At 56.1% G+C, this 230,686-nt stretch carries 216 protein-coding genes, 3 tRNA genes and 1 pseudogene (2 of these 220 only partly in view); 59 read left to right on the forward strand and 161 right to left on the reverse strand.

The window, feature by feature from the left end:
- From H8K03_06550 to H8K03_06590, 9 genes are all read left to right on the forward strand, one after another.
- Positions 1-565: the end of a hypothetical protein gene (locus H8K03_06550; GenBank protein UVT21559.1), read on the forward strand. The gene continues 692 nt to the left of window position 1, outside the view; 565 of the gene's 1,257 nt are visible here — the last part of the coding sequence; the start codon falls outside the window, past its left edge; its stop codon occupies positions 563-565.
- A gap of 322 nt (positions 566-887) precedes the next feature.
- Positions 888-1,520 (forward strand): carbon monoxide dehydrogenase, encoded by a 633-nt coding sequence (locus H8K03_06555; protein ID UVT21560.1) that lies wholly within the window; start codon positions 888-890, stop codon positions 1,518-1,520.
- Positions 1,521-1,560: 40 nt separating this feature from the next.
- Positions 1,561-2,772, forward strand: a complete 1,212-nt coding sequence (locus H8K03_06560) for a ferredoxin oxidoreductase (GenBank protein UVT21561.1) — start codon at positions 1,561-1,563, stop codon at positions 2,770-2,772.
- A 55-nt stretch (positions 2,773-2,827) separates the two neighbouring features.
- Complete coding sequence (locus H8K03_06565) at positions 2,828-3,739, forward strand: ferredoxin oxidoreductase (protein UVT21562.1); 912 nt, start codon at positions 2,828-2,830, stop codon at positions 3,737-3,739.
- Positions 3,740-3,753: 14 nt separating this feature from the next.
- Positions 3,754-4,461 (forward strand): 2-oxoacid:acceptor oxidoreductase family protein, encoded by a 708-nt coding sequence (locus H8K03_06570; protein ID UVT21563.1) that lies wholly within the window; start codon positions 3,754-3,756, stop codon positions 4,459-4,461.
- A gap of 18 nt (positions 4,462-4,479) precedes the next feature.
- Entirely contained in the window at positions 4,480-4,758 is a 279-nt protein-coding gene (locus H8K03_06575) for a pyruvate ferredoxin oxidoreductase (protein UVT21564.1), read from the forward strand.
- 75 nt (positions 4,759-4,833) lie between these two features.
- Positions 4,834-5,103: a hypothetical protein gene (locus H8K03_06580; GenBank protein ID UVT21565.1), complete on the forward strand. Its 270-nt coding sequence runs from the start codon at positions 4,834-4,836 to the stop codon at positions 5,101-5,103.
- Positions 5,104-5,166: 63 nt separating this feature from the next.
- A tRNA-Asn gene (locus H8K03_06585) sits at positions 5,167-5,242 on the forward strand.
- 383 nt (positions 5,243-5,625) lie between these two features.
- Positions 5,626-6,555, forward strand: a complete 930-nt coding sequence (locus tag H8K03_06590) for an alpha/beta fold hydrolase (GenBank protein ID UVT21566.1) — start codon at positions 5,626-5,628, stop codon at positions 6,553-6,555.
- Positions 6,556-6,587: 32 nt separating this feature from the next.
- Here H8K03_06590 and H8K03_06595 read toward each other — a convergent pair whose 3' ends face one another.
- The 10 genes from H8K03_06595 to H8K03_06640 form a co-directional block, all read right to left on the reverse strand.
- Complete coding sequence (locus H8K03_06595) at positions 6,588-7,046, reverse strand: hypothetical protein (GenBank protein UVT21567.1); 459 nt, start codon at positions 7,044-7,046, stop codon at positions 6,588-6,590.
- Between the two features lie 116 nt (positions 7,047-7,162).
- Positions 7,163-8,650 (reverse strand): proteasome accessory factor PafA2 family protein, encoded by a 1,488-nt coding sequence (locus H8K03_06600; protein UVT21568.1) that lies wholly within the window; start codon positions 8,648-8,650, stop codon positions 7,163-7,165.
- A 4-nt stretch (positions 8,651-8,654) separates the two neighbouring features.
- Positions 8,655-9,464: a hypothetical protein gene (locus H8K03_06605; protein ID UVT21569.1), complete on the reverse strand. Its 810-nt coding sequence runs from the start codon at positions 9,462-9,464 to the stop codon at positions 8,655-8,657.
- A 12-nt stretch (positions 9,465-9,476) separates the two neighbouring features.
- Entirely contained in the window at positions 9,477-10,250 is a 774-nt protein-coding gene (locus tag H8K03_06610; protein ID UVT22395.1) for a proteasome subunit alpha, read from the reverse strand.
- A gap of 92 nt (positions 10,251-10,342) precedes the next feature.
- Positions 10,343-10,537 carry a ubiquitin-like protein UBact gene (locus H8K03_06615; protein ID UVT21570.1) on the reverse strand — a complete coding sequence of 65 codons (195 nt, stop codon included), beginning with the start codon at positions 10,535-10,537 and terminating at the stop codon, positions 10,343-10,345.
- Complete coding sequence (locus H8K03_06620) at positions 10,534-12,060, reverse strand: proteasome accessory factor PafA2 family protein (protein ID UVT21571.1); 1,527 nt, start codon at positions 12,058-12,060, stop codon at positions 10,534-10,536. The genes H8K03_06615 and H8K03_06620 overlap by 4 nt, the downstream gene beginning before the upstream one ends.
- An 84-nt stretch (positions 12,061-12,144) precedes the next feature.
- The gene (locus tag H8K03_06625) at positions 12,145-13,881 is read right to left on the reverse strand and encodes an AAA family ATPase (protein ID UVT21572.1); all 1,737 of its coding nucleotides are present in this window, start codon (positions 13,879-13,881) and stop codon (positions 12,145-12,147) included.
- A gap of 65 nt (positions 13,882-13,946) precedes the next feature.
- Positions 13,947-15,020, reverse strand: a complete 1,074-nt coding sequence (locus H8K03_06630; protein ID UVT22396.1) for a trypsin-like peptidase domain-containing protein — start codon at positions 15,018-15,020, stop codon at positions 13,947-13,949.
- A gap of 37 nt (positions 15,021-15,057) precedes the next feature.
- The gene (locus H8K03_06635) at positions 15,058-15,480 is read right to left on the reverse strand and encodes a YjbQ family protein (GenBank protein ID UVT21573.1); all 423 of its coding nucleotides are present in this window, start codon (positions 15,478-15,480) and stop codon (positions 15,058-15,060) included.
- Positions 15,480-16,361 (reverse strand): hypothetical protein, encoded by an 882-nt coding sequence (locus H8K03_06640; protein UVT21574.1) that lies wholly within the window; start codon positions 16,359-16,361, stop codon positions 15,480-15,482. Before H8K03_06640 ends, H8K03_06635 begins: the two co-directional genes overlap by 1 nt.
- Before the next feature lie 157 nt (positions 16,362-16,518).
- Here H8K03_06640 and H8K03_06645 point away from each other — a divergent pair, with 157 nt between their 5' ends.
- The 4 genes from H8K03_06645 to H8K03_06660 all read left to right on the forward strand — a co-directional run bounded on the left by H8K03_06645 (position 16,519) and on the right by H8K03_06660 (position 21,545).
- A complete protein-coding gene (locus tag H8K03_06645) occupies positions 16,519-17,160 on the forward strand; it encodes a hypothetical protein (GenBank protein UVT21575.1) in 642 nt (213 codons plus the stop codon).
- The gene (locus H8K03_06650) at positions 17,157-17,585 is read left to right on the forward strand and encodes an HIT family protein (GenBank protein UVT21576.1); all 429 of its coding nucleotides are present in this window, start codon (positions 17,157-17,159) and stop codon (positions 17,583-17,585) included. Before H8K03_06645 ends, H8K03_06650 begins: the two co-directional genes overlap by 4 nt.
- 79 nt (positions 17,586-17,664) lie before the next feature.
- Complete coding sequence (locus tag H8K03_06655; protein UVT21577.1) at positions 17,665-18,885, forward strand: tetratricopeptide repeat protein; 1,221 nt, start codon at positions 17,665-17,667, stop codon at positions 18,883-18,885.
- A 5-nt stretch (positions 18,886-18,890) separates the two neighbouring features.
- Positions 18,891-21,545, forward strand: a complete 2,655-nt coding sequence (locus H8K03_06660) for a sigma 54-interacting transcriptional regulator (protein ID UVT21578.1) — start codon at positions 18,891-18,893, stop codon at positions 21,543-21,545.
- A gap of 69 nt (positions 21,546-21,614) precedes the next feature.
- Here the strand turns inward: H8K03_06660 and H8K03_06665 are convergent, their stop codons facing one another.
- The 6 genes from H8K03_06665 to H8K03_06690 all read right to left on the reverse strand — a co-directional run bounded on the left by H8K03_06665 (position 21,615) and on the right by H8K03_06690 (position 27,058).
- Entirely contained in the window at positions 21,615-22,538 is a 924-nt protein-coding gene (locus H8K03_06665; GenBank protein UVT21579.1) for an aspartyl protease family protein, read from the reverse strand.
- Between the two features lie 124 nt (positions 22,539-22,662).
- Complete coding sequence (locus H8K03_06670; GenBank protein ID UVT21580.1) at positions 22,663-23,124, reverse strand: DUF3574 domain-containing protein; 462 nt, start codon at positions 23,122-23,124, stop codon at positions 22,663-22,665.
- 141 nt (positions 23,125-23,265) lie between these two features.
- Positions 23,266-24,291: a toll/interleukin-1 receptor domain-containing protein gene (locus tag H8K03_06675; GenBank protein UVT21581.1), complete on the reverse strand. Its 1,026-nt coding sequence runs from the start codon at positions 24,289-24,291 to the stop codon at positions 23,266-23,268.
- A 245-nt stretch (positions 24,292-24,536) separates the two neighbouring features.
- Complete coding sequence (locus tag H8K03_06680; GenBank protein UVT21582.1) at positions 24,537-24,812, reverse strand: hypothetical protein; 276 nt, start codon at positions 24,810-24,812, stop codon at positions 24,537-24,539.
- A gap of 436 nt (positions 24,813-25,248) precedes the next feature.
- A complete protein-coding gene (locus H8K03_06685) occupies positions 25,249-26,112 on the reverse strand; it encodes a hypothetical protein (protein ID UVT21583.1) in 864 nt (287 codons plus the stop codon).
- A gap of 274 nt (positions 26,113-26,386) precedes the next feature.
- Entirely contained in the window at positions 26,387-27,058 is a 672-nt protein-coding gene (locus H8K03_06690; protein UVT21584.1) for an isoprenylcysteine carboxylmethyltransferase family protein, read from the reverse strand.
- A gap of 194 nt (positions 27,059-27,252) precedes the next feature.
- Here H8K03_06690 and H8K03_06695 point away from each other — a divergent pair, with 194 nt between their 5' ends.
- Positions 27,253-27,546: a hypothetical protein gene (locus H8K03_06695; GenBank protein ID UVT21585.1), complete on the forward strand. Its 294-nt coding sequence runs from the start codon at positions 27,253-27,255 to the stop codon at positions 27,544-27,546.
- A 489-nt stretch (positions 27,547-28,035) separates the two neighbouring features.
- On the opposite strand, the gene H8K03_06700 is transcribed toward H8K03_06695, so the two are convergent.
- The 4 genes from H8K03_06700 to H8K03_06715 form a co-directional block, all read right to left on the reverse strand.
- Positions 28,036-28,575: a hypothetical protein gene (locus H8K03_06700; protein UVT21586.1), complete on the reverse strand. Its 540-nt coding sequence runs from the start codon at positions 28,573-28,575 to the stop codon at positions 28,036-28,038.
- A gap of 249 nt (positions 28,576-28,824) precedes the next feature.
- On the reverse strand, positions 28,825-29,259 hold the full coding sequence (locus tag H8K03_06705; protein ID UVT21587.1) for a hypothetical protein: 435 nt from the start codon (positions 29,257-29,259) through the stop codon (positions 28,825-28,827).
- Between the two features lie 134 nt (positions 29,260-29,393).
- Positions 29,394-29,933 (reverse strand): hypothetical protein, encoded by a 540-nt coding sequence (locus H8K03_06710; protein ID UVT21588.1) that lies wholly within the window; start codon positions 29,931-29,933, stop codon positions 29,394-29,396.
- A gap of 752 nt (positions 29,934-30,685) precedes the next feature.
- Positions 30,686-31,219, reverse strand: coding sequence for an AAA family ATPase (locus H8K03_06715; protein UVT21589.1), 534 nt, complete (start codon positions 31,217-31,219; stop codon positions 30,686-30,688).
- A 270-nt stretch (positions 31,220-31,489) separates the two neighbouring features.
- Between H8K03_06715 and H8K03_06720 the strand changes: the two genes are divergently transcribed.
- The 3 genes from H8K03_06720 to H8K03_06730 all read left to right on the forward strand — a co-directional run bounded on the left by H8K03_06720 (position 31,490) and on the right by H8K03_06730 (position 33,485).
- Positions 31,490-31,837, forward strand: coding sequence for a 4Fe-4S dicluster domain-containing protein (locus H8K03_06720; protein UVT21590.1), 348 nt, complete (start codon positions 31,490-31,492; stop codon positions 31,835-31,837).
- Between the two features lie 266 nt (positions 31,838-32,103).
- Positions 32,104-32,406: a hypothetical protein gene (locus H8K03_06725; protein UVT21591.1), complete on the forward strand. Its 303-nt coding sequence runs from the start codon at positions 32,104-32,106 to the stop codon at positions 32,404-32,406.
- 287 nt (positions 32,407-32,693) lie between these two features.
- On the forward strand, positions 32,694-33,485 hold the full coding sequence (locus H8K03_06730) for a hypothetical protein (GenBank protein UVT21592.1): 792 nt from the start codon (positions 32,694-32,696) through the stop codon (positions 33,483-33,485).
- Between the two features lie 245 nt (positions 33,486-33,730).
- Here the strand turns inward: H8K03_06730 and H8K03_06735 are convergent, their stop codons facing one another.
- Together H8K03_06735 and H8K03_06740 are read right to left on the reverse strand one after the other, a co-directional pair.
- Positions 33,731-35,002, reverse strand: a complete 1,272-nt coding sequence (locus tag H8K03_06735) for a phosphorylase kinase (GenBank protein UVT21593.1) — start codon at positions 35,000-35,002, stop codon at positions 33,731-33,733.
- Positions 35,003-35,031: 29 nt separating this feature from the next.
- The gene (locus H8K03_06740; protein UVT21594.1) at positions 35,032-36,255 is read right to left on the reverse strand and encodes a hypothetical protein; all 1,224 of its coding nucleotides are present in this window, start codon (positions 36,253-36,255) and stop codon (positions 35,032-35,034) included.
- Positions 36,256-36,369: 114 nt separating this feature from the next.
- Here H8K03_06740 and H8K03_06745 point away from each other — a divergent pair, with 114 nt between their 5' ends.
- Positions 36,370-36,663: a hypothetical protein gene (locus H8K03_06745; GenBank protein UVT21595.1), complete on the forward strand. Its 294-nt coding sequence runs from the start codon at positions 36,370-36,372 to the stop codon at positions 36,661-36,663.
- Between the two features lie 190 nt (positions 36,664-36,853).
- Here H8K03_06745 and H8K03_06750 read toward each other — a convergent pair whose 3' ends face one another.
- Positions 36,854-37,831, reverse strand: a complete 978-nt coding sequence (locus H8K03_06750; protein ID UVT21596.1) for an HNH endonuclease — start codon at positions 37,829-37,831, stop codon at positions 36,854-36,856.
- 178 nt (positions 37,832-38,009) lie between these two features.
- Positions 38,010-39,074, reverse strand: coding sequence for a DUF3644 domain-containing protein (locus H8K03_06755; protein UVT21597.1), 1,065 nt, complete (start codon positions 39,072-39,074; stop codon positions 38,010-38,012).
- Positions 39,075-39,786: 712 nt separating this feature from the next.
- Here H8K03_06755 and H8K03_06760 point away from each other — a divergent pair.
- The 3 genes from H8K03_06760 (at position 39,787) to H8K03_06770 (ending at position 43,415) form a co-directional block, all read left to right on the forward strand.
- Positions 39,787-40,605 carry an OmpA family protein gene (locus H8K03_06760; GenBank protein ID UVT21598.1) on the forward strand — a complete coding sequence of 273 codons (819 nt, stop codon included), beginning with the start codon at positions 39,787-39,789 and terminating at the stop codon, positions 40,603-40,605.
- Between the two features lie 90 nt (positions 40,606-40,695).
- Positions 40,696-42,816, forward strand: a complete 2,121-nt coding sequence (locus H8K03_06765; protein UVT21599.1) for a marine proteobacterial sortase target protein — start codon at positions 40,696-40,698, stop codon at positions 42,814-42,816.
- Entirely contained in the window at positions 42,813-43,415 is a 603-nt protein-coding gene (locus H8K03_06770; GenBank protein UVT21600.1) for a class GN sortase, read from the forward strand. The genes H8K03_06765 and H8K03_06770 overlap by 4 nt, the downstream gene beginning before the upstream one ends.
- On the opposite strand, the gene H8K03_06775 is transcribed toward H8K03_06770, so the two are convergent.
- Complete coding sequence (locus tag H8K03_06775; GenBank protein UVT21601.1) at positions 43,412-43,903, reverse strand: thermonuclease family protein; 492 nt, start codon at positions 43,901-43,903, stop codon at positions 43,412-43,414. The two genes, H8K03_06770 and H8K03_06775, sit on opposite strands and share 4 nt — an antisense overlap.
- 375 nt (positions 43,904-44,278) lie before the next feature.
- Between H8K03_06775 and H8K03_06780 the strand changes: the two genes are divergently transcribed.
- A complete protein-coding gene (locus H8K03_06780) occupies positions 44,279-44,599 on the forward strand; it encodes an RNA-binding protein (protein ID UVT21602.1) in 321 nt (106 codons plus the stop codon).
- Between the two features lie 117 nt (positions 44,600-44,716).
- On the opposite strand, the gene H8K03_06785 is transcribed toward H8K03_06780, so the two are convergent.
- On the reverse strand, positions 44,717-45,061 hold the full coding sequence (locus tag H8K03_06785) for a hypothetical protein (GenBank protein ID UVT21603.1): 345 nt from the start codon (positions 45,059-45,061) through the stop codon (positions 44,717-44,719).
- Positions 45,062-45,115: 54 nt separating this feature from the next.
- The gene (locus H8K03_06790; GenBank protein ID UVT21604.1) at positions 45,116-45,358 is read right to left on the reverse strand and encodes a hypothetical protein; all 243 of its coding nucleotides are present in this window, start codon (positions 45,356-45,358) and stop codon (positions 45,116-45,118) included.
- Between the two features lie 512 nt (positions 45,359-45,870).
- Here H8K03_06790 and H8K03_06795 point away from each other — a divergent pair.
- Together H8K03_06795 and H8K03_06800 are read left to right on the forward strand one after the other, a co-directional pair.
- A complete protein-coding gene (locus H8K03_06795) occupies positions 45,871-46,824 on the forward strand; it encodes a hypothetical protein (GenBank protein UVT21605.1) in 954 nt (317 codons plus the stop codon).
- 72 nt (positions 46,825-46,896) lie between these two features.
- Positions 46,897-47,613, forward strand: coding sequence for a response regulator transcription factor (locus H8K03_06800; GenBank protein UVT21606.1), 717 nt, complete (start codon positions 46,897-46,899; stop codon positions 47,611-47,613).
- Between the two features lie 462 nt (positions 47,614-48,075).
- On the opposite strand, the gene H8K03_06805 is transcribed toward H8K03_06800, so the two are convergent.
- The 21 genes from H8K03_06805 to H8K03_06905 form a co-directional block, all read right to left on the reverse strand.
- On the reverse strand, positions 48,076-49,794 hold the full coding sequence (locus H8K03_06805; protein UVT21607.1) for an acyl--CoA ligase: 1,719 nt from the start codon (positions 49,792-49,794) through the stop codon (positions 48,076-48,078).
- A complete protein-coding gene (locus H8K03_06810) occupies positions 49,769-50,947 on the reverse strand; it encodes a citrate synthase (protein UVT21608.1) in 1,179 nt (392 codons plus the stop codon). The genes H8K03_06805 and H8K03_06810 overlap by 26 nt, the downstream gene beginning before the upstream one ends.
- Positions 50,948-50,960: 13 nt before the next feature.
- Positions 50,961-51,845, reverse strand: a complete 885-nt coding sequence (gene prpB, locus H8K03_06815; GenBank protein UVT21609.1) for a methylisocitrate lyase — start codon at positions 51,843-51,845, stop codon at positions 50,961-50,963.
- Positions 51,846-51,864: 19 nt separating this feature from the next.
- On the reverse strand, positions 51,865-53,268 hold the full coding sequence (locus H8K03_06820) for an MmgE/PrpD family protein (protein ID UVT21610.1): 1,404 nt from the start codon (positions 53,266-53,268) through the stop codon (positions 51,865-51,867).
- Between the two features lie 107 nt (positions 53,269-53,375).
- Complete coding sequence (locus tag H8K03_06825; protein ID UVT21611.1) at positions 53,376-54,149, reverse strand: enoyl-CoA hydratase/isomerase family protein; 774 nt, start codon at positions 54,147-54,149, stop codon at positions 53,376-53,378.
- A 98-nt stretch (positions 54,150-54,247) separates the two neighbouring features.
- Positions 54,248-55,066, reverse strand: coding sequence for a methylmalonyl Co-A mutase-associated GTPase MeaB (meaB, locus tag H8K03_06830; protein ID UVT21612.1), 819 nt, complete (start codon positions 55,064-55,066; stop codon positions 54,248-54,250).
- A complete protein-coding gene (locus H8K03_06835) occupies positions 55,063-56,007 on the reverse strand; it encodes a hydroxymethylglutaryl-CoA lyase (protein ID UVT21613.1) in 945 nt (314 codons plus the stop codon). Before H8K03_06835 ends, meaB begins: the two co-directional genes overlap by 4 nt.
- Positions 55,985-56,839 (reverse strand): enoyl-CoA hydratase/isomerase family protein, encoded by an 855-nt coding sequence (locus H8K03_06840; GenBank protein UVT21614.1) that lies wholly within the window; start codon positions 56,837-56,839, stop codon positions 55,985-55,987. The genes H8K03_06835 and H8K03_06840 overlap by 23 nt, the downstream gene beginning before the upstream one ends.
- Before the next feature lie 7 nt (positions 56,840-56,846).
- Entirely contained in the window at positions 56,847-58,451 is a 1,605-nt protein-coding gene (locus H8K03_06845) for a methylcrotonoyl-CoA carboxylase (GenBank protein UVT21615.1), read from the reverse strand.
- A gap of 6 nt (positions 58,452-58,457) precedes the next feature.
- Entirely contained in the window at positions 58,458-58,865 is a 408-nt protein-coding gene (locus H8K03_06850; protein ID UVT21616.1) for a cobalamin B12-binding domain-containing protein, read from the reverse strand.
- Complete coding sequence (locus H8K03_06855) at positions 58,862-59,704, reverse strand: MBL fold metallo-hydrolase (GenBank protein UVT21617.1); 843 nt, start codon at positions 59,702-59,704, stop codon at positions 58,862-58,864. The genes H8K03_06850 and H8K03_06855 overlap by 4 nt, the downstream gene beginning before the upstream one ends.
- A 216-nt stretch (positions 59,705-59,920) precedes the next feature.
- Positions 59,921-61,516 (reverse strand): methylmalonyl-CoA mutase family protein, encoded by a 1,596-nt coding sequence (locus H8K03_06860; GenBank protein ID UVT21618.1) that lies wholly within the window; start codon positions 61,514-61,516, stop codon positions 59,921-59,923.
- A gap of 40 nt (positions 61,517-61,556) precedes the next feature.
- Positions 61,557-62,456 (reverse strand): 3-hydroxybutyryl-CoA dehydrogenase, encoded by a 900-nt coding sequence (locus H8K03_06865; protein ID UVT21619.1) that lies wholly within the window; start codon positions 62,454-62,456, stop codon positions 61,557-61,559.
- A gap of 19 nt (positions 62,457-62,475) precedes the next feature.
- Complete coding sequence (locus H8K03_06870; GenBank protein UVT21620.1) at positions 62,476-63,660, reverse strand: thiolase family protein; 1,185 nt, start codon at positions 63,658-63,660, stop codon at positions 62,476-62,478.
- A complete protein-coding gene (locus tag H8K03_06875) occupies positions 63,657-64,781 on the reverse strand; it encodes a 2-oxo acid dehydrogenase subunit E2 (GenBank protein UVT22397.1) in 1,125 nt (374 codons plus the stop codon). The genes H8K03_06870 and H8K03_06875 overlap by 4 nt, the downstream gene beginning before the upstream one ends.
- A gap of 118 nt (positions 64,782-64,899) precedes the next feature.
- Positions 64,900-65,895 (reverse strand): alpha-ketoacid dehydrogenase subunit beta, encoded by a 996-nt coding sequence (locus H8K03_06880; GenBank protein ID UVT22398.1) that lies wholly within the window; start codon positions 65,893-65,895, stop codon positions 64,900-64,902.
- A gap of 27 nt (positions 65,896-65,922) precedes the next feature.
- A complete protein-coding gene (locus tag H8K03_06885; GenBank protein UVT21621.1) occupies positions 65,923-66,921 on the reverse strand; it encodes a thiamine pyrophosphate-dependent dehydrogenase E1 component subunit alpha in 999 nt (332 codons plus the stop codon).
- Between the two features lie 21 nt (positions 66,922-66,942).
- Complete coding sequence (locus tag H8K03_06890) at positions 66,943-67,695, reverse strand: hypothetical protein (GenBank protein UVT21622.1); 753 nt, start codon at positions 67,693-67,695, stop codon at positions 66,943-66,945.
- Positions 67,676-68,689: a fumarylacetoacetate hydrolase family protein gene (locus H8K03_06895; GenBank protein UVT21623.1), complete on the reverse strand. Its 1,014-nt coding sequence runs from the start codon at positions 68,687-68,689 to the stop codon at positions 67,676-67,678. Before H8K03_06895 ends, H8K03_06890 begins: the two co-directional genes overlap by 20 nt.
- Entirely contained in the window at positions 68,686-69,792 is a 1,107-nt protein-coding gene (locus H8K03_06900) for a homogentisate 1,2-dioxygenase (protein UVT21624.1), read from the reverse strand. The genes H8K03_06895 and H8K03_06900 overlap by 4 nt, the downstream gene beginning before the upstream one ends.
- Positions 69,793-69,824: 32 nt before the next feature.
- Complete coding sequence (locus H8K03_06905) at positions 69,825-70,418, reverse strand: VOC family protein (GenBank protein UVT21625.1); 594 nt, start codon at positions 70,416-70,418, stop codon at positions 69,825-69,827.
- A 238-nt stretch (positions 70,419-70,656) separates the two neighbouring features.
- On the opposite strand from H8K03_06905, the gene H8K03_06910 reads away from it, so the two are divergent.
- From H8K03_06910 to H8K03_06930, 5 genes are all read left to right on the forward strand, one after another.
- Positions 70,657-71,400, forward strand: a complete 744-nt coding sequence (locus tag H8K03_06910; GenBank protein UVT21626.1) for an iron-containing redox enzyme family protein — start codon at positions 70,657-70,659, stop codon at positions 71,398-71,400.
- 131 nt (positions 71,401-71,531) lie between these two features.
- On the forward strand, positions 71,532-72,494 hold the full coding sequence (locus tag H8K03_06915; GenBank protein ID UVT21627.1) for a helix-turn-helix transcriptional regulator: 963 nt from the start codon (positions 71,532-71,534) through the stop codon (positions 72,492-72,494).
- Positions 72,491-73,897, forward strand: a complete 1,407-nt coding sequence (locus H8K03_06920; GenBank protein ID UVT21628.1) for a tryptophanase — start codon at positions 72,491-72,493, stop codon at positions 73,895-73,897. Before H8K03_06915 ends, H8K03_06920 begins: the two co-directional genes overlap by 4 nt.
- A 9-nt stretch (positions 73,898-73,906) precedes the next feature.
- Positions 73,907-75,850 carry an acyl-CoA dehydrogenase family protein gene (locus H8K03_06925; GenBank protein UVT21629.1) on the forward strand — a complete coding sequence of 648 codons (1,944 nt, stop codon included), beginning with the start codon at positions 73,907-73,909 and terminating at the stop codon, positions 75,848-75,850.
- A gap of 75 nt (positions 75,851-75,925) precedes the next feature.
- Positions 75,926-76,924 carry a zinc-binding alcohol dehydrogenase family protein gene (locus H8K03_06930; protein ID UVT21630.1) on the forward strand — a complete coding sequence of 333 codons (999 nt, stop codon included), beginning with the start codon at positions 75,926-75,928 and terminating at the stop codon, positions 76,922-76,924.
- A gap of 63 nt (positions 76,925-76,987) precedes the next feature.
- Here the strand turns inward: H8K03_06930 and H8K03_06935 are convergent, their stop codons facing one another.
- The gene (locus H8K03_06935; protein ID UVT22399.1) at positions 76,988-77,479 is read right to left on the reverse strand and encodes a hypothetical protein; all 492 of its coding nucleotides are present in this window, start codon (positions 77,477-77,479) and stop codon (positions 76,988-76,990) included.
- A 505-nt stretch (positions 77,480-77,984) separates the two neighbouring features.
- On the opposite strand from H8K03_06935, the gene H8K03_06940 reads away from it, so the two are divergent.
- Positions 77,985-78,338: a cytochrome c gene (locus H8K03_06940; protein UVT21631.1), complete on the forward strand. Its 354-nt coding sequence runs from the start codon at positions 77,985-77,987 to the stop codon at positions 78,336-78,338.
- A 162-nt stretch (positions 78,339-78,500) separates the two neighbouring features.
- Here the strand turns inward: H8K03_06940 and fdhF are convergent, their stop codons facing one another.
- The 21 genes from fdhF to H8K03_07045 all read right to left on the reverse strand — a co-directional run bounded on the left by fdhF (position 78,501) and on the right by H8K03_07045 (position 98,434).
- Complete coding sequence (gene fdhF / locus H8K03_06945; GenBank protein UVT21632.1) at positions 78,501-81,203, reverse strand: formate dehydrogenase subunit alpha; 2,703 nt, start codon at positions 81,201-81,203, stop codon at positions 78,501-78,503.
- 5 nt (positions 81,204-81,208) lie between these two features.
- Positions 81,209-82,708 (reverse strand): SLBB domain-containing protein, encoded by a 1,500-nt coding sequence (locus H8K03_06950; GenBank protein UVT21633.1) that lies wholly within the window; start codon positions 82,706-82,708, stop codon positions 81,209-81,211.
- 23 nt (positions 82,709-82,731) lie between these two features.
- Positions 82,732-83,202, reverse strand: a complete 471-nt coding sequence (locus H8K03_06955) for an NAD(P)H-dependent oxidoreductase subunit E (GenBank protein UVT21634.1) — start codon at positions 83,200-83,202, stop codon at positions 82,732-82,734.
- A gap of 49 nt (positions 83,203-83,251) precedes the next feature.
- Complete coding sequence (locus H8K03_06960) at positions 83,252-83,764, reverse strand: universal stress protein (protein ID UVT21635.1); 513 nt, start codon at positions 83,762-83,764, stop codon at positions 83,252-83,254.
- A 350-nt stretch (positions 83,765-84,114) separates the two neighbouring features.
- A complete protein-coding gene (locus tag H8K03_06965; protein ID UVT21636.1) occupies positions 84,115-84,522 on the reverse strand; it encodes a hypothetical protein in 408 nt (135 codons plus the stop codon).
- An 869-nt stretch (positions 84,523-85,391) separates the two neighbouring features.
- Positions 85,392-86,039 (reverse strand): hypothetical protein, encoded by a 648-nt coding sequence (locus tag H8K03_06970; GenBank protein ID UVT21637.1) that lies wholly within the window; start codon positions 86,037-86,039, stop codon positions 85,392-85,394.
- Positions 86,040-86,325: 286 nt separating this feature from the next.
- Positions 86,326-86,643 carry a PilZ domain-containing protein gene (locus tag H8K03_06975; GenBank protein ID UVT21638.1) on the reverse strand — a complete coding sequence of 106 codons (318 nt, stop codon included), beginning with the start codon at positions 86,641-86,643 and terminating at the stop codon, positions 86,326-86,328.
- Positions 86,644-86,853: 210 nt separating this feature from the next.
- A complete protein-coding gene (locus H8K03_06980; protein ID UVT21639.1) occupies positions 86,854-87,003 on the reverse strand; it encodes a hypothetical protein in 150 nt (49 codons plus the stop codon).
- 228 nt (positions 87,004-87,231) lie between these two features.
- Positions 87,232-87,876 carry a hypothetical protein gene (locus tag H8K03_06985; protein ID UVT21640.1) on the reverse strand — a complete coding sequence of 215 codons (645 nt, stop codon included), beginning with the start codon at positions 87,874-87,876 and terminating at the stop codon, positions 87,232-87,234.
- 475 nt (positions 87,877-88,351) lie between these two features.
- Positions 88,352-88,642: a PDZ domain-containing protein gene (locus H8K03_06990; protein ID UVT21641.1), complete on the reverse strand. Its 291-nt coding sequence runs from the start codon at positions 88,640-88,642 to the stop codon at positions 88,352-88,354.
- Positions 88,591-89,529: a trypsin-like peptidase domain-containing protein gene (locus tag H8K03_06995; protein UVT21642.1), complete on the reverse strand. Its 939-nt coding sequence runs from the start codon at positions 89,527-89,529 to the stop codon at positions 88,591-88,593. Before H8K03_06995 ends, H8K03_06990 begins: the two co-directional genes overlap by 52 nt.
- A 162-nt stretch (positions 89,530-89,691) precedes the next feature.
- Entirely contained in the window at positions 89,692-90,306 is a 615-nt protein-coding gene (locus tag H8K03_07000) for a Slp family lipoprotein (GenBank protein ID UVT21643.1), read from the reverse strand.
- Positions 90,307-90,444: 138 nt separating this feature from the next.
- Positions 90,445-90,882, reverse strand: a complete 438-nt coding sequence (locus H8K03_07005; protein ID UVT21644.1) for a response regulator — start codon at positions 90,880-90,882, stop codon at positions 90,445-90,447.
- 207 nt (positions 90,883-91,089) lie between these two features.
- On the reverse strand, positions 91,090-91,665 hold the full coding sequence (locus tag H8K03_07010; GenBank protein UVT21645.1) for a hypothetical protein: 576 nt from the start codon (positions 91,663-91,665) through the stop codon (positions 91,090-91,092).
- Between the two features lie 249 nt (positions 91,666-91,914).
- Complete coding sequence (locus H8K03_07015) at positions 91,915-92,262, reverse strand: hypothetical protein (protein ID UVT21646.1); 348 nt, start codon at positions 92,260-92,262, stop codon at positions 91,915-91,917.
- 661 nt (positions 92,263-92,923) lie between these two features.
- Complete coding sequence (locus H8K03_07020) at positions 92,924-93,580, reverse strand: DUF3047 domain-containing protein (GenBank protein ID UVT21647.1); 657 nt, start codon at positions 93,578-93,580, stop codon at positions 92,924-92,926.
- A 569-nt stretch (positions 93,581-94,149) separates the two neighbouring features.
- A complete protein-coding gene (locus tag H8K03_07025; GenBank protein ID UVT21648.1) occupies positions 94,150-94,386 on the reverse strand; it encodes a hypothetical protein in 237 nt (78 codons plus the stop codon).
- Between the two features lie 601 nt (positions 94,387-94,987).
- The gene (locus H8K03_07030; protein ID UVT21649.1) at positions 94,988-95,269 is read right to left on the reverse strand and encodes a hypothetical protein; all 282 of its coding nucleotides are present in this window, start codon (positions 95,267-95,269) and stop codon (positions 94,988-94,990) included.
- Between the two features lie 386 nt (positions 95,270-95,655).
- Positions 95,656-96,873 (reverse strand): Na+/H+ antiporter NhaA, encoded by a 1,218-nt coding sequence (gene nhaA / locus H8K03_07035; protein UVT21650.1) that lies wholly within the window; start codon positions 96,871-96,873, stop codon positions 95,656-95,658.
- Between the two features lie 145 nt (positions 96,874-97,018).
- Complete coding sequence (locus tag H8K03_07040) at positions 97,019-97,207, reverse strand: hypothetical protein (protein UVT21651.1); 189 nt, start codon at positions 97,205-97,207, stop codon at positions 97,019-97,021.
- A gap of 669 nt (positions 97,208-97,876) precedes the next feature.
- Entirely contained in the window at positions 97,877-98,434 is a 558-nt protein-coding gene (locus H8K03_07045; protein UVT21652.1) for a BON domain-containing protein, read from the reverse strand.
- Positions 98,435-99,942: 1,508 nt separating this feature from the next.
- On the opposite strand from H8K03_07045, the gene H8K03_07050 reads away from it, so the two are divergent.
- Complete coding sequence (locus tag H8K03_07050; GenBank protein UVT21653.1) at positions 99,943-100,248, forward strand: hypothetical protein; 306 nt, start codon at positions 99,943-99,945, stop codon at positions 100,246-100,248.
- A 669-nt stretch (positions 100,249-100,917) separates the two neighbouring features.
- Here H8K03_07050 and H8K03_07055 read toward each other — a convergent pair.
- Both H8K03_07055 and H8K03_07060 read right to left on the reverse strand, forming a co-directional pair.
- Complete coding sequence (locus tag H8K03_07055; protein ID UVT21654.1) at positions 100,918-101,100, reverse strand: hypothetical protein; 183 nt, start codon at positions 101,098-101,100, stop codon at positions 100,918-100,920.
- 345 nt (positions 101,101-101,445) lie between these two features.
- Positions 101,446-101,925: a thermonuclease family protein gene (locus H8K03_07060; GenBank protein UVT21655.1), complete on the reverse strand. Its 480-nt coding sequence runs from the start codon at positions 101,923-101,925 to the stop codon at positions 101,446-101,448.
- A 1,094-nt stretch (positions 101,926-103,019) separates the two neighbouring features.
- Between H8K03_07060 and H8K03_07065 the strand changes: the two genes are divergently transcribed.
- A complete protein-coding gene (locus tag H8K03_07065; protein ID UVT21656.1) occupies positions 103,020-103,325 on the forward strand; it encodes a hypothetical protein in 306 nt (101 codons plus the stop codon).
- Between the two features lie 87 nt (positions 103,326-103,412).
- On the opposite strand, the gene H8K03_07070 is transcribed toward H8K03_07065, so the two are convergent.
- The 3 genes from H8K03_07070 to H8K03_07080 all read right to left on the reverse strand — a co-directional run bounded on the left by H8K03_07070 (position 103,413) and on the right by H8K03_07080 (position 105,460).
- Positions 103,413-103,709: a helix-hairpin-helix domain-containing protein gene (locus H8K03_07070; GenBank protein ID UVT22400.1), complete on the reverse strand. Its 297-nt coding sequence runs from the start codon at positions 103,707-103,709 to the stop codon at positions 103,413-103,415.
- 145 nt (positions 103,710-103,854) lie between these two features.
- A complete protein-coding gene (locus tag H8K03_07075) occupies positions 103,855-104,325 on the reverse strand; it encodes a thermonuclease family protein (GenBank protein UVT21657.1) in 471 nt (156 codons plus the stop codon).
- Positions 104,326-104,419: 94 nt separating this feature from the next.
- Positions 104,420-105,460 carry a hypothetical protein gene (locus H8K03_07080; protein UVT21658.1) on the reverse strand — a complete coding sequence of 347 codons (1,041 nt, stop codon included), beginning with the start codon at positions 105,458-105,460 and terminating at the stop codon, positions 104,420-104,422.
- 1,293 nt (positions 105,461-106,753) lie between these two features.
- Between H8K03_07080 and H8K03_07085 the strand changes: the two genes are divergently transcribed.
- Positions 106,754-106,927: a hypothetical protein gene (locus tag H8K03_07085; GenBank protein UVT21659.1), complete on the forward strand. Its 174-nt coding sequence runs from the start codon at positions 106,754-106,756 to the stop codon at positions 106,925-106,927.
- Positions 106,928-108,552: 1,625 nt separating this feature from the next.
- On the forward strand, positions 108,553-109,449 hold the full coding sequence (locus tag H8K03_07090; GenBank protein UVT21660.1) for an SDR family oxidoreductase: 897 nt from the start codon (positions 108,553-108,555) through the stop codon (positions 109,447-109,449).
- Positions 109,450-110,302: 853 nt separating this feature from the next.
- On the opposite strand, the gene H8K03_07095 is transcribed toward H8K03_07090, so the two are convergent.
- Together H8K03_07095 and H8K03_07100 are read right to left on the reverse strand one after the other, a co-directional pair.
- Positions 110,303-110,461, reverse strand: coding sequence for a hypothetical protein (locus H8K03_07095; GenBank protein ID UVT21661.1), 159 nt, complete (start codon positions 110,459-110,461; stop codon positions 110,303-110,305).
- Positions 110,462-110,570: 109 nt separating this feature from the next.
- The gene (locus H8K03_07100; GenBank protein UVT21662.1) at positions 110,571-111,878 is read right to left on the reverse strand and encodes a glycosyl transferase family 1; all 1,308 of its coding nucleotides are present in this window, start codon (positions 111,876-111,878) and stop codon (positions 110,571-110,573) included.
- A gap of 300 nt (positions 111,879-112,178) precedes the next feature.
- Here H8K03_07100 and H8K03_07105 point away from each other — a divergent pair, with 300 nt between their 5' ends.
- The gene (locus tag H8K03_07105; protein UVT21663.1) at positions 112,179-113,882 is read left to right on the forward strand and encodes a M36 family metallopeptidase; all 1,704 of its coding nucleotides are present in this window, start codon (positions 112,179-112,181) and stop codon (positions 113,880-113,882) included.
- A gap of 647 nt (positions 113,883-114,529) precedes the next feature.
- The gene (locus tag H8K03_07110) at positions 114,530-114,703 is read left to right on the forward strand and encodes a hypothetical protein (protein ID UVT21664.1); all 174 of its coding nucleotides are present in this window, start codon (positions 114,530-114,532) and stop codon (positions 114,701-114,703) included.
- Positions 114,704-115,293: 590 nt separating this feature from the next.
- Here the strand turns inward: H8K03_07110 and H8K03_07115 are convergent.
- Both H8K03_07115 and H8K03_07120 read right to left on the reverse strand, forming a co-directional pair.
- Positions 115,294-115,369: transfer RNA gene (locus H8K03_07115), tRNA-Thr, on the reverse strand.
- Between the two features lie 98 nt (positions 115,370-115,467).
- Positions 115,468-117,489, reverse strand: coding sequence for a hypothetical protein (locus H8K03_07120; GenBank protein ID UVT21665.1), 2,022 nt, complete (start codon positions 117,487-117,489; stop codon positions 115,468-115,470).
- A gap of 105 nt (positions 117,490-117,594) precedes the next feature.
- On the opposite strand from H8K03_07120, the gene ubiA reads away from it, so the two are divergent.
- Entirely contained in the window at positions 117,595-118,488 is an 894-nt protein-coding gene (gene ubiA, locus H8K03_07125; GenBank protein UVT21666.1) for a 4-hydroxybenzoate octaprenyltransferase, read from the forward strand.
- Here ubiA and H8K03_07130 read toward each other — a convergent pair.
- From H8K03_07130 to shc, 25 genes and pseudogenes are all read right to left on the reverse strand, one after another.
- Positions 118,485-119,510, reverse strand: a complete 1,026-nt coding sequence (locus H8K03_07130) for a c-type cytochrome (GenBank protein ID UVT21667.1) — start codon at positions 119,508-119,510, stop codon at positions 118,485-118,487. The two genes, ubiA and H8K03_07130, sit on opposite strands and share 4 nt — an antisense overlap.
- Before the next feature lie 2 nt (positions 119,511-119,512).
- On the reverse strand, positions 119,513-120,340 hold the full coding sequence (locus tag H8K03_07135; protein UVT21668.1) for a hypothetical protein: 828 nt from the start codon (positions 120,338-120,340) through the stop codon (positions 119,513-119,515).
- Positions 120,341-120,392: 52 nt separating this feature from the next.
- Positions 120,393-121,109 (reverse strand): cytochrome c, encoded by a 717-nt coding sequence (locus H8K03_07140; GenBank protein UVT21669.1) that lies wholly within the window; start codon positions 121,107-121,109, stop codon positions 120,393-120,395.
- A 256-nt stretch (positions 121,110-121,365) separates the two neighbouring features.
- Complete coding sequence (locus H8K03_07145; protein ID UVT21670.1) at positions 121,366-121,989, reverse strand: cytochrome c; 624 nt, start codon at positions 121,987-121,989, stop codon at positions 121,366-121,368.
- Between the two features lie 56 nt (positions 121,990-122,045).
- Positions 122,046-123,905, reverse strand: a complete 1,860-nt coding sequence (locus H8K03_07150) for a cytochrome ubiquinol oxidase subunit I (GenBank protein UVT21671.1) — start codon at positions 123,903-123,905, stop codon at positions 122,046-122,048.
- Positions 123,906-123,921: 16 nt separating this feature from the next.
- Positions 123,922-124,905 (reverse strand): hypothetical protein, encoded by a 984-nt coding sequence (locus H8K03_07155; GenBank protein UVT21672.1) that lies wholly within the window; start codon positions 124,903-124,905, stop codon positions 123,922-123,924.
- A 35-nt stretch (positions 124,906-124,940) separates the two neighbouring features.
- Positions 124,941-126,068, reverse strand: a complete 1,128-nt coding sequence (locus H8K03_07160) for a cytochrome bc complex cytochrome b subunit (GenBank protein UVT21673.1) — start codon at positions 126,066-126,068, stop codon at positions 124,941-124,943.
- Positions 126,069-126,079: 11 nt separating this feature from the next.
- Positions 126,080-127,015 (reverse strand): ubiquinol-cytochrome c reductase iron-sulfur subunit, encoded by a 936-nt coding sequence (locus tag H8K03_07165; GenBank protein UVT21674.1) that lies wholly within the window; start codon positions 127,013-127,015, stop codon positions 126,080-126,082.
- Entirely contained in the window at positions 127,015-127,827 is an 813-nt protein-coding gene (locus tag H8K03_07170; protein UVT21675.1) for a c-type cytochrome, read from the reverse strand. The genes H8K03_07165 and H8K03_07170 overlap by 1 nt, the downstream gene beginning before the upstream one ends.
- Positions 127,828-127,866: 39 nt before the next feature.
- Positions 127,867-129,579, reverse strand: coding sequence for a cytochrome ubiquinol oxidase subunit I (locus tag H8K03_07175; GenBank protein ID UVT21676.1), 1,713 nt, complete (start codon positions 129,577-129,579; stop codon positions 127,867-127,869).
- 241 nt (positions 129,580-129,820) lie between these two features.
- Positions 129,821-130,312, reverse strand: a complete 492-nt coding sequence (locus H8K03_07180; protein UVT21677.1) for a c-type cytochrome — start codon at positions 130,310-130,312, stop codon at positions 129,821-129,823.
- A 223-nt stretch (positions 130,313-130,535) separates the two neighbouring features.
- Positions 130,536-130,949 (reverse strand): carboxypeptidase regulatory-like domain-containing protein, encoded by a 414-nt coding sequence (locus tag H8K03_07185; GenBank protein ID UVT21678.1) that lies wholly within the window; start codon positions 130,947-130,949, stop codon positions 130,536-130,538.
- A 306-nt stretch (positions 130,950-131,255) separates the two neighbouring features.
- Positions 131,256-131,618, reverse strand: a complete 363-nt coding sequence (locus H8K03_07190; protein UVT22401.1) for a hypothetical protein — start codon at positions 131,616-131,618, stop codon at positions 131,256-131,258.
- Positions 131,619-131,738: 120 nt separating this feature from the next.
- Entirely contained in the window at positions 131,739-132,755 is a 1,017-nt protein-coding gene (gene hpnH, locus H8K03_07195; GenBank protein ID UVT21679.1) for an adenosyl-hopene transferase HpnH, read from the reverse strand.
- A 302-nt stretch (positions 132,756-133,057) separates the two neighbouring features.
- Positions 133,058-133,132: transfer RNA gene (locus tag H8K03_07200), tRNA-Cys, on the reverse strand.
- Positions 133,133-133,240: 108 nt separating this feature from the next.
- Positions 133,241-134,587, reverse strand: coding sequence for a DUF2029 domain-containing protein (locus tag H8K03_07205; protein ID UVT21680.1), 1,347 nt, complete (start codon positions 134,585-134,587; stop codon positions 133,241-133,243).
- Positions 134,588-134,823: 236 nt separating this feature from the next.
- A pseudogene (gene ispG / locus H8K03_07210) lies at positions 134,824-135,885 on the reverse strand (flavodoxin-dependent (E)-4-hydroxy-3-methylbut-2-enyl-diphosphate synthase).
- A 23-nt stretch (positions 135,886-135,908) separates the two neighbouring features.
- Complete coding sequence (locus tag H8K03_07215; protein ID UVT21681.1) at positions 135,909-137,855, reverse strand: 1-deoxy-D-xylulose-5-phosphate synthase; 1,947 nt, start codon at positions 137,853-137,855, stop codon at positions 135,909-135,911.
- 215 nt (positions 137,856-138,070) lie between these two features.
- Positions 138,071-139,267, reverse strand: coding sequence for a BamA/TamA family outer membrane protein (locus tag H8K03_07220; GenBank protein UVT21682.1), 1,197 nt, complete (start codon positions 139,265-139,267; stop codon positions 138,071-138,073).
- Between the two features lie 29 nt (positions 139,268-139,296).
- The gene (locus H8K03_07225; protein UVT22402.1) at positions 139,297-139,935 is read right to left on the reverse strand and encodes an ABC transporter substrate-binding protein; all 639 of its coding nucleotides are present in this window, start codon (positions 139,933-139,935) and stop codon (positions 139,297-139,299) included.
- Positions 139,936-139,998: 63 nt separating this feature from the next.
- A complete protein-coding gene (gene mlaD / locus H8K03_07230) occupies positions 139,999-140,442 on the reverse strand; it encodes an outer membrane lipid asymmetry maintenance protein MlaD (GenBank protein ID UVT22403.1) in 444 nt (147 codons plus the stop codon).
- A gap of 12 nt (positions 140,443-140,454) precedes the next feature.
- On the reverse strand, positions 140,455-141,213 hold the full coding sequence (locus H8K03_07235) for an ABC transporter ATP-binding protein (protein UVT21683.1): 759 nt from the start codon (positions 141,211-141,213) through the stop codon (positions 140,455-140,457).
- Positions 141,214-141,215: 2 nt separating this feature from the next.
- Positions 141,216-141,983: an ABC transporter permease gene (locus H8K03_07240; protein ID UVT21684.1), complete on the reverse strand. Its 768-nt coding sequence runs from the start codon at positions 141,981-141,983 to the stop codon at positions 141,216-141,218.
- A 2-nt stretch (positions 141,984-141,985) separates the two neighbouring features.
- A complete protein-coding gene (locus tag H8K03_07245) occupies positions 141,986-142,771 on the reverse strand; it encodes a hypothetical protein (protein UVT21685.1) in 786 nt (261 codons plus the stop codon).
- Positions 142,772-142,809: 38 nt separating this feature from the next.
- Positions 142,810-144,990, reverse strand: coding sequence for a squalene--hopene cyclase (gene shc / locus H8K03_07250; GenBank protein UVT21686.1), 2,181 nt, complete (start codon positions 144,988-144,990; stop codon positions 142,810-142,812).
- A 591-nt stretch (positions 144,991-145,581) separates the two neighbouring features.
- Here shc and H8K03_07255 point away from each other — a divergent pair.
- Positions 145,582-147,021 carry a GMC family oxidoreductase gene (locus H8K03_07255; GenBank protein UVT21687.1) on the forward strand — a complete coding sequence of 480 codons (1,440 nt, stop codon included), beginning with the start codon at positions 145,582-145,584 and terminating at the stop codon, positions 147,019-147,021.
- A 449-nt stretch (positions 147,022-147,470) separates the two neighbouring features.
- On the opposite strand, the gene H8K03_07260 is transcribed toward H8K03_07255, so the two are convergent.
- From H8K03_07260 to ispH, 3 genes are all read right to left on the reverse strand, one after another.
- Positions 147,471-147,728: a hypothetical protein gene (locus tag H8K03_07260; GenBank protein ID UVT21688.1), complete on the reverse strand. Its 258-nt coding sequence runs from the start codon at positions 147,726-147,728 to the stop codon at positions 147,471-147,473.
- Between the two features lie 330 nt (positions 147,729-148,058).
- Positions 148,059-151,736 (reverse strand): chromosome segregation protein SMC, encoded by a 3,678-nt coding sequence (smc, locus tag H8K03_07265; protein ID UVT21689.1) that lies wholly within the window; start codon positions 151,734-151,736, stop codon positions 148,059-148,061.
- A gap of 269 nt (positions 151,737-152,005) precedes the next feature.
- A complete protein-coding gene (gene ispH / locus H8K03_07270; GenBank protein UVT21690.1) occupies positions 152,006-152,968 on the reverse strand; it encodes a 4-hydroxy-3-methylbut-2-enyl diphosphate reductase in 963 nt (320 codons plus the stop codon).
- A gap of 444 nt (positions 152,969-153,412) precedes the next feature.
- Here ispH and H8K03_07275 point away from each other — a divergent pair, with 444 nt between their 5' ends.
- From H8K03_07275 to H8K03_07290, 4 genes are all read left to right on the forward strand, one after another.
- A complete protein-coding gene (locus H8K03_07275; protein UVT21691.1) occupies positions 153,413-153,796 on the forward strand; it encodes a hypothetical protein in 384 nt (127 codons plus the stop codon).
- A gap of 73 nt (positions 153,797-153,869) precedes the next feature.
- Entirely contained in the window at positions 153,870-154,895 is a 1,026-nt protein-coding gene (locus H8K03_07280; GenBank protein UVT21692.1) for a methyltransferase domain-containing protein, read from the forward strand.
- Positions 154,896-154,946: 51 nt separating this feature from the next.
- Positions 154,947-155,657 (forward strand): response regulator transcription factor, encoded by a 711-nt coding sequence (locus tag H8K03_07285; protein ID UVT21693.1) that lies wholly within the window; start codon positions 154,947-154,949, stop codon positions 155,655-155,657.
- A complete protein-coding gene (locus tag H8K03_07290; protein UVT21694.1) occupies positions 155,654-157,510 on the forward strand; it encodes a PAS domain-containing protein in 1,857 nt (618 codons plus the stop codon). The genes H8K03_07285 and H8K03_07290 overlap by 4 nt, the downstream gene beginning before the upstream one ends.
- A 48-nt stretch (positions 157,511-157,558) precedes the next feature.
- Here the strand turns inward: H8K03_07290 and H8K03_07295 are convergent, their stop codons facing one another.
- Positions 157,559-158,551, reverse strand: coding sequence for a ketoacyl-ACP synthase III (locus H8K03_07295; protein ID UVT21695.1), 993 nt, complete (start codon positions 158,549-158,551; stop codon positions 157,559-157,561).
- A 215-nt stretch (positions 158,552-158,766) separates the two neighbouring features.
- On the opposite strand from H8K03_07295, the gene bamD reads away from it, so the two are divergent.
- Positions 158,767-159,684 carry an outer membrane protein assembly factor BamD gene (bamD, locus tag H8K03_07300; protein UVT21696.1) on the forward strand — a complete coding sequence of 306 codons (918 nt, stop codon included), beginning with the start codon at positions 158,767-158,769 and terminating at the stop codon, positions 159,682-159,684.
- A 209-nt stretch (positions 159,685-159,893) separates the two neighbouring features.
- On the opposite strand, the gene H8K03_07305 is transcribed toward bamD, so the two are convergent.
- Positions 159,894-160,640, reverse strand: coding sequence for a sulfite exporter TauE/SafE family protein (locus H8K03_07305; GenBank protein UVT21697.1), 747 nt, complete (start codon positions 160,638-160,640; stop codon positions 159,894-159,896).
- A gap of 2 nt (positions 160,641-160,642) precedes the next feature.
- A complete protein-coding gene (locus H8K03_07310) occupies positions 160,643-161,149 on the reverse strand; it encodes a TlpA family protein disulfide reductase (protein UVT21698.1) in 507 nt (168 codons plus the stop codon).
- A gap of 355 nt (positions 161,150-161,504) precedes the next feature.
- Here H8K03_07310 and H8K03_07315 point away from each other — a divergent pair, with 355 nt between their 5' ends.
- Both H8K03_07315 and H8K03_07320 read left to right on the forward strand, forming a co-directional pair.
- On the forward strand, positions 161,505-162,653 hold the full coding sequence (locus H8K03_07315) for a methionine adenosyltransferase (GenBank protein ID UVT21699.1): 1,149 nt from the start codon (positions 161,505-161,507) through the stop codon (positions 162,651-162,653).
- 117 nt (positions 162,654-162,770) lie between these two features.
- Positions 162,771-164,030 (forward strand): adenosylhomocysteinase, encoded by a 1,260-nt coding sequence (locus H8K03_07320; GenBank protein ID UVT21700.1) that lies wholly within the window; start codon positions 162,771-162,773, stop codon positions 164,028-164,030.
- A gap of 472 nt (positions 164,031-164,502) precedes the next feature.
- On the opposite strand, the gene H8K03_07325 is transcribed toward H8K03_07320, so the two are convergent.
- From H8K03_07325 to H8K03_07335, 3 genes are all read right to left on the reverse strand, one after another.
- Positions 164,503-165,309 (reverse strand): cyclase family protein, encoded by an 807-nt coding sequence (locus H8K03_07325; GenBank protein ID UVT22404.1) that lies wholly within the window; start codon positions 165,307-165,309, stop codon positions 164,503-164,505.
- A gap of 355 nt (positions 165,310-165,664) precedes the next feature.
- Positions 165,665-165,988: a glutaredoxin gene (locus tag H8K03_07330; GenBank protein ID UVT21701.1), complete on the reverse strand. Its 324-nt coding sequence runs from the start codon at positions 165,986-165,988 to the stop codon at positions 165,665-165,667.
- Positions 165,989-165,997: 9 nt separating this feature from the next.
- Positions 165,998-166,237: a BolA family transcriptional regulator gene (locus H8K03_07335; protein ID UVT21702.1), complete on the reverse strand. Its 240-nt coding sequence runs from the start codon at positions 166,235-166,237 to the stop codon at positions 165,998-166,000.
- Between the two features lie 252 nt (positions 166,238-166,489).
- On the opposite strand from H8K03_07335, the gene H8K03_07340 reads away from it, so the two are divergent.
- Genes H8K03_07340 through H8K03_07355 form a run of 4 tightly spaced genes read left to right on the forward strand, consistent with a single transcriptional unit; the run spans position 166,490 to position 171,100 of the window.
- The gene (locus tag H8K03_07340) at positions 166,490-166,924 is read left to right on the forward strand and encodes a response regulator (GenBank protein UVT21703.1); all 435 of its coding nucleotides are present in this window, start codon (positions 166,490-166,492) and stop codon (positions 166,922-166,924) included.
- Positions 166,921-168,066 (forward strand): hypothetical protein, encoded by a 1,146-nt coding sequence (locus H8K03_07345; protein ID UVT21704.1) that lies wholly within the window; start codon positions 166,921-166,923, stop codon positions 168,064-168,066. Before H8K03_07340 ends, H8K03_07345 begins: the two co-directional genes overlap by 4 nt.
- On the forward strand, positions 168,063-170,558 hold the full coding sequence (locus H8K03_07350; protein UVT21705.1) for a HAMP domain-containing protein: 2,496 nt from the start codon (positions 168,063-168,065) through the stop codon (positions 170,556-170,558). Before H8K03_07345 ends, H8K03_07350 begins: the two co-directional genes overlap by 4 nt.
- Positions 170,507-171,100: a DUF3365 domain-containing protein gene (locus H8K03_07355; protein ID UVT21706.1), complete on the forward strand. Its 594-nt coding sequence runs from the start codon at positions 170,507-170,509 to the stop codon at positions 171,098-171,100. Before H8K03_07350 ends, H8K03_07355 begins: the two co-directional genes overlap by 52 nt.
- A 74-nt stretch (positions 171,101-171,174) precedes the next feature.
- On the opposite strand, the gene H8K03_07360 is transcribed toward H8K03_07355, so the two are convergent.
- The 4 genes from H8K03_07360 to H8K03_07375 all read right to left on the reverse strand — a co-directional run bounded on the left by H8K03_07360 (position 171,175) and on the right by H8K03_07375 (position 175,792).
- A complete protein-coding gene (locus H8K03_07360) occupies positions 171,175-172,272 on the reverse strand; it encodes an AI-2E family transporter (GenBank protein ID UVT21707.1) in 1,098 nt (365 codons plus the stop codon).
- A 140-nt stretch (positions 172,273-172,412) separates the two neighbouring features.
- Positions 172,413-172,856: a polymer-forming cytoskeletal protein gene (locus H8K03_07365; protein UVT21708.1), complete on the reverse strand. Its 444-nt coding sequence runs from the start codon at positions 172,854-172,856 to the stop codon at positions 172,413-172,415.
- 105 nt (positions 172,857-172,961) lie between these two features.
- The gene (locus tag H8K03_07370) at positions 172,962-175,262 is read right to left on the reverse strand and encodes a PBP1A family penicillin-binding protein (GenBank protein ID UVT21709.1); all 2,301 of its coding nucleotides are present in this window, start codon (positions 175,260-175,262) and stop codon (positions 172,962-172,964) included.
- A 233-nt stretch (positions 175,263-175,495) separates the two neighbouring features.
- Complete coding sequence (locus H8K03_07375; GenBank protein UVT21710.1) at positions 175,496-175,792, reverse strand: hypothetical protein; 297 nt, start codon at positions 175,790-175,792, stop codon at positions 175,496-175,498.
- Between the two features lie 8 nt (positions 175,793-175,800).
- Between H8K03_07375 and H8K03_07380 the strand changes: the two genes are divergently transcribed.
- On the forward strand, positions 175,801-176,163 hold the full coding sequence (locus tag H8K03_07380; protein ID UVT21711.1) for a response regulator: 363 nt from the start codon (positions 175,801-175,803) through the stop codon (positions 176,161-176,163).
- 18 nt (positions 176,164-176,181) lie between these two features.
- Here the strand turns inward: H8K03_07380 and H8K03_07385 are convergent, their stop codons facing one another.
- The 4 genes from H8K03_07385 to H8K03_07400 form a co-directional block, all read right to left on the reverse strand.
- Positions 176,182-177,672 (reverse strand): sodium:solute symporter family protein, encoded by a 1,491-nt coding sequence (locus H8K03_07385; GenBank protein UVT21712.1) that lies wholly within the window; start codon positions 177,670-177,672, stop codon positions 176,182-176,184.
- Positions 177,673-177,887: 215 nt separating this feature from the next.
- Positions 177,888-178,328: a hypothetical protein gene (locus H8K03_07390; GenBank protein ID UVT21713.1), complete on the reverse strand. Its 441-nt coding sequence runs from the start codon at positions 178,326-178,328 to the stop codon at positions 177,888-177,890.
- Between the two features lie 361 nt (positions 178,329-178,689).
- Positions 178,690-179,766 (reverse strand): DNA polymerase IV, encoded by a 1,077-nt coding sequence (gene dinB, locus H8K03_07395; protein ID UVT21714.1) that lies wholly within the window; start codon positions 179,764-179,766, stop codon positions 178,690-178,692.
- Between the two features lie 942 nt (positions 179,767-180,708).
- A complete protein-coding gene (locus H8K03_07400; GenBank protein ID UVT21715.1) occupies positions 180,709-181,290 on the reverse strand; it encodes a DNA-3-methyladenine glycosylase I in 582 nt (193 codons plus the stop codon).
- A 272-nt stretch (positions 181,291-181,562) separates the two neighbouring features.
- On the opposite strand from H8K03_07400, the gene H8K03_07405 reads away from it, so the two are divergent.
- The 5 genes from H8K03_07405 to H8K03_07425 all read left to right on the forward strand — a co-directional run bounded on the left by H8K03_07405 (position 181,563) and on the right by H8K03_07425 (position 184,014).
- Positions 181,563-181,745: a DUF1059 domain-containing protein gene (locus tag H8K03_07405; GenBank protein ID UVT22405.1), complete on the forward strand. Its 183-nt coding sequence runs from the start codon at positions 181,563-181,565 to the stop codon at positions 181,743-181,745.
- 96 nt (positions 181,746-181,841) lie between these two features.
- A complete protein-coding gene (locus tag H8K03_07410) occupies positions 181,842-182,276 on the forward strand; it encodes a hypothetical protein (GenBank protein ID UVT21716.1) in 435 nt (144 codons plus the stop codon).
- Between the two features lie 3 nt (positions 182,277-182,279).
- Positions 182,280-183,137 (forward strand): class I SAM-dependent methyltransferase, encoded by an 858-nt coding sequence (locus tag H8K03_07415; GenBank protein UVT21717.1) that lies wholly within the window; start codon positions 182,280-182,282, stop codon positions 183,135-183,137.
- Between the two features lie 3 nt (positions 183,138-183,140).
- Entirely contained in the window at positions 183,141-183,452 is a 312-nt protein-coding gene (locus H8K03_07420; GenBank protein ID UVT21718.1) for a TfoX/Sxy family protein, read from the forward strand.
- Positions 183,453-183,459: 7 nt separating this feature from the next.
- On the forward strand, positions 183,460-184,014 hold the full coding sequence (locus H8K03_07425; GenBank protein ID UVT21719.1) for a DUF488 domain-containing protein: 555 nt from the start codon (positions 183,460-183,462) through the stop codon (positions 184,012-184,014).
- A 23-nt stretch (positions 184,015-184,037) separates the two neighbouring features.
- Here H8K03_07425 and H8K03_07430 read toward each other — a convergent pair whose 3' ends face one another.
- The 12 genes from H8K03_07430 to H8K03_07485 all read right to left on the reverse strand — a co-directional run bounded on the left by H8K03_07430 (position 184,038) and on the right by H8K03_07485 (position 198,085).
- A complete protein-coding gene (locus tag H8K03_07430) occupies positions 184,038-185,672 on the reverse strand; it encodes a hypothetical protein (protein UVT21720.1) in 1,635 nt (544 codons plus the stop codon).
- 110 nt (positions 185,673-185,782) lie between these two features.
- Complete coding sequence (locus H8K03_07435) at positions 185,783-186,664, reverse strand: MBL fold metallo-hydrolase (GenBank protein ID UVT21721.1); 882 nt, start codon at positions 186,662-186,664, stop codon at positions 185,783-185,785.
- Positions 186,664-187,305, reverse strand: coding sequence for a DNA-3-methyladenine glycosylase 2 family protein (locus H8K03_07440; protein UVT22406.1), 642 nt, complete (start codon positions 187,303-187,305; stop codon positions 186,664-186,666). Before H8K03_07440 ends, H8K03_07435 begins: the two co-directional genes overlap by 1 nt.
- A gap of 37 nt (positions 187,306-187,342) precedes the next feature.
- Positions 187,343-188,074 (reverse strand): glucose 1-dehydrogenase, encoded by a 732-nt coding sequence (locus H8K03_07445; GenBank protein UVT21722.1) that lies wholly within the window; start codon positions 188,072-188,074, stop codon positions 187,343-187,345.
- Between the two features lie 32 nt (positions 188,075-188,106).
- Positions 188,107-188,700 carry a nitroreductase family protein gene (locus H8K03_07450; GenBank protein UVT21723.1) on the reverse strand — a complete coding sequence of 198 codons (594 nt, stop codon included), beginning with the start codon at positions 188,698-188,700 and terminating at the stop codon, positions 188,107-188,109.
- A 5-nt stretch (positions 188,701-188,705) separates the two neighbouring features.
- Positions 188,706-190,124: an efflux transporter outer membrane subunit gene (locus H8K03_07455; protein ID UVT21724.1), complete on the reverse strand. Its 1,419-nt coding sequence runs from the start codon at positions 190,122-190,124 to the stop codon at positions 188,706-188,708.
- On the reverse strand, positions 190,121-193,288 hold the full coding sequence (locus H8K03_07460; protein ID UVT22407.1) for a multidrug efflux RND transporter permease subunit: 3,168 nt from the start codon (positions 193,286-193,288) through the stop codon (positions 190,121-190,123). Before H8K03_07460 ends, H8K03_07455 begins: the two co-directional genes overlap by 4 nt.
- Positions 193,289-193,300: 12 nt before the next feature.
- On the reverse strand, positions 193,301-194,485 hold the full coding sequence (locus H8K03_07465; protein UVT21725.1) for an efflux RND transporter periplasmic adaptor subunit: 1,185 nt from the start codon (positions 194,483-194,485) through the stop codon (positions 193,301-193,303).
- Positions 194,486-194,623: 138 nt separating this feature from the next.
- Entirely contained in the window at positions 194,624-194,965 is a 342-nt protein-coding gene (locus H8K03_07470; GenBank protein UVT21726.1) for a hypothetical protein, read from the reverse strand.
- 287 nt (positions 194,966-195,252) lie between these two features.
- Positions 195,253-195,738 (reverse strand): DoxX family protein, encoded by a 486-nt coding sequence (locus tag H8K03_07475; GenBank protein UVT21727.1) that lies wholly within the window; start codon positions 195,736-195,738, stop codon positions 195,253-195,255.
- Positions 195,739-196,226: 488 nt separating this feature from the next.
- Positions 196,227-197,768, reverse strand: coding sequence for a sigma 54-interacting transcriptional regulator (locus tag H8K03_07480; GenBank protein ID UVT21728.1), 1,542 nt, complete (start codon positions 197,766-197,768; stop codon positions 196,227-196,229).
- 80 nt (positions 197,769-197,848) lie between these two features.
- On the reverse strand, positions 197,849-198,085 hold the full coding sequence (locus H8K03_07485) for a CDGSH iron-sulfur domain-containing protein (GenBank protein ID UVT21729.1): 237 nt from the start codon (positions 198,083-198,085) through the stop codon (positions 197,849-197,851).
- 225 nt (positions 198,086-198,310) lie between these two features.
- Here H8K03_07485 and H8K03_07490 point away from each other — a divergent pair, with 225 nt between their 5' ends.
- Both H8K03_07490 and H8K03_07495 read left to right on the forward strand, forming a co-directional pair.
- On the forward strand, positions 198,311-199,273 hold the full coding sequence (locus H8K03_07490; protein ID UVT21730.1) for a universal stress protein: 963 nt from the start codon (positions 198,311-198,313) through the stop codon (positions 199,271-199,273).
- A gap of 288 nt (positions 199,274-199,561) precedes the next feature.
- The gene (locus H8K03_07495) at positions 199,562-200,095 is read left to right on the forward strand and encodes a hypothetical protein (protein UVT21731.1); all 534 of its coding nucleotides are present in this window, start codon (positions 199,562-199,564) and stop codon (positions 200,093-200,095) included.
- 357 nt (positions 200,096-200,452) lie between these two features.
- On the opposite strand, the gene H8K03_07500 is transcribed toward H8K03_07495, so the two are convergent.
- The 4 genes from H8K03_07500 to H8K03_07515 form a co-directional block, all read right to left on the reverse strand.
- Positions 200,453-200,920 carry a response regulator gene (locus H8K03_07500; protein UVT21732.1) on the reverse strand — a complete coding sequence of 156 codons (468 nt, stop codon included), beginning with the start codon at positions 200,918-200,920 and terminating at the stop codon, positions 200,453-200,455.
- 62 nt (positions 200,921-200,982) lie between these two features.
- Complete coding sequence (locus H8K03_07505; protein UVT21733.1) at positions 200,983-202,965, reverse strand: response regulator; 1,983 nt, start codon at positions 202,963-202,965, stop codon at positions 200,983-200,985.
- Between the two features lie 466 nt (positions 202,966-203,431).
- Entirely contained in the window at positions 203,432-204,061 is a 630-nt protein-coding gene (locus tag H8K03_07510; protein ID UVT22408.1) for a response regulator transcription factor, read from the reverse strand.
- A 45-nt stretch (positions 204,062-204,106) separates the two neighbouring features.
- Positions 204,107-205,207, reverse strand: a complete 1,101-nt coding sequence (locus H8K03_07515; GenBank protein ID UVT21734.1) for a PAS domain-containing sensor histidine kinase — start codon at positions 205,205-205,207, stop codon at positions 204,107-204,109.
- A gap of 791 nt (positions 205,208-205,998) precedes the next feature.
- Between H8K03_07515 and H8K03_07520 the strand changes: the two genes are divergently transcribed.
- A complete protein-coding gene (locus H8K03_07520) occupies positions 205,999-207,699 on the forward strand; it encodes a cation:proton antiporter (GenBank protein ID UVT21735.1) in 1,701 nt (566 codons plus the stop codon).
- Positions 207,700-207,767: 68 nt separating this feature from the next.
- On the opposite strand, the gene H8K03_07525 is transcribed toward H8K03_07520, so the two are convergent.
- The 19 genes from H8K03_07525 to H8K03_07615 all read right to left on the reverse strand — a co-directional run bounded on the left by H8K03_07525 (position 207,768) and on the right by H8K03_07615 (position 226,507).
- On the reverse strand, positions 207,768-208,178 hold the full coding sequence (locus tag H8K03_07525; protein ID UVT21736.1) for a hypothetical protein: 411 nt from the start codon (positions 208,176-208,178) through the stop codon (positions 207,768-207,770).
- 30 nt (positions 208,179-208,208) lie between these two features.
- Complete coding sequence (locus H8K03_07530) at positions 208,209-209,315, reverse strand: NAD(P)H-dependent oxidoreductase (protein UVT21737.1); 1,107 nt, start codon at positions 209,313-209,315, stop codon at positions 208,209-208,211.
- 28 nt (positions 209,316-209,343) lie between these two features.
- Positions 209,344-210,021, reverse strand: coding sequence for an SDR family oxidoreductase (locus H8K03_07535; GenBank protein UVT21738.1), 678 nt, complete (start codon positions 210,019-210,021; stop codon positions 209,344-209,346).
- A gap of 53 nt (positions 210,022-210,074) precedes the next feature.
- Positions 210,075-211,508: an efflux transporter outer membrane subunit gene (locus tag H8K03_07540; protein UVT21739.1), complete on the reverse strand. Its 1,434-nt coding sequence runs from the start codon at positions 211,506-211,508 to the stop codon at positions 210,075-210,077.
- Position 211,509: 1 nt separating this feature from the next.
- Complete coding sequence (locus H8K03_07545) at positions 211,510-214,692, reverse strand: multidrug efflux RND transporter permease subunit (GenBank protein ID UVT21740.1); 3,183 nt, start codon at positions 214,690-214,692, stop codon at positions 211,510-211,512.
- Positions 214,689-215,882, reverse strand: coding sequence for an efflux RND transporter periplasmic adaptor subunit (locus H8K03_07550; GenBank protein UVT21741.1), 1,194 nt, complete (start codon positions 215,880-215,882; stop codon positions 214,689-214,691). Before H8K03_07550 ends, H8K03_07545 begins: the two co-directional genes overlap by 4 nt.
- 169 nt (positions 215,883-216,051) lie before the next feature.
- Positions 216,052-217,092, reverse strand: a complete 1,041-nt coding sequence (locus tag H8K03_07555; GenBank protein UVT21742.1) for a hypothetical protein — start codon at positions 217,090-217,092, stop codon at positions 216,052-216,054.
- A gap of 143 nt (positions 217,093-217,235) precedes the next feature.
- The gene (locus tag H8K03_07560; protein ID UVT21743.1) at positions 217,236-217,766 is read right to left on the reverse strand and encodes an ester cyclase; all 531 of its coding nucleotides are present in this window, start codon (positions 217,764-217,766) and stop codon (positions 217,236-217,238) included.
- Between the two features lie 44 nt (positions 217,767-217,810).
- A complete protein-coding gene (locus tag H8K03_07565; GenBank protein UVT22409.1) occupies positions 217,811-218,452 on the reverse strand; it encodes an NAD(P)-dependent oxidoreductase in 642 nt (213 codons plus the stop codon).
- Positions 218,453-218,601: 149 nt separating this feature from the next.
- Complete coding sequence (locus tag H8K03_07570; GenBank protein ID UVT21744.1) at positions 218,602-218,940, reverse strand: hypothetical protein; 339 nt, start codon at positions 218,938-218,940, stop codon at positions 218,602-218,604.
- A gap of 127 nt (positions 218,941-219,067) precedes the next feature.
- Positions 219,068-219,862 (reverse strand): SDR family NAD(P)-dependent oxidoreductase, encoded by a 795-nt coding sequence (locus H8K03_07575; protein UVT21745.1) that lies wholly within the window; start codon positions 219,860-219,862, stop codon positions 219,068-219,070.
- A gap of 32 nt (positions 219,863-219,894) precedes the next feature.
- A complete protein-coding gene (locus tag H8K03_07580) occupies positions 219,895-220,341 on the reverse strand; it encodes a VOC family protein (GenBank protein ID UVT21746.1) in 447 nt (148 codons plus the stop codon).
- A complete protein-coding gene (locus tag H8K03_07585) occupies positions 220,338-220,928 on the reverse strand; it encodes a histidine phosphatase family protein (protein ID UVT21747.1) in 591 nt (196 codons plus the stop codon). Before H8K03_07585 ends, H8K03_07580 begins: the two co-directional genes overlap by 4 nt.
- Before the next feature lie 78 nt (positions 220,929-221,006).
- On the reverse strand, positions 221,007-222,842 hold the full coding sequence (locus H8K03_07590) for a glycoside hydrolase family 15 protein (GenBank protein ID UVT21748.1): 1,836 nt from the start codon (positions 222,840-222,842) through the stop codon (positions 221,007-221,009).
- Between the two features lie 55 nt (positions 222,843-222,897).
- Positions 222,898-223,326: a VOC family protein gene (locus tag H8K03_07595; protein ID UVT21749.1), complete on the reverse strand. Its 429-nt coding sequence runs from the start codon at positions 223,324-223,326 to the stop codon at positions 222,898-222,900.
- Positions 223,327-223,371: 45 nt separating this feature from the next.
- On the reverse strand, positions 223,372-224,049 hold the full coding sequence (locus tag H8K03_07600) for an ankyrin repeat domain-containing protein (GenBank protein UVT21750.1): 678 nt from the start codon (positions 224,047-224,049) through the stop codon (positions 223,372-223,374).
- Between the two features lie 42 nt (positions 224,050-224,091).
- Positions 224,092-224,754 carry a DsbA family oxidoreductase gene (locus H8K03_07605; protein ID UVT21751.1) on the reverse strand — a complete coding sequence of 221 codons (663 nt, stop codon included), beginning with the start codon at positions 224,752-224,754 and terminating at the stop codon, positions 224,092-224,094.
- Positions 224,751-225,635 carry a pirin family protein gene (locus H8K03_07610; protein ID UVT21752.1) on the reverse strand — a complete coding sequence of 295 codons (885 nt, stop codon included), beginning with the start codon at positions 225,633-225,635 and terminating at the stop codon, positions 224,751-224,753. Before H8K03_07610 ends, H8K03_07605 begins: the two co-directional genes overlap by 4 nt.
- 11 nt (positions 225,636-225,646) lie before the next feature.
- Entirely contained in the window at positions 225,647-226,507 is an 861-nt protein-coding gene (locus H8K03_07615; protein ID UVT21753.1) for an NmrA family NAD(P)-binding protein, read from the reverse strand.
- 312 nt (positions 226,508-226,819) lie between these two features.
- Between H8K03_07615 and H8K03_07620 the strand changes: the two genes are divergently transcribed.
- Positions 226,820-227,311 carry a hypothetical protein gene (locus H8K03_07620; protein UVT21754.1) on the forward strand — a complete coding sequence of 164 codons (492 nt, stop codon included), beginning with the start codon at positions 226,820-226,822 and terminating at the stop codon, positions 227,309-227,311.
- A gap of 28 nt (positions 227,312-227,339) precedes the next feature.
- Here the strand turns inward: H8K03_07620 and H8K03_07625 are convergent, their stop codons facing one another.
- From H8K03_07625 to H8K03_07645, 5 genes are all read right to left on the reverse strand, one after another.
- On the reverse strand, positions 227,340-227,774 hold the full coding sequence (locus tag H8K03_07625) for a hypothetical protein (protein UVT21755.1): 435 nt from the start codon (positions 227,772-227,774) through the stop codon (positions 227,340-227,342).
- Between the two features lie 301 nt (positions 227,775-228,075).
- Positions 228,076-228,507 (reverse strand): hypothetical protein, encoded by a 432-nt coding sequence (locus tag H8K03_07630; protein ID UVT21756.1) that lies wholly within the window; start codon positions 228,505-228,507, stop codon positions 228,076-228,078.
- A complete protein-coding gene (locus H8K03_07635) occupies positions 228,504-228,812 on the reverse strand; it encodes a DUF167 domain-containing protein (protein UVT22410.1) in 309 nt (102 codons plus the stop codon). Before H8K03_07635 ends, H8K03_07630 begins: the two co-directional genes overlap by 4 nt.
- Positions 228,813-228,844: 32 nt before the next feature.
- A complete protein-coding gene (locus H8K03_07640) occupies positions 228,845-229,660 on the reverse strand; it encodes a CbbQ/NirQ/NorQ/GpvN family protein (GenBank protein ID UVT21757.1) in 816 nt (271 codons plus the stop codon).
- 117 nt (positions 229,661-229,777) lie between these two features.
- On the reverse strand, positions 229,778-230,686 hold the final stretch of the coding sequence (locus tag H8K03_07645; protein UVT21758.1) for a PAS domain S-box protein. Its footprint extends 2,223 nt past the window's final position; 909 of the gene's 3,132 nt are visible here — the last part of the coding sequence; its start codon lies off the right edge, out of view; it ends in the stop codon at positions 229,778-229,780.

The following is a 230,686-nucleotide window of genomic DNA, read 5'->3' on the forward strand; positions in this document are numbered from 1 at the left end:
TGCATATTCCAATAGATCTAGGCCAAGCGAATATTCGGAATATGTCGATAATGCCCGGATGGATTTCGATCGTGCACTGCTCATGGATCCGAGAAATACCTGGGCTCTTCTTGGTCATGGCGACGTCAACACGTGGCTCAATCGTCCCGAGGAAGCCGCGCACTCGTTCGAGCAGGCCCTCGCGTTGGATCCCTTCTTTGACCTGGCACGTCACCGGCTCATTGATTTGTACACCGCCGAGGCCCGAAAATTGGTCGCTCTCAAACAGTGGTCCGCTGCTCTAACAGTCTTGCACAAGTGCTTACCGCCTCGAATTCCTGACAGTTGGATTCCCCACCAGAAAGAGGCGTATTTTCTCAGGAGCACGGTCTATAGGAAGTTGGAAAAACCGATCCAGGCAATCGACGACCTCAGCGCGATCCTACGAGCCGATCCCACCGATTTTCATATCTTGCTCGCAAGAGCAAAGCTTTATCAGGAAGGACTTGAAGGGCGCTCCGCAAAAGACGATTACGAGCGAGCTTGTATGCTCGGATCAACGGAGGCCTGCGAACAGCTCCCATAGCGACTTTTCTTCGCTTGGGGGTTCCTTGGGGTCACTGCGCAAGCCCTTGTTCCGGACCGGTCGTAGAACCCTCATTTGACAATACAAAAGAGTGCTACCTATAATGCGGCGGGCATTGTGCGCGACGGTCTGTGCTCCTTAACCTGCTTGGGACAAAGGGCCTAATTTGTCTAGCCGATAGTGGCCCGAAAGCTCGTTTCCGTGGGCCTTCTGCGATGTTGCGGAATGATTGAGAAACAGCTTAGAGTGTTTAGAGAATCAAGTGGCTGAAAAAACACCATTTCTTCCATCAACCCAATATTTTCCCGGAGTGTAGGTTGTGATGAGTGATTATCGTGTGCTCCCAGGACCAGAACACTTTCTTCCACCAGCCGCTGCCAGCATGGGGATTCGACTACCGAATCCAGGAGAAGCCCACATCAACGGTGTGATCACCTCGGAAGATCAAGCCTATGAAGAAGCAGCGCGTCAGTTCTTAATGGCGAAAGTCCCGACAATCTTCCCCGGGCCCTTGGTGCTGTGGGCATGGAACGAAAAGGCTGCAAAGAAAGCGACGGCCATTCGACATCTTTTTAACACGCTCAAGGAATGCGTTCAGCCGAGCCAAAAGCCGATGTTGATTCCAATGCCGGACTACCGCCCCAAGTATCCAAAGATCAACCCAGAAGTCGAGATCAACCCGAATCATCCCAATTTGACGATCTGGCACAACAAGATCGACTGCTGCATATTTATCGGCGTCCATTGTCACCAGGCTAATCTGTCGCTAAAAATCATTCGCGGTGGAACATCCTGTTATACTATCGCTATGTGTGCGCAGGCCGGCCATGAGGATGCCATGCTTTCATTCCGCGATGCATCCGTCGACAAGATCATGCGATTGGCCGATACCGTAAAGCGATTGAAAGGGACCGTCCAGCCACGTTTGTCAGCCAAAAACGGGGCTTCGAATTAACGATTTGAGACCCACGAGCGTGTGAAAGGAGGCCGAGTCCATGGCAGAAACAAAATCAGTCATTGGAACGAAGAATAAAAAAGGGCAGACCTATACAGATACCTGGAAAATGATGAATGAGGCTCCGCGCACGCCTTCATTCTTCACGGGCAGCGAAGTCATCAAGGAAGCTCTGCGTCGGGCAAGTTGCGATGTCATGATCGCGTATCCGATCACACCACAGAGTGAAGCCGCCGCATTGATCGGCGAATTATTTGCGGAAGGCTATATCGGAGACTATTTCCGAGGCGAGAGCGAATTTGCCGTCATGTCGCAATGTGCAGGGTCCGCGTTTGGCGGAGCTCGTGTGTTCACGACAACAGCAGGACCGGGCACCATGCGCGCCATGGAAAACTTTCCAATGTGGGCTGGGTCGAGGTTGCCAATCCAAATGATCGTAACCTGCCGGGGTATCAACTCCCCCTTGTCGATACAACCGGACACTCTTGAGATTGCCTATTTGCTGAATACCGGCATGCTGGTGTGGCACGCAGAAACTGCTCAAGATTTCTTCGATTGGATTCTGAAGGGGTACATGGTTTCTGAAGAGCCGGATGTGCACCTCCCGCTCGCACTCTGCTGCGATGGATTCTTTGTTACACACACAAAAGATGTCGTGAATCTCACTCCTGCGGACATGTGCCTCCCGCCATATGATCCCTACCGATCCCCCGTACCGTGTATGGATATGGAATGTCCGCCTGTTCGCATGATGCGCGATCCATTTGTCATGAAGAGTAACTATATCAGCTATGCAACCCATGCCAGTTGGCAGCAAGAGATTTGGGCTGCTGTCGAACGCTCGCGAAAACATTCGATCCATTGGCTGAATGGTCTGATCGACACGGAAAATACAGACGCAGATGTTGTGATCGTAGCTTCAGGCACTGCTGTTTCTCAGGGTCGAGAAGCGATCCGGTTGTTGGAGGACGAAGGCGTGCGATGTGGTCTAGTGAAGGTGAAAACATTACGCCCCTGGCCGGAAGAAGAAATTCGAGAGGCTACCAAGAACGCGAAACACATTTTTGTGCCAGAGTTCAACGTGACCGGTTGGCTCGCCAAGGAAATCCGGGCGACGATCCCAAATCCTCATCGTGTTCATGCCGGTCCGCATGTCTGCGGCGGCATGACTATGCCACCCGAGATTATCGTATCGGAGATCAAGACAGCCCTCGGGATGAAGACCTTCTCCCTGGCTGGTCGTGGAAGCTGAGTTGCACTGACTTCGAACCTGTTCGCTCTAGATGAGCGTACCTGAGGAGGCCATAATGAGCAAAGAACGTATCCAAATTTCCGAAGCCCTGTACGACATCATGCCGTCGGACTACCAAGACCTTGTGAAAAGTGCGACCTACGGCAAGGAAGATCGGGGTTGGAAAGACATCGGGACATCCAAGGAATTGATTGAGCAGCACTCACTGTGTGCCGGCTGCCCTGAATCGATGGCCTTCCGTTACATCTTGGCCTCTCTCCCGAATCCAGAGGATACCGTCATGGTCGGTTCCACCGGCTGTACGAGCTTAGTATTTCCAATGGTCGCCGTTCATAACATCCACTCGTTGTTCGGGAACCAGAACGCAATCGCATCAGGTCTCAAGCGTGCCCTCAGTGTCCGGTTCCCCGATCGCGTGAAGGACGTCGTCGTCCTCGCTGGCGATGGCGCCACTGTCGACATCGGATTGGATATGACGCTGCAAGCGTGGTTCCGCCAAGAGAAATTCACGACAATTTGCTTCGACAATGAGCTCTACGCCAACACCGGCGGCCAGGAGAGCGGGCTCATGCAAAAAGGCTTTGTCGCCAAGATGGCACCGGTCGGGAAGTTGTTCGATAAGGTGCGGTTGCCTGAGATCGCTCGCGAGTCCGGTTGTCACTATGTTGTGAACTGCACGGTCAGCAAGCCGTCGCTGGTTGAAAAGGTCATCCGCAACGCGGTCCATATCGCCCGCGAAATCGGCCCCACTTATCTCCAGCTCTACACGCCATGCATTCTCGAAATCGGCAAGAACAGCATGGAAGGGTTGCAAGAAATGCGTGACTCTGAAAAGCCGACGGAGCGTTTCGCGTATAAGGAATACGTCAGCGAACCGGCAAAGCAACTCTTGGCTGAACTGGCCGCAAAGGACAAAGAGCGGAAAGCAGCGGCTAAACAATTGGCCGCACAAGCACAAGCGAATTAGACCGGAGGCCATTCATGATCAAGAAACGACTCAATATCCGGATGTCTGGCTTGGGCGGGCAGGGCGCCGTCACCGCCGCTCATGTCATGGCTATGGCTGCCAATCGGGATGGGAAATTCTCCATCTCAAACCCCTTCTTCGGCGCCGAGAAACGCATGGCACCGGCAGAAAGCTATTGCCGTATCGGCATCGAACGGATCTATGATCGCGGCGAACTCGTATTCCCGGATGTGATCGAAGTATTCCATCCTCAGGTCATTACGATGGGGAAAAGCTATACCATGCCGTTCTACTCAGGGATTAAGGAAGGCGGCGTCGTTATTATCAATTCCGGCCAACCTCTGTTGTCGGAAGAAGACGTCCAGCGCCTCGAAGACTTGAATGTGGCCGTCTTTTATATCGCGGGAACCGAGCTGGCAATCGAGACTGCGGGTACGGAATTGTCGACCAATATGACCATGATCGGTTCAGTTGCCGGCATTACCAATTGCGTATCGATGGAAGCTTTAGATGGAGCCCTCCAAGAAAGATTCGGCAAGAAGTTTGTCGCTTCCGGTGGAACCGCCTCACTGGACGAAGCGATCAAGAAGAAGTTCGCCAAGAAAGAAATGCTCCTGGCGAAAAATCTGGCGACCGTGAAGCGTGCTTACGAAATCGCCGGAGAATGGGCCGAGAAGAACAAGATCGAGCTGCGAGTCGGTAATCCGGCCGTCGCTGCGTAACAGAAGGAATCACGTTGCATGTATAATGTCGCGCAAGTCATTGATGAAAAATGCACGGCCAAGAAAGGCTGTCGGCTGTGCATCATGTACTGTCCAGAGGCCAACTGTTTAGATTTGAACACCAGCAAGATGGTAGCCGAAGTTATTATCGACCGCTGCAAAGGCTGCGAACTATGTGTCGTCGTCTGCAACGCCGCCAAGCACGAAGCCATCACAATGCAGGCTGTTAGCGCTACCGGACAGTTGATGTCGAAAAAGGGTGAATCCGCAGCCTTGGGGCAAGCCTACCAGGGCTAAACCGATTCGATTCGAATTGAAAGCCCCATAGCGTCAGCGCTATGGGGCTTTTTCTTGCTGATCAGTGAGGCACCTATGGAAAATGAAGACAACGTGATTGATGAGTTGCTCGGGGAAATTGCCGGCTTGGTCAACGAATATCCAAAGGCGATCGAGCGACGGGCAGCGGTCATCCAATCCACGGGCAAGGACCCGGAACTCGTCGAAAAACTCGTTAAAGCAGCCGACACCATGCGCGATAGCGGCAATCTCTATCTCACATGGGCCAAACATTATGCCGCACTGGCCAAAGGCAACACCGACGCTTTATCGGATGAAGACGAGACCGAAGATTTCGACGTCTAAAAAATCTCCCTATTGCACAAAAAGTTTTGCTAGAATATCACTTTCTTTCACTTGAAACTCTGTTCCCCGGTAGCTCAGTTGGTAGAGCAGCCGGCTGTTAACCGGCTGGTCGCAGGTTCGAGTCCTGCCCGGGGAGCCAATTTATCTTGTGTCGGATTGCCCTTCGTTGAGATTCCTCCCTGTAGCGGCTTTCTCTCCCCCTGCAATGTCGACAATCCGGCCGGCGATTCAGTGCTCGCTTCTTCATACCATATGGCCATCTCTTGTCGGAATCCAACCCTGCTCACAGCAAATCCTCATGACTTCACCGATAGCCGAAGCACAATTCCTCTATTAGAATGGTGGTGTGGTTCCGAAAACGATGCTTCTCATGGGGCGCATATGGTATGAGGAAAACCGGCAGCAAGGTCCACTCCCCATCGAAAAGCCTGGCGCACCATACTGCAGCGTATGATCAATCACACGATACTTGATATTGCCTCGTCCTTTCAGCCTCCGGCCCCCCTTCGGAACGCTCATCTCATGACCCTCGTCCCTCGCTACCTGCCGCGGGACACATCCTTGGCCAGATTGCCTCAAGAGTCGCGCTTCTTTTCCGTCGAACCGCATGCGCAACTCCAAGGATTCTGCCATTGGCAAGACAATCGCGAGACGTCTCCCACCGTGATCTTGGTCCATGGGCTTGAAGGCTGCAGCGATTCTCGCTACATGCGCGGCATCGCGGCAAAGGCCTATCGCTCGGGTTTCAACGTCGTTCGCATGAATCAACGAACTTGTGGCGGGACCGAACATCTCTCCTCAACTCTTTATAACAGCGGCTTGAGCGGAGATTACCGCGCGATCATCAGCGAATTGGTTCATCGAGACGGATTGGACGACATCTGGTTGGTCGGCTATTCCATGGGAGGGAATCTGGTGCTCAAGGCAGCCGGTGAGCTCGGCCAAGTCGAGCCGGCGCTCGCGGGAGTTGCAGCAGTATGCCCGAATATCGACCCGACCGTGTGTGCGCGCGCGTTGGAGGAATCGCGCAATTGGATCTACCATCGCCATTTTCTGACGAGGTTGAAATCACGCCTTCGGCGCAAAGCGGCGCTGTTGCCTGGGAAGTGGGATCTGTCGGCACTCGATCGGATCGCCACGATCAGTGAATTTGACGATCGTTACACCGCTGGAGACGGGGGATATCGGGACGGCGCCGATTACTATGATCGGGCGGGAGCACGCCATGTGCTCGAAAACATCACCGTTCCTACCCTCATCATTACGGCACAAGACGACCCCTTCATTCCCTACCCGATGTTCACTGTGCCGAAGATTCAACGGCATCCCAGAATTCGCATGATCGCTCCTCGCTACGGAGGTCATTGCGGATTTTTTCATCGAGGTCGGAACGGAGAGGATCCCTACTGGGCGGAGAATCGAATCGTAGACTTTTTAACGAGACGGATCTAACAAAGCCACGCCAGGGTCGCGGCCGAATCGGACTATGCCGCCTTGTCCAGTTTATGAGGCTTTGTCGATGAAACGAGCGGAACGCATTTTCGAATCCAACTCAGGATCAGCCACACGCTGTCGGCAACGATGGCCACAATGAAGACCCAGTTGTACATCACTCTTCCCGGCTTCCCGAGAAACGGCTCCAGGAGATAGAGCAACACACCATAGGCGATGCCGAGCGCCAGCAGCGTTGCGAACGGCAGAATCACTCCTTGAAATGGCGCGATCCATTTCCATTCCGCCGGCGGATCGACAGACAATTCACGTGCGCCCAGCCACGCAATCACTAATGATCCACCATAACCTGCGAACTGGACGAGGTCCGACGCCCGAAGCTTGCCCACCGAGGTTTCCCGGAACAACGGAATCTCGCTAAGAATGATCGTCAGGAGGGACGCCACACCCGTTGCCACGCCATACTCCATCATCCACCTGCGCGTTCTCATGACCTATCTCCAGTCCGGAGTCCTTCGTGCTGACACGCCGTCCCACATTCGGACAAAAGCTTAGCACGGGGGAATCTCTGCTGGAAAACAAACTGCTATTAATGAAATTGGACGACTTAGACGATCACGTTCTCGAGATGTGCTCGTACGTCTTCGAAATAGGTCTTGAAGGGGTCCGGCATGGGAAACGGCGTACGACCGCGCAGTTGAAAGATCGACCAGTTGATGACATAGGGAGGGAACAACCCGTCGGAATCCGTGAGATGATCCGCCTCGGTGGCAGGCCACATATTCAAGAGGTGTTTTACCAGCGCGCTGCGGCCATACGCACGCGTATTCTTGGGCGCTTCTTCCATCGCCAGATGGATCAACGCGTCGGTCGTCAAGCGAGGCACACGCCCTTCTTCCAATAATCCATAGTACAGCCCTTTTTCTTGATTCAGATTGTGATACTCCAGATCCAAGCTCTTCAGCATGGGATCAGTCCATGCGACATGTTCCGCTTCTCGGAAGCATTCGAGCAACCAAAGCTTGGACGCCCAATCGACTCGCCCGACCAGTTTCTGGTAATCGCCGCGCAGATCGTGGAGAACCGATGCCCATTGGGCAAGGACCCAATCGGTTTCCTCATCCTGCCCCTTGCAATGCTGCACGGCACACTCCAGAAAACGCTCTTGAATGTCCAGAGCCGACATCGTTCTGTGAGGCCGCAGCTGGATCAACCAGTTCCGCTCCTGATCCTGAGAGATCTCCTGCAACGCTTCCACCGGTTCGTCGATCTCCAAATCTTGAGGCGCATGGCCTTCGTCAATCAGCTGCAACACCAACCCTGTCGTTCCCAGCTTCAGCGCAGTAGCATATTCAGCCATGTTGGAATCGCCCAACAGCAGATGAATCCTCCGGTATTGATTGGGGTCGGCCAACGGCTCGTCTCTCGTATTCACGATCGCCCGATTGTGCTGAACCCATTCGAAGAAATCATTCACAATATGGTCGGTGCGTTGGGAGATTTGAAACGGTAGTTCCGAGCCATGACGAGCACCGACGCCCGACCGTGGAACAATCAACCGATCCACCTGAATCCAAGCCTCCTGTGGACCAGCGGAGCCGATCCGCCCGGCACCGGTAAAAATCTGCCTCGTCACGAGAAACGTCACGAGCGGAGCCATCCCACGCCTCGAAAACGGAAACCGCCGCGAAACGAGGTAATTCTCATGGGACCCGAATGTCGCATCCGTCTCATGATCGATGTTGTTCTTGATCAAGGACACTCGATCTGAGAAACCGAGGTCTTCGATGGCCCGCTGCAGCAAAAGATCCCCGGCGCGGTCTGATGCCACCACATCGGCCAGAGAATGGCATTCCGGGGAGGCATATTCCAAATGCCCCATATCGAGGTAGATTCGTCCGGCGTTGGTGAGAAATCCCCCATTACCAGGAGCCTCGTCATGCCCTCGGTGGTGGAGATCGAGCACGCCGCGGCGCAAGACGTGGAACAGATGGTCACGGATCCGATGGGCAAACCAGGTCGGCGTGTGGCTGGGGCGATCTTCGTGAATCAAAAGCCCGTACTCGGTCTCCAAGCCAAAAATTCGGTTCAGCATGAGATCACGTGAGCGGGGTAACCAGGTGCCCTGGGAGCGCTCTTCCCAACTCATCGATACTGATCGTTCGATATTTGGAAGGGCCCGGCATTTGGCGATCCAGCAGGGCGCATTCAATCGTTTTGTCGGCAAGGCATTGGCGCATATGGGCATATAGCGTCTCGGAGTCGACCGGCTGCTGATCGGAACCCGTCCGAGCTTCGCCATGTTCTCCGCCATTTTCGAGCGCGTGACGCTGAGCACGATCCCCAAGTGCCAACGTGCGTATGGCCGAACCGATGGCCTCTTCGAGCGAGGCTATCGGTTGCTGTTTCAGGTACGCAGTCATCTCCTGTTCGATGGCCGATGAAGCCGCCACCACAGCATGCCGAATCTTTTCGTCAAACGTCCCGTCGTAGTCGATCGTCAAGAAACTATCTTTCCCGGGTCTCTGACCTAACTCGACCAGCACAATTTTTACGATGAAGGGGGCTTTGAACACCTCTTCGAACGCCTGTTTGATCATCGGCGCAATGCCGTATTTCACCATCCGACCGCCCGTCACATCGGACGGTGAGCGATTGAATCCTTCGACATGCGCCATCTCCAATAGATTGAAGCGCAGCTTCTCTAAATCGGCCGGATGTCCCATCCCACCCAACGCGAGACGATCGTAAATCTCATACAACTTCGGCGTCCCCTTGCTCATCGTCATGAGCAGAATACCGGTCTCGTACGCGACGCCGACGACCGGGCTTCCTTGCTTAAACTGTTCGTCGAGATATTGCCGGCGATTCCCGACCGCCTCGACCCATCGATACGGCTCTTCATACATAGGGCATGATCCTTACAGGCTTCGAGAAACGTTTGCTTCGAACAACGATCGGAGTTGAGGATCCGACATCGTTCTCACACCGCCGGCAGTGATGAACTTGACGACCGGATAGAGCCCGGCTTCTCGGTTGACTCCACCGGTCGCGCTGTCGAATTCCGCGGCGCTCGTCAGTAACCGCAATGCCTGAATAGTAGCCAGTTCCTCCGGCATTACATTCAGCGGCTGTTCTCCCCATGTGTTCAAGTAATGAAGGATTCCACGAATGGTCGGCGATCCGGACCCCGAAACGGCGTATTCCACTCCCTCGAACTCCGCGCCGAGAATGTCGTAGAAGTAGATTTTCGCCGTTTCTTGCTCGGCATCGTACCCCGCAAAGATCGGGACCACAGCTCCTGTCCCCGCCAAGGCCGCGGCGACGTTATCCTTCAGTAATTTGGAGAGTGCGCGGAGCTTGCCCTCGAAGCTGAGCTCCTGAAGCTGGGTCCGCCGGTAGTACTTGAAAGAATGTTCGAGAATACGCGCCATCTCATACGCTGTGGCAGGCACTCCGGCGATGGCCATGACACTATGCCGGTCGATCTCCAACACTTTGTCGGTGCGGTCGTACATCACCATATTGCCGGCGGTGGCGCGACGGTCCCCTGCCACGAGAACACCATCACGGTACTTGAACGCGAGGATCGTCGTAGCTGTCGTCAATTCCTGACCGGCTCCGGCCTGCCCCGGAACTCCAAAGACATAGCCCTGTTCCTTCAAGAGTTGATAGAAATCGCCCTGCATGCCCATCTCATCACCGATCCTCAATGAATAGTGTCGACTTCCAAGCGACGGCTTCAATTCGCTTCTCCCTCAAATACTCTCCACTCCGTGTTTCTCCATTACTCACCCGTTCGCTGCCGATATCGTTCCGCCTGTTTCGGGTCAACTTTTCGCATCCGCTTCATAAGGCTATCCTTATCCGGCGATCCGGTATCAGGGCGTCGCGGGCCACCTCCTTCGTCTTGAGGACGAGGCGCTTTGGGCATCGGATCGACCGGACCTTCCCGCCGTTCCAGCGTCATGATGTGTTTCATATCCCTGTATCCTTTCTGTGACGCCACGTCGCCAGTGCGTCAGCCGGAGAATGGGCACGTTGGAAGACGTTCATACATCGTCGCACTTCTTGTGGATCGAACAGATCTCCCATGTCCAGATGGTGGGCTCGAATCCCACCGGCAAATTGGATGCGTTCCCATTGCACCGACGTAATTTGATGAGAAAACCGCTGTACACAGACTCCACGCAGCCCGCCGCGCGTATCGCCTGGCCCGTTCCGAATCGCCTCTTCAATCAGTTCATCGGTCGTCATTCGCCAAGCTTTCCCTTCGGCTTCTAACCCGAGGTAGAGCCCTTGTTCAGGGTTCACATTGTGATATTCCAGGTCCAAACTAGCCAACCACGGATCATCCCAACCGAGCCGTTCTTCCTGAATGAAGGTCTCGAGCAACCACTGTTTGGTGACCCAATCCAACTTCCCGATCAACTGTGAGCGGTCTCGCGTCAGCAGATGCAAGGTCTCGCCCCATTCCTTCAACAACCAATCTGATTCTTCATCGGAACCCGTCAACTCTCGTGAAGCCGCCTCATAATACCGTTCTTGAATCGCCAAAGCAGAAAGTGTGCGGCCCTCTTTTGTTCTGACCAGAGCTTTGAGGTCCGGATCACGCGACACCTGTTTCAGAGCGACCACGGGCTGATCCAGCTCTACACAAGGTGCGGCGCCCCGCTCGATGAGTTCGAGAACCAGCCGTGTTGTTCCGACCTTGAGCGCAGTCGCATACTCGCACATGTTGGCATCGCCGATGATGAGATGGAGTCGTCGATATTTCCGGCGATCCGCATGGGGCTCGTCCCTGGTGTTGAGAATCGGGCGGTCATGCATCGTATCAACACCCAACTCCGCTTCCATGAAGTCTGCGCGCTGCGAGAGCTGATAGCCCCCTGGAACATATCTCGATTCCTGCGCTTCAGTTCCGACCTTTCCCGCGCCTGCGATGACTTGTCGGCTCACCAGGAACGGCACCAGGCCTGCCACAAGAGAGGAAAAGGGAACGGCCCGTGGGACGAGATAGTTGTCATGACAACCGTAACTGTGGCCATGGAAATCCGTGTTGTTCTTGTACAGCCGGACCCGCGCGCCGCCGAGCGCCTGGTTACGCCGATGGGCGGCTCGCAGCACGATACGTTCTCCCGCGCGATCCTGAGCCAGGAGATCTCGAAGCGTCCGACACTCAGGAGTGGAATACTCCGGATGTGTGTGGTCGTTGTAGAATCGCGCGCCGTTCGGCAATACAAGGTCGCTTTTCATCTCGTGGAATGAAAAGGGGCGACGAGCATCGACCTTGGCGAACTCATCTTCTTCCTTATCCTGCTGCAAGCCGGACGCGCGAAAGCCCCGAGCATCTTCGTGCGGATCTTCGCCGCCATAATCCCACCGTCGTTCGAAGGAGGCCGTCAGATATGCCCGCACCAATTCCATTGATTCGACGACCGGATCCATCTCCGGCACATCATCCCTGGTAATCCCATACTCTGTTTCGATACCGAAGAGAGACATAATCAATCAGGCATCACACCCCAGGGGGAAGGTACGAGATAATCACAATCGAGGCTCTTACCTCTCCCCAGGCTCTTTCTCTTTTCAAATAATTTGATTCACGAGACGCTCTTCAGTCTGGCGGCCTCGCCGGAATGAGGAAACGCCTACGACCTGTTCCGGATGATGGTCGAGTAATTTCAGCCATTCTTCGGCCGCATCGTCCGGCGGCAACATTTCGCCTTCTCTGAACTCTTCCGAGACCGCGTCCAATAAATCCTGAGCCACTAATCCCGCCGGCTGTCCTGCCCGAATCATGCGGTCGATCGCCTTTTCCTTGGCGCGTTGGACAATCGAGGCCAAGATCGCTCCGCTCACGAGATCACCCCGATAGAGCACCTTGCTTTGACCGTTCCTAAGTCGGATGGACAGAAGCCGGTTTTCTTCCGTCCGCCGAAAGATCGCCTCAATGACATCTTGAACGAGCGATGTAACAACCTGCCCTTGCTCGCCGCCTCGTTCTTTCACCACCGCCGGATCCAGCGGGAGGTCTGCAGTCACGTACACTTTCAAGATCTCTTCCGACGCCTCCCTACTCGGGCGACCAACTTTGATCTTTCGATCGATGCGGCCGGGACGCAGCACCGCCGGATCGATCAAGTCCGGCCGGTTGGAGGCCAGAATAATGACCACATCCCGGAGCGACTCGATCCCGTCCATTTCACTGCAAAACATCGGGACGAGCGTGTTCGAGATATTGAAAGACCGCATCGCGCGCCGTGTTCCTAAAATCGACTCGGCTTCATCGATAAAAATAAACGGTAAGGCGCCGTCTTTGCGCCGCGCACGAGCCTGTTCGAAGAGGTCACGGACCATCCTCTCCGATTCCCCAAGCCACATGTTGAGGATTTCAGGCCCTTTCACGTGGAGAAATGCACCGCTCGTCACCGGGGGGCGTGTGTCCGTATCAGCAGCGCGCTCCGCTGTGGATTCGCCGACCAGTTTGGCAAGGCTGCCCGCCGCCGCCTGTCCAATGAGCGTTTTTCCGCATCCCGGCGGGCCATAAAGAAGAAAGCCTTTCGGTTGGGAGAACTTGAAGCGTTCGAATGTCTCGGCATGCAACAGGGGGTACTCGATCGCCTTTCTGATGGCGTCGATCGCCTCGTGCTGCCCGCCGATTTGCGCCCACGTGACCGCAGGGACTTCGTCGAGGAGATGCTGGCTTGCCTTGCGGTCTACCATTTTCTCGATCGCCACGCGGTGACTGGGATCGATGCGAATTTCATCGCCCGCCTTGAGGTCCACACCGAGAAGATCGGTCGACCGCTGTAGGATCAATGATTGTCGGCCCATCTCCTGCTCGAACCGTAATCGACCGTCCGGCATGGCTTCGGTCAGTTTCAAAATAGGGCCGTTTCGATCATACCCCAGCGTTTTAATGACGGCGTAGGCTTCGTTGACGAGAATTTGGGTTCCGATCTTCAGGTCGGACTGAGGCACACGAGGATCAACGTTGGCATAATACTCGGCCCCGCCGACGACGATACGTGCGAGTCCCTCTCCCGGGACCTCGAGTAAGGTGCCGATACGATTCGCCGGTGCCGTCAGTTTGGCGACGACCTCGCTGACCTTTTTGAATTCCAGCTCACGTTGTTGAGTGGTGGCTTGAGACAGCATCACGGCGTGACGCAACTTATACAGCAGCTTTTGTCGCGGATCACCGTCGGGGAAAGAGGCCAGGCACTCCTCGATCAACTCGATCGGATCGGTCCCGGTCTTCAACGGCGGCTCATCGCTGCGATCTTTTGGCACATCCTGATCGGGAGATCTGCGATCACTCATTGGTGGCCCTCCACAACACTCGACCGAATGATCCTACCATACGCATGTCTTGAAATGCCGTCCCACTAATTGACGGCCTGAAGGATCACCGAAACCTTTTCACGCCGATTCCCGCGTAGAATCTCCACACTCACCTGGTCGCCGACTTTATGCTCTTCCATCACATCCATCAGATCATCGGCGGTGGCGACGGGCTTTCCGCCAACCGACACCACGATGTCGCCGAGTTGGATCTGCCCGGCAACGGTTTCACGTGCCCCCTTGAGACCTGCGCGATCGGCGGCACCGCCACGCGTCACCTTGCCGATAATTAATCCCTTGATCCCCCATCGCTTTGCAATCGCATCCGGCACAAGAGAAACGCCCAACCCGGGACGAATGAGCTTTCCATGCTTGATGAGTTCCGGAACGATGCGGTTCACCGTATCGGCCGGAACAGCGAAACCAATTCCGGCGTAGGCTCCGCTCGGACTGACGATTTGCGTATTCACGCCGATCAACCGGCCGGCGCCGTCCAGCAACGGTCCGCCCGAGTTGCCGGGATTGATCGCCGCATCGGTTTGGATCACCCCTTCGATCGTCCGGTTGGACAGTGACTTGATCGTCCGTCCCAACGCACTCACGATCCCGGTCGTCAAGGTATGATCGAGCCCGAAAGGATTTCCGATCGCCAGCACCTTTTGTCCGACGCGCAAGTCATGAGAGGAACCGATGGCCAGCGGCTCGAGGTGACCATCCGGCACCTGAATTTGCAGCACCACCAGATCATGATCGGGATCGGCGCCGACCAGCTTGGCCTGGTGTTCGCTTCGGTCGGCCAAGGTGACCTTGATCGTGTCGGCCCCATAGATGACGTGAAAGTTGGTGACGATGTGGCCCTGCTTGCTCCACACAAAACCGGATCCTGAACCCTGCGGCACTTCCATGACATTGAGCGACCAGATGTCCTGTTGGATTGCCGTGTTGGCAATGAAGACCACCGACTTGGCCGCTCGCTCAAACACCCCAATGGTCGATCGTTCGTCAGCGCTGAGTTCCGCGGTCGAGGGTGTCACCGGGCGCGGCTTGCCTTCAGGACCGTCATAAGCGGCACCCAGCGGCTTGCCCCATTCCGCGGCGTTGACCGAGGAGCCGAGCATTGCGGCGGCGAGGAGGAGCACGATGGATCGGATCTCGTTACTCACCCAGGACCTGCACAACAAGCTCACGGGTTCTGGCGCGAGTGTCAAAATCGACAAGCACGATTTGCTGCCACGTTCCCAGCAGCAGGGCGCCGGCCGTGAACGGAATGGTGATGGAAGGCCCCTGGAGTTGCCCTCGAAGGTGGCTGTGGCCGTTGTCTTCCCCAGGATTGACGGTGTTGTGCTGCCAGCCAGGATCGGGAGGAATGAGGCGATCCCAAAACATTTTCGTGTCGGCCCGAATCCCCGGTTCATCCTCAATAATCATGACGGAGGCAGTGGTGTGTTTGACAAAGACCGTCACGATCCCGGCCCGGAGAGTCGATCCGGCCACGGCATCGGCGACGAATTTCGTGATATTCTCGAGCTGCGTGCCACCCTCCATGCGAATCGCCAGCGGCACCGTTTGGACAGCCATCAGATTTTCCCACTCATAAGATTGCGAAGGTAGCGGTGGTCGTTTCGCGTCAGCGGTTCGCCCCGTGCCTCTTCCAGTACGGCGTCGAACGCGCCTTCAGCCGTCAGCGTCCGTACAACATTCAGGACCTCGCTGCCGAGGATGCCTTCCCGCTCCAGCTTATCGAGATACGCAAAGGCCTCCGACAAGCTTTCCTTGCTCCTCACATAATAATCACGACCCCGTCGCTGGTTGCTATAGGCCTCAAATTGCTCGCAGGCGACGAGAATCTCGGCCAATTGCTTCACCCAGGCCTTCGCCTTTGCCAACCGTTCGGGGTAATAGTAATACAACATCACCAGTCGCATCCAAGGCTGCCAGCCGACGCCAAGTTTCCTCAAGGTCGGCTTCACCGCCCGCAATCGCCTGGCAAGACGCCGGGCATAGCCCAACCGCATCTCGATCTGTTCGACAGCCCACTTGTCCATAGGCACGCCGGAAGCCACAAGATCGCGGCGATACGAGGAAACGAACGCTTCCGTCTCCCGGCCATACGTCGTCTCCGGATGAATGGCCCGCCATTCACGAGGTCTCGTCGGAATACCCCGTTGCTTGGCCCAAGACCAAATAGATCCAAAGAGTTGCCGATCAAGGCCGGCACGGCCCAGGTCATGCAAAAGACAGGCAACGTGATAGAGCCGGACCCGATCGCGAGGATGTCCCAAACGATTGGCGACCGCAACACACATCGTTGCCGTCCGCACGGCATGCGGCCGATCGTAGCCGTGAATAACTCGCCCGCGTTTGAGAGGATGCGGATAGTCGTAGAGTTTCATCAGGGCATTCACGAGGGCGCGGGAGATCTCCGGGACCTTTAGTCGGTGAGGGGCTGACAGCGTCATAGGTAATAGAGAGCCCTGAATAACCACGCAAACCGGCGCGAAGAATATCGTCGGCGGAATTGGTGTGTCAAGGCGACATGCGCGGGATTGCTCGCCGAATGCTTTCAAGTTTGCTATGCTGCCATTCGGCAAATCACGTTAGGATGATACCTCTATCATGATGGCCTGGCTCAGAGTGTGCTACCTCCTCGTCGGAGCGCTTGCCGTCGCGGAGCTGGAGACCAGTATCGCAGGATCACTGGATCAGCTGACAGATTTCACCGGGAAAGTGCAGACGATTGTGACCTTGAAGAGTCGTGACAACTTCACCAGTGAATACCGCTATGACGTGAGTGTCAGGAACCTCTCACCGGATGCGATCACCGGCGATTCCTTGGTGATCGTGCTGGAGAAGATTACCAATTTGGCCGGCGAAGACCGGGAGGGGCTGACAGGCGAATCCTTCCTGAAACGGTTCGAGGTGCTGGACCAAGATGGTCATACCAACGACGGAAAACCCTACTTTCACATCCCAGCGGGGCCTGCTCTGGACCTCTCGCCGCAAACCGATAGTCTTCCTGCCGTTGTTCGGATCAGGAACCGGGACTATGTGGCCGTCTTCACGCCGTCGTTCAGAGTGTTGGGGCAGAAGCGGCCCCCTCCTGACCCAAAGCGTGCCGAATCTCCGGCATCTCCCGGCTCGCCGGCCGCGGAGCCACTTGCGGCCGCCAATCGCAATACAGTCGATAAGTTGATTCAGCTGTTGATCAAAAAGGGCATCCTGACAGAAGCAGAGTGGCGCAAGGCCAATCAGCCATGAAAGATGCGACATGCAAAGCCTGCATGGGAAGCTGGCCCCGACAGGACCACCTCATCGCAGATCTCGGATTGTCGAAGGCCTATCTCCACGATGACCAATTCTTCCCTGGCTGGACAGTCGTGGTCTTTCAGCGCCACGCCACCGAGTTATTCCAGCTGGCGCCCACTGAACGCTTTCAGCTGATCGAAGAGGTGAATCGCGTGGCCAAGGCCTTAGCCGAAGTGTATCAAGCCAAGAAGATAAACTATGAACTTCTCGGCAACCAGCTCCCTCATATCCATTGGCACGTGATCCCACGACGTGCCGGTGATCCCGCCCCCATGGAACCGGTCTGGCGGGTGCCGCATGAGCCCGTCCTTCTCTCAGGATCGGTTCTCCAAGAAACCATCGACCGGCTGGCCCATTCCCTTCAAAACGCTGGGTAGACCCCGTTCGTGCAGTCTCTTCTCGGATGGTATACTTTAAGGCTGATGTGCCTGGCTCTCGACGTATGAAAGTTATCCAATGCGTCTCGGATTGATCCTGTTGTCCCTCACCGTCGCCGCGCTCGTTTTCTCGCCGTTTCCTGCTTTCTCACATGCACCAGGAGAGCATAATTCATCAGGCGACGGAGAGGCCGCTGAGTCATCAGGGTCAGTTCCCGAACTGGGGTTCAACGAGCGACCTGATGCGGTGACAGCCCTCGAAGCGTTGCGGCGGACCGTTCGCCTTTTGCCGGATGTCCCGGATTACCGGTTGAAACTAGCCGAGGCGCTTCTTCGCATCGGCGATCTGGACGCCGCCATCGAAGAATGTCACTCCGCCATCATGCTGCAGCAGGATGACGGAAACGCACATCTCCAACTTGGGCTCCTCCTCACGGCAAAACAAGACTGGCGTGCAGCTGCCTCCGCGCTGAAAGAGGCGATCAGGCTGGAACCGGCCTCGCCTCATGCCCATTACAGCCTGGGAGGTGTCCACTACTCGCTCGGCAATATAACTGCGGCCGTTCAGTCCTATCGACGGGCGCTCGAACTGCGTCCCCACTTTCTCGATGCCCATTACCGCTTAGCGCTGCTGCTGAAAGTCACTGGACAGACGCGAGAAGCCGCGCAACATCTGGAGACGGCGGCGGTCGGCGGTGTGCCGCAGGCTCGGTTGTTTCTCGGCAACGCCTATAAGAATGGGCAGGGAGTTGAGAAAAACCTGGAGCTGGCGATTTTTTGGTGGATGCAAGCCGCTGATCTCGGCCAACAAGCTGCCGCTGATGCGTTGTCCAAGGCGAGACGCCAAGCGCTGTCTTCGGAGTCGACGAAACAGCGCCGAATGGAATGGCAGAAAGCCTTGCGGGGCTATCGCAATGTACTATGGAACGAATTTCCCGATATCAGTCGTCCGACAGAACAGCAATCGTTGGGAAAGATTCTCCTTGAGCAAAGCCGGGCAGAAGATGCAATTCCGGTACTGCTGAAGGAATGTTTTGCGCTGAGCGAAGAGGCGCAAGCTCAATTGGCTACACTCTATGAAACGGGATGGGACCAATACCTGAAGCCGTTCGACAAGAACATTCTCACCTGCTTCGAATTCACCTCATCGGACGGTTTCATCCCGGCGAAGAAAGCCCTGACTCGCATCTATGCAAAAGGACTCGGGCTCGATGCCGATGTCGCAAAAGCCAAAGCGACTCTCAAAGGCATCCCGAAACAAGAAGCACAATCTCTGCTCGATGAGCTAGGCGTCCGCTAGTTCATATGCGTGATCCTAAAAAACTTTGGCGTCTGTTTCTCGCGTCCGTTCCTCTGCAAGCGCTTGGCATAGGCGTACTGGCCACGCTCCTCTCAACGCTGCTGTGGTCCGCCGCCCCTGCGACCTTTACGGCGCTGGATTATGCCACCTATGACACCTGGCTTCGCCACCGCACAACCATCGGTATGAATCCTTCTTTGGCCGTTGTTGTTCGGGACGCAGCCAGTGAGGAACGCTTCGGCTCGGGCCCGTGGGACCGCGCCATCCTGGCACAGCTGATTGTCGCGCTACATGAAGCCGGTGCTGCCTCGATCGGCATCGACCATCGGCTGGATCATGCGAGTCCTGCCCAGCGCGGAGGAGCCGCAAGCGATACGCTCTTGCTGGAAGCTCTTCGCACGGCTTCACCCGTGGTCCTGATGTTTGATACCGACTCATTTCTTCAGTCTGAGGCTGTAATCGTCGGACACGTGGCAGTCGGGAGCGATCTTGATCACGTCTCCCGTCGCATCCCGCTGTCTATCAGGGTTGGAACTCAAACCGTACCGGCCTTCGGTTCGATACTGCACGAGGTATTTCGCCGGCAAGCCGCAGCGCCCGCACAGTTGGGTTCCGGCAATCCTGATGCGACGGTGCTGCTCAACATCGTCGGGGATGGATCACTCGCTGCTCTTCAGCCCATTCAACTGTCATCGGTCTGGGAGACGATCCAACGCCATGATGAGCAGCAACTGGAGACCTGGTTCAAAGACAAAGTCGTCGTGTTTCGATCGAGCCCATCAAGCCCGGAAACATGGCTCTTGCCGTCCAACGCTTCGGTCGACGGCATGACCGCCCACCTCCATCACTTGAATGCCTTGCTCAACCATGAACAAATCCGCGCTCTCGATTGGTTCGGCAACTTCATCATCACCCTATTGGTGGCGTCGCTTGTCGCGTGGTGCCTCTTGCACCACCGCGGAACGATCGGCCTCCTGCTTGCCGGTGCTGTCGTCGTGCTTTATGGCATACTCAGCGTCATCATCTTGAGCACGATATCGCTCGTGACACCGGTCGCACTCCCGCTGGCGACCTCCCTGTTCGTCTTCATCGGCACGACGGCCTGGGCGAATCTGACGGCAAGCACACGCCTGATCTTGCTCGAGCGAGACATGATCCGCGTCGAGCAAGAATCCGCGGCCGTCAGAGAAGCACTTCTTCTCCGCGAGGACCGAGCCGAAGCACTTCAGGAAGATTTGGAGACGGCCAAGGCGACAATCGCCTCTTCCGCCGGCCAACAGGAAGCGTTGGCCAGAACGACAGAGGCACTACGACTCCAAATCGCGGAGACCCAAAGCCAGGAGCAGGAGGCTCGCCGATACCTGCGGGACCTGGAAGGACGGCTCGCCGATCTCCAAGCGGCAAGCACCGTACCCAATACCATCGGCGATACGGAACTCACGCGGCTTCAAGCCGAATCCGGCCATTTTGGAATCATCACACAGGATCGCGCTTTGCTTCGCTTGTTTCACGACCTCAAGAAGAGCGCCAAGTCTCCGCTGACCGTCCTGCTCCTCGGGGAACCGGGAACCGGCAAGGAGCTCTTTGCCCGTGCCGTCCATCGGCTCAGCCTCCGATCAGGGAACACCTTCGTCGCCGTCAACATGGCGGCGATCTCTCCGGAGTTGTTTGAAAGTGAACTCTTCGGCCATATGAAGGGGAGTTTCACCGGCGCGACGGCTGATCGCCGTGGCTATTTCGGACTCGCCGACCACGGCACGATCTTTTTGGACGAAATCGGCGATCTCCGGATGGATCATCAGAGTAAGCTGCTCCGGGTGCTGCAAGACAAGTCATTCTATCGAGTCGGCGCCACCTCACCGACCACAGTGGATGTTCGCATCGTGGCCGCGACCAACCGCGACCTACGGAAGGGTGTATCGGAGGGATGGTTTCGCGAGGACTTGTACTTCAGGCTGAACGGGATGGTCTTCCACCTCCCGCCGCTGCGCCAACGTATTGGAGACATTCCGCTTCTCGCCGACACCTTCTTGAGCCAGATCGCTGAACAACTCAGGAGGCCGGTCCCGAAGCTGACGAATGAGGCGCTTCGCGCGTTGTCCGAGCATGAATGGCGGGGGAACGTGCGCGAACTCCGCCACTGTTTGGAACAGGCCGTGACTCTGAGCGACGGCCCGGTCTTGACCAGGGAGTCCCTGAGACTAGGCGACGAGCGTGAGCGGTTGACGGAGCGCGTGAAGCAGATTTTCCCCGATCCCGCCGGCGATGCTGCGGTCCTGAACTGTCTGAGGGAGCACGGCTTCGACATGCAGGCCACCGCCACCACCCTTGGTTGGGACCGCAGCACCGTCACACAACGTTTGAAGGGGCTCTGTTTCCAGGCGCTGGTAGAATCCGAGGGCGACCAGGCGAAAGCCGCGCTGACCATTGCCGGTGATTCGAGCCACCTACGAACCGCTGAGGTGAAGCTCAGAGACTACTATGGCCATCTGCAGTCCGTGATTGAACCGTTCCTCACCGCTGAAGACGCTCTTGCCGATTGCCGACGCCGTTTCAAGAATCTTCCCGAACGCCACTTCACAGCCGTGGAGGCGCTGGTGCGACGATATTTTCTTAACGCAAAAGCCTCTTCCCTTTGCACGACTAACGAACGCTCCTGACAATCGCGAATGACCAGCTATTTGAGTGGGAAGCGGAACGGGAGCTCGGATGGTTCTTGGCTACCCCTGCTACCCCCAGCTTTGAGGCACGAAATGTTGGTTGGCATAACGATCGAGCTTATCCAGAAGTTTATCAACTTCCATGACTTGGTTACTGGCGAACTTAGCAGGTCCATATTGTGCTTGCCACTGCTGTTCGTGAGGCACAGCACGCCTCCATGCTGCTCGTAAAGCATTCAGCTCTTTGTAACGCTCCCGCCACCATCGTTCAGGACGTCCGCCCGGCCAGTTCGGATTGGGCTCGATTTCTTCGAAGATCACGACGTGCTTGACCGAATCAATCTTGAATGAGTACTTGGACATGAAATCCATGCCAACGAGCCCTTCAAAGGCAGACGATACTGAGCGAGTGACGGTCGCAGGAATGAAGATATCGCTGGCTTCCCCGATCTGAACCTTATCAATGAATGTCCGGATAGCAGTAACCGAACCGCCGATACCACCGGCTTGCACTTCCACCTTTCCTTCGTCGCCACTAAATAGACCGAGCTGGTTGGCCAGCTTGGGAGAGATCACGAGGCCCGGGGCGCCTGTATCGAGAGCCATGGGCACCGTCACGGAATCGTTAAACTTGACGGACACGATCACCCGTTGAGCTGTGCCCTCATAAGCTTCGAATGGAACTTCATAACTATTGAGCTTCGGCTTGTCTTTGAACGGCTCAGATGCCGGCTCCACAGCGCGGATCTCTTGAGCCTTGGTGAGGTTTCGACCGGAACGAGACTCTTTCGGTACTTCTTCCTCCTTGAGCTTCTCCAACTTGATCTGGCCACGATACCGTGGTGGCACGTTCGCCAAAGAATCAGAAAAATGGAGAACACCATTCTCGTCTGTCCATCGAACCAGATCTCCGGCTGAGACCGGGGGCAACGAGCCGGCAACGAGGACACCGATGAACGGTAGCACACAAAGCGTGATATGCCAGTTATGCATGCCGGACAGTCTAACAAACACTGGACATATAACTAAGCAAAAACACAGAAACCGCGAGCAACTTCACTGACAAGAGTTTCGATTCGCACGTCTTTCCATCAACGCACAATCCGGTGGGTGAGCACTAGAGAGATTTGCAGGCATGGGATCTGACACGGAGCACGGCCTCTTGCTGGAAACGCATCTTGTAGGACGCGACAATCTCCTGAACGGCCTTGTTCAGCATGGCCTCGTCCGAATGGACGAGGCTCAGGACGTAGGACGGCTCCCGAATGACTTCGCCTGAAGCCGCTCGCCATTGGCCGGCGGCTTGCCACGCTGAAAGCCCTTCCGGAAACCGTGGAGTCACTGTATCGCTCAGAAATTTCGCCCAATCTTCCGGAGTGACATGCCCGGAGGGCGTTTCGGTTCCGAAGTACAACAACTCTTGGACTGCAAGCTGCCCATCACCACAGGGAGTGACATTCATGGTGGCGCAGCCCACGGCCGAGACGAGAAGCAGCAGAGAACCCAACACACTCCGAAGCACGCTGCGAGGAGCTATCTGTGCCGCGACGTGTCTGGGAACAATGGAATCTATCCGCATGAAAATTGGACCTCTGTGATGTCCGATGAATGGGCACATGAAGCAACGACAGAGTCCACTGCACCCTCTCACGTTTGAAGGCCCGACCATAAAGAAATGCGGCCAGGCTCACTATTCATTTTCTCCAGACCATGACCCGCTCTATCGCGAAACACGGACTGGGAACCGCCTGGCCGGCCACTCGCTTCCATCGACAAACACCAGTTTGACCTCAACATAGGCGGAGGACATCGGAATTTCGACATAGGTCTCATCATCCTCCCCTATTCCTGGAGCGCCTGGGCCGGACCAGTCCGGTGTAAATCGAACACGTTGAGACAAGGATTGATCGTCGACAGAATAGTGAATGTATTTCAGACCATTCTTATAGGACACCAGGTGGGTAAAGTAGAGGAGCATCCTCTTCTCCGAATACTCCCTGAACGATACCCATGCGCTTTCGGTTGCTTCCAAGTCTGCCTTGGTCTCGGCTGCAATATACTGAACAGCATCGACAACCAGTGTATAGGGGCCATAGCTGCCCCCCGTGGACGTTGTGTACTTCACAAACAGAGTCCGCGTGCCGGTAAAGAGCGGAACTTCTAGGTACCATTTCGGTTGAGGAAGCCCGGTCCTTCGGTCACGCACTTGAGAGAATCCGGTGCTCCTGAATACATTCTCCTCCGCAAACCGATAGAAAATTTCCGTGACCGGCTCATGAGTCAGGATTTCGAGAGTCCACATCCAGCCCGAATTGGTGAGGCTGCTGATGATCTTGATGGGCTCAGCAACGAGGAGACGAAGGCGGCTGACTGCGACGACTACGTCGGCCACGAGATCGCCTTGCGGTCGCAGGACCGTAACCGCATTGAGGGAGGGAGGGAGCAAATCGGGGTCGAGATCTGAGGTCATCACCGGGAGAATTCGACCGGATGGATTAACCCACTTCTGTTGAGCGATCCCTAATTCTGTGAGCGCATAACTGCCCGATGACACCGCGTCATGGCTGACGAGAAAGATAAACAGCTGACACTCGTCGATCGCGCTTCGGATGCGTGCATGATAGCCTTCCCCGGAAGGGAGGGAAGTCCGGTCAAAAAACACCGAATCGCCCTCATTCCGCAGGCCATAAGCGATCCGCTCGGCGAGTTCACGATCGGATGACGAATAGGACAGAAATATGTTCATGGGTGCTCAGTGTAATGCGTCTTGACACGTGAGCGAAAGCCAAGCGTCCCACCCAATTCGAATTCACCCGCGACAGCGCACTCAATAAACGAACATAAAACAGGCGAGAAGTAGTGCCGCTATCCATCGGTGTCGAGAGCACCATAATCGCCCAAAAGAGATACGGCTTTGATCCCTGCGTTGTCGTGGGGTATAGAACCAAGCTCAAGGATGCCTGATCTCTTGGATCTTTACCCTCTGTGAAGTCAGGAACAACCTTGTGAAGCTAGGGCTCGCTCGGCTTGTGCGATCGCCTCCCGTAATGTCTTCAGCGCTTTCTCGGTTTTCCTCGCTTTCGGCAGACTATTCACGAACCGAGAAGCCGCTTCCGTCAAGGTTTGCAACGTCTCTCTCGTATCATCCGGCTTGTTCAATTCCCCCGATGCCGACGCGCGCGCCATGGCCAGCCGTCGGCGTGGGCCCACGTATGGTTCGGGAGCAATCGGATTATCTTTTTCGAGTTCCGGCCGTCTGAATATCATGTGCTTCCTCCATGAAAGCAGGCACCGTACCATAGCTCGCGGACAGTTTACATCGTTCCTCCTATGTCCCAGCCTCTCGAATCAAGACCCCATATTAGGGATTCCACAAGAAAGCCTCACAACAACGTGTGACATCTCTGCTGCGCTTCAGACGGCCCCTGCAAATCCCCCTGCCGTCCCGCTGACTAAGCTGCATTGGAATGAATGGACGTGTCCCCTTGGGATGGTCCTGACCGGAGCCGCTATCGGACACATCCCGGATGGCAAAGGGAAGGACACGCGACCGATCTACATACTGGCGGAATGTCGGCGGTTACTCCATAACCCGTAGACGCTGAATCCGCGACCTCGTTGCCCAAATCAATGCGGAGACCCGCCGGCAGGATGCCGTGCGGGTCTCCGGCTGAACCTCGTTGGTTGCTTCGGGCCTGGCGGTTTACGGCTCGACTTGACGAAGGGTCGGCGCGCGCAAGGACCGCAAGCCGGCCGCGATGGCTTCGAGTTCAGAGCGGGCACCGCTCCGGCGCATCGCCTCATCGAGTGTCGAGCGGAGATCGGTTCGGACGTCAGGCAAGCGCGTGACACGGAACGTGAAACTGTAGTCCGGACCGTATGTCACGTCGCACACACTCTCGCCGCCGCTGCAAGGATTCAGTACGACGGTCTCGATATATTCATCGCCGACGTTGCGCAGGACCGCTTCAAGTTGCTGTACGGACAGATCAACCTGGGCGCTGCCGATGAAGTCATCACCATAGCCATCGTCCGCGCAATGCGGCCCACCATGCATGGAGGGCCCTCCCGTCAGGCATTTCTTAGGGAATCCGAACATACTAAAGTCCTTCTCCCACATCTCGACCCGAAACTCCAGCGGGGCGGGCTCGCCGGTATCGTTGCATACCGAGGTCTTCCCAAGCACCACGATCCCGGCACGAACAGAAATGACGCAACTCCTAGCCGGCTCAAGCTTATGCGTTTCACCCGAATCGACACTGCCGATCTCATCGGAGACGGTCCAGCCTTTGGCATCGTCGGTACGGATCATGACCTCGTCCGAGCCCAGCCAGTCGATACCGCTCTCGTCCCGTGCCTTGAAGCCTAGCGCCTCTACCTTATAGCGCCGCTCGACCCACTCGATCGTGTCCCAGGCAATGTTACTCGACACTTGCTCCGAGGACGGGCCATCCGAACCGGCCGGCTGCGGGCTTGCCTGGGGCTCGTGCGCAGACACGACTGCAGAGCCCCAACACCAGATCGCCAAACTGAAACAACAGGCCATGAAACGCATAGTGAATGTCATCGCCAATCTCCTTTTGTCGGAAACGACTATTGAGAGAGCTGCATGCTCCGGTTCTCCGTGCTCGATAGCCAAATCTCTCCGCCGGTTTGCGAGGGCAATTTCCCATCCCTGCTGGAAGGGGGGCAAGTCTACCGAAAAGCTCCTGACGACTCCAGTATGGAGGGTTGAGGAAAGCTAGGAATGCTTATAGAAAGAGAGGACTCGATACGTCCGCATGAACAATCGATCACCGATTCTCATGCAGTTCACACCGAATGGCGTCCTGACATTCATCTCATCGGCCGCCGGGCCTATCATCCTCTGGTTCTCGGACCCGCTTCCTCCCTAATGGGAAAAAGCCCGGTGTGACCGCCGCATACTTCTCATAGGCTTCGGCGAATACCTCGCGGGCCTCCGCCTCTTCTGTATAAGCAAGATGGACGTACAATCCCGCAAGCACAGGGAACATGAACAATGTCGGTAATGTCGGCCACTGAAGCAGGAAGCCGAGCATGATCATGATGAATGCCGTGTACTGAGGATGTCTCATCCAGGCATAGGGCCCGGTCACAGCCAGGGTCCGGGCTCGTTGCGCCCAATACAAGATGCGCCATGAAACCGCCAGCAGGATCAGTCCCACAAAGACCAGCACTTCGCTGAAAATGTGCAACGGATCGGAATGTGCAGGACCTTCTCTACCGAGCAGCGTGTGCCAGAAATGGCCGGTATCGTGAGCAAACGGATCGACCTCGGGATAGTGGTTCGCAAGCCATCCTGAGAGGAGATACATGCTCAGGGGAAATCCATACATCTCTGCAAACAGGGCCACGATAAATGCGGAGAAGGCGCCGAGCGATCGCCAATCGCGCCCTGTCCGCGGGCGCGTGAAACTGAGCGCGAAAAGAATAAAGAAGACGGAGTTGACGAGAACCAGCCACCACACGCCATAGGCTGCATTGCTGTCCATACAAATGGCCTCTGATAATGCGTTGTAGGCTCAGAACTGCTCCACGTCCTCCACACGATACCAAACCACCAACATACTATCCGAATAGTCAGTCGGTCGTGGTCGATCGTCTCCTCACTATCCGGGCATATCCAGACGAGAAGGGGCTCCCAGCTCGCTTGCCCACCCTTGCCGGAGGGAGTATAGTTATTCGTATGAGTGGAATTGGCTTAAAACGATTCTCCATTTCACTCCGGGGGACCAACTTGGCACTTTGGGTCCTCTTCGCGTGTCTCTGCGTATTGGCGCAAATGATGGGAACGCCGGTCACGCTGATCGGACTGCTCGCGTCGGATATCTCCGTGGAATCTGTCTCTGAAGACTTTTCAATTCCTCCGATCACGCCTGAGTTGGGACCTGCAAGCCATCCCCGTCTACACGAGAAGAGCGAACCCATGCTGCACCTTCCGATCTTCGTGACCTCGGTCTTTCATCCTCCTCAAGCATAATCCTTCTTCTCATCACATCAGCGCGAATATTGGTGCTCCGATAGGCGAGCCGTGAAAGCGTCGGGCTTGGTGTTCCGACCAAGCGACCTAATGAGGCTCACTGCGGACAACCGATGCGCTGAATGAGCTGAAAAGCATCAAATCGACCCAGCCAAGGAGGTGAATGCATATGCCTGGCATGAACGATGCGCTTTCGTACTTCTTTTTGGGCATCTTTGTTTTCGCGGTCATTGTGTTTGCCATGATGACGGCGGGCTAAAATTGGCGACTGACTCCCTCCGAGCATCATGCTCCTCCCAACGAGGAGCATGATGAAGTCGGAGGGAGGCAGCATGACAGAAATGTCGGTACGAAGGGCTGTGCGGCGGCCTTCTTTTAGGTTTGTGCCGGAGAAGGCCGCCGCAATTGAAGAAGCGAGGCGTACGTTGTTCGGTGTGTCGAGTTTCTGAGTAATGCGGGAACGAAACCGAAGGATCGTTCAATGCCCTGCTAGAATTTGCAGGCGTCCTCTGTGATCTCCGGACCTGGGATCGGATGTTGGCGAACCTGCTTCACATAGTTGCGGCAATCCATCTCGGCGCCTTCCTTCGTCGATTTGCCTTCGCTGATCAAGCGACGCCATTGGGCGCTCCGATCGGCAAACGGGTCGTACACACAGGCATCTTTCCCAGAGGGTTTCCCGGACAGTTGTTTACACTTGGTCACCCAAAGTTCCGGTGTCAGCGCTCCGCTTTCCGTGGACCTGGTCAATTCGTAGAGTTTGTCGGCAAATGACCCGAATTCGCAGATGGCAGGATCCACCGGTGGCGGCGCCGCGTGATTCCGATCGACCGTATTCAGCATCTGGCGACAGCTGGTTTCCCCGGCCTCCTTCGAAATCAGCCCCTTCTCGATCTGCTGTTTGGTTTCCGTCCGCCGCTCATCGAACTCGGATTTGGACAGAAGGGCCGGGGCTCCGACAAACAAAGCCGTCGTGGTCGGACATCCGGCCAGCACCAAGGGTAAGAGAGCAAGTAGGAGTCGTCGCATCGTCAACCTCGCTTCAAAGACAGAACAGGTCACGCCGCTGGCTAGTGCGCGCGATCATACGGCCCGCGTTCGTCGAGATCAAGAGTCTGGAGGGATTAGGGCGCAGCCGAGCGCGAGCAGAGGGCGGGTTCAGCCGTCCTAACCGTCTATCACAGCGTGCATCGCCCTCTGCCGACGAAAACTCTGGGACGGTCTCAGCATCACGGTGGGTGCGAGCGCAATACGCGGCCTTCTCATATTGAGGCTTGGCTACTCCCCCTTGTGACAGTCTCTGGTGCGCTTGCCATCGAGTTTCATAGTGACCGCTGTGCCTTTCCCCGATTTCGCCTTTGTCGTGCGCACGATAGAAAACTCGGAACTGGACACAGTCCCCTCGACATGCGTCGTCGTAAAGGAGGTCTCGACGTCATAGCTGATCGCACCCCCTTGCGACGCGTAGTTGATGACCTTATGGTCAGGCAAGGGCTTATATGGTTTCGCGAATGCATAATTAAAGACGCTATCCGGGTCAGCGACGTGTTCGACGGTCACACAGCGCTTACGTGTCTGGGTCCCACCCCCGGGCGCACCGGACACTACCACCTCATAGTATCCCGGTGTGAGCGGCACCGTTTCTGCCGGCGCCGGTCCCGCCCAAGCCGCCAATGCCGCGGTCATCGTGAGCCTCACAAACAATACATTCACGTGCCTGCCTCCTTATCCGTTGAAGATAAAAGACCCTACTCTCCCCGTCTCTCCTCCCACGCCGCGGTGCGGATGGTCGTGCGGTAGAACTCATCCGCCACCGTCTTGTCTCCAGCGCGCCGCCCGCCCCTTCTTCAGGGAACGTGCGCAGCCGCCTTGTCCAAAAGCGCTTTCGCCTGATCAATGGTGAGCGCCTTGGTCGGGCTCATGAACTGTATCGAAAGGCCATGGCCCTTCACCCCGCCCGCACAGGTGGACAGGTACATGCCATCCTTGGCGGAGGCCGGAGGTGACAGGGTCGAACACGAGGCATGGGGAAAATCCTTTGAAACCTCCTTGTAGTTCGCCTTCTTGAGATTGTTGACTCCTACGTTATCTTTAGACATCTTGAGCAATTGGTCGATCTCTTGATCGGTGATGGGTCCGACGTACCAGCCGATAGAGACTTGTCCTGTGTGAGTGGGGACGCTCAGCAGACAGCCCAGCGTTTTGATCACCCTGTTCGGGCCTGCCGGAACATCGTCAAATTTTAATGGCTGGGTGGCGCGCAATTGGCCACCGATGACACTTTCGACGTCGCCGGAGGTCAGCAAAGAGCACGCCGATTGTTCTTCAGCAGCAGCGGGCGAGGTCATTGCCGCCGCCAGAATCAAGGCCAGGCTTAATGGCAGCATGGAAGACTCCTTAACTCAGATTTCGCGAGGCCGCGTCGCCCGTAGATGCTTAGTAACCCGCAAGGACAACGACTCCCTAATCAAACTGAGTCATGCCATCCAATATTTTCCTGGCTTGGTTGGTATGGATCTCTGATGATGTCACCAAGACCGGCGTGGAATAAGAGTTTCTATCGAAATCTACGGCGACCATTATGCCACGCATGTAAGAATGTTTCCCCGGTATCACATTACTTAATACGGCATGCCACTCTTCTTCATGCTTGACACCTGAGAAGTTCAACAGGACATACCCCTTTTCATAGCTCATGTTCTTGTCGGTTCTTAGATACGCTCTCCGTGAGGCTCGAATCATCGACACTGGTCGTGATCTTTGCGCGTGCCGAATCACGTCAATTAAGACGTCTCTACCTACCCAATTGGAGAGGAAGTCTAACGTAAAGTCACCCCGATATCTAGTTATACATTATTAGGTTATTGAAGCTAGCTATTGAACCGCTCATTTGGCTGCAATGATCTCGCCAAGATTTGCGTTCACCTTTGTTCTTAAGGGTGGGCTGAACCGGTCCTCTACCAAATTTTGGAGGGGCCTCGATCAACCAAAGATCGTTCGACCCGAAGATTCTGAGCGAACGGGCAACAGACGGGAAAGAAGGGTCGGCGCGAGCCCCGGAGAGCCCATCGGCATGATCAGCGTTGATCGGGAAGCCTCCGCCCGCAAGTGAAGTAGGCGGGGCTTACAGCCCTGGAAATCAAACCATTCGGTGGGGAAGGCGCTCCAAGACTTGCTGGACCCGTCCTTCTCTCGTGCCTGTGACTTCAAGCACGACCATCTCAAGGTCGAACGTATTGTCGAGGAGAATCTCGCGAAGCTTTTCATCGACCGCGATCCTGAACTCATCGTCTTCGGACAAGGGAACGGGGATCCGGTTCTCTATGGGTAAGAAGACGATCAAGCCGAGGGCGCTCACTGCCTCACGGAGTTGCGGTAACCAGACACGCACATTGAATGAGTCAGAATCTGCCGAGCAAAGAGCATAGGCCACGAAATCCAGGGGGCATCGGTCAAGAATGACATTATGGCGCTGTTCACGAACCAATTGGAGGGAACGGGTGAGTTGCGCTTCGAAATCTTCAAGCGTCGGCACCTCTCCAAAATCATACCCCTCTTCTTCCAGCACATAATACGGTTCCGCTATCGATTCCCAATGTGGCAATCGTTCAATCAAATCATCCACAAGGGTGGATTTGCCTGCGCAGTGCGTACCGGAAATAGCGATTTGCATCAGAGGAGAAGGCATCCTGTGGTTCAGCAAGAATATCAGATCTTGGATCGGGATCTTTGACGACCCGACAATAATCTATGAAAGAACTGGGAGCTGACCCCATAAACCTCTCTCCCCGAGCAGTTCTACGTATCGACCGCCGCATTGACAGAGGCGCTTACGAAAGTGCAACATGCGTATCTCGCCATCAAGAGTGCGTTGCGGGACATAAGGCGATAAAGAGGACGTGCGACGCTGTGTTAAATCTCAGACAATAAGGAGGCCAGGATTATGGCACTGCTGATTACCGAGGAATGTATCAACTGTGGCGCCTGCCTGCCGGAATGTCCTAACGAGGCCATCTTCGAAACTCGCGGTGATGCGGAGGCGAAGGGCAATCATGTGGGCGACGGCCAGGGAGTGGGGGACAGCATTTACGTGATTACGCATGATCGGTGTACCGAGTGTGTCGGCCATTTTGACGAACCTCAATGTGCGGCAGTCTGTCCGGTCGATAATTGCTGTATTTCTGATCCAGCGTATCCGGAGGGGACCGATGTCCTGCTGGAAAAGGCGAGGACACTCAACCCTGACAAGCCTATCGATCCGGCAAAGGTTTGGAGCGGCGTGCGGAACTGACCGTTTCCACATTGAGGTTCCGTGCTACTCCAGCAAGCTGCGAAAAAGCTATTTGGTGCTGTCAGAGATGTACAACCATAGAAAGTCTAGAGCCGACTCACGAAGGGCCGCATCGAGCGAAGAGGCGAGGCGTACTCCGGGCTGTACGTTGAGCCTCTGAGCGACGCGAGAACGAAGCTGGCAGGACTTTTTCAGCATCCTGCCAGGATGCTGAAAACGCGGCCAGTACAATCACGGTTGCCTTGGCTTAACCGAAACGATTAGTCATGGCTGATAAAGTTCCAAGGTTTTTGACCAATGCAACCGTCATCAAGGTGTTGGCGAAAGTATTTGCGTTCCAAGCCATCGAGATTAACCTCTTGCGTTCCCATGCTGGAATATCCGATGCGAATTGGAAAACCCTGAAGCGGGAAGCATTTAAGAAAACCTACGCGAAGCAACGGGCTTTTTATGAGGATCGCTTAACGGGCGCATTCGCGCTGGAGCACATTTCCCAGTCTGAACGCGAGACAAGACTTCTTGAACTCTGGCTAAAACAGAGCGAAGAGTCCCCCAAAGACGAATCATAGGCCATACTTCCGGTTCCAGAGGGTGGCTTCTTATCCGGTGTCATCTATCAGCCTCCACAGAAACAGTCCTGCCGAAAACAAAGCGTCTACATAGGGAAATGAGGGACAGGGTGAACGACGCTCACGCATAGCCCGATGCGGCATGTGTGAAGAAAAAATAGGTCTGACCCCGTACATTCGATTCCGCGTCCTCTTACAGATCTTCATCACGTTGACAGCCATGACGACCAGCCATATAGTCCCCGCAGGAAAAGCGTAGCTCAAATAACCATTGCCCCAAGGTGCGCATGAAGACGACACTGGTACAACGAGCAGTTGTGGCCAGCCTGGTCGCCGCCGCAGTCGGGGCGTTTGCGCAAGAACCACAAATCCCCGTCGGCAACTGGCAATCGCCGGCACACGCAACCTTCACCAACCCCGCCCTGACGGGCGCCGCGTTATACCTCAACATCGATGTGGGAAAAGACGGCAGCTTCCGCGGGAACTGGGGCCAGTACTTCTGCACTGCCTACCCGGGCGTCTACGGGATATCCATTTATTCGTGCAACCGGATAGGAAGTCACCGGGTTACCGGCAGGTTCGGCCAGGATAGCCAGGGCGTGATCGAGTTGGACAGCCTTGGCCGAAGCACATTCGCATGGACAGCGTCTGGCGACGGAGTGACGATAACCCTGCCCAAGAATTGGCAGGGAGAAGATGCCATCCTCTACAACGCGCGTTTGACCCGCGATGGCAAGCCCACACCTGTCGCCCCCGCAGCCCCCCGTGATGAAGGCCCGCTGCCGTCTGCCAACACACTCTATCGCGAATTTAAAAAGGACGCCGATGCCGCACTCGCACGTCACGGCGGCAAGACCTTGGTGCTGGAGGGACGCCGGGGTCCGTTGTTCGAACTCAGCGACAGCGGCGTGGCTGTTCACATCGCTGACGGGTTTACCAGCCGAGCTCTGGTTCTGTACTTCCCGAATCTGAAGGACATCGAGGAAATAAGCGAAGGCGAGCTGTTTCGATTCAAGTGCATCGTCGCAAGCTTCGAATACGAATACGTGCACCTGGACAGCTGTTCCATCGTGCGGTGAGACGGAACACGACTGTGCAGAGATCGCCAATGCTGATGAGACCCTCGGTTCCGTCGGCGGGAGAAAGCAAACAGAGCCTGACCACCCCTGATCCTCCACAGGGGATAGCAATATACAAGACCTGACCCTATCTCTCCGATGCGGTCACTCGTGGTTCGATAGTGCAGTCAGTTTGCAGATCTAATGGTATGCGCGGGGAGCCATGGATCGGTCTGCCACAGGCGCAATCCAGGACTACAACCTGGCTATTGCAGCTCAGCGTTCTTGTGCATGGACCACAGGGCGAGTAAGAGCAATGCCTGAGTCCATAGCAGGGGTGTGGCATCGCTCGTCTCGTAGCGTCCATCCTCCCGATGGTAGAGCTCAGGGCAGCGCAATTCTGGCACTGACCCCGTTGGCTCGGTAAGGTGGCCAAGCGACCGGTTCAGGCGATATATCTGTTCGTCGAGAAAAGCTGGTGCCCTCGTGCTGCGAAACTTTGCGCCCGCAATTAATGAAAGTACCGGATCGAATAGGCACCACTCAGCCTCCTCGCCGCAGCGCACCAGAGCATCCCTTGTTGCCATATCCTCACTCCAGTCACGCGTGCGTTGATCAGAAGTCAACTTGCGACGGTAATCTGTACACCAGAATGAGTCACAGATGTATCGTCGGACCCCCACATCACCGCCTAGATTCGTGCAGACATCATCGACGATCTGGTTGGCCATAGATTGGTCGACCACATCTAACGGATAGATCAAGAATAGCAGTGCCGCGTCGTAACGGCGCTGCTTGAGCGGATTATTGTCCACACATTCCGCAGGGAGGATGCCGGCAAGCGCCCGAGTCCCCTCATTGAGCAGTTCCTCGACAACGTCTACACGGAGGGCAGAGCGATACGCAGTTGGGATGTGCTGGCCATGCGTGCCGCGTAACAAGGCGAGCAGCGCCCGCAGCCCCGCGACCACGACGCCGATGCTAGAAGCCGAGACCTTTGGCATCTCCTCCCAATGACCGCTGTCCTCGTCGCGCCAATATGAGATAGCGCGCAGGTATGGAGGAAACAAAGCAAGTACGTCCCAGGCGATTCCTTCCCGGACCACGATGTCATCTGCTACAAGGCGCGCATAGATCCAAAGGAAGTACCCGATCGCATCGTTCTGCGCGTTTGCCCAGTCTTCGTCGGGCGTGAGCGTCTCTGCACGGAAACGGATCGGTGGTCGAAGCTTGGCGTCGCGAGGATCCGTGTCTCCCCTCGCAATGGCATCGAAACGATGGGCCTGGAGGCGGAAGAAGGCCGCAAGTGTCTCGACGTTGATCCTGGCCTCAGTGACTGCGCCGCAGACGTGTAGAGCATGCGAAACGTGCACGTTGTCGCGGACCCAGATGCGATTGTATCCGCTACCCGCAAGGTCCTTGCCTACCGCTGCTGCTGGGAAGAGGCCATTCTCATAAGGCTCGAAACGGAAGGTACCGCACCCGCGCAGGAAGGAGATCAATGTATTGACATCTTGGACCGAGTACCTCGGCTTCATAAGGCCGAGGAGCCTTCTGTTTCGGACCATCAGCATTGCTTAGCTGGCCTTCCGGATACAGGCCCATCCTGGCTCATGCGGAAACGACAGATCTCCAACTCCCCCGTTCCCGAGCCAGGCCGCGGAGCGCCGACAGTGCCCACCTCGATTACGATGGCTGCAATTACCGAGAAGTCAGGACGATCGGCCGCGTAATAGTAGTTGCCATCCGCCTCGAAGCGGACCCAGCCGTCCCTGAGATCCATGTAAACTGACGTCCAGCTGTCACTAATTTCAATCGTGAAGCATCGTCGTGTATCCCGTGCCTGGTAGCACCATTGCGTCGCCCTCGCATCGATGATTCGCACTGCGATGGCCAGTGCCTTATTGGCTTGCTCGTTCTCGGCGTTGCGAAGGCCTTCTCTCGGCGCGCGGACATCGAACACTAGAAAATGTTGATCCTTCGGAACCGCGATGGCCTTGAGCCCTAACGGACGGAGCGTTACATCGCCAGGCAGACTTCCAGATTGATTCGTGAAGCGAATCCGAATCAAATCCACGTTGTCACTTTTAGCCAGAGTCGCACTGATGCTGTTCTCATACTCCGAGTCCGCCCAGAGACGAAACACATGGTTGCGATTCTCCGGAGCAGCCACGCCCGAAAGCGGAATGGCTTCCGGATCCAGACCGAGAAAGGTATGAAGCAATGTCGGAATCTCGGCGCCCAACTTCGCTTTGGATGTCAGGGTCTTGGAGCGAAGCGAGGCAGGGCCAATCGGCTTATGCGGTTTGAACTCGTCGAACCCAAGCTTGTCGAGCTGCTCGCTGAACTTAACCTTCAGATCGTCGATGTTGTTGTAGCTCGTCCAGAAATGGCCGAGGGCCGACAGTTTCTTCTTAAAAGCCAAGAGGCTTAGTAGATCCTGCTCGTCTACACTTCCAGTCCTGAACTCAGCGTGTTTGAAATAAGTAAAGACGACTGGCCGGTCGGTGGCCTTGAATTGCCCTACCGCGGTCTCGAACTCTTCCTGCGTGTATGTGCCCACCTTAGTCCAGAAGAGCATGACGAAGACATCGCACGCCCGGATAGCGTTGTTGTATTCATCCTGCAACCGAGTCTTCGAGAGTGCGTCCAGAAAATCCTCCCATACGACGAGTTCCAAAAACAGTTCCCGCCGAACCAGGCTTTTGTTCCTGCGCCCGATGAAGATCTCAAATTCCTTTCGGTCACTTTCCAGTTCTTTGGACGAAGCCAGAAAGATTTTCTTTATCATAACCATTGTGAGTGGTTTCTTGCCTCTACCTAAGGATGGCAACAAAGCGTTCGAGACAACCCCGATTCGAAAGGAGGATACAAAACCCAGTGCCACCATCGCAAGGAGGATCGTTTGACGGGCCGGTTCACTCTAGAGCACATTTCCCAATCTGAACGCGAGACAAGACTGCTTGAACTCTGGCTCAAACAGAGCGAGGAGTTCCCCAAAGACGAGTTCGAACTCAGCGACGGCGGCGTGGCTGTTCACATCGCCGACGGGTTTACCAGCCGAGCTCTGGTTCTGTACTTCCCGAATCTGAAGGACATCGAGGGGATCAGCGAAGGCGAGCTGTTTCGATTCAGATGCATCGTCACAAGCTTCGAATACGAATACGTGCACCTGGAGAGCTGTTCCATCGTGCGGTGAGACGAGACACGACTGTGAAGGTATCGTCAATGCCGATGAGACTCTTGGTTCCGTCGAAGTAAGAAAACAAGCGGGGTGTGACCCCTGAAATCACACTTCATTTCCCAATCCGAACGCGAGACAAAACTTCTTGAACTCTGGCTAAAATAGAGCGAGGAGTCCCCCTCTAAAATATGCCTCGGGCACGGGGCTAGGTCTCTTTCGTCCTCTCACCAAAGTAGACGTCGCGGGAAAATCGAATCGCCTTGAACCTCTCTAACCCAGGGTACGGTGCGTCCGTTCGTTCGTCATCGCGATACTCGACGCGAAAGGTCTTATACGTCAAGTCTGGATATGGACCTGCGTGAATAAGAATCGCGCCTTCACGAAGTCGAAAGCTGGGTAGCAGCTCCAGGCGGACCATATCGCAAACATAGTTCGCTGCTCGAGTAAGCTCTAACGTCAGATCCTCGACGAGACCAACGTGCTCGTCAAACTTGTCGGCCAGCCGTTTGTATCGCTCCGGATTCCATTCATCAATCTCATAGAACTTTTCTGTCTCCCAAAAATCGTCTGTTCTCTTCTTTGCGTGTTCCGAGAATGTGTTGCACAAGTCTTGTGCAACGTGACGAAAGTTTGTGAACGCGGCTTCGAGCCACTTGTACCTACCTGGCCAGACACGAGCAAGGATCCATGGACGAATCTCATCAAGCGCCTCTCGCATATCGATGCGAATCGAAGGTCGATCTGCGCTAACAAGCCACGATGTCCAATTGATCCAGTTATCGAGCTGGACTGCCGTGGCCCAATACTCCACATAGTCAGCATAGAGTTCATCGTCTCGTTGTTTCTGAACGTCGAAGTTCAGCGCGGCCTTGACCCAGGACTCATGTTCTACCTTGAGGGCGAGAAGTCGCTCGACGGTATACGTCTGCACCTGATCGTCAACCTGCTTGTGGTGAATGTTACATAGAAGAATCAAGTTGGCGTACTTATCTCGTTGCTCCAGGGTCAACGGAGATTGCCCACGAGGACCATCTTCTTTTTGAGCGACGATGTGGCAAGCCTCACCCACGATGGCCTCATCATCTGTCTCACTCGCGTCCATTACAAGTTCTATGCGGCAGATGGCACACCGGTTCGCGGCGCGTCCCCACAGCATCTTGTGAGTCTTAAGAGTGATGGGCATACAGGATGAGGCCTAATGCCCTTCCTCGCATCGGTGTACATCCCATCCAGCGGGCTGCAGACACCTGCCAGCCCTCGATGATGGACATGCTCCAAGAAACGGAGTCCGACCTCTCAAAATTTCCTCACCTTCTTGAAATTTCCCCCTGTTCGAAAACTCGTCATAACAGTTTCCATGTCTATTGTTTTGGGACAGCTACAAATCCTGTAATGTTTTGATACCTATTGGAATCTGCCAACTCAATTGCAAGCTTTTCCACCCAGGCATCCGTATATAGATAGTCTTTATGAGGGCTATCGTAGATGCAATACTTTCCATCGGTGAGCTCAGGCTTAACAGCAGCACCATTAGGCCGAACCTTAAAGTGCTTCCACGAGGCTGTATGCGATGCAAAGTTGAATTTAAAGGGTAGCTTTCCCGCCAAGATTTTTACAACGTCCCCGGGCTTGTGCAATCCTAAATTGGTGATAGGAATATGCTTTTCTTTGATGAGAATATTCAGTTTCTCAAGCCGCTCAAGTTCATCTTTGTTTGCCTCATCCACTTGAATGAACTCGACCACAGTGTCTGCGAGATCTTTTCTATTCGCCACTTTCGGAACCAGAAAGACATTGAAAGAGTACTTTGTGCTATTGAGTGTCGAAGAAGGCAGGCTACCCCGAAATTTCTCCACATATTCCTTGACAGATTTTGCTTGGGTTACGGCAAGCTGCTTCGCAGCCTTTTTCTTTTCTGGAGGTACAACTCGACTGAATTGAAGGGCGACAGCAAGTTGTTCGGAAAGCGCATATTGCGCTCCGAACTGCAAGGACATCATTTCCTCAAGATTCAATAATGCTGCTTGGCATTCTCCATAAAGTCCTGCATCGAGTTCAGGCAGGTGGCGATGTTCGATCTTGTTCCGCAGCCCAATTAGGAATTCCAGATTGCGGCGATCCGCTGGCGAATTGCCCTCAAAGTACTGTTTCAGACACTCGGATAGGTCCCAGTGCTTTGGATCGCCATCGATCCGAACATACCGATCACCTCGTGAATTCTTCCCCTGCTGCTTGTACCAAGGGCTTGTTCCGCGCTTATAGAAGATCGCATGGAACAAAGCAGTCCAAGCTATGATGATGAGCACTATGTAATACGCAGTACGGAAACGTGGACCCGGTCGGTTATAAACCTCAACTGCGGCGAGAGCAGCAGAACGTGCTTTCTCTAGATTATGCTTAACATTCTGCGAAAGACCCTTTGGCATGTCCTTGACCTCTAATACACACAGGACCTCACCATTTTAAGACCTTACCGGCTTTAATGTCAGTCGCCTCCTAGCCCGTGTAAGTTTACTGAAAAGCCAAGCAGGTATCTATGATTCCCCTTTGTTGAATTTCGAGATGTTCAAACTGGTTGTCCCGAACAGCAGTGTATGAAAACCACTCCTTCCAAGCTTTCTCGTCTCCCCTCCTACGGAGCGGCACCCGTGCTGGTTCCCCTGCGCCCATTGAGCGAGCACCGCCCACAATGATCCATCCAAGCTTGCTTGTTCCCCCTCTCTAAGCGGGAGCCTGGATTGGTCCTCTATTGCGCACGTGGAAGGAGCACCGCCCACAATCTAAGACTTCAATAAGCTCTAGCGTGCGCCTTCCGTGAGCACGAGGATTAACCAGGCTGCCCCCTTTTTCCTTTGCGGGGCTGGCCCCGCATGGGATGCTGGATATCGCTTCCCCGCATCTTTCGACTGACTAGCCCCACTTCATAACTCCTCAACTTTCCTCACACTTCTCGGACTTTTCCGCCATCTCTGCATCGGCATTCCGGTTGCTCAAGCAATCCTCAGTCAGCGCGCAGCAAGGCAAGCGAAAGGAGGTGGTTCGGGGGAAGGCCGGGAGTGGGTATCGGGTGACGGGTTTCGGGTTGTGAATGATTGAATGTTGAGTTGCTCGTTTAATCAATAAAGGAGGATTGCCATCATGCCACAGGGTTCAGCACAGGTTTCGTCAGGAACTATCGCTCCCACGGTGAAGGGACCGGAGAGAGATACGAAGGAATTCACGATTTTAGCCGCACTGATTCTTATCGTCAGTGGACTGCTCGCCGCTGCGTGGTACTACAGCCAGTCGAGTGACCAGGTGACGGTATCTCCCGCCACGGGAGCGATTGGGAATGCCAATGTCCCGGATCTTCTCAAACAAGCTGCGGTTTCGAATCAGGCGGGAATCTTGACCACACACTCTGCCCAGGGCGTGACCCCTGTGGCAGCGGTATCGGACATTATTCATACCGATATCTACTTCGAAGTTGGACGCAAGGGGCTGACCGATGAAGGGAAGGCGCAGTTGTCGTCTCAGGCAGACATGCTGAAGCGGAATGAGGACTACGGCGTGTTGATCCAGGGCTATACCGATCAACAGGGATCGGCTAGCTACAACAAGCAGTTGGGTATGAAGCGTGCCGAAACGGTCAAGGCGGAACTGGTCAATGCCGGAATTGCCGAGCACCGGATCAAGGCTGTGAGCTTGGGCGAAGAGGGCGTGCTCTGCATCGATACCAGCGACACCTGCCGGCACATGAATCGGCGAGTGCACTTGGAAGTCCGCAAGGTCGGCCAGGAGCACATGGCGGTTCCGGCCGTGGCTGAAACTCCCGCTGTCGAGACGACTCAAAGCGCAATCGAATCGAACCAGAACACCGACGATACCGGTTCATCGACCGACGGCTTGGTGCCTTCCACCAACGCCTCGGACGGGAACGGCGTCGCACCGCTGGACGAAACCGCCGGCGGGAGCTGATCACGCGCAGGGATTGCCCCTGGGAAGCTCGTCCTTCCCGGGGGCGCCTCTGCCTTCACTTTCACCACGACCCCAACTCACGAGGCTATCATGCTGCATCGCTCGCTCCTGGCACGGCCGCACCGTGCCCTTCACCTGGTAACGTCCCTCGCACTGTGTGCTGCACTGCTCATTGTTTCTCTCGATACTCCCTCACCGGCCGAACCGATTGAACCCGAATCGCTCAGCACCGGCATCGTGCCGACGATGGGGCTTCATGACGTGAAGGAAGGCACGCTCCTATTCAAGACCAATCAGCAGGGCCGCTACCGGCCGGCTTCGATCCTGAAAACCGATGTACAGATCGCCGTGACCGGCATGATCGCCCGCGCGGCAGTGCGGCAAGAATTCACAAACCCCAGCAAGAAGAAAGGCGACTGGCTCGAAGGCATCTATGTGTTCCCGCTCCCGGAAACCGCCGCGGTCGACCATCTCCGCATGAAGATCGGTGAGCGCATCGTCGAAGGCCAGATCAAGGAGCGGGCCGAGGCGAAGAAAACCTATGAACAGGCGAAGCACGAAGGCAAGCGGACAAGCCTGGTCGAGCAGGAGCGGCCCAACATCTTTACAACGTCGGTCGCCAACATCGGACCAGGCGAGCGCGTTATCGTCGAGATCGAGTATCAGGAAACCGTCCGGTACGACAACGGACAGTTTCAACTCCGCTTTCCCATGGCCGTCGGCCAACGGTACATTCCCGGCACCCCGGTGATCATCGAAGGCCAAGAACCGAAAGGCTCAGGCACGGTCCTCGACACCGATCGCGTCCCGGATAGCTCGCGCATCACGCCTCCGGTGCACTCACCTGGCCAAGGCTCCATCAACCCTTTGAGCCTTGCCCTCGTTCTCAACCCAGGATTCCCGGTCGCCAAGGTGGAATCGCCCTACCACCCGATCATCGTCATCCCGGATCCAGACGGTGGATTTCAGGTCAGCTTGAAGGAGGAAGCGGTGCCGGCAGATAAAGATTTCCAGCTTATTTGGCATCTCGCCCCTCACACAGCTCCCTTGGCGACGATCTTCACTGAAGAGAAGCATGGGGAAACCTATGCCATGCTCACGATTGCCCCGCCGACTCAGCCGGACGAAAAAGCCGTACGCGTGCCGCGTGACCTCATCTTCGTGATCGACACGTCCGGGTCGATGGCAGGCCCGTCCATCCAACAGGCCAAAGCTTCGGTGACAGCGGCACTGACAAGGCTCACCACGCTGGACCGATTCAATGTGATCCAATTCAACAATACGGTCCGTTCCCTGTTCCCTACGCTCGAACCCGTGACGGCAGCAAGTATGAGAAAGGCTGTGCGTTACACCGAGCGGATGTCGGCGGATGGAGGAACCGAGATTCTTCCCGCGTTGAGGCAGGCCCTGAAGAATCCGCAAGATCCGTCCCGGATTCAACAGATCGTATTGCTGACCGACGGACAGGTCGGCAATGAAGAGGAGCTGTTCGAGATGCTGCACTACAAGCTCGGCACCAGGCGACTGTTTACGATCGGCATCGGCTCGACGCCGAACAGCTACCTCATGCGCAAGACAGCGGAGGTCGGCCGGGGGACCTTCACCCATATCGGCAATATCGAAGAGGTCAAGGACCGCCTCGATGCGCTGTTCAAGAAGTTGGAGCGGCCTGTTCTCCATGACATTGCCGTCGATCCCACCGGTTGGTCGGGCACGGAACAGTACCCCTCGCAGATTGCCGATCTGTATGAGGGTGAACCGATCGTGCTCGCGATCAAGGCGCGCTCACTCCCACCACACGCGACGCTGAAGGGACTCGCAGGTCATCACCCCTGGACCCTGCCGGTCTCGTTCAACCAGGCAGCTTCACAGGGAGGTCTTTCCGTCTTTTGGGCCAGACAGAAGATCTCCGCGCTGATGGATGAGACATACAAAGGCGGAGTCGAGGAGGCGATCAAAAACGCCGTGATCGATGTCGCAGTGAGTCATCACCTGGCCAGCAAGTACACGAGCCTGGTTGCCGTAGATGTCACGCCCGCCAGGCCGACGGATCGCTCAAGCACTGAACAGGCTCCGGCCGCTGTTCAAGATCAAGCTTCAATCGCCGCCCTGCCGAAGACCGCCACGATCGGGCAGTTGCAGATCCTGTTCGGGCTGGCGTTGCTGACGATCGCAGGGTTGGTGTGGCGCCATCGGAAATGGATGGCATGAATCGGGGCCGAATCATTCGACCGGCTCACGGCGCGCTGGTCGCATGCGTCCTCGCGATTGGGCTCTGGCAAGTCGGAGAAGGATCGTGGATCTATGTGAAGGCCGAGCTCGCGCAGTATCTCCTGCAGCGAGCTTGGTCTCGCACCCTGGCCGGTGAAACGGCCGTTAAGCCTTGGCCTTGGGCCGACACCTGGCCCATTGCGCGATTGGTGATCCCACGTCTGGGCGTTGATCAGATCGTGTTGGAAGGCGCATACGGACGAACGCTGGCATTCGGGCCAGGCCATGTCGAAGCCAGCGCGTTTCCCGGTTCGTCCGGCACCACGATTCTCACGGGCCACCGCGACACCCACTTCAAATTCTTGAAACGCCTGCGTCCGCACGATGAGATCATGATCGAAACCGTGGAGGGACACCGGCTGCGTTTTCTGGTATCGGAAAGCCGCATTGTGGATTCACGATCCGGCACCATTCCACTCGATCACCCACAGAGCAGACTCGTCCTCGTCACTTGCTATCCATTCGGTTCGATGATGGTTGGTGGGCCGTTGAGATACGTGGTGACTGCGGAACGTGACGCAATAGGAACGGGAGGCTAGTTCCGACCGGTCGTCTTCGCCGACTTCCATTTCCATGGCGGGATCGGATTCGGCTCGGACCACAGGCCCTTCGCAGAAGCTCTGGCGAGCTCTTCCATATCTTTCAGGGTCTGATCGCTGGATTTTCCCGGCTGCGCCCAGGCGAGTCCTTCTTTGACCAACTCATGGGCGACATGCCTGCCGTCTTGCAGCAGAATGTCCGCCGTGATCCGACCCTGCCGGTCACGCTTCAAATCCCGCACCACCACATCACGGTTGGCGACATAGACGTTCGTCGCGTGCTTTGCCTGTTTCCCGTACGGTTGTTTCATCTCCGGACAATCAATATCTCGAAGGTAGACCATTTCCTTCCGTCCCTGATGATGGATCGTCAGACGATCTCCCTCATGGACCATGAGGACTCGTGCAAGGAAATCTGCTTGGGCAAGCGCCGGACAGATCATGCTCAAAGCGAGCACCAGACATGTAGCAAGGCGATGCTTCATCATGATGTCGTATGCTACCGTCAGCAGCACATTCAGCCAATCATTTCTGTATATTTAGACACGACGACGTTCACTGAGAATAGATAGGTGGGTCTTGCGAGGTACGTGAATGCCCGATGAAGCTCATCCAAACAGGATCCATTCCGGGCCCCCCAGTGTAGCTATTCGCACACACACCTGATAGGATGCTGATGTCTCATTGCGGAGGGCCTCGCATGAAACAAGAATCTCAATGGCCTGTCACCGATGTTGTTCCTGCCGAGAATCTGATTGGAAGCCTGACCTGAGCCGTTCATCCACTACGTCTTTGGCCCTCTCCTTCCCCTCCGAAGTCCCTCTCGCGTCATGGACGATGTCATTTTAGAAGGAGGAACCCCCATGGGTTCAAAACTGTATGTCGGCGGGTTGCCATACTCGGCAACGGAATCTCAACTCACCACCCTGTTTGCCGAGCACGGCACGGTCGAATCGGCCCGCGTGATTGCGGACAAATTCACGGGCCAATCTCGAGGTTTCGGCTTTGTCGAAATGTCGAGCGCCGAGGAAGCCAAGGCGGCGATCACGGCCTTAAACGGGTCACAGATGGATGGACGGTCGCTCACCGTCAATGAAGCGAAACCGATGGAACCGCGTTTCGGTGGTGGCAGTGGTGGCGGCGGTAACCGCTCCGGCGGTGGACAGAACCGCAACCGCTATTAACTGCGTCACGCGAAGTACCTGACTTCGGAAGGGGCGCTCCGATTGAAGCGCCCCTTCAAGCTACCGATCACAATATGTGTCCGTGCAACCCCGTTTGCGAAGACATGGCTTCTTCGCTCATGCCCACGTGCGGTGGACTTCACTCACCTGTTCGCCACCCTCGATCTTGGTGACCACCCATCGCACATCGTCGGGAATGGTCACGATCTTGAGCGCGGCAGCATGCCCGTCGGCTGCTTCCCCAAGTTCCGCAACCACGCGAACGAGTTTTTCATCATCCCGTGGAATGAGTTTCCCATATTGGTTCAGGCTCGGTTCTCGCGGCCCCGCAGCCTGAGGCCAATAAGCTCCAGTATCCGTTTCGTTCAACGCCTCTTGTTGCCCCAACTCACGCAACCGGACCAGTGCCTTATGGCTGATGCAGAATTGGTCATAGCTCCTGTTGATCACGATTTGCTTCATGTTCGCTCCCTTCGTAGATAGCAGCCGTTCTTCGACCACCGACTGACTACCGGTCTACACCGCCGGCGCCTCTTCGGTATAACCGAGGTAGTTTCCGGTCCAATGGCAATAGCGTCGGTGGGCCCATGTCGTCACTTCATCCTTGTGGAGTTCGCCGTACCGCTTCTGAAGGACGGTGTCGAACGTATCGAGGTTCCCTTTGATCTCAACGAGGTCCTCTTCGGTGATTTTTCCCCACTTTGCCTTGAGCGGCGCCTTGAGTTGCCCCCAGAACTGTCCGAATTGTTCCTTATTCATGTGAACTCCTTGGTGAGATGTGAGGCCTCCACTCCTCTCGGGACCAAGACACGTCGGCGTCTTGGTAGAGCGGCACTCGTGGAGACTCAGGCGTAGAAGCGGCGAAGACCGGAGAATCAGACGCGCAAGAACGGGATGGGGAGGAACGGCGCGAGCGATGGGAAGTCAGCGTAGCTCAGTACGTCATCTTATCAGCGTACAAGCATGACTCATGCTCTGTCAACGGAGACAAAGACGGAAAACACACGCCCTTGACGGGTCTATCATCAGGGCGTAGGGTGAACAGTGTACTGCAGACCGCCTTCGTCTCGGAGGTGGTGACATGCTCTTCCGTCGACGTGAGATCCAATTGAAGGGAGAGGGCATGTATGCTCTCTTCTCCAGTTCGTCCCTCACCAATCCTCCCGCTAGGCTCTGCTTACGTACTGTCCTCGGGCTTGTGAGCCCGACGACCCTATTCCGATGTGACACGTCGCACACCTGCGATTGTCCGATATGGCAAGGAGGTATGTATGTCCTACCGTTACAACACCATCGACATCATCGTGGGTGTCGGACTCTGTGCCATTCTGTTTGGAGCACTGTTGTTATTCGCCGCGGCCAATGGCACCTATCAAGTAGTCCTCCCACAGGCGCTGGCGTCGGAACAACCAGCAACCAGTGATATGGGCATGAGCGCGCTTCAACCTGCACTCGGTCAAGCCATCCTCGATCAAGCGCTCTTCGAGCGCCGCACCAATCACGCCATGGCTCAATCGGTCTCCGAATGGAATCGCGCGACCATGGCGCATTATGAATTGTACTCCGGCTCACGCGGCTTGCTCGAGACTGTCCTCAATGAAGCGGCAACCGTCCCGGCCGCCCATCTGGCTCGCGTGCAGGGCGTCATGGGACGAGCGATCGTCAACGTCACGACTCGCGGTGTTCGGAGCGGCTTCTTGTCTGCTGATCACTATGGTTCAATGTACAACATGACGATGATCGGCGCGATCGAAGCCAGGGGACAACAGCTTCATCATGCGTTCGCTTCCACTTGGCAAGCCACGCTTGGACGCCGCATCGTCGAGGCCGCTCAGCACGATTGGATACAGGCCGGTGCGATCCAGGAACGGCTCGGGTGGGCTCTGGTCCGGGTAGTTGAGGCGCAACGGAGCATGGAGCAAGGACAAGCCACACAGCAAGAGCAGCTGGCCGGCTTGATATTTGCCGCGGTGCGCAGTGCAACACCGACGGACCGCATCTCCGCGCCGGCTCCTATCGCCTTATCCGCGAAGGGCGAGACGGTCGCCGCGAGCGAACCGATGGCATGGCCTGAAATTCCAATGGGCTATTTGGTTGTTGCCGGCTTCATGCTGTCGGCGGTTTTCCTTGGAGCGCTCTCACTGGCCGCGCAGGGCAGGGAAGCAAGAGCTCTCGCTCAGATCAGACGCGATGCAGATCGTTGGGTGTATCGCATGGCCGCGTGATCAACGCGCCACGAGACGTCACGTCGCTCGGTAGAGCATTGTGCGTGCAAGCCTTCGGGTGAGGTCACTCGCATGAAAGGAGGGATTCATACGTCCACCCAACGCCGGGGAAGCGCCGCATACCGCCGCAAGCATGGAGCGCAGCCCAGATCCATCCGGCTGCTCATTGTCGAGGCTCAACGGCTGTTCAGGCAAAGTCTGCGGCTGCTGTTGGAGCGGGAACGGGATGTCGCTTCCGTCGTAGAGGCGCCGGATGGGCGCGAGGCCTATCGATTGGCGATGGAGCACAAGCCCGATATCGTGCTCCTTGACGTCGACATGCCGGATCTCGATGTGGAATCGATCGCAAAACTCATCCAGCAGCACCTCCCCGATACGCGGGTGCTGCTGTTGGCTCGGTACGATGAAGATACACGGATTATCGCCGCCATGCAGGCAGGCGCGTTCGGCTACATTCTCAAGGACACCGATCAGACGGACTTTCTGCGCATCATCAGGGCCACCGTTCGAGGAGAACATATCCTGTCGCCGGTCATGCCGGACAGCTTCGCTCGTACCGTTCCCGGCGCGGTGGGGCGGACACAAGAGCACCACACCACCGTACTCATGAACTTAACCGACCGGGAACGAGAAATATTGGGTTGCGCAGCATCCGGTCGGAGCAACAAGGAAATCGCCGATCAGTTGTGCGTCTCCGTCGATACCGTGAAGACACACCTGCATCATATCTATCAGAAACTTTCCGTGGACGGGCGCGTCGAGGCAATCCTCACCTACCTCCAGGCTTAGTAGCTACTCCTTTTCATCACCCGATCGGTGTAGGCCGTAATTCAACCTTCTAGGCGATGTCGAAGGAGCAGTCCGCATCTTAATATGCTTGTGAATATGGAGGACGGTCTAGATATCCTTAATCAAGCGGAAGGCTGCAGGTTTCAAGCAAGGAGGTGAACGGCGATGAGTGATGTACACTTAAAGGAAATCAAGGACGACATAACACACGAGCCAGGATGGGTGTATTTGTATGGCTTGATCTTTCTCGGGATCGTTGTCTTCGCGTTGATGATGGGAGGTTTCGTGGGCTGATCCGTAGCTGTGGCCGGAGGGCAGGTAACCATTGCGACCCTTCACGGAGGTGAGGGCTGCCCGAACCGTTGGGGTACGGCGGGGCAGCCCTTTGTTGCTCTAGGGCAACGCGAAGGGGGATGATGTATCCGTCCCTGTACTCCTGATTCCGTACGCCGCTTCTCTCTACTAGCGTATTTCCTTGAATTGATGATAGCGGTAGGCCGTCAATACGGAAGCGAGGGAGGCTTTGAGTTCCAGACGCTTAGGCTTTCCGGTCGAGGTATAGGGCACGTCTTGTCCAAAGAGAATAACTTTTGGACATTTTGAGAACGGCAACCGTCGCCGACAGTGTGCGAGTAACTCGGCTTTGGTGGGCGGACTGGCTTCGTCCCTCGGCACCACATACGCGGCGATCTCCTCACCATAGTAACGATGCTCGAATGGAACAGCCATCGCAAATCGCACGAGCGGATGACTCTTCAACACGTCGTCGATCTCCAACGGCGCAATATTGACACCGCCTCGAATGATGAGTTCCTTCAGGCGACCGGAAATGAAGAAAAACGGTCGCCCTGACGTATCTCGGACATAAAATCCTTCATCCCCGGAACGGAACCAGCCCCATCGAAATGCCTCATCATTCGCATCCTCCCGCTTGAAATAACCGGCACAGACGGTTCCCCCGCGGATGCAAATCTCTCCTCTCGCGGTTTCCGGCCGCGGCTGCCCCTCGGCATCCAGAATCGCCATCATAGTGTGTCGGAGCGGAACACCGATTGAGGGAAACTCGTAATCGTTGAGCCAATGACGATGCTCTTCACGCGAAAGTTCATTGGGCAGAAAGCAGGAGTAGCAGGTCGTCTCGGACAAGCCATAGCCGTGGCGAATCGGAAACCCGAATCGGTCTTCGAACCGCATGGCGGTGTCTTTGAGCAAGGGACCGGCGCCACAAATGAATCCGCCGAATTCGTTCAGCCGGTATGCGGCGATGTCTTCATTTGCATCCAAGAGGAATTCCAACAGGGTCGGGACGACACTGACACAGGTGACCCGCTCTTCGTGTAGTCTCCGCCAGAACGCGGCGCTCTTGAACTTGCGATTCAAGATGATGCCGCCCTTGCAATAGAACGGTGTGATCACCGTCACGACGATCCCATTCACGTGATGAATCGGAAGCACGCACATGAGGCGAGAGTCCGCTCCGAACCGATGCCATGCGGCAATGGCGTCGGCATCGACGAGCAAGTTCCTTATGGTGAGAACCACGCCTTTCGGCGGACCGGTGGTCCCGGATGTATAGACGATGAGCGCTTCATCTTCCAGACCGGGAGTGTGAGATGCGGCACCAATAAATGGGGCTGCTCCAACCTTGGCCGTCTCCCTATGTTTCGGCCCTTGCACGACACCTTCATCATTCAGCACAATCACATGGCGCAAGACGGGAAGTTCCGGTTGAAGATTTTTCACTTCACCAAGGTACGTGTGCCAACAACAGACGGCCGACGCCTCGGAATGTTCCAGGATGTAGCGTTTCTTATCCGTGGATTCCTCGACGTTGATCGGTACGATCGTGACGCCCAAGGTCCAGGCTGCAAAGTACAACACCACGGTGACGTCGTGGTTAAAAAGGAGTGTCGCCAGTCGATCCCCACGCCGTACTCCCACATGATCATGGAGAAACGCGGCGAACAGTTCGACCACCGTTCCGAATTCCGCATAGGTGTAGGTGTAGCGCACCGCTCTATCGTCATCGCAATAGGTCATGAAGGTCCTACTGATCCCGGCGCGATCATGGACACGGGCTTTGAAGAACTCGGCAAACGAGCTCCACGGGAACAGGAGGCATGGCTCTTCGACTGTTCGTGCCCGCGCGATATGGTCAGGCACGGTGATCAAGGGGGACATACTCCCTCCTCGACGGTCCCGTGTAGAGCGCGCGGGGCCTCATTAACCGATTATGGTCCTGCTGTTCGATGACATGGGCGCACCATCCTGTGATACGCGAACAGACGAACAGCGGCGTATACAGCGAGAGCGGGATCTCCATCAGGAGATAGGCCACCGCCGTATAGAAATCGAGATTGGGATAGAGGCCTTTTTCCTGTTCCATCACATGTTCGATCGTCGTCGCGATGTCATACCACCGGCGGTTGCCGCAGACCCGGCTCAACGATTCGGCATGCTGTTGGATGATGGCCGAGCGGCTGTCACCTTTCTTGAGCACACGATGGCCGAAACCCATGATGCGCCGCTTCTTTGCCAGTGCCTCCCGAACCCAGGCTTCCGCGCGGTGACCATTGCCGATATCCACGAACATTTCGGCGACTGCCTCATTGGCTCCTCCGTGGAGCGATCCCTTGAGCGTCCCGATCGCCGACGTGACGGCGGAGTACAAATCCGTCATCGTCGATGCCGTGACACGGGCGGCGAACGTGGAGGCATTGAATTCATGTTCGGCATACAGCGTCAGCGAGACGTCCAGGACACGGGCCATGGCTTTCGTCTGCTCATCTCCTCTTCGGTCGGTCAGGAGATACAAGAGATTCTCTGCAAAGGTCAGATCATAGTGTGGACGTCGCCGCGGTTTGCCGGTGACGAGTCGATAGGATGTCGCCACGATCAGCGGGATTTGCGCCAGCAGCCGGATCGCTCTGCGAACGTTGGCTTCATGCGAGTGGTCGGTCGTGTCCGAATCCACCACACCCAACAGCGAAACACCCGACCGGACGATGTCCATCGCATGTGAGCCGGAAGGAACTGCGCCGAGAAATACTTGAAGGAGGTGAGGGAGCATGGCTTGATCGATGAGTCGTGCTGAGAAGTCATTGAGCTCTTGCCGATTCGGCAGACGCCCGAACAGCAGGAGATAAGCCACCTCCTCAAAAGCACTGTGCTGTGCCAAATCACGGATCGCATAGCCTCGATAGAGAAGACCGGACTCCCCTTCATCGACGAGGCAGAGAGCCGATTCTCCAGCAATCACTCCTTCGAGACCGGGGCTATACGTTGAACCCTCCTTCATCTCAGTCGCGGGAGACTCGTGGATGACCGTGTTCATAGATCCTCCCTTCTCAGCGTTCGTGAGAATCCGTGTACCGGAGCAGACTGTACAGTTCTCGTCGCGTCATCATGTGATGGAGCCAGTCTTTCTGGGATCCGAACAGCTTGAGCTCGCCCAGCAGCCTGTCGATGGCTTGCAAGGCCGTCCGTAAGCCCGTCACGGGAAAGAGCACCCCGTGATACCCGAGACTCTCGAATTCTGCGACGCTCAAAAGAGGTGTTTTCCCGAACTCCGTCATATTCGCGATCAATGGAACCGTGATTCCTCCTTTCGCCATTTCGCGGGCAAAGGTCCGGAATTCTTCGGCCGATTCGAGGGCCTCGGGAAACAGCGCATCCGCACCGGCCTCCACATAGGTCATCGCCCGTTGAACGGCGGCGTCCAGCCCCTCCACTCCACGGGCGTCGGTGCGTGCCACAATCATGAAATTCCGATCCTTTTTTGCCTGAACGGCCGCCTCGATTTTGGCGGCCATTTCACCTCTCGGCACCAGACGCTTGCCTGAAAGATGGCCGCACTTCTTGGCCGTGTCTTGATCTTCAATCTGCATGCCGGCAAGATCGGCTTCTTCGAACACTCTCACCGATTCAGCGACCTGAGCCGGACCGCCATATCCCGTATCCGCATCGACGATCGTCGGAATCGAGACCGCCCGGGCAATCCTCTCCGCCTCCGCCGCCATGTCACTGAGCGCCAGGAGACCGACATCCGGCATCCCCCGACAAGCTGATATGGCCGCCCCCGAAACATAGGCGATCTCGAAGCCGGCTCGCTCAATTTGCATCGCCACCAGCGCGTTGAAGGCCCCTGGGATGGCAAGGGCGCGCGCACTGAGCAATTCACGCAAACGCGACGTCTTTGCTTGCGTCGCTGAATTCTTGTCCCTGTTCGTCATTGACGATCCGGCCCCCAACTCATATCCTCAAGAACGGCATGAGCGCGCCGATGTCTCGAACCCGATCAAGCTGCCACACGAATTCAATCAGCCGATCGATGCGCGGACCACTCAGTCGGCCGGCAGCCAGCCGGCGAACTTTCACTTCCAGGTCTCGATCCGACATCGGATTGCCGGGATGTCCAACCGGCAGCTCGACCTGTCGCATGTACGTTTTCCCAGCGTCGGTTCTGACTGTGATTCTGGTCGGCATACTCTCGGGATAGCACTCCACGAACTCGGGTTGCCGGACGACACGGGTTTTCTTCATCAAATCCTGCAGGGCTGAATCCCGTAATCGCTTTGCGCCGAATGACTGCAGCGTCACGCGGCCGTCGCGTAATGCCGTCGCAACGCAGTAAGGGAAACTGTGATCGGCCGTTTCCCTCGTGGTCGGCTGCCATTTCTCAGGATCGCGCCCGATGATTTCGATGGCCACCTCGTAACTCCCGACTTCGATATCCGCTAGATGTTCGATTGCGTGAACTCCTTCCGCCTCGATCAAATCGGCATGAAGTGCCGAGGCAGCCTCCACCGCAGTCTGAGCGTGATACTCGACCGGGTATCGCTTGATATAGGTGTCCAGAATCTTGAATCGAGAAGGCTGATTATCCCCCAAGGCGAAGGTCGGCCCTGCTTCCGCAGCGAACGCTGCCAGCTCGAACGGTCCCGACACCAATTTCATGAAGCCCTTTTCTCCTTCAAAGATCGGCGACGGCCCGGTCATTCCCTGCTGCGCCAGCCCGGCGGCAAACACGCCGTTGCGAGCGGCGTTCGAGAATGCGCACGCCTTCCACATAGACAGATCCCCAACCCTCGTCTGCCGTAGCGCCACATTCGCGGCACCCGCCAGGTTGACGGCCTGGACGGTCTGCGCGGATGAAAGCTTCATGAGCTTCGCAGCGCCGATCGCGGAGGAAAACGGGCCGTAGGTCACGTGATCCCAGCCACGGGGGCGGAGCGCTGCCGCGTCACAGAAGCGACACTGAATTTCATAGGTAAGCGCGATGGCTTCAATCACCTGCTTGCCGGAGGCATGAACGGCTTCGCCGACCGCGACAATGGCCGGAATATTGTCGGACGGGTGCGCCGGCTCTTTCGAGAGATATGTGTCATTGAAATCGAGATACCGGACGAGCCCGCCATTGGCAAAGGTGGCGAGGTCGGGAAGAGTCTTGTGATGCGTGCCCCACAGCGTGGCACCCTGCGGCACCTTGACGCTTCGTGCTATTCGGCGGGCGATACGGCAGGGCGACGCATTCCAGGCCCCGAGCGCGCAGCCTAGACTGTCGAGCACGCGCCGTTTGGCTTCGTGCACGACGGCATGCGGTAGATCGCCGTAACGCAACGACCGGCCGTACCGAGCGAGACGATCGGCAAGCATTCTGTACCTCGCAACCCGAACGTCAATCGACCAACGTCATCCGCGGTTCGTGGAGACGGCTGCGGTCATGATACGACCCTGTTGTCTGCGTGTTCGATCGACGTGCTTCATGCGCTCGCAACCTTCGACGGTCGTTTGTCGAGAAACGCCCGAATGGCTTCCTGCTTGTCGGAAGTCACACACAATCGGCCGAATAGTTCCGCTTCTCTCGCCAGTCCCTCCGACAAGGGGATATCGATTCCTCCTCTGATCGCATGCAGCGCGGATTCGACCGCAGTTTTCCCGCACGTCGCGATGGAGGCGGCAATCGCTTCTACATGCGTGAATAGCTCCTGTGACGGGACCACTCGATTCAGCAGACCGATTCGTTGCGCTTCCTCAGCGGATAGGCTTTCTCCCGTCAGGATCATCTCGACGGCCTTGGAGGGACCGACAATTCGCGGCAACCGTTGCGTGCCGCCGAAACCAGGAATGAGACTAAGTTTGATCTCGGGCAATCCCAACACCGCTCCTGCCACCGCTACCCGAATATGGCAGGCCAAGGCCAGCTCGAGACCTCCGCCGACACACGTTCCGTTGATCGCGGCGAGCACCGGCTTGTCCGATCGTTCGATACGGTTCAGCAGCGACTGTCCACGAACGGCAAATTCCGACCCGCCATGCACGGTATTGAGGTGAGCCAGTTCGTTGATATCGGCCCCGGCGCAGAAGAACCGTCCCGTGCCTGTCACAATCACCGCGCGGACGTACTCGTCTTCCTCCAATTCGTTCAGGACATGTTCGAGCTCCTTGATCACGGAAAGATTGAGCACGTTGGCCGGCGGATTATGGAGGGTAATTCGTGCGACATGGTGGGAGATCGTCAATAATTGATGCGGCATAAATCCTCCATACCACGCTTCGTTTGTGCCGGCTGCTCATCGGGCGTCGCCATCTTCATTGTTGCCGCCGGATACACCCCATCGACTTTTCCTTTTCCCTATCTCTCTCCGTCCGTGCGATTCGAACGGAACAAGCGGTTCTGAGTTGCACCGACATGCAAAACATCACGGAGCCTGGGATCATCAATGATCGCGGCGGCAAGTTCCGGAATCCCCTCGCCTGTCGTCGCGACGGTTCGCAATACCCTGGGACACCATTCCCGCAAGTCCCGCAATGTGGTGTCCGCGCCCGGGAGATCGCCTTTGTTGACCACGACGATATGTGCGACTTCCAACAACCCGGCCTTCATCGCTTGAACCTCGTCCCCCAACCCCGGTGCGACGACTGCTACCACCGTCTGTGCCAGATCGACAATGTCGACTTCGTTCTGGCCGACTCCAATGGTCTCGATCAAGATGACCGCATATCCCGCCTCTTCCAGCACCCGCGTAGCATCACGGGTTGCTCTGGCTAGTCCTCCGTAGTGCCCTCGGGTCGCCATACTGCGAATATAGACTCCCCGATCCAGCGCATGTCCCTGCATTCTGATACGGTCACCCAATAGTGCGCCTCCCGTGACGGGACTGCTGATATCGACCGCCAGCACGCCGACTTTCAGACCGCTCCGCCGATACACGCTTACCAAACGGTCGACAACGGTGCTTTTCCCGGCTCCGGGGTACCCCGTGACTCCGATTACCGCGGCGCTTCCCGGTGAGCCGTTTAGGAACGGCAACGCCGCTCTGTCGTCCACGTGATCTTCCAGCAAGGTGATCAGGCGTGACACGGCACGAATATTCCCGGCTCTGACCTGCTCAACCAAGGTCGCCACGCCGTGGATACCGGGCACGGACAGGCGTGGACTCGACACACTCATGCCACACCTTCGTAGGCCGTTTGTTCTACCTGCACACGCGACAAGCGAGACGAAAGCGGACGGCGCAGAATTTTACCGAGCTCGCTCGCAGCCGCAATGACTTCCCGCTCATCCACGGAAAGAGAAGCTCCCGATGCTTTCAGTGCGTAGACCACATCTTCGGTGGCGACATTTCCCAACGCACCCGGGGCATAGGGACATCCGCCCAGCCCTCCGGCAGCCGTATCAAACGCCTCGATACTGTAGTCGGCCCACGCCGTCAGGACATTGGCCACGGCCATACCGCAGGTGTCGTGAACATGAAGCGAGAGACGGCTTCGTTCGATGCGCGGCACTATGTGATCCAACAGTCGCCGAATGTCGCGGGGAGCGGCCTTCCCGACAGTCTCCCCCAGGGAGATTTCATCGATTCCGAGGTCGAGCAACTGTCGCGCCACATGAAGAACCTGCGATGGCGGGACAGGCCCCTCGAAGGGGCAGTGTGTCACGGTAGAAATGTACCCACGCACGATGATGCCATCCTGTTTCGCGCCGAATACCACCGGCTTGAACCGTTTGATCGACTCGCTTATCGTGCAGTTGATATTTCTTCGGGTGAAGGTATCGGAGGCTGCGGTAAAGACGGCAATCTTAGTGACCGCCGCCGCCCGCGCTCGCTCCAATCCCCGCTCGTTCGGCACCAGCGCCGAATACACAACGCCGGGTTTCCGGTTGATCTTTCGGAATACCTCATCGGAATCCGCCAACTGCGGGATCATGTGAGCTGACACGAAGGACCCCGCTTCGATCTCCGCCACACCGGTCCGGGACAGAGCATCCACGAACGACACCTTGTCCTCGGTCGAAACGATGTTTCTCTCATTCTGGAGTCCGTCCCGTGGACCGACCTCGATGATACGGATCGGCCGTAAAGCCGTGCTATGCTCTTCTTGCTTCGACATCGTTCGGTTGCCCTTTTGAGGAAGATTTCTTGCTCTGGTTTGCCGACAGCGCCGGCCAGACAGGACGGCGCTTTTCAAGAAAGGCCTGAAATCCTTCTCGTGCCTCGGCCGACAAACGGGCACGGACGTTGGCTTTGACACCCGCGTGCCATCGCTCATCGTCCGAAGCCGTGCGAAATCGGCGGAACAGAGCCTTGGTATCCCGTACCGCTTGCGGCGCAAGGCCTGCGACTGCATGTACCAACTCAGCGGTGCGGGATTCGAGTTTGTCCGTCGCAACGACGTCGTGAACGAGGTTGTACTGTTTGGCGGCCGAGGCGGGAAATATTTCTCCGGTCAGGCAGAATCTTCTCGCAAAGGCCTCTCCCGTCTTCCGAAGAAGGAGCGGCGCAATCACCCCCGACACCATCCCCAAACGAACCTCGCTGAGCGCAAAGGTCGCTTCTTCAGCCGCAACGGCGATGTCGCAGGATGCGACCAGCCCGATACCGCCTCCGAACGCCGCACCTTGAATCCGTCCGATCACCGGGCACGGACATTCGTCAATGGTGCGTAACATTTCCATGAGTTGTTCAGCATCCTTCCGCGCTTGAAAGGCCGACACCGCACCTCCCGCTCCCAACCAATCGATGTCTGCACCGGCGCAAAACGCAGAGCCGTTCCCGGCCAGCACAATTGCCCGGACCAACGAGTCCTGGCCCAACGAGGAAAAGGCTTCGCACAGTTCCCCCACCATGAGGGCATCGAACGCGTTCCGCCGGTCGGGCCGATTCAAAGTCACACGCGCCCAGCCTTCGTGCGATTCGACCATGATCGAGACAAACTTCTTCATCGGCGCCTCACATACGGAATACCGGGAAGTGTGACGGACGGACGGGCGTAGTCATCGCGACATCAAGGCACAGACCCAGAACCCGGCGGGTCTCAAGGGGATCGATAATCCCGTCATCCCAGAGCCGAGCGGTGCTGAAATAGGCACTGCCTTCCCGTTCATACTGCGCCCGTATGGAATCCGTGATTTTTCGCCGCTCGTCTTCCGGCAAGGCGGCCTTGTCACGGGCTCGCTGTTGTTGTTTCACCGTCAAGAGTACCTGGGCCGCCTGTTGCGCGCCCATCACCGACGTCCGAGCGTTGGGCCACAAGAAGAGAAACCGCGGAGCATAGGCGCGTCCGCACATGGCGTAGTTCCCGGCGCCGTGGGAGGCGCCGATAATAATCGTGAACTTTGGGACATCGGCGGCCGCCACTGCCTGCACCATCTTGGCGCCGTCCTTGATGATCCCCCGTGACTCATAGTCCTTCCCGACCATGAAGCCGGTGATGTTTTGTAGAAACACGAGCGGCAGCCGTCTTTGGGCACACAGCTGCACGAAGTGCGCGCCTTTCAAGGCCGCTTCGGAGAGGAGCACGCCGTTGTTCGCGACGATACCGACCTGATGCCCCATCCAGCGTGCAAAGCCACACGTCAGTGTCCGACCATAACGCGCCTTAAACTCGTGAAATCGACTGCCGTCGACCAAGCGCGCAATAACTTCATGGGAGTCGAAGGTCTGCCGCGGATTGTTCGGAATGAACCCATAGAGTTCGCTGGCGGGATAACGCGGCTCCTCGACTGTGGCCGGCCGGCGAACGATCTGCCGGCGAGGGAGGGTATCGACGATCGACCGGCAGATCTCGAGCGCCTCATGGTCATCGTCGGCGAGGTGATCGCTGACGCCCGAGAGTCTTGTATGGAGATCTGCGCCGCCGAGTTCTTCGGCGGTGACCTCCTCGCCGGTCGCCGCTTTGACCAGCGGCGGCCCCGCGAGATAAATGGTACCGGTCCCTTTGACGATCACGTTTTCATCGCACATGGCCGGCACATAAGCGCCCCCGGCGGTGCACATTCCCATGACGACGGCGATTTGAGGAATACCGAGGGCGGACAAGCGCGCCTGGTTGTAAAAGATCCGTCCGAAGTGTTCCTTGTCGGCGAAGACATCGGCTTGCATCGGCAGGAACACTCCACCTGAATCCACCAAATAGATCGTGGGTAATCGATTTTCCAGGGCGATCTCCTGAGCCCTGAGATGTTTCTTGATCGTCATGGGGAAATAGGTTCCGCCTTTGACCGTCGCATCGTTGGCGGCGATGACACATGGCCGTTTCGACACATAGCCGATGCCTGCGATCAAACCGGCAGCCGGAATATGATCGTCGTACATCCCCGATGCCGCCAAGGGACTGAGCTCCAACCAATGACTGTCGGGATCGAGCAACGCGGCAATCCGCTCACGCGCAGTCAATTTGCCTCGTTGTTGATGCAACGCGACCGCCTCAGGCGGCCCTCCGGCTTGTGCGAGGGCGAGATGTTTCTGGAGATCGGCTATCAGGCCCTCATAGTGGGCTCGATTCGCGGCAAATTCACTGCTTGTGGCGACTACTGACGTTGTCAACGTACGCATAGAACCTCAGCGCGGTATTTTGAGCCCTTTGACGAAATTCACGACTTCCTGAATGGGCACCCCCGGCCTAAACAGGGCCTTCACCCCCGCCGCTGTGAGCGACGGAACGTCTTCATCGGGAATGATACCGCCGCCGAACAAGGCGATGTCCTCTGCATCCTGCTCCTTGAGCAGTTCGAGGACGCGTCGGAACAGCGTATTGTGCGCGCCTGAAAGAACGCTTAAACCGATCGCATCCACATCCTCCTGAATCGCCGTACTGACCACCTGCTCCGGCGACTGATGCAGCCCGGTATAGATGACTTCCATCCCGGCGTCTCGTAGCGCGCGTGCGATGAGTTTCACACCCCGGTCATGGCCATCCAAGCCGACTTTGCCGATGAGAACGCGAAGAGGAGTGCTCGCTACAGTCATGCCGCCACCTCCCGCAGAAAATACTTGCCTTCCTGATCCTTTCGAACATACCCGGCTTGAACCAGAGGATCATGCTCGAAGAGCAGCATCCATCGCTCTTCGAATGCCCGATCCAACACCCAGCGCTTGGTCTCCAGGGTCTGGAGTGGAAAGAGATCGTAGCCCATGATGTAGGGAAGCGGCAGATGCGACACGGTCGGAATCAGGTCGCCGAGAAAGAACGCCGTTTCCCCTTCCGATTCGATCTTGACGCTCTGATGACAGCGCGTATGGCCGGAGGTGACGACCGCGGTGACACCCGGAACCACCTCCGTATCGCCGCGGAGGAATTCCCACTGATCGATCCGGTCGATCGGCGCAAAGTTATCCGGACGGTAACTGGCCTTGGTTCGTTCATTGGCCCGAGCCGCGTCTTCAAACTCGCCCCGTTGAATCAGGTAGCGCGCCTTGGGAAAGGCCGGCCGAACGCCTCCGTCTCCTTCTCTTATCGTATTTCCCCCGGCATGGTCGAAATGCAGATGTGTATTGATGACCAGATGAATGTCCTCCGCTCCCAGTCCTAACCGCTTCAACGATTGGAGGATCGTCGGAGTTCGCTCGACGGCGAACATGCGGTGAAATTTCTGATCCTCCTTAGGCCCTAACCCGGTATCGACCAGAATATTCTTGCCGTTCGCCCGGATCAGCAATGCAGTGAGACTGAGGGTGATCCGATTCAATTCGTCGGCATCACAACATTTCTCCCACAAGGGTTTCGGCACGACGCCAAACATCGCCCCACCGTCCAGCCGAAACCGGCCGTCACTCACCGGGTAAATATCAAACGCCCCGAGCTTCATTCTTCCCTCTCCCTCTGGGCCTCGGCTGGAAGGGTACGGGCATGAAGGCTTTCGCCATAGCGCCTGCTGCCATTTCCAAATGCTCTAAGGGTGCCGCTCCGCCGTTCTTCTCGTCCGGTAAGGCGAGCGGCCAACACTCAGATCTCCAATTGCCTGCCTTGCTCATCGCATTATGGCGAAGCCGGAGTGGCCTACCCTTCCCAAGCCGAGGCCCTCCTACAACACCACCGGCTCCCGATACGTTCCGAACACTTCCTTCAAGGCCATGCAGATCTCACCCAACGTCGCCTTGGCTTTCACTGCCTCAAGGAGATACGGCATCACGTTCTCGCCGCATGAAGCTGCTTCCTGCAGTGCCTCGACGGTGCCGGCCATCCTGAAGGAATCGCGACACTTGCGCAGGTCCGACAGACACGCCGCCTGTTCACGCTCGACCTCCGGCCCTATCTTGAGGATCGGGATCGAACGTTCCTCTGATTCCACGTACTCATTGACGCCGACGACGATCCGCTCGTTCCGTTCCAACTCTCGCTGGTACCGTTGCGAGGCATCGAGGATTTCACGCTGCGGGAAACCCTGCTCGATCGCCCTGACCATGCCGCCCATGTCGTCCAAGCGACGGAAGTAATCCAAGGCCTTCTCTTCGAGGCGATTCGTGAGGCTCTCGACATAATAGGAACCGCCGAGAGGATCGATGCTATTGGTGACTTCGCTCTCCTGCGCGATGATCTGCTGCGTACGCAATGCCAGTTTCACCGCGCCCTCGGTCGGCAGCGCGAGCGTTTCGTCCATCGAATTGGTATGGAGGGACTGCGTGCCGCCCAAGACGGCCGCGAGGGCCTGGATCGTCGTGCGAACCACGTTGTTCATGGGCTGTTGGCCGGTAAGGGAACAGCCGGCGGTCTGCGCGTGGCAGCGGAGCTGCGCCGAACGCGGATCGTTCGGCCGGTAGCGTCGCGTCACTTCGCGGGCCCACAGTCGACGGGCCGCCCGGAACTTGGCGATCTCTTCGAAGAAATCGTTGTGTGCGTTGAAGAAGAATGAGAGCTGTGGAGCGAATCGGTCCACCGGGAGACCGGCTTTCACCGCCGCCTCCACGTAGGTCAAGCCGTCGTAAAGAGTGAAGGCCAGTTCCTGTACGGCAGTCGAGCCTGCTTCCCGGATGTGATACCCGCTGATGCTGACGGGATGCCATTTGGGCACGTGCTCGACACAGAATGCGATGGTGTCGGTGATCAGGCGGAGTGAAGGTTCCGGAGGAAAGAGCCACTCTTTCTGAGCGATGTATTCTTTCAGAATATCGTTCTGCAACGTGCCGTCCAGCTGTTCAGGACGGATACCGCGCTTCTCCGCCACCGCGAGATACATCGCGAAGATCACGGCGGCCGGGCCATTGATCGTCATCGAGGTAGTGACCTGGTCAAGCGGAATCCCGTCGAAGAGCCGTTCCATATCGTCGATCGACGAGATCGAGACGCCGCAATGGCCGATCTCGCCGTGCGCGAGGGGGGCATCCGCATCGATCCCCATCAGGGTCGGCATGTCAAAGGCCACACTCAGTCCGGTTTGGCCATGTTGGAGGAGATACTTGAAGCGGCGGTTGGTATCCTCGGCCGATCCGAACCCGGCGAATTGGCGCATCGTCCACAGCCGACCGCGGTACATGGTCGGATACACGCCTCGGGTGTATGGAAATTCACCCGGCGCGCCGAGCTCTTCGTCCGGGGACCAGTCCTTCAGATCGTTGCGTGTATACACACGGCTGGTATCGAAGCCTGAGAGGGAGGGAAATCGCGGTTTGCGCTCTTGCATCGACCTGCTCCGGATCGTGATGAAGAACCGAGGCCCTAGATCAGGACTTCCTGCTTACTGCTTCTTGCCGTTCGTGCCTCCCTTCGTAGACATAAAACCCGCGGCCGCTTTTCCGCCCCAGCCAGCCCGCTTCGACATACCGACTCAACAAGGGGCACGGGTGAAATTTTGGATCACCCAAGTCTTGATACAAGACATGACAGATGGCCAGCACCGTATCCAGGCCGATACGGTCGGCAAGCGCCAATGGCCCCACGGGATGATTGGCGCCCGTCGTCATGGCCCAGTCAATGTCTTCTGCGGAGGCCACACCTTCTTCCAATGCGAACACGGCCTCATTGATCATGGGCATCAGCACACGGTTCACGATAAATCCCGGCGCATCCTTCGCCACAACCGGCGTCTTCCCTAAGCGCTTGGCCAAGTCCAGCGCGAGTTCGGTCGTTCGTTCGGAAGTTTCCAGTCCGCGCACGACTTCCACGAGCCGCATCACGGGTGCAGGATTCATGAAATGCATACCGATGACGCGGTCCGGCCTGCCGGATGCGGCTCCCAACTTCGTGATCGAAATAGACGAGGTATTGCTCGCAAGGACCACCTGCGGCGCGCAGATCCGGTTCAACTCGGCAAAGAGTTCCCGCTTCAGCAGTGGATTCTCCGGGACCGCTTCAATGACCAACTGCGTGTCTCGCAAGCGACCGCGCTGCGTCGATGGATGAATGAGTTCCAACGCCTCTAGCGCTTGATGATTGGTAAGACTGCCTCGCTCGACTGCGCGTTCCAACCCGTCGCGTATTTTTGAGACGGCCTCAGATAACGGCGGCTCGGCGACGTCGACGAGGAGCACGTCATAACCGGCGGTGGCGCATACCTGGCTGATGCCGCAGCCCATTTGGCCGGCTCCGACCACGCCGATGGTCTTGATATCAACGAGCTTCACGATTCACCATTGATGATTGCTATCGTTCTACGATCATCGCCAACGCTTCCCCGCCGCCGATACAGAGAGCAGCCAAACCGCGTCTCGCTCCCCGCGCGGCCATGGCATGAACCAGTGTCGTGAGGATGCGCGCTCCGGTTGCCCCGATGGGGTGGCCGAGCGCGACCGCCCCACCGTTCACATTCACCTTCTTCTCATCGAGTCCCAATTCCCGATTGATCGCGAGAGAGACGGCTGAGAACGCTTCGTTGATTTCGAACAGATCGATGTCTCCGATCGTCATGTCCGTCTGCTTGAGTACCCGTCGAATCGCATGAATGGGCGCAATCGTAAACCATTCCGGCGCCAGCGCTGCTCCGGCATATCCGACAATCCGGGCCATCGGAGCGAGCCCGAGACGCGCAGCCTCCTCCTCCGCCATGACGACCAGCGCGGCTGCGCCGTCGTTACAGGCAGGGGAATTGCCGACAGTCAGGACGCCGTTGTCCTGGAATACCGGCTTCAGCTCACGCATCTTGCTGAGATCCACTCGATTCGGTTCCTCGTCCTCCGCAACCGTCATCGCCGGTCCCTTACGCTGCGGCACTTCGATCGGCACAATTTCCTGTTGAAAGGTTCCGGTGGCGATCGCCTCGCGCGCGCGCCGATAGCTCTCGAGCGCGAAGTCGTCCAGTTCTCTTCTCGTCAATCGATATTTGGCGGCACAGAGCTCGCCTCCGTTGCCCATATGGAAATTGTTGTAGACGTCCCACAGTCCGTCTTTGACGAGACTGTCGACCAATTCCGCATGTCCCAGGCGATATCCTTGCCGAGCCTTCTCCAGCAAATATGGCGCGCGGGTCATGTTTTCCATTCCCCCTGCCACGACAATGTTCGCTTCTCCAAGGGCAATGGCCTGGGATGCCATGATTACCGTCTGAATGCTTGACCCGCAGACTTTGTTGACGGTCGTTGCTCCGATCGAATTCGGAACTCCAGCCCCGATGGATGCCTGCCGTGCCGGCGCTTGTCCCAAACCGGCGCCGAGAACACACCCCATATAGACTTGGTCCACGCGTTCCGGCGGCAGTTGAACACGCTTCAACGCTTCGACAATGGCCGAACTGCCCAGTTTCGTCGCCGGCACCTGGCTGAACAGGCCGTTGAAACTTCCCATCGGCGTCCGCGCGGCGCTGACGATCACTGCTCGTGGTCTCCGGTTCATAAGACCTGCTCCCAACGACTCTGTTCGACATAGTGCCTGACCTTGGCCATGAATCGATCCGCGGTCGCGCCATCGATGACGCGGTGATCGAATGACAGACTGAGGTAGCCCATCCGTCGAATAGCGATGGCATCATCGATGACGACGGCCCGTTTCTGGATTGCGCCGACGCCCAGAATGGCGATCTGCGGCTGATAGATGATCGGCGTACTGAACAAGCTGCCGAATCCGCCATGGTTCGTAATCGTAAACGTCCCGCCTTGAACCTCTTCAGGGCTCAATTTCTTGGACTTAGCCCGCTCAGCGAGATCCCCGATTTCCTTTGCCAGCAGCGTCAGCCCTTTTCGATCCGCGTACCGCACGATCGGGACCAGCAGTCCTTCCTCAATCGCCGTGGCGATCCCCATGTGGATATCTTTCTTGACCACGATCCCTTGCTCTCCCCATGACGAGTTCACAATCGGGACATCTCGGATGGCTTTGGTCACGGCTCGGACGACAAACGGGAGATACGTGAGTTGTCGCCCTTCTCGGAATTTTGCAATCTGCGAAAAATCGGCTTCGAAAAAGGTGGTGACATGCGCGGAGGTGTGCTTGCTCTTGACCATCCGATCCGCGATGGTCTTGCGCATCTGCGTCAACGGGCGAATATCTTCGCCCATGGATGACTCGCCGCCTGCAGGGGCGACCTTAGGCGGCGCTCCGTTCCCGGCGAGAAAGTCGAGTAGATCCTTCTTGGTCACTCGGCCGCCTGCCCCGGTTCCCTTCACCCGCGAAAGATCGATTCCATGCTCCCTTGCCAACTGCCGAACCGCCGGAGAATGGTGTTGGTCTCCCGCCGAGGCCGGCGCCATAGGACGGACAACGACTCCTCCAACTCGATTGACGACTTCCGAAGGCGGAAGACTGTCGATATGCGCCAGCAACGTTCCCACGGGGACAGTCTCGCCCTCATGAACGATAATCTCGTTGAGCCGGCCGGTGGCGGGCGAAGGAATTTCCAATGTGACTTTTTCGGTTTCGACTTCCAAGAGCGATTCGTCTTTCTGAATCGTCCCTCCGACCGGAACAAACCACCTGATCACCGTTCCCTCGGCGATGCTCTCTCCAAGCTGAGGCATGATGATGTCGATGGGCACTCGGCACCTCGCCAGACGTCACTCGTCACTCATGAGTCGAACGCATGACCTCTTCTGCTTGTTCTTCCCCCGGCGCACCACGCCGGACCGACGGCGTGCCTCAATACGCCGCCAATCTCCGTGCAGCGGCAACGACGTCGCTCGCCTTCGGAAGGAAAAATTCCTCCAGCGGCGTGCTGAACGGCACCGGCGTGTCAGGCGGCGCAATACGAACAATCGGCCCATCCAAACAGTCGAAACAGTCCTCCGCCAACAGCGCCGCGATTTCGGCCCCGACGCCGCCGGTCTTGTTGTCCTCATGTAGAACAATGGCTTTACTGGTCTTGCTCACCGACGAATAAATGGCTTCCTTGTCGAGGGGAATCAGCGTGCGCAAGTCGACCACTTCCAGATCGATTCCTTCATGAGCCAAGGTCTGAGCGGCCTCGAGCGCGAGATGGACCATCGCGCCGTAGGTAATGACCGAGATGTCGTTGCCGGTCCGCTTGATATCGGCCTTTCCCAGCGGGACGATATAATCCTCCTCCGGGAGCGAAGACTTGATGCGTCGGTACAGAAACTTGTGCTCGAAGTAGATCACCGGGTTGGGGTCGCGAATCGCCGCCTTGAGGAGCCCCTTCGCGTCGTACGGTGTGGACGGGGCGACCAACTTGAGTCCCGGGGAGTGGAAGAACCAGCCTTCCGGACATTCAGAATGGAACGGCCCGCCGTGAACACCGCCGCCGAACGGCGCCCGAATAACCATGGGCACCGCGGCTCCCCACCGATAGTGATTCTTCGCCGCCACCTCAGTGATCTGATCAAACGCGCATGAAATAAAGTCGGCGAACTGCATCTCCACAACCGGACGCAGCCCCATCATCGCCGCCCCAATGGCGGCGCCGACAAAACCGGATTCGCACAACGGCGTATCTAACACCCGCCATTCTCCGTATTTTTCGAGAAAGCCTTCGGTGATTTTGAACGCGCCTCCGTAAGCCCCGATATCTTCACCCATCAGAAATACCCGCTCATCCCGGGCCATTTCTTCGTCCAAGGCTTGTGAGATCGCTTCCAAGTAACTCACTTCTCCGGCAGCTTGCGTCGTGGTCGTCATCATCGGAGGCTCCTTCCGGGCCGACAACTAATGACTGTCGGCGCTGTCCGCGAACACGCCTATCAATACTTCCGGTCCTTCGGGCAGCGGGCTCTGTTGAGCGAATTCCACACCGGCTTCGACTTCCCGCTTCACACGGTCGACGACTTCCTGAAAATACCTCTCCTCGCCATACCCAAGCGATTGGAGCAGCTGCTCCGCTTTCAGTATCGGATCTTTCATCTTCCACTCCTCCAGCAACTCGCGCGGGACATATTTGGCTGGATCATGCTCGGAATGGCCGTGCATCCGCATCGTTTTGAACTCCAGAAAGGTCGGTCCTTCCCCTGCGCGGGCTCTCGCGATCGCCTGTTTTGCCGCCACATAGACCGCGGCGACATCGTTGCCGTCCACGATCTCGCCCGGCATGCCGTACGCCTTGGCTCGATCGACGACGTCCGCGACCGCCATCTGCAGACGAAGCGGGGTGGAGTATGCGTATTGGTTGTTGTTACAGAAGAACACGACGGGGAGCTTTCGTACCGCTGCGAAGTTCATGGCTTCGTGAAAATCGCCTCTGCTTGATCCACCGTCACCGGTTCCCGCAAAGGCGACGCGAGATTCTCCTCTGATCTTGAATGCCAGCGCCGCACCGGCCGCCACGGGTAGATTGTCCGCGAGATGACTGACGAATCCGAAGACTCCCCGCTTCAGGTCGCCCATGTGCACGTTCCCATCTTTCCCTTTGGTCGGACCGGTCCTTTTTCCAAGGTACTGGGCGAGAACTTCGCCCGGCGTGAAGCCTCGAATGAGGAAGGCGCCCATGTCCCGGTGAAAGGGAGCGATGATATCGTCGCGTTCCAACGCGGAGGCATAGCCGACCGCAATCGCCTCCATTCCGTGACTCGTATAGACTCCGCCGACAATGCGTCCCTGCCGGTAAAGCGCTGTAATCCTATCCTCCAGCGCTCTGGTAAGCCTCAGGTAGTAGTACATCTGGAGCAGATCGTCTCGCTTGATCTCTTTGGCGATGACTGCACAGTCCATGACCACCTCCAAACCACAGGCTTACAGAGCCGGCATGTCCCTCCATGAGAGCAACGGTTTGTTGTCTCTGCATAGAGGACAATGCTGTGGCTCCCATTGGGGCATGTCGAGATCCGTCGTGTAATAAAATGGATGCCGTGCGACGAGTTCATCCATCAGCGGAAACTGACCGCTGTCACGGCGGGCGAAGACCATCATTCCTGCCAACAGACCCCCATTGTCCGTGATGACTGTCCCGAGTTTACTCACGCAATTGCCGCGTGTAGTGACATCGTTGAGCGCCAGGAAACGCTCACCGGCCGTAATGGCGCCGGCGGTAATGTCCGTGCCGATTCGTCCTGTCTCACAGCTGTATGGCGTCAACCCGATACGCATTTGCATCGTGTCTCGAAGCTCAGCCGCGATGGCTCGCGCAAGTTGCTCCGCGGCCGAGCTCGTCGCCACGACTCCGGTTATGGGACGGCCTTGAAACGTCTGCCTGATCCAGCCAGCCATATCTCCGGCCAACGTTCGGATGAGTTCAGGATAACGCGCGATCGAATCGAACCGTAAATACGTGGCGGTGTGATGGCCCGATACGACCTCCACATGGGTATCGAAAAAGACGGATCGAGACATACGCAGTACATGCAGGATGTCTTCCGTAGTCAGATCAGTGTGCGAACCGGGGCGGATAATAGCTCTCAGCTTTGCGTCCATCGTCGGCCCGTGATAGAGCGCACGATGTCGTTCCATCACCTCCGAGAGGACTTGCTCAACCATGCCGATAAGCATCTTCACCCCCTTGTGCTTCAGTCACCACACGGGTTCTAAGAACGCCGATCGGCTGGATCTCCAACTCCACCACGTCGCCCGGCTTCAAATAGCGGTCCATCTCCAGCCCGCATCCGCCGCCCACCGTTCCCGAACCGAAGACATCTCCCGGATAGATCATTTCACCTCGGGACACATGCGCGATCATTTGAGGGAAGGACCAATGGATGGTCCCGAATCGTCCTCGCGACCACTCTTCTCCGTTCACCCTCGCGATCATCGTCAACGCACCGAGGTCCGCGATCTCATCGGGAGTCACGAGACAGGGACCCAGTGCGGTCGCGAAGTCCTTGCCCTTCGCCGGTCCCAGCCGACAGGCCATTTCCTGGAATTGGATGTCGCGGGCGCTGAAGTCATTCATGATCGTGTATCCCGCGATATAGTCTCCGGCGAGCCGTTCAGGTATGTCGCTACCCTGGCGCCCGATCACGCAGGCGAGCTCCAGCTCGTAATCCAACTTCGTCGTGTGCAGCGGCCATGATAGATCCTGGTCCGGCCCGACGATGGTGCGGTGGTTCCCTTTGTAGTAGACGGGCGCCTTGTACCATTCAGGAGGAATCGGCTGTCCCCGCTTCTTCGAGGTCGCAGCGATATGGTCTTCAAACGCGATAAAGTCCCGGAGCGAAGACGGATTGGAGAGAGGAGCGATGACTTGAACCTCTGCCCCCCCATACAGAATCGACTCACCGGATGGGCCCATGACCGATGTGGGTAGTGCGGTGACATAGTCTTTCGCGCGGCGTGCCGCGGCCATTGTGGATTCTCCTCCTTCGAGGAACTCCAACATGGCGGGCGGAACCTGCGCATCGGCTATGCGGCGCGGTTGCGCTTCCTGTTGATCCGCCAACCACCGGGCATAGGCCATGTTCAAGTCTATGACCCACTGGAGATGTACGGCTCCGACTCTTGTGAAGGTACCGACAGGAGTTTTCACTCGGAAACTGACGAGCTTCATGGGCGACTCCAACTCAATGCGTAGTCTTTGATCTCCACAGCCTCCAGCTCCGGTTGAACCGTGAAGGGAGCCTTAGACTCCACCATCACCGCCACCTCGGTTGTGTACGTCTTCGTTCGGCTGCCTTGGACCGCCTGCGGTTGCGGGCCGTGGTGGATTCCCTGGGGATGCAAGGTGAGCATCCCCGGCCGGATGCCTGCGCGACTGAAGAACTCTCCATCATGATAGAAGAGCACTTCATCGTAGTCCGTATTTCGATGATAAAAGGGGACACGCAAAGCCTCCGGATCAGTTTCCAGCGGTCTTGGAGCAAACGTGGAGATCAGACACCCGCCGGCTTGAAACGTCTGATGGACGCTCGGCGGCAAATGATAGCGAGGGCTGACGACCGGCCGGAAATCCCGCACATTCAGTTTCGCGACCCATAAGTCTCCTTTCCACCCAACCACATCCATGGGATAGAAAGAATAGACAACCCGCGTCCAGGCGCCTTGACGCTTGATCCGCACTTCCCATGCTCGACCGACCGTCTCTACCGGCTCCACCGTTTCCAAGTCCGGAGCGACAAGCACGCCTTTATCGAAGAGCGCGTGCTGTCCGAGAGCTCCCCGATCCGGCACCGCCAAAGGAAGCGGTGTTTCGATAGTGAGGAAAACGGAAGGGCCGGCGTCGACATGAATTCGATAGGTCGTACCTTTGGGAATCAAGACGTAATCGCCCGGCTCATAAGCCAGAAACCCATAGTCAGTCTCAAATCTTCCAAGACCCTTATGCACGAAATGAACTTCGTCTCCATCCGCATTGCGGACGAAATAGGGCGTCGTTTCATGTGGACAGGACAGGTAGAGATTGGCATCCGGGCTGTGCAGCACCAGCGCTGACTGCGTGGGCACCGCCAATGCGGTTTCAGGAAACTGCGAACAGTCAAAGGCCCTCGGCTTCAATGTTCCTTCGATCGCGGTCCATGCAGTCGGTGGATGCCGGCGATAGAGATGAGAAACGGCACCTACAAACCCGTTTCGCCCATGTTCTTCTTCGTAAAGCCCCTCGGGAATCCCGACATGAGCTTGGTTGGGAACCTTTCCTCTCCTCTTGAGATACATGACCGACTCCCGACGAAAATCTGATCACGCTGTCACGATGCCTTCTTCATTCGCTTCTTTTGCTCGTTCCGTGGCATGGAAGGTGAGTCATAATCGACGATCGTCCGTGTCACACCGGAGGTTTGATCACGCTCAATATCCTTGTACAGCGATTCCACCGTGCTCCGGACAAATGTCCTCGACGTTCCTTCTCCGTGCTGCCGCTGAGTCAGCTCGATAAACAGCCCGCTGTTCAGAAAAAGGGGATAGGTGAAGCGCTGCTTGAGCGGTCCGAAGCCATCCCTCCCCTCTTTCACCGGCCCACTGAACTGCACGCCATGCGCCTCCCACTCTCGGCACACCGTTTCGATATCGTCGACCTCGAGGGCCACATGCTGGACGCCCTGTCCGTACCGTTCTATGAATTCATTGATTTGAGACTTTCGGATCTTGTCTCTCCCCTGCATCAGAGCAATCTTGGCGGTTCCGCGCTGGACGACAACGGTATCCATCGAAGACGTGTCGCTTCCCACGTCTTTGGCAGACCAGATCACCTCGAACCCGAGAATCTTGGCAAATATGAATTCCGCGGTTGCCAGATCGTCGACACAGAGAGTGACGTGATCAAAACCCGTGTTCTGTTTCATAGCGCCTCCGCATCGCCCTCAAGAACCTCTCTTTTATAGTATTATTATATTGCCTGATTAAATATTACTATTTTTCTTATGCTATGACAAGATGCTTTATGTAGCGATGTTTAATTGCAATGCTTCACGCTACTAATTGTTGTAGAAGTCCATAATTGCACAGTATTGCCGTAATGATATAGAATTGCTATTATCCTGGCGGGCAAGACCGGCTTCGCCAAGAACCTCGGAGGTGCCTATGACTTTCTACCAAGAAATGAGGCAACTCGTCCTGCGACATGGAGCCATCAACAATTCCTACCTTGGCCGCTTTCGTTCCGGAGACCTCACCGACGGCGAACTCAAAGAATTTGCCGTGGAGTTCTACAACTTCGCCAGATTTTTCCCGCAAGTTCTCGTCGCTCAGCTCGTGAATACCGAAGATGAACAGATCGCCGACGAGCTGACGAAAGTGCTGTACTCGGAATTGGGTGACGGAGAGACTCGGCGCCGCCACGAGCTGCTGTACCGTGACTTTTTGCGGTCTCTAGGGATCGATATTCACGACGCGATGACCCGCTCCATGCTGCCTTCAACTCGCGCCTATATCGAAGGGATGGAGAGGCTCTACAGTGATGGCAATCATGCAAAAGCCTTGGGCGCCTCATTCGGCCTTGAAAATATGGCCATCACGATGTGGGATCATCTGATCCCGGGTCTCCTGCACTTGAAAACCCTTCGCCACCCGCAAATGGACCTGACCTATTTCACCTTTCACCGGCAGCTGGAGCAGAGTCATGAAGAAGCCATGAAACAAGCCGTTCAAGTCATGGATGGTGAACCAGGGTCGGCGACTTTCGCGGTTCAGCAGGAACAAGACTTCCAAGAGGGTGTGAAGGCCGTGTTGAACTATCTGGAAGGATTTTGGCTGGGACTCGAAAAGCGGCGATCCGGCAACATCCGACAGTCTGCACAGACTGACGTGCGAATGACGGTCACTTAGCAGTACCGATGATGGACATGTGATGGGAGATTGGAGCCGGGATACAACTCTTTGCGGAGGAACCGCCGGTGGAGTGCTTCACTTCCCCCAGACCGCCCCTAAATATGAGGTCATCCTATGATGAGGCCAGCATGACGGAAATCGCGGAATACTTCGAATTGGTCAAGGGGCGGTACGGATTGAGCAGTGATTACGCCTTGGCGGAGAAACTGGGAATCGCTCAGCCGGAAGCCAACCTGATGCGCCGAGGGCTCAAAGTCCCCAAGCCGGAATTGTGCATCAAGATCGCTAAACTCCTGAACAAGAATCCAGTAGAACTCCTCCTGATCGCTCAAAAAGACAAAGCCCCGAAACAGGCCAAAGAGTACTGGACCCTGGCGCAGACCGCCGTCGGAGTCATGCTCCACGTCCCGAAGAGCCCGAAATACATTCCACGCAAAGTAGCAGCCATCGGACAAGAACTCCGCCAGCTTGAAACACAGACGTTGCTCTACGAAGGCGCCGAAGCAAATGCGGAAGCCGTTCGGCTCGTCCAAACCGCGGAACAATCCATGGACGCCATCATGGAGCGATGGAACATCTGGAAAAAGGGAGAGGCCTTATACCCAAGCTACCTGTTGGCCAACCAAGCGGCGGTCAAGCGAGGGGTCACGATTCGCCGCCTCATAGTCCTGACACGCGAACAGATGCGACAAGAATCGGTCGTCACGGATGCCATCCAGGTCATGGATGACCAATATCGGGCGGGCATCAAGATCTTCTTTGCGTTTCGTGAAGAGCTTGAACGGGCGGCCGCCTTTCAACGTTTCGAGGAAGATTACAGGCAACAAGGGGCCGCGCGGGATCTCAATACCGCCATCTTTGACAGAGAGATTCTGATCTTTTCCCGATCCTACGGGCAAGTCCAGCTCGGCATGGTGTCGCCCACCATACCGATTACGATGATCAACCAACTGGAAATCACGTGGAAGCCGGAGTTGTTGCGGGACCTCGATCCGGCTCCGCTCTTCGACATGACCCGATACGTGTTCGAATTTTGCGAACCCCGGGCTTTCAAGATGGAACTGGAGCGATTCATGAGGTCGGTTGCATGAAATTCCCTTCCGAGCCGTTCAAAATCAAGGTGGTGGAGCCCATTCGTCACACGACTCGCGAAGAGCGCGACAGGCTCCTGCGCACCGCCGGCTACAATCTGTTTCAGGTCCCAGCAGAGAGTGTGTATGTCGATCTCTTGACCGATAGCGGCACAGCGGCCATGAGCGACCGGCAATGGGCCGGCCTGATGTTAGGGGACGAGTCTTATGCCGGCAGCAGAAACTACTACCATCTGGAAGAAACAGTCCGGTCAATCTTCGGTTATAAGCACGTCATTCCGACTCATCAGGGGCGTATGGCGGAAAATCTTCTCTTCTCCGTCATCCTGAAGCCGGGCACGTATGTCCCGAACAATATTCATTTCGATACCACACGTGCCAACGTCGAGCATCAACGGGCGCACGCCCTCGATCTGGTCATCAAGGAAGCATACGACCCGCACAGCGAGTTGCCCTTCAAGGGGAATATGGATCTTAGTCGGCTCGAAGAAACGATTCATCGCGTGGGCCGTGAACACATTCCACTCGTGATGATCACCATCACCAATAACAGCGGCGGCGGCCAACCGGTCTCGATGGAGAATATCCGTCAAACCCGGAGATTGCTCAATCGGTATGACATTCCTCTGTTCTTTGACGCCTGTCGATTCGCCGAAAATTGCTACTTCATCAAGGAACGTGAACAAGGATACGCCGACCGGTCTATTGCCGACATCGCCCGTGAACTCTTTTCTTACGGGGACGGTTGTACGATGTCGGCCAAGAAGGACGGGCTTGTCAATATCGGAGGCTTTCTAAGCTTGAACAACGATCAGTGGTCCCAAGAGATCACCAATATGCTGATCTTGGTGGAAGGCTTTCCGACGTATGGCGGCCTGGCAGGCAGAGATCTCGAGGCAATGGCCCAAGGACTTCAAGAAGTGCTGGATGAGGACTATCTCCGTTTCCGAATCGGGCAGGTTCGATACTTGGGCGAGCTCCTCAACCAATCCGGCGTCCCGATCCTCAAGCCGATCGGCGGCCATGCGGTCTACCTCAACGCGAAAGAATTTCTCCCTCACATTCCCCGAATCGAATTTCCCGGGCAAGCGCTGGCCGTCGCTCTGTACCGGGATTACGGCATTCGAGGTGTTGAGATCGGCACCCTCATGTTTGGGAAAAAGGATCCAATGACTGGCGAGACCATTCATCCCGAATTGGAGATGGTCAGACTCGCCCTGCCTCGGCGTGTCTATACGAACATGCAGATCACCTATGTCGCGGAGTCCATCATCGAATTGTATCAAAGACGCGAGCTGATCCACGGCCTCTCGTTGACCTATGAGGCGCCGATGTTGCGCCATTTTACGGCGCGCTTTGCCGAGCTGGACGCGTCACCGTCTCTGGAACCGATGACTGTCTAAGGAAACATCATGGCCGCTCTGTTCAAGGGGTTCGAACGGATCGAGGAGGCCCGGGAGCGGTTGGCAGGCCGGAGTTTTATGGTGGGGCTATTCGCAGGAAGGCCCGACTTTTCGCTCCTCCTCATGCCGGAAGAGTCGCCGGAAGAGAAGGCTTCCTGGGAAGCATTTTGCCCACGCCTGGAAACCTTTCTCAAGACGCATGTCGATCCCGATGAAATCGAACGGACCGCGAGAATCCCCGACTCTGTCCTGAAGGGACTCTTCGCGATCGGCGCCTTCGGCATGAAGATTCCCCGACAGTATGGCGGGCTTGGATTCTCGTACACGAACTATGGCCGCGCGCTCATGCTCATGGCGAGCTGGAGTAATGCGCTGGCTCTCACCGTCGCCGTGCCGCAATCGATCGGTATCGCGATGCCGATCCTCATGTTCGGCAACGAGGAGCAGCGCCGCACGTACCTTCCGCTTGTGGCGCGGGAGGCAATATCGGCTTTCGCTCTCACGGAACCGATTACCGGATCCGACGCCGCAAACATTGCAACGGAAGCCGTCCTAGATTCCAGCGGAGCAGCGTTTGTCGTGAACGGCGAAAAACTATGGTGCACGAACGGCCCCATCGCCCGCTACGTGACGTTGATCGCGCGGGTACCGGCCAAACGGAAAGAGCAGAATGGGCAGACGAGGTGGGAACCGGTTCCCACCGGCGAAAGAGCAGACGATTACGTACACACCGCCTTCATCCTCGATATGCGCACGCCCGGTGTTCATATCCAACAGCACTGCCAGTTCGAGGGATGCCGGGGCATCGAGAATGCTCACATGACGTTCACGGATGTTCACGTCCCGACCGGGAATGTCATCGGTGAGGTCGGCCGAGGGCTTAAGTACGCGCTGACCATCCTCAACGTGGGCCGCGCGGTCAGCATCCCTGCCATTTGCTTGGGCATGGCCAAACAAGCTTGGCAACCCACACTCGATCGGGCCAACCAGAGGGTCACCTTCCAGAAGCCTCTGGGAACCAGGCAGACGCAACGCATCAGGCTAGGCCGCATGGCTTCGAACCTCTTCGCGATGGAGGCCCTCGCGTTCACGGCATGGCGAATGGCCGATCAGCACACGTTTGACGTCCGGATCGAAGCGGCTCTGGCCAAGCTGTTCTGCTCCGAGAGAACTATCCAGGTCTTAAAAGACGCCCAAGTGATCTTCGGAGGGATGGGATACGAAACAGCCCATTCCAAGTGGGTCCGGGGAGAGCCTGCGTTCGGTATCGAGCAGCTGGTCCGCGATGCGGAGATGTACCGAATCGGAGAAGGGGCCACGGATATCCTGCGACCATTCGTCGCTCGCGAGGGTCTCAACATGCATCTCGAAAAAGCCGGACATCTCTTCGACGAACGAGCGACGGGCGTTCGTCAATTCATCGAGTTGTGGGGACTCCTGAAATTCTATTCTTCTTGGTACATAAGCCAATGGAGAAGTCGCCGACTACCGCCACGCCCGGAATTCCAACACTCGAATGTCCGCTCCAAGCTGCTTTTCGTGGAACGTGCGAGCCGTCGACTGGCGCGGACGATCTTTTATGCCATGCTGCTTCATCGGAAGACGCTTCAAGACGATCAGGGTCGGCAAAACCGGATCGAGATGATCGGAGAAGATCTTCTGGTGATCGCAGCCACGGCGCTGTACGCCGACACGCGGGAATGGATCGCTGCGCATTCGGACGTTTGGGAACTCGTGGAGGAATGCTTTCGAGAAGCAACGGACCGGATCGCTCACAACACTCAAGGATTGATTCGCAATCAGGACGCAGAGGTGGCATCCATCGGGAGCAAGGCCCTTAGCGGTCGATATGCTTCACTTACCGATGGAATCATACGGCGCGCTCTTCAAGACTACGTGAGGCGGGAGAGAGCCTTGAGGCCCGATGAAGAACATATGCGTAAGGTGGTGTGATTCCCAGGGGACGTTCGAGGAAAGCGTTCGGACACGGTCATCCATCACAAGATTCATCACAGCAAAGCTCAACGCATGCGTGCCTGGTTGATGGATTCCTATAACGGAGTTGGCCAGTTGCGGCTCGGCGAGGTGCCCGATCCTCAGCCCGGGCCGGCAGAGGTACGGCTGAAGGTGCGGTATGCCTCGCTCAATCCGGCGGATGCCTTTCTGGCACAAGGACTGTATCCGGCCAAACCCGTCCTGCCTCATATTCTCGGGCGTGACGGCGTGGGCGATGTCGAGATCGTGGGATCGCGTGTGGACAACATTCGTAGGGGTGACACAGTTGGAATTCTGCGCTGTGAAGCGGGAGTGGAAATCCCAGGAACCCTGGCTGAGAAAGTCGTGGTTCCTGCTGACAGTCTCGCCCGTATCCCCGCCGGTTGGTCTCTCGAAGAAATGGCCGGCGCCCCGCTCGTCTTCTTAACCGCCTGGCAGGCCTTGACTCAGTGGAACGATCCACCGGCTCCGCCACCAGAGGGGTCGGTTCTCCTCGTGACCGGCGCGTCGGGTGGAGTCGGCGTGGCATCGGTGATGCTCGGAAAATCGATGGGTCTGGTCGTCGTAGGGCTATCGCGCGATGCAGAGAAGAGAGCCAAGTTGAACACGCTAGGAACGGACTTTGTGTTCGATCCTGCGGCCAACAACCTTGTGCAATCTGTCTCTGCGGCGATCCACCCCAAGAGAGTGGACCTGGCTATCGACTGCGTCGGCGGTAAGCTGCTCCCTCACGTCATCGCGCTTCTCGGCCATCGTGGTCGAATCAGCATCGTCGGCCGGAGCGGAGGCGTAGTCCCAGAGTTCAATCCAGCGACCTTATTGTTCCGGCGCCTTCGCATCGGCGGCGTCGCCGTTGGAGACTACACACGTCAGGCCGCACAGGCAGCGTGGGAACACATCGTCGGTCGGCTGAAGGCGATCGGACGCCGTCCGCAGGTGGACAGCGTGGTCCCATTCGAAGCCGTCATGATGGGATTCTCGCGACTCGCGCAGGGCCCAATGGGAAAAGTAGTGATACGGGTGGCCGACTAGCATGGCTCTAGATGGCTTGAGTGAAACGGGCTCTGCAACGAGAGGGCCGAGCCCGTCACCGTTCTATTCCTTCCACCCTTCTATCCAATTCCCGACATAATACGAGAGCATCACCACGCACAGCATGATGAATACATGTTCCGCAATCACCGTCCAGGGTGCGATTCCTTGGGTTCGCGCCAGGAAGAAACTAAGGACGGCAATCAGGAAAAGGCCCCAGAGGATGCTTGCAAGAATCGCGATCGGAAGGGGGGCGGCGAGCACCGGCACGATGAAGCTCAAAGCGATGATAAATTTTGCGACGAACGTCGCGATTGTCGACTCCCAAACATGTACGGTCGAACCGGTGTTCTTCGATTCTTCCGAGAGATGGATACCCATCGCGTCCGACAGAGAATCAGCGATGGCAATGGTGAGAATCCCGCCGAGAACAACGGCTTTCGAATGGGTACCCGAGTCCAGCCCCACCATCAGTCCAATGGTGGTAATAACGCCGGAGGTCAAACCGAACGTAAACCCGGTCTTGACTGATGACTTAACACGCCAAGTCTTGATCACGGCATCACTGCGATTGTCATTACACCTTCCCGCAGAGAGAATCTCTCAAAGTTGCCATGAAGCTTCCTCGATCTAGGCATTTTCCGTCCGAAAAAGAGAGAGCCTCCATAGCCAGGATCGAGCAAGCCCAGTGCCATGTCTATTTATCGACCAGTCCAGATATTATCCGAATAATCCAATCATCGGAAGCATATCGCTGTAGCCTTTTGCCCCAAGGTTGGGATCTTGTCACCATCCTCCTCCATAGTCATGAGTCTTGCCGAGGCTTGCTTCTGCTCTCAATTCCACCCTCATGCTTGTACAGACAGTCGCAAGGGTATGACTTCTGTCTCATTGGGACTCCACATCGGCCCCGCTCGCTGACAATATGCACTCGACATCTTCCATCACCCCTGATACTGTGCCGCCGCGGTATCCAGATATCAGCGACAAATTCGAAGCCATGATCGGTTTTTAGGAGAGAACACTGCGGTTCGGTCGTACCAGGATTGTGAATGCTGTGATGAGACTGGTCAGCTCCGTGGTCCTTCTCACACTGACGATAGCGGGCGTGCTTTCTATGCCTCCGCACGGAAAAGCGACGTCTCGATCCGCATCAGATCGGATGGCAAAGGGAAAACAGGTCTACCTTAAGCATTGCGCCGGATGTCATGGCTCCGAGGGAAAAGGAGACGGGTATAAACTCCTCGGTGCCGATCCGGCCAACCTTACATCGCCGGCGACACAACACAAGTCGGATGCGGCCCTTCTCACCTCCATACATGAAGGAAAAGCAACCATGCCTTCATGGAACATTCGCCTGTCTCAGCAGGACGCGCGCGATGTGCTCGTGTATGTACGGACTCTCGCCAAGTAGCCATACGCGAAACTGAATCAGAGACTGCTCGGTTCTGGAGACCGTCTTCATCTGAGAATAGTGTTCAAGCGCCGAAGAGATGCTCCGCCGGATCGCAGACGGACAGAAGCATTCACGATAATACGTGCCGGCGGATGATCCAGGCGCATGCCTCTGCCGAACCTACCTGCCTGCGTCAGGCGTCTTTCCGTCCACCGGTTCAACTCGCACTACGGAGACCTTGTATTCAGGACATTTGGAGCTTTCATCTGCGCTGGACGAAAGCAGGCTGTTCACATCCGAGCCGGGGAAATGAAAGCTGGTGAATAATTCGCCCGGCCGCATGCGCGTGCTGGGCCGAATCGGCAGAACGGCCGCGCTTCGAGGACTCACAAGGCGTACCATCTGATCTCGATCCAACCCCAGGCGAGCACAATCGTCGGGATGCATTTCAAGCACGTCACGGTCTACCAAGTTGATGAGAGGGGTTCTCCTCGTCTGTGCGCCGCAATTGTAATGCTCCAAAATACGCCCGGTGATCAGCACGAACGGATAGTCCTCGTCGGGCAGTTCACCCGGCGGGAGATAATCCACGCCGACAAAGCGACCTTTGCCTCTGGGAAAACTGTCCGCATGCATGAGTGTTGTCCCCGGATGAGTGTCGTCGAGCACCGGCCACTGTAAACCGTCCGGCTGGTCCAATCGTTCATACGTCACACCGGCCAATATCGGGCTGAGCGCCGCCATTTCCTTCATGATCTCGGAAGGATGTCCATAATGCATCGGATATCCCATTCGACGGGAGACTTCGCAGACCACTTGCCAGTCCGGAAGGATGCCGTGAGGCGGGTCCACCGCCTTTCTGATGCGCTGAATGCGCCGCTCCAAGTTGGTAAAGGTTCCATCTTTTTCCAGGAATGACGCGCCGGGGAGCACAAGATGGGCAAATTTCGCGGTCTCGCTCATAAAGAGATCCTGCACCACGAGAAACTCGATCCGCGACAGAGCCTCTCTCACTTTTTTGAGATTCGGATCGGTCTGCGCCACGTCATAGCCTACAATCCACAGCGCCTTCAGCCGTCCATCGAGCGCCGCGTCCCACATGTCCGGAATCTTCATGCCTCGTTTGCTCGGCAAAGGCTTTCCCGTGATGGACTCGTGCCGCGCCGCCACCACGGGATCGCTCAAGGATTGATAGGCGACGAAGTGCGTCGGCAGGCAGCCGGAGTCCGAAGCCCCTTGTACATTGTTTTGTCCTCTCAAGGGGTTGATGCCGGTGCCGGGCCTCGCGATGTTGCCCGTTGCCAGGGCAAGATCGCACAGCGCCATGACCCCGTGACTGCCCCAGCGATGCTCCGTCATCCCCAGACCATGAAGGGCAAGCGCCGCCCCGCTCTGGGCATACATCCTGGCCGCACGGCGAATGTCATGGGCAGGCACATCGGTCAGCCGCTCGACAGCCTCCGGCGGATAGGCTTTTACCGTCGCGAGCCAATCCTCAACCCCCTCGGTACGCCCGGCGATGAAGCGCTGATCGAGCAAGCCTTCCCCGGCAATCACGTGCCCGAGACCATTGAGGAGCGCCACGTTGGTGCCGGGCCGCAATTGCAGGTGAATCGTGGCTACTTTCGCGATTTCAGTACGCCGCGGATCGATGACTATGAACGGCACGCCCCGTCGGGCTAGCTGCAGCAGCTTTGCGCCAAGGACCGGATGCGACTCAGTCGGATTTGCACCGACAACGAGAATCAGCTTGGCGTCGTCCAGATCGCGAATCGAGTTGGTGGCCGCGGAGGCGCCGAGCGTCTCCATCATACCCGTCACGGTCGCGCTGTGGCAGACTCGGGCACAGTTATCGATATGGTTCGTGCCCATGACGCAACGAATGAACTTCCCGAACAGATAATTCTCTTCATTGGTCCCGCGGCTTGAGGAAATAGCGGCGACCCCATCCGGGCCGGTTGTCTCCTTGATCCGGCTGAACGAGTGGGCCACGAGATCCAGCGCCTGCTCCCATCTGATGGCTTTCCAACCATCACCTTCACGGAGTAGCGGCGTCTGAATTCGATCGTCGGCATCGTTGTACATCCACCCGAACCGGCCTTTCAGGCAGGCATGGCCATGATTGGTCGGGCCATCGTCGGCCGGTACCATGGTTACGATACGGCTATCTCGAACACCGGCGTGGAAGGTGCATCCGACTCCGCAGTACGCACACGTCGTGCGGACTTGGCGAGTGGCAGGACCGTGCTCGAGCACGGTCTTTTCAGATAGAGCCCCCGTTGGACATTCTTTGACGCAAGCCCCGCAGGAGACGCAATTGGAGTCGGCAATCCGGCTGTGCCCGCCGGCGCCGATAGCCCCGCCCCATCCCGGCCTCACCGCGAATCCGCTCCGAATCATGGAGACGGCGCGCGCGGGCTGTATCTCATCGCAGGCCCGCACGCACCTGGCGCATGAAATGCATTTGGCGTTGTCGAATGTAAAGAAGGGGTTGGACTCATCACGGATCTGATCGCGTTGTACGCCGACCGGATATCGAACATCGGTCACTCCGTAAAGTTCCGCCAAACGGGTCAGTTCGCCAAGAGACTCAGTGGTTGGGCGCTCGGATAAATAGAGTTCGATCACGTTCCGCCGATGCCGGGTCAGCTGAGGGCTTTCCGTCGCAACGACCATCCCATCACGGACCGGCATCGAACATGTCGCATGGAAGCCCTTCACGCCCTCGATTTCCGCGAGGCACAGTCGACAGGATCCGTACGGAGCGAGATGCGCCGACGCACACAGACTAGGAATCGCAATGCCGGCTCGAATGGCGGTTTGATAGATGGTATCGCCCTGTTCAGCAATAACCCGTCTTTCATTGATGGTGATCTCGGGCATCGATATCACGCGTCGGCCTGGTCCAGCCTGTTTCGGAACTCCCGTCCGAAGTGTTCGATCGCGGTGAGGACGGGATAGGGGCCGCGCGCGCCATGCGCGCACAGACTGGTCGCTTTCATAGTCTCGCCGAGATCCGCCAGCAATTCCAGATCCGCCGGTGTCCCCTGGCCCCGTTCAATGCGCTCCAATAGTTCACGGCTCCTGACAGATCCGATTCGACATGGGCTGCATGTCCCGCACGATTCCTCAGCGGTAAAGGTCATATAGTGCCGTGCGAGCTCCACCATGTCAGTCTGGTCGTCAAAGACGACGATGCCGCCATGCCCCAATACGGCGCCTGCATCGTTGAAGGCATCAAAGCAGAGATGAATATCGAGTTGGGATTCGGGAAACAGACTGCCTAGCGGGCCGCCGACCTGTACGGCCTTGAAACGACCTCCGTCCGCCATGCCGCCGCCGAACCGCTCCAGCACCTCGCGAAGCGTCGAACCGAACGGAATTTCAATGAGGCCAGGCTGCCGGATACGGCCTCCGAGTTGCAGTGCCACCGTTCCCTTTGATCGTTCCGTACCCAGAGCCGCATGCCAGGCCGCCCCCCGGGAGACAATTTCAGTGACCGTCGCAAATGTCAGCACATTGCTGACGACGGTCGGCTTCCCATAGAGACCCGCAACGGCGGGATATGGCGGGCGGACCTTCACCATGCCGCGGCCGCCCTCAAGCGAAGAGAGCAGCGCTGTTTCCTCACCGCAGACATATGATCCTGCTCCGCGAAATACTTCCAAGCGAAACGGTCGCCCCTCGACTGCCAGCGCTCCTGCCCGCTCAGCCTCAGAAATGGCGGCACGCATGGCCCCGGCGGCAGCCGGATATTCCCAGCGGCAATAGATATAGCCGCAATCCGCCCCAATGGCCTTGGCGCAGATCAGCATGCCTTCGATGAGCCGAAACGGCTCTCCTTCCATGATCATGCGATCACAGTAGGTCCCGGCATCGCCCTCGTCCGCGTTGGCGACGACGTACTTCTGATCCGACGCGGTCCGCCGCGCGATGTCCCATTTATTCCAGACCGGGAACGCAGCGCCGCCCCGTCCACGCAAGCCGGAGGCTTTCATCTCTTGGATGATCGTTTCCGGTGACCAGCCTGCGGCACGATCGGCAGCCTGCCAGCCCCCATCTGCACGGTACTGCGTGAGAGAGAGCGGCTCGGCTTGACCGAATCGGCTGAAGACGAACCGCTGCTGTTGCGCCAGGAACGGCACATCCGACAGTTGCACACCGCCGATGCCTGCCCGGATGCGTGGCAAATCGCCCGGCGTCGCTCGAGGCCAGAGGAGACGCCCGGCCGGGCCATCGCATTCCACGAGCGGTTCCAAGAAAAAGGCCCCGCGACTCGATGTTCGAATCAGCTGCAGGTCGGGTTCTCTTTCCCAGGCATGTGCAAGTCGATCAGCGCCGGCTGCTCGCGCCGAGGTATCGTTGGAAAGATACAGCGTCGTGATCATAGCTGCGGACAGGTGCGGTTGTCCTACGGATGGCTCTGGAGAATCGTGTGTAATTCTTCCGGGCCAACCCGGCCATAGATTTGCTCGTCCGCCATCACGGTTGGCCCCACCGCGCAATTGCCAAGGCAGTAGACCCGTTCAATCGTGAGCCGTCCATCAGAAGTGGTCTGTCCTAGACCGGCACCAACGTCATGGCACAGTGACTCGAGCAGAGCCGCCGATCGATTCGCCACACACGCTTCTCCGAGGCAAACACGAACGACGTGGCGGCCTCGGGGAACGCTATACAGATCGGGATAATATGACAGCACGCCTGCCACATCGGCTTCAGTGACTGCAAGTGCATCGGCGATCAACGGTACGGCTTCTGCCTGCACATATCCGAAGGCCTCTTGGACTGCCAACAAGGCACTGAGGATGTGTGCCCGGCGGCCTGGCTCCGGACGGTGCGCGCTCAACAGGACAGTGAGTGCCCCTCTGACTCGCTCCGTCAATGCGCCACCCCTTCACGCGTCACGCTGCGTATCCACAGTCCATTCATCTTCATCGCGGAGTTTCCTTCTCTGGTGGGAGTACGTTGAGTAGTGCCGGGAGCGGGACCGTGAGGACCGGACAGCCTGCGGTTCTCACGACTTTTTCCGCCGTGCTCCCAAAAAACAGCTTATCGACGCTGCCTGCGCGGACCCCATAAGTGCCCATGACAATCAGATCGATGGGCTGGGTGCGAGCTACTTTAGCAATCTCTACAAACGGAGATCCTTCCAGAATGAGTCTGGTGCAGTTCGCGCCTTTGGCTTCGCCGGATTCCATGAGGCGGCGTAGGTTTACTCGTGCGTGATGCCGAAGCCGCCGGCGTTGACTCGCAACGTCGGACGGAACTGTGGAGAGCCCTACACGCTGGATGGTAGCCACTATGCTCGTGTCGATCACATGCAGAACGAGGACCTCCGAGCCCGACATGCGCGCAAGACGGCACCCGATCCGAAACGCCTCGTTCGAACAGGGGGAAAAGTCGACCGGCAACAAGATCTGATTGAACAGGGTCGTCTCACCCATCGACCTTCCTCCAGCTCACATGACTGAGCAAGCACGATGCCTACGGCTTTAACCGCTGCTGCTTGAAATAAATCCGGCCAAAATGAATAGGCCGCACGTTTGTTTAGGCTCGCCGGGGCTGGCTGCCACAGTTCGCAAAAGAATGCTGTGGCAGAAATCGTCATTCCCAAAGTTTTGGACATGTGCCTGGAACCCTGCCGACACTCTTTGGGTCGCCGGTACACTGGACGGGGGGTACGATACCAATTGAATTTCATGTGCGTAACGAATACCACCGGCGGGCGAGGAACCGAGCTGGTGCAATCTAGTCTGTCGAGATCGCGTCTGAGCGGTGCAAAATTCAGGCGTGTTTAAGCGGCTTTGCGGCTATGGGCAAGAGAAAAGAGTCTGTCAGTCACTTCTATGCTCTGTCTGATCTTCTGAGCCAGGGCTCTGCCTTTTACGGTCAGCCGCAGCAGGAGTGTTCTCCTGTTTTTGTGGGTCTGTGTTTTGTGTAGCCATCCTTTTCGCTGACTGAGTTGTATGGTCTCGACCATGGATGGGTTTTCAATGCACAGCGCCGACGCGATCTCGAGCAATTTGCACTGAGGGTGCCGATCAAGATAGAGCAACATACCGGCCTCTACGGGAGAGACACCAAGGGCCCGCAAACGGTGACGGAACAAGCCTTGAAGACGAAGAACCGTTTCGAGAGTCGAAAGCTTGCTGGCGTTCGTTTGAGGAGCCATTTCGGAAGTATAGCTTGAAAAAGGAGGCATACAAAGAAATAACCTGCATTTGAATCTGGGACCATTCCCCGCCCAGCCGGCACACGGCATCTTGAGTAAAGGAAATGAATCCGTACCCGTTCTTCACTCGCTGGTCGTTTGCCGAAAGGTCGATTCGTTCCAGCGCAGGCCATGCCATCCTAGCGGATACGGTCAGTTTCGTGAGCTCCTTCGTCTTGCTAATGACATCTTTGCTGTGTGAATATGTCGAAGATCTTCATTACAGCTTGTTCGGCTCAGCTTCTCCAACGATCACCATTCAACATGGCAAGTGAAGCATTCTGTGTTGAATGGCATCAGTCTCCGCGAGGTCGGGTTCAGGGAATTTGGCCCGCAAAAAACCCTCTCCGATCTCTGATGCCCCCACCGGCGGATCTGGTTGAGACGTGGATAAACACAGAACCACGCCCGACTTTCTTTTGATTCGTTTTCAACCTTTACCAGGGCCGGCAGGAAGGAGATAGGGCCCTCTATGTCGACGGAAGCAGTCGGTTATCTATGGCATCTGACTCCGAGAGGATGGGTCCCTGGAGCGCCACCGCCCGATCGTGTTGAGACGTGGCTGGACACCCATACCTCTTCCAGCACTCCTACTCCACGTTGGCGCCTCGAGTGGGCCTCTCCGAAGCATACTGAGGCAGACCGAAAGGCCTTAAGAAGGAAGATCCGTAGACCGGTACCGGCGTATGATGACACCAGCTTAATATCCTGGGCCTTTCCTCTGCCCTAGTCTTACCTTGCCAAAACCGACCATACCGCTACGCAACCCCTCGAGGGCTTCCAAAAAACGCACAGGCGTCAAAAGCCAAACCGCCGAAAAATCTAAACCTGCCGACCGGCCATGATACGCGCCATAGCCGCTATTTCCTGTTGGGTTGACGGGCAATCTGCTTTGCCACTTCGGCATTGCAAGAAGCAAACTGCGATACCATTTCTTTCGAGTGTCTTCGGCTGAACCCTGTTCCGGAAGGCGTGGTCTCCGCCACACTCAGATCAAGCGGCACTAGCACATCGAGCCCATCCTTGGTCCGGTTAAACCCAATCGTGACTTGGGCTCCATCAACAATGTCTTTGAGGACGCTCAGGACTTTGTCGTCTAAGGCATAGGCAAAGATGCGCGTGCCGGGGGTGTCCGGCGCCTCATACTGAAAAAACTTGCTGGTCGCCGTGGTGCCATGAGGGGTTTGAAGATACGCAAAGTATGGGGCTTCGGCTTCCGCATCTGCGTGCGGCGCCATCGACGTTCCCAATTTGAATGACACGACGGCGGCAGTTTGGTCCTGGTTGGCCCAAAAGGTAATGTTTCCGACCAAGGCGACTAAGGCACCGCGCCGATAGGCCTGGTCCTGACCGACCACGCTAAAAACCAGAGAACAGCCCTGCCGCTTCCCTCCTGCTTGGATCGACTGAAACTGAACGCCGATGGTGCCCACAAGAGTTGAAAGGTCGGCGGCGTGAGCTGCCGAATACGGCAACAGAAACGTGATAGGGAGAAGGATCTGACGCACCCATCGCGGCATCCTAGTTACCCATTCTCCGGAAGGATATCTAACGTGTGAAGATCGGGCTCAGCGATGAGAACGGTTTGGGAGGACATGACGCGCCCCACTGAGGCGCGCATAAATACACTACTACGCCCGCATGCACCATCGGCAGCATGCCCTAGTGCAAGACGTTCAATGAGTAATCCTGTTCGAACAGTCGGTTAGTATGTGGCGGTCGCCACTCGCGTGCGGCAGAGAGGTGCACGAGGGAGTTGAAGAGATTTCGTTCCAAGGTTGGACAGGTCACTGCTCATAATGCCTTCATTCGCTCTTGGATGTAGTCATTCAGTTGCTCCTGTGACTCATCATTCATCACAAGCGTTTCGATACCGCACTCTTCTCCGCGCACCCATCGCACAATCCCGGCAGACACCGACACCCATTTCCCGGTCGCCAGTCTGACCTTCATCGAGCACACATCCCCCGCTTGTAGCCGCGCGTCGCCATGGATTCTCCAACCGCGAGTGGAGAGATTCGTCACTGTTCCGTGGGCACTATGGAATCGATGTTCATACCGCACAGGACAAAATGCAGGAACGCGACGGTAGGGCCGGAGGACATACGCCATAGCCACCTCGACGGGGAAGCAGATTGTAGGAGAGAGCAGAATCGATCTGCAAGCGGGCTTTAGGAGGGTGCCGGTCATGAACCGGCTGCCAAGAATATCTCAAGAGGGATCGGCGGCAAAACATCTCAAGTGACGCACAGGCTAAGGACCTCCCAAACCAAGACGGAACCGCTAGGTTTGGCACGAGTTGGATCGACGCATGAGACGCGATCAGCTCAACCGTGCTTCAAGTTTTTCGATTCGGTCGGCCATGTCTATGAGAATACTCCAAAGGGCCTTAGTGGACGGTTCGTCAAGTTCTTGTGGCGCGGGGAGTTCTTTCGCCAGGTTTCTGAGCAGCTGCGCATTGGAATGTTGCATGAAGCTCCTCCAATTACTGTATCCAAGAGCACAAAAGCCTAGTGAAGAGGCGACGAGAAGTCAAACTGGGTGCGCCATGGCAGGCCGAATCCGTCATGGTGAAGACTGCATGGACAGCGTGGTGGTTGCGCCCCCTTAAGATGTCGATAGGTCTCATCGGGCAGAAGGACCACCTGAAAACTGCGTAGAGCCTGTCTGTGTGGACATGGCCTCCGGCGAGGCCGGCCACTATCTGGCACAAATGCTCAATCGATTGAGGCGAACCAAAGCCTTCTCTTTTGTGCACTCTTCAACTGACGCAGCCAGGTCAAAAAACAATCCGTCGATATTCGGATCGATCAATTTCAGGCTTTCCTGTATGAGTGTCGCCGTTTTGTCCACTCGCTTCAGGACCATTCCGATAACCCTTCGTACGGACCGTTCTACTGGATAATCTTCGATATGACGCCGGAAGTTGGACAACACCCGTTCTCGTTCCGTCAGCAGTCTGAGAAACCGCGCTTGCCAGAGGGCAATGCGGACGCTGGTGAGGACCTCGACGTCATCTACAGGCTTGGCAATCACATCAAAGGCCCCTCGGCGGAGAAGACAATCTCGAGCCGGTTCGATGTCCGTACTTGCGGCCGTGACGATGACCGGAGAGAGCACGTGGCGGTGTTGTGTCCGATGAAGGAGGAGCGAATGTTCCTTCTGAATCAGATACGGGGCGGCAACCACGGTTGAATAGTGTGCGTGCGATAACCGCTCCGTCGTTTCCTGAGGAGAGGAACACACATCCACGTCAATCCGAGGCAGATGTCCTGCGAAGATACGGAGAAGGCCCTGCCGCATAGCAGGATCCGTCTCAGCAATAAGAATCGCGCCGATTTCCATGACAACTAACCTGCCTGGATAGATGCATATTCAAGTGAGGGGAAGCACACGCAACCATGGTGACGGTTCTACCTGTTCCGTTATCGCGACATACGCCCCTGTCAGTGAGTACGCGCGATCGGCACTGCACGTAATTCTCACGTTGTGGGTAGGCCCCGATGTCCGGAGCGGAAAACCCCTACGCCAGCGGAGAGCCGAGCACGATCCACGAGATGCCCTCTCCGAGTTGTTAGGTAGCATAAGCATGTTAAATGCCATCCTCGAGAATGCTGGGTGCCCTCCACAGATCGAACCGAAGCAAACAGGATACGTACAAAAAAACTAGGGGTTGTACCAATGTTCACTCTGCAGATGTTCTGTAATTTTTGTAGTTTTGTGTTGCGTTTGATAGTGCTCCGCGCGGAAATACAAAAACAGGCCGTGCACAATCGCACCATTGCCAGGCGAAAGTCATCGGTGTATCCACAACCATGAATCAGAATGGCACGACACCCATCTCTTGAAAGAGCGTCGGAGGCATATCAAGGTTCGGATGCTGTGCCGGGCTGGGTGGCGAGGGCCGCTCTCCTAATGTCACCGTCCGCGTGAAGGACTCGCCCTCTCGCATAATCGTGAGCTCCACAGATTGGGCGGCTTGTAATTGGTGGAAGACCTTCACGAACTGCTCTCTCGTATGCAGGGTCTGGTCGTTGATGGCGACGATGATGTCGCCCCCTAGGACCCAAGGCTCTCCTCCGATGACCACATCCAGTTTGCCGGACCGCAAGCCGATCTTTTCAGCCGGACCCCGTCATCGGTGTCGAGAACCAGCAAGCCGTCGACCAGAGGCAACGCGAACAGATTTCGCAATTCATCGGTGACGAATTTCCCCTTCACACCGAGCCAAGGACGGATGACCCGGCCATGAGCGCGGAGGTCGGCGATAATGGATTTGACGGTATTGATCGGTATTGCGAAACTGATATTCTGGGCCTCCAGCATGACGCTCGCGTTGATGCCGATGACGCGACCATCAGAATCGACGAGCGGCCCCCCGCTATTGCCGGGATTGATCGGAGCCGTCGTTTGAATGGTCTGCTGAAAGTTTTCCTGTCTGGTTCCCATCACCTTGCCAAACCCACTGACGATCCCCGTTGAGAAAGCGTAGCCCAGGCCGAACGGATGCCCAATCGCCAGCACTTTTTGTCCGATTTCCAGCTTGTCGGAATCGCCTAATTGAGCAGCGATCGCAAACCCCTTTGGCATGGCTACTCGGAGCAATGCCACGTCCGTCAGCGGATCGCTTCCCACCAGTTCTGCTGGAAGCCGTTTCCCATCATGCAAGGTGACGGTGATCTTGGCAGTTCCATCAACAACATGGGCATTCGTGAGGATTACACCCTGGTCGTCGAGTAGGACGCCTGATCCAAGTCCCTTCCACGAGGCTTGTGTCACATGGTGGGGGCTCACATAGGCGGAGGTGATCAGAACCGTCGATCTCGCGATATGTTTATAGACGCGTATGTTGTTGAGTTCCTCAGGGGTGGTCGGCGTCGCCGCCTGCACCGGCAGGCTCGACAGGCCGAGATACAGACAGAGACTGAGCGAAAGGAGATTGCAAGAACGCCAGAACCTGCGATACGGACGGCGACCGGTGAATCTCCCAAAAATCATGATAGTTTTCCTCCTCGTATGCGCCCCTCACCACTGATCACAAAAGCAAACTCAGGTGAGGCAGTCGTCTTCACTAAGCCACACCTTGTTGTGATCCCATTTCTATCGATCTCCATCACGCAGGGGTGAGCCCAATTCCAAACTGATGTTTTGCCGACTCTGTCACGAGCTTTCGGAGCTCTGGTTCTCCGCACCTTGACTGTGACGAGGCGAGGAACCGGCTGGGCCGTCCCCAAGACAGATAGTCCGTTCATCCGGAGGATAGGCTTCTATACCGCCTGTCTCAGAAGAGAAATACTTGTTCTTGACGCCCTCGGTATTCCAAATGTGAAGGCATTGCGCCCTCAGGTGCGGCAGTACCCGTGGAGCACCGCCGAACATTTCGGGACCAGGCCGATACGTTGTGCCAACCACAATGAGCCGATTCCCTGTTTGCAACATGCTCGGTTCCACAGACCCTTTGAAGGTGACTGCAAACCATGGTGCGCTGTCGTGTTCAATGCTCGTTGGGCTCTTTGCGGAATGCCCCTCAACAGGCCTTTCTTCAACCAGAATGACAAGGCGAGCAGGGTTCTGAATGACTCGTATGATCTCACCAGCCAACTCCACCTTGTGAGAGACGAAGGTGAGGCTGGACGGGTGATAGGCCTCTTCCTCCCAGGCCTTGACGTCAAAGGTGTTGGCTTCGACATCCTTCATCACTGCCGGGGGAAACATGGGAGTGGCCGTGCACGCACTGAACCACAGAGCCATTGCCGCCAATCCTAGAATACGCATGGTGCCTCTCCTTTCTGCCGGAGACCGGAACAAGACGCCATTTGATAATCTCGATTCGGCCCGCTGAATCCACCCTTGTGGAATGCCCCCTAGTCCTCAATAGGTCGGCATGACTGTTCTTTCTAGAGCTCCCACCACTCATTGTGGTTCCATTTCCAATTGGTGGGAGGTGATACCCGTCTGATCGGGGTGGGGAGTTAGTCTGTCAGGGACGACCTCGTTGAGAACATGGATCAGTTTTTCTCTCTCGACTGGCTTAGGCAGGCACGCGGCGGCTCCCTGAGTCATCGCCAGCTCAACAATATCAGTTGCGAAACTGCCGGACATGAGAATGACGGGCAGCTCCGGCCACACCAGATGACATTGATGGAGGAGATCGAGGCCATCAAGGTACGGCATATGGAGATCGGTGATCACGGCGTCAAAATGACGCCGGTGGAGTTCCCTCCAGGCCCGCAGTCCATCCGCGACCGCCACCACTACAAAACGGTGCGGTTCCAGTTGCTCGAGGAGGAGACGGCGCACCGCCTCTTCGTCATCGACGATTAACACGCGCCTACCGTACCCACTCATCATGACCTCCTTCCATCAGGAATACGTGCTTATGCCTCGATCTGAGGTGCGGGGTAGAGGAAACAGGAGGGCGACCTCCACCCCGCACTCGGTCCGAGCTGGGAGGCATAGCGCTCGGACGATCAGCATCATTGGTACTCCGTCGAAGCGATCGATTTCACATGTCCAGTCGCGCCCATCGGCCCATTGTCAGAGAGAGACCGTCGCCTCCTATGAGCGTGCGCCCACGGACGTATCCTGATTGACGGCCGACTCGTGGCGGCTGGGTCCATTTCCACAGGTCGGTCCGTGATGCCCGTCCCCGTGATGGCGAGGAGCGCGCATCTTCGTTTTCCAGGATTCGCGCTGTTCCGGTGTCAGCACGGCGAGCGCCGTCCGGATCGCCTTCACCCGATCAAGCCGCTCGATCGTGGTGGCCGCTTCGGACTTCCGCAGCGCTGCCTCGATGGCCGATAGTTCCGATTGAGGATTCTTGATGAGGCTTCTCACGTCCACTTCCGCCAGTTCCACCGCCGCCTGGTTCCGAATGCGGGTCTTGGCATAGTCTGCGGCTAGGGATTCGATCTTGCCGACTTGCTCCGCTGAGAGATTGAAATCCTTTTGGTTATGCAGGAGCACACGGAAGGTTCGGCTGGCAAAATCCTTCTGGTGACCTCCGTAATGAAACGACGCGCCTCCTGGACCTGGATGCGAACGGCCTTCGCTCGGAACGAGTAAGACTGCGGCCAGACCTATGCCTGCCACACACAGAGGCATTGCCCACCGATACAGTCGTGTTTGCAACATGAGATCTCTCCTTTCTATGGGAAGGACCATACACCGCTGGATGTTCGGGTATGTGCGCTCTCCTGGCTTAGCAACTTGTTCTACTCATTAGACGGAGCGGATGACAGAAAGGTTACACGCGATGGGTCATAGATGGGTCTTAACGAATCGAGAGGGCATGGAAATCCAGGGGAGGCGGAGTAATGGGCAGTGGTCACGCCGGTTTCCACAAGCCATGATTCTGGTTAAATTATTCTCTTGTCCAACCCCTTACTCTGCTGCCGTAAAGATCGAGATGTCCTCCGCTCCGCATCGATCCAACACATCGGTAATCGCGTCGATGTGACGATCATCGGCCTTGACATCGAGAACCGGCCCGCCCCGCCGAACGCCTTCCGGGCACAGAGCCTGACTCGTTTGTCCGAATCCAAGAGAGTCCTTAAGACTCTCGAAAAAACCACGCGGAGACCTTTCGGGAAGAGTGGTGGGTTGAAAGCCTGGCTGGTCATAGACCTGCATATCGATGGTAGAAATCTTCTTGAGAGTTGCGATTTCGGACTTCGTCTGTTCCGCATGTGTGCGAGTGCGGAAGAAACCTCTGACGATATTCGGCATCATCTCGTCTCCTAACCATAAGCTTGTTGTGGATCATTCTGAGAAGTATGGTTGCATGGTCGTCAGACAACCACAGGCAGTCTCTGCAGGTCATACCCCTCTTGAAGTCTGAAGGCCGACCGGTGAATACCGGAGCCACGGCGGTGAGCGTCGTTTACGAGGCGCTCCTCTCGCACGAAGCACAGAACTGAACCGTCGTGCGGATCACGACCGGAGATCCGGTGGCGATGCACTCATGTAGAGCGGAGCACGCTTAAGTTAGGGGCGGATGGAAAACGGATGTGGCGAACACAGGTAAGTCGGAGATGGGATGCCCATCGATGCAGAGACGAAGGACACTCGAGGGGCGCAGTTCAGGCACCAGAGGGAGTATCGAGGGATCTTCGCAGACCGATTCCGTGAGCATATCGGAGGCGTTCATGAGACTTAACAGAGTCACCGGGAAGCCAAGCATCTGTGCCAACACGCAGACACACAGCACGAAGACCAGCCACCTCAAGCCTATTGTCTGACCAAACCGTCTCCACGTCTCCATGGAGTGATATAGCACCAAGAACCGCGTGGAACTTCTAATGTCTCCAGATGAGTTCCCGCCACGCGAGTCTCAGCCAGTTCCGCAACATGCGCTGCGATACCCTGACAATGTCCGCCAAGTCTCGCTGACTCACTGGGCGAACTCGATCTTTCTGATGAAAGATTTGGCGACGCCGGTCCCGTTCGCGTTGGCCGTGTCGATGGCGAGAGCGATACCGCTAATGTCCGGAGCTTCTTTGCCGAACACTCGCCGGAACGTGTCGGCGACCGGAAAGTCAGTCTTAACGGTCGCACCCAATCGCGGCCGCTCGACGCAGATGAAGCGACCGATGGCGTGATGGTAGCGCCCCTTGAACGGCTTGTTCGTCGTCTCGGTTTCACAGAGATAGAGGGCGAGGAAGTAGGGGCTGTCGGGAATGAACAGTGACCCGCTCGAGTGTCGCTCCTTGCCAAAGAAAATGTAGACCATGATCGCTTCGGCTCGAGCCCCCTCCTCATAGGAGGCGCCGGAAGGGAATGCGTCGACACCCCATTCGATACGCACGCGTGAATAGTCTCGGACATCCCTTTCGTTGAGGAGCAGGCCGAAGGCGCGCGTTTTCGTCTCGAGGGCGATGGCGCTCGGCAAGGCGGAATACACGACCCTTCGAGTGTTTCTCGCATCTTGTTTCGGCTCGAAGCCTTTCGAGCCGAGCCAATTCAAAACAGATCCGCCTGAAAATCCTGAGAAATCCACACCTGGTTTCAAGCTGTCCGTCGAGCGGGCCAGGTCAACCGACGCAGTCATTGTCAACGCTGCAATAACGAAAATTATAAGCCTATGCTTGCCTGCCATGCGCTCCCTCCCAGTCGTACCATCTCAACTACACCCGCTACTCCCCTTAGGGAACAGAGGGTCTAGCGTCAGCGACGCTGCCGATCCTTCTCGGGGGTGGTTGATGCAAAGAATGCAGGTCAGTTTAACGCGCTATCCCGGACGCTAAGTCCATCAGTTCCAAATATTATCTGCATGCCCGGATTTTGAACGATCATCGGAATAACCTCGGTTTCCATGAACGTTCGTAGTTGTTTTAGAGGCAGATCCTCCAAGACAGGCCGAAAGAATCCAAACTGGAAGAAGTGCTGACCATCGTGAAAAACTAACCGGTCTCGTTGGAAACTATGTGGACGCACATCATAAAACCGCTTCCCGAGGCAATCCGTAATCAGCTGAACCTTCTCCGGAATTTCGTATTGAACGGGATTCAACGTCGCCCTCTCTAAGAACAATTCGAGTCCAGTGTACCTCCAGAATTCGCATTCTGATCGGCGCTTGCTACTGGGGATGGCACTGCTTCGTGTGCACATGGTTTTGGGTTACGCGCTGTCGATTCGCTTCACAGCCATTTGAATCGCCGCTGCCCTGGCCTGGCTCGGAGTCGAAAAACTTTCTTCGGTGCAGCCACTGTACGATCGAAAGGAGGTTTTCAAAGCTTCAATCACGGTGAATGTACAACCCCAGTTTCCGCCCGCTTGCCGGGCAGGAGTCAACACAATTTGGCGTCTCTTGTAGTACCCGGATGTTGGACGTGTGTCGGGGCTATCGTCGCTCATTCAGCATCCTGCTCCTAACATGCCAGGAAGAATCTAGAGTGAACGCCACGGGATCGTACGCATGATTCTCCAAGTTATCTGAGAGTTCCTCGGGGGAAGTATACGTTTCGGTGGCGATATGTGGAATGTGGTCAAATAAGGATGACTTACTCTGGGTCATAGGGAAGTCCTTCCCAACCTTGGACTCTGGTCAACTTGTAAACCTGTGTTTCCTCACATCGGAAACAATAGACTTCGATTGCCGGGGCGCCATGCGAGCGTTGTCCGACATACCTGACCTTTGGTGTTCCAGTCGGATTGCATCGACAGACGATTTTGAAATACTCTCCTGTGTCCTCACCCGCTACGTGCATAGATGCCTCCTCTATTAAGAGAACACACGGCCAGGGCTGGTCCCCACCACTGGTAAATCACTCGACTCATTGCTCTTCGGCCAAATCCCCTTCTTCCCCATCTCTCCCCAGTGGGCCTCGAACAGCTGTATGATGGAAGCCTTCGCAGAGCCGCCCCATAGCCCGCTCGCGATCCAAGAGACCGGTCATAGCAGGACCGTCACGGCCCGAATACCGCCGGATGATGCACAACGCTTGAAGGGAATCAGTTAGATCAGTGGTGGATGGAAGACCGATGTGAGCAACACGGGAAGATGCGGAATGGCATGCCCGTCGACTTGGAGCCGTAACGCACTGAGCGGACGAATTTCAGGCACTGGCGGAAGCACCGAGGGATCTTCGGAGTCCGATTCTGTGAACATGTCGGAAGTGTTGAAGAGACTCAAGGGGGTCACCGGGACGTCGACTATCTGTAAAGCCACACAGACACAAAGGAAGGGCACCACCCACGTTGAGCCTATTCGCTGACCACACAGCCGTAGGGTCTTCATCGTTCACATCTGCCCGGTGAAGCAAAGAGCGGCCAAGAATATCCTGTTTGCAAGGTGTTCGCAATGGGGAGAAATAGAGCATAATAAAGTGATTGCCCAAGAAGCGACATACCCAAGTGATCGTGAATAGCTGGGGGGGGGTTATCGAGAGTGAAAGATCGAACAGTTGGAGGGCCGAAGCGCTTTAACGGCGGGTGATCTCGGCATGATCGCCCGGAATACGGAGCGGGCGCTTCACATGGCCAGATCCTTTCTCTGGAAAACGACGATTCACGATCGACTAAACCCTTGGCACACTATTCGGTTTCCCTCTTGATCCTCAGCCGGTTGTCAGGGGGCGTTCGCCGAGCCTTTGGTTTCGGCATGAAACCAGCGTATGAGCTTGGTCAGAAAGGCCGGCCCCGCGCTTCTTCAGTCATGGGCTTTCTCGTGCTTGGCTTTTTGCGGAGTGCCAACCACAGCACGAGATATCCGGCCACTGCGGAGAGGAGTGACCCGAGGAGAATCCCAATGCGCTCATCGAACAGCGCAGGCCGCTGCAGTTCCTCAAAGGCGAGGGCACCGATAAACAGACTCATCGTGAAGCCGACGCCGCACAGGATGGCGACCCCATAGAGCTGAATCGCGGTGACTGCCCTCGGTAGGCGGGCAATCCCCAGCAGGATCCCCGCCATGCAGAACAGAAAGACTCCGAGCTGCTTCCCGAGAAACAACCCCAGCGTAATGCCGAGGGAGACCGGGTGGGTGAGACTGTCCACGGACACCTCGCTCAGAGAGATTCCAGCATTGAAGAAGGCAAACAGGGGCAAGGTGACAAAGGCCACCGCCGTGTGCAGTTCATCCTCCAGAAAGCGGAGCGGAGAGTGAGCCCGATTCTTAGCATCAGTGAGGGGAATAAACATTGCCAGCAGGACGCCCGCAAGGGTGGCATGCACGCCGGACTTCAACACCGCGACCCACATCACGAGGCCCACCAAGGCATAGAGGGAAATGGCCGTCACGCCTTTACGGTTGAGAAGCAGGAGAATCATCAGGCAGCCACTGGCGGTCCACAGCATGGCCGCAGAGAGGTTCGAGGTAAAAAAGAATGCGATGATAAGAATGGCGCCGATATCATCGAAAATGGCGAGCGACACCAGAAACACCTTCAGGGAAAGCGGGACCCGCTGGCCCAGCAGGGAGAGGATGCCCAAAGCGAAGGCCGTATCGGTGGCGATGGGAATCGCCCACCCAGCCAGCCCGGCTGGATTGTTGTGATTGACCCACCAATAGATACATCCTGGAACCACCATCCCGCCCAGTGCGCCCATGGCAGGAAGCCCCACATTGGCCGTATCGGACAGTTCGCCTTCCATGACCTCTCGTTTCAGCTCCATCCCGACCAGAAAGAAAAAGAGCACCATAAGACCATCGTTGATCCAGAGCAGGAGGGGCTTGTGAATTTGGAGACTCCCAAACTGAACCCCGACTGGAATCTGAAGCAGGCTCTCATACAGATGCTTCAGGTCGGTATTGGCGCACAGCATGGCGAGTGCGGCGGCCACAATCAGCAGAATGCCGCCGGCGGATTCCAGTTTGAGGAAGGTACGGATAGTACTAATCATTTAGTAGCCCATACACAGTCGCCTACCGTTGTCCGAAGTTTTGAAGAATGGAAGTGGCTTTCGAGGGACGGAAGGTGGGAATCCTCTAGTGAGGAGTGCCGGCAGCGTATCCGTTGTTTGCTTCATTCCGCTCTATGGACGCCTCTCATTTGGCTTTCGTGAGGAGTTCCTTCAGTTTGTTATACCCCGGAGCCTCCGGGTGGCAATAATGTTCGCTGAGCGAACCGTTGCTGTTTCTGATCGAGATGCGAAAAATCTTGCCATGCGCCTCGATTTTGACCGCCTCCGTGATATTGAGGAAGAGATCTTTGCTCACCTGAACCATGTTGTCCATCACCCCTCCGTCCAATCAATCACTTCTTCGCAAGTGTGTTCGCAAGCTGCTCTCAGGCTCATCCTACTGTATCACGAGTGCCTGTGTATCAAACGCGCACCGGTTTGTAGAGCGACCACACCAAGGCACCGATCCACTCGATCACCGTCCAGCCCTAATCCCTCCTCTCAGCACCTCCTGAACCCCTGCACCGCACTCAGTGGATCTGCGGTGCGCGGAGGTAGGCTTTGAGCTGCTCTGAGTAATATTGAACGACCTTTCGCTCTTGAGGAGACAGCGGCGCATGGCCAAAGAGCACCGACGAAGAAAGGAGCGATTCGCAGGAACAAATGAGCCCGTGGATTTCTTTGCGTAATGGAAAGAATGGACTGATAGACGCCGACATAGGGAACCGCCTCTCTCACAAAGTGTCGGCGGTGGGCCCTCCGGAACCGGCGGCAGGATGTGTGTTAGATTGCAGACCTGTGACAGTACGCTCGGTGACGACATGCAGGGATATTGGCTTTCGGATGCGCACCCTGCCAGACCTATTCGTGGGACTCGCCTTTGCGACGCCAGCCGACATGGCCAGCGTCGCCGGATGTCTTCTGTATATCTGCGTGCACAGTCTCATGATGCGGATTGTTCGGAGGTGACTGAAAGAGCACACTCCTGTTCCGCGAGAACAATCTAGGTCTTCGCCTTCACGGTGATGTCATTCTTGACCGACTTCACGCCGGGGACCTGCCAGACTTTCCACGACGCTTGTGCGCTCGTCATCAGGTCTGCTACTTCGCCGCTCAGCGAAACCACACCCGCATTCGTTTGGGCATGAATCCCGGATTCCTTGAGGTGGGCGTCTTTCGCGATCTGCTCGTTGACCCGCAGGGTAATCGCCTCGTCTTTGTCGTTAATCACCTCACGCTTGGATGGCGATACCACTTGTAAGTCGTTCTTCACCGACTTGACGCCATCAATCCCCTTGGCGATATCCTCCACCGCCTGCTTTGCCTCGCCGGAGTCCACTTTGCCACGGATCATGACCAAACCCTGTGTACTTTCGACGTTGAGATCACTCCCCTTCACCCGAGCATCGGCAAACAGTGCAATCTTGGTCTTAGCAGTCAACCACGCATCATTGATCGGGGTCTTCTCGGCGGCATTACCAAGCCCGTTCGTCAATCCCGTCAAGAACATTCCCCCGGTTACCAACGTTGCGCTTAATGTCAGAATAGTCCGTATATTCATTTTCACTTCTCCTTAGCCAAATAGAACAATCAGATTATGAGTCGCTGTTCGTGAATAGCATTCACTCAGCAGACAGTTTCTTCCTCACGGCCTTTGATGCCTGCCGGCAATCACCCGGCCACTAGAAACACCAGTACGTAGTAGAGCATGGGTTACTCCTCTCTATGGAATCACGCATCCGTTATGGAATTCTCTGAAAGCAGAACCAGTGTCCTACCTCGCCTCCACCAGCAGACCAGGCCACACAAGGGATGCAGCCGTTCAGAGAGCCTCTGGCATCGGAGCGGCGGAGACTGAGGAATCGATCACGCTGAGAAGAACCAGGAAGCGCAAGTGATGGGACAGTCACCGAAGCTTTACACCGAACAATATTACCCTGGGCGCAATGGGCATGAGAGTCAAGCACTATAATTTGACATGGAGCGGTCAAGGCAACAGGAACGCCTGAGAGTCAGCCTCAGAGAGGGGGCCAAATACCGTCTTTCCCTTAATAACGCTTGACTCGTGCGGCGAATGCGCCCAGGCTGATGTATGAGGTATTGAACCGCGTCGACTGTCCCATCTCTCGCGCATTTCCCTCCCAAACTCCGGCGCGTCTGATTCCTCAGCCTCTGCCTCCGTATCTTCGAAGCACGACCGTCATCGAGTCCAGCCTCTGTATAGCGCCTGCGTGATCAGAGAATCGCGGTTGGACATCGGCCTATGGGATTATCAATGCGCGCTGAACTATTTTTGTTTGCGTATGCGGTCGTGTGGGGGATTGTTTTTCTTGTGACTTTCCTGCTGACTGAATCACGCTGAATCTGAAGACGGCTGAAACACCAAAACTAAACTCGCGAGAGAAACTTCGTTCATGAAGTCTCTCATTGATAAATGCATCGGGACATTTCGAATGGCTGGACCCGGCAACTGGATTCGAATCAGCGACCTACGGTTTACAAATCAGTGAAAGGGGATTGCTCAAGTCATTGGAGTCCTGGGCAATCCTTCCTTCCATCAATAGTAATGCACGGTTTAAGCGTAATCTGACTTCGTTTCAATTCGTCTCAATTTAGTCCATCTTGTCGCTGGGACTAACACTCAATTAACACCTGCCGCCTAGCGTGATCGGCACATCCCCCACCCGTCATGGGCTTGAGACTCCTTTTGGCTTTGCAGCAGTAGAAGAAAAGGAGGAATGAATGTGCACACTGCGGACATTGGGGAGCGATCCATAACCTTAGACGGTGCTTCCGGCCCAGACATCCCTTTATGCTTTTGTTACCTGTCCCAACCTCCTGACTTCTTTCCCAAGTGTGCGTAATATTGCCCGAAGCAGCTTCAGGGCTTGCAGAGGGGGTGACTGTGACAAAGATACAAACGTGGGACATGCGAGCTTAAAGAGCCAGGGGCAGCAGAATGGGATAAATAGACCGGTAAAATAACGGACCACTAATGGCGTTAGGAGATTTGACAACTTCCTCGTAAATTACTCAAAGCACGAACCGGCCTATACGAAAAAAGGAGAAATGATGAAACCATCCAAGCAATTACTCAACATCGTAGTTGTTGTTGCCAATCTCGTAGCTGTAACAAACGCCTATGCGGGTCCAGAAATTACCGGTATCCCAAGAGAACCGAAGGACAAAGGCAAGATTGAAATGGCCAGATTATCTCACCAATTATGCGGTCCAGGATGGACGCTGTCCGATGACCGTGAACATACCCAAGATAGTTTTTTGTGTGTGCCCGTAAAGCCAAAAGTACAATGCCCGACAGATGCTCAGTTGCTTGAAACAGATTGTTCCATAGGTTGCCTACCGAGGGCAAAGTAGGCAATCCATGTATTGTGTCCCAGAGGAAGGCTCCTCAGCCCCGTCGGCGAGATATCTGGCTTGTAGGGTTCTTACAGTAGGCTCGGCAAGGGGTGTTTCAGCTTCGAGCCCCGAGGCAGAAGATTTGTATTACAAGCATGACGGAGAGGTGGCTCCCTGTCACTCTTCTGAAGACATAAGGGTGGGATTGCCGGGTGGCAAAAGGTCAACAGCTGGGCTACTGAAGCCCCATGAGGTTTGCTAACTGTATATGGGAGCCACATAGATGGCCACGCATCAGAATCCGGGCAAGAGTAGATTGGCAATGGGTGGGCAGTGGTATCGGCGCAAGCCCGGCAGTGAAGCGTTTCCTGTCAAAATATATAGGACTGGTGATGTGAAGTATGTATGGCTCTGTGATCCGAGTGCGATAAGAGCGGAGAGATGCAACCTAGAAGAATGTATGGGAGAGTTTATAGCGAGGATACGGTCTCCGAATCATCGGAGCCCCCCAGAGTAGTAGACTTTCCTGATATCAGGCTACCATGAACCGGAAACGCTGGTAGCAGTTCAAGAATTCCACGAGGACAACGACCTCCTCCTTCCATCAGGTATCATCGAACCGCTGCTCATTCCTTCACGTTCTCACGGGGAGAGAGGACGTAGAGGACATGAACTACTCCACGAGCATCATTCGGCGACTGCCTGAGGATCGGGAAACGTCGCCTGACATTCCAGACATCGCAACTGACCCAACTTGGAGCCATCCCGCGAGCGAACGTCATCCACGGCACGACTGTGTGTACACTCCGCGCGTTTCTTTAGCAGCGCTTCTTGTTCAGGAGAGAGTTTGGCTTGGGGTGGGGTAAGCATTGACAGTACTCCTTTCTGACATGGGTCTGATTATCAATAAAAAGCCGCTCATAGCCCTTGGGCAGTGGAGTTTGAAGAGGACAGGAGCCGTTCGCAGGAACGGATGTATTCCGGGAGTTTTTTGTTCAAGTTTGAGGAAGGAAGGGAAGACACTGCCATGGACACCCGCGTTCTCACAAGGTGTTGCCGGTGGGCCTTCCATGACCCGACGGCAGGTTGTGGTTATGATGCAGACTTGTACGGCTACACTCCATTACAAAACTGTCCATACTCCAGATCCCTAGGCCGGACATGTTCCTCGTGCGCTGTGATGATTCTCTGTCGGAGAACGTCATGAAAACATACTCATTTGGCTAGCTTCCGCCATGCCCACGGCGACACAGGGGACGGATCAATCCACAAGCCTCTGCTGGCGTCTCGGGCTTCGGCTTCCAGTGCTTCTAGTATGGCGCTCTCCGGCGCATGCGGTCGATCCCACCAGCACCAGCCTTCTTTGACGAGTACATGGTTGAGATTGGTCCCATCGGCGAGCACGACATCGGCAAGGATGCGCCCATATCGATCTTTGCCATGAATTTGAAGGGTGACGTTCAGCGCGTAGCTCATGATAGATATCACTTCTTTCGCGCTGCTGCCGTAAGGCTGGCCCTCTGCCGGGCAGTCGATACCATACAATCGGACCGGCTGGGATTTTCCATTATGTAAGATCTCGATGACGTCCCCGTTCACGACTCTCACCACTTCGCCGGTGAAGGGGTATGCCTTGGCGTCGCTGAAGAGAAGAAGCAATGTTACGATCAGGAATCGTAGAGTGAGAGCTGCCATATGGGCGCCTGATAGGGAGTTACCTTAGACCGGCACGATAGCATTGCCCACACACAAGAAATGATCAAAAGTGCACGCTATGTAACTTCAATCTAATCCATGAGCTATGGTCTCTATATGAGATGACATCGGCAGGCTTGGGGATAGCAGCACCCCTTAGGGGCTTGGGACTCTTTTAGGGAATCCAGCACAAGGACAAAAAGCGGTTCGGGGACAGGACTACACACTACAACGCAGAGTCGACGCGAAAGACAGGGTAGTCACCGGCAATCGCTTCGAACTCAGACACTGGGTCGTGGTGCGAGACCGGAAGGTGCTGACGACCACTGCTGGCAACCTGGCACCATGCCTTGAGGATGGGTGCTCGCTCGTGAGGCGGAATCTCAGTAAGCATAACAGGATACGATTGCCCACGCTTCAAAAACGCCATCCCACCCGCCGCCCGTAGGTTCTGTACCCATTCGGAACCCTCTCCTAGCATTGAGACAAGATAGCGATGCCCTTCGTAGTCGGCAGCGACGAGGACGACTGAGCGCAGTTGAGCACTACTCCGGTCCTTCACTTGTAAGGTAACCAGGATCGGAGGGGTAAGACCAAGGCCCGATAGCCAAGCCCAGATGCTGTTATGGAATCTGCCAAACCAAGTCGGGCGCCACCCTCGATAAAACCAGCGAAGGTAACCGCGACGTTCAGCTGGGTCTTCGTGTGACGGCATCTGTACGCAAGGATTTAAGAAGATCGTCAGGACGCCATACTAGCTTGTTCAGGCAGATACGCATAAGCGCCAGACTGGCCGCTTCTATCCATGACAGAACACCACATCCTCCGTGTGTCCCGCAAGCCGGTGAGCGATAGGTCCCAAATTGTGTCGTGGGCAAGGTCTTTACCGGTATGAGCCAAGGAGAAACGGCATGACAGTCATGCCTCTTCTCTACTGCACCTCTCCACTCGCGTGGTGGGACAAACTTCAACGAATCACTTCATCATGAGTGTGTCGGTCGCTCAAGAGCCTTCAATGCTAGGGAGTTTCCCAGTCCGGTTTCCGTTGAAGTGTTGACAGGAAAGAAATCGGACAGGGAGTAGCAGGCACCACCATGGACCGCATTGTCTTTGAAAATTTTATCCGGGCCAGTCTGGAAGTGACCGACGCCTTTGAGAATGACTGCCTTCTCACTGATATGGATCAGCTTCGATTGGATAACTACTTGGCGATCATGCAGATGTCATACATTGAATGGAAGCGAAGGAATCTATTCCGGAACGATCTATCCGGGAACGCTTCCGACCATGCGGTTCCCGTGCCAGTGAAGGCGAACGCGCGCCGAGCGGTTGTTGCGCAGCACGTCAATGGTGTCCCCGTCAATTATCCCAACGACTCTTTCGGTGTAGTCGGCAGCTAGACAAGGCTGCGCGATGAGGCAGCTGGTTCCTAGAAATGCCAGTGTATCAAAAAGTACGAGTAGAATGCGGCTGCGAGTTCTCACGGATCATTTCTGCTTTGCCACAATCTTGTACTTGATCTGCTCGTAGGTCGCTCGTGGCAGAATCTGTTTCTGCACCAGCTCATCTTTTCTGGTGTAAGGCCTGCCTTTGATGATCTTCTCGGAATAGGCTTCACCGATGCCTGGGAGCGTCTTGAGTTGTTCGGCGGTGGCCGTATTGATATCGAGGAGGTCCGCTTGCTCGACAGCTTGGACCAGTGAGGAGTCGGTCACGGTAACGAGGGATAACGGGAGCGCCAGCAGGAGCACGCTTCCCAGTCCTACGCGGAGTGTCCACCTCATGATCGTTGGCAACATAATCAGCCTCCTTGTTAGTGCGTCGTGCTCCTTGTGATTCGTTGCTCCATCTCAATAATCCCGGCCAAGCGTTCGAGCAGGTTAAGCGACTGGTGAGCGGTACCCAGGAGTCGGGTGGTACTAGTGATACTCACTTGCCCCGCTTCCGCCACTCCCATGGCGGCATCGGGTTAGGATCGATCCATAATCCTTTTCTAGCCTCCCGTGCTTCATTCTCCAACCCTTCAAGGACCGTATCGCGTGGCGCATCCTTCCTATACCACCAGCACCAACCCTCTCTGACCAACACATGATTAACGTTCGTGCCATCAGAGAGCAGCACCTCTGCGACGGTCCGCCCATATTTATCTTTACCGTGGCTTTCAATGGTCACGTCCATGGAAAAAATGAGGTCTGAGGTGGCTTGCTTCGCATTGTCGCTGAACGGCTGACCGTTCTCGGGACAATCAATCCCATGCAGACGGATACGTTCAGGCTTCCCGTTACGGAGCACTTCAAACCTGCCGCCATCCTGGACTGAAATTACTTGGCCGGTGAAGGGGAAGGCGTCTATGGCCTGGGAGCAGAAGAACAGAGAGAGGAAGAGGGCTAGCAGTCTCATCAGACTTGTCCTAGTGCATCGTCTCCTTCGCAGCTCGCTATTCCACCTCAATGATCGCGCCTAGCGATCACGAGTACCAACCAATGCCTGATATCTATCTGGTAAAAATCTGATCCAGTAAAAGTAGTCGTTGGTCGAGTTGTTTGCCAAGTTGTTCAAGCTCGCGAGTGGAATGCGAGTATAGATCTGGAAAATCTCCCTTGTCGGAAAGGCTCGCCATTTGTGCGGGTGTCAGTGTTTGGCGCTTAAGGTAAGCATCAAAGATATGTGTAATTTCCTTCAGATCAGCAATCACCAGACGGTAATGTTCTTCGACCTCGGGATACGCTTTGACGATTTCATCATTGCTCGTCACCTGATAGGCTTGAAACATCGCGAGCTGCAGCTGTTTCCTGGCGTCTTGGAGTTTCTGTACGTCGTTACGAGCATCGACCTCATAAAATACTTCGATTGCCTGAGTGCATGTCTGCATGATTCTGGCGTTGTCTAATCGGGCAGCCAGTTTTGTTGAGGGATACAGTTTATAGGCTGCACTTAACTCTCCTACCCTCCCATCGTTCGTATGGCGGATGTCACTAATAACTCCTCGCTCTAGATAACCAACAGACTTGGGCACATCGATAACTTGCAGTGACGGTTCTGGAGGATTGAGCTGCAAGTCGCGAAAGAATCGTTCCAACTCCATATGCATTTGGATAATTTTGTGGCTCAGTTCCGTGGTTTGCCTTGAGGATTCCTTAAAGCTGTTCGTGAGAAGCTGTGCAATGTCTTTGGCTCGAGGATCTTTCTCGCCCATGAGAATTGGCATGATTTCCACCAGACGTTGATTGAGGCCATCAGTCCTGGAACGAATTCCTTTTGAGCAGGCCCTCCAACTATCGGCGTACTGATGATGTCGAGCGATGAGTCGATCAATCTGAACCAGAGCGTCACGATAGTTGAGAGTCAAATAGTCGGCAGGAACGGTATACGGGTTCTCGAAACATGCTTGCCAGAATCCCTCAGTACTACGCTTTGCCTCCAACAAATCACTTATTGCCTTCACTGGGTCGAGAGATGGAGAGACTGCTCCATTGGGAACCACCATCTTGAAATGAAATGTTTTGACGGGTTCGTTATTGAATAGGACCGTCATGGAGTACGATCCTGGTGGATCTCCAGGTGCAACGGTCCAAAGATTCCATATGTTTCCTTGTTTCGTAGGTGTTCGAGCTTTCGTCAGGGTAATAGTTCGTCCATCCTTCGATAACTTGGCTTCTTTGGGAAGCGCTCTGGGTCGATCAGGAAGCGTGATTATTTCGGTTACGAGAACTTGATCATTTGATGACGCTTTCGCAATGTACCCGTAACTGGTAAGTTCTGGAATCAGAGGAACTTCTAACGCGCCTTGTTGCCACTGCCATTTGTCCGACACCATAGCTCGAGTACCGACGACAAAATTGATATCCCCGTCAAATGCCCATGATTGTGTTGTTAGCGCTAGTCCTGTCCAGACAACGAATCTGAGGAGGAGCCAACGAACGTGTCGCATATCCTATCTCCCGATCAGAACCTTCACACAGAGAATAACCATCACGCTCCTGAAATTAATCCAAAAAGCTTCAGATCACATACCGGAGTGCCTATTGCAGGTAAACAAATTTGGCACTCGGGAATGTCGTAAAGAATCAGCCGGCAGGCCATGAACGGCACCTCAACTGGGGGGCGTATTGTAGGAGGGAAGGCCCTTACGGTGCAAGGAAGCCCTCCGAGTGACGACCTTGAATGATTCACGGCTCTTGACCCTGGGTACAAATACTGTAACCACGGGTCACATGGACTCATGGGAACACAAGGATATCCAATTCCACGAGCGGCCCGCTGTCGGCTATCAGGTTTTAACTGGAAGATGCGATCGGATGAAAAGCGAGTGCTCTAGTAGCGCCGCCTGCAGTGGAGGGGGAACGAGTATCAAGCCCTTCGTCTCTTAAGCACCCATCACATCGAAGCACCTTCCGAACCTGGGAAGAAATCAGCGCCTAGACGCACCCCGTCCGGAGTTCCCACCCAAAGAGGCATAGACCACACAAGCCGGTTTGCGTAAAGGTCAGCATCACAAGCAGGCGCAGCCAAGGGCATGACGATCGTTCAAGATCCGGTCGCACCGGGCGTTCTGGTAAGTCTCAGTGAGTTTCCGAATCGCCAGCGTATAGCACCATCACCATAACCGCCTTCCCTCTCCCATTCATATCGTATCCGATACAGTTGGAATCCATTCCGATACGAACGCAAGATGTCTGAACTTCGAATCAAAACTTGAAAGGGACATGAATACGGTACTTTGTGCGCGTCATTACACGTGGCCTAAGAAATGCTCTAGAACGTCGCATGATCAGAGGTTGAAGAAGCCACGATGCAAAAGTCAGAAGAGAAACGAAAGGAGGCGATCATGAGGCTACGCTGGTCCAATGTTCTCGGCTTTGTGATGTTGGCTCCCGCCCTCTTGGTGGATAAAGCTGTTTTCCTGTACGTGCGGCACAACTCAATGACGATCGCGATCGCATACGTGGTGGTGGGCCTTTGCCTCTCATCCTGGAGAGGTGCAGTTCGCCAACAAGCCTAATCCCTGACACCTGCCTCACCGATTCCCACGAAGGGGACACATCCCCTTCGAATCCCCTCAGGTCGCCCGTTCAATTTTCTTTTCAGGAACTGGCGACTGGATTCGAACCAGCGACCTGCGGTTCACGAATTTCCCCTACTACTCCTTCAGACAACGTAACCCCACAGGAAACAACAAGTCAGCCCTCCCCTACCGTGGGCCAAGATGGGCCTCGTTTGTCCTGTCCTGGTAGCAGCGTGGTAGCAAATCCTGATGATATTAAGGAATAAAACTCCTATGAAGGTGGGTACGTCTTGTTAACCGACCAAGAGTGTCGTGTAAGCAGCTTTGCGGCGAGGAAGGATGAAGCGAATGTGGTCAAGCCGAGGAAGAGAAGGCGTAAGTCCTGCTCTAATCCAAGCCGACCTAGATAAGCAGCAAGATACATGAGGGCAACAAAAACCAAGAGAAATGCGCCGCTAAATGAGAGGGGCTTCCACCATGGCAGGGGCAGCCTCATGCGCTTGGTGCCAAGAGAGAAACCAATAGCGACAAGAATTGCAGCAACCATGATGATCCAGAGGCCGAGCTGAATTGACGGCCCACGACCCCATATAGGTTCGTATTGGTCGAACCCATAGACCGCGACTGCATTTGCACCGGCAGCCCAGGTTACGAAAACCGAGCGTGAAAATGGTGGTCGGCTTGAAAGGGCTCATACGCTGGTGGCTGACAATGTTTAGTTGATCCGCATAGGAGCCGTCATCAGTGGCTATGTGACATCTCAAATGTCTTGCTCAGTCAAATCAGAGAGTGAGCCGTCCGGAGACGACACAAAGCCATTAGCAGACATCCAACCACTGCCTAGAAAGAAATGGCGATAACCTTGGATTGCTATACGAATGCGACCGTCTGGAAAGGTTTCTTTCATTATCGTGAACTTGTAGGAGGACAATTCTGATGGGACTTCAACAAGGAAGGCTGGCATTGCGGGCCAATTCGGCCATGTTTCGAGTTCAGTTCGAGGCAAAGCCGCGATTCTATTTTTAATATCCTGAAGGAAAGATGTGGCTTTGTGGTGATCCATTTATTGGGCCATGACAATCCTATCAGCTCCGACGATCCTCGCATTCTCGGTAACGATTCCCCGAGTTCCACCAAAGAGCCAAATCCACTTTCAGATAACGACTCACAATATCGGTAACCAGCGGGCTGCCAAACAGCTGACCCATATTCGTGGTGTACAAAATGCAATACTTAAGGAGTTTACGAAGGATCTTGGAGAACGATTTTCCGATCCAGGTTCAAGCACCTATGCCATATTTCCTGCTGATGTCAATACGTGTGTTATAGGAACAATACGCATAATGGAACTACGAACGAAGGGCAGCGTGGAGATTTCACCTCCTGTTCCAGAGCGGTATAACGATGAGGCATGTAATTGATTGCGAGTTGGTTTAGCAGTCGCAGGACATTGAAACGATGTTAGGAATGACGTAGTCTCTGAATCCCAAGCTGCGAGTTATACGCGCAGAATTGGGAGAACAAGCTGTTATGTGGATCGGCCTAAACACAGTTAGGCGGTACACACCACGCTCATCGGTGGCCGCAGGTCGTGTCGAACTATCACGAAGGAGGAGCAAGCCATGACACAGCGTCTCTCTGGCAAGGTAGCCGTCGTCACAGGCGCCGCCTCGGGAATCGGCTTAGCAACCGTCGTCCGCTTTGTCGAAGAGGGCGCACGGGTCCTTGCCGCAGACAAGGATGGTTCGGCGCAAGTGATGCTTGAAGGACGCTTTGGGGCCGCAGTTCGCTTCGTGCGATGCGATGTGACGCAGCTGGAGGAGTTGCGTTCCGCCATAGAGACTGCTGTGGCGCACTTCGGGGGGCTGGATATTCTCTTTAACAACGCTGGTGCTGGGGGTGCTCCCGCCGGCGTTGAAGGTTTTGATGCCGCCGGCTGGGATGCTACCCATGCCCTACTTCTGCGCGCTGTGGCTGCCGGAACTGCATACGCGGTGCCGCACATGAAGCGTCGCGGCGGTGGAGCCATCATCAACACGTCGTCAGTGTCGGCGCTGCAAGCAGGCTACATGCCGCTCGCCTACTCAGTGGCCAAGGCCGGCGTGCTCCACTACACGCGCGTGGCTGCGGCAGAACTAGCGCCGCAGCGCATCCGCATCAATGCGGTGGTGCCAGGCTTCATCGCCACGCGTATCTTCGGCGGAATGTTCGGCCTCGGCAGCGAAGAGGCGCAGGGCATGGCCGAGCAGATCGCCGAGCGCAGCGGCCGGGCCAACCCAGTCGGCCGCTCTGGCCGACCGGAGGACATTGCGCAGGCTGTAGCCTTCCTTGCCAGTGATGAGGCAGATTTCATCACTGGTACGGCCCTCACCGTTGACGGTGGGTTGACGATCGGACCCCGACATAGTTGGGATATGGACCCCACGCTTGCCACGCCGATGACTGATGCGCTCGGAGTCAGCCGTGGGGAGCTGTTGGCAATGCGCGCAAACGCAATCGCGCAATCACAGAAGCGTTGACGTGCCGCCTAACCCCTCGCTCAACACCGGACCCTGCACGGCTGGCGCGGGTTCCTCGCTCTTTCTATTCCAGGACAGATCAGGGATAGGACCATGCCGCGCACACCCGGAAAGATCGGAAAGAAAAAACCGGGGGCCTTGGATCGATTAGATGCGATTGTCACAGACGAGTGTAATTACGTAGGCTTTAAAAGTCCCGCCGTGGCTCGTGGTAGCAAAACGGTAGCAGAAGTGGATAACACACAGAATCCCCAGACCGGAGAGGTTGTGCAAATACCTGACTTCCCATGGGGAATTACTGGAGCCGGCGACCCGGATTGAACGGAGCAACCTGTCATCGGTTCGGCCCTGAAGCCTGCCTCACCGATTCATACGAAGGGGGCCAGCCCCCTTGTAAAATCCCCACGAAGGGGACACATCCCCCTTCGAATCCTCTCAGGTCGCCCGTTCAACACAGTGGACCGAGGCCCGCCGCTAGTCCGCAGGCACCATATTATACAAACAGCTTTGCGCGATATGGAGCCGGCGACCCGGATTGAACGGGCGACCTGCGGTTTACGAACACGATTAGGCATGAAATACCAGCATACAGCAGCACACGCTATGTAACCGTATAGACAGTACTAGCAAGGGGTTGTGCTCTGTTATTGCTTCCTGCATCATCCTGTCGTCTCCCCTGACCGTGACCTTTTTCGTAATTCAACCGTGACAGAAACCGTGACGGGGAAGACCCCCCGCCGCCCTTTCGTCGTTGGCGGGTAGCCCACATGGAGTCCTCTAGGACTAGCCATGTATCCAGGGCTGACCATAGGGCATGGGGTATGAGTCCTCGTACTCGAAGCCGTGAAAGGGCTTAATAGTCTTGGCCCAAGTGTTGTTCGAGAATTTGAACGCGGTCGGCTATGTCGATAAGGATACTCATGAGGGCTTTGGTGTGAGCACTAGTGAACTGAGGATTCCGGGTGAGTTCAATCGCCAGCTTGCGGAGCTGGTCGGACGGATGCGTATCCATGGCAACCTCCTGTTGGATGAAGTCAGGAAAAGCTTAGCTTCCAAGTGAGGAGAGGTCAAACCAACGTCACAACTGATGCGAAAGCCGACGAGCCCAAGTGCTGCCTGTTTCACTGCTCAGCGCGGGAATTTGCAGGACCACTGTGCCCCCTCTTCCTCAGACCCCAAGTGCCAAAGCTTTGCTCGATCAGCTCTGCAGCACGTGATGCTCCTCCGCTCGCGTGGATAGCGTCCCGGACCCGTGCAGCGGCGGCACGGTAGGATGGGTCGGACCGTACACGGACCACCGCGGCGCACAGCGTCTGCGGAGTCACCTCCTTGGGGGGAATGGACTCACCCGCCCCAATCCAGGCGAGGCGGGCGGCGACTCCCGGCTGCTCATTGGTAACAGGGATCGCCACCATCGGAAGCCCGGCACCCAGCGCATCGAGAACGATGTTCAGACCGGCATGGGTCACCGCAATGGTAGACCGTCGGAGCAGGTCTCCTTGAGGGGCATAGGAAACCACCACTGGGTTCCCAGGAAGTTTCCCAAGTGCCTCCGGGGATATCCCATTTCCGGTCGAGAGTACCAATTGGGCGTCAACTCCCTCACAAGCCTCCGCAATCACTCGAAACATCCTCACGATACGATTCTGCAGTGTTCCCAGCGAGGCATAGATTAATGGTCGTCCATCGAGCCGTTCCCAAGGAAATGGAACCGGCTGAGTTCCGACCGATCGCTGGAGGGGACCAACGAACCGAATGTGCTTCGGTAACCCACGCCGAGGGAACTCGAATCCATCGGGTTGTTGACTAATTTGTAGCCTGTCAGACCACACGTTCGACATGCCTGCCGGGATCGATAGACGAAGCCTGCGGCGATGGTTCTGAATGCGTGTGACGATTGGAGCATACAGTCGGTTGAGTCCTGCCCATGCGATCCGATTGCGAATCCGTGCCCACCAGGCATCCCGCGGTTGCCAGTGGGTAAAGTACGGTGGGACGACGGGGTCAGGGTTCAGGAGGAGCGCATTACAGATTGTCGCGAACGGGAGCCCGAGCTGGTCGGCAAGGGTACCACCGGGAAACGATGCCTGATCAACCACCAGGGCGGTCACACCGGCGGCACGCACGACAGCCGGGCCGACTTCTAGAATCGAATCAGCCGCGCGTGCACCGATTGCCAGGGTATGCTTGAGCGCTGCCCGGCCCTGGAGTGAGCCGAGCGTTTGAAACTCGGCCTGATACTGATCAGCCGGGAAGATTGATCCTCCGACAGGAACGCTCTCAAACCCAGCCGCCGCGATCGATGAAGGAGGCGCGCCTAACAGGAAGAAGGTGACTCGGTGCCCACGGGCGCGGGTCGCGTCGGCCAGCGCCAACATTGGATTCACATGACCTGGAGTATTCGGGCAGAGAACGCCGATGTGACCCATTAACTGCCCTTTCTCAGCCTATCCAAATGGAATCCGGTTGAGTTTGCTTCCTAGCAGCTTTCTACGTATTAGACACTGCAACATACTCCATGAGTTTCGCCGATTCAATGCAGTCGCGGACGAAGGAGTCGTGGACAACTTCCTCGCTGCGCATCAAGATGGTATGGGAGCAGTTCTTTTCGAGCATTCTTCACGACATGATTTCCTAATCAAAATTTCTTCTATTGGTAACCGAAACGTAGTACGTTCTGTGTCCCATCGACAGCGTCGACGTTGAGTCATAGGTACGGAGGGCACAGCATGAACACTCGGCACACTCGTCTCGCCAGGATTCTCCTGTTCGTCACGATCCTTTGGACCATGGCGGGCAGCCCCGGCTTCCTATCAGCTGCCTCATCCCATGAAGACCATCCAAAACGACATGGTTCCATCGAAGGGGCCCAACCCCAAGGCCAGCCAGATCCTGATCTGCTTCCATTGTGGGCTGCCTTGCTCGGAAAAGCCTCTGGCCCGGTGTCGGTGGCATGGAGTCCCCTCTGGGGCACCCCGCATGCCGTCTATGGCACACTGACCCCTTCAATGGACGTGTCCGAAACATCGGCCCGCCAATTTCTTTCCTCTCATGCGGCCCTACTCAAATTGGACCAATCACTTCCTGGCTTGAGCTTGACGCGGACGGCCGCCACCCTGGCAGGTACGCTATATAGATTCAGTCAATCAGCCGAGGGAGTGCCGGTCTATGGGGCGGAGGTGACCGTGTTCTTCGACAAACAAGGCCGAGTCGTCGCGCTGACCAATACGGCAGTGCCAAGCGCCAGTCTTCTGACCCTCCCGCCAACGGTGACGGATGCCGATGCAGTGAACAGGGCTCGAGGCGCCGTGCCTGCCAGACCAAAGGACGATGAGCCGATGGACGATCTTCCTGGTCCTGCGACCCGACTGGTCATTTATGCGGAGAGCGGCACGCCGACCCTCGCCTGGGAAGTGACGGTGCCCACCCATGGGCCAACGTGGCAAGTGTTTGTGCATGCTCGAAAGGGCACGATCGTGACACCAGCGCGTGATCTCAATCGCTATGTGAATGGAACCGGCCAGATCTTTAAGGTGAATGCGATTGTCGCCTCGGGCATCAACACCTTGACCGACCAAAGCGATTCCGCTGCGGCAGTCCCCGCGATCGCCTATCGCACGGTCATCCTGCCAGGTCTCGCGGGAAACGGTCTCCTCGATGGGCCCTTCGCGTCCAGCAGTTTGACCAAAAGGCGGGTGACGTCGAACAGTCAAAGCTTTGTGTATGATCGGAGTTCGAACGGTTTTAGCGAGACAATGGGTTACTACTATCTTGATTTCGGTCAGCGATATCTCCAGTCCTTAGGCTTTACCAATGTGAATAACCGACAGCAGGCTTTTGCCGTCGACCGGTACAAGGGGGACAACTCGTTCTACTCACCTAAAACCAAGGACATTACTTATGGCCTCGGGGGTGTGGACGATGCCGAAGATGCCGATGTCATTATCCATGAGTACGGCCATGCGATCCAGGATGACATTGTGCCGCTGTTTGGTTCTACTCCCGAGGCGGCTGCGATGGGTGAGGGATTTTCGGATTATTGGGCTGGGACGGTGAACGAGCAGAATTGGCCCGTTTCTGGTCCTCGCAGTGCGTGTCTCGCGTCATGGGATGCTTCGTCCTACGATTCGGCGATCCCGCCTTGTTTGCGCCGGCTCGATAGCACGAAACTGTACCCGCAGGCGATAGTGGGCGAACCTCACGATGATGGAGAGATGTGGTCAGCGGCTCTCTGGCAGATTCATAATCAACTTGGGGCAGCACTGGCCGACACCGCGATCATCCAGCACCACTTTCTGCTGCCGGCCAATGCCACGTTTAATATTGCGGCGAATGCACTCGTGACCACGGCAATTACTTTGAACTATAAAAGTATGAAAGTCGACGCGATCCGCACAATTCTGCGCGCGCGAGGCTTCACGGTGACCAACTAGGGCAGTTTTCCTTCGTGATTCTGTTTCAAGATGATTCCGGAAATCGGTTACAGCACTTTACTCATCCTTCACGCGGGTATAACTCATGAAAACATCGTCTGGCATGGTTCACCTCCCGTAGCTTCGAGTAATTGATTGTTCAGCGCCCAACAATGTTCAACTGGAATTGTTGGCGAACAGTACTCCCGATCCATTATCGTTTCAATGAGGCAGGCGATGGCTGGTTGATATCCACCATAGTGATTCGACTGTGCGATGGCGCAGAATCTAAAAAGTGAATCAATCTGATTCAGAGTGAATCATTTGGATTCAGACGAGCGTCCAAAAGGAAGTATTTTCGCCCAGCAAATGCTTTTCGGAAAGCATTGCCAAGCCACTACTTTCCCGCGACTGTACGTGTGACTAATTGCTCTCCCTCTCCCTTTCAGATCCTATCTGATACAGGTGGAATCCATTCCGATACGAAGGCGAGACGTCTGAACTTCGCATCCAAAAATGAAAGCGACATAAATACAGTACTTTGTGCGCGTCATGACTCGTGGCCCAAGAAATGCTTTACGACCTCGCATTAACCAAGGTGGCAGAATTTCCGATGCGTATCACAAACTTTTCGCATCTTCCAAAAGAGAGTACGTAAGGAGGATCGTATGATGAGAGCTAAGAGCCCACTCGCTCAGCAGACGTTGGCCGGGATTACCCTCTTCCTCGTTTTCGGTGTGCTCGCGATGATCTGGCCCGTCATGATTACCCTCTTCCTCGGCGCGCTCCTGCTGCTCCAATCGTGTGGAGCCGAACTGACCATGACGGCGTTGCATTCATAATCGGGAATGAGTGAGTAGCCATATGCCATGGATCATCGAAGCGATTCTCGTGAGCTCTATTGTGGGACTGACGTACATCATGGTCGCTGCATGGCGCGAGTAGTGGCCTGTTCTTTCAGAAACTGGTCGACCGGAACGTGTGGAACGACTCTAAGTAGTATCTAATTGCGATCGCGATCACATACGTTGTGGTGGGCCTTTGCCTCTCATCCTGGAGAGGTGCAGTTCGCCAGCACACCTGATCCATCCTCGTCAGCGAATGCTGACTCCCGGGCCCTGCTCCGGTAGAATCCTCCCCTATGCCGCTCTCCCCACTCATTCGCTTCGGGACCTCCACCTGGACGTATGAAGGCTGGCGGGGCCAGATCTATCTGAAGCAGTACGAGAAGACGACCTTTGCGCGATAATGTCTGGGCGAGTATTGCCAGTATCTCTATAATGGAGAGCCCTGTTTTCGCACGGTCGGCAACGACTCCACCTTCTACCGGCCACCGACAGCCAACCAACTCCGCAAGTACCTGAGGATCGATGAAAAGATACCGGGAGTCGTTTCTGATGACTACGACGTCACAACATTCCTGGGGCAGTGCTGGAGCCGGCGACCCGGATTGAACGGGCGACCTGCGGTTTACGAAACCGCTGCTCTACCAACTGAGCTACGCCGGCGCCTTGGTAAGACGGAGGGGATGGAACGGCCCGATTTCGGAGGCATGATAACGGCCATCGGTAAGCCTGTCAATGAAGCGAATCGGCCTCGTCTGGCGCTATGGGCCCATAGGCTTCAGATTTGGAGTCGGACCAACAGAGTCGGCTGACGGTTCCGGCTGCCGTGGGGTGGGAGCCGGCTTGGGGTTATTCCCTTTGGCCAACGGATGGATTCTGACCATCGCTTCCTTCCCCACCGACGGCAAGCAGAGCGGATCCTGTTTGTTCCCGAATTGTTCACGAGCGATACGCGCTACCTGCCCCCGAGCATACGTACACAGTTCCCCGGCGACAATGGTGCCATCCCGATCCACATCCGCGATCCCTTGCAGCCCTCGCAAGAGATGATACGTAAACAACCCGTGTTTCCCTTCTTCGAACGCGTGAGCCTCTTGCAGGTGACGATTGCCGACCATCCACATCTCCACATCTTTTCGCCCTTCACCCGCACTGGACATCCAATCAGGTGACGGCATCGCGGCAAGATTGGCGCCCGGAGATGGCTCCAGCGAGACATCGAACATCAGAATGGCTCGTTCGATAGACAGCCGATAAAGAGATTCTTGCAGCCGACGGAGCGGATAGAGCTGCTTCGGTTCAGAGGGTGTTCCATCAAACGGCACGAGCGACACCGCACCGGTCGCTCCATCCACCAGCGCCCGCCCGGCAAAAAACACATAGACGACGGTCTCGGCGTCCGCCCGCTTGCGAAGCCATCGCTCAAACGTCTCTTCAAACTCCCGGTGCAGAGCCTGACGATCAAGCAAGATCTTCATGCGTTCGCGCGGAACGCTCCCGATGGTGTGCAAATACTCCGCCATCACCGCCGCATCATGGCCGGCATACTTGACCTCCGGCATCTGATTGTCACGAAAGGTTCCGACTCCGATCGAAATAATGACGGCTTTCGGCTGTTTGAATGCCGCGAGAGACTTGGGCATATGGTCGACATCCGGAACCGACACCGCAGCCGCGTTTTTGGGCTTGCCTCCAAGGCTGAATATTTTTGGCGGCGGAACGGATTCCAGAAGGCTGGCAGTCCGCAAGTTCAACGTCAGTTCAAACGGATGGGCTCGTTCTGGAACCGTGACTCGTTTTGTCATTGAAGTACGCCTGATCTCTCCCGGCTGGAGCGCGCCGATTAAGATCTCGGGGGGAAACAGGGAGGCTGCCTCGGCTTTTCCTTCGACGGTAACGGCTACGTCTTTAGCTTCCGTCAATCCCTCGTTCTTGACTTCAATTTCGATCGTGATCGCTTCGTCTGGTCCCAGCAACTGGTCACGGTTTTCGTCTCGGATAATGGCACGAAAGCTGAGTTGCACCGGATGGGCCACGTCTGTTGGAGCGGCAGATGGCTGCTCCACCATCTCCGGTACCGCCGCAGGGGGTACCGCGGCTGTCCCAGCCGTCGGCGCCACCGCAGTGGGACGCAGACGCGCAGCCATGGGAACCCACGTATCACGCTGGGCGGCGTATTCTCGGATCTGGACGGATTGCGCCATCTGTTTCGCCAGGCCGTCGGCCACTGAGTCCATGGCTTCCTGAACGATTGCCTCCACCCCCGCTATCTCGCAAGACTGATCACCGACCGTGACGGTCCCCCGCCCGGTGCCGGTAAGTTTCTTGCTGAAGAGTAGAGCCCCATCACGGGCCAAAAACACCATTTCAACCCCCACCGTCGCCGTCGCCGGATATGTCCCCGGCGCGTGCTTCGGAATGGCAAGATCGATCCGTCTAAGTCCCACGCCCACTTCAATCACACCATCGGAGTCGAGAGTCTCCTCAGGCAGGCTCTGGGCAGTGATGCCGGTAAATATCTCGTTCAACTTTTTCGGGACCGACCCCTTCAGAACCTGGGCCAAGGGGAATGACGCCGACTCGCCACACGCATTCTGGAATGGGACCTCCGCCGTGGTGCCGCTGGGCGAGAACCATATGGCCGGCGTTAATGGAATCGGTTGGGAATAGATCGGCTCCTTCCCGCGCTTCAGCAAGGAGCAGCCGACAACCGACAAGACCAGCAACAGAGCCACGCAAGACGTCGCAAGAGATCGGCGCGGTGGGAAGCAACTGGTCAGCATTGTGTGTCGTCCTCTCACGCTGTGGTTATACCGAATTCCCTATGAGCGTCACAACCGGGGAAAGCGCATTGACAGCCCTTTTCCCCCTAGGCTAAGGTCGCCTGCATGTCAACTCCAGCGGTGTCTTCTTCCCCGACTTCCTCAGGGATTCCTTGGTCCGCTCTTGCGCGATTGATTCGTCTGCAAAACCAGACTGGTACCTACTTATTATTATTCCCCACCATGTGGTCCCTGGTCCTTGCCGCTCGGGGGATTCCGCCACCCCATTTGCTCGCGATTTTCATCGTCGCCTCGTTCTTGATGAGGAGTGCGGGTGTGATTCTGAACGATTTGGCTGATCAATCGTTCGACCGGCAGGTCTCCCGCACGAAGACGCGTCCGCTGGCTTCGGGTGAGCTATCGCGACGCCATGCCTATATTTTGCTCAGCGTACTGTTATTCGCGGCCGCAAGCCTTCTGCTCTTCCTTCGCCCCATCGTGGCCTGGCTTACCCCGGTGGCAGTTTTTCTAGCGGCATTGTACCCATATTCCAAACGGTGGCTCCATATCCCCCAAGCCGTACTCGGCATCGCCTTTGGTTGGGGAACGGTCATGGCCTGGGCCGCAGTACAAGGAACATTGGAGGCGCCGGCATGGTGCCTCTTCGGAGCGACGGCTGCCTGGGCGGTCGCCTACGATACCATCTACGCCATCCAAGACCAAGAGGACGACCGACGCATCGGGGTCAAGTCCGCTGCCCTGTACTTTGGTTCGTTCGTGCACTATGGAGTCGGCCTGGCCTTCGGGGCCATGGTGGCCTTCTTGATCGTAGCGGGATGGCTGACTCAGCTAGGATGGCCTTACTACGCGGTTCTCTCGGGAGCGATCCTGTTCTTTCTGTTCCAGATCCGTCAGCTACAAGGACCTCTTACGCCATCACAAGCCTTTGTCATGTTTCGAGCGCATGTCTGGGTTGGCGTAATCATCCTTGCTGGACTGCTGGCGGGCGTGTTGGCTTAAGGCTTTTCGACCGGTTTTTCGGCGACAGGCTCCGCTTTCTCAGCACGTAACGTGGACACGTACATGGTCACAGCCTTCGCATCCGCATCATTCAATCCCAATGCGGGCATGCGTGTTGCCGAATCCATGGCTTGAGGATTCTTGAGCCAGCGGTAGATCCAGGTGGCGTTCAGCCGAAACCCTGCCCGATCGAGGCTCGGTCCGATTTTACCACCCTCGCCGGCAAGGCCGTGGCAGCCGTTGCAGCCGTACTTGTTTTCATACAGTCTCTTCCCACGGTCAGCCAGTTGTGTGGCTTCCGTCGGCTTGACCGTGAGATCAGGCCTGGGAATACTGAGGCCTTTTCCCGGCCTTGTCGAGAAGTTGTTCAGCGCAACCTGGGCCACATCCATCTCTTTTTTGGCTTGGACCATGGCTGCCTGCTCGGCGGCATACGCGGATTCGTCCACTTCGACATCCTTCTTCAAGGCTTCGCTTTTCCGTTCCGCTTCCTCGCTCGCCTTCGTTTCGGCTGCTTCATACGCCTGCTTGGCCTGTTCGAACTTCGCCTGCGCCGCCTTCATACCTTCTTCGAGCGAGGTCTTGCGCGCGGCGACGTTGAACTCCATCTTCATGCCATGCAACGTGCGCACGTGTCCGACGATCGCCCAGATCTCATCCTCCGACAGCGTGTATTTGAACGTGGGCATCGTCGGGACGGCAAAATCGTCGTCCCCGATCTCATCTCCACCTTCTTCGCTGGTGTCCAACATGTCCCGTGAAATCGTATTGAAAAGTTCCTCATCCTTGAACGTGCCCATCTCCGACTTATTGGACAAGTCTTTCGGCTTCGGGTCAGGCATGGCCGACCAATTAAATCCTTCGTTTTGCTTGCCGCTCGGGCCATGACAATCGCTGCAGTAGTGCGTATAGAGTTCCTTCCCCCGCTTCTCCTGCTCGTTCGCGCAGCCACCGGCGACCAAAGCCAAGCTTCCCATCATTCCAAGCGCCAATCCCACGACACCCAGCTTTGCCGCCTTCATGCTCACTGCCCTTTCTTGAGTTTTCGGATCAGGACAAACTGAAATCCCAAGGCCAATGCCGCGGCAACCGCCGCATACATATAAGCGGAATAATCCGGCGGCGCATCGGCCCGGAAATACCACCAGGACGAAACGGCCTTTTGAGATCCTTTTTCGACCAACTCTCCGGCGGCATCTTTCCGTCCGTCCCATACCGCGAAGGCAATGCTAATGAATTGCCCCGGCGTAATTTGGACATCTTCCTCGTCGTGGCCAGTCGATAGATTACGGGAAAAGACCACTTTCCAGGTCCCGTTTGAGTACACGCCCTTCGCTTTCACATCTTGATGCTCTTGCGGCTTCAATGTGCCGAAACCCTTGGCACTCATATCGACGGCCTTGTCCACCTTATGTTTCCAAAACCATATATTGACCGGCCCACCTTCCACCTGCAACATCGGCTGGCCGTGAGCAAAATGAGATTTCTTGTCCCCAACCATGAATTCGAGCGCCGCGGCATCGTCTGGATCTTGGGTGGGATCGCTGTATTCGAGAAGGATCGCGACCTGGTTGCCGTCGTGCAACGCGCGCACGGACACATCCTTGACGGTGACTTCTTGAATACGGTCCTTCCAATGCACCTGTGGCGACATGGGAAAGGAAGCCGGCGCCGCGCTGGTCCAGGCCGCAGCGTTCGGATCGTCCAGGGGCAGCCCGCCAGTCATCAGCGTCGCTCGAACCGCCACGCTCTCCTGAGCGAAGCTGAACGATGCTGCACCGAGAACCATGGCCACGATCACTGCTGTCCCACTCCGCAGAACCTGTCTCACTACCCGATTCGCCGGTTTCATACTGGCCTCGTTCTCCCTACACATCTAGACCCGTGCGCGTTTCCTCGCGCGCTTACTCCCATGTTCGCGGGGATTGATGGGCTCCGTCGTATTCGCCCATGATGATTTTCCAAATCCATTCATCCGGCAATTCCACTTCCCAACGAGGCATCGCGGACTTCCATGGTGTCCCTTCGATCGGAAGACCGACTCCGCCCTTCTTGATGCGCCAGAACAGATAGCTCTCTTGCAACATCGCGATCGTCGTTGGGTCGGCGAAGTTGGCAGGCGCCGGAATAAAACCACGGGCGGCGGGTCCCTTGCCATCGAAGTTGCCCCCATGACAGGGGGAACAAAAGGCCGCGTAGAATCCCTTTCCCTGCATGATATTGTCAGGGGTTTTGGGAACTGGATTCGACAGCCCGGTATACTCGCCCGGCGGCGCCGGATGAATCGTTCTGCTTTCCACCGGTGGAAGATCGCTCGTCGCCGTGCTGCCGTAGGTTTGCCATCCGACCAGCAGGGGGAAGAAAACCAGCACGCCATATCGAAGCGCTTGCAACCCTCCGATCTTCTCTCCGGTCAGGAACCGCTGCATGGGTCCCCAGAAGGCATCTTTAGACTCTCCACTCAACGTTTCATAGATGACGATGCCGGATGCGGTCAGGAGGAGATACAGGAAAATCAGGCTGGAGGGAAGCGGCGCGGAGCCGGGTATGTTCGGCAGCACAAACTTCAGGAACAGGTACATGGCTACCATGAGTATGATCGGCTTACCTAACGAGCCCATACGTTCCTCCCTAGCAGGATGTTGAAAAATCCCTCCAGCTGCGTTCTCACATCGCGCAGAGACTCAACGTACGACAAAAAGTACGTCTCGCCTCTTTGCTCGTTGCGGGCTTGCCCGCGGAAAGGCGCGTCGTGGCGCGCCGGGGTGGGCGGGTGAGAATCGACGGTCTTTTTGAACATCCTGTGAATGTACTGCTGGTTCATGACGTCCGAGGGATCAAGATTTTCACATGTCAACATAGTGGTTCACCAGCCTGCTAACGCGAGTGTGCCTCGGCGACCAGCGCGGATTCGGCCGCTTTGACCGGGGCCTTCGGCGCCGGGCCCGGTATCTCGAGATCCGACAGGCTGACGGAGATCGGCTCGCCGCTCATTTGCTGCAGAAAGGCGATGACAGCCAAAATTTCATTCTTCGAGAGGCCGATCGGGTCTTTGTCGATACGCGGCATCGTAGCCGGATATTCCTTGGGCACGCCGCCATGCCGGTAATCCTGATACACGAAGGCCTGAGGGTCGGTCAGACTTTCATAGAGGAAATCCTTGCTCAACTTGGCGCCGATTCCTTTCAGATCCGGGCAACGCGCGGATTCGCTGGGGCCGATGGAATGGCACAACGCGCATTGGCCTTTACTGAAGAACACCGTCTGGCCGATTGCCGCAATATCGGTCGGTGTCTTGATACTCGCAATGTCGATCTTTTCTTCGGCCGGCGGCAGCGACGCCAACTGCGGCACGGCGAGTGACATGAGCGAAAACAGCCCGAGGACAATGAAGACAAATCCCGTCACCCGGACAAAGGTCGCGCGGATGAAGAGGAGGATGAGAATCCCAAACCCGACGATTGACAGTGCGATCAATTGTAGTTGTGCGACTTCACTCATGGCTCTCCAACTTGCTCGGTGTGTAGCTCATTGCCTGGTTCACTCGCGACTCCCATCTATCCCTGTTGCCGCTCCTCCGGCGCTCCTCCGGCCATCGCAGGAATGCCGTGCGGCAGCTCGCCTTTCCCCGACGCGGCAGCAGCCTTGGTCTTATCGCCCATGGTGGCCACCCAGAAGATAAACGCCACAAGGATGCAGAAGAAAAATGTACAGAAGGCCATGATCAGCGACGCGCTGCCGAGGGCCGGTGAATAGGCATAGGGCGACGAATCGCGCATAACCCCGTACACATGCCAGTGGACCCGAGATGAGGATCGCGCGTAGCCCATCAGTGTCATAAGAAGAATGACCATGACGGCGTTGAGCACCAGCGCATACCCGGCGCGGGGAGGCATACTGCCCCAAACCATTTCCGTTGTCGTCTTGGCACTCTTGAGCAACAACGCCGTCAACGGTGTGATGGTCAGAATCACGAAGATGACGATCAGCACCTGGGACGTGGAGAAATAATTGATGCGGACAATCGCCGGCACAAAGTATCCCCACACACCCAGAACGATGACGGCGAGACTGGCCAATACCAACACGGCCCCCATGACCGCCTTTCCCAGCTTCGCCCACCCGGCTGTATCTTGTTTCCCCGCCCGCCAGTACATGACGAAACTCATGAAGGTAATAAGAATCATGAGGTTGGATACGGTCATTTTGGCGGACATGACGCCCAAGACGCCCAACAAGGGGTGGTGAGCCCCTCCCATCTTCTGGGCCTCTTCGATGCTGGCGACAAGGGAGTGCGGCGTCATCCACACGGCAAGACACAGCAGCAAGCTGACGAGCATCATCAACATCGCCCGCCGATATTTTCCCTCTGATCCGGGAATACGATAGGTAATCCCCAACCAGAAATAATAATTCGACCCGAGAAACAAGACACCGATCAGCATGGCCTGGATGATGAAAAGCCACGACAGGAATCCGCCCATCAGGGTAATGCCCATCTGCTGGTTGTACTGATAGATTTCCCGCATGAGCCAATACCCGGCAAACGGCAGGGCCAACAGGCCGAAGACGCCGATGAAGTTGCCAACATAGCCCATCCAATCGTAATGCTCACGCTCCTCGGGATTCTTGACCGACAAGTATCGGACTCCGGCATAGGCTCCACAGATGTATCCGCCGAGCACGACGTTGGCGATGAGCCGATGGATGTTGATCGGCCACCACGTTGGATTCCACGTCGCGGCCCACGCTCGTTCGATGGCCGTGCCTTCTGAGATGACGACTGGGCTGGACTGAAACGTGGCCCACGCATTGGGCACGATCATGATGAAGAGCGCGAAGAAATTCAGGAGGAATCCCAGGACCACGTGCAACGTTTTCAGCTTGCCGTACTGCATGGCGTCCCATCCGTACCAATACAGATAGAGCGTCGCCGTCTCGAGCAAGAACAGGAGACAGTAGAGCAAAAATGACGGGAAGAAGACATCCGTCAGATAGTTCATCAGTTTTGGGTAGAACGCCACCAAGAGAAACAACAGAATGCCGCCGAACAGGGCGGTCGTCGCATAGGCCGACGTCAGGAGTTTGGTAAATTCCTTGGCAAGCTTATCGTAGCGCTTTTCGCCTCCCCTCCAGGCGATCACTTCGCAGAGCCATGCAAAGATCGGCACACCCAACACGAACCCGGCCAGCAACAGATGCAGCTGCGCAACGATCCACACCAGGTTCCGACTGCCGATATAGGGAATATCGCGATACTCGGTCGGGCCGGTCGCTGTGCCTTCCGCAGCTACGCCGATAGAAGGAAGCGCAAGCCAGACCGCCGTCAACAAGAGACCTGCAAGCCATCCGCCATGGCCGCTGACAGCTCGGAGAGCTAGTTGTATCGTTCCGATCCCCTGTCGTATGGCACTCACCTCACCACCTCGCAAGTTACGGTTTCGTCTTGGCAGGTGAATCGGCGGTGGTCCCGCCTTCGGTCTTCCCCTTGCCCTTATCTTTTTGGCCTTTTGCTTCCGCCTTCTGCTGTTCGATGGCATCAACTTGCGCTGTGATCGACGCAAGCCGTTGCGTATTCTTGTTCAATGATTCGATCGGCTTGAAAACCGGCTCGACCTCCACCTCAGGCTTCTTGCAGCATTCATGCGGATGGGGTGTGGTCACCGGAAGGATGGACCAAAACATCAGCGACAGCACCACACCGGCTCCTGCCAACGACGCCAGCAGCAATCCCTGATCAGTCGGCACACGCATCAAGTCCCAACGGGTCACGAGCCCTTGATAATTTTCAGGCGCCGGGCGGGCATTTTCCGCTATCCGCCGAATGATTTGTCCAAGGATGGACACACCGATCACCGCGAGGACGATCAGCACCGCTGAAGAGATGGATCCCCATATCGTCAGTTCGAGGCCGATTCGTTCTGCGACCGGAAGACCCGTGTCGAAGAGATGTCTCATGCTTTCCATTTCGGCCATGGAGTGCGATGCGGTGATGGCGATCTCCGTAACGCGGCTGACGATCCACCAGAGGAGCGGAAGAAAGAAGGTCCCGATGAGCGCCGTTCTCCACCAAATTGCAAAACCAAGCCCATCGTGGGGAGGCTCCTTCCGAAGCCGTTCCAGGAAGAACGTTCGCCCAACCAGCCCGAGCGCCCAAATGTCGACGGGGATAGACATCCCGAAAATGAGCGGCAAACCGATCCCTTCACCAAAATGTGTGTCAAAGAGAGCCATAATGATGGGAGCGGCAAAGACGGTGACGGGACTGGCCAACAGCATCAAAAAGGCAAGACCGAACCTGCCTTCGAAATGCACCAATCCCATCGTCATCGCAAGAACGGCAAACACTGCCTTGATAGGAATACCGGTCCAGCAAGCCGGCCAGAGGATACCGAACCCTATCTTCGTCGGGGACATCGATTCGCGTTCTTCAGCCATAACGTGTGTGAGGATTAATCCAGAAACTCACGGTTGATCACGGCCGCAACCGTGAACAAAGCAATGACCACCATGATCGCAATCCAGCTGATCAAGGCGATCGGTCGCTTGAAAATATTTCGTTCGGGATCTTTGTCGAAAAACGGAAGCGCAATAAGTAACGCCATGAACACGACCGGTAAGGCGACGGCGCCCATAAATTGACCAAACTGACCTGCAAACAACTTGAGCCTGAGCAATTGGAAATAGAAAAGGAAATACCATTCGGGCTCAGGGTGGTAGTCCCCTGGGTCCGGTGTGGCATGGTCCAATAAAACGACCGGTTCCCAAAGGGCTAAGGCGCAGATTCCTGCGAAGACGAATGCCATCCCGACAATGTCTTTCCAAATCTGACGAGGAAAGAAATAGTCGGTTTTGGCCTTGATCTCCTCAGGCGTCCCGCTAAATGGTCCCGCTGGAGCGGCCACACGAAACAAAAAGAGGTGCAGCCCGGCGAGAGCCATGAGCGCCGCCGGAAGGATCATCACGTGAATCACGAAGAATCGGCTCAACGTCATCTGACCCGGGGTCGCTCCACCCTTCAGAAACCGGGCCATAAAATCGCCGATGATCGGCGTCTTATCCAAAATCTCGACACCCACAAGCGTCGCCCAGAACGCCCGTTGGTCCCACGGCAACAGATAGCCCGTAAAACCGAAGCCGATCACGATGCCGAACAAGGCGAGCCCCACAAGCCACAGTAATTCTCTCGGTTTCTTATACGCACCCCAGAGAAATACCTGAGACATGTGTGCGAACACGCAGACGACCATCGCACTGGATCCCCAGAAATGGTAGCTCAGCAGAAACCATCCGTAATCAACATCGTGGATAATATATTGAGTACTGTCATAAGCGTGATCGGCAGTCGGCACATAATAGAACATGAGCAGGATGCCCGTCAGCGCCTGCATGGCGAAGATGAACAACAGGATGGATCCGAACACGTAGGCCCAACGAGAGCCGCCGGGAATCGGCTCGTTGAGCATCTTGGCCTGCATTTCCTTGAGGCCCAGACGTTCGTCGAGAAAGGCGACGAGCTTTTCAGTCGCGCTTGGCTGCTGATCGGGGATTGTTGCGGGAGACGAATGCTTGATGTCCATGTCGCCAGCTTTCACACGATCCGGACTTGCGACTTCGTACCAGCCTTGAACTCCATATCGATAATCTCCACGTCTCCCCCTGCAGAGACTTTGAGGGGTAATGCGTCCAGAGAGCGTGGAGCGGGACCGTCGAGCACTTTTCCTGCGGCATCATAGATGCTCAAGTGACACGGGCAAAGAAACACTTGCCCGAGCGTTTTGTGCTGCCGCCATTTGAACCCGCATCCTAAATGCGGACACTTGCCGGAGAACGCCAGGTAAGGAATATCCTTCTTGTTCGTCCAGATGGGCTTCCCCTTTGCATCGCGAAATTCAGCGTCCTTCCCTTGGTACACTTTTTCGAGAAGTTCCGGAGTCGCTCGGAGAATCCACACGTTCTTCTCGACTTCGTACTCCGGCATGTACACTTCTTTCACTTTTTTCTTATACTTGAACTGGGTGCCGACATCGTCCTGCTTGATCTTGCTTACGTTTCCCACATTCAGCCATCCATTGTCGAAGTCTGCGTACATCGGCTTCATGAGAAAACGCAGAATGGGGAAGGCGATCGGAAGGCCGATCAAGAACCCGATGATATGCGTAAAATTCATGAAAAACGTGCGGCGCTTGACGTTCTTTTCCAGATCAGGGAGAGGCACCAGGACCTCGCCCGGCGTCACATGGATGTTGTCTTCGAGATGCGAGATCTCCACTTCATGGGTGGTGACATAGTCTTCCCGTTTGAACGGCGGCAACGCCAGGATATCCCGTGAGGGCGCGCGCAACTGGACGACGTCTTCGGTGACAGCCTGCACGTGGCCCATCGCGATCTGTCGCTCACCACTGCCGTTCATGGACACCACGATGTGGCTGATCTCGTGCGAGAGCGGATCGAGCACGACTTTCGTGACTTCGCCGATGTCGAGGTCGGTGCACCGGACCTTGGATTTCAGCTTCGGTTGCAGCATTAGTTCTTCTTGATAGGCTTCGGGGTGTTGATCGCGGTATTCTTGAAGGTACCCAACCAGGTCGCAAGCGCCAGCATTTCTTTCGGGTCCATGAGGTCTTTAAACTTATTGGGCATGATGCCCTTCTGCCATTCCTTCTCGTACCCCTCAGCCATAAAGCTCTTGGGGTCGGCAATCTTCTGTTGAATCTCCTCGACTGTCAGCAACGTGCCGATATTGTCCAACTCAGGACCGCGCTTCTTTCCACCTTCCCCCCTGAGCTTGTGGCAGTTGTAACATTCCTGGAGTTGCCACTGCTCCTCTCCGACCTTCATCACATCGCCGGAAGCGCCGGACGCCGCGCCGGCAGCTGCGGGCTTCGCATCTCCGGCCGGAGGCGTTGGCGTCGCGGCCACACCTTGACCCAACGATTTGAGCCGCTCCTCAAGAGCCTTGACCTGTGCATCCAGCGCCTTGGCGCGAGCGATCAGTTCCTCGGCCTTTCCCTGCGCGGACCCTTTTTTCTCTCGGTCTAGAAGCTTCCCGATCTTGGTCTTTTCGTCTTCAGGGTCGAATTGAGGCAAGAGCGACGCACCAGCCACACAGACCGTCACCAAAAAGATCCAGAATACAATGACGGCAAAGAGGGATTTCCCACCGTTCATCGTCTTGACCGGCTGCGCGTCAAGCAGCATGAAGAGGATCGCTCCGATCATTGAGACGACGAAGAACAGCATCTGAAATGAGGACGGCAACTCCTGCGAGTGCGCGACAGCAACCAGGGCGCCACCGACCACCACGCCTATCACAAGCTTTTTGAATATGTTGCCCATACGAATTCTCGTCTCCTCGGTAGGCGCCTTACTCCTTGATTACTTCGCCCCGACAGGAACAGGACTCCCCTCAGGCTCCCGCACCTTTGCCACGGAGGGTCGAAGAGCCACGAGCGCAGCTAGACTCACGATCGCGATAAACACCACTGCAATCGCCGTAATCCATCCGGCGGAATACGACAGTGTTGGGGTAAACGACTCCGCGCTGAGGTCCGACACCAGGCTATAGGTGTGGAAATATTTCTTGAGCAACGACCGCACCGCTCCCATCAACCCCATGATCCACGTGGACGTGAATGCCAAAAAAATCAGCACAAATTGCGATGCGAAATCGATCTTCCCCCAGAGAATCGTGCCTTGCTTGATCGTTCGGTTATACAACACATAGTTGACGACCGTCACAAAGACCAACACGATAATCGCGGAAAGCTTGGCCGGCATCGATGACAAATAGTCCCACCCTTCCGGGAGTTTCATCTCATCGGGCATATCCGTACCGGTCGCCACGAACCCGGCGGGAGTGAGCCAGACCGCATCGCTGATGAGCATGATGATAAAGCCGATCTTGATGACGGTCCGCGCGGAGACGGTCTTGGGAACGAACCGACCTAAGAGGAATGGCGACAACGTCAGAGGCAGGAGGAATGCCAACGACATCGGATCGGGAATCCAATAATTATTCATCACCCACATCGTGACAGGGAGCAACACGATTAAGACGATGGGAGCCAGAATGGTGATTCGGACATTTTCCGCTCCTTCAATTCGTTTGACGCTGAGCCAACTATAATAATTGATGCCCAGGAATAGGAGCCCGATCATGACGCCCTGCATTTCAAAAAACATGGAGAGCTGATCAGCCATCATGTACGGGCAGAACGAAAAATCGTAATCACACATTTCATACGCCAACAAGAGTCCCGTAAATGGCTGTAAGAGCGATCCCCCCACCGCAATCCAGATGGCGGCAAATCCCATCCAATCGTAGTAGGCTCTCTCCTCCTGCGTCTTTGCGCCCATATACATATAGGCGGCGATCAAGCCGGCGATGAATCCACCGAACGCAACATTCCCGTCGATCCGATGGAGACTCAGAGGGAACCAACTTTGGTTGGCGATCTTATCCCATAAGGTCGCTGCGGCGATGAAATCCTGCGGTGAGACCCCTTCGGCCTTCGGCGGTGTATTCATGAACGACGTTGGACCGTTGATGACAAACAGGATGAGCAGACACACGAGGTTCAGGAGCACGCCAAGGGCGATATGCCGCCCTTTCTTCTCACCTTTCCAGACATCCCAGGTGTACAGGTAGGCATACATCAAGATGGTCTCGGCGATAAACAAGGCCGGATACAGCACTGCGAAGACCATATAGAACTGATTGATGAACGAGGTCGTGAATTGAGGATAGGCGGCAAGCAGAACGAAGATAAATAGGCCGCCCGTCACAGCCGTCATGCTGAAGAGAATGACCGTGACCTTGGTGATCTCCCTGGCCAGACGATCGTAGCGGGGGTCTTGCTTCCGATAACCCAGCCACTCCGCGATGACGACGAAGATTGGCGCGCCCAGAATAAACGCGGCGAATAGGATATGGAGTTGTGCGACGATCCATACCGCCGTTCGATTGCCCGTGTACGGGAACTCCACCGCAGACGCTGCAACCTCCTGAGCGTTGACGATTGGTGCACCTAACGCAGACAGCCCAAGCAACACAACGAGAGCCAAGAGACTGCTCGATAGTTTTTTCACGGTGTCTCGATGCCCCCTACTTTAAGAGCCCAGTCAAGGATCTTAGTCTTACCCTTCCGGCCAAACAAACACTTCGAAGAACTGAAATGTTGGACAATATCCGGCAAAAATATTCGGTGCATTGTGCCTCAAAAAGGCTTGGTATAGTATCCTAGTTTTTCCAGTTTTATTTATCGGGATGTTCCCCATCTAACATCTGAAACCGACCCGAGCCTGGCTGGCACAAGCAGAAGACCTCCCGCTATTTCGTGCCGGCATCGACCCACTGTTTCTTGTCCTCGCTCCAGACCTTCCCCGGCAGTGCAAAATTCCGCTCATAGAGCACGAGCTTCCACCGGTCTTCATCCGAGAGCTTGCTCTTCCAGCCTTTCATCTTGGTGTTCGGCACACCCTCAGCAATACGCCAAAACCACACGGAGTCCGAATAGAGCTTCATGCGCTCGAGTCTCCGGAAATCGGTGGCACCCGCCTTCACCGGTTTTCCATCCTTCCCATGACAGCTGGCACAATTGACGTCTGGATTTGTCTCTCCGATGAAGAGCTTGCGTCCCTCTTCCAGCTTTTGGGCATCGCCCCACCAGTCAGACGGCATATGCTTATCGGCATATTCAGCCGGAGCCGGAGGTGGCGGCACAATCGGACCCTCTGCGCCTTCTTCACCACCACTGCAGCCGATCAGCAACCCCAGACCCATGACCATCGCAACACGAAACGAACCCAATTTCTTTGCCATGACGACGATTCATTCCCTAAAGAAGCACACGGTTGTCGCACACGTGGCGACAGAGGGATAGAAAGCGGCCTCCAAAAAAAAACGCTTCTGTCGAGGTGTTCGCACCCCCAACAAAAGCGCTCCAGTTACACCCATCTCAATAACGCTGTACACCGGTCCTCGCCCACCCATACCACCGATTCGTCGAGGGACCCCGCAGCCCCCGATGAACCGTCAACGGCGATTACGTTTTTCTTTTTCCCTGCGATTTCCCCTTGACCCGTTCTTGCCTCTGCTGAGAACGGATAAGTCTCATACCGATAAGGCCACCGACCGCTGCGACCATCGCCCCACCACCCCACCACAGCCAAACAGGAGGACCACTCGCATCACAGCCGGCGCCGAAATCAACGCGGACTTTTCGCTCACTTTCAAGATCTTTGGGATCGAATTCAATTTTGAGATTTTTCTGCTCGCCCTTCGCCTCTACCAGAAGGGGATCGCCAAGATTGTCGTTGTGCAGATGAAACATCGCTTTGTAGTAGCCATCTCCATCCGTCCTCACAACCTGACCATATGAAACTCTGGTGTCTTTGACCAGAACGTCCGCGTTCGGCACCCCCTTGCCATCTGCGCCACAAACATACCCTTCAACCATGAAACGGTGATCCGCTTCGTGGGTGGCGGGAACCACAGGTGGGAATGCAGCGTTCAGTGCGAGACAGCAAGCGAAAACAAGCAGTCCAACCAGACTTCGTCTGCCAAGCTTCGAACTCGATTGCTGACTCGTCGCTCGCTCCTTACGAGGAAATGCACGCTGCACGACCGCGAGCGCGCTACATTCGGGCAGGCGTTTCTAGCACAGCGCAAAATCTTTGTCAACGAAACGGCTGGCTTTTTTGCTCATGGAGGAAGGCCGTTCACGGCCCTGGGATTCTGAGAATCGGCGGGACAAGAGAAAACCTTAGAGGTAGCCCTGTGTGCGCGCGGCCGCCTCAATTTTTGCAGCTTCTGCTCGACGCTCGGACTCTTTTTTCGACACCCAGGATTCCCAGGACTTCCCGTTCGCCGTATCTTCCCCGGTAAACGCAATCGTGACGATATCCTGGTACGGAATGCGCCGGGGATCCGGCCGGTCGGAGGGAAACAGTTCGAGATATGAGCTATCGGCATCCAGCTGACGATTGAAGAGATATCCCATGACCGATTCGCCGGATCGCAACGTCAAGGTCACGTCCCCGCGGTAGTCGAACGCGAGCTCAACCGCCTCTGCTGTTTCAGCCGGAGAGACGGGCTTGAATACCCGCCCTTCCAGCGAACCGGCGATCGCAGCTGTATGATTCTTCGTATCGGTCATGTGGAGATCGTCGTTCGTGAAACGTATTGCGTAAAGCGCGGGATCGCCCTGCGAACGACGAGAGACGACCGACGCTTCACGAGAGCAAAATCATCGTGAGGTAGGCATGAGCGTCAATTTGGCTGTTCGTGAGAATCCGGAGACGGTGCTAAAGGTATCTTCGACGGCCGATGCCTCATAGCCGCAATGAACCATGCAATCGGCGCACTTTTCATTTTTACCGGTGCCGTACCGATCCCACTCCGTCGACTCCATCAGCTCCCGGAAAGTTTTTGCATATCCTTCTTGAAGCAAGTAACAAGGCTTCTGCCATCCAAAGACATTATAGGTCGGATTCCCCCAAGGAGTGCATTGGTACTCACGCCGTCCCATGAGGAAATCTAAAAACAGCGGGGATTGGTTGAATTGCCAGCCCGGCTTGGGACGAGCAAGGATCTTGGAGAAAAGTTCCTGGGTCCGCGACCGCTTCAAGAAATGCTGCTGATCCGGGGCCTTTTGATAACTATAGCCGGGTGAGATCGTCATACCCTCGACACCGAGCGCCATCATTTCATCGAAAAATGTTCTGATTCGCTCGGGATTCGCATCGTCGAACAGAGTGGTATTCGTCGTCACCCGATGGCCGCGCTTGACCGCCGCCTTGATGGCCTTGACCGCGACATCATAGACTCCATCGCGGCAAACCGCCAAATCGTGCTCATCTTTCAGCCCATCCATGTGGACACTGAACGTCAGAAACTTAGATGGCTCATACTCATCCAACTTGCGCTCGAGCAAAATCGCATTCGTACAGAGATAGATATATTTTTTCCGGTCGACCAAGCCCCGGATGATCTTCGCCATTTCCGGATGGATGAGCGGTTCGCCCCCGGGAATGCTCACCATGGGAGCGCCGCATTCCTCAGCCGCGGCCCAGCACTGCTCGGGCGTCAACCGCTTATCGAGGACATGATCAGGGTACTGAATCTTCCCACAGCCGGCGCAAGCCAGGTTGCAGCGAAACAAGGGCTCTAACATCAAAACGAGGGGATACCGCTTCACCCCCTTCATTTTCTGGGAGAGCACATACGTCGCCACGGTATACATCTGAGAAACCGGAACAGCCATTCCGTTCTCCTTGAATAACTGACGTTGTTGTTTTTTCGGCCTATATATAACCAGCTACACGCGGTAGCTGGACTTGGAGGCACAAGAATGGATGATTGTAGCACCTCGCATGGGTGCCGTCAATTTTCCGTCCTTCGTACCCTTTCGTACTTTTTCATGACCAGTGCGATACACGAACCCCGAGGCGATTGGTAATGAGTCGTCGGCACGTGCAAAGCATGACAAGACGCTTGAGTGTTCTATCCACACGGATCAGTCACGATAAAACGATGAAGAGCGATCGGTACACACGAAGTGCGGTTTGGAGGCGCCGAGCGGGTTCGAACCGCTGCATCGCAGTTTTGCAGACTGCTCCCTTACCACTTGGGTACGGCGCCCCGGGGGCGCATTATAGTCGCTTCCTTTTCTGGAACACAACACGAGACCAACCCACGTCGCATTGTGCATCGGCATCAGTGTTTTGGAGGTTCTCTCGGGTAGACAGATTATACCTCACTGACCATACGGGACGGGCCGGAATGCATTTTTTCTGGCTGCGGGTTCGGATGGCTCCACTCTCCTCTACTGCTGAGCAGCAATCCGTACAAGATCAACATCGCAATACCGAGATGATGATAGCTTTTCAAGGCTTCCCATCTTGCCGAACCCACGACTTCATAATTCAACACCATTGTGAGCACAACATAGACCGCCAACATGACGTATCCGGTAGGGCTCAACCCGCCGCTCATTTTCGTGGCGGCGGCGACGACGACACAGGCCGCCGGGATCATCCAGACAAGATGCTGGTCCCACGTGATAGGAGAAAAGAACAGCGCCAACATCAAGGTTCCCGCGCAATCCCTCGCCCAGGTGGGATCTCCAGGCCCCTGAAACACCCGCCTACTAGACCACGCGAACAGGCCAAGCAGGCTCAGCGCGGCCACTCCGACGATCGCATTGGCGACCGGTGACGAGAGATCCAGTACCGGCTGGTAGCCCCGGTCCACTTGCCGAAGCCGATGGGTGGGCGGATAGGTCACCAGATACCGAAGCATGGTATGTCGGAGCGAGAGATTGGCCTTTTGCAACTCGTTTTCTTGCCGCCCCTCCGCCTGCCGATCGAGCACAGACAGGACAGCATTCCTCGTCCATTCTGTGTGATGTTCCCACCAGCTCGTGGGCCCCATATACAGAATGGGCAGCACAATCCAGGCAAGCGTAGCCACCATGGTGTACCAGGCAACGCGCCACTGCCGTTTCCAAAGAAACAACAGTACGAAGAGAGCAGGGGTGATCTTGAGTACGATACCCAGCCCGATCAAGGCCGCACCGAGCCGTTCTTTCCCCACCCATATCGCGTAGATCCCCCCTGTGAGAATGCCCAACAGGATGAGATGTGGGCCGCCGTCGTCGAGATCATTCAAGATAAATTGCAACGTCAATGCTCCTGCGCCAACGCCCACCAGCAACCGGCCCCACCCTCTCGAGTCCGATGAACCGCATATCATGCGGTAAAACAGCATGATCGTGAGGACTAAGCATCCGACAGCGACGGCGTAACGCAGGGCCAGGCTCGGGTTTCTGTCTAGGATGAGCAAGGGAGCGAAATAGATGCCGGTAGTCGGCAGATACATGTAGCAGTAGTCATTGGCGTAGAGATACTCTCCGGAAAGTAACCGCCTTCCAATCTCTCGATGGATATCGATGTCCCGAAAGTGGAACGACCGTCCGAAGGAGATGATGTAGCCGTGCACCACCGCCGCAATGATGAGACCGATCTTCACCAATCGCGCAAACAGAGCCGACCTGACAAACTCATTGATCCGGCGGATGACGGGATTTGATTCCATCGTGTGACGGCACTGATACATGACCCGCCTGAGCGCGTCAATCGTTTCTTTGGTGAGATGGGCTAGAAGTTGATCGGGGAGCGGGAGAGTCTCGGACTAAAATAGTGCCCCTACCGACGAGGCAGTACGGGAATTTCTTTTCCAAGCGTCGAGGGGAGATCCGACTGGGGCACGAGTGACTCCCATCCGTTCGAAGGGACAGGAGCGACGGCTTCGCCACCGCTTTCTTCCGCCTCTTTTTCCTTGGCGAGCAATTCCACTTCCTGAATCAGCGTGTCCATTAATTCGTCCATGGGGACCTTACGGACGAGCTTACCCCGCTTGAACAAAATTCCTTTGCCCTCGCCACCGGCGATCCCGATGTCGGCCTCTTTCCCTTCTCCGATTCCATTTACGACACACCCGAGCACCGACACGTTCAATGGAGTCTTGATATGACCGAGTTTCTTTTCCAACTCATTCGCCATCCGGACGACATCGATCTCAACGCGCCCACAGGTCGGACAGGCGATGACATTGATGCCCCGATGACGCAATTCGAGTGATTTCAAGATCTCGAATCCGACCTTGACCTCCTCGACGGGGTCCGCGGCCAGCGACACGCGCAGCGTGTCTCCGATACCCTGTCCAAGCAAGTAGCCGAGACCGATCGAAGACTTCACCGCCCCTGTCATGGCCGTTCCCGCTTCTGTGATCCCAATGTGAAGCGGATAGTTCGACTGATGCGCGAAGAGCCAATAGGCATCGATGGCATGATGCACATCCGACGCTTTGAGTGAAACTTTCATGTTGGTAAAACCCACGTCTTCCAGCGCATGCACGGCGTTGAGCGCCGATTCCGCGAGAGCTTCGGGGGAAGGCCATCCATATTTTTCCAACAGCGGCCGTTCGAGCGACCCTCCGTTGACGCCGACTCGAAGCGGAATCCCTCGCTCATTCACGGCCTTGATCACTTCTTCCACTTTCCACCAGGCGCCGATATTGCCGGGATTGATGCGGACGCAATCGACGATCTGCGCGGCCTTTAGGGCAAGGCGATGATCGAAGTGAATGTCGGCGATCAGCGGGACCGTCATAGCCGCTTTGATTTGCGGAAGGACAGCGGCAGCTTCGTCGTCAGGCACGGCCACGCGGATGAGTTCGCACCCGGCGGCTTCAAGCTGGTGAATTTGAGCAACCGTCGCAGCCACATCACGGGTGTCCGTTGAACACATCGATTGCACGGACACCGCTGCATCGCCGCCGATTTTCACCTTCCCGACAGAGATCTGCCGGGTTTTTCGCCTTGCTATGTGCATGAGAGATTGTTCGCCTTTTGCGATCAGCTACCCTGCTCGTCTCCGTGAGGCAGATGGTCCGCTAGTGCGGCACCGGCAAATTGAGATTTCACCGACGAAGCCGTGCCGATCAGTTCCTTGACGCTTTGATAGATTCCTTCGCTCGTCAAGCCATACCGTTCACGAAGCAGATCTTGAGGGCCTTGTTCGATATACCAATCGGGCAAGCCTAATACCTTGGTCTTCATATGAGTCACCCCGGCCTCCGAAAGGGATTCCAGCACGGCGGACCCGAACCCACCGGTCTTGCAGCCCTCTTCCACCGTCACGACGTATTTGACTCGTTTCGCCACATCCACAACCAGTTCGTGATCAAGCGGCTTGACGAACCGACCGTTCACCACCGCTGTGGAAACCCCTTCCTTGCTGAGACGTTCCGCCGCTTCCACGGCCTGCCAGACGGATACCCCGATCGCAATGATGGCGACATCCGTTCCGTCCTTCAGAAGCTCGCCTTTTCCAACAGGCACCGCCTTGGGAGCCTCGTCCATCTTGACGCCGAGGCTCACGCCTCGCGGATACCGCACCGAGATTGGTCCGTTATGTTCCAAGCAGGTTTTCACCATATGCTGCAACTCGTTTTCATCTTTAGGAGCCATCACCACCATGTTGGGAACATGGCGCAGAAAGGCATAGTCGAAGGCGCCGTGATGCGTCGTCCCATCTTCAGCGACGAGCCCGCCACGATCGATACAGAAGACAACCGGAAGATTCTGGGTCGCGACATCATGCACGACCTGATCATATGCCCGCTGGAGGAAGGTCGCGTACATCGCGACGACCGGCTTCATCCCCTGAGCGGCGAGCCCCGCCGCGAACGTCACGGCATGCTGCTCGGCGATGCCGACGTCATACAGCCGATCCGGAAATTCCTTTTCGAAAGTCGTCAACCCCGTGCCTTCGCACATCGCCGCGGTGATGGCCACAACGCGCCTATCCTCGCGCGCCAACTTGACGAGCGTATCCATGGCGATCGCCGTGTAGGACGGGCGCGAGGCTTTCTTCGCCGGCGCACCTGTTTCCCGAACAAACGGCGGACAGGCATGGAACCACACCGGATTCTTCATGGCCGGTTCGTAGCCGAGCCCTTTCTTCGTGATGATATGCAGCAGGACCGGTCCCTTCATCTTGAGGACGTTTTCAATCGTCGGGAGGAGATGTTCAAAGTTATGGCCGTCGATAGGACCACTGTATTGGAATCCCAGCTCTTCAAAGAGCAATCCCGGAAGAATCACGCCTTTGGCGAGTTCTTCGGCCCGGCGAGCGAGTTTTTGCATGTCGTAGCCGATGTGGGGAATCTTGCGCAGCAACTGACCGGTTTCCTCTCGCATTCGCCCGTAGAACTCCCCTGTGATGGTCCGACTCAGGTAGGCGGAAATGGCACCGACGTTCTTCGAGATCGACATCTGATTGTCGTTCAAAATCACAAGGAAATCCTTGCCGAGTCCGCCGGCATGATGCAGCCCTTCCAGAGTCATTCCCGCCGTCATCGCACCGTCACCCACGACACAGACGACTTTATGTTTTTGCTTCAACTGATCCCGGGCTGCCACCATGCCGAAGGCAGCCGACACACCCGTGCCTGCATGGCCGGCATTGAACGTATCGTACTCGCTCTCCTCGCGCTTGCAAAATCCACTCAATCCACCGTACTGGCGCAGCGTATGGAACTGCTCACGGCGGCCGGTGAGGAGTTTGTGCGTGTAGGATTGATTGCTCGTATCCCAAACGATTTTATCAGCCGGTGTATCCAGGAGATATTGCAAAGCGACCGTGAGCTCAACCACACCCAAGTTTGAGGCCAGATGCCCGCCGACATTGGAGACCGCTCCGATAATCTGTTCACGAATCTCTTGGCACAACGCCGGAAATCGGTCGGGAGACAACCGCTTCAGATCGGCCGGACTATGAATCGTTTTAAGCATAGACATGGATAGTCTCCTTACTTTCGTCTTCTATCAGCGACGTGACCTAAAGACACGTCCAGGGTGCACCCTTGGCGTGGGTGCCAAATTTTGTGGAGTCTCACACACGAACCGTATGATGTCAAGCGCTTATGAAAGATCGCTTGCCCACGCCTCTCAGGTTGATCGAGGCTTAAAGGGTCACGATCGATAACCTAGGGCGGACATACCCGATTGGTCTCCTAGTAAGGAAAATCGAGCCCGGCAAAAATGGCTCCACCCTCCTTACTGAATCCATAATCGATCCGTCCCACGACATTGGGCCGGATGATACCCCGAAACCCGATACCCGGCGTGATACGGTAGTCTTTGAAGCTCACATTCTTAAACGAGTTGAACACCTGCCCGGTGTCGATGAACGGCGCAAGCTCAAAATCAGCCATGACCCCGGCGAGGCGCGCGCGCAAGATATGAATTCGCTCTTCCACACTGAACGCGATCAGTTGCTTGTCGATGTACCGGTCTACCCCAAACCCACGCAGGTTGTTCTGACCGCCCAAGGAACTCTGCTCATAAAACGGAACATCCGAACCCAGCGTCGCCTGCAGATCACCACGAACCACAAGGATGGCGCGCTTGGACTCGCTCGCAAACATCTTCTTCACCTCAAGCCCATACCTGGAATACAGCGGCTCCGCCCCCTGCTTGAAGTTGTAGTTGAGCTCGGCATAGGCGGTAATCGCCGTCCCATCGGTCGGCGTGACCAGATTGTTACGGGTATCATAATGGAAGCTGATCCGCTGCCCGAGAATCGTGGCCCCGTCCACACCCGGCGCATTCGGAAAAAGATCGCCCGAAAAGGGGAGGTTCGTGCCGCCCTCTTGGATCGATTGCATGTGCCGCAATCGCTGGCTGACCGCGATTTGCGTAACCTCGTTCGCGTGGATCCCGAATTTCCAATTCAACCTCGTCTCAGCGGCCGTGTAATTTGACTCGTTCTCCTTCACGGTGGTCGGCCCAAGTCCGAAGAACCGCACCGTCGCATTCTTGAAATGCATCGCGCTGAACCCAATACTATACCGACCATTGCTGAATCCTGGATCAACATAGCTTATGAGGAATTTTCGCTCGATCTGCTCTGTCCAGGACGCAATCCCTCGGAGTTCCTTGCCCCCTGGTTCGTAACGGAACAGATTGACGGTCGCACGAGTGCCGACGATCGAATTGTAGACCACCATCGGCGCAACCAGATATTTGAGATCCCCATCCGGTCCCGTGATGAGAGCCGGCACAATCATACCGATATCGTTGCCGTCGTTCTTGCTGGAACTGACGGCAGGGATGGGGAAATACCGCACGTCGGCCTGGGCTCGGTCAAGAGAGATTGGGCACAGACTCCCGAGCAGTATGAAGATGATACTGACAGCAAGGCTACGCATACACGTACCCGTGGTCCAGCTACACGACGTTATGGTGCCTTGAGCTTATCGGATTTCTTGCGGAGCTGATCGACGAGATCCGAATAGGAAGAGGCACGAATAATCTTGGTAAACTGCCCGCGATAGTTGTTCACCAGGCTGACGCCATCGACGATGACGTCGTAGACCCGCCAATCATCAGCCCTGTTGATCAAGCGATAGTCGAGCGGGATCTCCGTCTTTCCGGAGAGCACTTTGGTCCTAACTTCCGCGTACTCCTTCTCCGTCCGTTCATTCAAGTACTGCACGCCTTCTCCGGAATAGGTCTCGATCTTATCGGCGTATGAGTTCGTCAGTAACGTCCGAAAAAGGTCGACGAATTCCTGCTTCTGCTGATCGGTCAGCTGATTCCAAGGCGCGCCGAGTGCCCGCCGGGACATTTCCATATAGTCGAATCGAGCCGCCACCACTTTCTCAAGCAAGTGGCGACGCTCATCGGCTTTCTCCGGCTGTTTGAGCTCTTTTTCCCGGACGATGTGAAGAACCTCGTCTATCGTCACCTTCATGGAGTCGGTCGGAGCGCCCGCGTACCCCGGAACCACCCCCAGCCCGACCGCTGCCACCACCACAAGCACTATCGCGCCCCAACGGAAACATGCCTGCCTGCCCCACACATTCCTGGTCACCATCATCGCACGATCTCCCCTCTACCGATTATCTGAATACTCGTCTACCGGCTACGCGAGACCGAGTTAGTTGACCTTGCCGTGAACGTACTGACTGACCAATTCCTCCAGGTCAAGGCCTGATTCGGTATCGCGAATGGCATCTCCGGGTTTCAGTGGATCTCCACCCCCACCCGGCGAGAGTGCAAGGTACTTTTCTCCGATGATCCCTCTGGTCTTGATCGAGGCGATCGTATCGGAATAGAGCTTCGTTCCGTTCTGGACCGCCAGCTTCACCATCGCCCGATCCTCTTTCAAATTAATGGCCTTCACGCGGCCCACCTCGACGCCGGCGATTTCCACAGTGGCTCCCGGTTTCAGTCCCGACGCTGAGTTGAACAGGGCATCGACCTCGTACAAATCTCCTCCGATGAGCTCTAATTTCCCCAACTTGATCGAGAGATACCCCAGACACACAATCCCGACCAGCACAAACACACCGACGATCAATTCCAGTCTGCTTTTATCCATCATGGCTCCCCTCTAGCCCGCGGAGACCTCTCTGGTCAGCGGTACCGTCCCGCCGACCGAGATGAATTCTCTGATCTCAGGATCGGTGGTTCGCTGGAATTCAGCTGGCTCGGCCATCGCCGCAATCTTCCCTTGTTTCAACATCGCCACGTAATCCGAAATGCCGAATATCTCCGGAATCTGGTGGCTGACCATCACGGCGGTAAATCCGAACTTCCGCTGCATACTCGTGATGAGATCATGAATCGATTTGGCCATCAGGGGATCGAGACCCGTTGTCGGCTCATCGAAGAGAATAATCTCCGGCTGCATCACCAGCGCTCGTGCCAGACCGGCGCGCTTGCGCATCCCCCCGCTTAATTCCGCTGGGAACTTGTGCCCCATCCCTGCCAAGCCCACTTGGTCCAACATCTCCTCGACACGGCGGGTCACGTCTTGGTCTTTCATCCGGAGTTTTTCCCGGAGAGGAAACGCGACATTCTCAAAAACCGTCAACGAATCGAACAGCGCCGCTCCCTGAAACAGCATGGCGAACCGCTTACGGACTTCGTTGAGCGCATGGCCGCGAAGCCTCGAAATCTCCACGCCGTCTACCCACACTTCTCCGGAATCCGGCTGGAGCAGGCCGATCATGTGCTTCAGCAGGACACTCTTCCCTTCCCCGCTTCGGCCGATGATCGTGGTGAGCTTCCCTTCAGGAACCGCGAGATCGACACCCCGCAAGACTGCTTGCCCTCCCAAGGTCTTTGTCACACCCACCAGCTTCAGCATGGTTACAACAGGACCGAGGTCAAAAAATAGTCCCACACGAGAATCAAAACCGACGACAATACGACGGCCTCGGTCGTAGCGGTCCCCAGGCCTTCGGCGCTCATTCTCGTGTAAAACCCCTTATAGCAACAAATCCAGCTCACAATCAGCCCAAAACTGATGGATTTGAGGATGCCGCCATAGATGTCCTTCCACTCCACCGCGGATTCAATGGAATTCCAATACGAGCCGGCATTCACGCCAAGCAGATCCACTCCGACCAAATGGCCACCGTAAATTCCGACGACATCGAAGATCGCGACCAGCAGCGGCACACCGATCAAGCCGGCCACAAGTTTCGGAGCGATCAGGTATTGGAGCGGATTGATCGCCATGGTGTCGAGCGCATCGATCTGCTCCGTGATCCGCATGATCCCGATTTCCGCCGTCATGGCCGAACCGGCTCTCGCCGTGACCATAAGCGCGGCCAACACCGGCCCCAGCTCGCGAATCATGCTGAGCGCCACGGCGGAACCCAACAGCCCTTCGGAGCCGAACTTTCGTAACGTATAGTATCCTTGCAGCGCCAGGACCATCCCAGTGAAGGCCGCCGTCAGAACGACGACAAACGTCGATTTATAGCCGATGAAGTGAAGCTGCTTGACGATCTGAATGATCCGCAACGGCGGACGGGCCAACCAGGCGAAGGAGGACACCACGAAGATCAGCATCCGGCCCATTTCGGCCACGTATCTGAGCGCCCATCGGCCGATTGCTTCAGGAAGGTTCATGGTCACGTCGGTGAGAGTTCTCGCTCTTGCCGCTCCGTTGCCATCGCCGCAGTATAACGCCTGAAAAATGTCGTCAAGGCCTCTGCTGCGACCGCACTCTGTCGACGAAGCCGGCCAAGACCCAAGAGACTTGAAGGGGCGGCCAAAACAGTACCGAGACCCTTGAGCCATCCAGTGGGCCTGAGAAACAGATTGAAGTCAAGGGGAAGATCTTCGTCGAGAAGATCGGAAACAGCTCGAATGATCACAAAAGGAACCTGCATGCGCTGCGCGTGAGCGGCCAAGGCGGAACTTTCCATATCGAGGCCGATTGCTTGCGTGCTTCGCGCAAACTGTTCTTTGTCCGAAGCCCTACCGATGATTCGATCCGTCGAGACAAATCGTCCAATGTGTGCAGGTGGCACCAGAGTCTCGACAAACGCCAATACGTGATCTCGCTCATCACCCGGCACAGCCGTAACTTGTGACAGCTCCCCACCTGCCCCTGGTTTACACACGACCTCGCGGCCGACCAGGAGTGCCCCAATATCCGCCGCGACAAGCGCACAGGCAAATCCCGTCGATACCATGAGACTAAAAGGCCGGCCGTCGATGAGTTGAACGGCGCTTTGCCTCGCCTTCTCCAGACCGACGCCGGTTTGCACAAGCCAATATTCCCGGTCACCGACAGTGTGTACGAAAACAGAGTGGCCGGCAATTTGTCGTCCGATGCCAGGAGGAAATGCCGACCGAACGGCTCTCATCTCCCATGGGGTCGCGGCAAAAATGGCAATCCGTTTAGGCGGCACAGTGTCAGATGAGGGCAGGGGGAGCGAACCGGCGGGGGTCAACGCTCGGACCGGTATGAGTCATTTCCTTGCATGTGATGGCGAAGTTCATCGGCTCGCATCTTCCCGCGAGAACGGAGGTTGCGATACATCGCTAAGGCCCACAACGGGAAGTACTGACAGTACCAATGATACCGAAGATAGAACACTCGCGGAAACCCGGTCCCTGTATGAGAAATTTCTTCCCACGATCCGTCCTTCATTTGATGACGGAGAAGAAATTGCACTCCGCGCGCCACACTGAAGGAGTCAGTCGCTCCAGCCGACATCATGGCCATGAGTGCCCATGCTGTTTGCGACGGCGTACTCTCTCCTTGACCATGATGCTCGAGGTCATTGTAAGAAAGGCAGGACTCTCCCCATCCACCGTCAGAATTCTGTTTCGATTCCAGCCAGGACACAGCCCGCCGAATATAGGGTGCCGAGAGATCTTCACCAATGGCTCTCAGCCCTGCCAAGACGGACCAGGTTCCATAAATGTAATTGACCCCCCACCGCCCATACCAACTGCCGTCCTCTTCTTGCTCTTTCTTCAGAAAGGCCAGAGCCGGCGCAACGGCTGGATGTGTATTGTCATAACCCAAGGCTCCAAGCATCTCCAGACATCGTCCCGCCAGATCGGACGTGCTCGGGTCAAGAAGCGCCTTGTGGTCGGCAAACGGGATATAATTGAACACGACACGGTTATTGTCCTTATCGTAGGCGCCCCACCCTCCATCGGAACCCTGCATCGCCAGCACCCATCGCATACCGCGGTGGATGGATTCGTTCAGCTCGCCCTCTCCGGTCGGAATCTTCAATTTTGACAGCGCCATGAGGACCACGGCGGAATCATCGACGTCCGGATACAATTCGTTTTCAAATTGGAAATACCATCCGCCCGGTTCCGCGTTCGGCGAGGACACAATCCAGTCACCCACCGACTTGGTCTGCCTGGAGATGAGATACCGGCCCGCTTTTTGGAGCGCCGGGTGATCTTGTGGCAGCCCCGCTTCAACCAGCGCATTGGTGAGCAAGGCGGTATCCCAAATGGGAGAAAAACAAGGCTGAAGATGGAGGGTAGGAGCAAGCTCACCATCAATCATGGCGGAATCGTAGACTTCCAATTCCTCGATCTCACGAAGCGCCTTGACGACCAGAGGATCATCCGCGCCATAGCCCAAGCATTCGAGTGCCATAATGGAATTTGCCATCGCCGGATAAATCGCACCGAGTCCCCCGGACCCTTTGAGATGCTCCAACATCCAACAGGCTGCTTTATGAAGCGCCTTCTCCCGCAGCACCCGCATGGGCATCCGGTCGTACAGCTTCAACATCGCATCCAGGGCAACAAAGAAATTATGGGGCGTGAACCACGCTTGATCTTTGTTAAACGGAGGATATTTCCAATACCTGATCTCCGCTCGCGGGATCGGATAGAGTTCCTCGATACCCTGTTCACGGGGAATTTGGCAGACCGGGCGGTGAGCAAAGACTATCAACAATGGAATCAGGACGGCCCGAGACCAATAGGAGATCGCGTAGATACTGAAATAGAACTTCTTCGGCAGCAGCATGATCTCGACGGGCATATGGGGAATGCCCTCCCAATCGTACTGATCGAACAACGCCAGCGTGATTTTTGTAAACACGTTGGCTTGGACGACTCCCCCCATGGCCAAGATTCGTTCTTTCGCCCGAACCATACACGGTTCGTCCGCCGACACACCACTCAACTTAAGGGCAAAATACGCCTTGACGGACGCACTGATTTCAGTCGGTCCGCCGTAATAAATCGGCCATCCACCGTCGGGTAGTTGCATCGACTTGAGATACCGAACGGCCTTCTCCTCCCGATCGGGGTCCACACGATCGAGGAATCGACGGAGCATCAAGTATTCGGATGTCAACGTGGTGTCCGCTTCCAGTTCGGCGACCCAGTACCCTTCAGCATGTTGACGGCTCAGGAACCATGACTGACTCCGCCGGATCGCGTCATCCACCGCATCAGGCTGGCTGACAGCATGCGCGATGGGACGACGAATAGAAGAAGGATCCAACGAAGGGAGGACAACCGGCTTGTCGGACACCAACCGAAGCGGAGCCATGGGTGTAAATTCCGTCGCAGGATCGAATCGTCCCTGAACGGTCGAAAGCAGGCTGTCAGAGAGGCGGCTGAATAACGCCTTTATGATGTTCATGAATCGTTATGATTTGAAAGACAGGGCTGAGGGGGGTGAAAGACCGGCATCTCGCAATGGTCTCCCTCGTGAACAGCTCCTCTACACTCCCTCGAATGTACCGCAGGCTTATAACAGACGCTGGGAATTGAGTCAAGCAAATGGAGTGAGAAGTGACTGAAGTATATGTATTTTTATGGGTGTGTGGATTGCGGACATCCTCTCTCAGCATTTGTAACTGGACATCGCGGGAGTCCACTCCTTCGTTCATTTGTGAGACAGGCCCGAGGTCTTCAGGGAGACCGCTGTCCTGAAGCTAGTGTTCGCTGGCGAACGTCGCGAATGACTTCGGATCTCTTGTGCGAGCTGGATGCGTTTCGTCCGACGGGGTCTCCCGTGCCAAGTCAGGTTTTTCTTGGACTGGGATCTCCTGGCTGTTAATGTCACGATGTAAAAGGAGGTGAAGAGCATGTGTTCTCGCAGAGGATTCTTGATCGGATTGTTTTTGTTCGCCCAAATGGGGCTGCTCACTCGCATTTTTAACGATCTCCATGGCGAAAGGAGCGGAAAATTCATTAGACAAGGCTGGGTGCTACAAACAGGAGACGTTTGATGCATGTTGACTTCAGCCTTTCAGTAAACGGCCTACCCAAGACAGCGGATTTTTGTGTTGTGGGATCAGGGCCTGCCGGGATGACTCTAGCATTGGAACTTGGAGACTATGGTCGTTCAGTGATTCTCTTAGAGGGAGGCGGACTTCGTCAGAGCGTTGAGTCTCAGGATATTTATAAGGGGGATGTGATAGGCGACCCCTACTTCGAGCTTGATTCCGCTCGTTTGCGATATCTGGGAGGAACGAGTGGCCATTGGGGCGGGGAGTGCATACCGTTAGGTGAAATTGACTTCCAAAAGAAGCAGGGTTTTGAGAATGCACACTGGCCAATCACAAAGAAAGACTTAGACCCGTTCTTGGCAAAAACGCTCTCTATTCTCGACATTCCACCACCACGCGATGAGGTGATATTAGATCGGGAATTCGGCATCAGACAAACTGGCATTTCCTATTCGCAAGTTCGGTTTGGTGAGAAATATCAGGAGAGACTTAATCTGTCGAAAAACGTGACCTACGTTACGAATGCCAACTTAACGGGATTGAAAACGGATGGACAACGTGTCGTAAGCGCACATGCGACCAACTTTTCCGGACAATCCGCCAACATAAGAGCGACACACTTCATTTTGGCAATGGGCGGAATAGAAAACAACCGGATGCTCCTGTGGTGCAATCATCAGACGAATGGAAAACTTGTTGACTCTCGCGCACCGCTAGGTCGTTATTGGATGGAGCACCCCGCTTTCAGGGTCGGGCATGCGCTCGTTGACCTCAAAGTGGTGTCTGTTCATCACGGGAGGAGCGAGATTGGCTTAACAGATGCAGTAAAACGAAAGTTGTCGACTTTAGATTGCCGAATCATCGTGAGAGGAATGCCGCCTGAAGGCACACAGGCGCTGCTGAGCGATCTGTTATGCGTTGCGCCGAAAGTTGGCGCCTGGGCCACATCGCTGGTAGGGAAAAAGCTTGTCTGTGGGCAACACCTTAGCACGGAATGGGAACAAGAGCCTATCTGGACCAACCATGTGAAGCTGTCCGAAACTAAGCGTGACCGTTTTGGAATTCCGTTGACGGAGCTGCATTGGAAAAAAACGGATCGCGATCTTGCTACGATACGGCAAACCCTGTCTCATTTTAACGATTATGTGATGGCCAGAAATCTCGGACGTATCAAATTTTTTGAGTGGGTGTTTGGCAACGGTGGCTTTCCCGATTACCGGGTAACGGGCGATTTTGGCGCTAGTTATCATCACATGGGCGGTACTCGAATGGCGGACACGGTCAAGAACGGTGTGGTGGATTCAAATTGTCGTGTATTTGGACAAGGCAACCTATATGTCGCTGGTTCATCAGTTTTTCCATCTGGTGGATCGGCTAACCCAACCCTCACGATTGTTCAGCTCTCTTTGCGATTGGCAGAACATTTGCGAAATGCCTGACCTGCCCCGGCTATGATCGTCTTTACCTCTCGTTATGGTGTGGTGAAGTATGTAATCGCCAATACTTTACTCTTGCCTTCGCGTCATACCGCATCCTACTGAGCGCCTCATCTCTTACCCTCCACGCGTTGATAGTGCCGATCATGCCCCTCTTGTGTTGAACCGGACCAACGGTGAAGCGGCTGTTCTTTACAGCGCAATAGGTACACAGCCTTCCGTCATGTGCTCGAGCCCACGATACGTCAACTTGACGGCGTGCTCGCGCATGAGGCTTGAGAAGCGGTGTTCTCTAATACGGACTTCAGATGGCGCAGCCTCACGGATACCAATCGGAGTCACCAGGCTCTTCCATCGTGACGCCGAAGAGGGAATCGGCGATGCCCATGATCCGCTTATGCTCTATACCAGCAGTATGTGCAAGAAAGGGATTGAGACAAGGAGGAACGGGGTTATCGCATCAACAGAATCACGAGAACCATGAAGCTCCACAACGTAATGGATAGGCGTAGTCCATTGACAATCCCCGTGGCGGGCCCGAACGGATCATCCTCCTGTTCCTCCTGCACCTCGTCGTGCACTCTTCGCAGCGACCCTTGGCCAGCGTTTGCACTGGACATGCACAATCTCTCTAATCGCGCATCGTCGAGAGCGAGATTGCCGACCGATTGTGGATATGGCCTTCTGCCCTGGGTCCGTGAAGATGCCATGATCGACCTCCTTCCCTGCAGACGGTGAAACCAACTTCACACTCGCAACAAGGATATCGCAGGCTTCGAGCTTCTCATAATGAAACCATCTTTCCAGGAGATGCACGGGACGGGAAAGAGGTCGGCACGGGATAGGGACACTCCAGCACTTAAACCTGAGTGCGCGGCACTGAATGAACAAAGCACCCGCTTTGGGGAATCACCCGAATCGGAGACGGCCGTTGACATGCATGAAATGACCGCCCGATTCGTAAAGGGGTATGGGTGTCTGCCGCGATTCAAGCCCTGAGTGACAATCCAATGATTGCGGCTGGACTGGAGAACCTGCTCTTAGGCCGGCTGCAGGTCCCCCAGCCTGACGGAAACCAGCTTGGAAACGCCCGGTTCTTCCATCGTGACGCCGAAGAGAGAATCGGCGATGCTCATCGTCCGCTTGTTGTGTGTAATGACGAGAAACTGGGCATTCTGCGCCAACTCCTTCAAGACACCTGTAAAGCGCCCGATGTTTTCCTCGTCCAGCGGAGCGTCGATTTCGTCCAACAGACAGAACGGCGTCGGCCTGATGAGAAAGCTCGCAAACAAGAGCGCCATTGCGGTCAGCGTCTTTTCGCCGCCCGACAGCATAGTGATGCTTTTCAACCGCTTCCCAGGCGGTTGTGCAACAATTTCGATACCTGGTTCTTGGCTGCCGGGAGGCTCGCCGTTTTCTGACGGCGGCTCGTCGACCAACTGCAGCTCAGCCCGGCCGCCGGGGAAGAATTGGACGAATACCTCGGAAAACTTCTGCTGGAGTTCGTCGTACGTGGACGCAAACATTTCTTTCGTCGTTCGGTGAATCCGCTGAATGATCTCCTTGAGCGACACAATCGAATTCGACAGGTCTTGCTCCTGCGCAGACAAAAATTTGTGGCGTTCCTCCAGCTCTTGGTGCTCGCTGATGGCAGCCAGATTGATCGGCCCCATGCGATCGAGCCGATCACGAAGCTTCTGCAACTGCTCTTTCAACTCGGCATCGGAACGTTGGGCCGCCTCCTGACCGGTGGCATCGGTCTCTATGACCGATTCATTCGATACCGGCGCATCGTCGATCAGCGCGAGCGGATCGAGCTGATACGTTCCCGATAAGGTTCCTTCGACTGTGGCCAATTGCGTGCGAAGTTCCGCACGGCGCACTTCCACCGTCATCCGTGCATCGCGAATCGCGGAGACTCCTCGGCGCACTTCTTCCAGACTCGCTTCCAAAGTCTGGCTGGCACCCATTTGCTGCGCTTGTTGCTCCTGAGCGGCAACCAACTCCGCTTTCACCCGACTTGCCGTCACACCAAGCTCTTGGCAGAGCGCCTCCTGACGGGCTTGCTCATCCCGGCTCCGCTCGATTGAACCCTTCAGACTATTCAGATGTTCCCCCAGCAAACGGCGCCGATCCTCCGTCTCTTGAATTTGTTGCGCCACCCGAACCCGATTCTGCTGTTCGTGTTCCCGTCTTGCGCGCAAACCCTCTGCCGTCAGCTTCGCTTGCGTCACATGTTCTTGCTGTTCTCTCATATTCTGATCAAACAACCCCAGTCGCTCACGCACACGCCCCAACAACGTTTCCTGACCGTTTTTTTCAGCGACCCATTGCCCCAATTGAGCGTGGGCTGATTGCGATTCTTGCTCCAGCCGCTCTCGCTCACCGAGACCTTCTTGAATCTCCGTCTCCACTGCATTCAGTCGATGGTCAAGATCCGTCAGCACATGTTGAAGCTTCTCTTCGTCTTTACGGAGCGAGAGATCTTGCATTTCGGCATCACGAAGCGAATCCCCTAGCTGGCGGTCCCGCTGGGTCAGGAGCTGGGTCTGAGCGAACACATCGTCCCGCTGCTGCTTACTCTGATCAAGCTCGGTCACAAGCGCGTGCCGCTTGACTTCCAGATCGATCACTTCTCGTCGACGCTCGAGGAGACCCGGCGTTCCTTGGACCTGACCTCCGGTCACGATACCCGATGCATCCACCACTTCACCGTCCAGAGTCACCAGGATCGGACCGTTCGGAGCGTGCCACGCATGTTGCTCCCACACCTGCATCGCCTGGTCCAATGACCGAACAATCACGACGCGATCGAACAACGAGTCCCGTGCCCCCGTTCGAGCGGCGTCGGTCTGGATCAGATCCACGGCGCGCCCAACTATGCCGGGCTGCTCGGCAATCGCCGACCACCAATCATGGGTCCCTGCCCCTTCCCATCGTGGGTGCTGGGGAATAAAGCTGCCTCGCCCCAGTCCCTCCTGTTGGAGGAAACGGATCAACCGCCGTCCCACGGATGGTTCATCCACAAACCACCCTCGAACACGCTCCCCTAGCACCGCCTCGACCGCACGCTCCATGCCTGATGGGATAACCAGCCATTCGGCGACCGCATCCCGCACCCCTTCGCACGATTTCAAGGCGGGGCCCTGCTGAGCCCCTTGCCGGCCATAGCCCATCTCCTCGCGCACCACGCCTTGCAGCGCCTCCAAGCGTGAATCCACGCCCGCCAACTCCTCCGAGCGTCGTAAAATCGCCTGATCCAGCGACTGCATCATCCCGGCAGCTTGAATGGCCTCTTCCTGCACGGAGCGTTGGTCCTCCCGCAGTTTCGTTACGAGACGGTCGGCTTCTCCGTATTCCTTACGTACCGCCTCATGACGTTCGATCGCGGCTTCACGTTGCCCACGAAGCTCGTCTCGCTCCGAGACCAATCGAGTTCCACGGCCTGCGAGGTCTTCCACTCGTTTCATGAGCTGCGAGATACCCTGCTCGGTATTCGCGACCAGGATCGCCAGCTGCAACACGTCTTTGCGCCCTCGCTCTTCTTCCGCGACGGCCGCAGCCCGTTGCTGGAGCAATCGCGCCATCTCCTGATCAAGCTCACCGAGGGCACGATCCCGAATCACCATTTCCTCTTCGACGGAATGCAATGATGCCTCAACAGTCTGGAGCGCGCCGGCCAGATTGTCCCGCGAACGGACCAGCTCTTCCAGCTCAGCCGACTCTTCAACTTGTTGCTGATTCAATAACTGACCTCGGTTGCGTTCGACTTCCGCCGCGGTCAGCGCGTGGGACTGCTGGTGCTCAATTCCCGCCAGTTCTTCTCGAGTCTTTCCGATCAAGTCAGCCGTCGCAATGGCATCAAGGCGAGCCCGTTCGAGATCCGTCGTGAGCCGAGCCTGCTCGGCGGCTTTCTCGGATTCTTGCCGATCCAAATTCAGGACGTCGTCCTCCACCTCCCGCAACGTCTGCCGCAATGCCCGGAATTCCCTGGTCAACAACGTCACTTCAATCCCGCGCGCTTCTCCTTGCAACGTCTGATAGGTGCGCGCCTGGCGCGCCTGCCGTTCGAGAGAATTGAGTTGCTTCTTGATCTCAGCCACGATGTCTCGGACTCGCAGGAGATTTTGCTGCGTCGCTTCCAACTTCCGTAATGCCTCGGCCTTCTGTTTCTTGTAGCGGACAATGCCGGCGGTTTCCTCGATGAGCTCGCGTCGATCTTGCGGAGACGCATTCAGGATCTGATCGATTTGGCCTTGCGCAATAACCGTGTGTCCTTTGCTGCCCGCACGGGTGTCGAGGAGCAAGCCGCGAATATCCTTGAGCCTGCACGGAGTCTTATTGATGAGATACTCGCTCTCGCCATTGCGGTACAAACGGCGGGTAATCATCAGTTCTTGAAATTCAGTCAGTTGGCCGGGGAGCCCCGCGCCGGCATCCAACTTCACCGCCGTCTGATCAAGGCCTCCGATGATTAACGACACCTCCGTCATGCCCAATGGTTTTCGGAGTTCGGTGCCATTAAAGATGACGTCTTCCATCTTTTCGCTTCTGAGTGTTTTGGTGCTTTGCTCGCCCATCACCCACAGAATGGCATCCACGACGTTGCTCTTTCCGCTCCCATTTGGACCAACAATCGCCGTGACACCCTCGGGAAATTCGATCTTGGCCTCAGCGAACGACTTGAACCCCAACATATCCAATGATTTCAAGTACATCGGCTCACCCTTTCACGCGCGCGTGGGGCGCTCCCATGGAAATAAAAATTTCCGGCCCTTGTATCATAGGAGCTTCAAGAAATCAAAGAAAAACACAGCCAATAGAGGAGATGCAGTGTGACCACTACAAGGTATAGGGTGGGGGCTAGGAAAATCTCAAAAGTGGTTTGGAATCCGATACATGGCCTCGGAACCATCACCGGCAGCGCAAGACGACCGCCCTAGGAAACCGCAGACAGCGAAGGGACGAAGGCTTTATCTACAACGCACTACCCGGCAATGCTGGCCATCGATTTCTTGGACGATTCTATTTGGACAAGTTCCTTCGGCAACAGAAATTCAACGTCTTCTTCGATGACGGTGAGTTCCTCGACTTCGGATGGTCCCGAAGCTCTCAAGAATGCGACCACTTCCGTGACCAAGATTTCCGGAGCGGAAGCCCCCGCGGCAATTCCGACTGCTTTGGCACCTTGCAGCCATTCCGGATTGATGTCGCTGGCTGAATCGATGAGATAAGAGGGAATGCCGCACTGCTCTCCAAGTTCACGCAGGCGATTGGAGTTGGAGCTGTTCGGCGACCCGATCACCAGAATGACATCCACGAGACGGGACAATTCCTTCACAGCATTCTGCCGGTTTTGCGTCGCATAGCAGATATCTTCCTGATGCGGGCCCTTGATGTTCGGAAACCGCTGATGGAGCGCGCTGACGATGTCCCGACACTCATCCACGCTCAACGTCGTCTGCGTGACATACGAGAGGTTGATGGTGTTTTCTACCAGTAATTCTTCCACATCTTTCACCGAAGACACGAGATGAAACTTGTCGGGAATCTGGCCCAGCGTCCCGATCACTTCCGGGTGACCGGCGTGACCGATAAGAATCAGTTCATACCCCTGAGTATAATCGCGGTTCACTTCGTTATGCACTTTGATCACCAGCGGACAGGTCGCGTCGATCACATGCAGGCGCCGACGATTCGCTTCCTCCCACACCGACTTCGCAACACCATGCGCGCTGAAAATGACGACCGACCCTTCCGGAACTTCGTTCAACTCTTCCACAAAGACCGCGCCTTTTTGCCGGAGCGAATTCACGACATGGCGGCTATGAACGATCTCATGCCGGACATAAATAGGTGCGCCATACTTCTTGAGGGAAAGATCCACGATATCGATCGCCCGATCGACACCGGCGCAAAACCCACGGGGATTGGCAAGATAGATTTTCATAATCGTCGCAGCTCCTTCGCTCGGCACTCTACCAGATCGTCCTGTCTGCAGTCTTTACTGAGTATTCACGATACGTCAGATCAACTCGTTCCGTCAACAGAATTGCCTCCGAAAAGCCACGACGGTATCACCGAGAGCGGGTGTCCCGGAGATCTTGCCCGCCTCCTACAGGCTTGGTATGTTGCGGGCTTGTAAATAGTTACACCCTCGGAGGTCCTTTCTGAGATCGAGTCAGGAAGCTATTCTGTACGCGGCCCCCCACATCCGACCTTTTTGGAGTCATGTCCATGTCCCCGAACAAATAGACACCGTCATGTCGTCATCACGCTGTTACCTTGACTCTCTCTCCGGTCCCCCGTACGCTCAGTGCCTGCTGAAATGTCATATCTTTGTGGCAACTGAAACTTTCCCTTTTTGTTCTGACTGTACAAGGAGGTGCCTCGGATGGCTCAAAGACCATTTCAAACGGGAGTTGCCATCAATCTTAGTAATGGAGAAAGCGTCAAGGACATCGATGTCCTGACCGTTCCAGCCAGAAAACGATTCGATGTCAAATTTGTCGGGATCAATGGATTCGGACAGCCGAATCAACCGCTCTTCTATGCAGTTCACGTGACCACACGGTCGAAAACGGGCATCTATCCCATTGCGCCTGCCGGCACTTCTGAGATCGCTGATCCCGAATTTCCTGCACGATATTTTGGGAGTCAGGAAGTCACCCTTTACGCGGATCCCAAGTCCAACCTCATCTTTACGGTCGCTCGCAAGGATACCTCGGCCAACGTGAGGGTATTTATCGATATCTGCGGGCTTCTCACCGATGTGTGAAGAAGGCAGCGGACTTGGCGAGCGGAAATTTCCGGATGAAAGACTCGTAACCATGACCAAGGAAATAACCCACATGCACTCTGCCGTAAATCCGTCTTCCATCTTGCAGACCGCCTTTGGGTTTTGGGGGTCCAAGGTCCTGCTCACGGCCGTTGAGGTCGGCCTGTTCACCACACTCGCCGATCGGCGTCTCACCGGCACGGAGCTGGGCAGGGAATTGCACCTCCATCCACGCGCCATCGCCGACTTTTTTGACGCGCTTGTGTCGATGAAGTTTCTCGACCGAGACGGCGACGGACCCGAGGCAAAATATTTCAACACGCCCGAAGGTGCCGTGTTCCTGGACGAAGCCAGCCCACGGTATATCGGCGGGCTTCTGATCATGCTCAACGCACGGCTGTTCAAATTTTGGAACGATCTGCCCCAAGCCTTGCGGACCGGCCGGCCGCAGAACGAAGTCAAACACGGGCAGAAAGGCATGTTCGAGGAACTCTACTCGAACGTGCCCAGGCTGGAACAATTCATGGGTGCGATGACCGGCGCCTCGCGCATCAACTTCGAGACGTTCGCGGAGAAGTTTGATTTTTCTCGATTCCGGACCCTCTGCGACGTCGGCGGCGCGACCGGCCTGCTCAGCATTGAGGTCGCGAAGCGACATCCGCATCTCACCTGTACCAGCTTCGATCTGCCGGTTGTCGAACCGATCGCGAAGAAACACATTGCCGCCTCCGGGCTGGAAGCTCGCGTGAGCACGGCGTCCGGTGACTTCTTCAAGGACCCGTTGCCGAAGGCCGACCTCATCACGATGGGTATGATTCTGCATGACTGGAATCTGGAGGACAAAATGCGCTTGATCCGATCAGCCTACGACGCGTTACCGCCAGGCGGCGCACTCGTCGCCATCGAAGCGTTGATCGATGATGCCCGCCGCGAGAATGTGCAGGGACTACTGATGTCCCTCAACATGCTCATCGAATTCGGCGATGCGTTTGATTATTCCGGCGCGGACTTCCGCCGGTGGTGTGGGGACGTCGGCTTCAAGCGATTCGAGGTCATGCACCTCGCCGGGCCGTCGAGCGCGGCTGTTGCCTATAAATAGACCGTCCATTACTTGACTCTGTCTCCCCTCCCCCGTACGCTGAGGCATCCTATGGGTTCCACCAATCACAAGAAAATCCTCATAGTCGAGGATGAGCAGGATATTCTGCAGCTCGTCAAACTCTATCTGGAAAAGGAGGGGCTTCGCCCTGTCACGGCGATGAACGGGCTCGAGGCGCTCAAGAAAGTCAAAGAAGACAAACCTGATCTCGTCGTCCTCGACCTGATGCTGCCCGAGATGGACGGGCTCGAAGTCTGCAAGCGGCTGCGTTCCGCAGCGGATACCGCGATGCTGCCAATCATTATGTTGACGGCAAAAGCTGAAGAATCGGACACGATCGTTGGGCTCGAGTTGGGCGCCGATGATTACGTAACCAAGCCCTTCAGCCCCAAAGCGCTCGTCGCCAGGGTCAAAGCCCTGCTGCGTCGGGTGGAGCGCTCACCGACTACCGGCCCGGATCTGTACCGCTATGATACGCTCACGATGAATTTGTCCCGCCATGAGGTCAGCCTTGGTAAACAAGAGATCCCCTTGACCGCGAAAGAATTCGGCCTGCTGGAGCATCTGCTTCGGCATCGCGGTCGCGTGCTGACCCGCGAGGTGCTGCTCAATGCCGTGTGGGGATACGACTACTATGGCACGACCAGAACCGTCGACGTGCATATCCGCCGTCTGAAGCAAAAACTCCCGCTCCTCGAAGAAGCCATCGTATCCGTCAAATCCCTCGGATACAAACTGAAAGATTTCGACGGATCAGGATGACTTGGTCGATTCGATGGAAAGTGACGGTCGGCACGCTCGCGGCGGTCGTCTGTGGCCTCGTGCTCGCCGGAGTGATCCTGGTTCAATTCTTCGAGCGACAGGCCCTCCTCGAACTGAGGGCGGTGCTGGAAACGAAAACCCAGCTCGTTGAATACGCGGTCCAACCGCTGTTTCACTCAGACTCTTCACCTCCGACACCGGCTTCCCTGCAAGAGACGGCGCGAGACCTCAGCAACCGCGCATCCGCTCGCATCACGTTGATTGCCGCAAACGGAACGGTGCTTGCCGATAGCGCCGTACGGGATATCGACCTATCCGCCATGGAGAACCATCGGTCTCGGCCTGAGATCCAACAAGCTTTTTCCACAGGACAGGGGCAGGACATCCGGATGAGTCACACCACCGGCGAGCGAACGATGTACCGTGCCGTCCTGCTGCGGCAACCTCAGCCCGCTCCGCCGATCGTCGTGCGTGTGAGCCTTCCCATGGTTGTGTTGGATCGCGAGCTTTCTGAATTGCGTCAACAGCTCTTTCTGGCTTTCGGCATCGCGCTCCTCGTCGCCCTCACGGTAAGTATCTGGCTGGCTCACAGTATCAGCAGGCCCCTTTCGGACATTGCGGCGGCGGCCCAGTACTTGAGCTCCGGCAGCCGGGTCCTTCCCATCCGAGCCAGTACGCAGGACGAGGTCGGTCTTTTGGCCACGACGCTCAATCACGTGGCGGAGCAGCTTCACGCGAAGATCGACGAACTCTCGGAAGATCGCGCTCAACTGCTTGCCGTGCTCACCTCGATGGTCGAAGGCGTCATGGTGCTGGACTACCGCGGCCAGGTCTTGCAGATTAACCCGGCCCTCGAACGCATGTTCGGCATTTCTCGAGTGGAAGCCCGTGGACGTCCATGCGCGGAGCTCTTCCGCCATCAACAACTCAACGATCTGGTGACGGCCATTCTCCAATCTCGCGCCCCCCATGAGGATGAAATCATGCTGCCGCTCAGCGGGCGGTATCTCCAAATCGAAGCATCCCCGGCGGGAGGTGAACGGGAAAACGAAGCCTGTATCGTCTTGGTGTTCCATGACATCACCGAACTGCGGCGTCTGGAAAAAATACGGAAGGACTTTGTTGCGAATGTCTCACATGAACTTCGGACTCCGCTCACGTCCATCAAAGGCTACGTTGAAGCACTTCTCGACGGCGCCAAAGACGACCCCCCCGTCGCCGCAAAGTTCCTGGAAATCATCCTCAGACAAAGCGATCGTCTCAATTTGATCATTGAAGACCTCCTCGAGCTGTCGAAGATCGAATCGGGCCGGGTCCTGTTGAAAGCGGAGCCCCTTGAGTTGCGCACCATCGTCGACCGGACCCTGTCGATCATGAAACCGATCGCCGACAAGAATCGGCATCGGCTCGTCACCGTGATCGACCCGTCGCTCCCCTCAGTGGCGGGCGACGAAGGCCGGCTCGTGCAAGTCTTGACCAATCTGCTCGATAACGCGATCAAGTATACGCCGGCAGGTGGGACCATCACCGTCGGCGCCAAGCTCATCCCTTCCTTTGGGACTGATCACCCGGCGAAGACGATCGAGCTCAGCGTCGCCGACACCGGAATCGGGATTCCCGAACAGGATCGTCCCCGCGTCTTCGAGCGCTTTTATCGTGTCGACAAAGCCCGATCCCGAGAGCTGGGCGGCACAGGGCTTGGGCTCGCCATCGTGAAACATATTGTGGAAGGACATGGAGGGCACGTGTGGGTAGAAGCCAATCAGCCGCAAGGCAGTCGATTCGTCGTTCGCCTGCCGCTCAGCCCCAAAGCCAGAGGTCTGGCTCAAGTGACGGAAGCAAGTAGGGCATGACGTACTCGACCTACCGTTTAAACGAATCGTACAAACTGTAAGCGACCCTTACCACCGAACAAGACCGGTTGCCCATGTCAGCCCACCGCCAAAGCTGCCCAGCAGCACCAAATCCCCCGTCGAAATGTTCCCGCTGCGGACCGCATGATCGAGCGCGATCGGAAGAGACGCAGAGGACGTATTGCCATAGTGTTCGATGACCGACGCGAGTCGGCCCGGCTCAATACCCAGCCGATCCGCCACTTGGGTCAGAATTCGGCCGTTCGCCTGGTGGAGCACAACCTGCTTCAGGTCCGCCGGACGGATGCCGAATTCCTTCAGGATGTCCAGCACAGCCTGCTCGACCCGTCGAATGGCTAGGCGAAACAGCGCCGCTCCCTGCATACGAAGCACGTGCTCCCGTTTGTTCAACGTGTCGGATGACAGGGGCCTGCGTGATCCTCCACCGGGGATCCGAATGAGCCCGTGGTGCGACCCATCGGCAAACAACCTGATTCCGAGAATCCCCCGCCGTTCCGGGCATTGATCTTCCTCGCCTCGAATTAGGACGGCCCCAGCCCCATCACCGAACAACAGCGCTGTCGCAGCATCCTGAGGATCGAGCGATCGAGACTTTACCTCTGAGGCCACAACCAGGCAGGTCTTTACCTGTCCGCTCTGAACCATGGCTTGCGCCATCGAAAGTCCATACAAGAATCCCGAACAGGAGGCAGACACATCAAACGCCCCCACTTGTTTGCATCCTAATCCGCGTTGAACAGCACAGGCCGTGGACGGAAAGACCATATCAGGCGAGGTCGTGGAAAGAACGATGGCCTCGATAGAAGAAGCCGTAGCCCCCGCAGCATCGAGCGCCCGGCGCCCCGCCTCAATCCCCAGATCAGATGGCGCTTCGTGATCACCGGCCCAATGGCGCGCCCGGATACCGGTAAGCCGTTGGATTCTGGCCGGGGACAAATTCAGCGTAGGAGCAATCTCTTCATTGGACACGACCCGGGACGGGAGATAGCTGCCAGTTCCAATAATCCGGGCTCGAATCATGCCAAAACCACCAAATATTCTAGGGAAATTGTCCAGGTTTCCAATGCGCACGGGATTATAGGGAGCGCGAGAAGGCAGGTCAACCAAACCACTCTTCTGATTGCTTTTTGCCCGCATCCTTGCTATGTGTGTCCGTCATGGCCCCACGCGCTATTCGAACTGTTGCTGGTCCGTCATCCAGGTGTTCAGGTATCTGGCTGGTGGCGTGGCTCGGCGTGAGTTCTCTCGTTTTGGCCTCCTGTGCCGGCGATGTCGGTACGGACGATGTACGGAAGGGGATAAAGAAGGCCATCAGTGGTACAGACGAGCAGATTTTTATCGGAGATACCCTTGAGAACCACTACCACCCGAATGTGATCATGAAGCGGGGTGAAGCGTATTTTGAAAAGGAAGAGTATGCGGAAGCCTTAGTTGAGTACAAGCACTTCATGGATCTCCATCGCAATCACGTCCTGGCCCCGTACGCGGCCTTCAGGATCGGCGAAATTCATTTTAAGATGGCGAAGACCATCGATCGTGATCCCGAACCAATGCAAAAGGCCATTACCGCATTCGACCAGATGAGAAAAGACTTCCCTGGTAGCCGCTATGATACACAGGCTCAGCAAAAACTCGATGAGTGCCACGATTGGCTCTCTCAGATGCATCTCTTCGTGGGGCAATTCTACTACCGGCGGGGGTCCTACCTCGCGGCTGCTCATCGGTTTGAACAGATCATCAAGACCTACCCCAATAAGCCCGTCGCCTCCGATGCCCTGTACTTCCTAGCCAAGTCCTACCATGAAATGGGAGCCGACGATTGGGCAAGAGAAAAGCTCATCCTATTGGCCGAAAAATATCCGGACAGTCCTTCCTCAGGGTCCGGAAAGAGCCTGCTGGAGAAAATCGGCGGAGCACAACCAAGTACGCTGCTGGCACAGAAGTCGGATTCGGCCCTCCTTTCCGACGCTGGGCCCACGACAATGATCCGAAGCAGCCGACCAGAAGCCACCAATCGACAATCCGCTTCTTCACTTTCATCTTCCCCAATGACGACGCTGGGCGTTCCTTCGTCGCTCGATTCCTTTGTTGCTCCCTCTACCAACACACTGGGGCAAGGCTTTACGGCCTGCCGCCTTGGCGCCTGGTGCTGATTCAGTCGTTAAGAGTCCGAAGCGTTGAGGGCTGAACACAGCGAGTTGAAGATCGCTCTCCAGCATCCCGCTGATTGCTTAAAAGGATCGTTCAAAAGACCATCCAACGAGGCCTTAAGGAGTGAGGATCCTGAGGTGTACGATTGAGATGCCTTGGGGGAAACGCGAGGCTAAGAACGATACTGTGGGGAGTTCTGTTTCAATGCCCGTTACTGGCCCAGATACCAGCCGATCCCATATCGCTCCAAAAAACTGGTCACCATCGTCAGTGAATTCGCATAGATCATCACGCCGACCAAGACCAACATGACTCCGCTCACGGTCGAAACGCCCCACAGATAGGCCCGCACTTCTTTGAAATAGGCCAAGAACCGATCAACACCCAATGCGGTCAGGAACAACGGCAACCCTAAGCCGACCGAGTAAAACGTCAGCAACACGACCCCATTGAGAAGGGAATCCGTCGTACTGGCATAGAGAAGGATGGATCCTAGTACCGGCCCCACACACGGAGTCCACCCTGCGGCGAAGGCGACCCCGATCAAGAATGACCCGAGATACCCGGCTGGGCGACTGCGGAATTGATACCGATGCTCCATTTTTAAGAATTTCAAATTCAGTATCCCGAGCAGATAGAGCCCAAACACGATAATCAACACCCCGCCGATGCGTCGAATCGTGTCTTGATGGGTGATCAGGACCTGGCCCAGAAAACTGGCTGATGCGCCGAACGCGATAAAGACAGATGAAAACCCGGCGATAAACAACAACGAGTTCAGAACAATCGCTTTCTTGAACTTCACCCGTTCAGATGCATCCGCCAATTGTTCGACGGATAGCCCCGTAATGTAGGAAATGTAGCTCGGCACCAACGGCAGAACGCATGGAGACACGAATGAGAGGAGCCCTGCTGAGAAGGCGGCAATGAGCGAGATCTGTGGGATAGACTGAGTCATGGTCACGACTTCATCAGTGCATAAATCAAATCGCGTGCCTCTGGTGAGTCCCAGTCACGAGCGCCGAAAATCTTTTGTCGCACGATACCTTGACGGTCGACCATGAAGGTGATTGGGATCGTCCGTGCTCCGTATGTAAGGCCTACGCGATACTCCGAATCGTGCAGAATGGGAAATGTGAACCCCATTCGTTTCTGGAACGGGCGTGTCACGGCCGCACCCTGCGGATCGGTAGACACCGCCAAAATCTCGAACTCGCCTCGTGGAAAGGTTCGATAGAGCTGTTCCATCGCCGGCATCTCAACACGGCATGGCCCACACCAGGTCGCCCAAAAATTCAGCAGCACGACTTTTCCTCTCAGCTGGGATAAACTCATGACGTTGCCGGCAAGGTCCCGCAGCTTGAAATTCGGAGCTTCGTCACCGACCTGGACGACACCACGTTCGAAGACTTGCCACGTTTTAGTCCGGAGCGACTCTGCCTCGGAACAAGGTGCCATGAAAAGCATGCCGACTGCTATGAAGGTAAAAACCGCAGCCGCTGGAGGATGTTTCACAGCTAAGAGCAGCGAGGACTTCAATCTTTTGCCCTTAACATAATCGCGGTCGCTAAGGTTAAGAGTTCTGGACCAGGTGGCTCATTATGACAACATGATATGTTACAAGTCCGCAAAAACCTGAGTCAAGTAAAGGCACATGACAAATTCTCATCCCCCCTACTATCGAAGTGATGGACAAAGTGAACCGATCTCTCTAGAATTACCGAAGTTTGTGCTTGGCTTATCACTCAGCACTACTCATCACATTCACAATCAGCAGACAGACCAGCGATGGTTTTCCATAACCTGAACCCACGAGGGGCATATGCGAGACAATTATCTCTTTACTTCGGAATCGGTCACTGAGGGACATCCGGATAAGATCGCCGACCAGATCTCCGACGGCATCTTAGACGCCATCATCGCTCAAGACAAACATTCCCGTGTCGCCTGCGAAACGATCCTGACCACGGGGATTGCCTTTGTGGCCGGTGAAATTTCCACCAAGGCCTATGTCGAAATCCCGGATATTATCCGTGATGTCATTAAGGATGTCGGCTATTGTGATGCCTCGTGGGGGTTCGACTTCCATACCTGCTCAGTCCTGACCGCCATTCACCAGCAATCCAGTGATATTGCCATGGGCGTGGATTCCGGTGGCGCCGGCGATCAGGGCCTGATGTTCGGGTATGCCACCAATGAAACGGATGAACTCATGCCGATGCCGATCGTGTTGGCCCACAGACTGACCAAGCGTCTTGCCGAGGTCCGAAAAAAGAAGATTCTCGATTGGGTGAGACCGGACGGCAAATCCCAAGTGACGGTTGAATACAAAAACGGCAAGCCCGTGCGGATCGATACGATCGTCGTTTCCACACAACATAGCCCGGATGTGACGAGCAAACAGATTGAACGTGACATCATGGAAAAGGTTATCAAGCCTGTGATGCCCAAAGGCCTTTATGACCCAACCGGCGTGAAGCATCACATCAACCCCACCGGACGTTTCGTCGTCGGCGGTCCGATGGGTGACACAGGGCTTACGGGCCGAAAGATCATCGTCGATACCTACGGTGGACATGGTAGTCACGGTGGTGGCGCTTTCTCCGGCAAGGACCCCACAAAGGTGGACCGTTCCGCCTCGTACATGGCGCGCTACATCGCCAAGAATCTCGTTGCCGCCGGCTTGGCCGAAAAGTGCGAAGTACAGTTAGCCTACGCAATCGGGGTTGCTGATCCTGTCTCCGTGCTCGTCGACACGAAGAACACCGAAAAAGTATCGGTCGACATTCTCGATAAACTTGTGCGCAAGCACTTCCCCTTGACTCCTCGAGGTATTATCGATCATCTCAAGCTCCGACGGCCGATTTTCCGTAAGACGGCCGCTTACGGACACTTTGGACGCAACGAACCGGAATTCACCTGGGAAAAGACCGACAAGGTCAAAGCACTCCGCAAAGACACCGGCCTGTAAGCGTAGTGAGCCTCGCGATGTCAGCAAAGGGGGACGGGTTCTCCACCCGCCCCCCTTTTCATGACGGCAATAGACGACCGACCAATCCCGATTGGCATTTTCAGAAGGAGGATTTTCGTGGACTACGATGTGAGAGATATCAAGCTGGCAGACCAAGGCAAATCGAAGATCGAATGGGCGGAAGCAACGATGCCCGTATTGCGGCTGATTCGCAAACGGTTCAAGCGGCAACAACCATTAAAGGGAGTTCGCGTCACCGCGTGTTTGCACGTGACTACCGAAACGGCGAATCTGGCGATCACGTTGAAGGCCGGCGGGGCCGATGTCCGTCTCTGTGCTTCAAATCCCCTCAGTACTCAGGACGACGTCGCCGCAGCATTGGTTCAACATGAAGGCATTCCAACCTTTGCCATCAAGGGCGAAGACAACGCCACGTACTACCGCCATATCGAATCCGCGATTGCGCACCGGCCCCATCTAACCATGGATGACGGCGCCGATGTGGTGTCGCACCTGCACTCCAAGCGCAAAGAACTGCTGAAAAATGTCATCGGCGGTACGGAAGAAACGACCACCGGCGTCATTCGTTTGCGTAGTATGGCCGAAAAGAAAGTTCTCAAGTTCCCGGTCATTTCCGTCAACGATGCCGACACCAAACATATGTTCGACAACCGCTACGGAACCGGTCAATCCACCATGGACGGCATTGTGCGCGCGACCAACCGATTGGTCTGCGGCTCAGTCGTTGTGGTAGTGGGCTATGGATGGTGCGGACGGGGTATCGCAATGCGGGCCAAAGGGATGGGCGCGGACGTTGTCGTGACCGAGGTGGATCCCTTAAAGGGCCTCGAAGCCGTCATGGACGGATTCCGCGTCATGCCGATGGAACAAGCGGCTCCGGTTGGAGATTTCTTCGTAACGGTCACCGGCAACATCCACGTGATCCGCGGAGAACATTTCGCTGCGATGAAAGACGGCGCCATCGTCTGCAATAGCGGTCACTTCAATGTGGAGCTGGATATCCCAACTCTTGAAAAGCTGGCCGGTAATCGCAAGGTTGTTCGGACCGGAGTTGAGCAATTCACGCTTAAGAAAAACGGCCATCGTGTCAGCTTGCTCGGTGAAGGCCGGCTGGTGAACCTTGCCACCGCGGAAGGACATCCGTCCAGCGTCATGGATATGAGCTTTGCGAACCAGGCGCTTGGCGCCGAATACATCGTGAAGAATTACAAGCAGCTCGAAAAGAAAGTGTATCCCGTCCCGGAGGCTATCGATAAAGAGATTGCCCGGCTCAAACTGGCCGGCATGGGTGTGGCAATCGATACGTTGACGGCGGAGCAGAAGAAGTATCTCGCATCCTGGGAAATGGGCACATAGTCGCGGGTCCTGTCGGGGAAGCGCTCTGACGTGCTCACTACACCCATCCCCCAGTGGGGCCCTTTCGTTGCGCGCGTCAGCGCAGGCGTTCCCCGCCACCCGCGGAATAGATCCCATTCCCCACCCTGCTCGTGGTGGAGCGAAGAAGAAGGCAGTCTCATGTGAGACTGCCTTCGCTTTTCGTGGCACCCATACTCAGACGATTGCGTGACGTTAACCCAGCTCTCCCACTCTCACGACGTGTGAAGGGAGGGGCAAAGAGTCTGCGCAATTGAGAGCACCCGCATCTCATCTGCAGAGAAGAGAAAAAAGGCCGCCTGAAAAGGCGGCCTTTTTGTGTTTTGCTGCTTAGGGATTTGCAGACTGATCGATTTCCAGGCAGGAATGGTTACCTCGATCCTTTCTTCAATCTGACAAAAGAGCTTCTTCATTCTCCCAGTCAAATTGTATTGCCGCAATCAGTGGGGGAAAATCAGTGCGCAGGTGATATCACCGCAATGATCCGTAGAGGGCCACCCGTGCCGCCGGCAATCTTCATCGGAAGGGCAATCACGTCGAACCCGCGATGTGGCAGATCATGCAGCTTGGCGAGATTTTCGAACACCGGCACATTCTGAGATAGCAGCGCGACGTGTGCTTCGAATTTGGTCGATCGGCCAAAATCGATCGAGGCAGTATCGATGCCCACGGCTTTCACTCGTCGTTCACGTACCAACCAAGCCGCGGCTTCAGGATGCAACCCGGGGAAGTGCAACGCGCGCACTCCCTCCTGCCCTCTTTCTTGTGTTCCCAGATAGGCTTTCCGATCCGGCCAGGATCGCGCATAGCCCGTGTCCAACAGAGCGATGGCGCCATTTGGTATTCGCCCATGCTCGGCTTCCCACCGCTCGAAATCGGCGATCGCCACGCGGTAATCCCGATCACGTGCGCATTGCTCCGTGACATCGATTCGGATGCCGGTCCCGACTAATCGCTCCACTGGAATCTGATCCAGCGTCTGCTTCCCTCTGGAAAAATGGATCGGGGCATCGATGTGGGTGCCGCCATGCTCAGCCATCTCCAGACGGTTAGACGCGTAGTAGTACCCACTCGGCGTATCCTCGGCATGCTGGACGACGAGCTTGAAGTCCTGTTCCGTCGGCCAGACGATGGTATCCGACCCGAACGAGTGGGTGAGATCAACAATCCGAGACTGCTCCCAGGCCAAATCATCGCGCTGAGGAATAGCAGAGGAGCACCCCGCGACCGCAATCAGTACCCCTATCACGGGAGTCAGCATCTTCATGTGCGATAACCATGTCTACAATTTGAAGGCTGCAACGCAGTAGCATCGCTAGCCTTTCTTCCCACTCTCCTTATGTTTCGGATCGAACGGATGCGCGGTGAGGTTCGCGCCATAGATGAGTTACGTGCAGCTCCACCTTTCCCTGGCTTCCGGGAGAGAAGGAGTCTCGGCCATTCCTGGAGAGGAAACATGACAGGAAGATGTGCGGGTTGAACCCTCACCTTTATCATCCAGGCAGGGCATCCCTGTTGGTCTCACTGCGCCCGTCGAGCGAGCACCGCCCATAATGTGAGTTATGATTGCCCCCGTGTGAGCGCTCGGGGAGCAAGAGACTAGCAGGGATGACCTGCTACTTCCCGAACGCTTTTTTCAGGAGCGGTTCGATCTCACCCTTGGCGGCCATGGGATCGAGAATATCGGTATCACCATAAAAAGTGCCGTCGATAAATACTTTGGGAAGCGTCGGCCAATTCGTCAGCTTCGTCAGGGCTTCCCGTTTTGCAGGCTGTGACAAGACGTCGATAAGCTCGTAGGGATACCCATATTTTTCAAAAAACTGCATGGTCTCCCTCGTGAACCCGCACATCGGCATGGTCTTGGTTCCCTTGCCGTAGATCAAAATCTTATGCGCCTTTACTTCTTTTTGGATTTCGTCATCGATCGGATCGGCCATTGTCTCCTCCTATGCCTCATCTCTGGTTCGTGCCGTTAACTCCAATGCATGGATCCGTCCATCCTTCATCGGGGCGTCTAAGGCTTGATAGATCATGCGGTGCCGGTCCAAGAGATTCTTTCCCTGAAACCCATCCGAAACGATAACGACCTTCAAATGATTCATCGTTCCCGTCCGATCGGTCACTGTCACCACGGCATCCGGCAGGCACTTGTGAACATAATCGGTCAATACATCGAGTGTGATCACAGGTCTCAACTCCGCTAGTGTTTTCAATACCCTAGCTGAAATCAGTGTGGAAACGCAATGCGGCATCCACATTGGTGGCTTTCAACATACTGGTGGTGCTTTTGAACCAGATGCCTAAGAGGGCACGAAACCCCCGATGAGCAAGTCATTGAGATTCTATAGGTTTAATCCTATCAGGCTCGGCATCAACTTTGCGCCTACCCTTTCAGCAACTGAAAATATTTCATTTCGTCCGTCACAAAGGAGGCTGTTATGAGCGAATTCAAATCCGGGTTTTTTGTAGGAGGGGAAAGCTGTAATGGTCGAGTGCTGATCGTCGATGACGAACCCGACATCCGTAAGGTCGTCCGAATGACGCTGCACAAGGCGGGGTACGATATCCTGGAAGCAGAAAATGGAGAAAAAGCCATCGAAGTCATCAACTCCGGTGAGAATCGCCTCCTTCTTGACGTCATCATCTGCGACATCCGGATGCCGAAGGTAAACGGCATCGAAGCAATCGCCTACTTCCGCCAGAACTATCCGCGCGTCCCCTTGATCGTCCTGACCGGATTCCCGGACACCGACATGGCCACGTCTTTACTCCGGCAGGGTGTGGTGGATTATCTCGTGAAGCCGGTGGAAGGCGAAAAATTGAAAGCCTCTGTCGCTCGTGCCATGGAACAGCGTGAATTGGCTCATCTATGAGGGACTGGCAAACATCACAGGGAAAGGGCGTTGCGGCCCCCTCTCCGATTGCTGCTCATCCGGAAATCGAGGGTGAACAGATTGAGCCGGCGCCCACCCTACTTCCGACGAGGGTGGCCATCATCGGTGCGGGCCGGGGTGGGACCGCGCTGCTCGATGTGCTGCATCAGATCGGTACGATCGAGATCCTCGGAATCGCCGATAAGGTCTCCTCAGCTCCCGGACTCAAACGGGCTCAAGAGCTCAACGTGCCGGTCTACGAGCGGGTTGCCGACCTCATTAACAACCAAGAGGTCAACCTTGTGATGGACGTCACCGGCGATCCCGCGATGAAATCGATACTTCAGGACCAGCTGCCGGCGAGCGTCGATATCTTGAGCGGACAAGCTTCACGACTTCTGTGGAAACTCGTGCAGCATGAAACAATATTACAGACTGAGCTGCTCCACGCGGAGAAACTGGCGGGAATCGGCTCGTTCGCCGCCGGGATCGCTCATGACATGAACAATCCGCTCCAGCTCATTCTCGGCATGGCGGAAAATCTGGCTGAAGAAGTCGACTTGGATACCGTACATGCCCAAGCGCTGGACATCATTGAAGCAGTCAAACGCACAACAGCCATCTGCCGGGATCTCACCTCCTACTCTCGCCGAGCATCGTTGCGGCAAGACTGCCTGATTAGCGTCAACGGCAAGCTGGATGAAGCCTTGAAGATTGCCCGATACGCCGTGGCCCTTCAAGACATTGAAATTCGAAAACTCTACCAGCCGGATGTCGTCGTAAAGGGAAACCCTGACGAACTCCTCCATGTGTTCGTCAATCTCATCACGAACGCGGTCCAGGCGATGGAACACCACGGAACCTTGACGTTGGCAACCGCCATGGTGGCCGGCGCGACGCAGGTTCGTGTCTCGGACACCGGCTACGGCATCTCCCCTGAGTTACAGAGTCGGATTTTCGAGCCCTTTTTCACGACGAAACCCCCGGGGAAAGGAACGGGATTGGGGCTCTACAACATCAAGAATGTGATCTATCACATGAAGGGGACCATCGAGGTCCAGAGCCAAGTTGGTCACGGCGCAACCTTTACACTCACATTTCCTGGAGAATCCGGAGCCGATGCGAGGAGTACGCCGTCATGAGCGAGACGCCGATATCATCGCGGCCAGGCACACGATGGGGGCTGAAGACCAAGATCATTCTTTCCATGCTGCTCGTCGGTATCATTCCGCTCGTTGTGGGTTTGGGCATGGCATTCTGGCAGGGTTCCCAAGAAATCAGGGAGGTCAGCGGGGAAAGTTTTGAAGCGCTTGCGACTGAAGCCGCCCGCAAACTTGATCTCCTCCTTGCCGAAGAAATCGCGCACACCGCTCGTATCGCGAACGACTCTGCGATCATTCGAGAGTTGGAGCACCGGCGTGATGCGCGAGGCGACTCCAAGAATCCGGCGGCCGCGATCACTGATTTGGAGCGGCGTTGGACAGATCGAGAAACAGCCGCGATCAAATCCATCACGGACAACCGTCTCAGCGCATTGCTCCACGAGTACTATACCGGCGTCCATAGTGCACCCGGCCAATTGCTTCCGCACGTCGTCCGCTCCTCGACAAAGATGCTGTTCCTGACGGACGCACACGGTGTGCTCGTAGCAACGATGACCGATCATCCGGCGTTTCGCCACCACACGACCCAATGGTGGAAGGGGACCTTCAACAAGGCCGTGGGAAAGCTCTATGTCGAAGATGTCCATTTCGACGAGCAGGTGAACGCCTATGTATTCTCCATCTCACTCCCGGTCATGGACAGTCTTCGGTATGAGGTCGTCGGAGTCCTTCACCGCGTGATCGACGCCAAGGAATTCTTTTCTCCTGCGACCCATGTCACTCGATTTGGAAAGACCGGCCATGTCATGCTGATTGATACCAACGGGATCGTCGTCAGTTGCCCAATTCTTCCTACCGGCGTCCCATTGTCCGATCCGAAGTTAATCCCGCTCGTGACACCACAGCAACCCGGTTGGATACAAGCCTCGAGCGACGGTCACGGCGGGCAGGCTACGTCCGTCATCGGGTTTGCCCCGCTTTCGGAAACCAGCCGGGTCACCAACGGCTCCAGCGACGATGGGTCGTGGCACACCTTCGTCTGGCAATCGTCCGATGAGCTCTTTGCGCCGATCGAGCATCTGTTCGCCTGGGTGACGGTGTTTGGAGCCGTGGCCATCGTGCTGCTGGCCTCGCTTGGCTACGTGGCTGCCGGTCGCATTGTCACCCCGGTACGACAACTGCAGCAGGCCGCGCAGTCCATCGGGCGCGGTGAACTGCGAACCCCAATTCAGATCCACACCGGTGACGAATTGGAGGACTTGGCCGCAGAATTCAACCGCATGAATCAACAGCTGAAAGCCGCTTTCGCCGGACTGACCGACCAAGTCAAATTGAAAACTCAGGAAGTCCAGGTCCTCCAGCAATCTACGGATCAGATTCTAGACGCCGTCCCCACTCCCATTCTCTTAATCGATGCACACGAAATCGTGCGCTACATCAATCGGGCGGCCCGCGAATCCTTCACGGTCCAGGAGCCGATGTCGGGAGCGTCGCTGTTCACGATACTTCCACTCGACTCAGCCGTTCAGAAACAGCTTCAAGCGGAGTTCCGGACCAACGGGGATAAGCCTTTCGCCACAGCCGACTTCGAGCGTGAGACAGCACCGAGGGATCCGTTGGAACCTACTGCCGATCACGAATCCGCCCGCCATCGGTCGGAACTCCACATCGGATCGCGGATCTATCACTATCAGTGGTTCCGATTGCCCGCCAAACCGGGGGAAGAAGACAGCATTGGGTTGGTGCTTCGAGACACCACGGATGAGAGCCGGCTGCAGGACCAGTTGGTTCAGGCAGAGAAAACAGGAAGCCTTGGCGTGCTGACCGCCGGCATCGGCCATGAACTCAACAACCCCTTGTTCGGAGTCATCGGGCTTGGGGAAGCCATCCAAGAAGAAGACAATCTTGAACGGATCAAGAGCTATGCTCAGGATATTGTGGCCCATGGTCGCCGAATGTCGACGATCATCCGAGATTTCACCGGCATGGCAAGCCGAGACACTTCCGACAAGCCTGTTCCGATCGTTTTGGAGCGTGAATTGGACGAAGCGTTAGCCACGGCACAGACCACCGTTGAAATGAAAAGCATCGTGATCCAGAAAACCTATGCGGGCGAGACACCCGTCCTCGCTTTTCCGGATCAACTCCGGCAAGCGCTGGTGAATCTAATGACCAACGCTGTGCAAGCCATGAAAGGCGAGGGCACCCTCGCCTTAACCACCGTCCAGTCAGACCATATGGTGACCGCAACCATCACCGACTCCGGACCCGGTATTTCCAAGCAACACCTCTCGAAGGTCTTTGACCCATTTTTTACAACAAAAGGACAGGGGGAGGGTTCGGGACTCGGGCTGACAGTCGCGAGACGCATTATCCGAAAATTCGGAGGCGACCTCCGCATCGAATGTCTCGAAGGCCAAGGCACCACATGCATCGTCACCCTGCCGATCAGTGCGTCTCAATCACCCAAAGGAGGCTCATGGGCAACTTCCGCCTCGCGTTCCGAGCCGCAACCATCACACTCATCTTAGGGGGGTGCTGGGGTGTGGCTGCTCTCCTCGCCGCCAAAGAGAGCCCGATCGCTGTCGGGATCTCTCCCGAAAGGGTCGCGGATTACGTCCATGCTGTCGTCGAGGCAGATCGCACGATTTATACGACCCAGGTCGTTAATCGTATGCAGGGGAAAGGGATTGTCGCAGCAACCGAACATTGGGAGCAGGACAACGCGCTTCCCCTGCCGGCCCAGTTCCTCCAACATTCGGGCCGATTGGTCGCCGAGAGCGGCCGCGGTATCCGTTATAGACTCATCGGGCTCTCCCCGATCTATCAACGCAACGCCCCCGCTACCGACTTCGAGCGAAAGGCTCTAGAGACGCTCAAAGGCCAGCCCGATCGGCCGATCACCGGAATTGTCTCAAGCGGCAAAAAACAATACTTCCAAGCCATCTATGCGGACCGCGCCGTCTCTTCTGCCTGCGTCACATGCCACAACAGTCATCCACTGAGTCCCAAGCAGGACTTTAAGGTGAATGATGTGATGGGTGGTATCGCGATTACGATCCCGCTGGAATAGCAGAAGACGTTCTCGTCATGGTCGCTAAGAAAAAGCGACTGTGTGCGAGCGAGGGTTGACGCGTGACGAGGACGTTAAGATGGCGTCGACGAGCTCGCGGGCGCAACCGTCTGCTTGAGTTGGTACTCTTCCCGATAAATCTGAACCGCGGTCATGAGCAAACTGACCAATATCGGTCCGACGAAGAGGCCGAGCAATCCGTACAGCGCCAGCCCGCCCAACACACTGAGCACGAGCAGCAACACGGGAATCTGCACATCTTGGCCTATCAGCCATGGGCGAAGAAACTGATCGACCATCGAGACAACGCCGATCCCCCAAGCCAGCATCGCAAGCGCTTTTCCGACAGAACCGATCCAGAAGAAGTAGAGGACAACAGGGCCCCAGATCAACCCCGTTCCACCGAATGGAATCGGGGCCAAAACGATCGTCAATGCCGTGAGTCCGATCGGAAAGGGCACACTGAGCGCAAGGTAGGCCAGCCCCGCCAGGAGGCCTTGAACAATGGCCGTCACCAGCATCCCTTTCACCACCGCACGAATCGTTTGATCCAACCGGGTCAGGATCTTGGACTTGTGGGACTCTTCCATCGGGATCAGTTCGTATAACACCGCGAGCCACTGTCGGCCATCCTTGAAAAGGAAAAACAGCACCAACAACATCATGAAAAAATCTGTCACGAGCGCGAACGCATTCTTCAGCAGGCCGCCCATGCTGCCGACTAAAAATTGGCTGACCTCTTTCACCCCGGTCATCAACGACTGCTCTACGGAAAGCACCGGTGTGCCGGTTCCCGATACAGCCGACTTCAACCAACCGCCGATGACGGGGATGGCCGCCAATTGGTCCGGCAACCTTTGAAGTCCGCCGGACGAAATCCACACACGAATCTCCTGTTCCGCTGCTCCCGCTTCCCGTACCAGCATAGCCCCCATCACGACCAACGGGACGATCACGATGCCCAACGCACCGAACGTCAGCACTGCTGCGGATACTGCCTCCTTGCCACCCAACAGTTTTGTCAGCCGAAGATGGATGGGGAACCCCCAATGGGCAAGTAGTCCCGCCCAGAGAGCCGACAGCACGAAGGGTTTGAACATCAACCCAATCTGGTACAGCAGCAATACCAGGAGAGAAAAGAACACGACGGAAAAGAGTTGCTGTCGAGTCATGAAAAAGATCAGAGTCTCTTGAGGAGATAGTCAGTAGATAGCAGATCCAGCGGCATCTGTCACGGAAGGAACGAGCGGGGTAAGAGAATGGACTGAGCCTTAGACAGACACGAAACTGAGGACAAGAAGTGCGGACACACCTAGAGGTCGGCTTCTCTGCCGATCAACGCGACCGCCTTTCCACGATGCGCATTCATGTCGCGAACATTGCTGGGCAATCGAGATGATTCTTCCGGCCAGCCGGTGACTCCCATGTCGCTCACTCCCTGAAATTTGGCTCCCTCTTCCATCAGCAGCATAGGACTGTGCACTTCGCCGATCAGAATCGCCGTTTTGAGCAATTGTACACGCCCGGTCGCCGTCACCGTCGCTTTGATGCGTCCGCTGCTGATGAGCGAATCGGCATGGATGGCTCCTTTTACGACTCCATCTTCCCCGACAATCACTTCACCTTTCGTGTGCACATCACCTTCCAGGCGGCCATCGATCCGGACCGTACCGTCGACTTTGATTTCGCCCTTCAATTCAACGCCTTTTGCCAACAGCGTGATATTGCCGTCATCTACATACCCGCTCTTTTTCATGGGACACTCCTCTGTGCAGGCCAACCCTTCCCAAGGGTACCGTAGGACCGGAGATACGCCTAACAGTTTGTGGAATCCGGCAATTCGGTAGGCACGTGCCGCCATTTATGGTGAGGAGAGGCCGAACGTCTGCTTCAGTTGTTCCCAGAATCCGCCTCCATGAACTTCGCAGTAGGTCGTCGGCTCCGTCCCGGCGATGAAGTACTCTGATGTTTTCTCCGGACATTGCGAAGTCGCCAGCTGGCCGGTTCTCGGATCGATCCGACGCTGGACGACCCCGGACGGCATCTCAAAATCCTGCGCACCCCGTGGCATGAGCCGAACCGCCAACTCACTCCAGATCGGAAGAGCGGCCTGCGCGCCGGTCAGCTTGAGCGGTCGCTCATCATCAAAGCCGACCCAGACGCCGATCGCGATATCCGGGGTGTATCCGACAAACCACGCATCTCGATAGCCATCTGTCGTCCCGGTTTTGCCTGCGACCGGCCCTTGAACCCCGAAGGTTTTGGCCTTGGCGGCGGTACCGCGATCCACCACTCCTTTCAACAAGGACGTCACAAGAAATGTCCCTTGTGGAGTTGCCGCCTGACGTCGATCAAGGGTAGGACTCCAGATGGTCTCGCCACCCACACTCGCCATGTTGGACAGGGCGACCGGACGGATGACAACTCCTCCATTGGCCAGTCCTGCATAAGCCGATGTGATCTGCAGTAAGGAAACTGAGGAACTCCCCAAGGCCAAAGACAAATTGTCGGCCAGTGGTGTGGTAATCCCGAACTTCTGTAGCAAGCCCGTCAGTGTCACAATTCCAGTCCGGTGAGCCGTTCGGACAGCTGGAACGTTGAGTGACTGCTCAAGGGCCGTTCGGACCGTGACCTGCCCTCGATACTGTCGATCGTAATTCTGAGGTGACCAGGGACCGGTGCCGGATTCCAAGGTCACCGGTTCATCCGCAAGCAGCGTCGCCGGAGTCAGACCGGTCGTTCCTTGATCACGGGCCGCTTCGAATCCGGCCAGGTAGACAAAGGGCTTGAAGAGAGATCCCGCTGATCGATGCGCCTGCACCGCACGATTGAACTGACTCAGCCGATAGTCCCGCCCACCGACCATCGCCAGAACATGCCCGCGCTTCACGTCCAGCACAACTGCAGCGCCCTGAAGCGGTGGCTCAACACTGGCCAGCGACGGATAGCTCTTCTCCAGTTTTGCCAATCCTTTCTGTAGGACCTGCGCGACGATTTGCTGAGTTCTGGGATCGAGGGTCGAATAGATTCTCGATCCTTCCGGAATTTCCGCCCCTATACCTTGCTCGATTTCCCTGAACAGGTAATCAACAAAGTACGGCGCATCGGTGAGCGCATCATTGGTCAGTACGACTTTGACCGGGCGATCCAGGGCCACCGTTAAGGCTTCCTCTGTCAGGATGCCTTCTTCGCGCAGGCGACGAAGAACCACATTGCGGCGCTTGGTCGCCGACTCCACGTTTTTTACCGGCGAATAGGTATTGGGTCCCTTAATCAATCCAACGATCAACGCGATTTCTTCGATCGACAATTGAGCGGGTGTTTTTCCAAAGTAGCGATGCGCCGCTTCGCTCACTCCGTAGATCGACACCGGCCCGGCTTGACCGAGATAGATCTCGTTCACATAACTCTCCAGAATTTCTTCTTTGCGGTATTTGAACTCGAGCGCGATCGCGGCCACAAACTCCCGGAACTTCCGCCCCATGGTGCGTTGGGGAGAATAAAAGAGGTTTTTTGCCAGCTGCTGAGTGAGGGTGCTGCCCCCCTGCACGACGGCTCCGCGAGTGACATTGATCCACAGCGCCCGACCGATGGCGAGAGGATCAACGCCATAGTGAGAGAAAAAGCGACGATCTTCGACGGCCAGCAATGTTTCAATCAGCGCGGGAGGTATCTGGTCCAACTGAATCCATTCACGAACTTGTTTGGTTCCTGCCCGCATTCCGCTGATCAAGACCGACTCGAGGGCCACGAGTGAGAGTGGCTGATTATCCGGCACCGACAACACCTCGGTCACGATCCCGTTAGCCAATATCAACCGTATGGATCGGGCGGGAAGCCGATTTTCCTCCTGAGGACGCAGGACAATCTCGATCGCATCGTTCGTGACGAAATACTCACCGGCTCTCCGCGGCGTGACAGTGACCGGCCTGTATTCCAGCCGATGCAGACGGTCCAACAAGCCTGAATCCACGGGATGGAGCCCCGGCGTCAGGAAAAACGGAGCCCCATAGATGAGAAGCGGAGGATGATCATCACTCCTTGGAAGCGACAGGCTGGCGGAGAGCACGGCGGCATAAATCACGAGGCCGATGAGACTACATAGCACCAATCCCAACGCGGCGCCTATTCCTCTCTTGAACCAAACACGAGCCGACGCCATCAGAGCCATTCCTCACTTGGACAATTTAGGGGCATAAGCAGGCCTATTGCCGCCAACATCATTTCAGCACCCGATGAACGATCTCTTTGCCGACGTATCAGCATATTCTACCCTCGACACCCCTCTTCCGTGTTACCCCCTCCGGGTCTACCTCATCTGCAAGCCTTTAGCTATCTTTCTCATAACGAACACGAGTTCCCACAACTTGTAACAGGGAGACGATCATGAACTGTTCACGCTGCCACGGCCTCATGGTGAATGACCATTTTTTGGATTTTGATGGAACCATCGGACACATGTGGGCCAAGGGATACCGTTGCATGAATTGTGGGAATGTCCACGACCCGGTCATTGAGTGACATCGCCTCGCTAGGAAGCAACAGGCGTTGGTCTTCTCGAATGGGGAGTTGGGCATCAACAAAGGCCAGCTCCACCCTGAAGTACAATCGGCCATGCCGCAAGCAGCCTGATTTCAGCCTCGAGGTATGGGGCTTCACGAGTCCATTGGTATACGTTGCCGGAGCTGTCAAGGAGGGACATGGCTTCCATCTTGATCGTCGACGACGATGCGCCGATTCGGGCATTGCTGCGTCGCATTCTTGAAGAAGACGGCCATCAGATTCGTGAAGCTGCCAATGGCCACACCGGTCTCATGCTCTATCGCGACACACCCGCCGATCTCGTCATCACTGATATGTTGATGCCGGAGCGAGATGGGATGGATGTCACTCTCGCTCTAACGCAGGAATTTCTGGATGCCAGAGTGATAGCCCTAACCAAGGCAACCGGTCACTACAACTTTCCAAATGTCGCCAAGCTCTTCGGCGCACGACGTGTTATTAAGAAACCCTTCTCATCGGATGAAATCCGTCGAGTCGTGCGCCTCACGCTCGAACATTAGCCCATTAGAACGGCGAATTTAAGGAGCCCTCGGAGGCTTGCCTGCAGAATCAGGCACAACGCTGCTCTCACCCCTCCCGGCGCTTTCGTTGGCACTCCGGGATTCGAGCACTTGCGAAGGCCACACCGATCCCACGAGCATGCCGATTCCCGCCGCTAGAAATCCAAGGAGTTGCGGAGGCCAGACATCCGTCGGCTGGCTCAACAATTCCAGCACCACCCAAGTTGTAAGCCCGGCGACAATGGCGTAAAGCGCGCCCTGTGTCGTCGCTCGCTTCCAATAGAGCCCCGCAACCAATGGAATGAACGCCGCCACCAGAGTAACCTTGTAGGTATTCACCACCAGCTTGTAGATCGTCGCATCTGACCAGAGTGAAATGGCCAGAACCACCGAGGCGAAGCCGAGCAACACAACACGCATCAAGCGAAGAAACTCCGAGTCATTCACATGCGCGAGCAACGGTCGAACGACGTTCTCGCTCAGCGCCACCGACGGTGCCAGCAATGTTGCGCTTGAGCAACTCATGACGGCAGACAAAACGGCCCCGAAGAAAATGATCTGCGCCGGAAGTGGCGTGTATTGGAGAATCAATGTGGGTAACACTAGCTGCGAATCCTGCTCCAACAGCATCCCGAATTTGACGGGATCAATCAGAGTCGCCGCATACGCGAGAAACATGGGGACGAAACAGAAGACAAAATACAGCGCGGCACCCAGCAACGCCCCCCGCACGGCTGTCTGTTCATTCTTGGCCGACGTGATGCGTTGAAACACGTCCTGCTGCGGGATAGATCCGAGCATCATGGTCATCCAAGCTCCGATGAAGGGGATCCAGGCTGTGATCGTGGCAGGTGGAAACAAATCCAATTTACCGGTGACGGCCGCATGAGAGATCACCGTTTGCACCCCACCAGCCAAGTTTCCCACTAGCGACGCAATATACAGCAGTCCTCCCACAATGACTGAAATCTGAACGAAGTCCAGAATCGCTACGGAAAACATACCGCCGAAGGTCGTATAGGTCAGAACAATCGCTGCACCGATCACAATCCCGACCGACTGACTGACGCTTCCTTCTGTGACCACATTGAGGACCAAACCGAGCACTTTGAATTGGGCTGCAACCCACCCCAAGTACGAGGCGACGATGCAGAGTGTGCAGAGGACTTCGACTGTCCTGTTATAGCGGTAACGATAGTAGTCGCCCACTGTCAGCATATTGAGTCGATACAGCCGCGGGGCGAAAAAGAGTCCGGCGAGCATCAAACACATACTGGACCCGAATGGGTCGGCGACGACACCACGGAGTCCTTCCTTGACGAAAGTGGCCGAGATGCCTAATACCGCTTCGGCACCGAACCAGGTCGCAAAGACGGTCGCCGTGACAACGGCGAGTGGCAAGCTCCTTCCGGCTACGGCAAAATCCCTGGAATTCTGCACACGTGTAGCGGCGAAAAGCCCGATACCGACCGAAAGGAGGAGGTAGAGGATGACGAACCAGAGCACCACCCGGGCAGGATAAAGCGATCCTAGTTCGCAATCAATGAGTATTCATGATTGTGGAGACAGGACTAACGCGCCTGAATGACATCCACAGAGAAAAGAGAGACGAGATTGCAGAGAGAAACCGACGTTGAGTGAAGAAGCGCACGTCGACCATCGAGGATCATCACATTGAGCAAAGGAACGTACCAAACGCAGCGGCAGAACGATTCAGACATAAATTAGAAAGCCCAGTATCGAGATGCTCCGAACACGAGACGACACCCGACGAGAAAGAGATCACCATGTGACTCAACCGACACCGCTTTTGTCCACTGCACTTCGTATAAATTTAAAGAATGTTCCCATCGAGTTTCAGGAACATGAAGTTCAATAAGCTGCCGGTATCGAGGCCGATTTCCCATCAGCACGAGAACCCCGTGCTCACTTCGGTTGAGGCAGTACACCTCGCCCTGCTCGAGCATCACACGTCCACCGTCTATTGAGTCAGACAGACCATAGGCACATACCTTCTGTTCATTGACTCGCGCCTCTTGCCGACGAGAAGGAAACGGAGATTCTCCTTGACCTTCACAGACACCCGCAATGGCAGGCTTGGTATTGAGACTCCCTGGACGGTAGAAACGGGCTTCCCGAATAGCTTCTTTTGATCCAATGTTCATGATGTCCTCACAGATGTACTGAAACCGTGCTGGACATGGAGCAAATGCCATACCCATGGAGTGTTCGCGAATGTTCACGAGAATTCTTAGCAAATCCTCCTGAAGTCCTTATTTTGTGGAATCATGGATATTGGGATGCGAAGGAATATGGATTCACCATTCCATGCTATATACGTATATATCATTGAATATAAATATGATTTATCGCGTGAATGATAAACCATACAGCGCGGTAGACGTGACCTTCACCGAAACGTAGGTCTGCACCACATTTGTATTGGCGGGAAATTAGCTACAGCGCGTTCAGGTCGGACTCCAACATCAATCATTCTAACGAGCGAGTATGGAATCGAACATCTTGTCAACTCAGCCGTTCTATGCGAAGGCCGAGTAAGCGGATTCGTTTTCCATGGGGATTTTCTCGCCGATCAAGAAATGGCAGGAGCAGCTTCATAGCCTCACGGCCTAAGACGGCTCTGTCACCGGTCGGCGTTGCCAATGTGTGAGTGCGCGATTTGGTCACAAAATCCGCAAAGCGAACGGTCAGAACAACGGTCCGGAAGGACTGAAACGCTTCGTTATGTAGGCGGTCGATTACACCTCGAACAAGCGAATCGAGCTGGTTGAGAAGGCTCTGACTGTCAAGGGTATCGGACTCGAAGGTTTCCTGTTCTCCAATGGATTTTGGTTCGGAATATTCCTCGACTGGTGAATCATCTCGGCCGCGAGCTTTATCATAGAGTGTCCTGCCGCGCTTGCCTAACAGCTCGTCGAGCTGGCGCAGAGTCAACGCTCTCAACTCTTTGACGACCGTGATTCCCTTTCCCCTAAACATGGCTTCCGTTTTGGGCCCTATACCAGGAATGACTCTGATCGAGAGAGGAGCTAGAAAAGCCTCTGCCCCTTCCTCGTTCACTATCGTAAGGCCGTTTGGCTTCTGCCATCCAGAGGCAATTTTTGCGATCAACTTATTTGGTCCGATGCCCACAGAGGCCGTGAGTCGTTGTTCCAAACGGATTGTCTCTTTCAGACGATAGGACAGTCGTTCCGCCTCTTCGTAGGATTCTGTCCAACTCAGATCACCATAAACCTCGTCGATACTGGCCTGTTCCACCTTTGGGATGAAGCGCCGAACGATCTGCAACACCTCTTCGGACACCCGCGTGTATTTCGGCATATCGACGGACACAAAGGTCACCGGGGGTTTACCGGCTCGCCGAGCCTCTTCCGACAACCGCCAGGCAGTGGAGATCGGAGTCGCTGAATGGATCCCATAGGCGCGAGCGAGATAGTTCGAGGTAGAAGCGACTCCACGCCCTTTTCCGCCAAGCGGATCGGCCCCAACCACAAGCGGAATACCGCGAAAGGCCGGGGTATCCCGCTCCTCAATCGCAGCATAGAACGCATCCATGTCCAAATGGGCGATAATCCTCAGCATTTAATTCTCACCGCGCGAACAGAAGACATCCGGGCACAGCAGGCACAACCTCACGACCAAAAAACTTCAGACTGAAAACCGCAACTCACTTTCTCTCTAGCTTTTTGAAGTGGAGCTGACATAAAATCCCACCCCGTTCCAAGGGAACGATCCTATAATAGATCGTTTGAAACACATTAGAGATCATCAACGAAAGGAGGCAGTCGTGGGCCTGCGTTGGTTCAATCTTCTAGGATTTGTGATGCTGTTTCTCGCTCTGTTCTTCAATGAAGTCGTGTATCTGAACGTGTGGCACGAGTCCAACTTCTTTTTGGTTGCTATCGCGATAGCATATTTCGGTACTGCACTTTGGCTCTCACTCTGGGGAGGTTCGAATCACCAGCAAGCCTGATGGCACTCCCTCCCCCAATTTTCCAATGACCAACCCGGAGTCCGAAGCGGGTCAGCTATGGCAAGGCTAGCACCACCGAAATGTGGGGAAACCCAGGCCATGAGTAGCCTGGCATAGGAAACTCTGGTCCTCTTCGCTATAGCTTTTCGTGATGGGGGTGGCGTATAATCCATCCCCAGTCACAGTAAGTGGTTCTTTTCAGCGATCGGCATATAAACCTAGAGATCATCAACGAAAGGAGACGATCCATGGGAATGACGTTCTATAATTGGATTGGATTCATAATGTTGATATTAGGGTTCTTATTGAATGAGCTCTTCCTGGGAATAAATGCATGGTACGACCTCAACTTAGGGGCCGTTGTCGCTGGTGTCGTGTACCTGGTCGTTGCCGCCTCATTGTCAATATGGCCTAGCTCCCATAATCAGGCAGCCTGACCGATACTTCACGCGCCTCGCCGGAAGTCGATCATGGAGTGGTGGTGTGCCGTCTGCCCCCTCTGACCCTGAATCGCACTGACCTCTTCTCGAATAATGAGGGGGAACGCGCCTTCACCGAGCAGCCTTCCTGCTGAGAATACAATCTCTTGTGTGATCGTTCACCAAACCGACTGCCTGCATATAGGCGTAAATGATCGTGGTGCCCACGAATCGGAAACCGCGCTTTTTTAGATCCTTTGATAAGGCATCGCCTTCGGCTGTCGTGACCGGCACGTGCTTCATGGTCTTCCAATGATTGATCTTCGGCTTCCCACTGACAAACCGCCAGACATATCGGTCGAATGAACCAAACTCTTTCTGCACTTCGAGAAAAGCCTGGGCGTTCGTCACGGCCGCATCGATTTTCAATCGATTGCGGATGATCCCGACATCTTTCATCAGCGCGGCCTTTCTTTGAGCTGTGAAGCGGGCCACTCGGGCGGGGTCAAACCCGACAAAGGCTTTGCGATATCCTTCTCGACGCAACAGGATCGTCTCCCAAGTCAAACCTGCTTGAGCCCCTTCGAGTATCAGCATTTCGAAGTGTTTGCGATCCTCATGTACCGGCACACCCCACTCCTCATCATGGTAGCGAATGAGATGCGCCTTATCTCCTACCCATGGGCACCGGTTATTCCTATCTGATTCCGTCATCGGCTCGACCAACTCCAGCAAGACAACTACTCAGGCTTAATTGTAAAAGCGATCCGAACAAGAAAACAATGTTCGGCATTCTCTACCGTAACGAATTTCAAAGGTATCGTCCCACTTGGCTTCTTATTCATGAAGGTACATGCACGAACACGCCTGAAGGGGACGGTTGATCTCCTCAACACAAATCCACTACCATCCTCATAATTGATGATGCATTGACAATTCCAACCCTAAAAGTGGAGGAGACCATGCCGACCAAACAGTATAAGCAAATGGGATGTCTCGATGTCGACGCCAGCGCCGGCTGCGGTTTTCAGGTGCGAGCCGAGACTGAAGCTGAACTCATGCAACTCGTCGCCACGCATGCAAAGCAATGCCACAAGCTGGAGTCCATCCCACACGAAATGGTCGAGAAGGTAAAAGCAGCGATCAAAACCGTGCCCGTCACCGTCTAGTGACGCTCGTCCTGTGGCAGAGACCATTCCCTCGTACGGTTACGTACCAGGGGAAGCTTCCCCATTCAAGTCCAAGGCGCGTGTCAAGGAGGACCTATGAGTTGGAAGACAGCACTCCCAATCGCCGTGGTTTTACTATTGAGTACTAGCGGCTGCAGCTATCTATTTTATCCCCATGCAAAAGAATTTACGGCAAAGGCAAAGGGGGCCACGGGCGTCGAGACACTGATCAATCTGACTCACATGGCGGAAGCCTCGGCCAACGCAGCCAGGGGAGGTAAGGGAGTCGATCAATCTTTCGACGATCTCCACAATCAGTTTCATGCCATCAACGATAACATTTGCCGCGTCGAAAAATCGGTGAGCGACCAGCCAGCGTATGCCTTGACCGTGACGCACAACAAGGAACTGAAGGCTATTTTCAGACGGCTGTGGAAGTTCAAAGACGATCAGCCACAACGGGATCAACACTTAAACCTCTTTGTGTCGGAAGTGAAGGAACTACGCGAGACATTGCAAACTTTGAGGTAATTCATGGCATCGCCGTCACCCGAGCAAGTCATCGAGAGCCAACGTCAGGATTGGAACCGCGTCGCCGGTGGTTGGGAGAAATGGGATCGATTCTTCGACGAACAGATGGCATTCCTCAATCACCGACTCGTCGGCGACGCCCGGCTGCGCGCCGGCCTGCGCGTGTTGGATCTGGGATCAGGCACGGGTTATCCCGCCTTACTCGCGGCTCAGACTGTCGGGACGAGCGGCAGCGTGGCGGGAGTTGATTTGGCCGAGCAGATGCTCGAAGCCGCCGGACGAAAGGCGGCTTCGCTGAAGCTCTCCAACGTCACATTCAGCACGGGGGACATCACCGCCTTGCCGTTCGAGGCTGCTTCATTCGACGCCGTGATCACCCGCTTCTGCCTGATGTTCCTGCCCGAGATTCCGAAAGCCGTCGCCGAAATCGCCCGTGTCCTGAAGTCCAACACGTGGGTGGCTGCCGCTGTATGGTCTGATCCGGGTAAGAACCCTTATCTGAAAATTCCCATGGATGTCGTTAAACAATTCATCGATCTGCCACCTCCTGATCCGGCAGCACCAGGAATTTTCCGCCTGGCGAAGCCCGGGGAGCTGGCGGGCATGCTGCAACAAGCCGGATTTACCGAGGTCTCTGAGCAAGAGTTTCTCGGAGACGTGCGATTCGCAACAGCGGACGAGTATTTCTCGAGTCTCATGGACATCGCTGCCCCGATTCAAAATCTATGGGCCAAGTTGAGCCCGGGACAACAGGGTGAAGCCAAGCAGCGCATCGTTGAAACGGCGGAACGGTATCGAAATGGATCGGTCGTCGCATTGCCGATTGCAGTACGGATGGTCGCCGGGCGCAAGTCCGGATGAGGAATGCCGCCAAAGAACGACGGTTTCAAAGACTTCATCCTGGATCAGCTTGCCAGTTTACGTAACCTGGGCACACGCGCCATGTTCGGCGGCCACGGGCTCTACCATGGAGCCGCGTTTTTCGGCATCATTCATAAAGGCCGCCTCTACTTCAAAGTCACCGCAACGACGGTAACTCTGTATAAGAGCCACGGGATGAAGCCCTTTCGCCCGAACGTCAAACAAACGCTCAAATCCTTCTATGAAGTGCCGATCGATGTGATCGAGGACGCGGACGCATTGACTGATTGGGCAATGCGCTCAGTCGGAGCATAGCGAATTCATGTCTGATGTTCTTTGGACGATCGGGCATTCGACAAGGTCAATTGACGAGTTTCTTGCCCTCCTAAACGCTCATCGTGTTGACCAGCTCGTTGATGTACGTATCGTCCCTCGTTCTGGTCACAACCCTCAATTCAACCAAGACAATCTTTCAACGAAGCTGATGGATAGTGTGTTGGTGTACAGCCATATGCCCCGGCTCGGCGGATTGCGTACGCCCACGAAAGATTCCTTCAATACCGGCTGGCGCAATGAAAGCTTTCGCGGCTATGCGGATTACATGCAGACAGACGAGTTCTGGTACGCCTTGGACGAGCTGATGGCTGAAAGCCGACCACGTCACACGACGATCATGTGCGCGGAAGCGGTGCCCTGGCGGTGCCATCGGTCCTTGATCGCCGATGCATTAGCAGTGAGAGGTTGGGAGGTCCGACACATCATGTCGGAGACGAACACGGACCACCATCAGCTCACGTCCTTCGCCGTCGTGAAGGATGGCCGTCTGCGTTATCCAAAACAAAAGGACTGCCCGGATTTATTCTCGCAATCCTATTAGGCGATTACGAGCCTATCGAACGATCACGCGCTCTTGAATTTGGTAAGTTTGGCGAACAGGATAGCCGAGAAGGGAAGGGCCAGGCCGATCACCACTTGAGTGATGAGCAGCTCGCCCAGTTGGCTGTAGTCGGCAGGGGTCTGAATGACACCGGTCGCTTGATCACGCACCTCTCGCGTGATGACGAACAGTTCATTGAGATACTTCGTACCGAGCTGGCTCAAAGAAAGCGCCAGATTGGTAAATGACGCCATCACGGCGAAGAAGGTGGCTTTCAGATTGGCCGGAGCCGAGTTTGCGATCCATGCCAGCATCGGAATCATGGAGATCTGCACGAGGGGCGATTCCAACGCCGTGTCGACCAAGGCGATGAACCGCGCATCGATGACGCCGCCGGTCACGCTCGCCGTCCACTCATGCAACCCATAGTACAGACCTACGATTGGAACAGAGAGGATCGTGCCGACAACCGTCAAGAATCCGACCACATACATAATCGACCGTTCAGCCATAAAGCGCCGGAAAACAAACATACCGGCCAAAGCTAATATGCCGCCGATCAGAGAAAGAACGGAAAGGAACTGCTGATCGAACTTCAGATCGTCGATCATCCACCAGGTCGAGCCCGGACCAGGCCCCGGAATGGCCCGTAACGCAAAGATCACCGCGGCAGTGCCGACCAAGGTGAGCCGCTTATCAGGCTCCAATTCCCGGACAAGTTTCGACATCAAGAACAGCACAATGGCCATGGAACCGGCAAACACGATCTCTTCCCGGTAGGGAAACCCGCTTAGTCCAACCGTCAGCGTGAACAGGACAAAGGCCGAGCTTCCGCCGAGGATCCACCAATTAGGTTTCGTCGGTTCGTTGTCTGCATCACGCACATCCACCATCTGCCGGACCTGCTCTATAGAAAACCCTTCCTGAACGAGTCGCCGCATCTGCCGCCGTTTGATCCACCAAGCCAATCCGACTCCCACCACAGACACGAGGGGAATCACCATTGCCATCAGATAGATCTGTTTATAGAGCCGAATCAGATCGGCCTGCGGAAGCCCTTCGGTTCCGGTAAAGACGTAGACGTTGACCAGCGCCACGAGGATGCCGCCTCCGACAATCGCGACACGCCCGAGTGTCTGCATCGTCGTGTGCATCAGTTTTCTCGTCTGGTCATCGAAAGAACGGCCTTGGTCATCGACACGCGGGACAGCCTCCACCGTCATGGCGTCCGCAACAGCGTCTTGAATGACGTACCCGATAGGGGCAAGCAGCACGCTGAGGACATACCAGACTTCCGCCGGCAGGATGGCCGTCATGGCTTCGCGGGTACCGATCAACAGCGCCATGATCCCGAGGCTGATGGCCAGCAGACCGGCGCCCAAGCCAACGAGCCAGCTCTTCCATCGCCATAAAATATCAACCGTATGGCCGATCGGCATCTTCAGCGCCCAGGGAATCCCGGCCCAGAACCCGAGTGCGGCCAGAAAGGCAGCTGAGAGACCGAGGTAGTCTTTGACGAAGAAGGTTCCGACAATACCGGTGAGACCCGAGATGCCATAGGCCACGTAGACCATCAGCGGTGGCAGATAGGACAGCCGCACCTCACGGCCGAGAGAGAGAATGTTGCGATCAATCCAGGCGGCCAGTGTATTCGGCATCGTGCGGTTAGACGCCTATGCCGCTGTCGGCCAGGACAGGATGACCCATGATCCGGCTGGAACTTCTGCGATCCACAGAGAAGGCGATATCCATAACCTTTCGATCTCTTCTATGTACTGACTGTAGTCGGCGCCCGACGTCGGATCAAGCCCTGAAGAGCCGCATGCATCTCGGACTGTGGCAGATGAATCCGATCGCCGTGTCCGGCCAGCACCCATTCAAAAGGATAGTCGAGAAGCTTACGGAGAGAATCGATCAAGACCCATTTTCTCCAGACGAGGCGAGTGGGGGCTTCGAGCGACTTGATATGGGAATCCCACCAGAGATGATCGCCAGTGAAGAGAAATCGCTCACGATACAATAGGACCATACTTCCGGCGGTGTGGCCGGGCACGGGAATGATTTGGAACTCGGAGCCAACACGAATCGTTTCTTCCCCCCCAATCATATGTTCTGCGGTCGGGGCAACGTCCGCATCCGCCTGGTGAATGAATCTCTTCGCGCCGAAATGTGCGGCATACTTGTCCGCATCGGCGACATCATCTTTGTGTGTGAGAAAGATATGGGCGATTCCTCCCCTCTGTTCAAAGGCCTCAACCAGGTGCTTGAGATACCGGGGAGAATCGATCAGCCAGTTCCCATCCGGATGCTTGATGAAGAAACTGTTCGCCCCGAAGGATTTCTCTGAATTGAAGCCGCAATAACTCACCTCATCCTCAAGAGGGATCGGAAAGCTCGCCATCGCCGTGTGCATCCGTAACTTGTCGCTCTGTTCCGTCCCGATCGAACCGACGGGGCAAGCGAGTAACGCCTGATAAGCCTGATGAACTTGTTCGTAACCATCCGGCTGGCGACTGACCGCGGAATAGTCTCCAATCTCTTCGAAATTCAGCGGCGCCAACTGTCGGCAGGTGTCGCAGTTAATGCACGTGGCATCGACGTAAAAGTTCCCCTGAACGTTGGAATCGAGGCGCTTGTGTCGGTCAGCCATCAGAGCACACTCATTGCCCGCTTTGCCCGATCGGCGGCTCGCCAGAGATACCAGGCGGCAACCGTACGATGGGGTTTCCATCGCTCGCCATATTGTAACAGTTGTTTTGGCGTGGGCATCGCAGGCCGTCGGTAGGCAATGCGGAAGCCGTTGCGCACGCCGAAATCGTCGACCGGCAATACATCAGGGCGCCCCAACTGAAAGATCAACAGCATCTCCACCGTCCATCGCCCGATGCCCCGAACTTCGATCAGGCGATCGATAAGAGCTTGGTCGTCGAGCATAGTAACCACTCGTCCCGTCGGAACGGTTCCGTCGAGCGTCTTTGCGGCCAGATCGCGAAGGGCCAGCACCTTCGCACGAGAGAAACCGGCCCTTCGAATCGATCGGACATTCATGGCCAGCAGCTCCTCGGGACGAGGAAATCTCCGGCCAGGAAAGAGCGCGATGAATCGCTTCAGGATGCATTCCGCCGCTTTGTCATGGAGCTGTTGGTAAGCAATCGCGCGCGCAAGCGATTCGAATGGGGACCGGCGCGCTTTCGGCTTCAGAGAGAAAGGGCCGATCTCCGTGATCAACCGGCACATGACGGGATCCACCTTGGAAAGATAGTCCGTTGAGTCCGAGCTTGCGCAGTACATCACCCCAGCCGAGATCCGATCAGTCATCCTGATGAGACTACATGACGATGCCGCCGCCGGCATGGATGGTCTGTCCCGTAATCCATCGGGCCTCTTCACTGACGATGAACGCGACGACATCCGCAATATCTTTGGGAGTCCCCAGCCTTTTCAGCGGTGACAGCTGAATCCCAATCTGCCGATATTCGTCCGTCATCATGCCGGTTTCAGTGAAGCCAGGCGACACCGTATTGACGGTAACCCCCTTCGAAGCCAACTCTTGCGCCAGCCCTTTGGTGTATTGCTCGAGAGCGGCCTTGCTGCCAAGATATGCCGTGGCGCCTGGAAAATGCAGGTGGGTCCCACCGGTCGAGATATTCACGATACGTCCGCCGTCCTTCAGCACTCGGGCCGCTTCCTGCATGGCGAAATACGGCCCTTTGGCGTTCAGCGCGATGACTCCGTCAAAATCGGCTTCAGTCGTTTCCTCAAGCGATTTCGGCATGAACTTCCCCGCGTTGTTCACGAGAATATCCAGCCGGTTGAACTGCTTGACCGTGTCGACCACGAGACGCCGCGCATCCGCCACCTGACTCATGTCGGCCTGAACGGCCAACGCCTTGCCCCCCTTTCCTTGTATGCCCGTGACAACCTGCTGAGCCTTTTCCGAACTTCGGACATAGTTCACGACGACGATGGCACCGTCATCCGCCAGCCGTTCCGCAACAGCACGACCGATTCCATTGGATGCTCCGGTTACAATCGCCACCTTTCCGCTCAACGATTTCATCAACAGACTCCTCTTCTTGAACTCCGGCCTCGCTACAGAATCGGGATCCCCCACTGTCCTGAAAACGTCCATTCTCCAATCGGCCGTCGACTCCTTGCCTGGAGTTCACGTTCTCGCAGCCGTTCCGGAAGGATGGCGGGATCACCCGGATAGCCGATCGCGATCATGGCAACCGGCTCGTAGCCTGCAGGAATTTGGAGATCGGCTCGGGCCTTCTCGACGTCGAAACCCGCCATCGGATGGGCAACCAGCCCGTGTGCCGTCGCCTGCAACACAAGATTTTCAGTCGCCAATCCGGTGTCGTGAAAGGCATGCCGGTTCGGCGTACCATCATCCTCGAAATTCATACTGGCAACCGAGAGGATGAGCACCGGCGCACGGAAGGCCCATTTGCGGTTGCCCTCTGTCAGACACTCGAATAGCCGGTTCCACGCCGTCTCACTGTCCTTGCTCGCGACAAAGAACCGCCAAGGCTGCTCGTTGCTCGACGACGGGGCCCAGCGAGCTGCCTCAAAAAGCGTTCGTAGCAGGTCGGTGGCTACACGCCGCTCATCGAACGCGCGTGGGCTCCAGCGACGGGCGAGCAAATCATAGATCGGGAATTGAGTGGGTGCCGGTTTGTCCACAGGCTCTATCCTTTCTTCCCATCTGCGACTGACTGCATATCAGGCGACCACCCGCCTCCCAGTGCCTTGTACAGTTGGACGACCGATGCCAGCAGCAATCGCCGCGTGCTGGTCAGGGCCAGTTCCGCTTCGAACAGATTTCGTCGAGCCACCAGCACGTCCAGATAATTGGCAAGTCCTCCCTTATAGCGGAGTTCAGCCAGTTTCAGCGCCGACTGCAATGCGGTAACCTGTTGCTGTTGCGATTCGCCCTGAGCACGCGCCGTCCGAACGGCGACGAGCGCATCCTCGACTTCACGAAAGGCCGTCAACACGGCCTGTTCGTACTGTGCCAACGCTTGCTTGGTTTGGGCCTCCACCGCTTCCTGCTGGAAACCCAGCACTTGAGCGTTCAACAAGGGAGCAGCCAGCCCGGCACCGATCACTCCGAAGGAGGAGGCATCTGTGATGATCAACGACAATTCAGGATGAGCCACACCGAGCAGCCCCGTCAACGTGATTCTGGGGAACCGTTCAGCTTTGGCCGCCCCGATACGGGCGGTCGCGGCCGCCAACTGTTGCTCCGCCGCCAACAGATCAGGCCGCCGCTGCAACAATTCGGAGGGCAGGCCCGCAGGGACAGCGGGAGGTACGATTTGCTCGTCCAAGGAACGACCCCGCGTAATGGCCACCGGTTTTCTGCCCAGCAGCACGCTCAACTGATTCTCCGTTTGAACCATCTGCCGTTCAAGTTCGGCGGTACGGGCCGCCGCGCTGGCTCGCTCGGCTTCAAACTGATCGGTATCGAGCTTCGAAATCATTCCTTGGCGCAGCCGCGCCTCGGAAATCCGCACCGACTCTTCCCAGGATTGCAGCGTCCGCTTCGCGATATCGAGCTGCAGATCGAATTGACGCAGATTGAAGTAGGCTTCAGCTACGGCGCTGACGAGTTGAATCGTCACCGCACGCCGGTTCTCCTCCTTGGACAACAGATCGCCACGCGCCGCTTCGTTGGATCTCCTCACACGCCCCCAGAGATCGATTTCCCATGCAAGATTGCCCAATAAGTAATAGTTGAACGGACTCGCGAACCCGGGAAAGAGGAAGTTCGCCTTGCGGCCGGCCGGCGCACTCGCAGCAATCGTGATTCCTGGGAAATAGTCGGATCGGGCGATCAGCGCTCTCGCCCGAAATTCTTCAACGGTCGCAACAGCACGCTGGAGATCTCTATTCTCCACAAGGGCCAATCGAATGAGTTGCCGTAGCTGCTCATCCTGCAGAAGATCCCACCATGCCAGATTCGCCAACGCCGGCATATCCGATGGCCCATCGGCCATACGGAACCGGTCGTCTATATCTGTTTTTGGCCGCGAATAGTTCGGACCCACGGCACAGGAGAGCAGTGATAGCGACAACCCGATGATGAGGACAGTGCGTACCGTCAAGGCGTATCCTCCGGCAAGTGCGCGACACTCGGTTGGTCGGCCGTGACGACCCGTTGAGCTCTCCGCTTGGTCAATTTGCGGATCAAGACATAGAACAACGGAACGAAAAATATTGCAAGGAACGTGGCCGCCAACATGCCGCCCATGACACCCGTCCCAATTGACTGACGGCTTGCCGCTCCCGCCCCGCTGGCGACGACCAACGGGATCATACCGAAAATAAACGCCATTGACGTCATGATGATCGGCCTGAACCGTAACCGAGCCGCTTCGACCGTCGCTTCGATCAGGGAACGACCGCCCTCATAGCGGGTGTTGGCGAATTCGACGATCAGAATGGCATTCTTAGCGGACAGGCCGATCAACGTCACGAGGCCGATCTGGAAATAGATATCGTTTTCGAAGCCTCGAAGCCACACGGCCGTCAGCGCTCCGAAGACCGCGAACGGCACGGCCAGAATCACCGCAAACGGAACGACCCAACTTTCAAACTGCGCCGCCAACACCAGGAAGACCATCAATAATCCGATCACAAACACCTGGCCCGACTGTCCACCGACCCGCCGCTCTTGAAACGAAATGTTGCTCCAATCGATCGCATAGCCCTGCGGAACCAGCACGTCCTTCGCCACCCGTTCCAATGCCTCAAGCGCTTGTCCCGAGCTGAACCCGGGAGCGGCAGCGCCGAGCACGAGCGCCGTATTGTATCCATTGAAGTGATTCACAGGATCCGGTCCGCTTTGATACTCCGCCGTCACGACCGTATCGAGCGGAATCATATGGGTGGCCCGTTCGCTTCGCGCCCGCACGTAGATTTTCGACAGATCCTGCGGCGTCGACCGGTACTCAGCCTCCGCTTCCGTCTGCACATGATACACACGACCGAACTTCACGAAGTCGTTGATGTAGAAATTGCCGAAGTACGCCTGGAGCGTATCGAAAATATCCGAAATCGGAATCCCCATTGCCTTGGCCCGCTCCCGATTCACGTTGGCAAAGAGTCTCGGCGAGGAGACGCGGAAATTCGTCCCGATGCGTCCGATCGCAGGGTCTTTTTGCGCCCGCTCGACAAACTGCTGCGCGACCATCGCGAACTTTTTGAAATCACCGCCGCTCGGATCCTGAATTTGCGCCGAAAACCCGCCGACGGCGCCCACTCCACGAATCGCCGGCGCATTGAAGGCCAGCAGCAACGCCTCTGGAATTTTGGCAAACTCTCCGTAGGCCGCACCGACCAGGGCCTTGGCATGGTACTGAGGCTCCGTCCGTTCATCCCATAACACCAGCGGGACAAACATCGTCGCGGAGTTCGGCCCTCTGGTGCCGAACACGAAGTTCTGTCCGGTCAACGCATCGGTGGAATGAACCGCCGGAATCGCCTGAAAAAACCGCTCGACTTTTTCGAGGACCGCCTCGGTCCGCTGCTTCGACGCGCCGTCAGGCAGTTGTGCCACGACGATAAAGTAGCCTTGATCTTCCTCGGGAAGAAAACTTTTCGGCAACGTCTGGAAAAGTCCCACACAGACGGCGAGCAGCAGGCCGAATACGGCCATGACACGAATCGGCCTGACTAAGAGCGCGGCGACCGTGTTCGTATAGCCATGCTGCGTCCGCCCGAATATACGATCGAAGACAACCCAGAACCCGCTTCGCTTTCCATGCTGCGGCGTGAGCACGACGCCGCAAAGGGCCGGACTGAGCGTCAGCGCCACAAACCCTGAGAAGGTCACCGAGAGCGCAATGGTCGCCGCAAACTGTTTATACAGCGCCCCGGTGATGCCGCCGATGAATCCGACCGGCACAAACACCGAGACGAGAACCAAAACAATCGCGACGACGGGCGCTGTCACCTCGTTCATCGCCCGCTTGGCGGCTTCCTTCGCGGAAATCCGATCCTCCCGCATGTGTCGCTCAACGTTCTCCACCACAACAATGGCGTCGTCCACTACAATCCCGATCGCCAGCACCATCCCAAATAGGGTAATCGTATTGATGGAGAACCCGAGCGCATAGAGACCGATGAAGGTCCCGATCAACGACACGGGCACGGCAACAGTGGGAATGATGGTCGCTCGCCAGGTCTGCAAGAACAAATATACGACGAGCACAACCAACACCATCGCTTCCAACAGCGTCTTCACCACTTCCTTGATCGACACTTCAATGAAGCGGGTGGTGTCGTACGGGGTATCGTAGGACACGCCGGCTGGGAAATTCTTGGATAGTTCTTCCATCTGAGCCCGCGTGCGGCGCACCGTATCGAGCGCGTTCGCGCCGGGAGACAGGAAGGTCAGGAGAAACGTCGTGGGCTTGCTGTTCCAACGGCCCTCCAAGCCGTATGACTGAGCCCCCAATTCAACACGCGCCACATCCTTGAGCCGAACCGTGGAGCCGTCCGGAAGAGCGCGAACGATCATCTCCTCGAAATCCTTCACCTCCGTCAACCGGCCTTTCGTGATGATCGGGATCGTCAGCTCCGTCCCTTTCGGGGCCGGTTCACGTCCAATCGTCCCAGCCGGGTAATCCCGATTCTGTTCACGGATGACGGCCGTAATGTCACTCGGTGTCAGATCAAGTTTCGCCATTAACAGCGGGTTGAGGATGATCCGCATGCTGTACGTTTGCTGTCCGAACACCAGCGCATCTCCCACGCCTTTGACCCGCTTCAGATCATCGACGATCCGAAGCGTGGCATAGTTCGACAGGAAGACGGCGTCGTGCCGTGGATCGGTCGACTTGAGGGCAACCACCAACACGAGATCGGGAGAGAGCTTCTTCACCGAGATCCCCTGACGGACCACGTCCGGGGGAAGCTGAGGCTCGGCGAGTTTTTCGCGGTTCTGAGTTTGAACTTGGGCGATGTCCGGATTGGTGCCGATCTCAAACGTCAACTTGATCGAGACGTGTCCATCGTTACTGCTGGTTGATTCGTAGTACAGCAGGTTGTCGACGCCGGGCAGCGTGACCTCGATCGGACGAGCGACGGCTTCGGCCGCCACTTCTGCGCTGGCACCGGGATAATCCGCATCGATCTGCACCACCGGTGGAGTGATTTCAGGGAACTGCGCGACCGGCAGGAACTGCATGGCGAGCAGCCCCATCACGACCACAACGATCGAGACCACCGATGCGCGAATCGGCCGGTCGATAAACACGTTCGAAATCACAAATGATCCTTACTGAGGAGCGGCGGGGGCAGACTCCGTCCGTGACGCATTCGCTGCAACCCATGGCACGGCCTTCACCGGCGCGCCGGGGCCGATCCTCATCAGCCCGTTCACGACTACACGGTCGCCCGTATTCAGGCCTCTATCGATCAGCCATTGATTCCCCTTCCAGTCGGACGCAATCACGTCTCGAATTTCGACCTTTTCGTCCCGATTGATCACGTAGACAAAGGGTCCTTGGGGACCTTGCAAGACGGCTCGTTGAGGAATGAGGACGGCGTCCGTTTTCGTGTCACCGGTGAATCGCACCTTCACAAACTGTCCGGGCAGCAGCGTGCGCTGTGGGTTGGGGAACGTGATTCTGACTTGACGCGAGCTGGTTTCTGTTCGCAGGCCGGGCTCCAAGAGATCAAGGGCCCCTTCATGGGCATAGGCCGTGCCATCCATGAGCGTGAGGCGGCCTCGTAATTGGTACACCCCTGGGTGCGTGATTATTTTTGACTCGATATCGCGCCGCCGCTTCAGGATGAACGACTCGGGTACGTTTACGACCACATACATAGGATCGACACGGTGAATCGTGGTCAGCAAATCGGTTTGAGCTGAGACCAATCGTCCTTCATAGTAGCGGCTGCGCTCAATAATTCCGCTGATCGGTGCCGTAATGAGGGTGTTATCGAGATCGAATTGGGCCTTGATGAGATCAGCCTGTGCTCCTTGCACCGCCGCGTCGGCCGACAACTCTTCTGCGACAGCATCGTCGACATCTTTCTGACTGACCGCCTGGTCCGCCAGCAACGGTTTCACGCGAGCCAGGTCTTGCTTGGCTTGGACCACGCGCGCCTCCGCCTGCGCAATCTTGGCCTTGGCGCTCGCAGCAGCGGCCTTGAAGGGGACGGGATCGATCTGATAGAGACGATCGCCCTTCTTCACGTCACGGCCTTCCGGATAGAAAACCGCCTTCAGGATTCCCGTGACTTGCGGGCGAATCTCCACCGGACGGGAGGCCTCGGCTTGACCGATAAATTCAGGTTCATCGGGGACCGTCTGCGTCTGTACAGTGACGACCTCCACTTGCGGCACTTCCTGTGCAGGCATCGAACCGGCTTCTTGCTTACAGCCAACCGACAGCGTCATGGCCGCGACAACAAGCCACGCTGAGACATAGTGCGCCGATTTCCGATCCATCAACATGCCACCATCCTCGTTGAAAAGCCGATCAGCGTGCAATGGCAAGATAAAGACGTCATTCTACCCAGGGGCGTGAGACAGCGGCAAGCCCAAGACAGGCAGGATTTCTCCAGATCGCGGTGAGATTTACACAACCGCAAGTTACGTTTCATTCGGTGTGATCATCGAACCGATCTTGTCACCATTCCTACACGACGGATGACGCCTGCCGACCCCCGTGATCTCTTCGACAATACACCGGGTCAAACAGCCCGACGCCCGCAATTCCACGCCATCCTGCCACAGACGAGCTAGAAGCGTCTTGCCGGCGGCGTCGATAAACGTCACGCCGGTCAAATCGATCATCGTGCATTTCTGCTGATTTTCGACCACGACACGGCAATACGTCTTGAGTTCCTCTACCCAGGGACCAGCAAGACGCCCTTCAATGATGAGCGAAACTCCCTGCAAGGCCGTATCTCGCTGACCGGTGATCTTTAACATCAACGTATCCTTACAGGAGTCTTCCTTCGGAGGTTCGACCCAGATCACTTCTGAGTTGCGATTGCCGATTTTGGAGAATGACCGGATCAATCACTTCCCCACATTGTACACAACGTCTGACCAGAAAATCGGCACGCGAGTGACCAACCATGGAATCGAACGACTCCTCAGCGACCATAAGTCCCGTGCATCTGAAGCATCGTGTGGAACCAGCCGGACTCTCCTGCCAGTTCAGAGCTTTTTCATATAATCCCGCCGTTGCCATGATTAACCTCCCTTGTTCAACCTTACGCAGGTTTCATCACGGGCGCCCGCAAGACTCGCTGGCCCACCTCAAGCCGATGGGCAATGACGCCGTCCAACGCCCACTTTCCTCCACCGATCACGACAAGTGCGGCGCTCATGGCAATGACCAGCAAGTGATATTCGAAGCCTTCTCCCTGCTGCTGCCCAAACCAGTTCATGAAAAATCCCTGTGACCAATGCACAGTGGCGATCGCGCCGATCATGATCGCGATGAAACTTGCTGCGGTGAAGCGAGTCAACAATCCGGCGATCAATCCAAGACTACCCAGAGACTCCCCCATGATGACGAGAAAGGCCACGAGCCACGGCAGTCCCATCTTCTGAGTGAAGAATCCCATCGTTCCTTCGAAGCCGTTACCGCCGAACCAGCCCAGCAACTTCTGCGCACCATGGGCGAAGATCACCGCCCCAAGTCCAACCCGCAAAATCAACCCCGCCCATGAATCATCGGTCTTAAAAAATGACATGGCGCACCTCCAGGCTATCTACGATTGATGGAGGAGAGCACTCGACGACGTCCGACTGCCCTCGACATTGCATGCTTGATCGACATCCTTGTCATGACCAACGGCAACGCGATGAGCGCGGCGTACCACAAGCTCCATAGAATTACGTCTTGCATTGGATCACCTCCAGTTCCCTCAATTGATGCTACTTATGCCTATGGCAAGAGGCATTCCAATCTGTACCCTCGCGAGACTAGGTTGCTAACCTATTGTATTCTCAGCTGAATGTCGTTTCTCTTCATCGAGAGACGGTATTGCCGACTACGCCATGACGAGGCGACGAAGACGATGGGTCGTCATGTGACGAAATGGTTCGTCACACGATAGGAATGGAGGCGCTTAAGGGATGTTGCCTCTGAATGAGAATAACCGCTGGGTCTTGACGCGTACCGGAGGAGAATTGAGACCGACTACTGCAACGACAGACTGCCAGGTGACAAGACCAACCTTTACTCGAGAGGGCGGGTGATACCGAGCTTCTGCATCTTTGATTGGAGGGTCGTTCGTTTAATCCCTAATCGGGCCGCGGCACCCGAGGGGCCGCCGATGACCCACTTTGTCTCACGCAAAGCGCGCAAGATCTGCTCACGTTCTGCCTCTTCAAGCGTCGCCGGAGAGCCGAGCGAAAGCGGATGGTCGTTCTGCAGTTCTCTGATGGGCACATGCAGATCCGTCCCCTGCGTCAGAATGACGGAACGCTCGATGAGATTCTCCAATTCGCGAACGTTGCCGGGCCAGGCGTAGCGGGAGAGCATGTCGAGCGTCCTGGCGGGAACCGTTTGGATATCTTTCTTCATGCGGACGGCGTAATGCTGGGTGAAATAGCGAACGAGGACAGGAATGTCCTCTCTGCGTTCGCGCAAGGGCGGCAAGGTCACCGGAAACACATTCAGCCGATAGTACAAGTCACTGCGAAACTGCTTCGCTTCCACCAAACTCTTGAGATCTCGGTTTGTGGCGGCTACCAGGCGCACGTCAACACGAATGGTCTTGGTGCTACCCAATCGTTCGAATTCCTGCTCTTGCAGCACACGAAGCAGCTTCGATTGTAACTCCAACGGGATTTCCCCCACTTCGTCGAGGAAGATTGTCCCTTTATCGGCCAGCTCGAATCGGCCGGCTTTCTGAGAAATAGCACCCGTGAAAGCGCCCCGCTCGTGTCCGAAGAGTTCGCTTTCCAACAGGCCGGTCGGAATGGCGGCACAGTTCAGCTTGACGAACGTGCGCTCGCTACGGCCGCTCAGTCGATGGACGGCGCGGGCGATGAGTTCCTTCCCGGTCCCGGTTTCCCCTTGAATGAGCACCGTCGAATCCGTCGGAGCCACGACTTCGACTTGTTTCAAGACCTGCATGAGCGCGTGGCTGTCGCCGATGATATCCTCAAATCCGTGTTCTATGCGCAGCTCTTCTTCGAGATAGAGTTTTTCTTTGGCGAGTTTGTCCTTAAGTTCTTCAATTTGCTGAAAGGCCAGAGCATTTTCCACTGCGACAGCCACTTGTTTGGCGACTTGCTGGAGAAACTCTAAATCCGTGTCGCTATAGGCCTCTTTCTGCAAACTCAAAAAGCCCATCGCACCCATTCGTCCTCTCGACGTGGACAAAGGGACGAAGCAAAACGACTGTGTCCCATCCTCCTTCATGAGTTCAATGACCTTTGGCCAGCGGAGCTCTTCCGAGAGGTTCGGGACCAACAGTGGCTGTTGCATTTGCCACACCAATCCGGCAGGACAATCTTCAATCGCCACCTCATGCCCGCCCACGAGATCAGCCGGCACATTGGCCTGGATCGTATGTAACCGCATCACCTTCTTGACGGGATCATGGAGGGATAAATCCACATAATTGACCTGCACAACACGAGGTAGACGGTGAGCCAAATCATGGAAGAGCTGATCGAGGTCTCGCTGCGCAGAGATCGCCTGTGCGACCTCCAAGAGTGCCTGATAACGCTCCGCGAGCGTCTCGCAGGGACTTATGCTCGACCGATCCATACGCGCAAGTATGGACTACCGATCAACGGCAGCTCAAGGGGTCTCATCATTAAGCCGACAACCAGAGGCCTCACTGGACGTCAGAGGGTTTTGTGTGTCCCGTCGCAGTACGGCGGGGTCTTGGTCTGCTTGCACTGACACAAGGCGACTTCCTGTTTCTCTGTGAGCGTAAATTCGACCGGCTCGATCCCGGTACCTTGGTGGGATCCGTCACAGAACGGCTGATCCCTCGAACGCCCACATTGACACCAATAGTAGGTTCCCGGGTCCAATGACAATACCGCCGGCTGCTTGGCTGCAATGCGTGGCTGTCCCATGAGTGTTCCTCCCTCGGTCATGGTTAAGTCGGACTACGCGGCCAAAGTATACCGTTTCATGACGCACTTCGCACCGCCTCCTTGCGCGAGTCCCTTCGACCGCTTCCCTCTCACACTCGATCTGCCCTCTACAGACCCCTTACGATTGATTCATGAAGAGGCGGTATTACTCACCTCCTCTATGGTATTTTCGTATCCTCCGTTTGCAGCTCCACGGAGTTCGTTGTGAATACGACCGCACGCAAGAATGGAACACTCCTCTTGGCGACCGACTTTTCGAAGCCGGGGAAACTGGTATTTCCGTATGCTCTTAAACTTGCACTGGCGTTGAATCTCCGTCTCATGGTCCTGCATGTCGTGAAAGCCCCTCCCGGCTTCGAGCATTGGTCTCCGGCCGCGCGCCGCTCCCTTCATTCCTTGAAGACCAAGGCTCTGCTTGAACTGGGCCGGATAGTTCGCCTTGCCCACGAGAACAGCCTCATGGCCGATCACAGACTGCTGGTGGGCATTCCTGTGGATTCCATCCTGGAAGTTGCGCATAGCTCTCACGTTGTCCTTATCGCCATGGGAACTCAAGGTAAGACCGGCTGGGATCGGCTTCGGCTAGGCAGCGTTGCGGAGAGCACCTTGCGCCGGACGCTCTGCGCCGTTCTTACGGTCAGCGCATCTGTTACGCACCATACCCCTGTCAATCCACACCGGCTGAGGATATCTCGCCTTCTAGTAGCAACGGACTTTTCTGCTTCTTCGAAGGCCGCGCTTCGGACCGCCGTCGTGCTGGCAAAACGGCTAACCGCGCGGGTGGTGCTGGTCCATGCCACCGAGCCATCAGCCTCCTCGCAATCTGACACTCTTCGCGTCGATGAACTCTCGCGGAGGCGCTGTGACGAACAGCTCCAGAAGATCATAGCGGCGTCCCGAGCAGATGAGGTCATCGCCGATAAGGTCGTGATCACGGGAAGTCCGGTTGAGGTCATTCTTGACCAGGCAAAACACCAGAAAACCGATCTCATCCTCGTTGGAACCCATGGCCGTCGCGGCATGAAGCGACTCATGCTCGGCAGTGTTGCCGAAGCTGTGGTTCGAAGAGCCGCGTGCCCGGTCTTTACTGTGAAGGCTCAAGTGAGAAACCCGTTTGACATCACGAACGGTGCGAGGCGCTCCTCTCCGCGCAACCGTACCCGTTAATACGCTTCGGCTTTCAGAGAATCGAAATATCACCGGCGATACAACGTCAATCAGTTACACAACCGCGCCGCCCCCATTGAGGTGGCTCTTTTCAGGACATTCAAGAACTTAAGAGGTTATGGTCAGTACCAACGAAGCGCGGGCGGACCTATAACAGGGACCACATTGGGCATGCTCTCGCTTGATCTTACCTCCTCGTATTCGTTATAAGGGACTGCCGATGCTTTCAGGCCGTTAAGCTGACCTGGCATTTTATTCAGTACAGAGCCTTATCTGAAAGGAGATCGCATGCGAGTCGTTCTGCACTTCATTTTCGTATTAGGTATAGGTGTGTCCGCATTTCTAATCAACGCTTCTTCAGCATATGCCAAGACCGTTGAGTCAGGTGACTCCAGTTCGAGTTGGAACGGAACCGGCGAGTTCTTGGAACTTGGAAACGGAGAACAGGTCGTCAATGGAATTGTAAAAGGGGTGTTGATCTCCCGTCATAAGGACGGGGGCAAGCTGATTGTCCATTCATCCAAACTGACCTGTCCGGTGCGTGTGAATCTTAATAGAAGCAAGGATTATCAGGCGATAGAAGGCCTCTGCACGATCGTGGCGCATGAAGGCAAGGACGTCGGATATGCCCACTGGAAGTGCACTGGAAATTTAAAAGAATGTGTGGGCGATTTCACGTTTACGGGCGGTTCCGGTGGATTCACCGGAATGTCAGGAACAACCCCTTTCCAGACCAGCATTGTTTTTGAGCTGCAGGAAGGGAAAAGCGGTCAAGCGATCGGGTATGCGGTCTGGCCGAATCTGACATATACATTGCCCTAGGTAACCATCTCCTGTTTACTCGCCTTTCGGTCATTGTTACGGGAGGAGCTTCCATTGAACGATGGGAGCTCCTCCTACAAAACTCCGACTTTACCCGTATAGCTGTTTGATCAGTAACCCTACCTGGTTTCTCTCCCGACAGAAATCCTCACCCAAACCACCCCACATTCTTTCATCCTCTTTTCGAGCCTCTTCTCATCATTAAACCTTTCACGCGGTGAGAATCGAGCGCATGCTGATGACTTCGGGGTGGACTACGATGAACCCTCATTTCAGGTGATGTGAGAAATCGGGGACAGCTCAGGCTGCCCCTTAGCTTGAGCCAACGAAAGGTCGGTACAGACAGGAACCATTTCGTCACGCTGTGGACAACAGTGATTCAATCCGCTGCAGTAGGCCCTGCGCGCTGAAGGGTTTGACAATGATATCGTGGGCACCGAAAACCTTTGCCGTTCGACATACATCGAACCCGTTGATTGGGTTGCCGGAAAGTACCAGAATTTTGGCGGGCTTGGCACACAACCGGAGATGCAACAGGACTTCCAGGCCATCCACATTGGGCATAAAGATGTCCAGCAGGATCAGCACAGGCTCAGCCCGTTCGAGGTAGGCCAATGCTTCCTTTCCATCGCCGGCTTCCTCGACCTGGTAGCCCTTGGACTCAAGAATCCGGCGTACCCAGACTCGAATCTGATGGTCGTCATCGACAACAAGAATCGTGGGCATAAGATCCTCGAACCCAACGAAGAAATCTCGTCGCGTATCGAATTCATCGAGAATTTCCCGGACTTTGCGGAGCAGGACGTCCGGGATATGTGGCTTCATAAATGGGGCAAACCTCTTGAGTTGGACTCTCTATCGCTTCAGACTCGTCGGGAATGGTCGCTTTAACCCAGAATCGCTCGAACCTTGTTTGCCAGCGAATGGACCGTGAACGGCTTCTGCACAAATTCGCTACCAGGATCCATAAAGCCCTGCGCCGTCACGTAGTCCTCCGAGTAACCAGACATGAAGATCACTCTTAATCCTGGACGCAACCGCAGCATTTCCCGGGCAAACTCCCTCCCGTTCATCATCGGCATGACCACATCGCTCACGAGAAGTTGGATCGGGTCTTCGGCAATCCTGACTAGTGCCAGCGCCTCAATCTGACTCCTCGCCTCCAGGACCAGGTACCCCAGGGACTTCAGAATCTCGACGGCGACCAAGCGTACGTTGGCATCGTTCTCGACAACAAGGATCGTCTCGGTGCCTCGCTCGGCTGTCAGGGGGGCAAGGGGAACACTCCCCGTCCCATTCTTGTCCCCGTCCTGGGAAGCGCAAGGAAAGTAAATCCGAAACGTGGTGCCTTGCCCCGGCTCACTATAGACCCAGATGCTGCCTCCGCTTTGCTTGACACTCCCATAGACCGTGGCCAGTCCCAAGCCGGTTCCTCGGTCGCCCTTCGTGGTAAAGAAGGGCTCGAAGATGCGGGATTTGGTCTGCTCGTCCATGCCGCACCCGGTATCAGTCACCGCAAGCATCACATAGCGTCCGGGCGATACCGCAACGTGCGAGCGGGCATACAGTTCGTCCAACTCGACCTCACCCGTCTCGATCGTGACAGTGCCGGTGCGGCCTATGGCGTCACGCGCGTTGATCACAAGATTCAAGAGCACCTGCTGGACCTGACAAGGATCGGCGAAAATCGCACTCAATGAAGGAGTTAACCGTGGCGACAACTGAACACCGGTTCCGAGCAAACGCTGCAGCAGGTCATTTGCTTTGCTGATCACCGAGTTCAGATCCAGCACCTGCGGGCGGTGTTCCTGTCTGCGGCTGAACGCCAACAGTTGCTGCGTTAAGGCGAGAGCATGCTCGCCCGCCTTGCGTATCTGCTTGACATGACCGTAGAGCTGATCCTCTGTTGAGAGTTGACTTTCGATTAACTGGCTGTAACCCAAAATAGCCGTGAGGACGTTGTTAAAATCGTGCGCGATGCCGCCGGCCAACCGGCCTAGAGATTCGATCTTCTGGGCTTGCAGGAGCTGCGATTCCAGCAGCTTGCGATCGGTGATATCGCTCAACGACCCGGCCATGCGGGAGGCGCGTCCGGACTCATCCCAGATCGCAATCCCACGGGCCCGGAACCATCGGACTTCTCCCTGTTTGGTGCGCAACCGATATTCGATGTCGTAACGAACCGTTCGACGCTCAAGGTAGGCCGTGATTGCGGCGAAGACTCGCGCCCGATCGTCCGCATGCAACAGCGTATCCCAACTCGCGAGCACGTGGGGCCACTCATGTTCGGCGTACCCGAGCATCTCTTTCAGGTGTGTGGAATACCACACCGGCTGAGCCGGATTATGCCAGGGCGTTCCCGGCAAGAAGGTGACGTCCCAGAGGCCGTCGGACGAGCCGGAGACGGCGAGATGGAATCGCTCCATCGTCTCGCGCAGCCGTTCCATGGTCTGCCGAAGGATCGCCTCGCTTTCCTTATGGGTGAGGACCACGGCGCGAAGCGCTTGAAACTGCTCACTCAAGCCCCGTAGGATCGGCCGGAGTTGATCGAGGCCGTGCACCTTATCAATGAACAATTCAGCCCCTGCCGTGAGGCAGGCTTCGCGGTGTTCCTGATCCACATGATTCGTCAGGATGATCGTGATCGGCGCGGGCTTCTTGCCTTTGACGCGCCGGAGCACCTCGATCCCTGTTTTCTCCGGCACGTTGATGTCGAGGATCGCGACATTGGGGCATTCTCTCTCGATGAGGGCAAGCACTTCTTGCCCTTTGTCTGCCGTCCCAACGACTTCGACGCCCGGGACATCCTGTAAGATCGTATACAACTTGCGGCGCACGATCGCCTCGCCATCCGCAATGAGCACTTTCATGACTTGCCTCTTCACAGTTTAGTTGTAGACAAGCATCGCCTAGTTTCAACATGCATGGGACCTGCACGAGCGTCTATCGGCAAAAATTGGAATTTCCTGTCGGAAAATCGTTGGCGAGTGTCGAAGAATTCCCGAAGATCACGTGTGACGGCATGAGGACAGCCTCAAGAACCATCAGGTGGCGATCCAGAGCGGAAGTGAGCGTGGACTGCAGGCAGCTCCGCGACCAGCATCCTGACCCGCTCGCGAAATATGACGGCATCGCCGGCAATAACGATCTTCATGCAGAGTCCTCCGGGGCGAGACCGCTCCGCTCCCGAACCACCGGTAATCCTACCGATTCGATGTGAGCACAGTCCGTCGTAAGAGCCCTGAATTTATTCTCATAGTTTTTACGGCCGACTGCCGAATGGAGCCACAGCACCGTGGCAGGGCGACTGATGAATGGACCAGGAAGGAGGAGCGTTCACTGGACGAGATGATGACGAAGGGCGTAGCGAATCAGTTCGGCGGTCGTTCGGAGCTTGAGTTTTTCGAGCAACCGAGATCGGTACGTGCCGACCGTCGAGACGCTGAGGCACAGTTGATCGGCGGTTTCCGTGAGGGTCTTGCCCTTGGCTATGAGGCAAAGGACCGCCAGTTCACGATCCGACAGCGTCTGATGCAGCAAGGTGGGAGCTTCGTGTGCGAAACTTTCGGCCAGCGCTTCAGCCAAAGAGACCGTGACGTACCTGCCTCCCTGCATCGCTTTTTTCAGCGCGGCCAACAACTCGTCCGGCGCGCTGTCCTTCGTCAAATATGCCTTTGCGCCGGCCCTGAAGGCGCGAACGGCATACTCCGTCTCCGTGTGAAAGCTGAGTATCACGACTGGTACGTCAGGCCGTCGGGCCTTCAGTTCCTTGAGAACATCCAAGCCGTTCATGTCCGGTAGATCAACGTCCAAGACCACCGCGCTCCAGAGATCATCCTTCACGGTGTCCAGCACCCCACGTCCCGATCCGGTTTCTGCGACAACCATCTGCTCGAAACCCTCAGCGATAATCTGCCTCCACCCTTGTCGGACGATGGCATGGTCATCGGCGATCATGACCCTCAGCATGGTCGGGCCTCCAGCCTCCTCGGCTCGGAATGATTCGCGGCATTACCCTTGTTGTGGCATGGGGACACGCACGCTCGCGGACGTCCCGCGATGAGGGACGCCCTTCATCGTGAGTTCACCCTTGATCGAGACCAGTCGTTCACGAATGCCGTGCAACCCGAAGGACATCGCCTTAGCCATATCCTCCTCCATAATCCCTCGCCCATCGTCGTTGATGGTCATCACGAGCGCGCCGCTTTCCTCCTGAAGACAGACCTGCACGCGCTGCGCGTTCGCATGGCGGATGACGTTGGTCAGAAGCTCCTGGGCGATACGGAAAAGCGCCGTGGCATGGGAATCCTTGATTTGCATTTGCGCCACATCGGGACCTGTCAGTAGCGTGCATTCCAGTCCCGTCCGTTCCTGAAAGTCTCGGGTTTGCCACCCCAGAGCAGCGACCAATCCAAAATCGTCCAGCAGGCTGGGGCGCAGGGACATGGCGATGCGTCTGGTGGAGTTCGTCAGCGCGTTCACCAGCTTCATCATGGATTTCAATCTGCATGCGATCTCGCCTGCTTGCGCTCCGCCCTCTGCTTCGCTGTCCTTGCAACTCAGCCAGATCAGGTCCAAATGGAGGGCCGTGACCAACTGTCCTAATTCGCTGTGCAGTTCCCGTGCGATCCGTTTGCGCTCCGCTTCCTGTGAGGCTTCCAATTGACGTATCAACTCCCTGAGTTGTTGATACGTCCGCTGAAGTTCTCCCTCAACCCTGTTGCGCTCGGTCACGTCCACGTCCATGCGTACGAAGCATGGCGCACCGTCGGGACTTGAAATGCCGAACGTCGTCGAAAGACAGACGCCAGGGCTGCCGTCGCGGTGATGGAAGCTCGATTCTGTAGGCCCAAACGACCGGCCGGTCATCCGAATTTCTTCCAGAAACCTGACAAATACGGCGGTGTCCTCGGGCGTGAGGAAGAGTTGATCCAACGTCTTGCCGAGCGCCTCCTCGCTTTTCCAGCCGAACATGGTCTCGGAGGCGCGATTCCAATACAGTACGCGACCGTTGTTGTCATACCACTGCACGGCGACATAGGGGGTGTTTTCAACGGTGGCGCGGATGCGTTCTTCGCTCACCCGCAGCGCTGACTCAGTCCGCTTGCACATGGTGATCTCGCGAATAATCCCCAGGCCGTCGACCATTCATCTGAATTGAGCAGCAGGAGGCACACAGAGAACATGCCGACCAGCCACGTCCATCGCTGCCTGAGGGAATAGTGTGTATACAGGCTGACAAAGGCATAGACCAGGCCAACGATTCTGAACAGGGCGCTGCAACACAGAAAGATACCGGCAAAGACCCAGAGCGACGGAAGGACCAATATGAGAGGTGATGAGAGAGAAGCGATACTCATCGGATCGGCGTTCTCCCCACGCGTGGAATTCTACACTCGGCGCTTCTTCGGCGCAGGCGGGCTGGCGGTTAATATCGTGAAATGAGGGACCGCGCCCGATGAGACTGCGCTCGCGACCATCCAAGGGCTTGCGTCAGAGCGGAATTCATGTTCATGGCCAGTCGGATCGGGAGCAAGTATAGCCTAAATTCTACACTCGGGAAAGTGTCTTAGGGCTCACTGCCGTGATAAGGCATGCGGCTTCGGATGGCATGCGACCTTAGCCCGGACCGGCTCAGTTACGTGTGAGAGCTGATCTTGTCCAACTGGACGCCATCGCATAAGGATCTCCTCAGGGCCCGTCGGCTATGAAGGACTCACAAGGGGTCTGATCTCTTAGTTTGGACCCATGCGAGAACTATTAGGCAAGACCACGATTGATTCATGAAGAGGCGACATTCTTCACCTCGTCTATGGTATTTTCGTTCCCCGGTCATGTGACCATCGCCGCCAATCGGCCATGGCCGGTCAATGTGCGGATAGAGTTCGCTGAAGAGGTATGACGTGCAGCCAAATCCCTTGTTCTTTTCGGACCTTGCCACGGTATTCCTTGCCGCCGTCGCCGGCGGTGTACTCGCCCGAATTGCCGGGCAGCCGTTGATCCTCGGCTACGTCCTGGGTGGCATCGCGATCGGTCCATTTACCCCGGGCCTTACGATCTCTGAACCGCATGCCTTCGAGCTGTTTGCAGAGATCGGCGTCATTCTCTTGATGTTCTCGATCGGACTTGAGTTTTCAGTGAAGGATCTGATGCGGGTCAAATGGGTCGCCCTTGCCGGAGGTCCGCTCGGCATTCTCATGTCTATCGGATTGGCCACCGTGGTCGGGAGTCTGATCGGGTGGCCGACCATCCAGAGCATCGTGATCGGTGCGGTCATTTCCATGGCGAGCACCATGGTGCTCGCGCGTCTCCTCGTAGATCGGGGCGAGCTTCGCTCAAAACACGGACGGGTGATGATCGGCATTACCTTGGTCGAAGACGTCGCAGTCGTAGGGATGACGGTGCTCATGCCGGCCCTCGGAGAGTTCGACTCGGGGCGATTGCTTCTGATCGGTCAAGCCTTGGGAAAGGCTCTATTGATCCTTGTGCCAGTGGGATACCTGGGCGCCAAAGTCATCCCACCGATCATGACTCACGTCGCCAGGACCCAGAATCAAGAACTCTTCCTCCTCGTCACACTGGCCATCAGCCTTGGGACTGCCGCCGTCACACAGATGGTCGGACTTTCTCTCGCCTTGGGAGCCTTCCTGGCCGGGCTCATTATCAGTGCATCCGACTATGGACACGAAACCTTGGCCCGGCTTCTTTCGCTGCGTGATGCCTTCGTCGCGCTCTTTTTCGTGACCATCGGTATTCTGATCGATCCGCGCGTTATCCTCAGTAACATTTCTCTCCTTGCTACGATGATTGCCTTGATCGTGGCCGGAAAGCTCTTGATTTGGATGACCGTCGTGCGGCTGTTCGGCTACCCATGGATCACCGCAGTCCTGGTGGGAATTGGTCTCACTCAAATCGGCGAATTCTCGTTTGTCCTTGTGCAGGTTGCAAAATCGTCGGGCCATGTCGGCAGTGAAGTCTACAATGCGACGCTTGCCGCGTCACTCATTACCATTCTCATGAATGCCGCTCTTGTCAGGTATGTGCCCGGCTGGCTCGTTCAGAGACGTCTCGCTCATGATCAACACGACACGACGCCGTGGCCGCCGGAAGGCGAACCGCTCCGGCAGCATGTTGTCCTATGCGGATTCGGACGAGTCGGCAGCGCGCTCGGAAGGGCGTTGGAAGCCTTCAGTCTTCCCTATGTGGTGATCGACCGAAATCCGGACATCATTCGCCGGCTACAAGCCAAGCGTACGGCCTGCCTCTATGGCGACGCTTCGCATCGCGAGTTGCTCACGAAGGCCGGAGCGGCAGATGCGTCTCTGATGATCGTAGCATTGCCTGAAATCGAGCCCGCTGCACTGACCGTGAGTCGCATCCGAGACCTCAATCCAAAAGTTCCGATCCTGGCCCGTGCACATGGACTAGCGGAAGGGGAGCGACTCGGTGTCGTTGGGGCAACCGAGGTCATTCAGCCTGAAGTCGAGGCATCGGCGACCTTGATCCGGCATGCCTTGAACTGGTTTGGGGTACCGAAGGACCGCATTCTGGACTACGTCGAACAGTATCGGCAATCCATGGAAACGAAGCGGCAAACAGGTTGAGGATGTCGCAAAAGCCCTCCAGCGTCGTTTTTGCACCGATCGGTGCTCCTGATGCTTCCCCATCCGCATCAACTCCGATTGGGAATGGACTGCGCGAGCAAGTTTCTAACCGCCGCGTGCGCCAGAATCACCTCCGGTCCCCGTTGCAGCGCATCGTAATATTGTCTGCCGAACGCCTCCCCAGCCTCCGTCGGGGTGAGAAGCTTCCCCACCGACTCAAGCACGGCGCTCTTCTCGTCGTTCGATGGTTCAACGGCCTCGCTAAGTTCGTCAAGCTTGGCCGTTAACTGGGACAACGGACGCAACCAGGCAAACCAGCCATCGTTCAGCACCAACTGCAAGAACATCCCGTTGGACGGAATCCTCCCGTGCACACGCTCGTAGGACATCCGCTCATCGTCCAACAACGCTTTGTGCAGATGAAGAAGGGCCTGAATGAGATTGTGCATTGAGATATCTCTTCCCCTTTGCTTCGGCATACCATTGTCTCCTCGTCGAACTGGTGGTTGTCAGCCGGTAGGCTCGCTGTCGAGTTGATGCGCCTTGCGCCCGCCGCGAGCCAGGGGATGCTCGGGAAGTTGTCCGTCGATCATGAGCTTTGCCATGTCTGCCGCGCGTGCCACCAGCTCCTGCGCCCCTTCCCGAAGTTCCCGGCTGTTCTGGACCTCGATGACGTTCCGCTCCATATCCTCAGCGCTCCAGCCTCTGGAATGCGCGATGAACGGGAATTGCGGAAATTGGCAGCCGACCTCGGCCCAAAACGTCAAGAGTTGCCCGGCTACGCCTTGGACATTGTCCTGCCCGCCCATGATGATGAAAGCGGCGACCTTGTTCTTCAGCAAGTGTTTGCTGGCGATCGTCTCCTGATTCTGAATGCAGTTCAGCCGCTCGATCATCTTGTAGTACAGGCTGCTCGCATTCCCCCAGCGGATCGGCGTGGCGATGAGAATCACGTCGGCCCAATGCACGATGGCTTCGTACACGCGATCGAGCTGATCGCTCGGGTCCATCTGTGTGATCGAACAAGGCCATGTGCAGGCCTGTGCCGATTTGGAATAAAATCCTTCGCAGGCTCGGAAGCTCAAGTCTCGAAGCTTGATGTACTGGATCTCGAGCTGAAGGTCAGTCTTCGCGTGCTCCAAGGCAGTCTCGAGTAGCGCATCCGATCCACTGTAGCGCGGATGGGCGACAGTCATCGCCGTCGTAGAGATGCCTACGACCCGAATCGGGCCAGCCCGGCGAATGACCGGTCTCGCCAAGGGATGCGGTGCATGCACCTGCTTCTTGCGCTTTGTCGCTGAGGAAAGGTCGACGTAGAGTCGACCGTTCTCCACCTTGGTTGCGTAGGCGGGAACCTGATCTTGCTCATAGCCGGGTTCTCCTTGACCGGTTCGATGATGAAACTTCCAGTAATGCCAGGGGCAGACCACGTAGTCGCCCTCGAGAGTGCCTTCGCCTAACGGGCCGCCCACGTGATTGCAGACTCCGGAGATGGCGGCAAACGCGCCATCCTTGTGCGTCAGTGCGATGGCCGTCGTCCCGCACACGACCTCCTGCAAGGGCTTGTTCTTCAATTCCTCGACAGACCCAACATCAATCCAGTTGCTCTCGGGCATCAATATTCCTCGCAGTGTTTGTCTCGACTCACGTTCCCATTGGAATAACGGCCCCGTTGATCTGGCTGGCCTCATCGGACGCGAGATAGATCAGCGCCTGGGCAACGGATTCAGGCTTGACCCACGTCGAGGGATCCACATCAGGCATGCTGTTCCGATTTGCCGGCGTATCGATGGTGGTCGGCAATATGCCGTTGACCATGACACCAGACCCGGCCAATTCCGTCGCGAGCGCGCGGATCAGCGCCACAAGTCCTGATTTCGACACGATGTACGCCGCCGCACCGGGAAAAGGTTCGACCGCGGCACGGGCAGCGACATGGACGATCCTCCCACTCCGCCTTCCCAGCATATGTGGCATGACCGCCTTGGAAAGCAGGAACGCCGACGTGAGATTCAACGTCAGCATTCGCTGCCACAAGGGGACGTCCGTCTCCGCAGCACGACCCAGGGCAAAACCACCGACCAGGTTGACCAGGGCATCGATGCGGCCTTCCATCCGCACGACCTCCTCGACAAGCCGCCGCACATCGCTTTCATCGGTCACATCGGCTGCGACCGCGACCCAGCCATCCGGTTGGCCTGCAGATCCATGGCGATCAACTGAAATCACCCGCGCCCCGGCACGCACGAACGCCGGAACGACGGTGTGTCCTAGGGCTCCGCCCCCTCCTGCAATCAGCACAACTTTCCTTTCCAATCCCATTGGATCGCCTCACGAATGACAGGCGCCATCAGGCCGCAAGATAGTTCGCCGCGCTAGTGATCTCCCGTTTGGATCGCGGCGGCCACCGGCTGTTCTCGACCAGACTCCTGAGGCGACCAACCACCGCCTAACGCTTTGTACAGCTGGACCACCGATATCAGATATAAGCGGTGGGTCGTCGCGAGCGCCAATTCCGCGTCGAACAGGTTCCGTTGCGCGATTAAGACATCCAAATAGTTCGCAAGGCCGCCTTTGTACCGGAGATTTGCCAGGCGCAGGGCCGCTTTCAGCGCATTCACCTGTCGCTCCTGCGCAGCCGCCTGTTCACGTGCCATCGCGACCCCTGCCAGCGCGTCTTCAACTTCCTTGAAGGCTACTAAGATCGTCTGTTTATACTGGGCGATCGCTTGCCTGGACTGAGCTTCGGCGGCCTTCTGCTGAAATCCAAGGCTTACCGCATTCAACAAGGGACCGGTCAGCGTCGGACCGAAGGCTGCGAAGTCTCCTCCGGCCGTGAAGAGTTTGGATAAGCTTGGATTGGCAAGGCCAAGAAGTCCGGTGAGCGAGACTTTGGGAAAACGATCGGCTTTCGCGGCTCCGATTCTGGCCGTCGCCGCAGCCAGCTGCTGCTCTGCCTGGACGATATCCGGCCGCCGCTGCAGCAATTCGGATGGGAGACCGGCCGGCACGATGGGCGGCACGACTTGATCGGTCAACGATTGCCCCCTGGCGATCTGGCCTGGATTCCTCCCTAGTAACACACTCAGTTCATTTTCTTTCAGAATCACTTGGCGCTTCAGATCCGCAATGCGCGCCGCCGCGTTTTCCCGTTCCGCTTGAAACTGTTCGACATCCAGCCCGTGAATCAGTCCTTGCCGGTGGCGAGCTTGGCTGATTCGCACGGACTCGTCCCATGCTTTCAACGTGCGTTCGGCAATCTCCAGCTGCAGATCGAACTGCCGAAGGTCGAAATAGGCCTGCGCCACTCCACCGACCAACTGCAAAACGATCGCGCGCCGACTTTCCTCCCTGGCCAGCAGATCACCGCGGGCCGCTTCATTCGACCGGCGGATCCGTCCCCACACATCAATTTCCCAAGCGAGATTTCCCTGCACGTAGTAGCTGAAGGGACTCGGGAATCCTGCGAAACGGACTCCGCCCGACCGTGCAAAGGGGAAATTGGCCGTCCCCGTCATTTGAGGAATGTAGTCTGTCCGCGCGATGAACAACCGCGATTCAAACTCTTCGATCGTCGCGACGGCGCGTTCGAGATCCTTGTTTTCCTCCAACGCAATACGGATAAGCTTCTGAAGCTCCTCATCACGGTACAATTCCCACCAGGGCATATTGGCGAGAGACGGGAGGTCAGTGGCTTCTTTGGCCATGCGAAACGAATCATTGGCCGGAATATCAGGGCGCGAATAATCGGGCCCCATTGCGCAGGAAAGCAGTACGCTCGAAAGGCCTAACAGCGGGAGGATACGCATATCAAAGTCCTCCTTGCACAGAAGCCGAAGCGAGCCCGGTACGGTCTTCTCCGGTTCTGTCTTGTTGGACAGGTCGGGGAGCCGGCTTTCCCAACATTCGGATCAGTGTGAAGAACAAGGGGACAAATAAGACGGAAAGAATCGTCGCCGCGATCATTCCTCCGAACACACCGGTCCCGATCGAATGGCGGCTGGCCGCGCCGGCTCCACCGGCGGCGACCAGCGGCACCACGCCAAGAATAAAGGCCAATGAGGTCATGAGGATGGGTCGGAACCGAAGTCGGGCCGCTTCCACCACGGCATCCCTCAATGGAAGACCGTGCTGGTACCGTTGATTCGCAAACTCCACGATGAGAATGGCATTCTTGGCCGCAAGCCCGATAAGCGTCACCAAGCCGATCTGGAAATAGATATCGTTCGTCATTCCCGACAACCATACCGCCGACAAGGCGCCGAACACTCCAAACGGGACGGCCAGGATCACGGCGAACGGAACGGTCCAGCTCTCGTACTGGGCAGCCAGCACCAAGAACACCATGAGCAACCCGAACCCAAACGCGACAATCGATTGAGAACCGGCCTTGCGTTCTTGATACGATATCCCGCTCCAATCGATGTCGAACCCCTGAGGGGTCAACACCTCTTGCGCCACCCGCTCCAACGCATCGAGCGCCTGGCCCGAACTGTAGCCTGGCGCCGCCGAACCCAAGACAAGCGCAGTATTGAATCCGTTGAAGTGGGTCACGGGGTCTGGCCCGCTGGAGTAGTTCGTCGTCACCACGGTGTCGAGCGGAATCATAGCAGGGCCTTGGCCGTTCACGGCTCGAACATAAATCTTGCTGATATCGGCCGGGCGGGATCGATACTGGGGCTCCGCTTCGGTCTGGACCCGATAGACACGGCCGAATTTGACGAAATCGTTGATGTACAGGTTGCCGAAATAGGCTTGAAGCGTGTCGAACACTTCGGAGATCGGCACCCCGAGCGCCTTGGCCCTCTCCCGATTGATCTTGGCGTGGACTCGCGGGGCGCTCACGCGGAAACTCGTGCTGACCGCTCCAATCGCCGGGTCCTGACTTGCCTTTTTGACAAACTCCTGAGCAACCGCGCCAAACTGTTTAAAATCCCCGCCGCTCGGGTCCTGCAGTTGGACGGAGAAACCACCGGTGGCACCCAGGCCCCGAATCGAAGGAGCATTAAACGCTAGGATCAGCGAACCGGGAATCTTACCGAATTCCTTGAACGCCCCTCCGATCAGCGCCTTGACATGGTCCTGCCTTCCCTTCCGTTCATCCCAATGTTTGAGAGGGGCAAAGAGAGTCGCCGTATTGGTGCCTCTGGTATTAAAGACGAAGTTCTGTCCCGACAGCGCTTGTGTTGCATAGATCGCAGGAAGGGTATGATAGTACTGCTCAATTCGATCGACGACTGCGTCCGTCCGCTTTTTCGACGCCCCATCCGGCAGCTGAACGACGGTAATGAAATATCCCTGGTCCTCTTCCGGCAAGAAGGCCATGGGAATCACCGCAAATAATTTGACTGCGACACCAATCACCACCCCGCACAGCGCCAGTGAGAGGGCCATGTGCTTCAACGTGAGACTCACGCTTGTTGAGTAACGAGCTTGAACCCACTCGAACAGCCGGTTGAACAATCCAAAAAATCCTTTACGTGGCCCATGGCTCGGCTTCAGCACCAGAGCGCCGAGAGCGGGACTGAGCGTCAAGGCGACGAACCCCGAGATCGCGACGGAGACCGCAATCGTGATCGCAAACTGCTTGTACAATTGACCGGTGATCCCGCCGAGAAATCCCACCGGCACAAAGACCGCGCACAACACCAGCACAATGGCAATCACGGGCCCGGCCACCTCCCCCATGGCTTTCTTAGCCGCGTCCTTCGGCGATAGCCCACCCGCCATGTGACGCTCCACGTTTTCCACGACCACGATGGCATCATCCACCACAATTCCGATGGCAAGCACCAAGCCGAAGAGGGTGAGGGTATTGATGGAGAATCCGAGGGCGGCCATCCCCGCGAAAGTTCCGATCAGCGAGACGGGAACCGCCAAGACAGGAATCAACGTGGCGCGCCAGCTTTGAAGAAAGAGGTACACCACCAGGACGACCAAGACCATGGCTTCTCCCAAGGTCTTCACCACCTCCTTGATGGAGACATCGACAAAGCGTGTCGTGTCGTAGGGAATGTCGTACGTAACGCCGGGTGGAAAGACCTTGCTCAGTCTGTCCATTTCTCCGCGAATTCGCTTGACCGTGTCGAGGGCGTTCGCGCCCGGTGAAAGAAAGGTGAGAAGCAGCGCGGTAGGCTTGCGGTTGAAGCGACCTTCGAGCACATAGGATTGCGCTCCCAACTCAACCCTCGCGACGTCTTTGAGTCGAACCATCGATCCGTTCGGCAGCGCTCGAACGATCATCTCTTCGAATTCGCGCACGTCGGTCATGCGTCCCTCGGTGATGAGAGGAAGCGTGAGCTCCGTGGGAATCGGCATGGGCTCGCGTCCGACGGTTCCGGCGGGAAAGTCACGGTTCTGCTCGCGCACGACATTCGCGATATCGGTCGGTGTCAGACCCAACTGCGCCATGCGCACCGGATCGAGGACGAGACGCATGCTGTAATTCTGTTGTCCGAAGACCAGCGCATCGCCGACTCCGGGCAGTCGCTTGATATTGTCGAGGATTCGCAGGATCGCGAAATTCGATAGGAACAGTGCATCTTGCTGCGGATCGTCCGATTTAAGCACCATCACCGTCAGTAGATCAGGCGACAGTTTTTTAACGGTCACTCCCTGACGGACGACTTCCGGCGGAAGTTGCGGCTCGGCAAGCTTCTGGCGGTTCTGGGCCTGAACTTGCGCGATATCGATGTTCGTCCCGATTTCGAACGTCAGCTTGATGGTCATGTGACCGTCGTTCGTGCTCGTCGAATCGAAGTAGAGAAGCCGATCGATGCCGGGCAGCTGCAATTCGATGGGACGTGCGACCGATTCCGCGACGACATCTGCGCTCGCACCAGGGTAATCAGCGTCGATCTGTACCACCGGGGGAGTGATCTCAGGAAACTGAGCGATGGGTAGAGCCAGCATTGCCACTAGCCCCACCACAACGATGACGATGGAAAGGACCGAGGCAAAAATCGGCCGATCGATGAAAAAACTGAGATTCATTTTGCCTGTTCCACGCCGCCACCGGCCGGCGTTGGAGGCGTATCAGACTTTGTCGAGGCCACCGTGACGGGTTTGACCTGAGCTCCGGGCACGAGTCGTTGGAATCCCTCCACGATGACTCGCTCCCCGGCACGGAGCCCGTCCTCGATGAGCCACTGGTCCCCTTGCCAGTCCGTGGCTTTCACGTCTCGAACTTCCACTTGATCGCCTTGACCGACGACATAGACCACCGCGCCCTTTGGACCCTGCTGGACCGCGCGTTGTGGAACAAGAATGGCGTTGGGCTTCGATACTCCATGGAAGCGCACGGTCACAAACTGACCGGGCAATAGCACCCGATCAGGGTTCGGGAACACGACCCGCGCTTGCCGGGAACCCGTCTCCGCCCGTAACCCGATATCCGCAAAATCCAACACGCCGTCATGCGCATAGGTGGTTCCATCCACAAAAATAGCGGTGCCCGTCAAACTGTAGATCCCGGGGTGCTGTATCCGTTTTGAAAGGGTGTCCCGACGTCGCTTGAGAAGAAAACTCTCCGGCGCGCTCACGATGACGTACATGGGATCGACTTGATGAATGACGGTCAGCAGGTCCGTCTGTGCGGTAACCAACCGCCCTTGGTAGTACCGCGTACGCTCGATCAGGCCGTCGACCGGAGCCACGATGAGCGTATTGTCCAAATCGAACTTGGCCTTGAGGAGATCTCCTCGTGCAGCCTCCAGCGCGGCCCGTGCGGCAAGATCTTCCGCGATCGCGTCGTCGACATCCTTCTGACTGACGGCATCCTCAACCAGCAATGGCTTGACACGGGCCAGATTTTGCTTGGCCTGCACGACGCGGGCCTCGGCTTGCGCGACTCGTCCTTTGGCGCTCGCGAATGCTGCCTGGAAGGGCACAGGATCGATCTCGTAGAGGCGATCACCGTGCTTGACGTCGCGTCCCTCGGAAAAGAAGCGTTGCTTGATGATGCCGGTGACTTGCGGACGAATTTCGACGATGCTCGATGCTTCGGCCTGCCCGATAAACTCCGGTTCATCAGGGACGGTCTGAGAAGTGGTTTCGATGACTTGGACTTCAGGAGTCGGGCGAGGCGCCGAAGAGCCGGCTTCGCCTTTGCACCCGAGCAAGGCGGAGGCTCCTATCAAAAGAACACCGCCTAACGTGAGTCTTTTGCGGATCGTCTCGTTCATGACCTTGCCCACCTATCGATGCTCAGTATGGGCTACTGAATCGCCGATCCACAACAGCAACCCGATACGCCCGTCTATGACTTCGATTCGCCAGTGCGCAGACTATCCAAATCTGACCTCTATGCGGAAACTGATCAGACCCTTGCATGTGACACCACGCGCCGAGTGATCAGTCGCCGAACTCGAAGATGTCGTGTGCGTCGGTCACCACACGCATGCCGGTGATACCGGCGGACTGAATGTCCCCGCTCGCGAGATGCAACCGACCCTCTACGACCGCTCCGGCCAACCCGTGGCGGGGCATCGGCATCATGGGAAGTTCTGACCAGCTGTTCGTCGCCGGATCATAGGCCTCCAACGCGCGAAACGCCGCCATGAGATGCCCATCCTGATGTTCTCCGCCGGCCACATAGATTCGTCCTTTGTAGACGGCCCAAGCTCCCCCGCTTCGCTCGGTCGGCATGCGTGCTTTCACCAAACCCCACTGGTCGGTGAGGGGATCGTACTCCTCGACCACATTGGTGTTGCTCGCGGTAAAAATGAAGGCACTGCCCAGCCGACCACCGATCACGTAGAGCTTGTCATTCACCACTCCGATGGCCGCATGGTTTCGCGCCGTCGGCATCGAGGAACGTTCGGACCATCGGTTGGTCTTCGGATCATATTCTTCGACGGTGGCCACCGACCGATGGGGCCGCGCCGGGTACAATGCGGTCTCGCTTGAGCCAGGATGCAGCGCCGCCCCACCGATCACGTAAATCTTCCCGTTGACGGTCGCCGCGACCGCGGAGCCACGTTTCGACGGCATCGGTGCCAATGCCTTCCAACTATCATTAATCGGGTCATACTCCCAGGCATGGTTGATCGGCACCCAGGCCGGTGGCCCGGATTCGGGCGGAACGAACCCGCCGAACGCATAGAACTTTCCATTGAGCTCCGTGAAGGCGACATGATGAGCCGGCAAGGCCATCGGCTTTTTCTTCGTCCACTTGTTCACCTGCTGGTCGTACTCATACACGAGGCCTTGAGGGATCCAACCCGGACCAAGTCCGCCGAAAACATAAAACTTGCCACCAATCGATCCACCGACAAGTTCCTCCGAGGGTTCCGGAAATGCAGGACCCTTGATCCACTTGCCGGGGGCTTGTGCAATAGCGGGAACGCCGAACATGAGCGTGCTCATCATTGCAATCAGCACAAGTGCCTGCATAAAGCCCTCCATGCTATGTGCGGGTGCCGGCTAAAAGAACCTGCCCCTCTTCAAGACGTGCGCACACCTCCGTGGTATTGCCAAAGACGCCGGCCGAAAACGACGAAGAAGGAGTCAGTCCAGCGCGTTGCTACGCCGGGAGTTCATAGGGCCAATCCGATCTGTTTCATGAAGGTTTGGTTATCCCACATCAACCACTCCTCATCCATCACGCCATCCTTCCAGTGTCCGATGGTCACCATCGTCAGTTTGAACGACTTGCCGGTCGGAGCGATTGTCCGGCCGTCGCCGATCGGCATGGGCTTGCTGAACGTGCCTTCCATGATGCCGGTCACCGCTGTCCAGTCACCCGACGCGATTCTGATAGGATGTTCCTTGATCCTCGTATCCGGCGCAAAGACGAACATCGCCTTGAGATCCTCGATATGCACATCGATCCCTGTCGTCATTCGGCCATCGGGCCAGTGGACAATTATGTTCTTGGCGTGGCTCTTTCCAAGCTGCTCCCACTTCTGGCCACTGTAGACGTTGAAATCCAGATCATCGAAGTTGGCAAGGTTATCCCGCTCCTTGGGATCGAACGCTCGATCGGCGGCATACCCTGTCGGCAACATCGTGAGCATCGTTGCCACGAGTCCTGCCACCCCAAACTGAAACCAGGTTGCCGCTCGCATGATGTGTTCCTCCTAGAGAGCCGACAAAACAGTCAGGCTCCGATTCAATAACCCACAGTGAACCGCTGGCGGATATGTTTCGGCTTCTCCATCTCATCAATCATGGCCACGGCGTAGTCTTCGACCGAGATGCGGCTCTCTCCGTTGGCATCTCTAAGCAACTGATCCGTGCCGAGACGGAACTTGCCGGTGCGCTTTCCGGGTGACAGATCGGCAGATGGAGACAAGAAAGACCATTCGAGGCTTGGTTCTTCTCGCAACAGGTGCAGAGTTTCGCGAGTCGCAAGCGCTCCCTGCTTGTACTCCGCCGGGAACTCGGGAAGGTCAACGGATTGGACACCGGGCTTCACTTCTAAACTGCCCGCACCCCCGACAAACAGCAATCGTGTAATTCCAGCCTTCTTGACTCCATCAATAATGGCTCGTGCGCCCCTGATCTGAAGATTGTAGATGTCCGGATTAGTCCATCCCGGATTGAAGGCACTGATCACAACATCATGGACTGCCACCAACCGGGCCACTTCGTCGGAATTGTAAACGTCTCCTTTCAGAGGGTGACACTTCGAATGCTGTTGCAATTTCTCCGGATCCCGTACGATGGCCGTGACCTCATGGTCGCGATCCAATGCTTCCTTCAAAATGGCCGATCCGACGAACCCCGTTGCTCCGATCAATGCGATCTTCATCATGGATATCCTTTAGCGATGCGCATCAGTGCATAGCTTTGAGCGGTATAGGCATGCATGAACGGCGGCGTAGGCTCCTCCTCGGTTAATAGGCTATGCACGCACCAAGATTGGCGGCCCGATCACGAACCACTGCTACTTTCTGTACATCACTCCACCTCGATCGTCACGATCGCTTCTGTTCCCAGTGCATCGTGGTCGTGGCTTGCGGCTACCAGCTTGATCTCGTGCGAGCCGCGTGTGAGACCCTTCACGACGCCTTTGAACCCCTTTTGATATTCACCATCCACGTAACAATGGATGTGCGTTGCATCAGTACCCTTCGGCAGCTTGTATCGCACTTCGACGGAATCTCCTTTTATCACTGCACCCTGTGTCGGACTCACAATCGTGAGCCGTTTGCCCGCGCCATCAGCTGTCCAACCGTCAACGCCAAATCCCAATGACAACAAGCCGATCAGCACTGACATCATGACTACACGAATCATTTTGCACCTCTTTGAATGGTTCTTGATATCTGAGTTCCATATTGATGAACAATGACCGCACCTCTTCATGAGCGACACAGCACCACCGAGCCATCTTCATTCTGATGGGGATTCCATACCTCTCTCTTCAGAGAATCGAGCGAATGGTACCACCGTCCACACGAAGCGCTGCACCGTTGGTCGCGGAGGACAGCGGGCTGGCGACAAACGCTACGAGAGCGGCCACTTCCTCAGTGGAGGCAAACCGTTTGAGCAACGAGCTTGGACGGACCGTCTCAAAGAATTCCCTTTCCACCACCGAAGGCTCAACGTGACGCGACTTCGCCAGATCGCCGACGAACTTCTCGACGCCTTCGGACTTCGTCGGTCCCGCCAGGATCGAATTGACCGTCACAGCCGTGCCGGCGGTGGTTTCCGCCAGGCCTCGCGCCAGCGCCAGTTGCATAGTTTTCGTCACACCATAATGGATCATTTCCACCGGGATATTGACGCCGGATTCGCTCGAGATAAAAATGATCCTCCCCCAGTTTTTTGTCCTCATCTTCGGCAAGTAATGGCGGCTCAGTCGCACGCCACTCATGAAATTGGTTTCGATAAGCGTTTGCCAGTCTTCATCGGAGATCTCCTCAAAAGGCTTTGGCTCATACGAACCCAAGTTGTTGATCAAAATGTCGACCTGAGGAAAGGCATTCACGGCTTGCGTCACCGCCTTCGCTGCACTTAGATCGGCGATGAGCGGTTCGAGCTTCACGTGAGGATATTTCTCCCGGACCTTTCCGATTGCCTCGGTTACCCGCTCTTTCGATCGACCATTGATAATCACCGCCGCGCCCTCCCCGGCCAGAGCCGCAGCAATAGCCAAACCGATACCTCCGGTCGAACCGGTCACGAGCGCGAGCTTGCCCGACAGTTGTAAGTCCATGCGTGGAACCCCTCTCAATCAATGAAATGAACTTATAAATTCAGCGGCTTGATCGGCGCCATCACCGACGCCGGATTGTTTCGCCACACCGATTCGTCCGCATCCACATAGAGCTCAACCTCATTCCCATCGGGATCTTTGAGATAGAGACTTTGGCTGACCGTGTGATCGCTCATGCCATCGATCGGAACTCCTGCCTGCTCCAAGTCCCGTTTTGCCTGACGCAGTTCGTCAAGACTGTCTCCCACTTTGATCCCGATATGGTAGAGGCCACGGCGTCGCCCACTCGGCGGCCCAGGGACATCGCCGACTTGAATCAGCAGCAATTCGTGATGCGTCCGACCGGATGTCAGCGCAGCGGCTGCCCCATTAAAGATCCGTGCGACTTCCTTGAAGCCCAACAGATCCCGGTAAAAGCCGAGCGATCGATCAAGCTCTTTGACGTAGAAGACCACGTGGCCCAAATACTGTGCTTTCATAGTCCCTCCTCGTGTGGAAGGTTCCAACGTGTGATGACGCGCGTTTCACGCTCAAAGCCGAGCACGCTTATCGAAGCAGTGCGGAGGACGAACAACCGTCCCGCGTCAGGTGACAGACCGAGCCAGCAGGCGGCGAGTATGCGTAGGATATGGGCATGCGCGAACAGCACCACGTCGCCGTCCGCCGCCAGCGCCCGCTGGATCACCCGTTGGGCTCGGTGCCCGACCAGCTCGATCGACTCACCCTTGGGAACAGATGCCGTCCAGATCGACCAATCAGGCTGTTCCGACCTGATCTCCGATGTCGTTCTTCCCTCATAGACACCATAATCCCATTCGAGCAGGTCATCGCTCATACTCGCTGCCTCGCCGAAACCGGCCAGCCGGCAGGTCTCGCGTGCCCGACGTAGCGGGCTGCAGAGCACCAAGGCAAATCGTCGGCTGGCCAGAGATCGACCCAGGGTGGCCGCCTGGCGCTCACCCGTCGAAGTCAGCGCAATGTCGGTCCGCCCCGTATGCCGCTTCGCCACGCTCCATTCAGTCTCACCGTGCCGGATCATCCACAGTTCCTGGCTCGGCTCACTCATGTTTTCCACTTGCTGCTCTCACAATTTAATTTGATCTTCTGCACACCCTGGCCTAGTCGGACACTAACTATTCGGAGATTAGGTCTTCCTCTCCAATGCGCGATCAAGATTGAACGCGGCACTGATCAGCGCCAGGTGTGTGAAGGCTTGAGGGAAATTACCGAGCGCTTCCCCGCGAGTTCCAATCTCTTCGGCATACAGCCCTACGTGGTTGGAATAGCCCAACATCCGTTCGAACAGGAAGCGTGCCTCTTCAAGTTTGGCTCGATCGACACGTCCCGCCCGCGCCAGTGCTTCCACCAGCCAAAACGTGCACATGTTGAACGTTCCCTCTTTCCCATGCAGACCGTCTTCACCCGTTTCGCTGTCGTACCGATACACCAACCCATCCGACATCAGCCCACCGAATTTCGGTGAGCGAGTAATCGCCGCCAGAGTATCGAGCATCCTCGGATCGTTCGGCGAAAGGAAGAACACGAGCGGCATGATGAGATTCGAGGCGTCCAACGAATCGCTGTCGTAGTGTTGGACGAACGCCCGACGCTTGGCATTCCATCCCTTCTGCATGATCTCTTCGTAAATCTGATCCCGAACGCGCAGCCAACGAGTGCGATCGGCTGGAAATGAGCGTTTGTCTGCCAAGCGAAGGCCCCGATCCATCGCCACCCAGCACATCAATTTTGAGTAGACGAACTGCCGGCGCCCGCCCCTGGTTTCCCAAATCCCTTCATCCGGCTGCTGCCAGTTGTCGCACAGCCAATCGAGCCGATGCTTGATTCTCATCCAGGTGTCGTGACCGATCGGCAACGCGTATTTGTTATAGAGATATGCGGCGTCGAGCAGTTCGCCGTAGATATCCAGCTGCAGCTGATTGTACGCACCGTTGCCGATCCGGACAGGCTTTGCGCCGCAGTAGCCATCCAGATGGTCGAGCGTCTGCTCCGTCAAGTCATGACGACCATCGATTCCATACACGATTTGAAGTGAGCCATCCGCCTCGACCTCCTTGGTGCGCGCCGCCAGCCAATTCATGAAGCGGTCTGCTTCCTCGGTGAACCCGAGTTTCAGAAAGCCATAGACAGTGAAGGCCGCGTCACGCATCCAAGTGTATCGGTAGTCCCAATTGCGGACGCCCCCAGGGGTTTCGGGCAGACTGCAGGTCGGTGCGGCCACAATGGCCCCGGTCGGCTCGAAGGTCAGGAGTTTCAGGCAAAGTGCGGATCGATGGACCATTTCCCGCCATCGCCCTGTGTAGGTGCATCGCGACAACCAGTGGCGCCAATACTTCACAGTCTGCTCGAACAATTCATCGGCTTCGCTCGACGACGGACAAGAACCGCAGCTTTCGTCGGATTCGATGGGTCTGAGAACGAAGACGGCTGACTCACCCTCCTGCAGAACAAAGACCGACCGGACTCCCCGATCATCCTGGGTGAGGGGAATATCTGTGGCCAGTCCTAGGCTGAGATCCGGTGAATGAAAACAGGCTCCTTGCTTCGTCAGCCGCGTACGATGAGGAGTCCGAGCGTAGTTGAAGGCCGGATGGCAGCGAACCTGAAACTTCATACTCCCCTGCGTCACACGAACCCGCCGAATGAGCTGATTCTGCCATGGGGATTCCGGAGACAGACCGACCGGCATGAAGTCCAGAATCTCGGCGACGCCGTTCGCCGCATGGAACCGGGTCACAAGCACGTTGGTTTCCGGCCAGTAGAGCTGCTTCGGGGAAATGTCCGTGTCGACGGCGGTGATCTCAAACCGACCGCCTTTCTCATCGTCGAGAATGGCGGCGAACACACTGGGTGAGTCGAAATGGGGAAAGCACAGCCAATCGATCGATCCGTTCAGACCGATCAGCGCCGCCGTCCGCATATTGCCGATCAAGCCATGGTCTTTAATCGGTAGATAGGCCATGGTCTCACACCGGATTGCTTGCTACACGTTGTTGGAAGCTCTGAGATGGCATCTGCTAGCCCCTTCTATTTTTCTTTGACGCGAAGACAAGCCCGGTTTTCTGCACTTCCTGGTAAGGTAGAAGCCATACCAACGATTCATCGCTGAGATCCCCAACCTGAATACGATTGCCCCAAGGATCTCGAAAGTCGCAGCGGAAATTCGGCTGGAGCTTCAGCTTGTACTTGTTGGTCAGCTTACGTCGCACCTCTTGAATCTGCTCCGCATCGCGGACCATGAGACCGAAGTGCTTCGTGCGATCCGGCTGGAGCGTATCCACTTCGAAAATGGCCATAAATTGGTGCTCGCCCAGCTTGCACCATGCGGCCCCCTCGCCACCTTTCAGCATTTTCAGACCGAATACATCCGAGTAGAACTTCACCGCTTTCTTAGCATCGGTGACTTCGATCACGACGTGATTGCAGCCATACACCTGCACCGCCATGCATACCCTCCTTATGGTCGACAGAGCCCCGGGCGCCTGCTTCCCCTATCGCGCACCGCCTGACTCCAGTATACGGATGATCTCATTGAACCCTTTTCGCCGGGCATGCTGTAGTGGTGTGACCCCTTGGCCATCCGGGAGGTTCACGTTGGCCTTGGCAGACACCAATAAGCGCACGATCTCCTGGTGCCTTGGTCCGCCATCGCTGAGCACGATTGCCTCCAAGAGCGCCGTCCAACCCAACTTGTTGACATGATCGACGTCGATATCCGTCTTGAGCAGGGCTTCAACCGTTTCGACGTGTCCGCGCTCACAGGCCGGAATCAGAGCCGTCCCGCCAAAACGGTTATAGACTTTGAAATTCGGAGCGGCCTGCAGCGTGAGCGTGAGAATTTCGAGATAGCCATTGGCGCCTGCCAGGAGCAGCGGGCTATCGAGCTTATCGTCCTGTACGTTGACATCCGCGCCGGCGGCAATCAGCAGTTTGGCGCTTTCAATATGATTGTGCGCAGTGGCCGCAAGTAACGGCGTACGCCTATGGGCATCTCGAACACGGACGTCGGCCCCCGCCTCCAACAGTCGTCGCATGGTTGGGATGTCGTTATGTTCTGCCGCAACAATCAACGCACGATCGTCTGCTGCCTTTCCGACTTGGCTATACACATCAGCCGCGGCGGCAACAAGCGTCAAACACGCTAACCCGGTTCTTTGCACGGCAGTCATTGCTCACTCAACCAGTTTGGCCTCATCGTGGAGAGCACGCGATCATCTCCGTTGCGGCTCACCCTCCGCACGATCGGCTTTTTCCCGTTGAAAGGCCGAAAGAAATATTCCAGGCGGTTGTGCACCGGAGATTCCATAGGTTCCGTCGATCACGAAGTAAGGCACTCCTCGAATGCCCAACCGGTGACCAATCGACTCTTCGGCCTTGACCTCAGCGGCTCCCGCTTCGTTCGTCAGAAACTCGTCCGCTCGCACTCCTGCTCGCTCGGCCAACTCGACCAGTGTCGACAGAGAGCCGATATCGAGACCTTCTTCGAAATAGCCTTTGAATAGTTGATCGACCACCGCGTCTTGGTGACCCTGCGTCCCGGAATACCAAATCAACCGATGGGCCAAGAGGGTGTTCGGCGTTCTCGCGATCTTCTCAAAGGCAAACGGTATCTCCTCCTGGTTTCCAGCCTCCAACAAGCGCTGCTCCATCTCCCTAAATCTATCCAGGCTGCCGAACTTGGTTTGAAGGTATATCGTTCGATCCATCCCGTCTTTTGGCATCGTCGGATTCAATTGAAACGGCTTCCATTTTATGTCGACCGGGGAATCATCACCCCATTCCTTGAGCGCCCGTTCGAGCCGTCGCTTGCCGACATAGCACCAGGGGCAGATGACATCGGAATACACCTCGATCCGGAGAGTCTGATGGGTCACGATAGGTGCCCCATCCTGCCGGCTTGGTAATCCTCCACCGCCTGAACGAGTTCAGCTTTCGTATTCATGACAAATGGGCCATAGCGAGCGACTGGTTCATCGATGGGCACTCCACCCATGACCAGAAGCCGACTCTCTGCTTGCGCATCGATTGTCACCAGAGAGCCATTGCGCGCGCAGACGATCAATTCCGATTCGCCTGCCTCACGCGATCCGTTTACTGAGGCTCGGCCTTGCAAAACAAAGATCAAGGTGTTGTGCCGTTCCGGCAGATTGAGCTCGATCCGACCACGCGCAACCAGACGCAGATCATAGAGCTCGATCGGAGTAAAGGTACGAGCGGGCCCTCTTCGACCTTGAAATGACCCTGCAATGACCCGGAGCTGTCCGGCCCCGCCGTCCAGTTCGACGGCTGGAATATCGGCGTTGAGAATCTCCTGGTACCCCGGTGCCGACATTTTCTCGGCACGTGGCAGATTCACCCATAGTTGGATGGCCTGCAAAGTCCCACCTTCCTTGGCCCACTTTTTTTCGTGCATCTCTTCGTGCACGACGCCTGACGCTGCCGTCATCCACTGGACGTCGCCCGGCCCGATCACGCCGGCATTTCCCGCCGAATCTCGATGGGCCACAACACCCTCATAGATGATCGTGACTGTTTCAAACCCTCGATGCGGATGTTCCCCTACCCCTCGAGGATGATCGGTGGATGGGAAATGCTGAGGCCCGGCATAATCCAGCAGGAGAAACGGGCTGACCGCTCGATCGAGATCGTTGCTCGGGAACAGATTCCGCACGGGAAATCCATCGCCAACCATGTGGGTTGAGCCAGGCTGATAGACGCCGACGACTTCCTTGTTAGCCACCGTTCCTATTGCCATGACAGCCTCCTTTACACCATCCCCCGTAACGCTTCCGACAAGGTGATCGTTCCACGCACAAGCTTGCCGGGCTCCTCATAGCCGATCGTCCCTTTCCCAAAGGCGGCGTACATCTCCTCGAATAACCTCGCTGCCTCGTCAGAGAACCCAAATGATTTGAACGTCGGCACAACGGCACTCAAGGGCGCATATTGGGCCGTCACCTTCTTTCCCAGAATGTGACCAAGCGCTTCAGCCACATCATTCGGACTGTACTCCTCCGGACCAGCCATTTCCACGATCCGCTTGCCCAATCCACCGGCTATCAGATGCTCTACTCCAATCCTGCCGATATCCTTGGTCGAAATCATGGGAATCTTAGCTTGAGGCGCCAGAAATGTCGGAAGAACTCCATCTGCCTTCGCCACACCGATCACCGGCGCCCAGTTCTCCATAAAATAGGAAGGGCGAAGAATGGTCAGGCGCTTGGCGGTACAACCAAGTGCGTGTTCGCCATAAGTCGCGGCTCGAATCGGACCCGTCCCTCCGGTCATATGTCCTCCGACCGACGATAGAAAAACAACATGCGGTACCCCACTCATTTGAACGGCTTTGGCGGCGCGATCCATCCGTGCTCGTTGATCCGCCGACCAGGCCTCGGATCCATAATTCGGCGGCACCAACAAGTAGACTCCTTTCCCTCCTTCAAGCGCCGTGGTTAATGACGAAACATCGTCGAGAGAGGCAACGGCAACCTCAGCCCCTTTTGCTTTCCAGCCAGCTCCCTTCTCAACCGAGCGAACGATCACCCGCACCCGCTGTTTCTTGCTGAGTAATGTCTCCACAACCGCCGATCCCGTATTTCCAGTGGCGCCGATCACAACAAACATCATGAACCCTCCTCTTCTTGCTGAGCAGTCAAGCGATCGTACTTCTCATGGATCATGGCGTCACGATGTTGAGCTGTAAAGCGATACATCCCGCCAAGAGCGACCGCATCTTCATAGTAACAATGCCCTGGCAAATCGCGTTCCACTGAAACACCGTGCGTGCGAAAGTCTCCGATGCTGCTGAAATTAGTGAGGATTGGTTGTGTTGGAACCTGGATTTGAGAGAATGGAGCGGACGCGGATCAGTGGCGAAGTAGCGTCACCGTGCCGAATGGTCGGCTCCTGCGGAAAATCATCCTCAGCGAGAGACTCATCATGACGGCTTATGACTTTCGAGCTTGTCTGCCAATCCTTATCGCAATCACCACGTGGGTGTTCTTCCCACATTCAGAAGCCGCATCGGATGACTTACGTCAGTCCTCACGGGTCGGAGCATTGAGAATTCCGCTCGTCTCTTATGAACGAATTCCAATCGCCACGGTCCTAGCGCATCCGGACCGTTATCAGATGAGAGAAATCAGACTGACCGGAACCGTCATGACGATTCAGACAGAGACCGTCACCAATAAACTGATTTGCGGGCGAGCGCATGAACGGACGACACTCACCGTTGAGGATGACAGTGGACAGATCGAGATTGTCGATCAAGGAGCTTGTGGCAGGAATGTCAGTTCGCTGAAAGCGCCTATGCTGGAGGTGGGTCAACAGATCGATTTGCTGGTGCTGATCGTCATTCCAGCCAGTTCTGCCTCTGCCGGTTCATCGGTAGAAGCAATGATCCGCTTTTTAGATCTGGCCCGAAACTGACGGCCATCATGCCTCACATCGTTGCACGTTACTCCCACCCGCTGACCTCATAGCCTTTTTCTTTCAGGCAGCGGGTGACCGCATCAGCGTACGGAGGTTCCGGTTCGAGCGGTTTAAACGTCCCTCCGGCCAAACCGACGACCAGCCCCAGACCGCTGCCGGCGGCAGCTCCAATCGCGATTCCCGCTAATCCACCGACAATCCCGGCGGACGCGCCAACCGCACCGCCAAGCGTCAGCCCGAGCACGGCCCCGGTCGCGGCATTCGCGCTTTGGTTTGTCCCAGGACGCAACCCGGTCTCTTCAACTTTCTTCCGGCAGGATGCAATCTCTTGTTGGGCCATCTGCCGGCCATACAAATTAAGCTGCTTATTAGACCGCAAGATCGGCTGTGGCCCAGCGCAGGCGGTAAGGCTTATCAGTGCCACATACACAACGAGACGATGCCATGACCGATTGACCACAAACATCCCTTCGAATGCGTGCTTTCCCTTTCTTCACTTCTCACCCTTTAGCGGAAATGTCGAGGGTTTTCCGATTGTGCACATCGTCCAGTCACTGCTCCCGCTCTCCCCTTACCTTCTCTCGCGGAGGGGATGGGTGGGTGCTCCACTGCGCGCATTGTCCGAGCACATTCCTCCTTGCACTCCTCGCCCACTCAGATTGGGTGTCGAGGTCGTTTCCATTGCGCGCATCCAACGAGGGCCTTCTGAGGCCGCGCGTTGGGCGAGCATCGAAACGATCTCGATGCCCAATTCCTCCCCCTCACTGCCACCCTGTCACCTCATATCCTTTCTCTTGCAAACATCGGTTGACGAAATTCGTGTACGCCTGGTTGGGTTGCGAAGGACCGGCAGCGTGGAACAAACCGGTCAGAAGGCCCCAGACCGCTCCGCTCGCGGCACCGATCATCGATCCTCGCCCTACTCCCCCGAAAATCGCTCCGCCCACTGCTCCGCTTGCGGCCCCGACTCCGGTTCCGACAGCCGTATTCGTCGCAACGCGCCCCCCTTTGCCTCCACTGCCCTCTTCCGCTCCGGCCGACTCTGCCAATTGCCGACAGGCTTCGATATCCCGCTCCGCAGCTTCCTTTCCAATTTTCTCCAGATGCGCGTTGGGATAGAGCACTGGGCGTGCGCTGGAACAAGCCGAGAGCATCAATATGGCGATCGCAGCGCCTATTCGTAATCCGTTCATATCTGCTCCGCTCCTTTCCCACCCCGTGGCAGCAACCGAGCCAACAGCACCCGGGCCGGAACCCCTTTCACGCACAGTCGTTTATGTCGAGACTGAGCTCCCGCATAAATGCGCACGTTCGCACGTGGGACCGCACAGCGATCGGCAATGAAACGGATCAGTTCCTCGTTGGCGGCGCCGTCAATTGGACGAGCGGCCAGACGGATCTTCACTGCATCGCCGTGAATGCCGACACATTCGGTACACGAAGTGCTGGGTTGGACATGCACGGTGAGGAGCGCGCCGCGCTCACTGTCCCGTACGATGACAGGAAGGGAATCCACAAGAATCGATGGATTCAAAAGATCGCTTTGACAAATTCCAGTATGGTGCGTTGCATGTCCGCATCATCGGTAATCGGACGTGCAACGGCGACATCACAGGCCCGTTCCGGCGGCACGCCTTGCTTGATCAGTGTGCCGGCATAGATCAAGAGTCTGGTGCTGACTCCCTCCTCCAGCCCGTGATTTCTGAGGTTACGCACTTTTCTGCCGAGCTTGACGAGATTCCCGGCAATCACAGACTCCACACCCGCCTCACGCTGAACCACAATTGTTTCGATCTCAGGCGCGGGGTAGTCAAATTCAATCGCCAGAAATCGTTGTTTCGTGCTTTGTTTCAGATCTTTGAGGACACTTTGATACCCCGGGTTATAGGAGATCACCAACATGAAATCGTCGGCAGCTTCCAGGATTTGGCCTTTTTTCTCGAGCGGCAGCACCCGCCGGTCATCGCTGAGCGGATGGATGATGACGGTAGTGTCCTTCCGGGCTTCCACCACCTCGTCAAGATAGACAATGGCCCCATGCTTCACGCCGATGGTCAGCGGCCCATCCATCCAGACCGTATCCTGTCCCTTGAGAAGATAGCGACCGACCAAGTCGGACGCAGTGAGATCCTCGTGACACGCGACGGTGATCAGCGGTCGGCCGAGCTTATAGGCCATGTATTGGACAAAGCGGGTTTTCCCGCAGCCGGTCGGTCCCTTGAGCATGACCGGTAGCTTTTTCTCGGCCGCAATGGTGAACAGACCGACCTCTCCGCAGACTTCGGCATAAAACGGCTCCTGGGCGATGCGATAGTGTGCCACATCGATTTCGCGTATCTGTTGCATCACCCCATCATTCCTGGTCGTGACATGAATCTGTTCGGCTGACCACAGCAGGCTTCAAGTACCGCCACAATAGACGGAATAAACCGCGAAGATCAAGCGATGGGAGGGCCTGGCAATCTAGGCAACCTTCTTCCCGTCGAGGACTTCACGAACTTTTTGCGTGAGGATATTCGGTGTGAATGGTTTCTGGAGAAACGCCGTATCTCGTTTCACTCCTCCTTGCGCGAACACCGGATGATCGGGATATCCAGACATATACAAAACTTTGATCTCCGGCCGTACAACCGTCAGCTTTTCCGCCACCTCAGGCCCGCTCATCTGCGGCATTGCAACGTCGGTCAGCAACAAATGAATCGGACCCATGTGCTTCGCGCCGGTCAGGAGCGCTTCGATGCCGTGACGCGCCACCAAGACCTCATACCCGTTCAAGCGAAGTGCATCCTGTACAAGCCCACGAACCGACGGGTCGTCCTCGACTACGAGGATCGTTTCTCGTCCGATTGCCCGGCCTACGTTTCCGCTGCCTACCGGCACGGCCTGCACGGCCTCTTCGACTCTTGGGAAAAAGATCTTGCAGGTGGTTCCCAACCCCAGTTTGCTCTCAATCCCAATCGTTCCACCGCTTTGCTTCACGATACCGTACACGGTTGACAATCCGAGCCCCGTCCCCTTCCCCTTTTCTTTCGTGGTAAAGAAGGGTTCAAACAAATGCGATTGGGTTTCTTCACTCATACCCTGCCCCGTATCCCGAATCGCCAAGAGCACGTAGGAGCCTTGATCGAGCATCATCGTTTCGCGCCGAGGGCCTTTCCCGATCGTGACGTTCCGGGTCTCGATCGTCACCTTACCTCCCGTCGGCATGGCATCCCGAGCGTTGACGGCAAGATTCATGATCACCTGCTCGATCTGCCCCGGATCGGCCTTGATCGATCCCAATTTCGTTTGGAGGTCGGCGCACAGTTCAATGATGTCCTCACCCAACAATCGGCGGAGCATTCCGTCCATGTTCATGACAATCGCGTTCAG

It is taken from the genome of Nitrospira sp., from assembly GCA_024760545.1.
In the GTDB taxonomy this organism is placed as follows: domain Bacteria; phylum Nitrospirota; class Nitrospiria; order Nitrospirales; family Nitrospiraceae; genus Nitrospira_D.

Coding starts and splice junctions, on each gene's coding strand:
- H8K03_06555 (UVT21560.1), top strand. CDS start 888: ATGAGTGATTATCGTGTGCTCCCAGGACCAGAACACTTTCTTCCACCA.
- H8K03_06560 (UVT21561.1), top strand. CDS start 1,561: ATGGCAGAAACAAAATCAGTCATTGGAACGAAGAATAAAAAAGGGCAG.
- H8K03_06565 (UVT21562.1), top strand. CDS start 2,828: ATGAGCAAAGAACGTATCCAAATTTCCGAAGCCCTGTACGACATCATG.
- H8K03_06570 (UVT21563.1), top strand. CDS start 3,754: ATGATCAAGAAACGACTCAATATCCGGATGTCTGGCTTGGGCGGGCAG.
- H8K03_06575 (UVT21564.1), top strand. CDS start 4,480: ATGTATAATGTCGCGCAAGTCATTGATGAAAAATGCACGGCCAAGAAA.
- H8K03_06580 (UVT21565.1), top strand. CDS start 4,834: ATGGAAAATGAAGACAACGTGATTGATGAGTTGCTCGGGGAAATTGCC.
- H8K03_06590 (UVT21566.1), top strand. CDS start 5,626: ATGACCCTCGTCCCTCGCTACCTGCCGCGGGACACATCCTTGGCCAGA.
- H8K03_06595 (UVT21567.1), bottom strand. CDS start 7,046: ATGAGAACGCGCAGGTGGATGATGGAGTATGGCGTGGCAACGGGTGTG.
- H8K03_06600 (UVT21568.1), bottom strand. CDS start 8,650: ATGCTGAACCGAATTTTTGGCTTGGAGACCGAGTACGGGCTTTTGATT.
- H8K03_06605 (UVT21569.1), bottom strand. CDS start 9,464: ATGTATGAAGAGCCGTATCGATGGGTCGAGGCGGTCGGGAATCGCCGG.
- H8K03_06610 (UVT22395.1), bottom strand. CDS start 10,250: ATGGGCATGCAGGGCGATTTCTATCAACTCTTGAAGGAACAGGGCTAT.
- H8K03_06615 (UVT21570.1), bottom strand. CDS start 10,537: ATGAAACACATCATGACGCTGGAACGGCGGGAAGGTCCGGTCGATCCG.
- H8K03_06620 (UVT21571.1), bottom strand. CDS start 12,060: ATGTCTCTCTTCGGTATCGAAACAGAGTATGGGATTACCAGGGATGAT.
- H8K03_06625 (UVT21572.1), bottom strand. CDS start 13,881: ATGAGTGATCGCAGATCTCCCGATCAGGATGTGCCAAAAGATCGCAGC.
- H8K03_06630 (UVT22396.1), bottom strand. CDS start 15,020: ATGCTCGGCTCCTCGGTCAACGCCGCGGAATGGGGCAAGCCGCTGGGT.
- H8K03_06635 (UVT21573.1), bottom strand. CDS start 15,480: ATGGCTGTCCAAACGGTGCCGCTGGCGATTCGCATGGAGGGTGGCACG.
- H8K03_06640 (UVT21574.1), bottom strand. CDS start 16,361: ATGACGCTGTCAGCCCCTCACCGACTAAAGGTCCCGGAGATCTCCCGC.
- H8K03_06645 (UVT21575.1), top strand. CDS start 16,519: ATGATGGCCTGGCTCAGAGTGTGCTACCTCCTCGTCGGAGCGCTTGCC.
- H8K03_06650 (UVT21576.1), top strand. CDS start 17,157: ATGAAAGATGCGACATGCAAAGCCTGCATGGGAAGCTGGCCCCGACAG.
- H8K03_06655 (UVT21577.1), top strand. CDS start 17,665: ATGCGTCTCGGATTGATCCTGTTGTCCCTCACCGTCGCCGCGCTCGTT.
- H8K03_06660 (UVT21578.1), top strand. CDS start 18,891: ATGCGTGATCCTAAAAAACTTTGGCGTCTGTTTCTCGCGTCCGTTCCT.
- H8K03_06665 (UVT21579.1), bottom strand. CDS start 22,538: ATGCATAACTGGCATATCACGCTTTGTGTGCTACCGTTCATCGGTGTC.
- H8K03_06670 (UVT21580.1), bottom strand. CDS start 23,124: ATGCGGATAGATTCCATTGTTCCCAGACACGTCGCGGCACAGATAGCT.
- H8K03_06675 (UVT21581.1), bottom strand. CDS start 24,291: ATGAACATATTTCTGTCCTATTCGTCATCCGATCGTGAACTCGCCGAG.
- H8K03_06680 (UVT21582.1), bottom strand. CDS start 24,812: ATGATATTCAGACGGCCGGAACTCGAAAAAGATAATCCGATTGCTCCC.
- H8K03_06685 (UVT21583.1), bottom strand. CDS start 26,112: ATGACATTCACTATGCGTTTCATGGCCTGTTGTTTCAGTTTGGCGATC.
- H8K03_06690 (UVT21584.1), bottom strand. CDS start 27,058: ATGGACAGCAATGCAGCCTATGGCGTGTGGTGGCTGGTTCTCGTCAAC.
- H8K03_06695 (UVT21585.1), top strand. CDS start 27,253: ATGAGTGGAATTGGCTTAAAACGATTCTCCATTTCACTCCGGGGGACC.
- H8K03_06700 (UVT21586.1), bottom strand. CDS start 28,575: ATGCGACGACTCCTACTTGCTCTCTTACCCTTGGTGCTGGCCGGATGT.
- H8K03_06710 (UVT21588.1), bottom strand. CDS start 29,933: ATGCTGCCATTAAGCCTGGCCTTGATTCTGGCGGCGGCAATGACCTCG.
- H8K03_06715 (UVT21589.1), bottom strand. CDS start 31,219: ATGCAAATCGCTATTTCCGGTACGCACTGCGCAGGCAAATCCACCCTT.
- H8K03_06720 (UVT21590.1), top strand. CDS start 31,490: ATGGCACTGCTGATTACCGAGGAATGTATCAACTGTGGCGCCTGCCTG.
- H8K03_06725 (UVT21591.1), top strand. CDS start 32,104: ATGGCTGATAAAGTTCCAAGGTTTTTGACCAATGCAACCGTCATCAAG.
- H8K03_06730 (UVT21592.1), top strand. CDS start 32,694: ATGAAGACGACACTGGTACAACGAGCAGTTGTGGCCAGCCTGGTCGCC.
- H8K03_06735 (UVT21593.1), bottom strand. CDS start 35,002: ATGAAGCCGAGGTACTCGGTCCAAGATGTCAATACATTGATCTCCTTC.
- H8K03_06740 (UVT21594.1), bottom strand. CDS start 36,255: ATGATAAAGAAAATCTTTCTGGCTTCGTCCAAAGAACTGGAAAGTGAC.
- H8K03_06750 (UVT21596.1), bottom strand. CDS start 37,831: ATGCCCATCACTCTTAAGACTCACAAGATGCTGTGGGGACGCGCCGCG.
- H8K03_06755 (UVT21597.1), bottom strand. CDS start 39,074: ATGCCAAAGGGTCTTTCGCAGAATGTTAAGCATAATCTAGAGAAAGCA.
- H8K03_06760 (UVT21598.1), top strand. CDS start 39,787: ATGCCACAGGGTTCAGCACAGGTTTCGTCAGGAACTATCGCTCCCACG.
- H8K03_06765 (UVT21599.1), top strand. CDS start 40,696: ATGCTGCATCGCTCGCTCCTGGCACGGCCGCACCGTGCCCTTCACCTG.
- H8K03_06770 (UVT21600.1), top strand. CDS start 42,813: ATGAATCGGGGCCGAATCATTCGACCGGCTCACGGCGCGCTGGTCGCA.
- H8K03_06775 (UVT21601.1), bottom strand. CDS start 43,903: ATGATGAAGCATCGCCTTGCTACATGTCTGGTGCTCGCTTTGAGCATG.
- H8K03_06780 (UVT21602.1), top strand. CDS start 44,279: ATGGGTTCAAAACTGTATGTCGGCGGGTTGCCATACTCGGCAACGGAA.
- H8K03_06785 (UVT21603.1), bottom strand. CDS start 45,061: ATGAAGCAAATCGTGATCAACAGGAGCTATGACCAATTCTGCATCAGC.
- H8K03_06790 (UVT21604.1), bottom strand. CDS start 45,358: ATGAATAAGGAACAATTCGGACAGTTCTGGGGGCAACTCAAGGCGCCG.
- H8K03_06795 (UVT21605.1), top strand. CDS start 45,871: ATGTCCTACCGTTACAACACCATCGACATCATCGTGGGTGTCGGACTC.
- H8K03_06800 (UVT21606.1), top strand. CDS start 46,897: ATGAAAGGAGGGATTCATACGTCCACCCAACGCCGGGGAAGCGCCGCA.
- H8K03_06805 (UVT21607.1), bottom strand. CDS start 49,794: ATGTCCCCCTTGATCACCGTGCCTGACCATATCGCGCGGGCACGAACA.
- H8K03_06810 (UVT21608.1), bottom strand. CDS start 50,947: ATGAACACGGTCATCCACGAGTCTCCCGCGACTGAGATGAAGGAGGGT.
- prpB (UVT21609.1), bottom strand. CDS start 51,845: ATGACGAACAGGGACAAGAATTCAGCGACGCAAGCAAAGACGTCGCGT.
- H8K03_06820 (UVT21610.1), bottom strand. CDS start 53,268: ATGCTTGCCGATCGTCTCGCTCGGTACGGCCGGTCGTTGCGTTACGGC.
- H8K03_06825 (UVT21611.1), bottom strand. CDS start 54,149: ATGCCGCATCAATTATTGACGATCTCCCACCATGTCGCACGAATTACC.
- meaB (UVT21612.1), bottom strand. CDS start 55,066: ATGAGTGTGTCGAGTCCACGCCTGTCCGTGCCCGGTATCCACGGCGTG.
- H8K03_06835 (UVT21613.1), bottom strand. CDS start 56,007: ATGTCGAAGCAAGAAGAGCATAGCACGGCTTTACGGCCGATCCGTATC.
- H8K03_06840 (UVT21614.1), bottom strand. CDS start 56,839: ATGAAGAAGTTTGTCTCGATCATGGTCGAATCGCACGAAGGCTGGGCG.
- H8K03_06845 (UVT21615.1), bottom strand. CDS start 58,451: ATGCGTACGTTGACAACGTCAGTAGTCGCCACAAGCAGTGAATTTGCC.
- H8K03_06850 (UVT21616.1), bottom strand. CDS start 58,865: ATGACTGTAGCGAGCACTCCTCTTCGCGTTCTCATCGGCAAAGTCGGC.
- H8K03_06855 (UVT21617.1), bottom strand. CDS start 59,704: ATGAAGCTCGGGGCGTTTGATATTTACCCGGTGAGTGACGGCCGGTTT.
- H8K03_06860 (UVT21618.1), bottom strand. CDS start 61,516: ATGCAAGAGCGCAAACCGCGATTTCCCTCCCTCTCAGGCTTCGATACC.
- H8K03_06870 (UVT21620.1), bottom strand. CDS start 63,660: ATGAACCGGAGACCACGAGCAGTGATCGTCAGCGCCGCGCGGACGCCG.
- H8K03_06875 (UVT22397.1), bottom strand. CDS start 64,781: ATGCCTCAGCTTGGAGAGAGCATCGCCGAGGGAACGGTGATCAGGTGG.
- H8K03_06880 (UVT22398.1), bottom strand. CDS start 65,895: ATGACGACCACGACGCAAGCTGCCGGAGAAGTGAGTTACTTGGAAGCG.
- H8K03_06885 (UVT21621.1), bottom strand. CDS start 66,921: ATGGACTGTGCAGTCATCGCCAAAGAGATCAAGCGAGACGATCTGCTC.
- H8K03_06890 (UVT21622.1), bottom strand. CDS start 67,695: ATGCTTATCGGCATGGTTGAGCAAGTCCTCTCGGAGGTGATGGAACGA.
- H8K03_06895 (UVT21623.1), bottom strand. CDS start 68,689: ATGAAGCTCGTCAGTTTCCGAGTGAAAACTCCTGTCGGTACCTTCACA.
- H8K03_06900 (UVT21624.1), bottom strand. CDS start 69,792: ATGTATCTCAAGAGGAGAGGAAAGGTTCCCAACCAAGCTCATGTCGGG.
- H8K03_06905 (UVT21625.1), bottom strand. CDS start 70,418: ATGAAACAGAACACGGGTTTTGATCACGTCACTCTCTGTGTCGACGAT.
- H8K03_06910 (UVT21626.1), top strand. CDS start 70,657: ATGACTTTCTACCAAGAAATGAGGCAACTCGTCCTGCGACATGGAGCC.
- H8K03_06915 (UVT21627.1), top strand. CDS start 71,532: ATGACGGAAATCGCGGAATACTTCGAATTGGTCAAGGGGCGGTACGGA.
- H8K03_06920 (UVT21628.1), top strand. CDS start 72,491: ATGAAATTCCCTTCCGAGCCGTTCAAAATCAAGGTGGTGGAGCCCATT.
- H8K03_06925 (UVT21629.1), top strand. CDS start 73,907: ATGGCCGCTCTGTTCAAGGGGTTCGAACGGATCGAGGAGGCCCGGGAG.
- H8K03_06930 (UVT21630.1), top strand. CDS start 75,926: ATGCGTGCCTGGTTGATGGATTCCTATAACGGAGTTGGCCAGTTGCGG.
- H8K03_06940 (UVT21631.1), top strand. CDS start 77,985: ATGAGACTGGTCAGCTCCGTGGTCCTTCTCACACTGACGATAGCGGGC.
- fdhF (UVT21632.1), bottom strand. CDS start 81,203: ATGCCCGAGATCACCATCAATGAAAGACGGGTTATTGCTGAACAGGGC.
- H8K03_06950 (UVT21633.1), bottom strand. CDS start 82,708: ATGATCACGACGCTGTATCTTTCCAACGATACCTCGGCGCGAGCAGCC.
- H8K03_06960 (UVT21635.1), bottom strand. CDS start 83,764: ATGGGTGAGACGACCCTGTTCAATCAGATCTTGTTGCCGGTCGACTTT.
- H8K03_06965 (UVT21636.1), bottom strand. CDS start 84,522: ATGCCTCCTTTTTCAAGCTATACTTCCGAAATGGCTCCTCAAACGAAC.
- H8K03_06975 (UVT21638.1), bottom strand. CDS start 86,643: ATGGCGTATGTCCTCCGGCCCTACCGTCGCGTTCCTGCATTTTGTCCT.
- H8K03_06980 (UVT21639.1), bottom strand. CDS start 87,003: ATGCAACATTCCAATGCGCAGCTGCTCAGAAACCTGGCGAAAGAACTC.
- H8K03_06985 (UVT21640.1), bottom strand. CDS start 87,876: ATGGAAATCGGCGCGATTCTTATTGCTGAGACGGATCCTGCTATGCGG.
- H8K03_06995 (UVT21642.1), bottom strand. CDS start 89,529: ATGATTTTTGGGAGATTCACCGGTCGCCGTCCGTATCGCAGGTTCTGG.
- H8K03_07000 (UVT21643.1), bottom strand. CDS start 90,306: ATGCGTATTCTAGGATTGGCGGCAATGGCTCTGTGGTTCAGTGCGTGC.
- H8K03_07005 (UVT21644.1), bottom strand. CDS start 90,882: ATGATGAGTGGGTACGGTAGGCGCGTGTTAATCGTCGATGACGAAGAG.
- H8K03_07010 (UVT21645.1), bottom strand. CDS start 91,665: ATGTTGCAAACACGACTGTATCGGTGGGCAATGCCTCTGTGTGTGGCA.
- H8K03_07015 (UVT21646.1), bottom strand. CDS start 92,262: ATGATGCCGAATATCGTCAGAGGTTTCTTCCGCACTCGCACACATGCG.
- H8K03_07020 (UVT21647.1), bottom strand. CDS start 93,580: ATGACTGCGTCGGTTGACCTGGCCCGCTCGACGGACAGCTTGAAACCA.
- H8K03_07025 (UVT21648.1), bottom strand. CDS start 94,386: ATGAGCGACGATAGCCCCGACACACGTCCAACATCCGGGTACTACAAG.
- H8K03_07030 (UVT21649.1), bottom strand. CDS start 95,269: ATGAAGACCCTACGGCTGTGTGGTCAGCGAATAGGCTCAACGTGGGTG.
- nhaA (UVT21650.1), bottom strand. CDS start 96,873: ATGATTAGTACTATCCGTACCTTCCTCAAACTGGAATCCGCCGGCGGC.
- H8K03_07040 (UVT21651.1), bottom strand. CDS start 97,207: ATGGACAACATGGTTCAGGTGAGCAAAGATCTCTTCCTCAATATCACG.
- H8K03_07045 (UVT21652.1), bottom strand. CDS start 98,434: ATGAATATACGGACTATTCTGACATTAAGCGCAACGTTGGTAACCGGG.
- H8K03_07050 (UVT21653.1), top strand. CDS start 99,943: ATGATGAAACCATCCAAGCAATTACTCAACATCGTAGTTGTTGTTGCC.
- H8K03_07055 (UVT21654.1), bottom strand. CDS start 101,100: ATGCTTACCCCACCCCAAGCCAAACTCTCTCCTGAACAAGAAGCGCTG.
- H8K03_07060 (UVT21655.1), bottom strand. CDS start 101,925: ATGGCAGCTCTCACTCTACGATTCCTGATCGTAACATTGCTTCTTCTC.
- H8K03_07065 (UVT21656.1), top strand. CDS start 103,020: ATGGACCGCATTGTCTTTGAAAATTTTATCCGGGCCAGTCTGGAAGTG.
- H8K03_07070 (UVT22400.1), bottom strand. CDS start 103,709: ATGAGGTGGACACTCCGCGTAGGACTGGGAAGCGTGCTCCTGCTGGCG.
- H8K03_07075 (UVT21657.1), bottom strand. CDS start 104,325: ATGAGACTGCTAGCCCTCTTCCTCTCTCTGTTCTTCTGCTCCCAGGCC.
- H8K03_07080 (UVT21658.1), bottom strand. CDS start 105,460: ATGACGGTCCTATTCAATAACGAACCCGTCAAAACATTTCATTTCAAG.
- H8K03_07085 (UVT21659.1), top strand. CDS start 106,754: ATGAGGCTACGCTGGTCCAATGTTCTCGGCTTTGTGATGTTGGCTCCC.
- H8K03_07090 (UVT21660.1), top strand. CDS start 108,553: ATGACACAGCGTCTCTCTGGCAAGGTAGCCGTCGTCACAGGCGCCGCC.
- H8K03_07095 (UVT21661.1), bottom strand. CDS start 110,461: ATGGATACGCATCCGTCCGACCAGCTCCGCAAGCTGGCGATTGAACTC.
- H8K03_07100 (UVT21662.1), bottom strand. CDS start 111,878: ATGGGTCACATCGGCGTTCTCTGCCCGAATACTCCAGGTCATGTGAAT.
- H8K03_07105 (UVT21663.1), top strand. CDS start 112,179: ATGAACACTCGGCACACTCGTCTCGCCAGGATTCTCCTGTTCGTCACG.
- H8K03_07110 (UVT21664.1), top strand. CDS start 114,530: ATGATGAGAGCTAAGAGCCCACTCGCTCAGCAGACGTTGGCCGGGATT.
- H8K03_07120 (UVT21665.1), bottom strand. CDS start 117,489: ATGCTGACCAGTTGCTTCCCACCGCGCCGATCTCTTGCGACGTCTTGC.
- ubiA (UVT21666.1), top strand. CDS start 117,595: ATGTCAACTCCAGCGGTGTCTTCTTCCCCGACTTCCTCAGGGATTCCT.
- H8K03_07130 (UVT21667.1), bottom strand. CDS start 119,510: ATGAAGGCGGCAAAGCTGGGTGTCGTGGGATTGGCGCTTGGAATGATG.
- H8K03_07135 (UVT21668.1), bottom strand. CDS start 120,340: ATGAAACCGGCGAATCGGGTAGTGAGACAGGTTCTGCGGAGTGGGACA.
- H8K03_07140 (UVT21669.1), bottom strand. CDS start 121,109: ATGGGCTCGTTAGGTAAGCCGATCATACTCATGGTAGCCATGTACCTG.
- H8K03_07145 (UVT21670.1), bottom strand. CDS start 121,989: ATGAGTGAAGTCGCACAACTACAATTGATCGCACTGTCAATCGTCGGG.
- H8K03_07155 (UVT21672.1), bottom strand. CDS start 124,905: ATGTCCCCGACGAAGATAGGGTTCGGTATCCTCTGGCCGGCTTGCTGG.
- H8K03_07160 (UVT21673.1), bottom strand. CDS start 126,068: ATGGACATCAAGCATTCGTCTCCCGCAACAATCCCCGATCAGCAGCCA.
- H8K03_07165 (UVT21674.1), bottom strand. CDS start 127,015: ATGCTGCAACCGAAGCTGAAATCCAAGGTCCGGTGCACCGACCTCGAC.
- H8K03_07170 (UVT21675.1), bottom strand. CDS start 127,827: ATGGGCAACATATTCAAAAAGCTTGTGATAGGCGTGGTGGTCGGTGGC.
- H8K03_07180 (UVT21677.1), bottom strand. CDS start 130,312: ATGGCAAAGAAATTGGGTTCGTTTCGTGTTGCGATGGTCATGGGTCTG.
- H8K03_07185 (UVT21678.1), bottom strand. CDS start 130,949: ATGGTTGAAGGGTATGTTTGTGGCGCAGATGGCAAGGGGGTGCCGAAC.
- hpnH (UVT21679.1), bottom strand. CDS start 132,755: ATGGCTGTTCCGGTTTCTCAGATGTATACCGTGGCGACGTATGTGCTC.
- H8K03_07205 (UVT21680.1), bottom strand. CDS start 134,587: ATGGAATCAAATCCCGTCATCCGCCGGATCAATGAGTTTGTCAGGTCG.
- H8K03_07215 (UVT21681.1), bottom strand. CDS start 137,855: ATGTCTATGCTTAAAACGATTCATAGTCCGGCCGATCTGAAGCGGTTG.
- H8K03_07220 (UVT21682.1), bottom strand. CDS start 139,267: ATGCGTAGCCTTGCTGTCAGTATCATCTTCATACTGCTCGGGAGTCTG.
- H8K03_07225 (UVT22402.1), bottom strand. CDS start 139,935: ATGGTGACCAGGAATGTGTGGGGCAGGCAGGCATGTTTCCGTTGGGGC.
- mlaD (UVT22403.1), bottom strand. CDS start 140,442: ATGGATAAAAGCAGACTGGAATTGATCGTCGGTGTGTTTGTGCTGGTC.
- H8K03_07235 (UVT21683.1), bottom strand. CDS start 141,213: ATGCTGAAGCTGGTGGGTGTGACAAAGACCTTGGGAGGGCAAGCAGTC.
- H8K03_07240 (UVT21684.1), bottom strand. CDS start 141,983: ATGAACCTTCCTGAAGCAATCGGCCGATGGGCGCTCAGATACGTGGCC.
- shc (UVT21686.1), bottom strand. CDS start 144,990: ATGAACATCATAAAGGCGTTATTCAGCCGCCTCTCTGACAGCCTGCTT.
- H8K03_07255 (UVT21687.1), top strand. CDS start 145,582: ATGCATGTTGACTTCAGCCTTTCAGTAAACGGCCTACCCAAGACAGCG.
- H8K03_07260 (UVT21688.1), bottom strand. CDS start 147,728: ATGGCATCTTCACGGACCCAGGGCAGAAGGCCATATCCACAATCGGTC.
- smc (UVT21689.1), bottom strand. CDS start 151,736: ATGTACTTGAAATCATTGGATATGTTGGGGTTCAAGTCGTTCGCTGAG.
- ispH (UVT21690.1), bottom strand. CDS start 152,968: ATGAAAATCTATCTTGCCAATCCCCGTGGGTTTTGCGCCGGTGTCGAT.
- H8K03_07275 (UVT21691.1), top strand. CDS start 153,413: ATGGCTCAAAGACCATTTCAAACGGGAGTTGCCATCAATCTTAGTAAT.
- H8K03_07280 (UVT21692.1), top strand. CDS start 153,870: ATGCACTCTGCCGTAAATCCGTCTTCCATCTTGCAGACCGCCTTTGGG.
- H8K03_07285 (UVT21693.1), top strand. CDS start 154,947: ATGGGTTCCACCAATCACAAGAAAATCCTCATAGTCGAGGATGAGCAG.
- H8K03_07290 (UVT21694.1), top strand. CDS start 155,654: ATGACTTGGTCGATTCGATGGAAAGTGACGGTCGGCACGCTCGCGGCG.
- H8K03_07295 (UVT21695.1), bottom strand. CDS start 158,551: ATGATTCGAGCCCGGATTATTGGAACTGGCAGCTATCTCCCGTCCCGG.
- H8K03_07305 (UVT21697.1), bottom strand. CDS start 160,640: ATGACTCAGTCTATCCCACAGATCTCGCTCATTGCCGCCTTCTCAGCA.
- H8K03_07310 (UVT21698.1), bottom strand. CDS start 161,149: ATGCTTTTCATGGCACCTTGTTCCGAGGCAGAGTCGCTCCGGACTAAA.
- H8K03_07315 (UVT21699.1), top strand. CDS start 161,505: ATGCGAGACAATTATCTCTTTACTTCGGAATCGGTCACTGAGGGACAT.
- H8K03_07325 (UVT22404.1), bottom strand. CDS start 165,309: ATGCTGACTCCCGTGATAGGGGTACTGATTGCGGTCGCGGGGTGCTCC.
- H8K03_07330 (UVT21701.1), bottom strand. CDS start 165,988: ATGGCCGATCCGATCGATGACGAAATCCAAAAAGAAGTAAAGGCGCAT.
- H8K03_07340 (UVT21703.1), top strand. CDS start 166,490: ATGAGCGAATTCAAATCCGGGTTTTTTGTAGGAGGGGAAAGCTGTAAT.
- H8K03_07345 (UVT21704.1), top strand. CDS start 166,921: ATGAGGGACTGGCAAACATCACAGGGAAAGGGCGTTGCGGCCCCCTCT.
- H8K03_07350 (UVT21705.1), top strand. CDS start 168,063: ATGAGCGAGACGCCGATATCATCGCGGCCAGGCACACGATGGGGGCTG.
- H8K03_07355 (UVT21706.1), top strand. CDS start 170,507: ATGGGCAACTTCCGCCTCGCGTTCCGAGCCGCAACCATCACACTCATC.
- H8K03_07360 (UVT21707.1), bottom strand. CDS start 172,272: ATGACTCGACAGCAACTCTTTTCCGTCGTGTTCTTTTCTCTCCTGGTA.
- H8K03_07365 (UVT21708.1), bottom strand. CDS start 172,856: ATGAAAAAGAGCGGGTATGTAGATGACGGCAATATCACGCTGTTGGCA.
- H8K03_07370 (UVT21709.1), bottom strand. CDS start 175,262: ATGGCGTCGGCTCGTGTTTGGTTCAAGAGAGGAATAGGCGCCGCGTTG.
- H8K03_07380 (UVT21711.1), top strand. CDS start 175,801: ATGGCTTCCATCTTGATCGTCGACGACGATGCGCCGATTCGGGCATTG.
- H8K03_07390 (UVT21713.1), bottom strand. CDS start 178,328: ATGAACATTGGATCAAAAGAAGCTATTCGGGAAGCCCGTTTCTACCGT.
- dinB (UVT21714.1), bottom strand. CDS start 179,766: ATGCTGAGGATTATCGCCCATTTGGACATGGATGCGTTCTATGCTGCG.
- H8K03_07400 (UVT21715.1), bottom strand. CDS start 181,290: ATGACGGAATCAGATAGGAATAACCGGTGCCCATGGGTAGGAGATAAG.
- H8K03_07405 (UVT22405.1), top strand. CDS start 181,563: ATGGGATGTCTCGATGTCGACGCCAGCGCCGGCTGCGGTTTTCAGGTG.
- H8K03_07410 (UVT21716.1), top strand. CDS start 181,842: ATGAGTTGGAAGACAGCACTCCCAATCGCCGTGGTTTTACTATTGAGT.
- H8K03_07415 (UVT21717.1), top strand. CDS start 182,280: ATGGCATCGCCGTCACCCGAGCAAGTCATCGAGAGCCAACGTCAGGAT.
- H8K03_07420 (UVT21718.1), top strand. CDS start 183,141: ATGCCGCCAAAGAACGACGGTTTCAAAGACTTCATCCTGGATCAGCTT.
- H8K03_07425 (UVT21719.1), top strand. CDS start 183,460: ATGTCTGATGTTCTTTGGACGATCGGGCATTCGACAAGGTCAATTGAC.
- H8K03_07430 (UVT21720.1), bottom strand. CDS start 185,672: ATGCCGAATACACTGGCCGCCTGGATTGATCGCAACATTCTCTCTCTC.
- H8K03_07435 (UVT21721.1), bottom strand. CDS start 186,664: ATGGCTGACCGACACAAGCGCCTCGATTCCAACGTTCAGGGGAACTTT.
- H8K03_07440 (UVT22406.1), bottom strand. CDS start 187,305: ATGTACTGCGCAAGCTCGGACTCAACGGACTATCTTTCCAAGGTGGAT.
- H8K03_07445 (UVT21722.1), bottom strand. CDS start 188,074: ATGAAATCGTTGAGCGGAAAGGTGGCGATTGTAACCGGAGCATCCAAT.
- H8K03_07465 (UVT21725.1), bottom strand. CDS start 194,485: ATGTTGATGGATCGGAAATCGGCGCACTATGTCTCAGCGTGGCTTGTT.
- H8K03_07470 (UVT21726.1), bottom strand. CDS start 194,965: ATGTTAAAGATCACCGGTCAGCGAGATACGGCCTTGCAGGGAGTTTCG.
- H8K03_07475 (UVT21727.1), bottom strand. CDS start 195,738: ATGTCATTTTTTAAGACCGATGATTCATGGGCGGGGTTGATTTTGCGG.
- H8K03_07480 (UVT21728.1), bottom strand. CDS start 197,768: ATGGATCGGTCGAGCATAAGTCCCTGCGAGACGCTCGCGGAGCGTTAT.
- H8K03_07485 (UVT21729.1), bottom strand. CDS start 198,085: ATGGGACAGCCACGCATTGCAGCCAAGCAGCCGGCGGTATTGTCATTG.
- H8K03_07495 (UVT21731.1), top strand. CDS start 199,562: ATGCGAGTCGTTCTGCACTTCATTTTCGTATTAGGTATAGGTGTGTCC.
- H8K03_07500 (UVT21732.1), bottom strand. CDS start 200,920: ATGAAGCCACATATCCCGGACGTCCTGCTCCGCAAAGTCCGGGAAATT.
- H8K03_07505 (UVT21733.1), bottom strand. CDS start 202,965: ATGAAAGTGCTCATTGCGGATGGCGAGGCGATCGTGCGCCGCAAGTTG.
- H8K03_07515 (UVT21734.1), bottom strand. CDS start 205,207: ATGTGCAAGCGGACTGAGTCAGCGCTGCGGGTGAGCGAAGAACGCATC.
- H8K03_07525 (UVT21736.1), bottom strand. CDS start 208,178: ATGCCGAAGCAAAGGGGAAGAGATATCTCAATGCACAATCTCATTCAG.
- H8K03_07530 (UVT21737.1), bottom strand. CDS start 209,315: ATGCCCGAGAGCAACTGGATTGATGTTGGGTCTGTCGAGGAATTGAAG.
- H8K03_07535 (UVT21738.1), bottom strand. CDS start 210,021: ATGGGATTGGAAAGGAAAGTTGTGCTGATTGCAGGAGGGGGCGGAGCC.
- H8K03_07540 (UVT21739.1), bottom strand. CDS start 211,508: ATGCGTATCCTCCCGCTGTTAGGCCTTTCGAGCGTACTGCTTTCCTGC.
- H8K03_07545 (UVT21740.1), bottom strand. CDS start 214,692: ATGAATCTCAGTTTTTTCATCGATCGGCCGATTTTTGCCTCGGTCCTT.
- H8K03_07550 (UVT21741.1), bottom strand. CDS start 215,882: ATGAACGAGACGATCCGCAAAAGACTCACGTTAGGCGGTGTTCTTTTG.
- H8K03_07555 (UVT21742.1), bottom strand. CDS start 217,092: ATGCAGGCACTTGTGCTGATTGCAATGATGAGCACGCTCATGTTCGGC.
- H8K03_07560 (UVT21743.1), bottom strand. CDS start 217,766: ATGCGAGCGGCAACCTGGTTTCAGTTTGGGGTGGCAGGACTCGTGGCA.
- H8K03_07565 (UVT22409.1), bottom strand. CDS start 218,452: ATGAAGATCGCATTGATCGGAGCAACGGGGTTCGTCGGATCGGCCATT.
- H8K03_07570 (UVT21744.1), bottom strand. CDS start 218,940: ATGATTCGTGTAGTCATGATGTCAGTGCTGATCGGCTTGTTGTCATTG.
- H8K03_07575 (UVT21745.1), bottom strand. CDS start 219,862: ATGGACTTACAACTGTCGGGCAAGCTCGCGCTCGTGACCGGTTCGACC.
- H8K03_07580 (UVT21746.1), bottom strand. CDS start 220,341: ATGAAAGCACAGTATTTGGGCCACGTGGTCTTCTACGTCAAAGAGCTT.
- H8K03_07585 (UVT21747.1), bottom strand. CDS start 220,928: ATGAGTGAGCCGAGCCAGGAACTGTGGATGATCCGGCACGGTGAGACT.
- H8K03_07590 (UVT21748.1), bottom strand. CDS start 222,842: ATGGCCTATCTACCGATTAAAGACCATGGCTTGATCGGCAATATGCGG.
- H8K03_07595 (UVT21749.1), bottom strand. CDS start 223,326: ATGGCGGTGCAGGTGTATGGCTGCAATCACGTCGTGATCGAAGTCACC.
- H8K03_07600 (UVT21750.1), bottom strand. CDS start 224,049: ATGACTGCCGTGCAAAGAACCGGGTTAGCGTGTTTGACGCTTGTTGCC.
- H8K03_07610 (UVT21752.1), bottom strand. CDS start 225,635: ATGGCAATAGGAACGGTGGCTAACAAGGAAGTCGTCGGCGTCTATCAG.
- H8K03_07615 (UVT21753.1), bottom strand. CDS start 226,507: ATGATGTTTGTTGTGATCGGCGCCACTGGAAATACGGGATCGGCGGTT.
- H8K03_07620 (UVT21754.1), top strand. CDS start 226,820: ATGACGGCTTATGACTTTCGAGCTTGTCTGCCAATCCTTATCGCAATC.
- H8K03_07630 (UVT21756.1), bottom strand. CDS start 228,507: ATGAACGGATTACGAATAGGCGCTGCGATCGCCATATTGATGCTCTCG.
- H8K03_07640 (UVT21757.1), bottom strand. CDS start 229,660: ATGCAACAGATACGCGAAATCGATGTGGCACACTATCGCATCGCCCAG.